This is a genomic window from Flavobacterium lipolyticum (genome assembly GCF_020905335.1).
Lineage (GTDB): Bacteria > Bacteroidota > Bacteroidia > Flavobacteriales > Flavobacteriaceae > Flavobacterium > Flavobacterium lipolyticum.
The window spans coordinates 115,344-298,646 of record NZ_JAJJMN010000003.1 but is presented as its reverse complement, the minus strand read 5'-3'; the positions used below and the strand labels follow the sequence as shown (position 1 = coordinate 298,646).

The 183,303-nt window shown below is 36.3% G+C and carries 112 protein-coding genes, 2 tRNA genes and 3 rRNA genes (1 of these 117 cut by a window edge); 21 read left to right on the top strand and 96 right to left on the bottom strand.

Going from position 1 to position 183,303, the window contains the following annotated elements; genetic code table 11:
• The 18 genes from LNQ34_RS23250 to LNQ34_RS23165 all read right to left on the bottom strand — a co-directional run.
• The coding region (locus LNQ34_RS23250; RefSeq protein ID WP_230001508.1) for a non-ribosomal peptide synthetase at positions 1–11,082 on the bottom strand (11,082 nt) is incomplete at its 3' end.
• Between the two features lie 601 nt (positions 11,083–11,683).
• Positions 11,684–12,346 carry a hypothetical protein gene (locus tag LNQ34_RS23245; RefSeq protein WP_230001506.1) on the bottom strand — a complete coding sequence of 221 codons (663 nt, stop codon included), beginning with the start codon at positions 12,344–12,346 and terminating at the stop codon, positions 11,684–11,686.
• Positions 12,347–12,499: 153 nt separating this feature from the next.
• Positions 12,500–13,843, bottom strand: coding sequence for a TolC family protein (locus LNQ34_RS23240; RefSeq protein ID WP_230001505.1), 1,344 nt, complete (start codon positions 13,841–13,843; stop codon positions 12,500–12,502).
• 12 nt (positions 13,844–13,855) lie between these two features.
• Positions 13,856–14,995, bottom strand: a complete 1,140-nt coding sequence (locus LNQ34_RS23235; RefSeq protein ID WP_230001504.1) for an ABC transporter permease — start codon at positions 14,993–14,995, stop codon at positions 13,856–13,858.
• 106 nt (positions 14,996–15,101) lie between these two features.
• On the bottom strand, positions 15,102–16,037 hold the full coding sequence (locus tag LNQ34_RS23230) for an HlyD family secretion protein (RefSeq protein WP_230001503.1): 936 nt from the start codon (positions 16,035–16,037) through the stop codon (positions 15,102–15,104).
• Between the two features lie 3 nt (positions 16,038–16,040).
• Positions 16,041–16,775, bottom strand: coding sequence for an ABC transporter ATP-binding protein (locus LNQ34_RS23225; RefSeq protein WP_202702304.1), 735 nt, complete (start codon positions 16,773–16,775; stop codon positions 16,041–16,043).
• 86 nt (positions 16,776–16,861) lie between these two features.
• Positions 16,862–17,275, bottom strand: a complete 414-nt coding sequence (locus LNQ34_RS23220) for a DUF2141 domain-containing protein (RefSeq protein WP_202702303.1) — start codon at positions 17,273–17,275, stop codon at positions 16,862–16,864.
• 45 nt (positions 17,276–17,320) lie between these two features.
• Complete coding sequence (locus LNQ34_RS23215) at positions 17,321–18,238, bottom strand: DUF6268 family outer membrane beta-barrel protein (protein WP_230001502.1); 918 nt, start codon at positions 18,236–18,238, stop codon at positions 17,321–17,323.
• 107 nt (positions 18,239–18,345) lie between these two features.
• A complete protein-coding gene (locus tag LNQ34_RS23210; RefSeq protein ID WP_202702301.1) occupies positions 18,346–19,239 on the bottom strand; it encodes a helix-turn-helix domain-containing protein in 894 nt (297 codons plus the stop codon).
• A gap of 187 nt (positions 19,240–19,426) precedes the next feature.
• Positions 19,427–23,869 (bottom strand): non-ribosomal peptide synthetase, encoded by a 4,443-nt coding sequence (locus LNQ34_RS23205; protein ID WP_230001501.1) that lies wholly within the window; start codon positions 23,867–23,869, stop codon positions 19,427–19,429.
• Between the two features lie 177 nt (positions 23,870–24,046).
• Positions 24,047–25,012, bottom strand: coding sequence for a 2,3-diaminopropionate biosynthesis protein SbnB (locus LNQ34_RS23200; RefSeq protein ID WP_202702299.1), 966 nt, complete (start codon positions 25,010–25,012; stop codon positions 24,047–24,049).
• Positions 24,999–25,946: a cysteine synthase family protein gene (locus LNQ34_RS23195; RefSeq protein ID WP_230001500.1), complete on the bottom strand. Its 948-nt coding sequence runs from the start codon at positions 25,944–25,946 to the stop codon at positions 24,999–25,001. The genes LNQ34_RS23200 and LNQ34_RS23195 overlap by 14 nt, the downstream gene beginning before the upstream one ends.
• A 3-nt stretch (positions 25,947–25,949) precedes the next feature.
• Positions 25,950–26,741, bottom strand: coding sequence for a class I SAM-dependent methyltransferase (locus LNQ34_RS23190; RefSeq protein WP_202702297.1), 792 nt, complete (start codon positions 26,739–26,741; stop codon positions 25,950–25,952).
• Positions 26,742–27,059: 318 nt separating this feature from the next.
• Positions 27,060–28,775 carry a carbamoyltransferase family protein gene (locus LNQ34_RS23185; protein ID WP_202702296.1) on the bottom strand — a complete coding sequence of 572 codons (1,716 nt, stop codon included), beginning with the start codon at positions 28,773–28,775 and terminating at the stop codon, positions 27,060–27,062.
• Between the two features lie 14 nt (positions 28,776–28,789).
• Positions 28,790–39,814: a non-ribosomal peptide synthetase gene (locus LNQ34_RS23180; protein WP_230001498.1), complete on the bottom strand. Its 11,025-nt coding sequence runs from the start codon at positions 39,812–39,814 to the stop codon at positions 28,790–28,792.
• Positions 39,814–41,091 (bottom strand): KamA family radical SAM protein, encoded by a 1,278-nt coding sequence (locus LNQ34_RS23175; protein ID WP_230001496.1) that lies wholly within the window; start codon positions 41,089–41,091, stop codon positions 39,814–39,816. Before LNQ34_RS23175 ends, LNQ34_RS23180 begins: the two co-directional genes overlap by 1 nt.
• Complete coding sequence (locus LNQ34_RS23170) at positions 41,091–42,164, bottom strand: amidinotransferase (RefSeq protein ID WP_089077047.1); 1,074 nt, start codon at positions 42,162–42,164, stop codon at positions 41,091–41,093. Before LNQ34_RS23170 ends, LNQ34_RS23175 begins: the two co-directional genes overlap by 1 nt.
• 10 nt (positions 42,165–42,174) lie before the next feature.
• A complete protein-coding gene (locus LNQ34_RS23165) occupies positions 42,175–52,233 on the bottom strand; it encodes a non-ribosomal peptide synthetase (protein WP_230001509.1) in 10,059 nt (3,352 codons plus the stop codon).
• 1,000 nt (positions 52,234–53,233) lie between these two features.
• On the opposite strand from LNQ34_RS23165, the gene LNQ34_RS23160 reads away from it, so the two are divergent.
• Both LNQ34_RS23160 and LNQ34_RS23155 read left to right on the top strand, forming a co-directional pair.
• Positions 53,234–53,755 carry a hypothetical protein gene (locus tag LNQ34_RS23160; RefSeq protein ID WP_230001494.1) on the top strand — a complete coding sequence of 174 codons (522 nt, stop codon included), beginning with the start codon at positions 53,234–53,236 and terminating at the stop codon, positions 53,753–53,755.
• 216 nt (positions 53,756–53,971) lie between these two features.
• Positions 53,972–54,649, top strand: a complete 678-nt coding sequence (locus LNQ34_RS23155; RefSeq protein ID WP_230001493.1) for a hypothetical protein — start codon at positions 53,972–53,974, stop codon at positions 54,647–54,649.
• Positions 54,650–54,817: 168 nt separating this feature from the next.
• Here the strand turns inward: LNQ34_RS23155 and LNQ34_RS23150 are convergent, their stop codons facing one another.
• The 12 genes from LNQ34_RS23150 to LNQ34_RS23095 all read right to left on the bottom strand — a co-directional run bounded on the left by LNQ34_RS23150 (position 54,818) and on the right by LNQ34_RS23095 (position 69,992).
• The gene (locus tag LNQ34_RS23150; protein WP_230001492.1) at positions 54,818–55,060 is read right to left on the bottom strand and encodes a hypothetical protein; all 243 of its coding nucleotides are present in this window, start codon (positions 55,058–55,060) and stop codon (positions 54,818–54,820) included.
• A gap of 56 nt (positions 55,061–55,116) precedes the next feature.
• The gene (locus LNQ34_RS23145; protein ID WP_230001491.1) at positions 55,117–56,472 is read right to left on the bottom strand and encodes a S41 family peptidase; all 1,356 of its coding nucleotides are present in this window, start codon (positions 56,470–56,472) and stop codon (positions 55,117–55,119) included.
• Between the two features lie 56 nt (positions 56,473–56,528).
• Positions 56,529–57,317: a hypothetical protein gene (locus tag LNQ34_RS23140; RefSeq protein WP_230001490.1), complete on the bottom strand. Its 789-nt coding sequence runs from the start codon at positions 57,315–57,317 to the stop codon at positions 56,529–56,531.
• 39 nt (positions 57,318–57,356) lie between these two features.
• The gene (locus LNQ34_RS23135; RefSeq protein ID WP_230001489.1) at positions 57,357–58,211 is read right to left on the bottom strand and encodes a T9SS type A sorting domain-containing protein; all 855 of its coding nucleotides are present in this window, start codon (positions 58,209–58,211) and stop codon (positions 57,357–57,359) included.
• Positions 58,212–58,283: 72 nt separating this feature from the next.
• Positions 58,284–59,582, bottom strand: coding sequence for a hypothetical protein (locus LNQ34_RS23130; RefSeq protein WP_230001488.1), 1,299 nt, complete (start codon positions 59,580–59,582; stop codon positions 58,284–58,286).
• Between the two features lie 531 nt (positions 59,583–60,113).
• Positions 60,114–63,353, bottom strand: coding sequence for a TonB-dependent receptor (locus tag LNQ34_RS23125; RefSeq protein WP_230001487.1), 3,240 nt, complete (start codon positions 63,351–63,353; stop codon positions 60,114–60,116).
• 155 nt (positions 63,354–63,508) lie between these two features.
• Entirely contained in the window at positions 63,509–64,357 is an 849-nt protein-coding gene (locus LNQ34_RS23120; protein ID WP_230001486.1) for a FecR family protein, read from the bottom strand.
• 398 nt (positions 64,358–64,755) lie between these two features.
• A complete protein-coding gene (locus LNQ34_RS23115) occupies positions 64,756–65,334 on the bottom strand; it encodes an RNA polymerase sigma factor (protein ID WP_230001485.1) in 579 nt (192 codons plus the stop codon).
• 568 nt (positions 65,335–65,902) lie between these two features.
• Positions 65,903–66,700: a TerC family protein gene (locus LNQ34_RS23110; protein ID WP_202702283.1), complete on the bottom strand. Its 798-nt coding sequence runs from the start codon at positions 66,698–66,700 to the stop codon at positions 65,903–65,905.
• 38 nt (positions 66,701–66,738) lie between these two features.
• Positions 66,739–67,983, bottom strand: a complete 1,245-nt coding sequence (locus tag LNQ34_RS23105; RefSeq protein ID WP_202702282.1) for a cation:dicarboxylate symporter family transporter — start codon at positions 67,981–67,983, stop codon at positions 66,739–66,741.
• Positions 67,984–68,025: 42 nt separating this feature from the next.
• On the bottom strand, positions 68,026–69,318 hold the full coding sequence (locus LNQ34_RS23100) for a CitMHS family transporter (protein WP_089077040.1): 1,293 nt from the start codon (positions 69,316–69,318) through the stop codon (positions 68,026–68,028).
• 17 nt (positions 69,319–69,335) lie between these two features.
• The gene (locus tag LNQ34_RS23095) at positions 69,336–69,992 is read right to left on the bottom strand and encodes a DUF2490 domain-containing protein (RefSeq protein WP_202702281.1); all 657 of its coding nucleotides are present in this window, start codon (positions 69,990–69,992) and stop codon (positions 69,336–69,338) included.
• A 220-nt stretch (positions 69,993–70,212) separates the two neighbouring features.
• Here LNQ34_RS23095 and LNQ34_RS23090 point away from each other — a divergent pair, with 220 nt between their 5' ends.
• The 10 genes from LNQ34_RS23090 (at position 70,213) to LNQ34_RS23045 (ending at position 90,403) form a co-directional block, all read left to right on the top strand.
• Entirely contained in the window at positions 70,213–71,313 is a 1,101-nt protein-coding gene (locus LNQ34_RS23090; RefSeq protein ID WP_230001484.1) for a sensor histidine kinase, read from the top strand.
• On the top strand, positions 71,310–71,996 hold the full coding sequence (locus LNQ34_RS23085; RefSeq protein ID WP_230001483.1) for a LytR/AlgR family response regulator transcription factor: 687 nt from the start codon (positions 71,310–71,312) through the stop codon (positions 71,994–71,996). Before LNQ34_RS23090 ends, LNQ34_RS23085 begins: the two co-directional genes overlap by 4 nt.
• Positions 71,997–72,673: 677 nt before the next feature.
• Positions 72,674–79,639, top strand: coding sequence for a type I polyketide synthase (locus LNQ34_RS23080; RefSeq protein WP_230001482.1), 6,966 nt, complete (start codon positions 72,674–72,676; stop codon positions 79,637–79,639).
• Positions 79,640–79,660: 21 nt separating this feature from the next.
• Positions 79,661–83,893: a type I polyketide synthase gene (locus LNQ34_RS23075; protein WP_230001481.1), complete on the top strand. Its 4,233-nt coding sequence runs from the start codon at positions 79,661–79,663 to the stop codon at positions 83,891–83,893.
• Positions 83,881–84,180 carry an acyl carrier protein gene (locus tag LNQ34_RS23070; protein ID WP_202703210.1) on the top strand — a complete coding sequence of 100 codons (300 nt, stop codon included), beginning with the start codon at positions 83,881–83,883 and terminating at the stop codon, positions 84,178–84,180. The genes LNQ34_RS23075 and LNQ34_RS23070 overlap by 13 nt, the downstream gene beginning before the upstream one ends.
• The gene (locus LNQ34_RS23065; RefSeq protein WP_230001480.1) at positions 84,171–84,953 is read left to right on the top strand and encodes an alpha/beta fold hydrolase; all 783 of its coding nucleotides are present in this window, start codon (positions 84,171–84,173) and stop codon (positions 84,951–84,953) included. The genes LNQ34_RS23070 and LNQ34_RS23065 overlap by 10 nt, the downstream gene beginning before the upstream one ends.
• A 46-nt stretch (positions 84,954–84,999) precedes the next feature.
• Positions 85,000–87,351: a glycosyltransferase gene (locus LNQ34_RS23060; protein ID WP_230001478.1), complete on the top strand. Its 2,352-nt coding sequence runs from the start codon at positions 85,000–85,002 to the stop codon at positions 87,349–87,351.
• 4 nt (positions 87,352–87,355) lie between these two features.
• The gene (locus LNQ34_RS23055; protein WP_230001476.1) at positions 87,356–88,627 is read left to right on the top strand and encodes a condensation domain-containing protein; all 1,272 of its coding nucleotides are present in this window, start codon (positions 87,356–87,358) and stop codon (positions 88,625–88,627) included.
• A complete protein-coding gene (locus tag LNQ34_RS23050) occupies positions 88,624–89,877 on the top strand; it encodes a condensation domain-containing protein (RefSeq protein WP_230001474.1) in 1,254 nt (417 codons plus the stop codon). The genes LNQ34_RS23055 and LNQ34_RS23050 overlap by 4 nt, the downstream gene beginning before the upstream one ends.
• 7 nt (positions 89,878–89,884) lie before the next feature.
• Positions 89,885–90,403: a hypothetical protein gene (locus LNQ34_RS23045; protein ID WP_230001471.1), complete on the top strand. Its 519-nt coding sequence runs from the start codon at positions 89,885–89,887 to the stop codon at positions 90,401–90,403.
• Positions 90,404–90,481: 78 nt separating this feature from the next.
• On the opposite strand, the gene LNQ34_RS23040 is transcribed toward LNQ34_RS23045, so the two are convergent.
• Entirely contained in the window at positions 90,482–91,888 is a 1,407-nt protein-coding gene (locus LNQ34_RS23040; RefSeq protein ID WP_230001469.1) for an alkaline phosphatase, read from the bottom strand.
• 412 nt (positions 91,889–92,300) lie between these two features.
• Between LNQ34_RS23040 and LNQ34_RS23515 the strand changes: the two genes are divergently transcribed.
• Positions 92,301–93,191, top strand: coding sequence for a DNA-binding protein (locus LNQ34_RS23515; RefSeq protein ID WP_305070288.1), 891 nt, complete (start codon positions 92,301–92,303; stop codon positions 93,189–93,191).
• A gap of 62 nt (positions 93,192–93,253) precedes the next feature.
• On the opposite strand, the gene LNQ34_RS23030 is transcribed toward LNQ34_RS23515, so the two are convergent.
• From LNQ34_RS23030 to LNQ34_RS22995, 9 genes are all read right to left on the bottom strand, one after another.
• On the bottom strand, positions 93,254–95,017 hold the full coding sequence (locus LNQ34_RS23030) for an alpha-keto acid decarboxylase family protein (protein WP_230001468.1): 1,764 nt from the start codon (positions 95,015–95,017) through the stop codon (positions 93,254–93,256).
• A gap of 1 nt (position 95,018) precedes the next feature.
• Positions 95,019–96,740: a flavin monoamine oxidase family protein gene (locus LNQ34_RS23025; RefSeq protein ID WP_230001467.1), complete on the bottom strand. Its 1,722-nt coding sequence runs from the start codon at positions 96,738–96,740 to the stop codon at positions 95,019–95,021.
• Positions 96,741–97,304: 564 nt separating this feature from the next.
• The gene (gene eptA / locus LNQ34_RS23020; RefSeq protein WP_202703200.1) at positions 97,305–98,831 is read right to left on the bottom strand and encodes a phosphoethanolamine--lipid A transferase EptA; all 1,527 of its coding nucleotides are present in this window, start codon (positions 98,829–98,831) and stop codon (positions 97,305–97,307) included.
• Positions 98,812–99,639, bottom strand: coding sequence for a phosphatase PAP2 family protein (locus LNQ34_RS23015; protein ID WP_202703199.1), 828 nt, complete (start codon positions 99,637–99,639; stop codon positions 98,812–98,814). The genes eptA and LNQ34_RS23015 overlap by 20 nt, the downstream gene beginning before the upstream one ends.
• Positions 99,640–100,514: 875 nt before the next feature.
• Positions 100,515–101,582 (bottom strand): proline racemase family protein, encoded by a 1,068-nt coding sequence (locus LNQ34_RS23010; RefSeq protein ID WP_230001466.1) that lies wholly within the window; start codon positions 101,580–101,582, stop codon positions 100,515–100,517.
• Positions 101,575–102,549: a bifunctional Delta(1)-pyrroline-2-carboxylate/Delta(1)-piperideine-2-carboxylate reductase gene (gene lhpI / locus LNQ34_RS23005; RefSeq protein WP_230001465.1), complete on the bottom strand. Its 975-nt coding sequence runs from the start codon at positions 102,547–102,549 to the stop codon at positions 101,575–101,577. Before lhpI ends, LNQ34_RS23010 begins: the two co-directional genes overlap by 8 nt.
• Before the next feature lie 161 nt (positions 102,550–102,710).
• On the bottom strand, positions 102,711–102,839 hold the full coding sequence (locus LNQ34_RS23505) for a hypothetical protein (RefSeq protein WP_255664690.1): 129 nt from the start codon (positions 102,837–102,839) through the stop codon (positions 102,711–102,713).
• Between the two features lie 140 nt (positions 102,840–102,979).
• Complete coding sequence (locus LNQ34_RS23000; protein WP_202703196.1) at positions 102,980–103,435, bottom strand: MgtC/SapB family protein; 456 nt, start codon at positions 103,433–103,435, stop codon at positions 102,980–102,982.
• A 37-nt stretch (positions 103,436–103,472) separates the two neighbouring features.
• Positions 103,473–104,354, bottom strand: a complete 882-nt coding sequence (locus LNQ34_RS22995) for a bestrophin family protein (RefSeq protein ID WP_230001464.1) — start codon at positions 104,352–104,354, stop codon at positions 103,473–103,475.
• Between the two features lie 323 nt (positions 104,355–104,677).
• Between LNQ34_RS22995 and LNQ34_RS22990 the strand changes: the two genes are divergently transcribed.
• Both LNQ34_RS22990 and LNQ34_RS22985 read left to right on the top strand, forming a co-directional pair.
• Positions 104,678–105,943: a hypothetical protein gene (locus LNQ34_RS22990; protein WP_230001463.1), complete on the top strand. Its 1,266-nt coding sequence runs from the start codon at positions 104,678–104,680 to the stop codon at positions 105,941–105,943.
• Between the two features lie 20 nt (positions 105,944–105,963).
• Positions 105,964–106,383 carry a hypothetical protein gene (locus LNQ34_RS22985; RefSeq protein ID WP_230001460.1) on the top strand — a complete coding sequence of 140 codons (420 nt, stop codon included), beginning with the start codon at positions 105,964–105,966 and terminating at the stop codon, positions 106,381–106,383.
• Positions 106,384–106,587: 204 nt separating this feature from the next.
• On the opposite strand, the gene LNQ34_RS22980 is transcribed toward LNQ34_RS22985, so the two are convergent.
• The 39 genes from LNQ34_RS22980 to LNQ34_RS22790 form a co-directional block, all read right to left on the bottom strand.
• A complete protein-coding gene (locus LNQ34_RS22980; protein ID WP_230001458.1) occupies positions 106,588–108,984 on the bottom strand; it encodes a TonB-dependent receptor in 2,397 nt (798 codons plus the stop codon).
• 166 nt (positions 108,985–109,150) lie between these two features.
• Entirely contained in the window at positions 109,151–110,695 is a 1,545-nt protein-coding gene (locus tag LNQ34_RS22975) for an alkaline phosphatase family protein (protein ID WP_230001456.1), read from the bottom strand.
• A gap of 106 nt (positions 110,696–110,801) precedes the next feature.
• Positions 110,802–111,083: a transposase gene (locus LNQ34_RS22970; protein ID WP_230001454.1), complete on the bottom strand. Its 282-nt coding sequence runs from the start codon at positions 111,081–111,083 to the stop codon at positions 110,802–110,804.
• A 139-nt stretch (positions 111,084–111,222) separates the two neighbouring features.
• Positions 111,223–111,573: an immunity 51 family protein gene (locus LNQ34_RS22965; protein WP_230001451.1), complete on the bottom strand. Its 351-nt coding sequence runs from the start codon at positions 111,571–111,573 to the stop codon at positions 111,223–111,225.
• Between the two features lie 7 nt (positions 111,574–111,580).
• Complete coding sequence (locus tag LNQ34_RS22960) at positions 111,581–111,922, bottom strand: hypothetical protein (RefSeq protein WP_230001449.1); 342 nt, start codon at positions 111,920–111,922, stop codon at positions 111,581–111,583.
• 670 nt (positions 111,923–112,592) lie between these two features.
• Positions 112,593–113,135, bottom strand: a complete 543-nt coding sequence (locus LNQ34_RS22955) for a hypothetical protein (RefSeq protein ID WP_230001447.1) — start codon at positions 113,133–113,135, stop codon at positions 112,593–112,595.
• Between the two features lie 12 nt (positions 113,136–113,147).
• On the bottom strand, positions 113,148–113,939 hold the full coding sequence (locus LNQ34_RS23510; protein WP_487313001.1) for an RHS repeat domain-containing protein: 792 nt from the start codon (positions 113,937–113,939) through the stop codon (positions 113,148–113,150).
• Between the two features lie 284 nt (positions 113,940–114,223).
• Entirely contained in the window at positions 114,224–114,829 is a 606-nt protein-coding gene (locus LNQ34_RS22945; protein ID WP_230001445.1) for a hypothetical protein, read from the bottom strand.
• A gap of 608 nt (positions 114,830–115,437) precedes the next feature.
• Complete coding sequence (locus tag LNQ34_RS22940) at positions 115,438–116,319, bottom strand: hypothetical protein (RefSeq protein WP_230001443.1); 882 nt, start codon at positions 116,317–116,319, stop codon at positions 115,438–115,440.
• 5 nt (positions 116,320–116,324) lie between these two features.
• Positions 116,325–116,921: an RHS repeat-associated core domain-containing protein gene (locus LNQ34_RS22935; protein WP_230001441.1), complete on the bottom strand. Its 597-nt coding sequence runs from the start codon at positions 116,919–116,921 to the stop codon at positions 116,325–116,327.
• 424 nt (positions 116,922–117,345) lie between these two features.
• Positions 117,346–118,095, bottom strand: coding sequence for a hypothetical protein (locus LNQ34_RS22930; RefSeq protein WP_230001439.1), 750 nt, complete (start codon positions 118,093–118,095; stop codon positions 117,346–117,348).
• A 5-nt stretch (positions 118,096–118,100) separates the two neighbouring features.
• Entirely contained in the window at positions 118,101–122,321 is a 4,221-nt protein-coding gene (locus tag LNQ34_RS22925) for a DUF6531 domain-containing protein (RefSeq protein WP_230001437.1), read from the bottom strand.
• A 2-nt stretch (positions 122,322–122,323) separates the two neighbouring features.
• Positions 122,324–123,673, bottom strand: coding sequence for a hypothetical protein (locus LNQ34_RS22920; protein ID WP_202704279.1), 1,350 nt, complete (start codon positions 123,671–123,673; stop codon positions 122,324–122,326).
• Positions 123,674–123,682: 9 nt separating this feature from the next.
• Positions 123,683–125,452 carry a type VI secretion system Vgr family protein gene (locus LNQ34_RS22915; protein ID WP_202704280.1) on the bottom strand — a complete coding sequence of 590 codons (1,770 nt, stop codon included), beginning with the start codon at positions 125,450–125,452 and terminating at the stop codon, positions 123,683–123,685.
• A gap of 94 nt (positions 125,453–125,546) precedes the next feature.
• Positions 125,547–126,203, bottom strand: a complete 657-nt coding sequence (locus LNQ34_RS22910; protein WP_230001435.1) for a hypothetical protein — start codon at positions 126,201–126,203, stop codon at positions 125,547–125,549.
• The gene (locus LNQ34_RS22905) at positions 126,190–127,053 is read right to left on the bottom strand and encodes a glucosaminidase domain-containing protein (protein WP_230001433.1); all 864 of its coding nucleotides are present in this window, start codon (positions 127,051–127,053) and stop codon (positions 126,190–126,192) included. The genes LNQ34_RS22910 and LNQ34_RS22905 overlap by 14 nt, the downstream gene beginning before the upstream one ends.
• Before the next feature lie 377 nt (positions 127,054–127,430).
• Positions 127,431–127,826, bottom strand: a complete 396-nt coding sequence (gene tssD / locus LNQ34_RS22900) for a type VI secretion system tube protein TssD (RefSeq protein ID WP_017496350.1) — start codon at positions 127,824–127,826, stop codon at positions 127,431–127,433.
• A 367-nt stretch (positions 127,827–128,193) separates the two neighbouring features.
• Positions 128,194–128,562: a T6SS amidase immunity protein Tai4 family protein gene (locus tag LNQ34_RS22895; RefSeq protein WP_230001431.1), complete on the bottom strand. Its 369-nt coding sequence runs from the start codon at positions 128,560–128,562 to the stop codon at positions 128,194–128,196.
• A 146-nt stretch (positions 128,563–128,708) separates the two neighbouring features.
• Positions 128,709–129,110 carry a hypothetical protein gene (locus tag LNQ34_RS22890; protein WP_230001429.1) on the bottom strand — a complete coding sequence of 134 codons (402 nt, stop codon included), beginning with the start codon at positions 129,108–129,110 and terminating at the stop codon, positions 128,709–128,711.
• Between the two features lie 182 nt (positions 129,111–129,292).
• On the bottom strand, positions 129,293–129,706 hold the full coding sequence (locus LNQ34_RS22885) for a hypothetical protein (RefSeq protein WP_089078311.1): 414 nt from the start codon (positions 129,704–129,706) through the stop codon (positions 129,293–129,295).
• Entirely contained in the window at positions 129,691–130,407 is a 717-nt protein-coding gene (locus tag LNQ34_RS22880) for a T6SS effector amidase Tae4 family protein (protein ID WP_198288044.1), read from the bottom strand. The genes LNQ34_RS22885 and LNQ34_RS22880 overlap by 16 nt, the downstream gene beginning before the upstream one ends.
• 39 nt (positions 130,408–130,446) lie before the next feature.
• Positions 130,447–131,160 carry a PAAR-like protein gene (locus tag LNQ34_RS22875; protein WP_230001427.1) on the bottom strand — a complete coding sequence of 238 codons (714 nt, stop codon included), beginning with the start codon at positions 131,158–131,160 and terminating at the stop codon, positions 130,447–130,449.
• A complete protein-coding gene (locus LNQ34_RS22870) occupies positions 131,160–131,906 on the bottom strand; it encodes a hypothetical protein (protein WP_230001425.1) in 747 nt (248 codons plus the stop codon). The genes LNQ34_RS22875 and LNQ34_RS22870 overlap by 1 nt, the downstream gene beginning before the upstream one ends.
• A gap of 3 nt (positions 131,907–131,909) precedes the next feature.
• Positions 131,910–133,961, bottom strand: coding sequence for a phospholipase effector Tle1 domain-containing protein (locus LNQ34_RS22865; protein ID WP_230001424.1), 2,052 nt, complete (start codon positions 133,959–133,961; stop codon positions 131,910–131,912).
• Between the two features lie 70 nt (positions 133,962–134,031).
• The gene (locus LNQ34_RS22860) at positions 134,032–135,432 is read right to left on the bottom strand and encodes a DUF2931 family protein (RefSeq protein ID WP_230001423.1); all 1,401 of its coding nucleotides are present in this window, start codon (positions 135,430–135,432) and stop codon (positions 134,032–134,034) included.
• Between the two features lie 556 nt (positions 135,433–135,988).
• Positions 135,989–136,765 carry a hypothetical protein gene (locus LNQ34_RS22855; protein WP_230001422.1) on the bottom strand — a complete coding sequence of 259 codons (777 nt, stop codon included), beginning with the start codon at positions 136,763–136,765 and terminating at the stop codon, positions 135,989–135,991.
• Between the two features lie 84 nt (positions 136,766–136,849).
• A complete protein-coding gene (locus LNQ34_RS22850) occupies positions 136,850–138,727 on the bottom strand; it encodes a type VI secretion system Vgr family protein (protein WP_230001421.1) in 1,878 nt (625 codons plus the stop codon).
• 177 nt (positions 138,728–138,904) lie between these two features.
• Positions 138,905–139,300, bottom strand: a complete 396-nt coding sequence (tssD, locus tag LNQ34_RS22845; RefSeq protein WP_230001420.1) for a type VI secretion system tube protein TssD — start codon at positions 139,298–139,300, stop codon at positions 138,905–138,907.
• A 454-nt stretch (positions 139,301–139,754) separates the two neighbouring features.
• Positions 139,755–140,531: a DUF5457 domain-containing protein gene (locus tag LNQ34_RS22840; RefSeq protein ID WP_017496363.1), complete on the bottom strand. Its 777-nt coding sequence runs from the start codon at positions 140,529–140,531 to the stop codon at positions 139,755–139,757.
• 10 nt (positions 140,532–140,541) lie between these two features.
• Complete coding sequence (gene tssR / locus LNQ34_RS22835) at positions 140,542–142,866, bottom strand: type VI secretion system protein TssR domain-containing protein (protein ID WP_202703509.1); 2,325 nt, start codon at positions 142,864–142,866, stop codon at positions 140,542–140,544.
• A 3-nt stretch (positions 142,867–142,869) separates the two neighbouring features.
• On the bottom strand, positions 142,870–143,808 hold the full coding sequence (locus LNQ34_RS22830; protein WP_017496364.1) for a PKD domain-containing protein: 939 nt from the start codon (positions 143,806–143,808) through the stop codon (positions 142,870–142,872).
• Positions 143,798–144,268 (bottom strand): type VI secretion system TssO, encoded by a 471-nt coding sequence (tssO, locus tag LNQ34_RS22825; RefSeq protein ID WP_017496365.1) that lies wholly within the window; start codon positions 144,266–144,268, stop codon positions 143,798–143,800. Before tssO ends, LNQ34_RS22830 begins: the two co-directional genes overlap by 11 nt.
• Entirely contained in the window at positions 144,265–144,768 is a 504-nt protein-coding gene (locus LNQ34_RS22820; protein WP_017496366.1) for a hypothetical protein, read from the bottom strand. Before LNQ34_RS22820 ends, tssO begins: the two co-directional genes overlap by 4 nt.
• Positions 144,769–144,778: 10 nt before the next feature.
• Positions 144,779–145,915, bottom strand: coding sequence for a hypothetical protein (locus LNQ34_RS22815; protein ID WP_070905592.1), 1,137 nt, complete (start codon positions 145,913–145,915; stop codon positions 144,779–144,781).
• A gap of 85 nt (positions 145,916–146,000) precedes the next feature.
• Complete coding sequence (locus tag LNQ34_RS22810) at positions 146,001–146,885, bottom strand: TssN family type VI secretion system protein (protein ID WP_202703508.1); 885 nt, start codon at positions 146,883–146,885, stop codon at positions 146,001–146,003.
• A gap of 34 nt (positions 146,886–146,919) precedes the next feature.
• Positions 146,920–147,825 carry a hypothetical protein gene (locus LNQ34_RS22805; RefSeq protein WP_230001418.1) on the bottom strand — a complete coding sequence of 302 codons (906 nt, stop codon included), beginning with the start codon at positions 147,823–147,825 and terminating at the stop codon, positions 146,920–146,922.
• A 3-nt stretch (positions 147,826–147,828) separates the two neighbouring features.
• Positions 147,829–150,261 (bottom strand): AAA family ATPase, encoded by a 2,433-nt coding sequence (locus LNQ34_RS22800; RefSeq protein ID WP_202703506.1) that lies wholly within the window; start codon positions 150,259–150,261, stop codon positions 147,829–147,831.
• Between the two features lie 4 nt (positions 150,262–150,265).
• Complete coding sequence (locus LNQ34_RS22795; protein ID WP_202703505.1) at positions 150,266–152,023, bottom strand: hypothetical protein; 1,758 nt, start codon at positions 152,021–152,023, stop codon at positions 150,266–150,268.
• Between the two features lie 8 nt (positions 152,024–152,031).
• Positions 152,032–152,451, bottom strand: a complete 420-nt coding sequence (locus LNQ34_RS22790; protein WP_017496372.1) for a GPW/gp25 family protein — start codon at positions 152,449–152,451, stop codon at positions 152,032–152,034.
• Between the two features lie 158 nt (positions 152,452–152,609).
• On the opposite strand from LNQ34_RS22790, the gene LNQ34_RS22785 reads away from it, so the two are divergent.
• The 5 genes from LNQ34_RS22785 to LNQ34_RS22765 all read left to right on the top strand — a co-directional run bounded on the left by LNQ34_RS22785 (position 152,610) and on the right by LNQ34_RS22765 (position 157,937).
• Positions 152,610–153,065, top strand: a complete 456-nt coding sequence (locus LNQ34_RS22785; RefSeq protein WP_026109973.1) for a hypothetical protein — start codon at positions 152,610–152,612, stop codon at positions 153,063–153,065.
• A 2-nt stretch (positions 153,066–153,067) separates the two neighbouring features.
• Positions 153,068–154,432, top strand: coding sequence for a DUF5458 family protein (locus tag LNQ34_RS22780; protein WP_202703504.1), 1,365 nt, complete (start codon positions 153,068–153,070; stop codon positions 154,430–154,432).
• A 219-nt stretch (positions 154,433–154,651) separates the two neighbouring features.
• On the top strand, positions 154,652–155,215 hold the full coding sequence (locus LNQ34_RS22775) for a Crp/Fnr family transcriptional regulator (RefSeq protein ID WP_202703503.1): 564 nt from the start codon (positions 154,652–154,654) through the stop codon (positions 155,213–155,215).
• Between the two features lie 64 nt (positions 155,216–155,279).
• Complete coding sequence (gene lpxA, locus LNQ34_RS22770) at positions 155,280–156,053, top strand: acyl-ACP--UDP-N-acetylglucosamine O-acyltransferase (RefSeq protein WP_230001416.1); 774 nt, start codon at positions 155,280–155,282, stop codon at positions 156,051–156,053.
• Between the two features lie 1,674 nt (positions 156,054–157,727).
• Positions 157,728–157,937 (top strand): hypothetical protein, encoded by a 210-nt coding sequence (locus LNQ34_RS22765; RefSeq protein WP_230001414.1) that lies wholly within the window; start codon positions 157,728–157,730, stop codon positions 157,935–157,937.
• 224 nt (positions 157,938–158,161) lie between these two features.
• Here LNQ34_RS22765 and rrf read toward each other — a convergent pair.
• From rrf to LNQ34_RS22720, 9 genes are all read right to left on the bottom strand, one after another.
• Positions 158,162–158,271 (bottom strand): 5S ribosomal RNA (gene rrf, locus LNQ34_RS22760).
• A 177-nt stretch (positions 158,272–158,448) separates the two neighbouring features.
• A 23S ribosomal RNA gene (locus LNQ34_RS22755) occupies positions 158,449–161,329 on the bottom strand.
• 188 nt (positions 161,330–161,517) lie between these two features.
• Positions 161,518–161,591, bottom strand: a tRNA-Ala gene (locus LNQ34_RS22750).
• A gap of 147 nt (positions 161,592–161,738) precedes the next feature.
• Positions 161,739–161,812, bottom strand: a tRNA-Ile gene (locus LNQ34_RS22745).
• A 126-nt stretch (positions 161,813–161,938) separates the two neighbouring features.
• Positions 161,939–163,452, bottom strand: a 16S ribosomal RNA gene (locus LNQ34_RS22740).
• Together the 16S, 23S and 5S rRNA genes with 2 tRNA genes alongside form the textbook arrangement of a ribosomal RNA operon.
• 1,176 nt (positions 163,453–164,628) lie before the next feature.
• A complete protein-coding gene (locus tag LNQ34_RS22735; protein WP_230001413.1) occupies positions 164,629–165,597 on the bottom strand; it encodes a YheT family hydrolase in 969 nt (322 codons plus the stop codon).
• A gap of 257 nt (positions 165,598–165,854) precedes the next feature.
• Entirely contained in the window at positions 165,855–166,817 is a 963-nt protein-coding gene (locus LNQ34_RS22730; RefSeq protein ID WP_230001412.1) for a sodium-dependent bicarbonate transport family permease, read from the bottom strand.
• A 110-nt stretch (positions 166,818–166,927) separates the two neighbouring features.
• Positions 166,928–167,881: an L-threonylcarbamoyladenylate synthase gene (locus tag LNQ34_RS22725; protein ID WP_230001411.1), complete on the bottom strand. Its 954-nt coding sequence runs from the start codon at positions 167,879–167,881 to the stop codon at positions 166,928–166,930.
• Between the two features lie 30 nt (positions 167,882–167,911).
• Positions 167,912–168,211 carry a hypothetical protein gene (locus tag LNQ34_RS22720; RefSeq protein WP_202704410.1) on the bottom strand — a complete coding sequence of 100 codons (300 nt, stop codon included), beginning with the start codon at positions 168,209–168,211 and terminating at the stop codon, positions 167,912–167,914.
• Between the two features lie 361 nt (positions 168,212–168,572).
• On the opposite strand from LNQ34_RS22720, the gene LNQ34_RS22715 reads away from it, so the two are divergent.
• On the top strand, positions 168,573–169,496 hold the full coding sequence (locus LNQ34_RS22715; protein WP_230001410.1) for a LysR family transcriptional regulator: 924 nt from the start codon (positions 168,573–168,575) through the stop codon (positions 169,494–169,496).
• Between the two features lie 204 nt (positions 169,497–169,700).
• Here LNQ34_RS22715 and LNQ34_RS22710 read toward each other — a convergent pair whose 3' ends face one another.
• From LNQ34_RS22710 to LNQ34_RS22675, 8 genes are all read right to left on the bottom strand, one after another.
• Complete coding sequence (locus LNQ34_RS22710) at positions 169,701–171,638, bottom strand: alpha/beta fold hydrolase (RefSeq protein WP_230001409.1); 1,938 nt, start codon at positions 171,636–171,638, stop codon at positions 169,701–169,703.
• Between the two features lie 24 nt (positions 171,639–171,662).
• Positions 171,663–172,301 (bottom strand): 4'-phosphopantetheinyl transferase family protein, encoded by a 639-nt coding sequence (locus LNQ34_RS22705; RefSeq protein WP_230001408.1) that lies wholly within the window; start codon positions 172,299–172,301, stop codon positions 171,663–171,665.
• 30 nt (positions 172,302–172,331) lie between these two features.
• On the bottom strand, positions 172,332–176,762 hold the full coding sequence (locus LNQ34_RS22700) for a non-ribosomal peptide synthetase (protein WP_230001406.1): 4,431 nt from the start codon (positions 176,760–176,762) through the stop codon (positions 172,332–172,334).
• A 586-nt stretch (positions 176,763–177,348) separates the two neighbouring features.
• The gene (locus tag LNQ34_RS22695) at positions 177,349–178,983 is read right to left on the bottom strand and encodes a cyclic peptide export ABC transporter (protein WP_230001404.1); all 1,635 of its coding nucleotides are present in this window, start codon (positions 178,981–178,983) and stop codon (positions 177,349–177,351) included.
• A gap of 146 nt (positions 178,984–179,129) precedes the next feature.
• Positions 179,130–181,616 carry a TonB-dependent receptor gene (locus LNQ34_RS22690; protein ID WP_230001402.1) on the bottom strand — a complete coding sequence of 829 codons (2,487 nt, stop codon included), beginning with the start codon at positions 181,614–181,616 and terminating at the stop codon, positions 179,130–179,132.
• A gap of 181 nt (positions 181,617–181,797) precedes the next feature.
• On the bottom strand, positions 181,798–182,163 hold the full coding sequence (locus LNQ34_RS22685) for a hypothetical protein (RefSeq protein ID WP_230001400.1): 366 nt from the start codon (positions 182,161–182,163) through the stop codon (positions 181,798–181,800).
• 23 nt (positions 182,164–182,186) lie between these two features.
• A complete protein-coding gene (locus tag LNQ34_RS22680; RefSeq protein ID WP_202704018.1) occupies positions 182,187–182,903 on the bottom strand; it encodes a thioesterase II family protein in 717 nt (238 codons plus the stop codon).
• 286 nt (positions 182,904–183,189) lie between these two features.
• A protein-coding gene (locus tag LNQ34_RS22675) for an MBL fold metallo-hydrolase (protein WP_230001398.1) crosses the window boundary here: on the bottom strand, positions 183,190–183,303 show its final stretch. Its footprint extends 1,515 nt past the window's final position; 114 of the gene's 1,629 nt are visible here — the last part of the coding sequence; its start codon lies off the right edge, out of view — the gene reads right to left on this strand; the stop codon is at positions 183,190–183,192.

Here is a 183,303-nt window from a genome sequence, read left to right as displayed (position 1 = left end):
GCGGTAAGAATCGGCTGCGATATAGGCTTCTGCTTTTTCTTGCTTGTCAGCTTCTTCTCTAAAGTCCTGATAATCGATCGTAAATCCTAAATCTTCCCTTTCAAGTATCCATTGCCTGATCTCTCCTGATTCCTCTTCCCTGAAAACGGTTCGTAAGATCTCATGGCGATCAATTGTAGCCTCAATAGCCTGCCTGATGTTTTCAATTTCAATGATTCCTTTCAGGTAAGTGCTTCCCGGTATGTTATACGCGGACGAACCTCCTTCAAACTGACTTAAGGCCCATAACCTTCTTTGTCCATCAGAGATCGGATAACCTGCCTGATCAATTGACTTTTCTATTGGAACAAACTCCTCTCTTTTTGAAGAAACTATCAGTTCTGCCTGCAAAGCTACACTGGTATGGGCGAACAACTCTTTTAAAGTCAGTTTTACCGCTAACTCCTTTTGATACTCATTGCTCAGACGAACTGCTTTTAAGCTATGGCCTCCCAATGCAAAAAAGTCATCATTGATCCCAATATTTTCTCTTTTCAGTACTTCTTCCCAAATCTTTACCAGTCTCGCTTCCAGCTCATTTCGTGGCGCTACATATTCAACACCACTCGATAGTCCCGCACCTTCAGGATTCGGTAATGCTTTTTTGTCTATTTTACCATTGGCCGTTAATGGGATGGCTTCGAGTTGAACAAAATGCGTCGGAAGCATATACTCCGGCAACGACTGTTTTAAATAAGCTTTTAAATCACTAGTATTTTGCTCAATATTAGAAACAATATACGCTACAAGTTCTTTCTCTGCTGACTCGTTCTCTCTGACTAAAACAACTGCCTGGCTTACAGCTTCATGTTTTACTAAAGCATGTTCTATCTCTCCAAGCTCTATCCTGTGTCCTCTTATTTTAACCTGATCGTCTTTTCGGCCTATGAACTCAATGTTACCATCGGGTAGCCAACGACCCAAATCGCCTGTTTTGTACAGACGTTCTCCTGCTTTAAAAGGATTTGTTATGAACTTCTCCTGGCTTAATCTTTCCTGATTTAAATAACCTCGCGCTAAACCATTACCGCCTATACAAATCTCTCCGACTACTCCTATAGCTTGTAATTCTTCTTTTTCGTTTAAAATATAAATCTGCGTGTTTGCAATAGGACATCCTATTAAAATAGATTCCTTTTCAAATCCTATTTCCTTTATCGTACATCCAACCGTCGATTCGGTCGGACCGTATTCGTTATAAATACTAATTGAAGGATTTAAGGATCTTAGTATCTGGACATGACTGTCTTCAAGTTTCTCACCTCCAACTATTGCTAATTGAACTTTGCTACTGTTTAACTCAAATTGCCCAAGCAAACTGATATGGGCAGGAGTTAATTTTATACAACTTATTTCGCTCTCAAAGTATTCTTTTATTATACTTGAAACATCTGACGTATTGCTGAAAATGGTTAGTACTCCTCCACTTATCAAAGGCAAGTAGATACTTGTCACTGTTAAATCAAAGGACATAGACGTAAAAAGCCCAAAATTTAAAGGCAATGAAGCATTTGAATATTCTGATTGACCCCACGTTAGATAATTTGCCAGCGATGCGTGTTCTACCATCACTCCTTTGGGATTACCCGTAGAACCTGAGGTGTAGATCACATAGGCAAGATGATCCAATGCATCTCGTTTCGATACTGTTTCTGAACTATAATTCTCTGAATCAAACTCTACATCAATGGCAAAAACTTCTCCTTCATAATAATCAATATCAAAGATGAAGCCTGCCTCGGTTATCAGCAATGCTATAGCACTGTCTTTTACAATATATTCCTTTCTGGAAGATGGGTACTCCGGATCGATAGGAACATAAGCTCCTCCAGATTTTAATACCCCCAGTATCGCCACAATCATCCACTCACTTCGCTCCAATTGTATCCCTATCAAATCATCCGGCTGAATGTTGTAATTATCCATTAGGTAATGCGCCAACTGATTGGATCGCTCATTAAGCTCCCTGTAGGTCAGTTTTGTATTCTCAAAGACTATGGCGATGTTATCCGGTGTCTTTGCAACCTGTTCTTCAAACAAGTCTACAATCGTCTTGTCCTTCGGATATGCTACTGCTGTATCATTAAAGGTGAACAACTGTTTATCTTTCTCTTCTTCCGATACATAATCCAATGCTGTTAAAGACTGATCCGCGTTTTGTACAAACGCCTTGATTACCGTATCAATATGGTTTACCAGCTGTCTCAGCGATGCTGTATCATAACGATTGCTATTGTATCTGATATTTAACTCTAACGAAAAAGCGGATGGAACAACTATAATATTAAAATCATAGTTACTTTGGTCCATGACTTCCATTGCTTCTATCGAAAGTGCTTCTTCTTTCTGGCTATTGAATACCCCTTCGTTTTCCAGTTCCTTTACTGCATAGTTCTCAAATATTATAATATGATTGATCAGATCCATGCCCGGTTCACTCTGTGACTGAACCTCCGACAGGTTCATATAATGATGTGATGTACCTTGTATCGATTGCTCTTGCAGCATTTTTAACAGGTCAGCAGCCGTAGTATCAACATCATACTGTACTCTGACCGGAATGGTATTACTAAACAGTCCGATCATATCTTCAACACCCGCTAAATCGGCCGGACGACCTGATACCACAGCCCCAAACACCACATCACTCGTGTTGTTGTAACGTGACAATAGATAGCCCCATACACCTTGTATAAAAGTGTTGTGAGTAATACCTAAAGCGGTGCAAAGCGTGTCTACTTGCTTAAACATAGCTCCCCCTATTTCAAGACGTTCATTGGATCTGATATAAGTAGTCCCAACAGCTCTTGTCTTAAAAGGAATCTCTACCGGTGCTGCATAACCTTTAAGATTACCCTCCCAGTAACCAAGTGAATGTTCTCTGTCTATGGTTTTCAACCAATTGATATAATTGGAATAAGGTATTACCGGTGACAAATCAGCTGTACTGCCTTTTATTGCGGCACTCAACAGTTCATTAAAGTCATTGATAAGCACACTTACACACCAACCGTCCATCAGGATATGATGATGGCTCCAGATAAACTCATACTCCCCTTGCGACAGATCAACAACCTGCAGACGCATCTGAGAACCACTGCCCAAATCAAAACCTCTTTCCCTGTCCTGTTGCTTGATCAGCTCTAGCTGTACCTCGTCATCAAGCTTCTGATAAGTAAAATTACTCGGGACCTCTTTCCTTACAATTTGCAAAGATCTCCCTGCATATTCACTACGGAAACTACTGCGTAAAACAGCATGTCTGGCTGTTAAATCATCATAAGCTCCTTTTAACTTTTCTATATCCAATACTTTGGCCCGTACCTTGCATGAAACTTGCTCAAAAAAAAGTGAGCTGGAATCTTCTGCCAGCCAGTGGTAGTAGATACCTTCCTGAAGAGGGGATAACTCATAGACATCCTCAAGTGTATTATCTGCGTTAAGCTCTAAGAGCTCTGCCCCGCTCAATCCTTGGAAAGTTAAATCCGATGGGGTCAGATACTGCTCTTTGCTTTTAGCCAATTCCTCTATTAAAAACTTCAGGTGTTTCTTGTAAGATCCCGCCAGGTTTTTAATCGTTGCCGCATCATACCTCAAACCTGAATAACGGATCGATATACCCAGTTCCCCCTTTACCAGCATCCCCGATACATCAAGGATTGTTTCCTTTTTATTCTCTTTAGAAGTATCTGATCCCATATGCTCTGAGGCATATTCAAACAAGGAATCTTCCTCATTGGATACATTTACACCAAAATCACCCAAATAATTAAAGGTAATCTCCGGTACAAGTGTACTCTCAAGTCTTTCCTGGCTTAAGTGGGTCAGAATACCATAACCAATTCCTTTATTAGGCAAACGGCGTAAAGCTTCTTTTACTGCCACTAAATGTGCTACTTCATTACCAGAACCCGATACATCCAGTACAAACGGATAAACCGTTGTAAACCAGCCAACCGTTCTGCTGATATCTACTCCATCGATGATCTCCTCTCTTCCATGACCCTCCATCTGTAAGACACTTCTAGCTGCTGACAAAACTTCTTTCAGCGCTAAACCAAGACCTGTCAGTAACACATCGTTTATCTCTGTGTTATAAACTCCGTGAACACGGGTTTGCAAAAGCCCAGTGGTATGCTGATCCAGAGCGAAAGATTCCGAAGAATCAATTACAGCTGCACGACCTTCTTCTACCACTTTATCCTGCGCCAAGCCTGCAATCTGATGATCACAAACCTGCTGCCAGTAAACACGCTCCTTTTCAAGTTTGCTGCCTGATGCATATTCCTTTTGAAGCAAAGCCCATCGCTGGAAAGAATCGGTCTTTGCCGGTAAGGCTGTTTTTGCACCTTTCTTATAACCGGAATACAGGCTCGATAAATCTTCTAAAAGTATACGCCAGGAAACGCCATCCACCACCAGGTGATGAACAATCAGACCCAAACGGTCTCCGTCTTTTAGCCTGAAATGTGCTACCCTCAACAATGGACCTTCAGACAAGTTGATACTTGATTGCAGGGCTTCGCCTAGTTGTGCCATCTCAGCCTGAGCATTTTCTGATTCTCTTAAGTCATAGAAGTGAATCATGCAGCGATTGGAGCTCACAGCTCCATTAAACTGCTCCCATACTCCCTGATTCTGTTTATAAACCATACGAAGGGCATCGTGATGCCTCGTCAAATCCTCTATGCTCTTCTCCAGTATACTACTATCCAACTCCTCCTTACTATACAGTAAAACAGATTGATTGAAGTACTCATGTGCTTTTATCTCCTCTGATTTGAAAAACCATTCCTGGATTGGAGTCAGCACAACAGCACCGCTCACTTCACTTTGATTGCTATCCTGAGTGGTCAACTCCATTAACCCTGCCAGCTCTCCCAGTACCGGTGTGCTTAACAGATGCTCTACTTTAAGTCTGTACCCCTGTTGTTTTAATCTGGCGGCTACCCGAATAGATTTAATAGAATCTCCACCAAGATTGTAAAAACTATCCTTGATACCGATCCCTTCTTTTTTCAATACAGCTGACCATACCGAAACTAAAACCTTTTCCTGTTCTGTTACCGGCGCTACATATTCAACACCACTCGATAGTCCCATAGCCTCGGGATTCGGTAATGCTTTTTTGTCTATTTTACCATTGGCCGTTAATGGGATGGCCTCAAGTTGAACAAAATGCGTTGGGAGCATATACTCCGGCAGCGACTGTTTTAAATAAGCTCGTAAATCACTTGCGTTCTGCTCGACATTAGAAACAATATACGCTACAAGTTCTTTCTCTGCTGACTCGTTCTCTCTGGCTAAAACTACTACCTGACTTACAGCTTCATGTTTTACTAAAGCATACTCTATCTCTCCAAGTTCTATCCTGTGTCCTCTTATTTTTACCTGATCGTCTTTTCGACCTATGAACTCGATGTTGCCATCGGGTAGCCAACGACCCAAATCGCCTGTTTTGTACAGACGCTCTCCTGCTCTAAAAGGATTTATGATAAACTTCTCTCTAGTTAACCCTTCCTGATTTAAATAACCTCGGGCTAAACCATTACCGCCTATACAAATCTCTCCGACTACTCCTATAGCTTGTAATTCTTCTTTTTCGTTTAAAATATAAATCTGCGTGTTTGCAATAGGACATCCTATTAAAATAGATTCCTTTTCAAATCCTATTTCCTTTATCGTACATCCAACCGTCGATTCGGTCGGACCGTATTCGTTATAGATACTAATTGAAGGATTTAAGGATCTTAGTATCTGGACATGACTGTCTTCAAGTTTCTCACCACCAACTATTGCTAATTGAACTTTGCTACTGTTTAACTCAAATTGCCCAAGCAAACTGATATGTGCAGGGGTTAATTTTATACAACTTATTTCGCTCTCAAAGTATTCTTTTATTATACTTGAAACATCTGACGTATTGCTGAAAATGGTTAGTACTCCTCCACTTATCAAAGGCAAGTAGATACTTGTCACTGTTAAATCAAAGGACATAGACGTAAAAAGCCCAAAATTTAAAGGCAATGAAGCATTTGAATATTCTGATTGACCCCACGTTAGATAATTTGCCAGCGATGCATGTTCTACCATCACTCCTTTGGGATTACCCGTAGAACCTGAGGTGTAGATCACATAAGCAAGATGATTTTCTTTAGTGGTAGTCATCATTAATGCCTTAGAATAACTCTTTCGGCTTTCTTTGAATTTGCTTAATTCTTGCTCATCCAGGCAAACCTTATAGTGGGTATCCTCTTTAATATAGTCTATTCTTTCCTGAGGGTATTCCGAATCGATAGGAACATAAGCTCCTCCTGCCTTTAATATACCCAATATCGAAACGATCATCCACTCACTTCTCTCCAATTGTATGACTATCAAATCATCCGACTGAATGTTGTAATGAATTCTTAGATAATGAGCCAGCTGATTAGATCGCTCACTAAGCTCTTTGTAGGTAAACTCTATATCCTCAAATACCACAGCTATATTGTCCGGGGTCTTTGCAACTTGTTCTTCAAACAAATCGACAATCGTTTTATCTTTTGGATAGGAAACCACTGTATCATTAAATGTAAACAGCAGCTTATGTTTCTCTTCTACTAATACATAATCTATTTTCGAAATTTTCTCCTCAGCACAAGATAATATCGAATTTAAAAGATGTTTGAAATGTTCCATTAAGCGCTCTATCATCTCACGCTCATAAACATCCACATTGTAAATTAAATTGAAATAAATATAATCTCCAACCTCTCCAAAATGCAGCTCTATATCATTCTTAACCTTCAAAAGTCCATTATCCGACACCTGGTTTATAAGCGTATCATCCAATATCCTCAAGTCTTCATTTTCCGTAATATTATGATAGGTAATCGAGATATCAAAGATTGGACTTCTGCCCGTATCTCGCTGAAGTCCTAACCCTTCTACCAATTGATCAAAGGGGTACATTTGATGGTTATAGCTCTTTAAAGTATGCTCTTTTACAGACTGGTAAAAATGATCAAAGCTTTCCTGAGGATTAATCTCATTTTTTAAAGCCAACGTGTTTACATAAAAACCGATCTGGTCTTCTAGATCAGCATGATCTCTACCTGCTACGAGAGTTCCTATGATGATATCCTGCTGAGCGGTATAACGGTACATTAACACATTCCATGAGGCCAGTAAGCCCATGAAAAGACTGCCGCCATTCTCCTGCACATATCCCTTTAGCTTAGCTGTTGTTGCTTTGTCCAGATAAGTGGCTAAACCATGACCGTTAAAGCTTTTAACTTGAGGTCGTTGTTTAACTCCCGGCAAATCCAGTAATGGCAATTCTCCTGAGAGATTGTCCAGCCAATATTCTCTATGTGCCTTAAATGACTCCTGTTCCAATTGAGCCAGCTGCCAGGCTGAATAATCCTTGTACTGGATTCTTAATTCCTTTAAATCAGGCTCTTTTCCTGCCCTGTAGGCTTCATAGTATTTGAATATATCTTTGGTTAATACTTCCATTGACCAGCCATCACTAATAATATGGTGTATGTTGAAGTAGAACCAATATTCCCCTTCCTCTACCTGAAGTAAGGCCGCTCTGAGTAAAGGCCCCTTCGCCAGATCAAATACGCGGTAAGAATCGGCTTCGATATAGGCTGCTGCTTTTTCTTGCTTATCAGCTTCTTTTCTAAAATCCTGATAGTCGATTGAAAAGTTTAAATCTCCCTTTTCCAGCACCCATTGCCTGATCTCTCCCGACTCGTCTTCCCTGAAAACGGTTCGTAAGATCTCATGACGATCAATTGTAGTCTCAATAGCCCGCTTGAAGTTTTCAATTTCAATGCCTTCTTTAAGATAAAGACTTCCAGGCATATTATAAGCTGTCGAGCCTCCTTCAAACTGACTCAAAACCCATACTCTTCTTTGAGCATTAGATATGGGATAACTTGCTTGAAGAATTGACTTTTCTATTGGAACAAACTCCTCTCTTTTTGAAGAGGCTATCAGTTCTGCCTGCGAAGCTATACTGGTATGAACAAATACCTCTCTTAAAGTAAGCTTTACCCCTAACTCCTTTTGATACTCATTGCTCAGACGAACTGCTTTTAAGCTATGGCCTCCCAATGCAAAAAAGTCATCATTGATCCCAATGTTTTCTCTTTTCAGTACTTCTTCCCAAATTTTTACCAGTTTCTCTTCCAGCTCATTTCGTGGCGCTACATAGGCAACACCACTCGATAGTCCCGCACCATCAGGATTCGGTAATGCTTTTCTGTCTATTTTACCATTGGCCGTTAATGGGATGGCTTCAAGTTGAACAAAGTACGCCGGAAGCATATATTCCGGCAACGACTGTTTTAAATAAACTCTTAAATCACTTGTGTTTTGCTCGACATTAGAAACGATATACGCTACAAGTTCTTTCTCTGCTGACTCGTTCTCTCTGGCTACAACAACCGCCTGAGTTACAGCTTCATGTTTTACTAAAGCATGCTCTATCTCTCCAAGTTCTATCCTGTGTCCTCTTATTTTTACCTGATCGTCTTTTCTCCCTATGAACTCAATGTTGCCATCGGGTAGCCAACGACCCAAATCGCCTGTTTTGTACAGACGCTCTCCTGCTCTAAAAGGATTTGTTATAAACTTCTCCTGGCTTAGCGCTTCCTTATTTAAATAACCTCGTGCTACCTGATCTCCTCCAATCAGAATCTCGCCTAAAACCCCAACCGGCTGAAGCGAATTCTTTTCATTTACAATGTAAATCTGTGTATTATCAACAGGCTTGCCTATCAAAACTTCATGACCCACAGTTGGGTGTTGGCTTAAGTTTATTGCAGTGACATCTATCGAAGCCTCCGTTGGTCCATAATAATTATGCAAGCTCGAAAAAGGAGCCTTTGCTTTAAAGGATGATTCTATTCTTTTTGATAAAGCTTCTCCACTGCATATTACATGCTGCAAACATTCCAGTTTATCCCACTTTATAGTGTCCAACGCCGCACTCAACATCGAAGGAACAAAGTGAATAATACTTATTTTTTGTGATTCTAATAGCTCCTCTAAGTAGACCGGGTCTTTATGCCCTTCCGGTTTTGCAAAAACAAGCTTACTGCCACAAACCAATGGGAGGAATAACTCCCAAACCGAAACGTCAAACGTTACAGGTGTTTTCTGTAAAAACACATCTGCCTCTTTCACTTCTAGGTCACGTTTCATCCAAAGCATTCTGTTTACCAGACCGCTATGTTCGAGCATTACTCCTTTTGGATTCCCTGTCGAACCTGAGGTGTAGATCACATAAATCAGGTTCTCCGGTTGCGACCTGCGAGTCTCTGCGTCTTTAGCATAACGCTCCTGGTTTTCTTTGAACCTGCTTAACTCTTGCTCATCCAGGCAAACCTTACACTGAGTATCTTCTTTAATATAGTCTATTCTTTCCTGTGGGTATTGCGGATCAATAGGAACATAAGCTCCTCCCGATTTTAAAACACCCAATATCGACACAATCATCCACTCGCTTCGCTCCAATTGTATCCCTATCAGATCATCGGGCTGAATGTTGTAATTTTCTATTAGGTAATGCGCCAACTGATTGGATCGCTCATTAAGCTCCTTGTAAGTCAGTTCTGTATCCTCAAAGACTATGGCGATGTTATCCGGTGTCTTTGCAACCTGTTCTTCAATTAAATCTACAATCGTCTTATCCTTCGGATAGGCTACTGTTGTATCATTAAAAGTGAAAAGCAGTTTGTGTTTTTCATTCTCACCTAAAACATGAATACTGTCTATATCATCACTACCAAAAATATAAAACTGATCAATAATTTTCAATAAGCTCTCGCCTAATACTCGTACTTCAGTATTGGTAAAATAATCTTCACGAAAGATAATTTCTAAAAACAAATCTTCCTCCCCTTTTTCCGCAAAGTCACAAATACTAAATTCTATTGGAGTTTTAGAATATGTAGCATCATTTTTAAAACCTTTTAAATCAAGTTCTGATTCATCGGTATTCAGTTTAAAATACCGATAATTTACACTGATATCAAACGGTTTAGATAAATTACTACTTTCAGAGAGAAGCATAGTATTAAAATGACTCACCGGAAATTGTTTATGACGATAGTCCTGACGTTGGTTTGTCTTAATATCAGCAAACAATTCTTTAAGACTGCAGTTTTCCAATTTTAAGCGACAAGGGATGAGTTTTGAAAATAGCCCCAAAGTTATTCGCTCCCCATGACTGGTTCTATTGTGAATGGGTATACTAAAATCAAAAAACTCTTGGCTGTACACTTTATTATAATACACCGCCAAAACAGCGATTAAAAAATCTTGCAAACCAATTTCCTGATTTGCACAAAATGTTCTTAATTTCTGCTGCTCTTCTGTACTGAAAAAGAATTGAACTGAATCAGTTTTAAATGAAGTAGTCTTTACTCTCTTTTGAAGAATAGATTCCTGAGACTGCGTAAATTTCCGTCTCCAATATTCTTTATCAGACTCATAACTCTTCGAATCCAAATAGTCCGTAGACTTTTCAACTTGTTCAAGATAGGATGGGTAACAGAACTCTTTTTTTTCTCCTGTTCTTAAAGCATGATACTTATCAAAGATATAGGACAAAAATACGTATGGTACTCCATATCCATCTGAAAATAAATGATGACAACCTATAGAGAACCAATACTTATCATGGCTGATTTTTATTAATACAAAATCGTATAAACTTCCGGCATAAATATCGAACGGTGTATTGATCCTTTCCTGAAGCCATTTTTTAACTAATTCTTCCGACCAAACTTCGCTTGAAAAATCTACTTCCGTAATTTGGATACTTAAATCCTCTTCCTGTAAATTAACAAATGGGGCATGATTCGAAAAATTCTTATATTTAAAAACATCAAATACATTTTTGGAACTTCTAACTGCTTCCTTAAACAATGCTATGTTTAAGTCGCCTTTGATTACAATATAGGTTCCTATATTATAATGAGGACTCTCAGAATCCAGCAATTGATCAAAATAAATTTCTTGTTGGTTTATTTTTAATTTATGCATTGTGGTATTGTTTTTTTTTAGATTTATGCATTAACCAAATAAACAAAAAAAAAACACAATTAACAAAAATTAACTTAAAAAAAGAACTGCGAAATTTGTCCGCCACCATTAGGAAATCATGTTGCGGATTCAGCCAAAAACTTAAGAAGTTTGCCTCTCAAATCAACGCACATAAGGATCAAGTAATCGGTGTTTAGCGAAGAGATGAGTTAGAACCGCCCTGAACTTTTCTTACCAACTGATATCCAAATTGTTCTGAATTTTTTAAAATAATAGATGCGCAAAAAACAGAACACCATACAGCCGGCCAACCGACTTTTCTACTCCTATTAAAACATAAAATTACGACTCTTACTTACTAGTTATATCGTACAAGTTTTTTCCATTTTTCCGGTGCGTAAGTACAAAACCGAATTCTAAAAAAGTGAAATTTATGGAACATCTAACACTTTTCTCTCCAATATATGATTAGTCGAAACTTCATTTCAAAAAAAAAACAACTATATATTGTCTCATAATTTTTAATTGTCTCGTCCTAAATTTATCGTACAGCAATTAAGATTAATTTTATTTCACTTACTTATTGCTTAAAGGCTTTTTATTACATAAAGGCATCATCAAAACTGGTGGGCACGCTTAAAATTACTTCAACTGTCAAATCTTTAAAGTAAAATCTATTACAAAAATCCGAACTGTTATCTTCCAGCCAACTATTGTCCGGATATCTCTTTGATAATGAAAGCTGCAGAAATCCTAAAAAATCATACCCAAATCCATCGATAAATTCTATTGGGTACAATACTTTTCGCCACTTAGATTCATCAAAAAGATATAAAGTTTGCAATAACGGCAGTGATACATAGGGTTTTTCATCGAAATATATGATATAATAATCTTTATTATATCTGCCTTCAAGTGAATATCCAAGGTCTGTACGGAATTCCTCCATATAATCGGCATTTTCGCAAAATTTCAAATATTTTACATTTTTTGTATGATCGCCCAATCTAATAAAATTTCCCTTCCCGAAATAAACAAAAGCCTCTCCTGTTACTAGATTTTTTAGTTTAGTTTTTTGAAGTCGGACTTGTACCTGTCTCACAGATTCTTCATATTCAGTATCGGACATCTGCTCAATTTGATCCATAATCTCTTCTACGTGGCTTTTCCTCTTTTTATTTTGATAATAATATAAAAAAACAAGTGCAATGACAACAAATACTAAAATCAAAACTGTCTCTATCTCTTTTATACTAAATCCCATTAGCATGCCCCTTGGTTATTAACGTACATTATTATGCAAAATTTCAAACTACTTTTCCTATAAAGGTATTAAATGCCGTTCAATAATAATCGAAATGAAAGAATTTGTAATGAACACTATCCTAAAAAAATAATGAATTAATGCTCTTCAAACTTACCAGACTAATTTTCCTGCCGCTTTTTTCCAATCAAGCCATGATACTATCAATTGTTTTTTAAGCTGATTCTGAAATAACTCCAGATTTTGCAATTTGATCTCTTTATCATTTAGTTCATTAAAGGATATTTGATCAAATTTATATCGGTCCTGGTAAATCATTACAATCTCAGAAGTTAGTTTACTGTTTTCACTCACTGTTTTTAGTTGTTCCAGGACATTAGCGTAAACAGTAACGGCATTTAAAGCATTGTATTTACTTTTATTAATATCCTCAGTAATTCTGTCCTTATTTTGGTTTTGCTGAAATTTTAACTGATCAATTCTTTTTGCCGTATTTTCTCCAAAAGAAAAAGGCAACTTTAGTGAGACACCAACATAACTATTTCCATACCAACTATTTTGCTGAAAAGGATTTAGGTTTTCTGTAAATTGATCGGCTCCTAAGTAACCATTAATAGTAATCAAGGGGCTATATTTAGTTCTTTCCAGCTTTTTCTTATTCTCTAATACTTCATTTTGCGTTTTCAAAATTTCAATTTGAGGCAATGCTTCAATTAGATTATCATCCAGATTACCAATACCTTCCTCTAGGCTGTATTTTTCTAATTTCACAGCAGAAGCAATCAAAGATTCACTTCCGATAACGTATAAGAAATACTGTTTCAAAACCAATACATTATTCACCGCATTGCGGTATTTTTGAACCGCATTATTGTGCGTCACTTTAGCATCGTTTACGTCTGTTTTTAAAACTCTTTTGTACTTGTATTTTTGATTAATAGTTTCCAGACTCAGTGCTGTACGTGCAGTATCGCCAACCGCTTCTTTTTCTTGCTCTTCTGCAACTACTATATTTAAATATACTTTTGAGACCTCATAAGTAAGTTCCAACTTTGCCTCTTTTTCATTTAAAGCAGCTAGTTTCTCCTGTAGTTTCGATTCGGCTATTAATTTTGAAATGGCCATATCCACCAAAGGTTGCTGTAATAAAACACCTGCGCTTTGAGAATAATTAGCTCCTAATTTTACCGGAACCATACCCTCTGAGGCTTGATGGGAATTAAATGCTTCAGCCGGCAAAACACTTGTAGCAATAATCGGATTGTACTGATAATTATAATTCAACGCTACTCTGGGCAAATATTTTGCATTTAATTCTTTTGTTCTTAATTGGTTGATTTTATACTCTTTTTCCAGTGAAGCTACTATTTTTCTATTCTTTTGTGCTGCTTCAATGGCTTTATCTAAGGTCCAGACCGTACTTTGTGCATTCATTTTAAAAAATCCTGACAACAGAAGACAGCTTATAAGACAGATATACCATACATTATTTTTCATTCTAACAACTTTTTAACCTCTAAATACAGAGGCAGGTTCTACATTTTTTATTCTTCTAATGGCAAACACAGCTCCGAAAAGCGAAATAGAGAAGGTAACGGTCAGAATTATGAAAAGTATTCCGGGACTAAAATCTATTACTATTCCCGATTGATACATTCCGTTCTTAAACCCCAATAAGAAAATAAAAGCAATCATAAATCCAACAATAGCAAACAAAGCAGCTTGCGTAAGTATTAATTTCCTAATATAGGAATCCGTTGCACCAATTGCTTTTAGAGTTCCATAATCCTTAATTCTGTCAAGTGCTGATGAATACATCGTTAATCCAATAATAAAAAAACCGGCAATAATGGCAAATCCTACTAAAGATCCTGTACTGGCACCTAAACCTGTAGAAGCCAAAACACTATTTATGGTTGCTGAACTCAAAGATGATGTCCGCCATGCTCTTACTCCATAAATAGAATTATTGATCTGATCGACAACCTGATCTACATCTTTCCCTTTTTTTACTTTTACCAATAAAGCACTCATAGCAGTAGAGGGAATATTACTGTAAAATCTTGCTCTGTCAATCGTAGTGTACATTAAATAACCACCCCAACCTCTTATCCCTTTTGTTTGTAAAGTAATTACTGCTCTTTTCCCATTGATTTCAAAACTGGTTCCAACATTTGATGAACCTCCAAAATTACTTCGGTCAAAATAATCTGCAGACACAGCTGCCTCCTGTACTAAATCTGAAAGTTCTCCTTGTACAACCTTTGCACTATCCGGACCTGCTTTAAAATAAGGAAATTCACTCCCAATAATATTTACAACAGCACTGGTTCCGTTAGGAAATTTTGCCTTTCCATTTGTTACAACCATTGGAAATGCCTCTTTCACTCCAGCCAAACTCTTGATTTCCTTTTCTTTTCTGGTATCTATCAAACTAAGCTGATTGGCATCTGTCGTTTTATTATCAACAACCCAAATATCAGCTGTTGTGTTTTTTACCAGCACACTCATTAGTCCTGTCAAAAAATTAAATGTCCCAATTTGTTGTCCAATGAGAAAAGTACTTATTACTATTCCAACCACTACTCCAATGCTTTTTGTTTTATCGAAACGAATAAACTTCCACGCTGTTTTAATACCAAATTTCATACTTAGTTATTATTTGTTTTCCTTTATAGATGGGATTCATTCCTCTATATTGGCATTTCCATTCTCTATGAACTTATTCCCTATCAGGCTTGTTTTTGATGCTTACTTATTTCGATACTTGAATAACACATTCAATCCGGGAATTAATTAAATATTTCGTTGGGTTGTTCAACAGGATTTTTATTTCCCGTACTCTTCTGTCTTCCTGATCTTCTGCTTTTTCAGAAAAAATAGATTTGCGTTTAAGTGCCAAAGACGCGAAAATAACCCTACCAGATCCAATAGTTGTATTGGAACCTATTTGACGAATAATGGCTTTCTGACCTTTTTTAACTTTGTCTGCAAACAGCTCATCAATTTCACAGGTAGCAACCAAATTACTTTTCGGAATAAAATCTGCAAAAGACTGATTGGGTGACAATGCCGCTCCTTTCGTTGCGTACATTGTCATAATTTGTCCATCGCCCGGTGCTTTTATCAAATATTGTTGCATCTCCCTGTTTGACACTTCCAGCTCTTGTTTAATTTCCTGAAGTCTGGAGTTTTCAACCAAAACCTTGCTTTTCAATTGTTCCAGATTTGTTTGAAAAATTTTAGTTTCTGTTTCAAGATTATCCACATTCTGTTTTGTTTCCGCGCCTTTTTCTTGTAAGTTTCTCAGTCGTTCTAATTCAATTTGTTTGTTTGCAACATTTATTTTCTGCTCTTTTAAATTCAATTGTGCTATGCTAACCTCAACTCTTTGTGTTTGAATTCGACTTTTTATCCGGGCGATTTTAGCATCCTGAACGGAATGATCCAATTCGATAATTAAATCATTTTTCCCAATTGTATCATTTTCCTTTTTATGGATAGCCAGAACAACACCACCCACTTCTGTTGCCAATAAAGACAATTTCTCCTCCGGTTCAACGCGTCCGATTCCTACAATATCCGATGAAAGAGCTTCTTTAGTAAAACCGGTCTGTCCCTGTTTTACTTCTTCTTTTTTATCACAGCTAAAAAAAAGAAGAGCCGTTATAGAAATTAAAATATATTTCATTCTTTATAATTTGATTAATTGATTCTTTATAAATGTGGTATTCTCATTTTCAGTCGCAATTCCACTATCTACATAAATAATTCTGTCTGCAAACTTCTTAAGCCGCATATCATGTGTAACCACAATTACACTTTTTCCATTTTGAGCAAGTTCTTTTAGTTCCTCCATTACTAAACCAACACTTTTTACATCTAATGCAGCCGTTGGTTCATCACAAAGCACAATTGGCGGATTGGTTACCAATGCCCGTGCAATCGAAACTCTTTGTTGCTGGCCCCCACTTAGCATTTTGGGTAAATTTTTCATTCTGTCTTTCATCCCCACTAATTCAAGAGCTTTTTCTGCTTTTTTCTTTGCCACGGGTTCACTTACCTTCATAAGCTGCAACGGCATCATTACATTTTCTAAAGAATTAAGTGGTGCTAAAAGATTAAAACTTTGAAATACGAAACCTATTTTATTCAATCTCAAAGCCGATAATTCCTTAGCCGAAAGCGCATTTACGTGTTGACCATCAATAAAAACATCTCCTTTTGTTGGATAAATAACACAGCCTAACAGCGATAATAGTGTAGTTTTCCCTGAACCCGAAGGACCAATTATTAAGGTGAGCTCCCGGGTTCTAAACTGAATAGTTGTTGCTTCCAGAGCCGTAATCAATGTATCACCGGTTTGATACTCCTTGCAAGCCCCCTTTAACTCTGCAATAACTTTTTTTTCAGAATTTATCTCTTCCATAATTTTATGTCATGATTTAAGTTTGCCTGGTAATGCCAGTCATTTGATAAAAGACAGACTCTTTTAAACTAAAATTTCAAAAATCCTTAGTAAAGATTTATTTTAATAGTAGCGTCATTATTTAAGATATAAACAGAACAATCCTGAAATGTTGGTGCCCCGCCATCCGGTATAAAATTCGTACTGTTCCCTACAGGCTCTTTAGGCATCCCCAGCCAGTTACTGTTTAGTTTTCCATTATTATCCAAATCCTGATAAACCGTAATTGCGTAAGTCCCTCTTGGCAAATCAATTTGAAACTTCATCGTTTCCTGATTCACTTTTTGAACTTTGGTAAAGCAGGCTCGCTTGAGAAAATTTTCTTTTTTATCATATACATTTAGTACAACAGCTCCTTTACCTTTTTGAACATTGTGTACATCAACATTCGTTTTTACCTGCTGTGCATTAGTAAAATAAGATACTCCCAATAGAAGAATGCTTAAAATAGATTTTTTCATTTTGTCTTTAATTTTATAATTTTTAATATGATTCTGTTTGTGTACCTACTTCCCAAAACGATAACTGAGCATCATTTTTACATAAGGCGTTTCTTTTGCTTTGTAATTGCTAATGGTGTCATTATTAGAATTAAAAAGTGTGTATTTGTTGGCAAATCCTAAACCTCCCTGGAGTTGTAACCAAAAGCCATCAAAAAGACGTTGATTAATTTGCAAACCGCCATGGATGGCCGAAAACTGAGCATAATCGATCTCTTCTCCCTGATCATTCTTGTAGTTTTGTAAATTGTGAAGTGTCCAGTCAATCGAGCCGGCCAGACCAACTTGGGTACTACTGCCGAGATTTCTAAAAACATTTACCCTTGGCCAGTATATTTGAGCAAGCCACTTACCATTATTGCTCTTATAATCCAGAGATACGGCAGGTGTTATTAAAAACTTGCCAAAAGCATACATAACATGAGGGCCAATTCCGATTTCCAGATTGGACTTTTCTCCAAACTTTCTCGAAACTCCAAAAATGCCATCGAAAACCATATCATTCATCGAAAACGAATTTTTAAAGTCAGAAGCAATTGTAGGTATCAAGACTCCAAAAGCGGCCCATCTTTTTCCTATAGGATGCCGCACAACAATGGTGGGTTTAATTTCGTTTATCTTCGTGATGTAATTCGGACTAATTTCAATATCCCGGTCAAATGTGAAGTCTAAAACACGGTAGTTGACCGTTCCAAGAATACGTGTTTTTCCAATTTTAAAAGGTGGTATTGGCAACCAAAAATCGTAAGTATTGTATTTGAATTTATTCCCATAGTACAGATCTACAGTTGACAAATTCTTAAAGTTAGTTCTCCCGTGTACAGTAATGCTCATCCCGGCACCATCTGTAATTAATTGAGCATAAAACTTATTTGGAAAACAAAAAAACAAGGTTACTAAAACGAATGACAGTACTTTTTTCAAAATAACATTTATTAAATTTAAACACACAAGCTGTATCAGCCCTCTAAGATTTTCTTAGGGCAAAGTTGCAGTTAAAACAATAATTGTTACTAGGATTTAGTTTGCCGTTACTCGGACAAATCTTGCTTTAATGAATTTCGGTACTGAGAAGGAGTCGTACCTGTTATTTTTTTGAAAAGGCGTCCAAAATAAGAAGGATCTTCGTAATTCAAGGCAAAAGCAATTTCTGAAATATCTTTAGTCAAATCTTGCAAAAGTATCTGGCTTTGTAGAATACTAACATTGTTTATCCACTCTTTCGGAGCTATTCCGGTGGTTTGCTTGATGCATCTATTGAGATAATTTACAGAAATTTTTAATTTATCGGCATAAAAGGTTACTGACTTATTCTCTGTATGGTGTTTATAGACCAGCTCTTTAAAAGAAAAAGTGATCTCATTGTTGCGATGTATTGTTTTATTCCGTTCTTTATTTGAAAAAAGAATTTTCTGGAAAGCCGCCTGCATGAGCGAATAACAAATTTCAATATTGGAATTTTCATTGCGAAATTCCTGGCTTAATAAACCAAACAAAGAATTAAGCCATATACTGGTCTCTTTAGGCAATTTAAGAACCGAATTGGCGGCAAAAATCTGTATTAGCTCCTGTTTCGATAAAATATGATTCAGGACACGCTCCTCAAACAAAATAAAATGTCCCGTTATCATCTGATCAATTTCTTTCATTGCGGTAATATGTCCCTGTTTTACAAACAAAACATCATTTTCATTTATGGATATCACTTCCTTGTCGACTTGCTGTTTGGCATAACCTCTGGTAACATGAACCATAAAATTATAATCAGGTCTAAAAAGCGGGGTCGGAATCTGGATATACTCGGTTGTAGTATTTAAATCATATATCTGTAAGGGAGATTTTAAGAAATCAAAGTCGAGAGAAGCATCAGACATAAATTGCTTTGGAAATTCTTCTGATGAAATAATTTTAATACTCTTACTCATACTTAAAACTTAGAGATTGAGCTACAAACATAAGAAATGGTTCGATTACATCTGTAGAATATAACCAATTAAAATTATCCTATTCACAAATACTAGATAAGACTGGAGTTGCCTTCAATTTTGTTACACTCTACAAAGTCTACCTCACAGGCGCTGCGCATTCTATGATAAAAAACAAATAAAATCATTAAAAATTAAAATCAAAATCTAATGTCGTATTGATTTCCTGCTCTAATTTGTTGTCTATTTCTACCATCTTAATTAAAGGATTAACAACAATATCATTTAGCATTTTACCAAATTCTGATACAATCATTTGTATGGTATCTTCCTCAAACAAATCAGAATTGTAATCGATAGTTCCTTTTAACTGATGTTTACTTTCAAACAAGTTAAACACGATAGGAATTCTACTGAATTTGCTTTCGATTGCATAAGATGTTAATTTCAACTCATCTAATTCAATGCTGTTTTCAAAATTAAATTCGGGGTTTTGATAGACTAACATCAGATCAAAAATATCCGACGCTATTTTGTCAAATGGCAGATCCTGATAATTGTTTATTTCCAATAGGTTATGATTAACCTTCTCCCATACATCTGTAAAAGTTTGTTCTGCTTTTATTTGAGTTCTTAACACCAGAGTTTTCACAAACATTCCGATTTGATTGTTTAACTCATAGCTATTTCTTCCTGAATTTACGGTACCAATACATATATCCGAATGCCTGGATAGTTTATAAATTAAAACATTGAGTGAAGCCACTAAAAGGGTATAGAAAGTCATTTGCTTTTCGGCAGCAAATTGTTTTAAAAGAAGCGTAACTTCTTCTGTAAGCTCAAATGATAATTTACGTCCATTTTGTTTATTATTCTGAATACTAAAATCCCTGTCAAATGAATTTTTAGGTGTATAGTTTTGAAGATAATTTTTCCAAAACAACTCATTTTTAGATTGATTTTCTTTTATTGTTTTATTAAACCACTCCGAATAATCTTTAAATTGAAGTTGTAGACTGTTCTCTTGTGTTCGATTTTGAGTACTTTGATTATAGTTTTGGATAAATTCTTTGATAAAAATTTCCAGTGACAAACCATCCATCATAATGTGATGTGTCGAAAAAAGGAGTAAATGTTGATTCGTTTCTAAGGGTAGCAATTGAGCTCTTATCAACATGTCTTTTTCTAAATCAAATTCAGTATTACATAATCGATCGATCACTTCTTCGATGGAATCATTTTTTAATTGATGTACAACAATTTCAAACCTGTTTTTTTCCGGAGCATTGATTTTTTGATACGGAATTCCATCAATTTCGATAAAGTTGGTTCTTAGAATTTCATACTTTTCAATGATTTGATTGATGGACCGGTTCACTTTAGCTGTATCTATAATTCCCTCAATAGTATAGCCGGCAGACATATTATAAGCAATCGAATTCTTTGTTTGTTGAGAAGCCAGCCAAATGGTATATTGAGCAGGAGTCAAATGATATAAATCTTTGATTTCAGCTAAAGGTATGGCATTCGATTGGGTTGGCTTTAATTCTTGTAAATAAACAGCCAGTGCTTTTATGGTAGGAAAATCAAAAATCGTTTTTAAAGTAATCTCTACATAAAGGTTTCGGGAAATTAATCCAATCAATTTTACCGCATTCAAAGAATGACCTCCAAGTGCAAAAAAGTTATCCGTTACACTTATGGCTTCTTTTGTATTTAATACTGTTGCCCAATAGTGTGATAGTTTTATTTCTAAATCGGAAACAGGTTCTTTAAAATGATCTTCGTTTGTATTATACTGAATCTCTCTTTGTGACAACGATTTTCTATCTACTTTTTGATTGGGCGTAAGCGGAAATTCTTCCAGTGGAATAATTGCATTCGGAATCATATAATACGGAAGTGTCTTTTTCAATTGATTCGTAATTTCAATTGTATCGATGAACTCTTGATTTTTCAAAACATAAGCTATTAAAAAAGCTTCTTGTTGTGCTCCTTTTTTAGCAATGACAACAGTATCTTTAATTGCAGCTATTTGATTTAATTGCGACTCGATATCGCCCAATTCTATTCGATAACCTCTAATTTTTACCTGATTGTCATTTCGCCCTAAAAATTCTATTTCTCCATTGTAATTCCATTTTCCAACATCTCCCGTTTCGTAGCACAAAGTATTCGTATCAAAAGGATTTTGGATGAATTTTTCTTTGGTTAATTCCTTGTTTTTATAATATCCCAGTGCCAATCCATCGCCAGCAATATAAAGGGCTCCCGGAATTCCTATCGGTTTTGGATCTAAAAATGCATCCAAAATATAGAATTGCGTATTGTTGATGGGTTTACCAATAGTGGAGGCTTGCGAGGGGCGCTCTATTTTTTTTACACTAGACCAAATAGTCGTTTCGGTTGGTCCGTACATATTCCATACTGCGGAACTATGGCTGATTAGTTTTTGGGCTAATGATTCGCTTAACAAATCGCCGCCACATAATACTTTTAATTGTTTATTGCCCTGCCAGTTAGCATTGAATAACATTTGATAAAAACTTGGTGTGGCCTGAAGGATAGTGGGTTTGAGTTCTTCTAATTTTTTAATGATTAAATTAGGATCGGATAACAAATTCTGGTCAGCAATAAATAAAGTCGCTCCTGAAATTAAGGGTGCGAAAAATTCTAATATAGAAATATCAAAAGAATACGTTGTTACCGAAAATAAAATGTCATTTTCATTTATTCCGGGTAGCTGCTGCATACTGGTTAAGAAATTAAGCAATGACCGATGCCCAATTTCAACTCCTTTTGGATTCCCTGTTGATCCTGATGTGTATATAATGTAGGCTGCATCTTGTGGGGATACGTTTTGAAAGGCTGTTGCTTGCAGTTCCCCAATTTCATCAAGAATATGTTCTAATGCTATGGTCTTTACCTGTTCTATCCCCTCAATTTCATCATTATTTTCGTTAATAATGATGCTGGTTTGACTATGGGCCACAATATAGTTTAAACGGTCTTTTGGAAAAGCAGGATCTAATGGAATATAAGATCTGCCCGTTTTTAAAATACCTAACAAAACAGCAATCATATTAGCAGAACGCCCTAACAAAACAGCAATTGGCGCTTTATCTTCCGGACAAAATTTTGAAATAATGTACGCTGCTATCTGGCTGGATAGTTTATCCAGTTCGCTATAAGAATATGATTTTGTCTCCCCTTTTACCGCAATTTTTTCAGGTACTCTTTTAACTTGTTCCTGAAATAAATCCAGTATCGTTTTATCTTTTGGATACCCAACTTTTGTACGGTTAAAATCAAATATTACTTGTTGCTTTTCTTCTTTGGTTAAATAGGTTAACTCTTTTAGCTTTTTATCTGAATTATTTAAAACAGCATGAACCAACTTTTCAAAATGATTGACCACTTGTGTGATGCTTACCTCATCAAAATAATTCAAATTATAGTCAAAATCAATTTTCACCTCTTCTGATTCGTCAAATTCTCTTATGTATAAAGCCAGAGCTACTCTTTCTGATTGATGACTTAATGGAATTACTTTGGTTTGTGTGTTTTTAAAATGAGCGGAGTAATTTTGTTTTTCGTAAGAAAGTGTGATGTTAAACAATCGCTCTTTTTGGTTGTACAACTGCAATTCCTGAATTAACTTTCCTAAGGGCAGCCGCTGGTGACGATAATCTTGTTTTAACTGATTTTTGATATCAATTATTAAATCCTGAAAAGTCGCTTCAAAATCCAATGACATTCTCAGAGGAGAAATTCCCATAAAAAGCCCGACCGTTTTTTTATAGGCAGCTTTACTTCTGTTTAAAACGGGTAAGCCAATAGCAAAATCGTTGTTTTCGTGTTTTCTGCCAAAATAGGTATATAAAATTCCTAAAATTAAAGCAAAAGTAGAACATTTAGAGCTTGTGGCTAGTTCATTTAATTGGTTGTAAACCTCTCTTGTAATAACCAGTTCTTTACGGCTGCTTTTGTTTATTTGTACACGGTCATCCAACTTATCGAATAAATTCTCTGGTAATGGTTTGAATTTTTGAGACCAGTATTCTAAATCTTGCTTCAATGATTCTGAATTTTGATATTCGAAATCATCTTCTTCAAAGTCTTTGTAACTAAACGGATAATCGGAAATAATTGCGCCAGATTCAGAAATCTCATTGTAGTTCTGAACCAATCTTTGAAACATTAATGAAGTTCCCCAGCCATCAGTTATAATATGATGATACACCGAGAATAAATAGTAAAAATCGTCCTGAACTTTCACTAAAGTAAAAATATGCAAAAGGCTTCCTTTTACTAAATCAAAAGGTTTCATAAATTCCTTTTGCATATAGAGATTTGCTTCCTCAGTTGGATTTTCAAAGTCTGAAAAATCAATAAGCCCCAACTCCGATTGATGGTCTGCTAGTATTTGAATACCAACATTTTCTTCCTTTTTTACAATAACACTTCTATAGGCATCGTGCTGATCAATCAATGCAACATAGGCTCTTTTGAATATTTCTATGTTTACTTGACCTTTAATTTCGATTTTAGCCCCAATATTGTAGACAGGCTCATTAGGAAATAATAATTGTTCGAAGTAAATATCTTGTTGGGGCAATGTCAGTTTCATGAATATTCTTTTTATAGTAGTTCCATAACATTATCAGTTACTTTTTCATCCATAATTGCTTGGCCGGAGTCCAGTTTTTAGGATTCTGTCGGCCTATTTAAAAAGGGTATCAGTATGAATAACTGCGATAATCGTTTTGCTTCTTCTTTCGGTTTTGGCAATACGTTTTCCTAAAAATTACAACGTTTGTCCGATACGCTTATCTTGCGATAATTCATAGAAATATTTGGCTATCCCGATATCAAAAATCGCCATCCCCATAGGACAGAACATTATGGTGTCGTTTGCTTTTATAGTTTTTCTTAATTTTCCGGATAAGACATCCGTGATTATAAGGACATCTTCTTCAAGCAGTCCTTTTGTCTGGTGCATCATTTCAATATCGGTGTTTTCGCGGCACACTTCGTCCCAATTATCAACAATCACGCAGTCAATAAAATCGTAAACATCGGCTTCATAATCTCTTAATGAAACATTGAGTTGCAATGAACCCTTTGGAGGTGGAAGATTGATGTATCGTTTTGACGAAGCCGTACAGGTAATAAAAATTTTTGAGTTTAAATAGGCTTGTTCCCAATCGTTTACGACTACGATTTTATGTTTCCATTTTTCAGGCAGCGACTCCGCGTCAATTGGATTGATATCGTAGACATAAACTTTGTCAATGATATCTTCATGCAAAGTAAAAATCATCTCGAGATGCATCCTCCCGATTGGTCCTAAACCAATAATACCAAAATTTATTTTCTCCTTAATTTCTACTGCTTCCCTGTAGCTTTTTATGATCGCACCAGTAACTGCCGATGTACGTATGGCCGAGACCATAGGCGTATTTATCACCGATATGGGCACACCGGTATCGGCATTATTCAGGATAATAACTGAATTGGCCCTCGGCAGATTATTTTTTATATTGTCAGGAAAGCTGGCGATCCATTTTATGCCCGAAATATTATAGTCGCCCCCTACATAAGCCGGCATAGCGATTATTCTGTTTTTTAAATCTTTATATCTAAGGTATGGTTTTATAGGCTGTGCGTAATCCTTTTTTTCTAACAGGAGAACAGTATCTTCAATAACCTGAATAATTTCATTCCAGTCATTCCCTATTTCCAATATGTTTTGTTCATTAATGTATTTCATAAGAAGTTTGTTGAAAGCATTTATAATCTATTAATTCCAGGTAATCATCGCCGGAATCGGGTATAATGACCAGGCAATTCTGTTTGTTTTCAGAATTTTCAATATTTTGTAAGGCAGCATAAAAAGCCGCTCCTCCGGAAGCACCAGCCAGGATGCCGTACTCATGGAAAAGCTTTTGGCAGCCGGTTATGATTTCCTCTTCACTTAAAATAACATGATCGTGTATGTCTGCCAGGGCAATAAAATCAGATGTTTTGCTGGCACCAATGCCCGGTAGTTTGCGTTCTTTGGTTATGGTAGAAAAAATCAGCGAGCCTTCAATATCTACCGCTATAATCTTTATTCCTGGAAAATACTTCTTGATATGCTGTGATAATCCGGTGACTGTAGCTCCTGAACTCACAGAGATAAAAATATAATCTATTTGATCAATCTGATCTTTTATCTCCTCCATCATGGCATTATAAGCCAGGTAACAATTCTTGTTTTTATATTGGTTGGGCTGGAAAGAATTTTTATTTTCTTCAAGATAGTTTTTGATAAATTTTATTCTGTTGAGTAAATAATTACCGGTCTCGTCTTTTTGTGTGATCTGAACAATGTGACTGCATAGTAGTTCCAGCTTTTTCTTTTTGTATAAAGAGATGCACGGATCTATAACCGGTATAAACTTCAGGTCCAGTTTTCTGCAGATCAAAGCGAGCGCTATCCCAAAATTTCCCGAAGTAGATTCGATTACAACTGTGTCTTCATTGATTGAACCATCAAGAATTGCTTCTTCTATTACTTTAAATGCGGATCGCATTTTTATACTACCACCAAGTTGATAGTATTCTACTTTTATAAAAATATTCTTCTCCGCGCATATATTATACAAAGGAGTATTTCCAATAAGTTTTTTTAGTTTGTACAGTTTGTCTAATAATGTATTCATCGATTAGGTTTTGTGTTTTTTTGCAATGCAGATATAAGACAACGGATAGGAAAGTTCTTTTTGTTCCAGGTCTTCTTTTAAATTTGATATATCATTAGCATATTCAAATAATTTGTAAAGTGACAGCCCATTATCAGCAATGGCATTGAATAGGTCGGAGAACGTATAATTAAAACTATAGTTTGCGCTTCCTGTATATTCTGTTTTTCCTAAATAATCCAGGCCACCTTCCTCTTTTAATGGTTCTTTTCTAAAATAATTTTCTTCTTCCGAAAGTTTCATATCCTCATCGATAAGCCAGCTAAAAGGATGTTGTTCCTGAATCACCAGAAATCCTTCAGGAGATAATACTTTTGAGATTTTTTTGATGATCTGATTCAAATCGGGCAGCCAGACCAGGGCACCTACTGTCATTAATACGATATCAAATTTTTCGCTTTCTATAATCTCGTCCATTTCATAAACATCATAGACATGGAATGTACAGTCAAGACCCAGTTGGTCGTTTAGAAAACGTGCCGAATCGATCGCTTCGTCAGAGATATCGATACCGACACATTTGCCGGCATTCATTTTTTTTAATGAGATCAGTTCTTCACCGTCGTTACAACACAGCTGAAGTATCGATTTGTTTTGGAATGTTATTTTATTTAATACTTCCAGAAGGTTCTCATCCAAAGTACTAAAGTCCTCTAAAGTGAATTTGCTTTTATATCTCTTTTTAAAATCCTGATGTATCGGGTTCACCTCATTCCATGCAATCCTGTTTGCTTCAGTATATTTTTTATAATCCATCTTGTGTATAATTTTTTGATTATTAGGAGTTCTTTTTTAAACATTCCTTTAAAAGCACTGGCGAAAAATAATGGTTTAACGCCAGTACTTCTTCCGTGAATTTTTTTTCTGAATACGGATTTCCACTATTGACTATTAATTCGTTATCAATAGTAGTATCGCTGTACCGCTTTCACTTATCTCATCGCTTCTTTTAAAGCAGTACCCGAGTTTCACCAACACGATTAACTACTTCTGCAATAGACGCATAGCCCTACAAAGATACATTCAATAGTTGTGGAATCTTTTTCAAAATTTTTATTCTCAGCATCAAAAAGATTACACTTTTTCCAGATTATCCTGTTTGTTTAAAATAAAATTCCCCATAACCAAATAATCAATATTGGATTTCAAAAAAGTTTTTATCGCATCCTCAGGAGTACAAACAATTGGTTCCCTATCGTTAAAAGAAGTGTTTAAAACCATTGGGATACCAGTTAGTTTATAGAATTCTGATATTAACCCATGATATTTTGGATTGGTTTTCTGATTAACCGCCTGTATTCTCGAAGTCCCGTCAACATGCACTACTGCCGGTATAAGTTCTTTTTTATTGGTTAAAGCCGGATAAGCCATAAGCATGTACTCGGATACAGGTGTGCTTTTTTTAATGTCAAACCAGTTTTCTGTTTCTTCCGACAAAACACTTGGGCAAAATGGTCTGTGATCTTCCCGGTGTTTTACTATTGAATTGAGTTTTTTAATCATATGGAAATTTCTCGGATCTGCCAAAAGGCTTCTGTTTCCAAGCGCCCGGGGTCCAAATTCCATTGCTCCCTGAAACCATCCAATAATATTACCTGCTTTAATAAGTTCTGCAGCTTTCACTTCTATGTCTTCCACATGTGAATACACCAGATTTCTCTTGGACATTTCATTGTGTATTTCTTCGGTTGTAAATGAAGGCCCTAAGAACGTATTGTCCAAAACCAATCCTTCTAAATTACCTTCTGATTCTATATTCAGTTTTAAAGCCGCTCCCAATGCCGTTCCCGCATCATTTGCTGCCGGCTGTATAAAAATGTTTTTGAATTTACTATTTTCAAAAGCTATGGTGTTGGCAACACAGTTTAAAGCTACACCACCCGCAACACAAAGATTTTCAGATTTTGTTTCTTCAAAAAGCCTGTCGGTAACTTTTACAATAATATCGGTTGTCCACTTTTGCAGAGCAGCAGCAATATCCTTGTGTACCTCTTCTAATTCATCTAATGTTTCTCTTTTTTTAATGTTGAATAACTTTTCTAACTTAGAATAATCTTCAACTCTGAAGCACAGTACCTCATTATCCAGTTCAAAAATAGTTTGATCATTGATGGAAATTATCTTACTGAATTCCTCTTCGAATGTTAAAGGATTTCCGAACGACGCTACGCTCATTACTTTACACGCATCGTATTCTGAAAAGCCTAAAAATTTAGAAATTTTCTCCCATAAAAAACCAATTGAATTAGGATAGGCAATTTGTTGTACTACATCAATATTTTTACCATGTCCGTAGGCAAGGGTGGTCGATTCAAACTCACCGATTCCATCAATAGAAAGTATGGCCGCATCACTAAACGGAGAGGGATAGTATGCTGATGCACAATGCGCTATCGCATGTTCGATAAAGCTAAACTGTCCCTTGAACCCCATTTCCTGAAGTTTTTGAGGAATTTGTGTTAATTTATCATAGAATAACTTTTCGCCATCCTCACAACCCCAGTTGTTTGGTACGAAACGATCTTCTGAAGGGATGTTTTCTAATCTTCTTTCAGGTTTAAATGAAAACCCTATTAGAGAAACATCCTCTAAACTTATCCCCCCCATCTCGAGACATTTGTTTATCGCAAGAATTGGCAGTTCATCCGGATTGTCAATTTTTGATTCTTTTGCATGTTTGACTCTTGAGAGTCTTTCTTCTTCAATAGCCGCCACTACTTTGTTATCAATTATCAAGCATGCCGCTGATTCATGGTATACACAATTTATTCCTAAAATAATATTTCTCATAATTTTGTATCTTTTTATTTCTCTATTTGATTTGTTATAATTTGGGTGTTTTTTTGTATTTTATCTTTTTGGAGTATTTCATAATGCCCCCCTTTAAGCCTGATCAGATTGATTTTACTTTTGATTAAGGCTTGCCAAATGCTGTGTTTGTCGATGCTGGAATTTTCACTCAGAAAGACATAGGTTGGAATATTGATCATTTTGTTTCCTGATATAAACGAAGTGACTTCCGCATATTTCCATATTCGGTCTACAATTACTTTCCTTTCATCGGGAGTAAATTTATTCAGCTGATCCAATTCTAAGAATGCGTCAACGTCAGCGTCTTCATAAGCAGTTGCTTTTTTGTTTATTCTGACGGTCTGAGGCGGTGGTACTATATCCAATACGATAAACTTATTGACCACTTTATAATCTTCCAGTTTCTTTAGCAGTTCATAAGCAAATAAGCCTCCTGCTGAATACCCCAGCAGGTCAAGTTCGCCTTCAATTCCGCTGTTCATTATCATTGCTATAGCGCTGTCTACGATGTCATTTAAACTGTTATGCATTTCTTTATAGGAATCTAAAAAAGAAAAATCAAGCGCATAAACGTTATAATGATCGAGGTGTTTTGACAACTCTAAGAAATCTAATGCCGTGGTACTAATAGAGGGTATGCAAACCATATTCTTTGTTTTTCCACTGCTGAGTTTGTGCAGGTAGATCCCGGCTTCTTTATTCTTTGCATTTTTGTCTACATAGGCCGCTATGCTGTAAATAGATTGGCGATTGAATACTTCTACTATTGGGAATTTTATACCGAACTCTTTTTCGATTTTAGAAATCAGTTGAATCATGTTTATAGAATGTCCTCCATATTCAAAAAAGCTGGAATGAATTTGGATTTCTTTTTCTAAAATTTCTGTAAAGAAGCTTTTTATGATTTGCTCTGTTACCGTCAATTTGGTTTCGGGCGACAGGAAATCGCTATTGAGCTTCAATTTGTTTAATTTATTCTTGTCAACTTTTCCATTATCATTTAGTGGTATTTCATCTAAAACAATAATTTTTCGCGGAATCATGTATTGCGGCAAATACACAGACAAATGCATTCTGATTGCATTATCATTCAAATAATTACCGGCCGATTGTTCGTTCAGCAAATAGGAATAATCCGTTTGTAAAAAAACATCTTTACTTTCAGCAGAAGCTTTGAGGCTGATCAGATTAGAATATCCAAAATGACGGCATACCTCTGCATAACACTTTAAAATCTCATCCTCTTCCAGAGTGTTGAATGTCGAAAGAGTCGAAATATTCAGAATGGCTATGGCGTTGTATTCTGTTTCCTCTACCCTACGCAGTAAAATGCTACTATCATTGGAAACAGCAGTCGCGTCTGACAGAACAACAGGAACCGCTGTTACACAACAGATTGTTTTACCGCTTTCGTCATTAATCCTTATTTGCAGATCCGGATAGTCGTAAAGTATCTGGTCAAAATCTTTAAAAGATTCTAAAAATAATGGCTCAAAAGGTACTGTTTTGGAAAGGCCCTGGAAGTCTTCCCTAATCATTTCGTTTTGGTGCAGGGTAATCCATGTGTACACTCTGCCATCCTTAGCCACAAAACTGTTGATTCCTTTTTCGGGTTCAATAAAAGCAATTAATTGTTCGTAAGCTGCTTGTTTGTTTACAAGTACGGCAACATTAAAAATAGCATTATGATTTAAAAGAACCGATTCTATTTCATCAATCTCAATCCTGTTGCCATTCAATTTTACCTGATTGTCGAGTCGTCCGTATACGATTAAATTACCGGCTTCGTCATAAATCCCCTTATCTCCTGTTTTGTAAAGCCTTCTGCTAAATCCATCCTGAAATGGATTATCAACAAACGCATTTTCAGTTTGTTCGGGATTGTTCAGGTAATCGGCAGCTGCACCTATTGATGATATATACAATTCCCCCGGAACACCAAGCGGACAAATTTTCATCTTTTTATCCAAAACATATATTTTGGTATTGGCTACGGGCTTGCCTACGGGAACAAACTGATCTGTACCAACAGTGCTTTCAGAACAGTCAAATCGGGTAGAATCTACAGTGGTTTCAGTTGGTCCATAACAGTTATACAATTTACACTCCAGCACATTAAAAAATCGGTTTCTTAATGAGGTCTGCAATAAAGCCCCCCCTACCGCTATTCTTTTTAGACTTTGAAGATTTAAAATTTCGTTTCTTTCAAGACCATCCACAATAGATTCTAATAACAAAGGTACCGACTGCACATGCGTAATCTTATGCTTCTCGATATAGGTTTCATAGGCTTTTATACTTTTTTCATCATCATCTTTCATCACGACTATTTTTGCGCCTGTGGCTAATGGCCATAAAAAGTCCATAATCGATGCATCGAAGACTACAGGTGTGTGAAATAAAACCGCTTCGTTTTCATCGAAATTAAAAGCCTCTGTAGTAGATTTAATAATATTGATTATCCCTACATGTTTGATATTAATACCCTTTGGCTTTCCTGTTGATCCTGAAGTAAATATAGTATAAGCCAGGTCCTGGTTTTCTACCTTTATTTTTGGAGCATCTTCAGAAAATCCGGAAAGATCTGTGGTGTTCAGATCGATGAACAGTTTCGAAAAAGAGGCCTCCATAAAGGTCTGAGACAAACATTCTGTAGTGGTAACTATTGCTTCAATTTCTGCCTGATTGATAATTTCTTCGATACGCTGTACAGGATAGTCTTTACCCAGCGGCACATAAATTGCACCTGCTTTAAGTATTCCTAATACTGTGGCTATAAACTCTGTAGATCGCTGCATCAGCACTCCAACCCTGTCTTTTTTCCTAATGCCTTTTTCGATCAGATAATGAGAAATTTTATTGGCAAAAGCATTGATTTGGGCATAAGTAAGCTGCTGTTCGTTGTCAACTACTGCAACATTCTCAGGATATTTTACCGCCGTTTCTTCAATCAGGTTATGAATACCGTAATCTTCAATAGCAAAAACATCTGTATTCTCAGTAAAATTGCTAATGATCGTTTTTTCTTCGTTCAGCAATATGTCATAATCTCCAATATTCTGCTCGGGATCTGCTATACACTGGCGGATCAACTGCTCGTATCGCGAAAGGAAATTTTGCGCTGTTGATGCTTTAAACAAATCTGTATTGTATCGTAATGAATACCACATATAATGTTGTGAGTGATCAATCTGAAGCGTGAAATCAAAAACAGAGGTATGGTTTATTTTTAAATCATACTGACCTGTGATGTCATTGATGGTGATGCCATCAAAATTTCTTTCGGTCAATTCGGTGTCATCATTTTGCACGCCAAAAAATACGGACATTACTTTTTGTCTTGAAAAATCTGTAGTCGGATTTAATTCTTCGATAATCTTGTTGAAGGGATACAAATGGTTTTCATAAGCATCCAGCGAACTTTTCTTTGAATGCTCCATTAATTTCCTGAAAGACCAGTTTTCCTCTACCGTACAGCGTATCGGTATTCCCGATGCAAATAGGCCGATAATATCTTCCAGATTTTCCTTGTCTCTGTTCCATATAGGTGTTCCCACTACAAAATCATCCTGGTTGGTTAATCTGTATAATAATAAGTTTAATACCGAAATTAGAAAGATTTGATAGGTGACCCCATTTTGATTACAGAAATCGGTTATTTCCTGTTTGAAATCTAAATCAACCGATTTGAAAATAAAGTCTCCATTAAAGGAATGTACCAGTGGCCTCGGAAAATCTGTAGGCAGTTCAAGTGGTTCCGGTATTGTTTTGTATTTTTCTAACCAGTATTGCCTTTGAGACTCTAATTGTCCCGAATCGATCAAAGCGTTAATCCATTCGGTGTAATCGACATAGTTTACCTTTAATTCCGGAAGACCAAAATCACCTGTGGCAATTAAATTGTTATAGCCCTGAGTCAATTCCTTATGGAAAATAAACGTTGATATCTGATCCCAGACAATATGGTGCGTCTCTAACGTAAAAATGTATTTCTCATCCGCCAGCCTGATCAATTTAACGGTACAGATTGGTGGTTTGGATAAATCGAAAACGGTGTTGCTGTATTTTTTTATGATTTCCTGCACCTTATTTTCCTGCTCTGACTCTTGTCTGATATCGATCAGAAAGTCAGCAAAATTAAGTTCCGTATGTTCCCTGAGAAGCTGATACGGTCTGCCATCGTCTTCAACTAATGCTATTCTGAAGATATCATGCCTGTCATAAAGATGTACTATTGTTTGGTACAATGCATCAATATTCAGATCACCATTGAATTCAAGTATAAATCCGATGTTGTAAAAGGTACTGTTCGGATTAAATTTTTGCAGGTACCATTCGGCAAACTGAACTGGTGATATTTTATACCTGCTCTTTCTGCTTTTTTTCGCTGGATTTGGCAATACCACATTTAGCCTTTCTTTTTTATGAAAGTCAATCCTTTTTGCAAAATCTTCGAGAATTGGATATTCAAAAAGATCCTTTAACGGGATATCAACCTGAAATTCTTTCTTGACTTTTGTAATGATCTGTATAGCGGAAATAGAATGTCCACCATTCTCAAAGAAATTATCATTGATTCCTAAGCTATCTCTTCCCAATGTATCCATCCAAAATTCCAGAATCTTTTCTTCATAGGGGGTTGAAGGAAGGACTATTGCTTTTTCAGAATTACTTTTGGAATCGCTCTTTGCTAAAAGCTGGTTGCGGTCAATTTTCCCGTTAGAAGTCACCGGAAAACTCTGCACAATAAACAACTTTGAAGGAACCATATACTCAGGCACGCTTTGTGCAAGGCGTCTCCTGATTTTTTCAGTTTCCACCTCTATATCTTCATTTGTTACAGTATTGTTTATGATTAGAAAGGCTACAAGATAGTTTTGGTCATTGTTTTTATTCAAAATGACTACCGCTTCTTTGACCTCTGCGATCTGCAATATTTTATTCTCTATTTCACCCAATTCTATTCTCCTGCCATTGATTTTGACCTGAAAATCTCTTCGTCCGAAAAATTCAATATTTCCGTCTGGCCTATATCTTCCGATATCTCCTGTTCGGTACATCGGAACTTTGGAAGACTGAAAAGGATCTTCCAAAAATACCTCATTCGTTTTTTGAGGATTGTTCAGATACCCATATCCGACTCCAATACCTGAAACTACAATTTCTCCCCTTACTCCTATCGGAACCTGTTGAAACGAATCGTCGATGATGTAGATCCTGAAATTCTGTAAAGTTTTTCCAATTAATATGTTTGGCCCCTGAGGACACTCTTTCATGATATAATGTGTAATATCATCAGAGGTTTCTGTTGGCCCGTATGCATTGACAATCGGGATATTCGGAAAGGCATCAAACCATTTGCTGATCAGGGCATGATGTACCGTCTCACCCGTAACTAACAGATATTTTAAATGCTCCAGTTCCTTAAAACCATTGTTTTCTGCCGAATTGTATAACAGTGAGAGATAAGAAGGCACGACTTCAAGTATGCTTACCTGATCTGAAGTTAAATGATACAACAGGTTTTCGGGATTTGTTATCGTATCATCATCATAAATGACAATTGACCCTCCCTGAACCAGAGCAGCAAAAAACTGCCATATCGAAATATCAAATCCCTGTGAAGCATTTTGTGCCACTACACTATCAGCCGTTATTTCGAGGTCGTCAATTTTGGCATAGATATGATTCATCATCCCCAAATGATGTAAAATTGCACCTTTGGGTTCGCCCGTTGAACCGGAAGTGTAAATGATATAAGCAGCCTCGTCTAAATTGGACAAATCAGAATAGGTATCGTTCTCTTTTTTAAGGGAACGCTTGTCGTACTGATACCTTTTTTGCAAACCTTCGGCGGTGTTTGTTTGAGATTTATCTAAAGAAATTAGGGTATCATAGCGAAAAGAGTACAATTCATTTTCAATACTTCCAATTTTATCGGTATGCAGTACCTCGCTGATGAAATTGTATTTAAACTTTAAATCATCAAAGAAATATCTTTCCACAAAAAATTCTTCGTCCCACTCCAGTTTAACTCTTTCATTGTTATTGGCCTCTTTATAATCTTGCAGGGAAGTTATCAGACTTTCTTTCTTATCGTTGTCCATGATATCTCCAATGAAAATTTTCCCATGATTGTCCAATAAGGCAAAACATTTTTCCAATACATCCAGGAGATAATTATAGCCATGAAAATTCTGTATAACACTATTGATAACAATCAGATCAAAATCACCCGTCTGAATTTGGTCAATTTCATGGGCAAAAAGGTTGTGTTGTTGAATATTATCAAGCTCTAATTCCTTAATCGTTGCTTCGTTGTTTTTTAAAACGTTTGCCGATAAATCTACCCCGTGATATTCCCTAACCAAAGGAGCGATGGCAAACATGGTAATTCCTGAGCTACAACCTATTTCCAGTACTTTCGATTTTGTGTTTATTTCCTGGCTTATCTTGAATCGGGCATTTTCACGATACTCGTTCATCTCTTCCCGGCTGAAAGGTTTACCGGTATAACTGTTGAGCCAGCCACCAGCCGTGATATCATCAGTAGAACGTTCGGCTACATACTCCCAAAGATCTCTGTTCATAGAAGCATTTTTTGATTCGGCTTCCAGAAAGATATTTTCACTGTTGACACAAAAGATACTTTTAAGACCCGGACAATCCCACTGCAATAACATTGCTTCTTTTACAAAGTTTGTATCGATCACAAGCATTTCCAGACCGGCGTCGTTGATTAACTTTTTGATACGCTGGTAAGGATACGTTGGGTCAAAAGGCAGGTAGGTCATACCCGCTTTCCATACTCCTGTAATGGTTTTTACGATTTCGGGCGAACGTTTCATTAAAACCCCTATAAGTTTATTATCGGTATTTAATGACAGGAAATCTGCAATCTGACTGCTTTCCTTATGAAGTTCACCATAGCTGGTTTGCACGCCATTGTACAAAATCGCGCATAAATCAGGGTTGGTTTGCGAATGCTCTTTTATATAGTTCGGAATTGTTTTTTGAGGAACCAATTTATCCGTCTTGTTGAATTGGCTGATGCGTTTTTTGTCTTCTTCAATCAGCAAATCATAATCGCTAAGGTTTTTGTCCGAATCAATTCCAACCTGATCTAACAAATAATTAAAATGAGTGAACAAACGCTCGATATGCTCAGACTCATAAACGTCAGTATTGTATCTGGCATTGAAAATAATTTCTCCGTTCGCTTGTTCCACCAGCATGATGTTCAAATCACAAATCGCTGTTTTATTATCTGCTTTTATCACATTCACTTCAACCGATTCTGCACTCAGATTATCATCCGAAGAAATGGTATTGGCATAATTTTGAGTTTCAATCAAAACATCAAAAACCGGAGAGCGGCCTAAATCCCTCTTAATATTTATATCATTGACCAGCTCATCAAAAGGATAATCTTTATGCTCAAAGGCTTCAATTATATTATTTTTTGTCAGACTGATAAGGTCCGAAAACTTACCATCCCGATCAAATTGTGTCCTTATCACTAAGGTATTAATATAGAATCCGATTTGATCTTGTAACGATAATTTTTCTCTGTTGGCAATAACAGTACCCAGTATAATGTCAGTGTTTCCGGTATACTTATAAAATATATAATTAAAAAGAGACATTGCGGTCATGAAAAGCGTCGCATTGTACTCTTTACCTAGTGCCTGCAGGTTTTTTGTACTGTTTGACGGAAGCGTGTAAACCACATAAGTTCCATTATAAGTCTGCGTTTTTGGACGCTCGCTGAACGAAGGCAGGTCAATCTTCAAAAGATCTCCCTCGAGTTTCTGACTCCAGTATGCTCTTTCTTTTAAATCGATATTACTATTCTCCCATTCTGCATAATCCTTGTTCTGAATTTCCAGGGGAGCAAGATTTACCGGAATCTGGGCAGAAAAAGCATTATAATACGATAAGATATCTTTCATTATTATTTTGAGAGACCAGGAATCGGATATAATATGGTGCATGCAGATGAGCAGTAAATAATCGTCATCCGCTTTTTTCAAGAGACTTAGCTGTATCAGCGGTCCCTTTTCTAAATCAAATTTATGCTGAATGAAATCTTCAATATAGCTATTGATTTTTGCCTCCCCATTGTTTGCTTTGCTGTAATCCAGATATTCCAACGCTGAAAATTCCGGGCTGAACGGCAACACGTTCTGCACGATTTCGTCATCCAAAAGAACGAAAGCTGTTCTCAGTATTTCATGTCTTTCTATTAAAGCGGCACAAGCTTTTTTTAAGTAATCAATATTTAGTTCCCCTTTAAGTTCCGCGGCTACCGGGACATTATAGGCTACAGAAGCCTCATCAAATTTACTTAAAGACCAAAGACGCTTTTGAGAACTGGTTGTTTTATAATATTTTTTTTCCGAAATCTTTGGAATTTCAGAATAGGCAGAATCCAGTTTATTTTCCTCAATAAACGAGGCAAGCGATCTGATGGTAGAGTATTTAAAAATATCTTTTATCTCAATTTTAATACTCAATTTTTTATGCAAAAGCGAGATCAGCGAAACCGCATTTAAAGAATGTCCGCCAATGTCAAAAAACAAATCATTCACCCCAACCTTTTCTAAATTGAGGAGTTCCTGCCAAATCAAGGTAATGCTTCGTTCTAAGTCAGTACCGGGAGCTTCATATTCCGAAGTCAGACTGTCTTTTGCATTGATAATCTTTGGAAGTTTTGCGGTATCGATTTTTTCATTTGCGGTTAAAGGAAAGCTGTCCAAAAAGAAAAAATAGTCCGGCATGTAATACTCCGGCAGTTTTGTCTTCAGCTCTTCTTTGATCGTTGCGGCCTTAATGGGTTCGCTATTGTTTTTGGGAACGATGTAACAAGCCAGATAATCATTTTCTGTTTTTGGATCCTGAATAACCGTTACAAAAGCCTGACTTACGGCATTCAATTTTAGAATTTGGTACTCAATATCGGCACTTTCTATTCGTATACCTCTAACTTTTAACTGATTGTCTTTTCTTCCTATAAAATCTAAATTTCCGTCCGGTTGCCATCTTGCGAAATCGCCCGTTTTGTAAAATCGGGTAGTACCAAAATTTTCAATGGTAACAAATTTTTCCGCATTCAGTTCTTCAGCATTATAATAGCCATTTGACACATAAATACCGGCTACATAAAGTTCACCAATCATTCCCATTGGTGTAAACTTTTTATACTTATTGAGTAAGTATAGCCGTGCATTTTCAATTGGTTTTCCTACTGAAACTTTTTTAAGCTCCGACGGAAATACAGAACAATCATAATAAGTCACATCAACCGTTACTTCTGTTGCGCCCCACGTATTTATTAATCTTGTGCCATTTGTAGCAAACAAAGTATCGTTAAAAGAATTGACAACTCTGGACGAAAGAGCTTCAGCACCCGTAAATATCCATCTTAAAGTGGCCAGTTTTTCAATGTGATTTTCAAACGTATTGATATAATCCAAAAAAACAGCAAGCATGGATGGAACAAAATCCATAGTGGTTACTTTATAGGTACTTACCGCTTCAAGAATAGCTTCTGGATTTTTCTCTTCGCCATTGGGTAAAAAATAAATTTTTGCTCCTGAAGCCACACCACGAAACATTTCACAAATGGAAGGATCAAAAGACAAAGGTGTTTTCTGAATGGTCACATCGTTAGCTGTGAGGTTGTACTGATTGGTTAACCAGCTCATTCTGGCAACGAAAGATTCATGCAAAATAAGTACTGCTTTCGGGTTACCTGTTGAACCGGAAGTGAACATAAGATATGCCGGATCTTTTGGACCGGCTGTAGCTTTACTATTTGTAACCGGATAATGCTCTAAGGACAAATGATCCAGATCTACTATTGTCCTGCTTTCATGAGCTACAGCATTACTGTAGGGAGCTTTTGAAATGATCATCGGAACTTTCACTTCTGCAAGCATCACCTCAATCCTGTCGGCAGGAAGTGTAGGATCTATCATGAAGAATGTACCCCCTGCCTTTAGTATGGCCAATATGGAGATAATAAGGTCATTCGATCTCTCTAAATAGATTCCAATTACCGCATTTTTAAGGTCGTTTTTTTCCAATAGATAATGTGCCAACCGATTGCTCCTTTCGTTTACCTGTCTATAAGTAAGCTGGCTTTGGGAATCGATTGCAAATAAATTATCGGGGTTACTATCCGCCTGACTTTCAAAAACAGCATGGATCGTATCAGCCGAAAGGGCAGCTAAACTCACAGGTGGATTCCATCCGTCTTCGTAATATTTTATTTCACTATCAGAAAATAGGCTGATATCCTGAATAAGAATTTCGGGGTTGCTTATTACCACCCTCGCTACATTCCGGAAATGAATCCCCATCTGCTTAAGATAGATGCCTGGTACAGCAGCCGGGTTGGCTTCTATTTTACCCTGAAGCACATTGCCGTTTTTTTCAAATGTAAAAACGACATCATCGCCGGTCGATTCAGCTCTTCCATGGATTGGCTCAAATACATGCCACACGTTGGACAGGTCGTTGCTGTTACCACTGATTTTTTCGGCTAAAACATTCCGGGGATAATCCTGATTCTCATAAGACAGCTCAACGGTCTCACTCAATTGCATTACAAACTCTTTAAAAGAATTTGAAGCATCAATTTCTCCGGATATATAAACCGAATCATTGAGTGTTTCTTCATCGGCATTTTCTAATAAAACTGACGAAATTGTAGTGATTGTATCCTGATCCAGATAGTTATAAAGCATGACTTTCAGAACAGCATCCAATATGACGTAAACAGACAGATCATTTCCTTTTGCCAGGGAAAAAATCTTTTCACTGATTGGCTCATCCATACTGAAAACGTATTCCTCTCTCTCAAAATCATCAGAAACTTTGGTATTATTAGTAAATACTAAGTGCGTTTTCTCTGCTATTTGAGCGATTCTTTCAGACCAGTATTTTTCTTGTTTAAGGAACTTTGCAGATGTAAGAGTTAAAACGGTGTCTAAAGTTGTATTGGTATTCTCCATTAATCTTCTCTTTTTGAGTTTCTAAAGTTTTGTGGCATTATAAATTTTTCATTGCCCTGAATCAAATCCATAATGGATATGTCTTTGCCTTTCCTGTTACCCGAAGTAACTTCAAGATCCGCTTCATGATCCGAATCTGTGTACACGGTAATAAAACCTTCATAATTCCTTAAAACAACTTTATTTGGGGACTGACTTAAAACATAGTTTGGAGCCAACGGAATTTTACCGCCTCCGTAAGGTGCATCGATTACAAAAGTTGGAATGGCATATCCGGAAATATGCCCCCTTAGTCCCTCCATAATCTCGATGCCTTTGGATATAGGAGTTCGAAAATGGCCTGCTCCTTTTACTAAATCACATTGATACAGATAATAAGGTCTTACCCGCATCTTCACTAATTCGGTACAAAGCTTACGTTGTATTTCGACAGTGTCATTTATCCCTTTTAATAATACGGTCTGGTTGCCTAAAGGAATGCCGGCTTTCAACAGCTTGTCACAGGCCTGTTGTAACTCCGGAGTAATTTCTTTCGGATGATTCACGTGGATGTTCAGCCAAAAAGGATGGTATTTTTCTACCATATCGCAAAACTCCTGAGTTATAATATTGGGGTTGAATACTGGTGTTCTGGTACCAAGTCTAATAATTTCGACATGAGGAATTTCTCTTAATCGCATTAAGATCGATTCCAGTCTTTTAATGGGCAGCAGTAAAGGATCACCCCCCGACAGCAGCACGTCCCGGATTTGTGGATTGTTGCTTATGTATTCAATCTGATTGTCAAAATCAGTGGAGTTGTAATTTTTTGAACTGTCTCCTACCAGCCTGCTTCTTGTACAATACCTGCAATAAGATGCACACTGGGTAGTGATCAGCATTAAAACGCGATCCGGATACCGGTGTACGATACCATTCACGGGGGAATACTCGTCTTCGCTTAAAGAATCTTCGTTCATCCCGCTAAAATCATACATTTCCTTCTCGGTCGGCAAAACCTGCCTCCTTATCGGGCAGTTGAAATCGTCTTTGTCTACCAGACTCAAAAAATAAGGGGTAATGTCAACTCTAAACAACGAGTTCTGATTTAAAGCGTTAGCTTCGGTAGGCGTAAGATTGATAATTTCCGATATTTCTTCAAAGCTATTTAGCCTGTTGCTTAACTGCCATTTCCAATCGTTCCACTTCTCATCAGGAACATCATTCCATTCCCGATGCCGATAGGATTGGACAAAAGATTTCTCCTTTTCGGTACTAATTATTTGCTCATTTTGCATTAAAAGTAGGATTTAAGTTCGCCCGTTCTTCGTATATCCAATGTTGCACAGTGAAAACCTCCGCCAAAAGTGTTGAAATTGTAAAAACTGCACGGTATTGGTTTCATCCCAAATTTTTTCAGTGCTTCGATGGTTGGTTTTTCGTTTTTCTCCACCAGAATTCTTTCACTGTCAATCATAAAGGTGTTCATGGTAAGCCATTTGCTGCTCATATACAAAACCTGACTGTCCGGCATCACCGGTGCAGGGGCTTTCATAATGTCCCAACTTTTGAACATCTCAGGAATTTTGTTCATCCTGTCTGGGTGGATTAGCAGTTTACCTGGTGCCAACGGTACAAAAGTGGTGTCAATGTGCATCGGGTGCCTGTCATTACAATCTATTTTATGAATGGTATAGTCATCCCCTATGTGCTGCTGGAGCCACTTAATACCTGCATCATTGGTTACATGGCTTTTAAGCACAAAGATGTCTTTACCGCATTTGGTAAAATCAGCGGCGTCAAATACCGGCTCAAAATCATTTATAACATAATTAATAGGGTCATTGCCGCTTCCTTCCTGATAATTATAATCATAAAGTTCATCCAGCAATTGCGGCTTCGGAGCTGCCGACCATTTTGCTCCCTTATTAAAATATTCTTTTATCAGTGGTCTGAAAGAATTCACTTCATGATGTCTTGATCGCCAAGGCATCGGAGCTTCAATGATGTTCTCACCTATTACCAATAAAACATCGCGTGGCATTGCGCTATATAACCCGCCTTCGCTTTTCCAATCGGGAGTGCTGTAAGGTCTGTTAAAATCTACCGGATCCGGTCTTCTAACGATTACTCCCTCCTGTTCCAATATATGAGCCAGGTTGTCCAGTTCCAGCTGCGCAGCTTTTATCTGTTCGGCAGGGAATAATTTTCCTCCATTTTTTTTATAAAAATCCCAGTGGTTTTCAGGCATTGTTGCTTTCAGGGTAACATGCCAGGGCGGTACTGATGCACCTTCCATTGTTCCAACAATTACTTCTTCTAACGGGTCCCATTCATTGTAAGAACTTACAATAGGTTTTGTTTGCGACATACTTTTTACTTTAAAAATTAAAACTTATTTTTTTACTAACTTTTTCAGGTTCTGACTTGATTGTATTGGATAAATTTATTTCTGAAATTTTTATATCGGGGCTACGCAGCACCTGTTCCATAATTTGTATAAATGAATTAGAAAATGCCTTAATGGTAGCGGGTTTGAATAAACCGGAATTAAATTCGAAGTTAATTAGCATGGTATGGTTGTCCTGTACCATCGCATCGAGAGTCAGATCGTATTTACTTATTCCTTCCGAGTACTTACCGTCATAAGAAATAATTTCTAATCCCTCTATATTTCTATTTTTTACAATGTCAAAATTCTGTACCGCTAACATTACATTAAATATTGAAGCTGTTTTTAAGGCGTCATTTTTGAAGGACAATTCGTCTATCAGTAAATCGAGAGAATAGTTCTGATGTTCAAAAACTTGAAGATTATTAAGGTGTACCTGTTCGTACAGTGCCGTAAAATCAATATCCTGATCGAATATATTCCGGATGGCTATAGTGTTGATGTAAAGCCCAATTTGTTCTTCCAATTCGAGCATGTCTCTTCCTGAAACAACAGTGCCTACAATGATGTCCTGATTCCTTGTATATCGAAAAATGGCTATGTTTAATACCGATAGTAAGAAAGAGAAAAGCGTTGAATTTTTCGTGATTACCAGTTTTTCTATACTTGCGGTCAGTTCCTGAGAGAGTTCTACATAAACATTTCCACCTGCATAATTTTTAACCGTACTCTTGCGCGGATAGTCTGCCGGAAGATTAGATACCGGTAGTTCTCCGTGCAACTGCTGCAGCCAAAATTCTTTGCTCTTCTGGTCTTTGACCAGTTGTTCCTCATCATTTTTTTTCCATGATACATAGTCTTTATAATGAATTCGCAATGGTGGTAAAGAAATATCTTCCCCTTTTACCAGACTATCATAATACCTGATGAGTTCCTCAAAAAGTATTTTTAAAGACCAGCCGTCTGCGGCCATATGATTTAATGTAATGTTTAGAATGTGTTCGTTATCGCTTAGTCTGATTATGTTTATTCTTAAAGGAAGGTCCTTTTTCAAATCAAAAGAGAGCGTTAATTCCTGACGGGTAAGGGTCTCTGCAATCTCTTCCTTATTGAATTCTTCCGACAGGTCAATAAAATGGATCAGATTCTCCTCTAAGTTTTCCGGCGCTATGATCTGCTGTTTAGGCTCTCCTTCAAAAAAAACAAACCTGGTCCTTAAGCTTTCATGCCTTTGGATTAATCTTTTTACAGCCTCCTTAAACCTCTCTACATTTAGAGATCCTGATAAGATGCAGGCGAAAGGAATGTTATAAATGGCCTCTTCTTCCAGGCTTGAGATAATCCAAAGTCTCTTTTGCATATCAGACATCTCATAAAAATCTTGTTTAGGAATCGAAACGATTGGTGAATACACCTTTTTGAAGGCTAAATCGAGACGCCCCCCCTGTGAGGAGATTGTAGGGTATTTAAAGATGTCCGAAATTTCTATTCCGGAGCCTATTTCTGTTTTTATCCTATTAATGACTTTTATGGCTTTCAGACTATGTCCACCCAATTCAAAGAAGTTGTCGGTTGTTCCGATGGTATCAATGCCCAGTACTTCCTGCCAGATAACGGCTAGTTTGTTTTCAATGTCATTTTTGGGGGCGACATATGTTTTTCGTATGAAGTCGTCTCCCTCAACAGCCGGCAGCGATTTACGGTCTATTTTGCCATTTGGGGTTAAGGGTAAAGCATCCAGCGCCACATAGAAACCCGGAATCATATAATCTGGCAGACGCTCTTGCAGAAAAGCTCGCAGTTCCGATTTATTAATCTCAGATTTTGCCACCAGATAAGCCACTAATACTTTCTCCTGATGCTGCTCTTTTACTTCTACAACGACTTGTTGAAGATTTTCTGAAGATTCTAAAATGGCATTCTCTATCTCATCCAGTTCGATCCTGTAGCCCCGAATTTTGACCTGATGGTCTTTTCTTCCTAAAAATTCAATAGTACCGTCAGGCAGCCAACAGCCAAAATCTCCCGTATCATACATTCGGGATCCTTCGATAAAAGGATTCGAGATAAATTTTTCTGCTGTAAGTTCAGGTTTGTTCAAATACCCTCTGGTAACACCCGCTCCTGATACATACAACTTTCCTGTAACTCCTATTGGCAGCAGCTGTAAGGCTTCGTCTAAGATGTATGCCTGAGTATTGGAGATCGGTTTGCCAATTGGAATTGATCTGTATTCCTGATTTTGTATGACATAATTGGTACTGTAAGTGGTGTCTTCTGACGGACCGTATAAGTTTCTAACTTCTGCTTTTTCTGCCTGAAGTTTGGAAACAATATCAACAGGCACTATTTCTCCTGCCATGTTGATAAAGGATACGTTGTTTAAATCTGTGTTCTCTTCTATTAATTTTCTAACGACGGAAGGAACTGTGTTTAAGAGTATTTTGTTTTCTTTAGTGATATAGTTTTTGATGTCTAAGGCATTTTTTAGAACTCTTATTTTTTTCCCGATCGATAAGGGATAGAAAATTTCATAAATCGATAAATCAAAACAATAAGAAGTTACGGCGTACATCACTTCAAATTTTGACGCATCAAACTCCAGGTCAGACCAGTTAATCAATTCAAAGGCATTGCGGTGTTCTACCATCACCCCTTTTGGATTACCTGTGGTTCCTGAGGTATAAATGACATAGGCTAAGTCTTGAGTTGTATGGATTTTTTCTAAGTTCTCTTTTGCATATTGCTCCTGAACTGCACTGAATCTTTCCAATACTGCTCCGTCGATAATGACTTTACTGTTACTGTCTTTTTCGATATACGCTATTCTGTCTTCAGGATAATGGATGTCTATGGGTACATAAGCCGCTCCGGATTTCAATATGCCTAACATAGCGACTATCATTTTCTCGTTTCTTTCCAATTTGAGTCCAACTAAATCGTTGGGTTCAATAGAATAATTTTCTCTTAAATAATTGGCTAATTGATTGGCGCTCTCATTAAGTTCCTGATAGGTCAATTCAGTTTCTTCAAAAACCACAGCAATGGTATTTGGGGTTCTTGCTGTTTGTTCTTCAAATAAATCCACTATGGTTTTATCTTTCGGATACGCTACTGCGGTGTTGTTAAAATCAGTTAGTAGTTGGTGCTTTTCTTTTTCGCTTAAATAATGTATTTCCCGAATATTTTTTTCTGGCTGCTCTATTGATGCGGTAAGCAGGTTTTCAAAATGAAGAAAGATTCTTTCAATGAGACTCTCTTCATAAATATCGGTATTGTAGTCAATTCTAAGGTTTAATCCTTCTGTTTCAACGAAGGTGAAGCTCATGTCAAGCTGAGCTGTTTTACTCTTAAAATCGTAATCGCTTATTTCGAAGTTTATCAGTTCTTCGTTATTGAGATTGTTTAACTGTCCCTGGTTTTGTAATACGACCAGGACATCAAATAAAGCAGAACGGCTGGTGTCTCTCTTTAGATTCAATTTCCCTACCAGTGCATCAAAAGGATAATTTTGATGATCGTAAGCGCCTAACAAGGTTTCTTTTTGCAGAGCTACCAAATCTATGAAGCTGCTTTTTTCTTTTAATTTAGTGCGTATCGCAAGGGTGTTCAGATACAATCCCAATTGGTTCTCTAAGTCTGGATGTTCTCTTCCTGCTATTGGGGTTCCAATGATGATGTCATCCTGAGCGGTGTATTTATGCAACAGGGCATTGATCCCTGCCATTAGGGTCATGAATAAGGTGACATCCTGTTGTTTTGAGAATGTTTTTAACTTCTCTAAAAATGCTTTTGAATAGTGCTGCGTGAGATTATGTCCGTTATAGGTCTTAACTAATGGACGTGTTTTAAAAGCCGGCAAGTCCAAAACGGGTAATTCTCCCTGAAACTGTTGCAGCCAATATTGCTCTGATGCCTGCTGTCTCTCCTGATGCAGTTCTTCATTAAGCCACAGGGTATAGTCTTTATAGTGCAGGCTGAGTTCCGGCAAGTCGATTGCTTTTCCTTGGGTGAGTGCGTTATAGGTTTTTATGACTTCTGATAATAGTATCTCTATTGACCATCCGTCTCCAATTATATGATGCAGGGATAGAAAAAATACATACTGATTCTCTTTTAATTTGATTAAGGAGGCTCTTACAAGTGGTGCCTGTTCTAAATCGAAAGGTTCGTTATTTTTGTTTTGCAAATAGTCCGCAATTACTGCTTCCTGATTTTCAACTAAACTATAATCTTTCTCTGTGATGGTAAAGTTTACTTGTTCGGCAGCTAGTATATGTTGACGGACTTCGCCCTGATCGTTTGTTTTAAAGTAGGTTCTTAAAATTTCATGGCGATGAATTAAGAATCGAAACGATTCTTCGAATGTATTGACATTAACCAGCCCTGTTAACCTGACTACACCGGGCATATTATAAGCTAAGGAGCCGCCTTCTAACTGGCTCAAGGTCCATAATCTGCTCTGGGAGGCGGTCAATGGATAGGATGCTGCTTCCGGTGCTTTGGTGATGGCTCGGTATTCATTTATTTGCAATTGTTTGCTTAGTCCTTCGATGGTTGGGTTAGCAAAAAATATTTTAAAGGATACGGTTTTACCTAATTGTTTATGGATTCTATTGATTACCTGAGAAATGATCAGACTATGTCCGCCCAGTTCAAAAAAGTTATCGGTTGTTCCGATGGTGTCAATGCCCAGTACCTCCTGCCATATAACGGCTAGTTTGTTTTCAATGTCATTTTTGGGGGCGACATATGTTTTTCGTATGAAGTCTTCTCCCTCCACAACCGGCAGTGATTTGCGGTCTATTTTGCCATTTGGAGTTAAGGGTAAAGCATCCAGCGCCACATAGAAACCCGGAATCATATAATCCGGAAGACGCTCTTGCAGAAAAGCTCGCAGTTCCGATTTATTAATCTCAGATTTTGCTACCAGATAAGCCACTAACACTTTCTCCTGATGGTGCTCTTTTACTTCTACAACGACTTGTTGAAGATTTTCTGAAGATTCTAAAATGGCATTCTCTATCTCCCCCAATTCGATTCTGTAGCCGCGAATTTTGACCTGATGGTCTTTTCTTCCTAAAAATTCAATAGTACCGTCAGGCAGCCAACAGCCAAAATCTCCCGTATCATACATTCGGGATCCTTCGATAAAAGGATTCGATATAAATTTTTCTGCTGTAAGTTCAGGTTTGTTCAAATACCCTCTGGTAACACCCGCTCCTGATACATACAACTTTCCTGTAACTCCTATTGGCAGCAGCTGTAAGGCTTCGTCTAAGATGTATGCCTGAGTATTGGAGATCGGTTTGCCAATTGGAATTGATCTGTATTCCTGATTTTGTATGACATAATTGGTACTGTAAGTGGTGTCTTCTGACGGACCGTATAAGTTTCTAACTTCTGCTTTTTCTGCCTGAAGTTTGGAAACAATATCAACAGGCACTATTTCTCCTGCCATGTTGATAAAGGATACGTTGTTTAAATCTGTGTTCTCTTCTATTAATTTTCTAACGACGGAAGGAACTGTGTTTAAGAGTATTTTGTTTTCTTTAGTGATATAGTTTTTGATGTCTAAGGCATTTTTTAGAACTCTTATTTTTTTCCCGATCGATAAGGGATAGAAAATTTCATAAATCGATAAATCAAAACAATAAGAAGTTACGGCGTACATCACTTCAAATTTTGACGCATCAAACTCCAGGTCAGACCAGTTAATCAATTCAAAGGCATTGCGGTGTTCTACCATCACCCCTTTTGGATTACCTGTGGTTCCTGAGGTATAAATGACATAGGCTAAGTCTTGAGTTGTATGGATTTTTTCTAAGTTCTCTTTTGCATATTGCTCCTGAACTGCACTGAATCTTTCCAATACTGCTCCGTCGATAATGACTTTACTGTTACTGTCTTTTTCGATATACGCTATTCTGTCTTCAGGATAATGGATGTCTATGGGTACATAAGCCGCTCCGGATTTCAATATGCCTAACATAGCGACTATCATTTTCTCGTTTCTTTCCAATTTGAGTCCAACTAAATCGTTGGGTTCAATAGAATAATTTTCTCTTAAATAATTGGCTAATTGATTGGCGCTCTCATTAAGTTCCTGATAGGTCAATTCAGTTTCTTCAAAAACCACAGCAATGGTATTTGGGGTTCTTGCTGTTTGTTCTTCAAATAAATCCACTATGGTTTTATCTTTCGGATACGCTACTGCGGTGTTGTTAAAATCAGTTAGTAGTTGGTGCTTTTCTTTTTCGCTTAAATAATGTATTTCCCGAATATTTTTTTCTGGCTGCTCTATTGATGCGGTAAGCAGGTTTTCAAAATGAAGAAAGATTCTTTCAATGAGACTCTCTTCATAAATATCGGTATTGTAGTCAATTCTAAGGTTTAATCCTTCTGTTTCAACGAAGGTGAAGCTCATGTCAAGCTGAGCTGTTTTACTCTTAAAATCGTAATCGCTTATTTCGAAGTTTATCAGTTCTTCGTTATTGAGATTGTTTAACTGTCCCTGGTTTTGTAATACGACCAGGACATCAAATAAAGCAGAACGGCTGGTGTCTCTCTTTAGATTCAATTTCCCTACCAGTGCATCAAAAGGATAATTTTGATGATCGTAAGCGCCTAACAAGGTTTCTTTTTGCAGAGCTACCAAATCTATGAAGCTGCTTTTTTCTTTTAATTTAGTGCGTATCGCAAGGGTGTTCAGATACAATCCCAATTGGTTCTCTAAGTCTGGATGTTCTCTTCCTGCTATTGGGGTTCCAATGATGATGTCATCCTGAGCGGTGTATTTATGCAACAGGGCATTGATCCCTGCCATTAGGGTCATGAATAAGGTGACATCCTGTTGTTTTGAGAATGTTTTTAACTTCTCTAAAAATGCTTTTGAATAGTGCTGCGTGAGATTATGTCCGTTATAGGTCTTAACTAATGGACGTGTTTTAAAAGCCGGCAAGTCCAAAACGGGTAATTCTCCCTGAAACTGTTGCAGCCAATATTGCTCTGATGCCTGCTGTCTCTCCTGATGCAGTTCTTCATTAAGCCACAGGGTATAGTCTTTATAGTGCAGGCTGAGTTCCGGCAAGTCGATTGCTTTTCCTTGGGTGAGTGCGTTATAGGTTTTTATGACTTCTGATAATAGTATCTCTATTGACCATCCGTCTCCAATTATATGATGCAGGGATAGAAAAAATACATACTGATTCTCTTTTAATTTGATTAAGGAGGCTCTTACAAGTGGTGCCTGTTCTAAATCGAAAGGTTCGTTATTTTTGTTTTGCAAATAGTCCGCAATTACTGCTTCCTGATTTTCAACTAAACTATAATCTTTCTCTGTGATGCTAAAGTTTACTTGTTCGGCAGCTAGTATATGTTGACGGACTTCGCCCTGATCGTTTGTTTTAAAGTAGGTTCTTAAAATTTCATGGCGATGAATTAAGAATCGAAACGATTCTTCGAATGTATTGACATTAACCAGCCCTGTTAACCTGACTACACCGGGCATATTATAAGCTAAGGAGCCGCCTTCTAACTGGCTCAAGGTCCATAATCTGCTTTGGGAGGCGGTCAATGGATAGGATGCTGCTTCCGGTGCTTTGGTGATGGCTCGGTATTCATTTATTTGCAATTGTTTGCTTAGTCCTTCGATGGTTGGGTTAGCAAAAAATATTTTAAAGGATACGGTTTTACCTAATTGTTTATGGATTCTATTGATTACCTGAGAAATGATCAGACTATGTCCGCCCAGTTCAAAAAAGTTATCGGTTGTTCCGATGGTGTCAATGCCCAGTACCTCCTGCCATATAACGGCTAGTTTGTTTTCAATGTCATTTTTGGGGGCGACATATGTTTTTCGTATGAAGTCTTCTCCCTCCACAACCGGCAGTGATTTGCGGTCTATTTTGCCATTTGGAGTTAAGGGTAAAGCATCCAGCGCCACATAGAAACCCGGAATCATATAATCCGGAAGACGCTCTTGCAGAAAAGCTCGCAGTTCCGATTTATTAATCTCAGATTTTGCTACCAGATAAGCCACTAACACTTTCTCCTGATGGTGCTCTTTTACTTCTACAACGACTTGTTGAAGATTTTCTGAAGATTCTAAAATGGCATTCTCTATCTCCCCCAGTTCGATTCTGTAGCCCCGAATTTTGACCTGATGGTCTTTTCTTCCTAAAAATTCAATAGTACCGTCAGGCAGCCAACAGCCAAAATCTCCCGTATCATACATTCGGGATCCTTCGATAAAAGGATTCGAGATAAATTTTTCTGCTGTAAGTTCAGGTTTGTTCAAATACCCTCTGGTAACCCCTGCTCCTGATACATACAGCTTTCCTGTAACTCCTATTGGCAGCAGTTGTAAGGCTTCGTCTAAGATGTACACCTGAGTATTGGAGATCGGTTTGCCAATTGGAATAATCGACTTATCAAAATCATTTTTTACTCCATATATCGATACGCAAACCGCACATTCTGTGGGCCCGTATGCGTTATAATAATCAATTCCTGATTTTACAATTGCTTTTGCTTTACCCGGATTAGCAGATTCACCGGCTGTAATGATACATCTTAGTCCTGAAATATCATTCTCTGTCAATAATCCTAAATAGCTTGGAGGAAAAGTTACAACTGATACTTTTGTTACTTTTAAAAAGCTTATAAACTGATCCTGATCTTTAATTATTTCTTCTGTCGGAATAGATAGCGTCGCACCGCTATACAAACTCATCAGAATCTCCGATACAGACGCATCAAAAGAAACCGAAGCAAACCATGCTATTGTATCGCTTTCGGAAATTTCAAAAGATCTGATTTGATCTAATGCCATATTTATGACACTCCGATGCTCTACCATTACCCCCTTTGGGTGCCCTGTAGAACCTGAAGTATAAATTACATAAGCTAAATCTTCGGATGAAATCGCTTTATTGATAGTGTCGCTGCTACTGGCATCAAAATCGATTGATTCGATAACTACTGTATCACAATTATCAATATTTAAAGTGGCATCATTAGCAATTAACAATTTTAAACCACTGTCTTTTATTAAATAATCTATTCTTTCCTGAGGATAATTGGTGTCTATTGGCAGATAAACTGCGCCTAACTTTACTATTGCCAATAACGAAATGATTCCTGTATCTGATTTAGGCAGAAACACTCCAATTATATCTCCGTTATTTACAATATGTTTTGAAGAAATATAATGGGCCAGCTGATTTGCCTTTTCGCTTAATGCGCTATAAGTTAATTCTGTTGCTCCAAATACAACAGCAACATTATTTGGTGTTTTTGCTACTTGCTCTTCAAATAAATCTACGATCGTTTTATCTTTTGGATAAGCTACATTAGTATCATTAAAATCTACTACTAATTGGTGCTTTTCTTTTGGGGATAGTAGTGGATATTCGGATAAATTAAACGCTACATTCTGCTCTAAATTAACAATAAAATAATTCAAATGCTGAACCAGATATTCCACTATGGTTTGCTTTACAAAACCTTCTAAATAAGAAGCGTGAATTTCTATAGTATCCTCTATTTTTACATGAAACAAAATACCGTTACACTCTAACTTAGCGTCTGAATTGAAATTTATACCATAATGAGATAAAAGACTTAAATCATTAACGATTGTTTTTTCAGCTATAGGAGCATCATTAGAATCCGAATGTTTTAATGTCTCTAAAATTTCAAGCTTTATTTTTTGAAGGTATTCTTTAAATGAAATTTTTAAATCTACAGGAAATGACAGAAGCAAAGAATGATGCTGATCATTATAGTTTGACACCAGATAACCATCAAATTCATGGATCAGTTTCTTTAACAAAAAAGTATAGATCGCGCTTATAACTGTATATTGAGCTATTACGTTTTTATTGGTAAGTCTATTAAAATAATTGAGTTCTTTGGCCTCAATAGTAATACAAGGAAGACTATTTTGTTGCTGTTGCAACCCAAGAACTTTTTCTCGGTTCACTATTTTTTTCTTCCAATATTTTGAAACTAAATAAATATTATTTGACTCCATGTTTCTATCCATAAATTTCACATTCGTGTGTTTTAATCAGAATCAGTATTCCTTTGTAATGCTTATTTAACAAGCACTAAGGACTTTACAAGACTAAATACTTCTATGTTATCCTTTTTAAATCCTTATTATTTACCATCCATGATGTTCAAATCAAAACATGACAGATTTTTCACCAAAATAGCAATAACATTTACCTAAAAATTACGGATTTTTCATATAAAAGTTACGGACTTTCCTTCATAAGAGACAAACCAACCATAATTCACTCTGCTTCATTTTAATGAAAGCACTCTAGTAAGTTTTTTTGATTTTAAGAAGTTCTGTATACATTACAACAGTGCATTGAAAGAGATATCATTTTTGCCGCAAAAGGAAAAGTCCCGATGAAAATCAGGACTTTTTTGTTTAAACCTATTTCTAGTATAAACTGTTGATTGGCCTTACAAACAAAAAAAATACTAATTTATTTAAAATCAAGTATTTATACGCTATCTCATGATTTTATAAAAAAGTAATTTTGAAGAGTAATATTACAAAACAAAAAACTATCAGTAAGCTAATTTTTACAATACCAAGCGTAATTAGAATACGATATTCTAAAAAATAAAATAAAAAACACGGATTTATGGTCTTTCTTAATTCGTTTACTAGTAGAAAAAAAACAATGCTGCATTACCCACTTAAACAAACCTTCCTGTAGAGGTTTTTATTACAGGGGCGGAAACTGAAAAGCCTTATGAGTAAGACAAATACCTTAGAAATGCCAGAAAGTCTGGTGGTCTGAGGTTAGTTGTTACAGGTAGTGATAAATTCTTGTAGCAATGATTACAACCCCAAAAACAAAAAAACAATGAGCACTATTATTGATAATAACCAATTCGAGCAACATGATTATGTTATACGTGAAACACGTGGTGTTACTAATGACGGTACATGGATACACACAGAAGGAACTGATTACATCTTTTATTATAAACTAGACATATGGACTGAGGAGCAAAACCGAATAATGGGAAATGCCTTCTTAAGAGCCTTGCAAGTTCCAAACAAAATAAAAGATGCTGTAAAAGCAACTTCAGGGCAAACAGTGGTGGATGGTCTTTATACACTAAATCAAGATGCCATGGTAAGAGCTTTGAATTCTATAAGAGGAATGTCACAAACTAATGTAGTACAAAGAGCATTAATTGGTAATGGTACTATACAGGAGGCAAATGAACAGCTCTTCAACGATATCCTATCAGGCGTGGGTGGTTCAGTAAACCCAATGCGCGACTATCTTAATAGATCGATGGCGGCAACTCAGGCTGCGGCTGCGGGTGACACAACAGCTGAGAACTTTGGTACCACTATCACTCTTCTATCCTTAGTACCTGGTCTGAATATACCTACAACATCTGTTGTATATGCAGTTTCAAAAGCTTCTTCTGCTGCTGTACTGATCAAGCATAAATGCTCTAGTGATTCAACCAAATTTTCTTATAATGTAGACTATACAAAAGTTGGTTATTCTTATGTAGACCCTACTTAGTCAACAACAAAACTTTTTCGAAATTCATACTTTTCGTAAAGGAAATTTAATTTGTGTCAGTTTATGCACTCCTTTGAAAGGAATACTAAATCTATTCAACAAAGAAGAGTGCATAAAATGGCCAAATTTGTTTTTTCTGCAATAGAAAAAACAGTTTTCGAACAAGTTCTTCAATTGCAATAAAGACCTTTTATACACAACAAAAAACACGGACCCATGAACAAATCTATACCATATTGCATTACGCCCACCCCTGATGGAGCGTGGCTGCACACCTGTAATGAAAATTTATTGCTGGCATCGCTGCCAAAGGATACCGATAACAAAACAGAAACAATCCTTTTGGAAGCATTTAAGAATTCGCTCGCATTATTCGTTGATATAAGAGCCGCCCTAAAAAAAACATGCCATACAACACCTTTTGTTGGAGGATTGTATCTGGTAGACGGCACCGAAATGCAGAACGCTATGATAACTATAAATGGAATGGGGGAAACATCGGCATACTCCAGCACAAAATCGTATAGCGGTACACCCTCTGCCGTGAATTTACAATTCTTTGAAGATGTACTAGGGATTTCGAATGATAAACTAAAATACCTGGAATCAAATCTATTGCGATATATTAAAATTATACAAGAAGATGCAAAACGGGCGACAGCAGAAACGATTGGCATTTTAACTTGTGTTGTAGGCTATGTTGAACTAACAGGAACAACCGTAACCACATTTACCTATGTTACCGTCACCACAACGACCAAAGATCAATTTGACAAAATAGACTGTGAGTGTAATGATTTAGACAAGTTTAACTATGAATTCAACATAATAAAATTTAATTATTCGCCGGTCAATTATGCCGCAAACAGAGTAACTGCCAACGAAAACAACTAATTGATTCTATTTCATCGCTGTTAGAAGCGTAGTAGCGTTTTTTACTATGCTAACCAGCAGAAATATCATTTTTTTATTGAGATAAAACCATGAGTCATGTACACAAACACTCCTGCTGTGTAAAGTCTCATGGCTTTTACTTTCTATTGGAATTACTACTTTTTTTCTTTATCTGTTTCGGCAAGCTTCTGAATTCAACTTTCTTAAGTTTTTATGAAGTATGCTCCGGGTCACTATTTTTTTCTGCTCATAATTTCTGGCACATCTTTGCAATTCCGTCAGCAGAATCATAAAACTACTATACAAGACATCCAATTCTTCCATATTTTGACAGATCTTGATATTATCCTCTTCCAGTTTCATTACAGAATTGCTATAACTGTTTTTATATTTATTAAAAACCTCTTCCATTCTCCGATGTTCTCTTTTATCGATACCCTGCATAATGAAGTAAAATCGTATTTGAATTAGTGAATTGTCATTAAGAAATCAGCGTCTGCTTCATTTGCAGATAAAGGAGATGTCTTCGCTGTTGCCAAAATATTTTTAGCCGTATTTCCGTTAATAGAATTTAAAGCTTTGGCTAGTAAAACCTCAGAACTGTTTCCTAAAGGAAAAACTTCCGGTTGCTGAATTTCATCTAAAGAAATAAGCGGATCAATTCCTTTTGAATAATTACCTTCATTCCTGGAATTAAACAATTTATATATGGCCGGATACAAAGTCCAGCCTTTTTTAGTTGATATTCTATCGTCTATAATTGGAAAACCGGCTACATCTTTACCAAAGGTCTTGTTTCCAATGGTTATGACTTCCATATAAGGTTTTAGATTATTTATAATAAGCTCTGCGGCGGATGCAGTGTGCCGACCACATAAAATATAAACTCTGTTTATGGACGGATGAACATTGCGAAGAGCATCAAAACTTAATTTTGATTCATTGCTTTCTAAAGCCTGTTTAAAGGATTGGTCTACATTTCCGCCATTCGTATTTCCTTCAAATTTTATAAAAAGAGTATTGGATTGAATATTAGGAGCCAGAATTATACTTAAAGCTGTTGCAGCTGCGATATCCCCTCCTCCATTATACCGCAGATCTACAACAAGTTCTGTAATTGATTTATTTTTAAGTTCCTGAAAAGTCTGAAGATACGACTGCGCCTGTCCTGCATCAAAATGAGAAATTTCGACGTAACCAATTTTTTTGCTTTTACCTTCAATAACAATAGAATTGATGGGCTGCGAAAAGCTATAGCCCTGCAGTATCGAAATTTCCTTTACATTAGAAAATCCTGCTTGTACTGTATAAGAAACGGTCTGCAGATTCAACTGTGTTGATGCGGTCATTTTAGCATATAATGCCCCATAATTGTTTTGGCTCAGCATTGTTCCTTCTATTTTTGTGATCAGCTGACCTCTTTTTAAACCATTTCTTTTGGCAGGAGAATCTTCTAATACATACAGAATTACGCCATAAAATTTCGATTCAAATTCAAAAAAAGAAACTTCGAATCCAAATTTGCGTCTGAGACTTTGCTGTGCCGTTTCCGGCTGTTCAGGATGCACAGCATACGAATATCGATCGTCTTTTTGCAGTAATCCTGCAAAGTACTCTTTGGGAGAAAGATCTAAACGGCCTTTTTCCGGCATTGTGGTGTTCCAGCGATAATATTTCTTCATCTGCTGGTACATCCACTCATTAACATACTCATTTGTACCTGCTTCGTAAACCGGAGCTGGAGCATCATTATCTGAACAAGAGAATAGAAAAACAGATAAAAAAAGAAATAACGATAAAACAGAAATAGTTGAATATTTCATCTATTGATTGTAATTGTTAATAATGATTTTATATTCCCGTAAATGAAGATTTATTATTATTTAAAAATGAAATAATCGGTTAGGCTTAAGGTCCCTTCTACACCTGAGAAATTACCATTTGAATCTAGTTTTTCTTCCAGTACAATTAGTTTTGATTTATTAACAGACATGGTCATAATAACTGTTACTTTTTGTCCCGGGATATACGATTCTGTTGTACCGTGTTTTACCAGTTCCATTAAAATGGTTGGAGGCGAACTGAATGGAAATTCAATAAAAGAACTAAACTTTTCTTTATTTATATTTTCAACCGTACCTAAAACCTGCCCGTTGATTTTGCGTATAATTCCGTCAAGATTACCTGTGTAACTATTTTTAGAATACAAGTTTTGATTGGGGAAAATAAATTTAGAACCACTGTTAGCCGTTTTACTTAAAACACCCGGTTTTATGCGCGAAACATTATCAATCCAAAAGTTATCTTTTGCAAAAAAGGAAATCGTATCCTTAACCTTTTGTGCATTAAACTGATAAGTGTGTAATACTGCCTTAGTGTTTTTGTTTAGTATAGAAATAGTCTTTTCCTGACTGCCGTAAAATACAAAGTCATACTCTTTTTCTATTTTTTTGACAAAGGCCGTTTTTTTGTCTTTACTAATTTCAATAATTTTATCGTTAACCCTTACCTGTAGTGAATCATTTAAAGCACTGTAACCGTTAATGGTTACTCTTCCCGGCTGATTGGTTTCATTGCTGTAAAAAGGCAGCTTTTCATCAGTAGAACAAGATGTTACAAGAGTAATTAAAATTAAAGAAACGAATAACTTTGGCAATAAATTCATCATGTTTGTTTTTTGTTTGCATAATTTGATTTGAAAATCAGATTACTTTTTAATAAATTTTATTTTTTTGGAAGCTCCATTATTGTTTGCAGAAAGGAAATAAATGCCCTGCATTAAATCACTAACAGATAAACCTTCAGGCTTATAAGAAGACTCTTTAATTAAAACGCCGCTCGTATTGTAAATTTTTAAAACTGTTTCTTCATTTTTATACTCTTCTGCTATTTCTAACTCCAAATAATCCTGAACAGGATTTTGTTTTAAGTAACATAAGGATGATTTTAATGTATTATCAGCTGTGCCTAATAAAGCTTCTGCCATTACTGAAATTTTATCTATTTCGTAACCAATAAACGGGCCTGAAAGATTATTTCCTAATGCCAGATATACTTCGGCTTTGCCGGCAAACTGCGAAATATCTACCGTATAATTTTTAAATTCTGCCTCTTCAACCGTATTTCTTTCCAGGGTAATGGTATGTAAAAGTTTAAAAGAGGCGGGATCTGCAGAGGTAGAACCATAGATCGCAATATTCTGATTACTGTCGTAAATACTTGGCTGCGCTTTTATGGTCAAACTAATTTTTCCGGAGTAAAAAGAAATATTCAAAACCGGACTGATGGCCAGATTGTTTTCTAATCCTTCAAGAGGTCCGCCTGTTTTAAAATCAATATTGTAGGTTCCCAAAACATCAATAGCTCCATCAATTACACTTCCGGTACTTGCATCCAACTGAATGTTTTTTCTGGCCATCCAGTTACTTCCATTTCCATCTCTGTCCAGTAAATCCCAGTCTGAAACATTAGAATCATCAAAATCATCTTCCCAGATTGTATATTGAGCAGATGATATCGTTGTAATCATTATAAAAGCAAAAAAAAGTAGTGTTTTTTTCATGTTTTTTATTTTAAATATGGGCAGATTTCTCTGCCCATACAGTATTTAATTAGTAAGCTGTTTTTTTTCTAATTAGAAATTAGAAAACTTTGTCCAGGTATTCGTCCAGTTAGATTCTGTTTTAAAGGCTCCTGTTGTTCCTGTGAAATTAAGAGCGCCATTATTAAAGAAAGGCTGGTTTAAGCTCCATTTTGTAGCCGGGTCAACAGTAGAAGTAGTTGTACCAAAACCTGTTAAAGTTGTTCCTGCCGGAAGAGCAACATTATCAAATCCGTGGATTGAAACTCTTAAATAAGAAGATCCTGATGGAAGTGAAGGTGAATCCCATCTAATTCCTGTGTTGTACCCTGTTACAGTTACATCTGTAAGGCTGATGTTACCAGCTCTGCGTACGTGAATGGCATTTTCGTACAAATCAGCAACTGTAGAAGAGCTTACACCAATAATAGATAATTGAGAAATAACCGGACGTGTGATAATGCTAGTAAGTGTTCCGGTAGCGTTGTTATCTAATTCAATACCGTTAGAATCAGGATTTCCTCCGCTTAAACTGTGAGTTGAATTACTGTCTGCAAGTGCGATAGCTTTTGTGATGCTTCCTGTGTAACCAAAATCGAAATCGAAGTTGTCATCATCCGCAGCAAAAGAAACTAAATGAGTAGCGTTTACTTTACCTCCAAAAAATTCAAATGAATCATCTTTACCATAAGATACCTGAATGTGGTTAACAGTAGTTCCGTTTCCAACACCAGCCAATGTTAAACCGTTAATTTCAACGTCTGTATCTAAAATACGTCCTGCAAATTCGATACGTACATAGCTTAAGATTCCCGCATTGTGATTGTTGTTTGAACCTCCATAATAAAATTCAGTAAAATTAGACTGATCGTCTAATCCTTCAACAATGTTCGTTACAGAACCTGTATTAACCTCTGCATCTCCTAAAATAACAACTCCTCCAAAATCTCCCGGAAGAGCTGAAGTATTAGTATTGTCATCTAATAAGTTATAACTTGTAAAAACAATTGGAGATTCTGCAGTTCCCTGTGCATCAATTTGTCCTGTTTTAGTAATTACCAAAACTCCTGTAGCAACTCCTGGTGCCAAAGGTTTTGCTTTAATAAAAGTTCCTGCCTGAATAGTTAATTTTGCGCCATTTTTTACTGTAATAACACCATCGATTTCCCAAACTCTGTCGTTTGTCCATGTTGTATTAGAGGTAATAGCACCGCTTACTGTTTGTACTGTAGGTGGATGAGCATAATCAGCACCTGAAGCTTTCATTGAAAAAGAAGAATCTGCAGTAGAATCATCATTTTGGCAAGAGCCCAAAAGTAGAGCTACCATTGCAAATAGAAAAAAATTTTTCATAATAATTTAATTATTGCTATATTTGCTGCTATTCAAACTAGGCCTTTGGAGAGAGCAGCAAAATATCTTTCCTTAGGTCTTTCTCGTTTTTGGCAAAGATCTTTTTGATAAACTTTTTCCGCTTTACCATCGGAGGTTTATACCTAAACTCCATCTTTCATTCTTAGGGTTTCCAACGCAATGAAAGGATTGCTTTCCATTCTTCCTGATCTTTTGATGCAATCACTGCAGGTCTTTTTATAACGCTGTAAGTTTTTAAAAGACCATACAGGAACTGCAAAAAAAAAAAACAATAGACCTTGATTAATACTAATGAAGAATTAAAAAAATTAATCTTATTACAACTATATTAGACTTCACAAGAACAAAATATCACCACTTTTTTTATTGTTAACGGTTTCTTAATGTCCAGGATCTTTCTGACTTAAACCGCTCTTTTTCTCAGACCAATAAAAGTCTCTCTCCCACTGTTTATTTCGTCTGAAGTAATCCTTTACTCCTTCCAATAAAGCTTCTTAGTGAATTTTGTATTTAGAAGGAATAACTTAAGGAAACACTTATCGTTCTGCCACTTTTAGCTTTAAATAATACTTTGTCAATATCTTCGTCGTATTTATTTGTGGCGTTTGCTCCTAAGCTGTATCGGTCTCGTGGATTTGACCCCACCGGCACATTTTCAATATGTGAATAACTGTTTGAATTATCGTAGGTTTTAATTGCTGCATCAAACAAGTTTTTCATACTGCATTTGAATTCGAGATTTTTTTCTTTAAAAAACTTATAACTAATCTGCGCATCCGTAATAGAATAAGGCATCCTGATTTCTTCAGACTGATAATCAAATCCTACCAATATGTACTGATCTCCTATAGCATTATGTCTCACACTAAATCCTAAACGATCTCCCACGTAGTCTAATCCTAAATTATAAGTATAGGGCGACTGTCCGTAAAGCGGTCTGTTTGCTTCATACAGTCCTCCAGTCCCGTCAATGGCGACATAAGAGGTTACTTTAGTTCTGTTAATAGAAGCATTCCCGGAGATAAAAATATCTTTAAGGGCTTCTCCTTCCCCTAAAAAAGAAAGACTTTTATACAACTCTACTTCTACTCCCCAAAGTTTAGCATTGGCTGAATTAAGGTTGTAAATGTTTCTGATTCTTGATGGATTCAAACTTCCCACTGCTTCCATAGGATCATCTATATTTTTATGATATACACCAAAAGATAAAATTTCACCTCCGGATGGAAACCATTCTAACTTCAAATCATAATTGTTGGAAACACTGGAAATCATTCCGCCTGAATAATTGTAAATTTTGGCAGACTGAATAGGATCGTAATAAGGAATACTCAAACGTTCTGCAAATTGAGGGCGTAAAACTGATTTATTATACCCCAATCTGATATTCATTTTATTGGTAGGACTTACGACCAAACTTGCTGATGGTAAAAACTGCCACAACTTATCGTCTTTTTGATCTTTTCCAAAATCTCCGGCTGCTTCAGACTGGCTTTCAATTTCGGTATACAAATAGCTTTCTGCCCTTACTCCCCACACTAATCTTACGTAACGTCCAATTTTATCATCGAGCATTAAAAAGGGGGAATGTACTTTTACATCACCTACGTATCTGTTACCGTATACTCCATAATCCTGCCATCCAAAACCTCCATAATAGTATCTGGAACCGTCTAAAAATTTTGAAAGAGGTTCGTAAATCTCCGCTTTATCTGCACCTGTACCCATTACGACTACCTTTGCCGATTCCTGCTGGTTGGTAGCTTTTTTATAGGTCCCAAAATAACCCGCTTTTATATCATTGGTGTAGGTATCGCTAAAATCAAAAGAGTACTTAAAATTTATGGCGAAATTGTAATCTGTTTCATCATTTGTAAAATTACTTCTGCTGAAAGGAAATCTTGTTTCTGAATTATATACATAGTGATAAAGCAAAGTGTCATCACCCACTTTTTTTCTGTAGGTATCCAAAAAAGTAGCGTCTTTAGTATCTTTTGAAACGGTGTTATAAGCTCCAAACCAATTGACATCCAGCTTGCCAAACTTATGACTTCCTTCTATTTTGCTTTGCAGTAAGGTCTGATAAACCGGATAATCTGTTTCTGAAGTCGAAGGAAGTATCGATCCATTCATAATTTCAGATAAGGCATCACTGTCACTCCATCCTGTTACCTGAGTAAGCTGATTGTTGTAAATGTGCATCACTGTATTACGTGCCGTTATTTTATGATTGCCAAACTGAATTCCCGCATTAAACATTCCTGCCAAAGTAGAATTAAATGTATAATTGGCTCCTGAATTTCTAAATCCGTATTTGGTAAATGTTGAATACAATGCTTTATCCGTCTCTGGAACAAAAAGTGAATTATCGGCATTACTTGCTCTTTGCGTATGCTCAATATCCAGTTTCTCCTGAGTATTTTTAAAAAATAGCGATCCTACAAAACCCCACTTGTTATTATCTTTTAATTTATACGCTCTTCCCATTGCATATTGAAGTGTTGTTCCCGGAGCAGCATAAGTTTTATAAGTCGTAAAATTGTCTGCTGTAAACCTCTTAGACTGCTCTATAAAAAGCCCGGAATCAGCTTCGTTTGTTGGTATTGGTAAGGATGTCAAATTCGTTGGATAATCCCTTCTCCCATCATCAAAACCTAAGTAATCGTAATCTCCTTCCTGCTTCGTAAGCCTTTCTTTAAAAGTACTTCTGCTGTTGTATGAAGTGCTTATCGAGAAACTATTAAAGTTTTCTTTAGGAATATCTTTTGTTTTAATTTCTACATAACCACCCGCAAAGTTGGCGTACATGTCCGGAGTTGCTGATTTGCTGACTACAATACTTTCCACCATTGAGGTTGGAATAATATCAAAAGAAAAGTTTTGCTGATAGGCATCGGTGCTGGGAAGTGTAATTCCGTCCATAACGGCCTGATTCCATCGTTCTCCCATAGAACGAACTACAACATATTTGTTATCAATGGTCGTTACTCCTGTAATCCGTTTTAGTGAACTTGCCACATCTCTGTCCGGTGTTCTTGCAATTTGTTCTGCTGAGATACCATCGGAGAACTGTGCTGCTTTTTTTTGCTGTAACAATAATCCCTGAATTGAAGCTGTCGCCTGTTTGTAATTTTGCACAATTACAACTTCTTTGAGTGATTGAGCGGCTTCTTTTAAGGAAACAACCAAAGGTGTTTCTCCTCCTTCCGTTACTTTTACACCTGTAATTTTCTGTGTTTGAAAGGAGATAGCGCTGATTTCAATCGTATATTCTCCAGGTTCTAATTCTAAAATATAATTACCATCAATATCAGACTGTACTCCGTAATTTAACTCCACTACTTTTATGTTAACTCCCGGAAGTGAAAGTCCATTGGTATCTACAACTTTACCTGTAATTTTTCCTTTCTTTTTTTTTTTGTCCGCATCCTTACTATTTACAGCTATATTATTTTCGTTTCTTCTAAAATTTAAATTGGTCATTTTTTGTAAATCACTTAAAATTTCATCAATAGAAACGTTGTCTTTTTTTAGTGTTATAAGAGGCAGACTAAGATCTAAATCCTTTTGATAGATAAATTGGTAAGGTGTGCGTGATTTTAAATTCTCGATAATTTTTTGAGGCGAAGAATTTTTAAAATCAACTGATACAGTTCCGGTTTGCGCATAAATAGTATTTGTTCCGAGAAAAACTCCAAAAAATAAAATCCATAAGACAAAAGAAAACTGCCTGGAAAAATCATTGTTCATAATTGATAATTATTAGTTTATTAGAATTTGTTTTTGAATATGATGTACGTGTTAAATCTTTTAAGTTTGGGCATAAAAATCCCCGGCTGCTTATAAACCTTATTTTTCAAAAGTTATAGGCTGCAAAAAATCGCATTAAAATGGTGTATATTTTTTTACCTGCTGATCAAGTAGGTATTATTACCGGTAGACCTGATTTTTATTTCTAAGGCAAATGCAACAGTCTGCAACATTTCGTAAATCCCCTGCCTGCTGTCGAGCGTACCCTGAATAGTGAGGTTTTTTAAATCCTCTTCTAAATAATTTACCTTAAAATCATTTTCTTCTTTTAATTTACTTAAAACCTGCTCCAGAGTCAATCCGTCAACATACAGTAATGCTTTTTTCCATTCAGGTTCCAGAATGTCGGTCTTTTCTTTTTTTACGGTAGAAGATACCGTAGTATAAACTGCTTTATCTCCTCTGAGCAACAATACGGTATTCGTTTCACCTTCAACTTTTACTTTCCCGGTTCTGACATTTACCTCAGGCTGTTTTTCATTATAGGCTTTAATGTTGAATGAAGTTCCTAAAACGGTTGTTTTTATAACTCCTGAAGTAATTACAAATGGTCTTGAAGGATCCCGTTTTACCTCAAAAAAAGCTTCTCCTTTTAAGCTCACATTTCTTTCGTTATCTGAAAAATGTTCCGGGTATTCCAGTTGAGAGTTTTCATTCAGCCATACTCTTGTTCCGTCAGGCAAACTTATCAGTCGAATATCGTTTTTAAATGTAATTGTTGAAGTAATTTCAATATCCGCTTTTTTAGGTAAGTTCAAAAATTGATAGCTTCCAATTGAAATTACAAATACAGCACAGGCCACAGCCATCCAGTTATAAAGTTTTTTATATTTATCAATCGTAACCCTGCGTATATTGTTCCACATTCTTGCCTCAATATTGTCAGGAAGTATACCACGGTTGGGGATCACATTCCATTCTTCTTTCATTCTTTTGGATTTCATTCGAGTTAACATTTAATATTTGAAATTTACGTACAGCTATCAATTCAACTACATTAGATTCTCACTTCGGCAAATATCACGGAGCAGTATTACTATTAACGTTTTCTTAATCTGAATAAAGATTTAACAACAAGAGTTTAGAACAAAATCAATCCGCAAATACCTTAAAAAGGTTTACATAACCCACTGGGTGCAAATTATTTTTAGACACATAGAAGCATCTATTTAACGCTTTCAGAAAAGGCATTTCAATTATTGTAAATACACAAAAGATTACTGTGTGTAAGAAATATGTTTTTTAATATTCTTTTATTGGCGTATCCCGATGCATCGGGACTATAGGGTAAGTATTTTTTTTATCAATTACACTCAACGGGTTTTAAACATTTTGAATGTATCTACAATACTAATTCTGTCTGATATACAAAGAATAAAGCAAACCAGTAGAGTTCATGATTATGGACCGAGTTTTTCTTAAGAAATTGTAAGGTTTTAGAAATTTGGTTGGCAACAGCCCCCGGAGACATATCCATTTCTTCAGCTATCTCCTTGTAACTGCGGTCTTCAAACTTGTGCAGGCTGAATATTTTTCTTCTTTTAGCAGGAATTTTATCCAATAGATATTCAATTCTTTCCATCTGTAAACTCACTTCTTCTTCAGACTGTGTTTTACTATCCAATTCCCGAATCAGCGCATCATCTTCAACAGAAAATATTCGGTTTTGTTTCTTATACCATCTGGAGATTTCCTGCTTAGAGCTCTTAAACAGAACAGCTTCAAGACTTACCTGGGGATCTAATTTGGTACGATATTTCCAAAGATGAATAAAAACATTTTGTGTTACATCTTCTGAATCTGCTAATTGTGAGGTGTATTTTTTAACAAAACAAAATACTTTAAAATGGTATAAATCATATATTTCTTTAAAGCATGAATCATCACCAGCACGTAACCTTATAATTAAATTAGAACTCATAATAAAAATTTCAACTGTTAAAGAAGACCCTTACAAATGTATGATAAACCTCAATTGTTAATTTTTGAATTTTGTCATTTAATAATTTGTTAATATTGTGACATTCGCAATATTGGGTTGTCTACCTAAGGTTATATACAAATCTGCATTTGATTATTTCGAAATGAAATACTTATGAAATTATAAAATCAAAATACTTTGCTTTTAGTTGAATACTTAGGTTTTGGGTGATAATTCAATAAAGATAGTTTTTGCCTAATTATGGACCTGAGGGTGTACTATTGGTCCAACTTTGTCTGCAATTGAAGAAGATTATGCAGTCTCTTTAATTTTAGCCATTATCAAAGCCGCAAAGTTATCCTTTGCGGCGTAATGATACACTTGATCGATCTCTTTTTAAATTTCAAGGCAAGGTTTGTGCTATTCCCGGCTAGCAGACCATTGAAAGGTCACTTTGTAGGAGTAGGGTTTAGCAGTCATGATCTCTATCTTGTCTAGTTGAGGCTAAGCATGATACAACACTACCTCATGGCACTTATTATCTTAATTCTTAGATTAATAATAATTTTTATCTCACAACAGATTTAGTTTTCTTTGGAAAATCAAAAAAAGTACTGGTAAGTATGGGCACAAAAAATATGGCAACGGTAAGCGCCGAGATCCCAATATCTGCAGCATGGCTGCCTAAGAATTTACTGAATGCTGTTTCAGGATAAAAATGTTCATATAAAGATAAGGCCAGCTTGATCCCTAAAACGGCAATTACTACAAAAGCTGCGGTTTCTAAAAACTTATATTTTTCTAAAAGATTCACAAATCTCTGTGCTATAAAACGCATCGCCAGTATCCCTATAAATACTCCAATACATACCAATATGATATTTGGTGTAAAGGCTACCGCTGCAAATACATTATCTATTGAAAAAGCCATATCCATAAGCTCCACAAGGCAAACTGTAGCCCAAAAATGACCTATCGTATTCACTGTAAGACGATACAACCAGTTCCCCTCCTTATTTACTTTTTCATCTTCACTGCCTTCTTTCTGCTTGTCTTTGTACCAAGAATATACGAGATAGAGCAAATAAAGTCCGCCAATAGGTTTAAGCCACCAAATAGCAATAAGTGCCGAAGCAAATACCATTGCAATACCCCTAAAAATATAAGCGCCCCAAATACCGTATTTAAGCGCACGCTCACGTTGGTTTTCCGGCAAATCCATTACCATCGTAGCCAGTACGGCTGCATTATCTACAGAGAGTAGACTCTCAATGAGAATAAGGTTTCCAATAATTGCCAGTGATGTACCTGGATGCGCAATAATATCTTGCCAAAGGCTATTAAAAGTAGTAATCAAATCAGTCATATGGTATTGTTTTAAAGTATGGTGCCTTAATGGCTTGTTTATTTTGTTATGGAAAGGTCTATTTCTGGATTGGGTTCAAAGTCATTTTCATATTTCGAAAGGAGTATAACAGCCGCTCCATTGCCTATAAAATTAGTTATCGTTCGGGCTTCGTTCATAAACTTATCAATACTGAAAAGCAGTGCCAAGCCTTCTAACGGAAATTTATTAAGTGTTGTAAACGTTATGGTTAGTGCTACAAAACCAGATCCCGGTATTCCCGATGCTACTTTTGAGGTCACCATGATAACCAACCCTATAGTGATGATATCGCGAAACGTAAGCGGAATGTTAAACAACTGCGCAACAAACAACGTACATATAGGCAAAAATATAGATGCGCCTGCAAGGTTAAAAGAATAACCAAGTGGTATTGAAAGACCTACGACAGCCTTACCACACCCCGCCTGTTCCAGCTTTGCAACAATCAAAGGAAACACTGTTCTGGATGATGATGTACTAAAAACAATAAGCAGTTCTTCTTTAATATAGTTCAGAAACTTCCAAAGGCTGATGTTGTAATAACGCAGCAAAAGCCCCAATACTATAAATACAAAAGATGCCATTGTGATGTAAGTCGTAGCCAGCAGTTTTCCCAAAGGCAAAAGACTATGTATACCAAATCGCGATACTGCATAAGCCATTCCGCCAAAAGCTGCAACCGGTATAAGTAAAAACAAATACAGGAGTACCCTATACAAAAAGGTCATAATTTTCTGCAAGATCCCTACATACTTTGCTCTGCCTGGGGAAAGACTAAGCAAAACACCTGTTACAACAGCCAACAGCAGCAATACCAAGGGGCGGTTAAGCACTATAAAATTAAACCAGCCGCTATCCAGTGATTCGGTAGCTGTAAAATGTTTGGGCAGAGTTACGTCTATAAGTCTTTTTTCGATCTTGCCGGGCTCTATAAACAACGCTGCCATTATCCCCATGATCATGGCAATAGTCGTTATTATTTCAAAATAAACGAACGCCTTAAGCCCTACGCGACCCACTTTTTTAAGATTGCCAATACTGCTTACCCCTATAATAATGGTTAAAAATATTATGGGTTGTATAAGCGGTTCAATAAGATATAAAAATCCACTGCCTAAAAAATCCAATTGAATACCCTTTTCAGGATAATAGTGTCCTACAGCAATTCCTAACAGCAATGCTATAGTAACATAAGCTGCTAAATTTTTCAAATACTTTTGTGGTATTCCGCTGCTCTCCGGATGTTGTGGTGTGGTATTCATCTTTTTAAACCTTACTCATTAAGTTGCTCTACAAAGGTAGTTTTAAAAAGTTATTAACCCGATAAGCAATGCTGCTATGAGCATGGCGAGTGATGAACCCAAAGCCCATTTTATAGTAAATTTTACGTGATCAGAAAACTCAACTCCAGCCAATCCTACTAAAAGATAAGTAGAAGGTACCAGCGGACTTAACAAATGAACTCCCTGACCTATGAGCGATGCCGCTCCTATTTCTAATTTTGTAGCGCCCAAATGTAAGCCCGTTTCGGTAATCAGAGGGAGTATACCAAAATAGTAAGCATCGTTACTCAAAAAGAAAGTCAACGGTGCACTGCTTACCGCTGTTAGCACAGGAAAAGCATTCCCCCAGGTATCCGGTACCACCGAAATCATCGAAGCTGCCATAGCATCCATCATTCCCGTACCGGAAAGTATGCCGGTAAAAATACCTGCTGCAAATATCATCGATGCTACTGAAAGGGCATTACCTGCATGTAATTTTAGTACTTTTTGCTGTTCATCAACTTTTGGATAATTGATGATCAGTGCAATACAAAATGCAATCATAAAGGAAACGGCCAGCGGCAATACATCAAACATCATTGAAGCCAACAGCAGTATGGTAAGCAGCAGATTAAACCATATCAGACCAGGTCTTTTGAGCTCGCGCTCTATTACAGTTTCTTCCTCGTTTATAAGATGCTTGTTCATATCTCCTTCACGGGCAATCCTTCTTTTTTCGCGGAGACCAAGCCAGAATGCTGCAAATATTACCCATAGTACACCACCTGCCATGACTGGTATCATAGGCATAAACAGTTCTGATGCATCCATTTTAAGGGTGGTCATCGCACGTGCCGTAGGCCCACCCCAAGGCAGTATGTTCATTACCCCGCCACCAAGCATGATAATACACGAGAGTACAAGCGGATTCATACCCAGTTTTTTATACAATGGCAACATTGCCGCTACAACGATCATGTAGGTAGTCGCACCATCGCCATCAAGCGACACCAATACCGTTAGGAAAGCTGTTCCTAAAGCTATTTTAACCGGGTCGCCTTTTACAAACTTTAATATCAGGTTTACCAGCGGATCAAATAATCCTGCATCAATCATGATACTGAAAAACAGTATACCAAAAATGAGCATGATGCCGGTGGGAGCAATATTTTTTACACCTTCCATGATTATAGAACCAAGATCGGCTGTAAAGCCACCAAAAATGGCAAAAAGTATAGGGATAAGTATAAGCGCTGTTAACGGAAACAAACGTTTGGTCATGATCAGGTACATAAATACAATGATCATTGAGAATCCTAAAATTGTAAGCATAACTGTATATTTTAAGTTTAATTATTTTCTGTTTTGGCCGACCAGTCAAATGAGTTTCTAAAACCCGCCAACACATAATTACTCGTATCATCGGGACTTACCTGATTGACAAATGAAAGTTCTATGGCTGATTGTTTGCCTAAGTTAATCCCCAATCCGGCAGTAATCCTGTTACTGTCAAATTGGTCCTTCTTTACTACATTCATCCTGATTTCATTTTTCAGAATACCATATAAGAGATTCTTCCCTTCTTCTTTACCCAATGGAATTTTTAACGATAGGAGATAACGCAATCTCACCACAAAATCATCCGGGTTGGTTAAGAAACGTTCTTCGACACGATAACGGTGTAATAATGTGGTGCGGCCAATTTTATTTTTGATCGTTAACTGTTGAAACGGTCTGTTTTCATAACGCAGCTTTTTATCCGTATCGCTGGTATAAGGCTGAAGTACCAAAAACATATACCCCACAGCCGGATAAAGATCATGATCTAACTTTCTTTCCAGATAGGTAGAAACTAAAAAAAGACGTGAATCCATTACTAAATCGTATGCCCGATATTGAGAAAGCGCCGTAAAGCTGTACTTTTCGCTTAATTTTGCGGACATTGTATATTGCAGCCACATGTTAAAATTATCTTGTTGCGCTACTGCTTTCGTAGAAAAAATCATTAAAAAAAACAGGATTGATATATATTTTCTATACATTTTGATAAATCGTTAATTTATTTGTCTGAGGTAAAAGTATACGATTGATTTTTTCAAAAAAGTAATTTTCAACGAACGACTCATTTAATAAACAAACAACGCAAAGTGCCTGTTTTAAAATAATGATATTTGTATTTTTAATGATATAATTTTAAAGGGTGAATAATTTTTAACACAAAAAAGTATGGTTTTACTAATAAACATCATTATCCTCCTTGTGGCTTTCCGATTACTGTTTGAACAAAAGATTATAGGCAGTCTCATGAAGAAACAATGGACAAACCTTATCCGGTTTCAACACGTCCTGTTCTTTGTGATATACACCACCTTTCTGGTAATTTCGACGCTCTATTTTATCGAAATGCCTTTTGCGTTGTATAGAATACTTTTTATTATGGCTGTTAATACGGTATTATATTTTGTTTGTTATGCCTATTTAGTTCCCGCCTATTACCAAACCAACAAGTATCCTGAATACCTGTTATATGCACTGATATTATTTATATCTACAACGTTGCTAAGACTGCTTGTTGAACCTGAATTTTCTCAGGAGGGCGATGCAGTACAAGACCAACCATTGTTTTTGATCAGTGTGTACAGTTCACAAAGCATCGTAATTTTAGTTGCCTCTTTTTTAGGAATATCAAGGCATAAGTTCTTAATCGAATATGACTATCTCGACCTTGAGGTAAAAAAAAATGAGACCGACCTCAACCTCATGAAGTCAAAAATAAACCCCCACTTTTTACTCAACACCCTTAACAACATTTACGCAGGCAGTTACAACCAGCATGGTAATACGACCGAAGCGATACTACAGTTAAGCCAGCTGTTGCAATATGTTATATACGAAACCGATAAAAAAACGATTGCGATACACAAAGAGTTCGAAATGATGAAGGCTCTCGCAGGTTTGTACCAGCTCAAGTACAATAATACCCTGAACATCGTATTTGAACTAAATGATAGTGAAGTACAGGAACAGGTAGAGGTTCCTCCTTCTATCTATTTTACACTTTTTGAAAATGCACTTAAACATTCCGGTATTGGAGCAGATAAGGAAGCCTATATTAAGGTGAACTTTGATAAGGTTGAGGATACCTTCGTATTCAGGATAGAAAATTCTGTGCCGGACAAGATTCAGTTTAATAACCATAATGGATATAACGGAATGGGGCTCGTTGCCCTGAAAAAAATCCTCACCATGAAATATGCAGAAAATTATCAATTGTTTGACGAATTATTAAATAAGACGTACTTTTCTACTCTCAAAATTAAATTATGAAACAATTGCAGGCTGTAGGCGTAGATGATGAATACCTTGCGCTGGAGCTAATAAGAAACTACTGTGCCAATACTGCTGGTGTTAACCTGCTCGCTACCTTTAGCAATCCACAGGAAGCCATCATTTTTTTACAGCAAAATGAAGTTGACTTGCTTATCCTTGACATTAATATGCCCGGCATCAACGGCATAGAGTTACTGCAAAATACACCCAACAAGCCACTCTGCATTTTTATAACCGCTGAAGAACAACATGCAGCCAAAGCATTTGAACTTGATGTGGTAGATTATCTTATAAAACCCATAAGCTTTGAACGTTTTGAAAAAGCCATTACCAAAGCCAAAGAATACCACCATTTTATAAAGTCTAAAGATATTGCTGAGGACTATATTATGTTTAAATCAGATTATATTGTAAACAAAGTCAAGCTGGATGATATTTTTTGGATAGAAGGATTTGGCGAATACCTTAGAATTGTATCCCGTTACAAAAACCATATGGTATTAGAACGCATGGCAAAGTTTGAGGAAATGCACCGTCACCTGGGGTTTATCAGAATACATAAGTCTTATTTGGTTTTAAAAAACCACGTAAAATCATTCAATTCACGCATGGTACAGCTCAAAGATGGCAGAGAGTTGCCAATTGGCCGTACTTATAAAGACAATCTTAAAGAAATTTAATCACTGTTTCAGAATATTATAATTTTCCTATATTAATTACAACATAAGGTTCGAATCCAGCTCTCACTACAATTTCATAAAACAGAAAAAACCTAAAAATCCCCCCCTAAAAGTTTAGCTTCAAAACTTTTTTACAGCGAGATTAATCTTTTTATTTTCAATCAAAAGAGAAAGCTTTCGCTGCTTTACTGTATTTCAAATCAATACCAACAACAACAATTTTCTTCGTTAGTTTTAGAGGTCACCTAACGCAAGTGATCAGATTTTTCATGCAAATAACCGTAATTTTTCCTGCAAAATACCGTAGATTTTTATAAATACTAAAAGGTACATTTAAGTTTTAATTCGCTCTAATTGAAACACTGAGCTCTATTTTAGAAGTAAAATTCTCATCGTACTTATCCAAAAATGAAACAAATACATTAAATAACAGTACGAACGAATTTAGAAAAAATATAAAAACCATAAAAAAAGAAGTATTTTTTTACAAACAAGCTAAAAATAATCCATCATTTAAAGTTTTTGTAAAAAAATCATTATAAAATAAATTTCAATACCTGTAATTTAGAAGAAATTTATTACTTTTATTCCACTATACCACGATAACTACTATAGTACCACAAAGGTCATTATTAAAGTTACACCATTTCCAAATCTCATTTCAATCTTATCAACCTATGAAAAATTCTACTATTATAGGATTAACGCCTTTTGAAAAGCCAGACGTCAACCTAATGTCTCAATTATTTCAGGCCGGAGCATTCCCCGTATTAAGTTTAGGACATGATATCGAAATCGCTCAGGAAGCATTACATCAACTTGACGGGAACAGTATACCTTCCTACGGTATATATCTTACCAGTGACAGGCTAACATCCCTTCAACTGCCCGAGCAGGTAAGCCTTGCGATCCTTCCATTTGGAATCTCAGTAGAAATCTATCCTAACGTATCACGAATTTATCAGGTAACTAGCCTTGAACAAGCCAGAGAAGCCGAACAACTGGGAGCTGTTGGAATTATTGTGAAAGGAAACGAAGCTGCGGGATTAGTTGGTTATGAATCTACATTTGTTCTCTTTCAGCGTGTCATACAAGAAATCAAGACCATACCGGTATGGGTACAAGGAGGAATAGGTCTTCATACCGCTGCTGCTGTAAAAGCACTTGGGGCAAAAGGTATTGTATTAGACAGTCAATTGGCATTATATCCCGAAAGTTCCGTTCCTCAGGAACTTAAAAATCTATGTTCAAAGTTAAATGGAACGGAAACCAAGATCATCGCCCAGCATCGCGTATTGGTTAGGCCCAATTCGCCTGTTTTATCTGAAAATGTTTCTATCGAAGAGTTAGGGCAATACTTTAATGACCTCGATCCTGAGAAAAGTTACATCCCGATGGGGCAAGACATTGCTTTAGCTACAGAGCTGTATGAAAATTTCAAAACGTTAAAAAAATTGATTTTTGGATTTCATGAAGCCCTATACGGTCATCTTAAACAAGCGAAAGCATCTGCAATTATTAACGAAAATAATCCATTAGCCCAACAACTTGGTCTACGCTACCCGATCGCCCAGGGACCGATGACCCGCGTAAGTGATGTTCCGGCATTTGCCAATGCAGTAGCCGAAACAGGAGCTTTACCTTTTATAGCTCTTTCTTTACTCAAAGGAGAACAAGCAAGAGCATTAGTCATCGAAACTCAAAAACTGGCCGGCGATAAAACCTGGGGTGTAGGGATATTAGGTTTTGCGCCACAAGAATTACGAGAAGAACAAACCGCCTATATCCTTGAAGCCAAACCTCCCGTAGTATTGATCGCAGGAGGTCGGCCTGCACAAGCTAAAGTATTTGAAAAAGCCGGTATAACCACGTTTTTACATGTACCTTCCCCAGCGCTATTGGATATTTTCCTAAAAGAAGGTGCCAAAAACTTCGTGTTTGAAGGTCGGGAATGTGGTGGACATGTTGGTCCGCTCTCCAGCACAGTACTTTGGGAAAAACAAATTGAACGTATTTTAAAAGAAGATCAGCCGGAAAATATAAGTGTATTTTTTGCCGGCGGAATCCATGATGCTTTTTCCACAGCCTTTGTATCTATTATGACCGCCACTCTCGCAGCCCGAGGGGTTAAGGTCGGTGTATTAATGGGAACAGCCTATTTGTATACACAAGAAGCAGTGAGTACAGGAGCTATTCAGCAAGAATTTCAGCAGCAAGCAATGAAAGCCAAAGATACCGTCTTGCTGGAAACGGCACCGGGTCATGAAACACGTTGTTTAAATACGACATTCGCTCTACATTTCGACAATGAAAAGAAAAAGTTACTAGCCCTTGGAACGGACAAAAAGCAAATTTGGGAACAGCTTGAAAAACTGAATGTAGGACGTCTCCGAATTGCCGCAAAAGGCATTGACCGCCAAGGTGATGCACTCGTAACGATACCTAAAAACCAACAACTTGATTTAGGCATGTATATGATTGGGCAGGTAGCCACCATGCACAATCAGGTGATTACACTGGAATCACTCCATCATAACGTTGCTATCGAAAATCAAAAATACATTGAACAGGCCGAACTGCCGGAAAAACCTTCATCAGCCGAAAAAGCACTGGACATCGCTATTATAGGGATGGAATGCGTGTTCCCGGGTGCCAAAAATTTAGCAGAATACTGGCGCAATATCATTCTTGGAAAAGACTGTGTTACGGAAGTACCCGAGGAACGATGGAATAAAGACCTCTATTATCAGCCTGATTCTAATGGTTCGGATGTGTCACATTCAAAATGGGGCGGTTTTATTCCAAAAATAGATTTTGACCCGTTAGAATTTGGTATTCCGCCACAATCTCTTGCAGCGATAGAGCCAACGCAGCTTTTAACTTTACTCGTTGCCAAACGTGCAATGGAAGATGCGGGTTATGGTGAAAAACAAATCAACAGAGAAAATATATCGGTTATAATTGGTGCTGAAGGTGGAAACGATCTTGCCAACAGCTACAGTTTCAGAGGTTATTACAAACAGGTTTTTGGAGAGCTTCACGAAGAAGTAGAAAAAGCATTTCCACAAACCACGGAGGATTCATTTCCGGGTATATTGGCCAATGTAATTGCCGGCAGAATCACCAACCGTCTGGATCTTGGAGGACGAAATTTTACCGTTGATGCTGCCTGTGCTTCATCAATAGCGGCTATTGATCTGGCATGTCAGGAATTGATCCTGGGCAAATCGGATATGGTACTTACCGGAGGAGCAGATTTGCATAACGGTATCAACGATTATCTGATGTTTTCCAGCACACATGCCCTCTCCCGCAAAGGGCGCTGCGCAACATTTGACAGTACTGCCGACGGTATTGCGCTAGGCGAAGGGGTCGCTATTTTAGTCTTAAAACGATATGAAGATGCCCTTCGTGATGGTGACCGTATTTATTCGGTTATTAAAGGTGTCGGAGGATCGAGCGACGGTAAAGCTCTTGGTCTTACCGCACCGCGAAAAATCGGTCAGGTACGCGCATTGGAACGTGCCTATGATCAGGCAGGTATCAGTGCCGCTACAGTTGGTTTAGTTGAAGCGCATGGTACCGGAACAGTAGTCGGAGACAAAACGGAGCTTACAGCACTAACCAATCTATTTCTAAAATCCGGGGCTTTACCATCTCAAACCCATCTTGGTTCTGTAAAAACTCAAATTGGGCATACCAAATGTGCTGCCGGTCTGGCCGGACTTATCAAAGCCACTATGTCTGTATACCACGGAGTAAAACCTCCTACCCTTCATCTTCAACAGCCCAATGCCTACTTCGATGCCCACACAAGTCCTTTTGCTTTTCATGCAAAAACAGGATTATGGTCCGAAAAAGAACGTTATGCAGGGATTAGTGCCTTCGGTTTTGGTGGTACCAATTTTCATATGGTAATCGAAAATCATCCACAAAAAGAAGAAGCCGCCATTCTACAATACTGGCCCTCCGAATTATTCGTCTTCCGAGGGGATAATTATGATGCCGCCAAAATTCAATTGGAACAGGTAAAAACTTTATTGGAAATCAATGATAGTTTATCTTTAAAAGATATTGCCTACAGCTTAGCCGTGGGTTCAGAGAAACCGATTCAGCTGAGCATTGTTGCAGATACAGCCGAAGATCTGGTGATGAAAATCGAACTCTTGTTAACAGGCATTGAAAGTAAAGATATTTTTATGGTCAACAAACGAGCCGGTAAAACTGCATTTTTGTTTCCCGGACAAGGCAGCCAAAACATTCATATGGCACGAGATCTGTTCGTACTGTTTCCAGCCCTGCGAAAAATCATATCACAATATCCTGATTTAGAAAAAGTGGTCTTCCCTGCAGCCACATTTGATACCGCATCCTTAAAAAAACAAAAAGAAACCATTAAGGATACACGTCTCGCACAACCTCTTTTAGGTATTGTAGATCTTGCCTTAGCTCAGTTGTTACAGTCATTCGGTATTGTACCTGATATGTTAGCAGGACATAGCTATGGAGAGTTACCGGCTTTATGTTTTGCCGGTGTATTTAACGAACAACAGTTGGTTGAACTCAGCAGCAAACGGGCACAATCTATTCTAGACGCCATTACTGATGGTGATCCCGGAACTATGGTCGCGGTAAACCTGGATGCAGATCGTTTGAAAACAATTCTGGATCAACATCAGGACTGCTATGCTGTCAATTACAATTCACCAACTCAATGCGTTGTTGCCGGAAGTACCGCAGCTATTGACAAATTCATGGAGGCACTTAAAAACGAGCGCATCTCAGCCAAAAAACTGGAAGTTGCCTGTGCTTTTCACAGTCCTTTGGTGAGCAAATCCAAAGATTTGTATGCCACTGTTCTGAAAGAAATTCCTTTTCAGGAAATGCAGATTCCGGTTTGGTCCAACACCACAGCAGCCTTATACCCAAGCGCGGTATCTGACATTAAAGCACAGTTAACCGATCACCTGGTGCAACCCGTGCATTTTGTTGACGAAATCCAGGCCATGTATGCCGATGGAGCAAGGATATTTATTGAAGTAGGTCCCGGAAAAATATTAACAGGACTAACAAAGGCCTGCCTCAATCAAGAGGAACTGATCCTACATGTTGAGGATAACAATCATAACAGTCTCACCCACCTCCTTTGTATGTTGGCACAATACCTTGGAACTGGCCGCACCTTTAACCTAAATAAACTTTTTGAAGACAGACATGCGAATTTAATCCAAATCGATCAACCAGATCTTTATCAAAAGAGCCCAACGATTTGGCGTGTAAATGGACAAGCCGCTCATCCAACCACAGGTACATTACCTGCTCATGGTGCATTACCAATCGTAACTCCCATTCAAATGACAAACTCCAAAATCATCCAGACACCAAATACACAACCTGCCCCAGAACACCTACTACAGGAATATTTAAACAGTATGAAAATGTTGATCCAGGCGCAGCGCGATGTCATGCTTTCCTTCTTAGGACAACAGCAACAGCTAAACCCTATCCCCGTTTATGCCGCGACAGTAGAAAATAAGACCGCTAATCCACTGGCCGCAACCGTAATTACAAACGATAAACCGATAGCTAAAGTAACATTACAGGTACCTTCAAGAGATATCAAATCTTTGTTGTTAACTGTGGTATGCGAAAAAACGGGCTATCCGCAGGAAATGTTAGGAATGGAAATGGATCTGGAAGCTGACCTCAGCATTGATTCTATCAAAAGAGTTGAAATTATCGGCGCGCTCCGCAATGAGCTTGGCATACTCAACAGTGATCATGAAAATGAAGATACAGTGATGGAACAACTGGCGGCAATAAAGACTTTAAACGGACTTGTAAGCTGGCTTACGGAATACACAGGTACTGTTGGTTCAGTTACAACAAAAAATGAATCATCACCTGTAGCACCTGTAGCAGCAGATAAAACCACCGTGACACTTGCAGAACTGCAAACGGCTATTTTAGATATTGTTAGTGAAAAGACCGGTTATCCGAAAGAAATGCTGGGACTGGATCTGGATCTGGAAGCCGATTTAAGTATAGATTCTATTAAACGAATGGAAATCATCAGCGATCTGAAAAATAAAATCGGATTTGGTGATGACAAGGAGCAGGCTGATGATCTTATGGAAAAATTAGCCGCCATAAAAACGTTAAATGGTTTAGCCGCCTGGATAAGTGAAATGAGCACAACTGAACCTGTGCAAAGTTTATTGACACGCCTTCGGTTTGATTTAGTACCCACCCTTATTTCCGAAGCACAAAACACCGAAATCCTTAAAGGAAAACGATTTGCAATAGTTCCGGACAATGGAACACAAACATTGGCCATTAAAACCATATTGGAACAATACGGTGCAATTACCGAGTTGGTTCATAACGAACAAAATCTAACGCTCTTTGATGGATTGATTATTACCGATATATACTCCGCTACTGTGAAGCATAGTATCATCGACCACGTTGGTCTTATTAAGAAGATGGATCTTGAAAAAGCACAATGGATTTATTTGATCACAGATATCCCGGCACATGTTGAAGAATTAAAAGACACCCGTGCACTACGTCATTATCAGGGTTATCCTGGATTATTCAAAAGTTTAGCCCGTGAGTTTGAACAAACTAACTTCAGGCTAATCAGTCTCCATACAGCACAGGAAACAAATCAAATAGCAGAAATTGCCTTACGCGAGATCCTGACAGCAGACCAATCCGTTGAAGTGATTTACAAAAACAATCAACGCCATAAAGTCGACATCATACCTTCACCTTTGTTAACGACTCTTGACGAGGCACATATCCAATTGGATCAAAAATCGGTTGTTTTAGTCCTCGGAGGCGGACAAGGTATTACTGCTGAGCTGGTCAAACACATGTCGGCAGCTTATCCATGTACCTATGTTCTTGTGGGCAGATCAGCAGACCCGAGAGAAGTTATTACCGATTCAAAAGCATTAGAATTAATGGAATCGAAAGAAGAAATCAGAAGCTACTTCATCAAGACCGGTAATTTCAGTGCTCCATCAGAAATTGAAAAAGAGACGCTGCGAATTTTCAAAAACAATCAAATTCTGCGTACCATTCGACACATGGAACAATTGGGAAATAAAGTAGTCTATCAATCCTTAGATGTTTGCGATGAAGAGGGGTTAACTCAGCTTATCCATGATATTTATAAACAATACGGACAATTGGACGGTGTCATTCACGGCGCAGGTCTTTTGGAAGACAAACTTTTCAGGCAGAAAACCACCAGTTCTTTTGAACGTGTCTTTGATACAAAAGTAAAACCCTTACGTGTGCTAGCCGAACAATTGCGTTCAGATTGCCAATTTGTAGTTTTATTTTCAAGCATCGCTTCCGTCTATGGCAACAAAGGACAAACGGATTATGCCGCAGCCAATAGTGTATTGGATGATTATGCCAGGGTCTTAAACAAAAGATTGAAAGGAAAAGTACTTTCGATCAACTGGGGGCCATGGAAAGGTGCAGGAATGGTTTCCTCATCCTTGGAAAATGAGTACGAACGCCGCGGAATTTCGCTGATCCCATTAGAGGAAGGAAAAGAACACTTTCTGAACGAAATCAAATACGGAACAGAAAGTCAGGTATTAATTATGTCCGGTAAAAATTGGTAATAACCGTCGTACTCCTCTACTATGAAAAAAACAGATATTGCTATTGTAGGTTTATCCTGCCTGTTTCCTGGTGCAAAAAACGCAGAGGAATTCTGGCAGAATATCATCAATAAAGTCGACTCCACGCAAGTTGTTCCGGCAGATCGAATCGATCCTGTTCACTTTAACGGCAGCAAGGACGCTACGGACCGCTTTTATTGTAATCGTGGCGGGTTTATTCCTGATTATGAATTCGACGCTACAGCATTTGGTATTTTACCTCTTGCCGTAGAAGGCACTGAACCCGACCACCTATTAACACTTGAACTCGTTCAAAAAGCATTAGAAGACGCAGGTGTATTCCGAAAAAAAGTTTCATTGGAACGAACCGGAATTGTCATCGGAAAAGGGAATTATACAGGTCCAGGAGCTACACGCGCCATTGAAATTGTACGTACTGGCGAACAGATATTCTCACTTTTGCAAGAACTATTGCCGGAGGTATCTTCTTCCGATATTGAAAAAATAAAACAGGCCTTTCAGGAACGTAAAGGGCGGTTTTCGGCAGATACCGCCATGGGGTTAATCCCCAACCTTGTTGCCTCATTAGTATCCAACCGATTCAATCTTGGAGGCGTTGCTTTCACCGTTGATGCGGCCTGTGCAAGTGCTCTTGTAGCCGTAGACCATGCCGTACAAGAGTTGCAGCGTGGCCGAAGCGATATGATGATTGCCGGCGGAGTTCATACCGGCCAAAATGCTACATTTTGGAGCATATTCAGCCAATTGGGAGCATTATCACAGCAACAGCAAATCAAGCCCTTTAGCGAAGATGCAGACGGATTGCTCATTGGAGAAGGCTGTGGTTTCGTTGTCCTAAAACGATTGGAAGACGCCGTACGCGATCAGGATAAAATTTATGCCGTTATTAAAGGAGTTGGTATCAGCAGTGATGGCAATGGAACAAGCGTGATGAGCCCTTCTGTAAAAGGCCAGTTAAAAGCATTGGAACAAGCGTGGACACAGGCCAATTTAGATAAAGAACAAATTGGTTATCTGGAAGCTCATGGCACCGGAACTCCTTTAGGAGATAAAACAGAACTGCAAACTCTGGCTCAATTTTTTGGTAAAGAAGAAACCGCTGCACGCGCCGGTATAGGATCAGTCAAATCCAATATAGGGCACGCCATGCCAGCTGCCGGAATAGCGGGTTTGATCAAGACCTGTCTGGCCCTGCATCACGACATATTACCACCTACCTTATATTGTGAAAACCCAACTGCCTCTATACAAGACACCCGATTTACACCGATTCAGGAAGCTCAGAACTGGTCACAAACCGGTTTGCCCAAAATCGCAGCAGTAAATGCATTTGGATTTGGAGGAATCAACGCCCATGTAGTTTTAGAAGGGTATGACATCCCTAAAAAAGACGAAGTACTGGTACTTGCCAGAGCAACCCGTGAAGCACTGCTTTCGGCGCTTCAGGATAATGATACCTCCGTAGGAAATGGAGATTATCGTATTGCACTCTTTGATCCAACACCCGAGCGTATCCAAAAAGCAATCAAAATTGTTTCCAAAAATAATGCCTGGCGCAATAAACAAGATATTTGGTACACCTCTGCTCCCCTTTTACAAAATGGCGGTAAGCTAGCTTTTGTATTCCCGGGATTAGACGGTTTAGAAAAAGGCGAAGTTGAAACTGTCAGTCGATATTTTGGATTGACAGCACCCATAGAAACAGCCGGTGAAGGACTGCTGAACGACGCATTAGGTATTTTTAACAATTGTGGCATACTGGACAGCTCCTTAAAAAAACTGGGAATCTATCCGGATATGAATGCCGGACATAGTTTAGGAGAATGGTTAGCGGGATATGCTTCAGATTTGGCCGAAGCCAGTTCTGTCAAGGATCTGATCGATGTTCTCGATCCGAAAACATTTGAACTAAAAGATTCAAAATTCATTGCTATTGGAGCAGGTCTTGAAGAGGTAAAACCATTGATTGAACAAATTCCTAACCTTTATGTTTCCAATGATAATTGTCCACATCAGGTTATCCTGTGTGGTACAAATGCGGCACTTCAGGAATTAACTCCTTTATTAAAATCAAAACAGATATTCCATCAGGTTTTACCGTTTCAATCCGGTTTTCATTCTCCATTTGTGGCAGATAAACTGGATGTGATCTTAGCCGGTATGGAAAAAGTTCAATTCCAAAAAACAAAAATTCCGTTGTGGTCAGCCACTACCCTCCTGCCTTATCCGGCAGATCAGCAATCTATCCGTAAATTAAGCGCCGAACATTTGGTGCAGCCAGTAAGATTTCGGGAACTAACCGAAAAACTTTATGACGAAGGAGTCCGTTTTTTTATTCAGGTAGGTACAGGAGGATTAATCGGTTTTATTGATGATACGCTAAAAGGCAATCCCTTTAGTACCCTTGCCTCAAGTGTAGCCAATCGAACAGCACTTGCTCAGCTGCAACGGGTAGTAGCGGCATTATTTGTAGAAGGAAAAGTACTGGCGCTCGATTTTTTAAACATCCAAAATCACAGAAAAATAGTCCCTAAAAAAGGTATAAAATTACAATTAGGATCACCTATTATTCGCAATTTTGAACCCCTGCAAAACTTACGAAAATCGATCCATACCGTACAGCCCAAAAAAGTTCTAACGGAAGCAAAAGTAAGTCACCCATTGGTCCGTGCTTTTCAGGAAAATATCGCCGATATGATCCGAATGCAGGAAGAAGTACTGGACGTCTTTCAAAATCAGGGAGAAGCCGCTGTTTTAACACCTGTTTTAACAAAAAAACAACTGATCGACAGTCCTTTTACCAAAACACTACACGTCAATTTAGATACGCATCCTTATCTGATTGATCACAGCCTTTTACGACAACCCAAAGGCTGGTTAGATGTGGCAGATATGGAACCCGTGATTCCAATGACCATGATTTTTGAATTACTAGCAGAAGCAGCGCAAGCAGAACAGCCGGAAACCAGCATTCACAAGATCATGAATGTTAGTGTATTTCAATGGATGAACGTTGCCAGGCCTTTTGAAAAAACAATAAAAGGCGTCTGGCGCTCCAACCATCACGCTTATCTGGACATAGAGAATTTTGCCAATGCAGAAGTATCTTTAGCAGCATCACATCCGCCACAACCTACTTTTGATCTGTCTATAGGCGAACGATTGCCTATTGAACGAACTCCTTTGGAAATCTATGAAAAACACATGTTCCATGGAGAAAAATATCAGGGTATCACAGTGGTATCAGCTGTTGGAAAGAAAGGCATTACAGGACAAATAAAAGGTAATGGCGGTAAAGGTTCCTTATTGGATAATGCCGGACAATTATTTGGATTATGGCTGCAACTTACCTTAACCAAAGACCGCATTGCTTTTCCGGTCAAAATCAAACAAATTGAATTCTTCGAAGATATGCACGATCAGGACGGTGTATTTGAGTGTACCTGTATACTGACTGAATTAAACGATGAATTTGCTATCGCCGACATTATACTACAAAGAGACGGAAAAGTTTGGTGCGCGATAAAAGGATGGCAAAACCGGAGATTAGAAATTGACGAAGCTTTATGGAATGTTTCCATGTCTCCGCTCCATAACCGTTTGTCGGAAGAAATTGCCCCACAAGTCTTTTTCTTTCATCAGGCCTACTCACGCGTAAGTTCCTGGGATTTTATACTGAAACGTTATTTCAATCAAAGAGAAAAACAATACTATCAGGAGCTCCTGCCCAACCGCAGAAAAAATTGGATGGTGAGCCGTGTAGCCGTAAAAGATGCTGTACGACAGGTGCTGAGCGAAAAGAAAAAGCAACCCAGTTATCCTATCACCTTTGAGATTTATTCTGATAAAGCAGGTAAACCTCATCTCAAAGGTAATGCTACAGAACAGATTCAGATCTCACTGGCACATAAAGGAAAAGATGCCGTAGCCATTGCGCGGCACGATAAACCGGTGGGTATTGACATGGAAATCATTGCCGAACGCAGTCCTGAATTTTATCAATTGGTATTCACCGACACAGAATTAGCCTTATTAGAAGAACGAGATCAGGCCGAATGGACCACCCGATTTTGGGTAGCCAAAGAAGCTTATGGAAAATTATTGGGAACGGGGCTGAAAGGTAACCCAAAAAGACACGAAGTAACCTGCATACAAGGCGATCATCTGTGGATCGATCAAATTGAAATTAAAACAATCAAACACCTAAATTATATTATCGGATGGACACTTTAGACACGACATTAAAAAGAAATCATGAGGAGTTATTCAACCTTTTAAAAGGTTTTATTACAGAAATTATTGGTGAAGAATTTGTAGAAGAAATGGATATCACTCCGCAAAGTTCATTTACCAAAGACCTGGAAATGGACAGTATAGAAATTGTATCCTTTTCAGAAAAAATCAAAGCACATTTTGGCGATCAGATCGATTTCACGGGCTGGCTGTCTGCTATGGACTTGGATGAACTGATCAATCTTGATCTGAATAAGATCATTAATTATATCTACGAATGCCAATAATCACTATTAATAATAAAAAAGTTCACGTACAGGAACTCAATAAAGGTGCTGAAGATACCGTGGTACTGATCCACGGTATGTTTAGTAATCTTTCTATTTATTATTTTAACATTGCTCCCATTTTGGCACAGCACTTTCACGTGGTCATGTACGATTTAAAAAGTCATGGCAGAAGTGAGCGTACCTTAGAAGGATATGATTTAGAAAATATGTCCTCTGATTTAATCGCAATGATGGATAACCTCCAAATCAAAAAAGCACAACTTGTTGGTTATAGCTTTGGCGGACTTATTGCACTCCAAACTGCTTTGATAGCCCCTGAACGTGTAGAGCAATTGGTTGTCATCGAAGCACCGGATCCGCAAGATGAAAAGGCACGAGGTATTATCGAAGCCTACAGTAAGGAATTTCTCGAACATTACATCGCCAATTTTACGGATACCACAAAAGTGAAAATGGGAAAAAGACAATTCGAAAAAAACCATCGGTTATACGAGTTTTTATTCCATCAGACCAGTATCAAAGCAGATATGGTTAAGGAAAAAGATTTTCTGTATCAGGTCCTTATTTCCGAATTATGCATACCCACTCTGTTACTCTATGGATCAGCTTCTGACTGTAAACCGACAGGAGAATGGTTAGAATCTCAAATCGGTACAGCCGAGCTGAAACTCATCGATGGAGATCACAATATTCCCATTCAGGCTCCCATTCAGATAGCAGAAACTATTGTTCAATTTTTAACTAACCCTTTATTACAGAACTATGGCTAAATTTGTATTTGTTGTTCCCCCATTAACAGGTCATGTCAATCCTACATTGAGTATTGGTGCCGAGCTGTTAGAAAGAGGACATAAAGTTGCATGGATCAGTCTTGACCAAAACTTAGAGTCCAAACTTCCTGCAGGCGGACAATTATTACTCATCCAATACGATCAGACTGACGAAGAAAAAAGAGAGAGCGAACACTATCTGGATATCATTTCAAAAAAGGTCGTTTACGGCATTGACAGTATCAAGTTTTTATACGAAGAAGTGTTGATCCCTTTAAACAGACATTGTTATAACGGAATTGTTAAGCTGTTGGAAGCCTATGAACCAGATTTAGTCATTGGTGATCATCAATTGTTTGCGGCGGCAATTGCGGCAAAAAAAGTGAATCGTCCTTATGCGACCTCCGTAACCGCTCCGGCAGCAATCAAAATTATTAGTGAGTTACCAAAAGTACACGAATGGGAAGTCAATCAGATCCTGGCGCTACAAGAAGAGCTTGGTGTCAAAGAAAACCAATCACTGGCTTCCTCTGATCTTCTTACTTTAGTGTTAACCTCCCAATATTTCTTTGGAGAAATGGACCTCAACTCAAACTATCAATTCACAGGTCCGGTAGTAACAGAACGCCGTATTTCCAGCACTTTCGACTGGGAGCGTTTGAAAAGTAATCCAAGGAAAAAAATCTTAGTCAGCATCGGTACGACATTCGACCACGAGCATAAAAAAGCATTTTTTCAAAAGGTAATCGATGCCTTTCAGGAGGAAGATCTAACGGTTGTAGTGGTTTCAGATCCGGATTTATTTGATCAGTGGCCTGAGAATTTTATGGTCTATGCACAGATCCCACAATTGGATTTGTTACCTCATTTAGATGCTGTCGTGTGCCATGGCGGACACAACACGGTCTCAGAGGCCCTTTCACATGGTCTGCCACTCGTTGTTATTCCAATTGCATACGATCAGTCACATGTTGCAGGACGTGTCGTACGTACCGGAGCAGGTGAACGTCTCAATTTTAACCGATTTAAAGCAAATCATCTAAAAAATAGTGTTCATGATATCCTGAATAATCCTCAATATCGCGAAGCTGCTCTCAAAGTTCGCCAATCTTTTATAGACGCAGGCGGAACGAAGACTGCAGCAGATCTGCTGGAACATGCCATAATTTCTGCACAGCAATCTACTGCATCTCCGGCCAAATTTCTCGTTGTTGTTCCGCCATTTTTCGGACATATCAGTCCAACATTAAGTTTGGGTGCCAGTTTATTGGCTCGTGGTCATGAAGTCAAATGGTTTGGTATTACACCATTGGCAAAGGAACATATCCCAACTGGAGGAACTTATATCTATCCCGAGGAAGATCTCTTACCTTATCAGGAGGAACTTCAGCGAATATTAAAACGACAAGATGACGGCCCATCTTGTTCGGGGCCTGAAGTCATGAAACTGGCACTGGAAGAAACCTATGTTCCATTTGCCAAAATGATGATGCCGGGCTTAGAAACACTGCTCGGTCACTGGCAACCTGATGTGATCATTAATGACTGTATCACTTTTGGCGGCGCTTTATTTGCACACAAACATCGTATCCCTTCTGTAACAACAACCCCAGTACCACCGGATGTTATGGGTGACACCGAGAAAAGTGCTCCCAAAATATTTGAATGGCAGCAAAATCTCATCAAAGAGCTGCAAAAAGAAGTCGGTATCGCTGATGAGGGTATCTTCATACATTCACATCAATTAAATCTGGTGTTCACCTCGCAATCATTTGCCGGTTTTGAAACGGTACCCTCACACATGAAATTTGTAGGTCCGGTAAAAGGCCGTCCAAATAATAGTCCTTTTGACTGGGAACGATTAGCAGCCAGCACAACACCAAAAATATTTGTGTCATTGGGTACTTTATTAGTGGATATCCGAAAAGATTTTTTTGGCAAACTCATCGAAGCATTTGCCGACCAGCCCGTTACTATAATTGCCGCGACACCGCCCGATATATTTGACAAATGGCCTTCCAATTTTATCGTAAATGGTTTTGTCCCACAATCTACATTGATGCCCCATATGGATATGGTCATCTGTCACGGTGGTTTCAATACCGTAAACGACACCTTTACCAATGGTCTGCCGATGTTGATTACACCAATCGCTTACGATCACTTTCATACCGCAAAGTTGATTGAACAGGCGGGTTGTGGAATCAGCATTCGATACAAACGACTTCGGATAGAAGACCTTAGAAAAACTGTCTTTGAGCTTTTAGAGAACCCTAAATACAGAAATGCAGCCAAAGAAGTTCAAACCGCTTTTTTAACAGCAGGTGGCAATGACAAAGCAGTTGCATTATTAGAAGATTTTATAAAACAAGAACGTTTGGTATTGGCTTCAGTATAAAATTATGAAAAGAAGATTGCTATTTGGAGAGCGTATGCTTTTGGGAGAAGGAAAGGACCCCTTCCATGTTGTTATTCCTTTTCGCCTGCGCGGTGTATTGGAGGAAAAAGAGATTCAGTATGCTTTGGGCAGACTTCAGAAAAAACATCCCTGGCTACAGGCACTCATCCAGCTCGATGAGAACAATATCCCGTGGTTTGAAGTATCTAAGCTACCGAATCCAATTCCTATCCGTATTGTAGATCAAAAAAGAGAAGAGGACTGGCAACAAGAAACCTTGCGAGAATTACAGACACTTTTTGATTACAAAAACAAACCTTTGATCCGCCTGGTGTGGATCAAAGGAAATGATACTTCAGATATGCTGCTGACTTTTCATCACTGTCTATGTGATGGTGGTGCTGCGATGAATTTAATTGATGAATTTTTAAAAGTATTGGATAATCCTACAGCAGATATAGGCATTGAAAACCCTATTCTAGGTATCCAGGACGTTGTTCCTTCCCTTATTTTAAATAGTAACAGGCAAAAAATCAAGGCAAAAATGATTGGTCAACTGGCAACATTCGCCATCAAATGCATTCCCGTCAGCAAAAAAGCGATTGATCGACAAACTGACTATTTGATTCATTGGAAATTAGATCCGGCCACAAGTCAACAGCTTATATCTCATTGTCAATCACTAGCCATCACCGTCAACACTTTTTTAAGTGCTATCGTATTGGACACCTTTAAGAAAGTGCGCGGAAACAAAGCCTTTAATAAAGTTTCTTGCCCGGTAGATATCAGGCGCTTTGCTCCTCAGGTAAAAAAAGATCATATTTTCGCCTTCGGTCTGATGATCGTCCTGTCATCTGATCCTAAACTCGATTTCTTAGACAATTTACGTGTCATGCAGCAGCATGTAGATCGCAAAACCGCCAAACTTAATCCTTATATCACCATGATGGTTATGGAATCTGCTCATAAGGCGTTGAATAACTTTACAAAACTTCTAAAACGAGGCAAGTCCTCCAACGATTGTATGTTTTCTAATCTGGGTCGTATTCAGATCCCCCATCAATACCAATCCTTTGTGTTGGAAACTATTCGCAGTCCATCAGTCATTGGGCCATTGGGCAATACAACAACTATCCTTACCTCTACTTATCAAGGTGTTATCGACTTCTCCTTTATGGGAAGTGAAGGTTATTTGCCTTATCACGAAGCCTTAGCCATTCGTGATGAAATAATTGATTCTATTAAACACCAATTAAATTATCAAGCAGCCTCATGAACAAGCGAAAACTCTTATTAGTGGAACGAATCATGTATGTGGATCCCTCCACACCTCTAAACTGTGTCTTTACGGCAAAAATCAAAGGTGAAATTCTACAAGAACAGATCGAAATTGCTTTAGCAAAAATCCAACACAAACATCCATTGCTTCGTGCAGAGGTTGATTTACAGGATAAACAGCATCCGGTTTATGCCATCAGGGAAAATATGAAACCTATTCCGCTTCGCATCGTAAAACGTCAAACCGATACTCATTGGTTAGTGGAATCGGAACAGGAATGGTATCGGCAGTTTAAAGGCGAAGGCTCCCCTTTGGCTCAATTGGTATGGATCAAAGGACAGCAATTCTCTGAATTGTTATGGGTAGTGCCACATTGTATCTGCGATGGAACCAGCATGGTGACTTTGATGCAGGAATTACTTGCCTTAATCGATAATCCAACACTTGATCTGAAACCCTATCCACTATTTCAATCGGTCAACAATTTCCTGGCGCCGCAGTTTGATCTTCAAAAAAAGGCTCGCAAAGCAAAGCTTTTTTTATTTTTGGGGAAATTTTTCTTTTTACTGCAACAGAAAAATAAAAAAAGAAATCTCGGAAAAAATTATGCCATTCATTGGAAATTAGATCCTACAAACTCTGCCATTATCAAGCAGAAATGCAAAGACAATGGTATTTCAGTACACGCCATTCTTTGTACCGCTTTTATGCAGGCTTTTCAGGACCTGCAAGGAAAAGCTGCGAAAAAAAAGGTAATCAGTCCCATTGATATCCGCCACTTTATTCCTGAAATCAGAAAAGACCAAATATTTGCCTTTGCCCCAACAGTGGAACTGTCTCTAAAAAAAGAAAAAAATCAGATACTGGATCAGGCGAAACACATCAAAAAAGATCTTGCTCAAAAAATAGAAAAAATGGACGCCCGGGAACTGCTATGGATGGGGGAACAGATGCACCCTCTGGTATATCGCATGATTGCGCTGCTAAAATCCAGCCGAGGTGCACACGATCTGACGCTGTCGAATATGGGTAACCTTCAAATCCGGAACGATTACAAAAATTTCATTCTGGAAGATATCTTCAGTCCAACAGTAGCATTTCCCTGGCTAAATTCTAACACTTTAGTGACGACTACCTTTAACGATCAAATGGACTTTACCTTAATGTCCAACGAAGACTTCTTATCGAAACAAGAAGCTTCAAAAATTAAAGATAAGGCCTTGGAAATACTGGCTTTACCCTTATAAATTACGTATGAAAACAGCAGCTCAGTCCAAAAAAACATCCCTCAAACGCTTTTTAAGAAAGCGAGCCATTTACTATATCCTTCCCAACGTATGTTTCAATTTTATTATTGCTTATGCCAGTTTCCAGGAATTAGGATATACTCATTTTTTTGCCGGTCCTCAAAGCTTAGCACGTTTAACATTGCCAATGGCTATCTTTTTGCCTGTAATCCTGACAATGGATATCATCAATCGGGTTATTGTTGCTTCCAAACAAGAATTAATCGAAGTGGCAATAGACCATAAGTTGAATAAAAACAAGTTTATAACAAAATTATGCCTGCTGCACGGCATCACAACCGGTTTACTGGTATTAACTATATTGCTTCTTGCACAGCAAAGCCTAAGCGCGAACCATAAATTAGATCCAACCCTTATGGCTCTTCTGGATGCTGTTCTTGCAGGCCTGCTTTCGATATTGTTTACTTATCTTCCCATCTACAGGCTAAAAAAACATTTACACCTCCATACGAAAGATGCAAATTGAAGATGATAATCTGGAGCTGCTTCCAGTTATACTACAGAAAATGAGTGCGATTCTAACGCAAAAACTGTAAAAACGGTTTTAAATTTTACTTTTTGATGCGGCTTCCAGCATTAAATAATGCAAATCTATATTCTGAACAAAAGGCTTTAACAATTCACTTCCAGGTCCAAATGCTGCCAGTTCTACATAATCCCCGGAATGGTCCATGCTAATCCATCCTATATTGTTATGCTTTTTTTGAATTTCGGAATAAGCTTTAAAAGGCAACTTTTTATAATTGTATAAACCGCTCTCCTGTTTCTCAATCCCCGAATAAAAATTCAGCAAATGAGCAGCTTCTTCATCCGTTAGATTTATTTTATTGGTTTCGTATATCCAGTCTTTGATTTGCTTTTGATTAAAGTCACTATGAATGGAATTTAAAATATATTCATTGGTATATTTATACTCCGCAATACTGTTGAATTTTTCTGTAGCATCTGCTCCATATATTAGTCCCGGATTTGCATTACCATGGTCTGTTGTTATAATAACCAATGTTTCTTTATCTTTTTTAGCAAAATCAATAGCAATTTTTACAGCTTCATCAAAAGCCAACTGATCGTGAATCAGGGCGGCAATATCATTGGCATGAGCAGCCCAGTCTACTTTTCCTGCTTCAATTAATAATACAAACCCTTCTTCATGATCCTTTAACTGTTCAATCGCTGCTGTGCTCATATCTGCAAGAGTAGGCGTTTGTTGTAAATCCTCAATATTAGCTCTGTCTATCGAATAAGGAAGTGCTCCCGAAGCAAAAACACCCAATGTCTTTTTTCCTTTCTTTATTTTTTTTAAATCTGATTTTTGCTTTAAGATCTGATATCCTTTCTCTTCATAAGTTTTGTAAATATCTTTTCGATCTGCTCTTTTTGAAGCATTAAAAAAATCATCTCCTCCCCCTAGCATAACGTCCAAACCAATATCTGCGTACATTTCTGCTATCTCATTTTCAGCACTTCTCCGGTCTGAATTAACACAGAAACCAGCTGGAGTAGCATGCGTAATGGAAACGGTTGTAACACAGCCTGCTTTTTTTCCCTCATTTTTAAACTTCTGCCAAATGGGAAGATATCTTTCTCCATTTGGGCCAACATTCAATACGCCATTTTTAACCCGATGACCACCTCCAAAAGAAGAACTTGCAGCTGCAGAATCAGTAACAGATGAACTCGCAGATGCCGTATCCATTAAAGCTCGGGAAACTTTATTTTCAGTATAAAGCCCTATCCAATTTCCATTTTTTCCCAGAATATTCCGAGCGTAGAGATTCGCCATCTGAAGCGTTCCGGAGCTCATCCCGTCACTTATTAAAAAAATTATGTTTTTGGTCTTTTTATCCTTTTTTGACATTGTTTCTAAATTATTAGAAACAATAACTGAAGGATTAAGAGCGAAAAAACCGGTTATTACTGTTGATCCTTTTAAAAATTTACGTCTGTTCATTATTATTCTAATTTAATGATATAGGGTATTAACTTCTTTAAACAAGTATGCTTTCTTTGGAAATAAATAATAGGATTCAAAAACAGAATTACTAACCATTTTAAATCAACTCAAAACCCCCAATCTGTCCTGAATACTGTAAAAATACAAACAAATACAATTAATGCAACTATATTGCATTAAAAAACACTTATTCTACTATAAAAGAATAATAGAGCTGGAAAGATATTTTCTTATCTTTCTTAAAATAATAATACCTTCACCAACCTCTGTCAAAGGTGCAGATAGAAACTGCTAACCATTAGGGCAGTGAAGTATTTTCATTTCACATTTCCTCTATCGGCAAAGATTAAATAATTTTTACATAAAATTTTAACGTATATTTGCCGATAACGGAATTTTATCTAAAAACATGAAATATCTTTCAGTAGTAGAATTCGCAAAAAAAATGACGCTGTCCGAAAGAACGGTTCGCAACTATTGTGCTTCAGGTAAATTAAAAGGAGTTTTCTTAACCGGTAAAACCTGGAATATCCCAGAAGATGCTGTAATTCCTAAAAAGGAAAATAAAAAAATAAGCAAGAATATTTTATTGAACCACCTGAAGGAACAAAAGAGTATGAAACTAAAAGGTGGTATCTACCACCGTACTCAGATTGATTTAACCTATAATTCCAATAAAATTGAAGGAAGCAGACTTACTCACGACCAAACAAGATATATTTTTGAAACCAATACAATTGGTGCATCTAAAGAAATTTTAAATGTCGATGATATAATTGAAACCTCTAATCACTTTCGTTGTATCGATTTTATCATAGAAAAAGCAAATGCAAAACTTACCGAATCCGTAATTAAAGAACTCCATTTTTTATTAAAATCTGGTACTTCTGATAGCGGAAAAGATTGGTTTAATATCGGGGAATACAAAAAAATGCCGAATGAAGTTGGTGGTAATGAAACTTGCCCGCCTAAACAGGTTGCTGAAAAAATGAAAGAACTTCTCGCAAATTATCATACTGTTAAAAATAAAACTCTGGAAGATATTATTGATTTTCATTATAAATTTGAAATCATACATCCTTTTCAAGATGGAAATGGCCGTGTAGGACGGTTAATTATTTTCAAAGAATGTCTTGCAAACAATGTAGTACCCTTCATCATAGATGAGCAGCTTAAGCTTTTTTATTACAGAGGACTTCAGGAGTGGAAAAATGTAAAAGAATATCTGCTGGATACCTGTCTTACTGCGCAGGATAATTATAAATCAATTCTCGATTATTTCGAGATCGAATACAAGTAAAAGCAAAATTGGAGTTGCCCCCAATTTTGCCAAAAATGCTAAGATATTTTTAAACTTTTAACCTAACATAAATTCCAGTCCTTATCTAAAAATTCATCCTCACCCGGCTCCTCCGTTTTATAGGCAATCGCTTCCGGAATAGATGTTTTTGGAATGTTCACGTGTATGATTGTATTTTCCTTAATAGTATCAAGCTGCTGTAAAACGTCTTCGAGTTCATCGAGAGTGTTCACTTCAAAACCTTTCCCTCCAAACACATCAACGAGTTTAGCATATTTCCAACGATGCATTTCATTGTAGTCATAGACAGTATTTAAATCAGGGATATCATAATCTACCTGATCAGCACCACGGAAAGGATTTGGATTCACAAGCATTTGTTCGATACCATAAATACCATTATCCAATACAAAAACAATAGTATCATGCTTCAGTTTATTCTGCGTTGATATGGCCTGGCAGGTTTCCTGAAAAGCACCATCGCCAACAAATACCACAGGTCTTTTATCAGGTCTGGCACATTTTATTCCGGTTGCAGCAGGTACCGAATAACCGATAGAAAGCCATGATGCCTGTGCCACAAATCCGTTAGGTTCTGCGATACGGATGCCTTGAGCTCCCAATAAAGGAAAGCCGGCATCGGCGACTACTATATGGCTGCCATTAATAAAGCTATTAATCCGTTTAAAAAAAGTATCATAGGTCAAAAGTGGTTTTTCATTTTTTGCTATGCTGTCATCAGCCACAAAAAATGATTTCGGCAGCTTTTTTTCCGTGTCGTACATTTCATAGGCGCTAAAGGTAACTTTAGTGAGTTCTTCTTTCAGGAAAATAATAAAATCCTTTAACGATACATTGGCCACATAAGAAGCACCTATTCTTACACCACTGTGATTCGCCAGTACCGTGTCCTCTTTCCAGACATCAAAACCACCCAAATTTTTACCCGTGGTCCATACTCCGAGACCAATTTTCACCTGGGCCTTTTCAAATTGTTCCTTAACATCTTTTGGTGATGCTTTGCCATTAAAGACTCCCCTAAATTTGCGATGATTTTCAGAAACGATCGATTTTCCGAGTATGGAAGTTACAAATTCCGTATCGGTAGTTTCAATGAGATCTAAAAATTCCTTTTGAATGCCGTAGCGCTGAATTTCAATTCCGCCCCAGAAAATAATCTCTTTTCCACGGGCCATTGCGGCAACCCTTTGAGCTGCCTTGCGGGCACTTGTCCTACATTTTGATGCTCCTTTTTCTACTAATGGAGTAACAGGCGCATTGCATTCCATTCGCCATGCATCTTCAAAAACCTCAAGGTAAACCGGTCTTCCATACAAAAGACAGGCATTCAGTACTGCATCAATCTTATAAGGAGCGTCGGATGAACCCGTAATCTGTTCGGCTGCAACAGTAACATTACGAAACACATTGATATTGCTGTACATATCACCCGTCATGTGTGAAGCCAGCATTCCCTGAACAAGACTTCGCTGTTGATCTTTATTGGTTGGAGCTCCATTGATAACCAAAACAGGACAATGTTCTACATAAGAACCTGCAACCGAATTCAACAACGTAAAGGCTCCCACACCGTAGGTCACCGCTACCGCTGCAAAACCATTTTGTCGTGCATAAGCATCAGTACAGTGTCCGGCATTTATTTCGTTTGTATCATTAACGATTTTAATTTTTGCCTTTTTGTCTTCAAGGATTGTATTCAAAAACGGAGCAGTATAATTGCCTGCAATACCAAATAAGTGGGTAAGTCCTAATTCTTCCAAACGTATCTGCAGATATTTTGCTACTGATATTTTTTGCTCTGCCATCTTAAATCGGGTTATTAAGATTACCTATATTTTCGTTGACTTCCAGTGCGGTACGAATTCCCGATTCGATAGCACCTTCTATCCAGGCATGTTTTAGGGAAGTGTGTTCCCCCGCAAAATGTGCTTTTCCATTCCATTCTGTCGAAATGATATGGCGTTGTAATAACTGCAACTGACCCGGGTTGAAGATTGCCGCTTCGCCAAAAGCATAAGGATCGCGCATCCAGCTTTGTGTTGCAGCGCCTATTAATTTTCCGGTTTTTCCTTTGCGGTCTTTGATGCTAGAGCTGATTACAGCAAGGTCGATAATACGCTGCTGCTCTTTCACATCATCGCTGTGTATGATGGCCAGATTTTTCAGTGCATAGAAATATCGGTCATCATCATCCATAGAGTCCCAGCGGCTCGCTTCGTCTGACCAGCAATAGGACGCCAATACTACACCATGCCCGTTACTTCCCAAATCATTACTCGGATAATACGTAAAACGGTTAGAGAAATCCGTAATGGTACCACCGCCAACGATATTATACGGAGCTTCCTGCCACCATTTTTCACGAAATTCAAGCAATATTTTAGTAGCAGAATCATAATGCAGTTCCCGGATTGCTTTTCGTTTCTGTTGCTCGAATTGTGGTGTTACATAAACGTGCCTTAATGCCGAAAATGGTATGCTGACAATTACTTCATCAAATTCCATATCACTAACAGGGGTATCTAATACTTTGAATCCTGCATCTTCATAAAACTGGGAGTTACGCTGCACTTCTATATCTACTTCTATTTTAACCTTGTCACCGACAAGCATCATTTTTGTCATCCTGCAATCGAAATAGGTATTTTCTTCTAGCCTATGAGCTTTAAAAAAGGCATTAGGCAGCTTGTCACATCCACCTACAATTTCCATAAATCGCGTAGAATCCTTAATAATATTCTGTTCTATAAAACTCTGGATAAAATCATAAGCCATTCTGGATTCCAGGTTTTGGATAACGCCAATCATTTCGATCGCATTTTCTGAATACTTTGAATTTTCTTTCAGGAAACGACGCATCGAATATTCTCCGTAACGATCGATAAGCAAAGGCCAGTTTTTCTTCGGATCTTCTGCAATAAAATCTTTAAGCGGATTGATCAAACTGGCCATTAACTGGTCTGCGCGCATGTTTTCACTACTGTCCAAATGAAAGTCAAGCAATTGGTTTACATCGACAATTTCACTCGCATCCTTTGGAAAATATACGTTTTGAACCACACGTTTTCGGTTGATATAGAAAAGAGAATTTCTTGTAACCTCTGGTTTTGATTCGTCAGGATCCGCCTGATATGCAATTGCCTGGGCTTTATCGACAGACAAATAATAGAAAGGCTCTGTTTTAAGTCCTAGTTTATCGATGTATTTGAGTACCATCTGATGTATGGTCGGGATACGCATTGCTCCGGCTTCGCCATAAACGGTATCGTCTGCAAAATATTTTTTGTCCTTAGAATTGCGGAAAGTCTTAATTCGTCCGCCAACACGGGTATTAGATTCCACTATTGTAACCTTATGGCCAGCCTCCTTTAACATAGCCGCTGCGACCATTCCGGCCATTCCGGCACCAATGATCAATACGTCTTTTGGTTTATCCGTACGGGGAATTCCTTCGTCTATGTATTTTAAATATTGTTGAATAATTGGGTCATTCTCTTCGTCGAGTAGGCCGTGTAAGTAGTTTTCCATAATTAGGGAGTTTATTTGTTTGATATGTTATTGGTAACAACAAATAAACTCACTAAAACTGTGATTTTTAAGCGTAGTTCTACCTGTTTTAATTGGTAGAAAGCAGATTTTTTATCCCTCTGATCAAAAAAAATTAAAATAAGCCTGTTGGCAAAAATCATTTAACACATAAAGACATAGATTCTCCGAAAAAAATAAGAAGTGAAATGTAAAACGCCCTAATTTTAAATAAGAGAGTCTATGTTTAGGTGTTTAAAGAATAGCCACAGATTAACGGATTAAAAAATTTAGAAAATCTGCAGACTCGAGCGATAGCAAACAGGCGAAGCAATCTGCAAGATCTGCGTGCAAAAAAAATATTTAACGAATAGAGACATCAATTTTTTTACAGAAAGAAAGTCTCTTTTTCTCCTATTTTTAAAAATAATTACACCCAACGGGTTAAACTAAGTATTCAAAAATTCTTTTTATGGTCAATATCTGCTTCTGTCGCAGCTGTCCAACTCAATTAGAAATGGCTGAGATAACAAGTTACCACAGCTGCGACAAAGCCACAAATACTTCTTATTTAAAAATGTTCATTTTCTCATCATAAACCGGACTTTCGACATTAAGAAATTTTAGAACACTATGAAAAACATGGTTTTGAGTCAATGTTTCATTAGGCTTAAGCTGTTTTGAATTGTCAGATACCCAAACAATAAACGGAATCTCATATTGCTCTTTAGGGGCAATGCTAATAGGCACACCGTGCATGTAAAGATTTTTCTCTCCTAAAGATTCTCCGTGATCTGAAACAAAAATCATGGTGCTTTTGTATTCTTTTAATTCTTTTAAATCCTCAATTACGCTATGAAGTATATAATCGGTATACACAATCGTATTATCATAAGCATTAAGAAGTTCATTTTGAGAACATTTACCCAATTCAACACTATTACAGACTGGTTTAAACGTCTCAAATTGTGGTGGATATTTTTTACTGTATGTAGGTCCGTGACTTGTACTGGTATGGAGCACAATTAGTATTTTATTCTTTTTACTCGCCTGAATCTGCTCTTTTAATCCTCTTAATAAAACCTCATCATAATCGCATTCCACACCTTTACAGTCGGCTTTTAATGCTTCCTTGTTTTGATAATTCTTTATATGAACTGGCGGTTCGCCCCAATTGGTCGTTCTCCAAATCACTTCAACATTATTTCGGTATAAATAATTGGGCAAGATTTCATAGAGATCATCGCTGTTTTTATGCTCTAAAATACATTTTACACCTGCAGTAGTATATGTTGCACACGAATTGGCATTAAAATGAAATACATTTTCTGTTTTAGAAAGTAACGGATTGGTGTTTTTCTTATAGCCATAAAGAGAAAAATTTTGCCTTCTGGCCGATTCTCCGATAACCAAAACTACAACCGATTTCTCGTTATCTTTTATAACAGCATTGGGCAGCAAAATTTCCTTTTCATTTTTCTTGAACTTATGAATGTAAAATAGCGGTGTATTAACCGAATAAGACCATGGCATTGCAAGACCTCCAAGTCGTTTCGAATTTTTGTCAATCCAAAGCCAATTGCTGGCATTAACAAATATCAAAACGGCAATAAATACTAAAGTTAGTGAAGAAGTGATTGAAAACTCCTTCCATGGTACCTTGGTTATTTTAACCTTTGCAATGTAAATACTCGGAATAATTCCAAGAAAAATTACATACAAAATTACTTTAAAGGAAAAAAAACTGCTGGATTCTTCGTAATTGGTATTCAAAATATTGCCAATCATACTTTCGTCAATGATGACACTATACGTATTCACAAAGTAGACTGCAATTGAACTAACAATAAAAAACAAGATCAGCAAAACTTTCCCGACATGACGAGAGAGCGAAAACAAGAGGTATAAAACAAATGCATTAAGAACCAGCATTAGAATTACCAAACTCACAATCAAAACAATACCGTTTAGACTTTTATAATCGACATTGTTAAAAACAAAGGTGTAAAACGGCAGGTGGAAGAACAAAAAAATCAAAAAACTCATCAATAGGACAAAATGAGTTATTCTTAAATTATTTTTTAACGTAAACATAAGTGATCTTATAAAGTGAGACTGCTAAGCTAATAAACGAAAGATAATATATAATCAAATTTTCTTTAATAATTTTGCCGACCAAGCAAATACAACAAATGATAAACAATGCAATAAAAATTGGATAGTACTTATCATTGTTAATCCAGGCTCCTATTTTATATTTTCTGCTGATAAAAATACCTGAGATTCCGGAAATATAACCCAGAATACTTCCTGTAATTACATCAAGGGGATAATGTGCCCCTACACCTACTCGTGTAAATGCTAAAATAAATCCTATCGTAATGATCGATACAGACCACAGAATTTTAAATTTCAATCGCTGCGGCATAAAGGCAAATAAGATAATGGTCAATACAGTAAAAACTACAATCGAATGTCCTGAAGGCAAACTATTGAAGCCACATAATTTTCTTCCCATAATACAGGTAATTTCATTATTAAAAATTACGGCAGGTCTTGGAACACCAAATATTGCTTTTAACGGACAGGAAAATAATAGCGAAAATAATAAACCCGACAGCAAAGCTTCCCATAATTTGGGTGCATAGAGTATAAAAAGGGCTAAGAAGGATAAAAAAATCGAAGCATCTCCTAATTGAGTAAGATTGTATTGTAAATTAGGATAAAGCCCTAAATGGGAATTAATATAAAGAAAGGTGCTTTTTTGAATTTGTGCGTAATTATAAACACTTAAAGCATTCTCATAATAAAGAAACAGTACTAGAGCAGCTAAACAGAATAAGGGCAAAAAATATAAGGAGAACTTAAGTTTAGAATAATTTTTAATAATACTAGTATTCATTGTGTTGTTTGTTATGGTAAATTTAAAGGCTGCTTATTTTTTTAAGAGGAAAGCGATTTAACAATTATCGCTCATTCCCTCCGCAAAGTTTTGTAATTAAAATGAAGAGGAGATTAAAAAATCCATAACCGTTTAAGTACCTATCCATCTTTTGGAGAAAAGTAAAAGATATACTAAGTAAAATAACACAAATGATCCCCCTTTACGTAAGGGAAATAAAATCTTAAAAAAGTAAACTGAAATGAAACTGGCAATTTTTGAGTACCAATAATAAAAAGCCGTTTGAAAGAAAAACGAAAAAAAAACGGAAACATTCGAAAAAACGGATAATTTACATAATCCGTCTTCCGAAACCTTGTTAATTTTTTTTTCGATTCTCATATAATAACCTTTAATGACAAGTAAAGCAATGGTTCAATTTAGAAGAAATTTAGAATTTTGGGCAAAATAAATACTTTATTTAAAATAATCATATTTCCTAACATTTTATTAACGTAATACTTTTCTTTCATTTGATTTAAAATCAAAATTAACTCAAATAACAAGAGAAAAATCTTATAAAAAAATCTTACCTATTGATTATACTTATACAAATAAAGTCATTTTTATATCTTAATTCAAACGCTACACTGAAACTCTTTAACATTTTTTGTTCCCTTTTAAAATCACTACTTTTAGATGGAATATCAAAGGACGGAAAAGGTCGTTAAAAATAGAATTAATTTGGTTACATCAAAAAATAAAAATAAAAGATTCAATTTTTCTAAATCGTGTTTGAATAAAAAAAAACTCTCCATAGGCTTTCTGATTTGAAAGCTTATGGAGAGTTTTTTTTCCTTAGAAATTCCCAATCTTATACTAATTGTGATTCTGGATTATCTTAGTATAAAACCATTCTTCATAGGGTCTTTTGGATCTATTAAAAACGTGTTTACTCCTGTTACAAAAGCCGTCCCTTCCACTTGCGGAATTACAGCTTTGAAAGGACCAAATTTTTCTTCTCTGACAAGTGATCCTTTAAAAGTACTTCCTGTTATACTTTCTATCGTAATAACTTCACCCGAGTTGATAGCATTTCTGGCTTTTTCAATCGCAATTCTTCCGGAAACACCGGAACCTGTTGGCGAGCGATCGACTTCTCCATCGGCAAAAACACAAACATTTCGGCTGTGGTTAGTACCATTCAGCGGTTCATCGATAAAAATAGTTCCGTATAAAAAACTCAAATCTTCTTCAAACGGATGCAGAATTTCGGCATCCTGCTTCATTACGGCATGTTTGATATCGACCCCGGTTTGAATAATGGTTCGGTAATTTTCTTCCGTTAATCCAAAATTCAAATGTGTATTTTTTCTCAAATCAACATAAGCATAAAAAGCACCTCCATAAGCCAAATCATAAACGACATCACCAATGGCCTCAACATTTACAACACGATCTAAACCTACGGCAAAACTTGGAACACAATGAAACCGTACTCCCGTTACTTCTCCATTTGCTACCGTCACAAACGAAAAAATCCGACCGCACGGGGCATCAATTTTCAATTCATTCTCACCTTCTTTTACGGTGATCCATTTCATTTTTGCTGCCAAAGTACTTATAGCAATAATGGCATGACCACACATACTGCTGTATCCTTCGTTATGCATAAAAAGAATACCAAAATCTGCATCCTCATCATTTGGCGGAAGTAAAATACAACCGTACATATCGGCATGACCGCGAGGCTCAAACATCAATGCCGTTCTTAAATAATCGTAATTTTCTTTTATATCTCTTCTGTATTCTAAAACAGTATTTCCTTTCAATTTCGGAAAACCGGAAACAATTACGCGCAAGGGCTCTCCCCCTGTATGCATATCAATTGTTTTGATCTGCAGGACGGAAGCATCTGCTTTATAATCGATATTATTACAAATATTTTGGTAGGTACTAGACATTCTTTGGTGCTTTTAAATTATACGCTTCATAAAAATATCCGGCTGCGACAAGGTCTTCTAAAGCATGTCCAACCGACTTAAAATAAGTAATTTCAGTCTCAGAGGTTCTGCCCGGTTTTACAGTACTGCACAATTCAAACAAATCGGCTTTAATAGTTTCTTCTGTGATAATGCCTGTTGTTAGCGGAATCAAAATATCGCCGCTTTCCTTTAGTCCGCCCTGATAGGTATCCAAAAACAGGCTCGATTTTAGAACCGCCTCGTCATCGGCCTCACGCATGTCTTTTTTGTAGGCTCCAACAAGATCTAAATGCTGTCCTGCTTTCAGCCATTTTCCAAAAACAAGCGGAACTGGCGATAAAGTCGCTGACGAAATGATAGCAACCTGAGAAATAACTTCTTCTATAGTTGAAACGGCTTTGCAAGTAAATGGAAAATTTTTGAGTGCATGGCAAACCAATTGTGCCTTTTCTATAGTTCTTCCCCAAACATAAACCTCTTTTATAGGTCTCACACTGGCATGCGCCTGAATTAAATTGATGGCCAATGCTCCAGTACCAATCATCAACATAGACGAGGAGTCTTTTCTCGAAAGATAGCTGCTTGCCAAAGCAGAGGTTGCTGCAGTCCGTTTCCCTGTTAGTGATTTTGCATCGAGAATTGCCTTTATATTTCCTTTGTGTCCGTCGAGATAAATATAAGTTCCCTGAATGGAAGGCAGGTCATATTTACCATTATTGGGACTTACCGTCACTATTTTTACTCCTAAATCCTTACCCGATTGGAATGCGGGCATTAGCAACAGTGTAGAATCTTTACCTTCTTCCGGATTAGGATAATCATGATGATGGCGCATAGGCACGCTGATACCCGAACCCGAAAATCCGGCCCGAAGTTTTTCTATAAGTTCTTTAAAATTACATTTTTCTTCAATAAAATGATCTGAAATAAGCGATATTGGTTGCATGTTTTTTGTTGAAATTTCATTAAAAATAGGAGATTATTCTATCTTAATACTATTTCATGCACAATCAGATAACATATGCCAATTTAGGGTTAACATAGTACAAATTAACGAGTCACACAATCCTAATTTATAAAAAAAGTTTCAGCGTGAAATTTCAAAACTTACTGATTCTTTTTGAAAAGCCCCGCTTTTAGGTTTGAACCTGCTGAACCTTCGGCCAATTGCAAATAGTTTCTTTTGCTTTGATCTTTTTCAATTTTTACAGTTCCCGTAGTTTGTACGTTTTCCATTTTTGTGACCAATGCTATTTCTTTTTTAATTTCTTACTGTCTTATAGATGAATTAAAAATACAAATTTACATTGTTGAAAGAAATCTCTTTTTGTGATTCTCAGTAATTTCACACTCAATACCTAAGTTATTTTTTTAGATTACTTTTTCAGGTTTTTATCTTTAAATAATTTCCCCACAAACTTTCTGTACCAGGAGAATTGATTAATTGTAAAAATGAAAAGGATAATGGCTGTCGAGCAGATGGCGATAACAAACATATTGAGCGCGATGGCCATACCTACAGCCGAAGTTGTCCATAAACCCGATGCAGTGGTTAATCCCTTAGGTAGATTTTTTTCATCTCTAAAAATTAGCCCTGCCCCTATAAAACCTAGTCCCGTTGCAATAGCCGCAAGCATTCTGGCAATAGCCGATTTATCCTCGGTGAGATGGGCAGCAATAGAAACAAACAGACAAGAAGCCACACAGATACACGCAAAAGTTCGCACACCCGCATTCTGCTGTTCTCTTTCTCTCTCAATACCAATAATTCCTCCCAATAAAAGCGCCAACAGTAGTTTGGCAGATAGTAACAGTTCAAACTCTATATCCATGATGAAATACTTTTTTTAAGGCTCCATTTTAAGTTTATTACATCTCGTAATAAAGCTCATTTTTTTCCTTTACAGGTATATTTTCTGCCCCAGTCATTTCAAGCAGATTGATCTCGATTGTTTTTGCCAACGAAGTCATTGGTGTATCAACAGGCGTATTCTCAAAAGGATCCTGCATTATAATCGCTGTTTTTTCTATGGAAATAAACAGAACAGGAATCAATATCGTTATAAGAATCTCTACCACCAGCTGTGAATCTTCGAGTCCAAAAGGAAGTATCGCTGCAAATACATAGATCAGGGTATGAACTAATACACTATATGATTTTGGAAAAACGGTATTTTTTAAACGTTCACATTTCCCCATACTGTCGCAAAGTCTGGCTAATGTTTCATTTAACTGCACCTGTTTAAACTCTGAAATTAGTCCTTGTGACGCCAATTCTGCAATGTTCAGAGAGTGCTTATCCAACAAAGCATTTGGGATATTAGATGCTTTGATCTGAAAAGTATCAAGATAAGTCTGTACCCTTGATGAAAACGGCTGTTTGCGCAATGACTCTCCCAATGCATAAAGCCAGATGATCTGTCTTTCTGTAAAAGCATCAGCAATCTCTTTATTTTCTTTTGATGTAAACTGGATTATTTGCCGAATTAAAGTCCTGGAATCATTTACTATCGCTCCCCAAACGGTTCGGGCTTCCCACCATCTTTCGTACGATTGCGCTGTCCGAAAAGCAAGAAGAAGAGAAACCGCAGTACCTACTAATGCCGGAATACTTAACGGCAGAGATACTTGTTGAAATAAGGGATGCATGTCGAGCAGTCCAATTGATATCGCAAATAATACGATCAGTACAATCTGTGATCTAATCTCATTAACAAAGTACAAAAGCGATATTCTTCTATTTAATAACATAAGTAATGATTAAAAATTCAACAATTAGCTCTATATCAGATAATTCAAATATAAAAATTTACCAAAAGAGTACTTAACAAAATCCTCATTTCAAATACACTATTCTTACCTAATCTACCTAAAAAAGAATATTAAAACTTAAGTTGTAAGAAAAAAAACTTTATTTATATTAAATATATAATACTATACGTATCTTTTTTTTTGAAAAATCCATTAAACTGAATAAATACTCTTACATAACAAGTTTAAATTCATTGCAAAATATGATACAAAAAACAAAAAATATATTGAATCTACTAGTACTAACATAAGTAAGTACGTTTATGACCGGCTGTCAAAGCGATGAAATAAAAACTACGGTCATAAATCCTGATGTAACTTCAGCAAAAGAATGGTTTGACAGTAACGGTTCAAATCTAGAATCACTAAAGTACACAAAAAAAATAGATTGGGAAAATGCAGCCATATCTATTGAAGGTGAGGCTAAAACAATAGAAATTCCTCTTATGCTGTTTGACAATACATCTACAAATGTTATTGGCGATACTGATTATATGACTTATATGTCATTATTATTCATTTCAAATAAAAATGAAGAATATCAGATCTTTGATATTATTTACACTACAAAAAATAAAAATATAAATAATGGTAAAGAATTTAATCTCTATAAAACTGATTCCATATATTCGGGATATATCACGATCCAAAACAGTAAAAACAAAATTATTTATTCTGGAGAATTTCAAAACGGTCAACATATTAGATATCATAACAGAGCTCCAATACAGAATGTCACTTCAAAATACATATGCACATACTACGTTACAGTTGGTCCTATTACGACTTGTAGTAATTGGAGTTGGGTACCTGACAATATACCAGTGCCAGGAGTTCCCTATTTTCCAGGAGGTCCGTCCTTTCCTGGCGGTCAACCACCTCCAGTTATAAAACTAGATCCCTGTGCACAAGCCGCAAAAATGTCTATTGACGGAAAAGACCCCGTTTTTCTATCCGCAAAAAAAAACATCCTTAATGCTGATCCAAAAATAGAGCATAGTATTACTTTAACTAGACGGAATAATCAATTAGGACAGATAGCTATGAATAGTGGTGGCACTTCTAGTGTAAAAGTAAACACTAACTGGCATGGATCTTTTGCTGCCATGCACAACCACCCAAATAATACTCCACTATCTGCAGGTGACATTTATACTGGTATAACTTTAAATGTAAACAATCGTAATTTTACAACTTCGTACATTCTAACGGGAGGAGAGGTATATGCAATTGTTATAACCAATTTGCAAGCAGCAAAAGATTTTGCTGCTGCTTATCCTGCTGATCAGATACCAGGCTACAATCCCGAATTTCCGGACGTTCTTTTTGACCAACTGCAAATTTTAGTCACTACCTTTGGTTCTTCTATTGATGGCAGGACTGAAGCAATGTCAGTAATTTTAAATAAATATAATGCAGGAGTCACTTTGATGAAACAAGATTCTGCAGGACAATTCAAACCGTTTAATACTAAAGAATCTATACTACCCAATGGCAACAAGTCTTACACCTCAATACCTTGTAATTAACAAATAATTCAAAAAAAAAAATGAAAAAGCTATTAAAAACATTTATACTTCTGCTATTACTAATTAACTATAGCTGTAAAGCACAGCAATTGGTACAAACTCCTAATGATATATTTAAATTAAAAACAAATGAACAGCAGTTTCTCAATAAGCCTCTGAAAAACCTTCTAAAAGAAATAAAACCTGAAATAAAAACGGCTTTTGCTATCACTGACAGTCCTTCATTTTTCACTTTTAGTTTTTTGAGTCCTTCGGAAATTAATCGAAAAGTTGTTGGACGAAAAAACATAAGCTTTTATGTCTATGTAAAGGAACCTGTTGATTGGAGTGATGATAAAAGGCCTAAGGGAAAGGAATATATATGGACAGCACAAGATATTGAAAAGTATGGTAACCTAACAGTAATTAGGATTAAAGTAATTGAAAGAATAGAGAACTAAATATATAACTAAGAACAAATCCTATTTTAAATTGTACTAACCCTCGATGTTTCCCATTTTTCAATAATAGATTAGACAAAATAAAATCGCACACGATTAACCTTAAGCTTTACACAAGCATTCTAATTGCATTACAAGTCATCAAACAAAAAAAGGCTCGAACATTACGTTCGAGCCTTTTTGTATTCAGTATTCTAAAAAAAACTAGAATTTATAAGTTAAACTTCCCATAACAGTACGTGGAGCCTGAACATTTATTGTCGTATAACCATTAAAATACAATTGGTCTGTTAAGTTATTTACTTTTAAAGACACTCTGTATTTCGGCTGATCGTAGTACAAAGCAGTATTAACCACAGCATATGACGGAAGCTCAAAAGTTTGACCAGGTCCGTTATTGTAAATGTAGGTAGCGTCTCCATAATTCCCTCCAAATCCTAGACCTAATCCTTTCAGTTTTGTTTTTTGAAGGTTATAGCTGAACCAGTAATTGATTAGATTTTCAGGTCCTGCAGTTACAGGTCTTAAATCATTTAATTTAGAGTTATTATTAGAGTACCCCACAAGAAGGTTCAATCCCGGAATTGGGTTAGCTGTAAGCTCTACTTCAAAACCTTTGCTATATTGTGTTCCGTTTTGTATGCTCGCATTTGGAAGATTCGGATCTGCGATTACAATATTGTCAACTTTGATATCATAATAACTAAAAGTTGCGCTTACTTTATTCTGGAAAGCATTCACTTTTACACCAACTTCAAGCTGATTTGCTTTTTCAGGATCAAACTGTTTCATTTCAAGCTTCCCGCCAACATTAGCATTTAAGAATCCTTTATTGGTAAAACTATTTTGGTAATTTCCAAAAACAGATACCTGATCTTTTACGATTTGATACACGGCACCAAATTTTGGTGAGAAAGCATTTTGAGAAAAATTGTCCGCTTTTGTATTCGAAGCAGGATCAAATGATCCTTTATTTTGAAAATGATCAAAACGTACTGCTGCCGAAAGAATTAATCTTTCTGTAATGTTGATTGCATCTGCTACGTAAACACTATATGTTGCTATAGAACTGTTAGTAGTATAAGGAGGATTCCCTTTTCCGGTAAGTGCATCCTTTACATTTGTTGGGTTAAAGTCATAATAATTAGTCACCGCTCCTGTATACTTTATGGTATCAAACGCCGCATAACCCGGTAAACTTTGGTACACTAATTTATTTGAACCGTAATAGATATCACCACCTACTAAAAAGCGGTTTCTCATGGATCCAATTTTGAAATCTCCATTAAAGTTTTGTTGGAATTCGATCGCGTTATCTTTTCCATTTGCATCCCAGGCGTTTCTTGAGAATTCCTGATCTTTCAAAAGGTAAAACCATGTTTGTAAACCACTTGCTTTATTAGAACTGCTGCTGAATACAGTTTGAGAAGTCCATTCTTCTGAAATTTGATAAAGAGCCTGCGCAAAAACGTTTAATGTTTTGGTGTTGGTCATAAATTCATCTCCTAAAAATGATCTTTTGAAATTTACATCCAAATTCTTAGCATTATTAACGCCTAAGTCAGCAATAGAAACTCCAAAAGGAAGATAAATTAAAGGCATACCGGAGTTGTCCTGATTTCCAATTTCGGCATCGATAGAGATGGTTAGTTTATCGTTTACTTTATAAGCAAAAGACGGCGCTACGAAGAAACTCTTTGAGTAACCGAAATCCTGAAAAGTATTTGCATTTCCAAAAGCAGCATTCAATCTGAACAATGCTGTGTGGTCGTCATTAATTGGAGTATTGATATCGGCCGTTAAACGGTTAAAGCCATAACTTCCGTTTTGATATGAAATTTCTCCACCAAAATTATCATAAGGTTTTTTAGTTACACGATTGATTAATCCACCGTAAGAAGAAACCACATTTCCAAAAAGTGTAGCTGATGGCCCTTTTATTACTTCGATTCTTTCTAAATTTACCGCATCAGTATTACTGTTTACTTTTCCGGCAAGACCATTTCTTACCAAACTCTGAGTGGTAAATCCGCGTAAGGAATACCATGAAGCTCCGTCACCGGCACGATTAGTGGCTGCCCATAATTGATATAAACCCGGTACATTTTTTAATGCCTCATCCTGATTGGTTACCAACTGATCTTTGATCAACTCTTTAGTAACCACATTATAAACCTGTGCATTTTCAAGGTTTTTAATTGTCATCCTCGACACATACTGGCTTTCAGATTTGGTATATTTATTAGCATTCCCTTTTACAAATACTTCTGTAAGTGCTTCAGATGTAGTTAGCAGTGTGAAATTTTCGACAAGATCACTTCCTGCTGAAACTGCAACATTTTTTTCTTTAGAGGAAAACCCAATTACCGAAACCTTCAGAATATAATTTCCGGGTCTGATGTTCCTGATCTCATAATTTCCCTGAGCGTCAGTGGTAGTTCCAATCTTTGTTCCTTTCAGTGTTACAGAGATATTATCCGCTGCCTCATCATTAGACAATGAAACCGTTCCTTTTATTGTACCCGTCTGTGCAAATGATGCAGAAGCCGTAAGCAGCATCATCAAACAGCCCAAAAGTGGCAATAGTACTTTTACTTTCATGTTATTTAGAATTATTTTTAATAACGCAAATGTATTATTTGTATCAAATCAAACCAAATTATTTTGATTTATTCTAGATAACAACCCTGTTTTGATACTTTTAAGTACTATTTTTCATTCTTTTACTTAAAAAAAAGCAATAATCATTTTTTCTAATAAAATTAAATTAGAATCTTTTGATGAACTCCATCATGTCTCCGATGGTTTTTATATCTTCTTTTTGAGTATTACCAAGCCCTCTCTCTTTTTCAATATGCAATAAACTGATTAACATCGCTTTTTGCAATCCGTTTAATGGATCACTACTCGTATCAGGTTCAGGAAGCAGGTCCTCCAATTTCATTTCCCAGGGGATATCAGGCCACTCCATTCTCTTCTGACTCGAAAAAACTTCTGTAAAGGGCAGGATTTTAGTATCTTTATCCCTCTCGGTTAACGGATCCAGTCCCCATTTCTGGCAGACCGTTTTTATAAATGAAGTATGTTCAAACTGCCCGTTGATTATGGTACCGGGCTGAATATAAGAAGAAACCATTATCATAGGAACACGTACCCCCAAACGATCAAAAGTAAAATCGCACTCCCCTTTCATACCGGCAACAGGCGGCACTGTCTCCGGCGGACTTACATGGTCATAACAACCACCATGTTCGTCATGCGTAATGATAAAAAGTATTTTATCTCTTTTTGGACTATTCTTGATAGCAGTATATACCTCTCGTATCAATTCATCCCCTAATTTTACGGTACCAACAGTTAAAGCATGATTCACTGCCGATGGATGCTGGTCGTTGTGTTTGTGAAGAAACTGCGGTTCTACAAAGGAATATTGTGGCAGGGTTCCAAATTCTAAATCTACAAAAAAGTCAAGATGTCCGTGTGTATTGTATTTTCCTTCTCCAAAGCCATTCACAATATTGGTCAGGCTTAAAGGTGCAATAGGTGAATAGACTTTCCAGGAGACGTTCTTTTCATTCATGCGTTCAAAAATAGTCGGAAGCGACCAAACCTCTTTGATCCACGAATCCATACCATGCAAGTCAGCATCAATTCCGGAGAGTCCACTCCCATCCTCACCAAGAGGATTAATAACTTTGCCTCCTGAACTGGCAGCATGCCAAAATGCCCGATTACAATAAGTTTGACTCGGTACTGAACAATACCAATGATCAAAAACCGCAAATTCCTTTGCCAAAGTAGCCATTGCCGGAATCTGATCGGGCTGAAAACACTGCATGATTACTTCATACTGCTCGTATGTGGGATCGACACCGTAAGTCGCTCTTAGATTACTTTCGTAATCGTTGACAAAACCATTCATACCTGCCTTGGGAGGCACAGAATCAGGTAAATTATACGGTTTTGTCATTAAATAATCAGATAACCCAACATTAGACAAAGGCTCAATGTTGTTGAAAAGCTGCGTATTGACATGTGGATATTCTTCACCCGGATCGGGATAAGGTGTCTGGTAATTTGCAGCACGTGAAGGAGAAATACTGGTATTCCCTAAATTATTAGTTACTCTTGGAGGTATTGGATTGGCATACTCAATTTCAGGATTATAAAGTCCGTCAAAAGACTTATTTGACGGCACTTCTTCCTTTTCATAGAGATATCCTAAAAGATTGTCGAACGAACGGTTTTCCAGCATTAAAACTACGATATGCTCAAAAGTTCCTAACCCGTCAAATTGATTCTGATTTTCCATTTTTTCCGTTTTTTTTAGTTCTAAATGTAAGAAAATAAAAACAAATAATACTTGAGTAGTTTTACGCATTTTGTGAATTTCGATTGAAATCTATAAGCAAACGTTCTTACCAAATGCCAAATTTTATACTGGTATCAAAATACGATAAGTTATTTGCTATCATACCTTTGACTACTTTATGTTTAAAATCTAAACTAAAAGTAGTTTTGGTTTTGTTAATTTCTAATCCTAAAATCCCTTTGGATTGATACAAACTAACCCATCTTCGTAATACAGAATGATCAATACCAGCTTCATTTGAAATAGCAGTATAGGATAGGTGATTCTCAAGATACTTTAAAACTTGTTCAAGTTTAAATTCTGCTGTAAAATTTCTTTTTTTATTCATAAAAAATGCCCCCAAATAGTGTCTAACTTTTTGGAGGCAGTTCAAAATGAGCGGGGTTTAGTTTTTATAATCTTGTTGTTACAGATCGAAAGAATAACAAATTGAAAGTTTCATTTTATTTATTTAATTCCCTAAAGCACTAATCTAATTCTGCTCTTGAAAACAAATCAAGAATTAACTCTTTATTTTCACAAGCTTCTTTAAATGAAATAATAAAAGATTTTAATGCTTCGGAATCTGAAGAATAAGCACAAAACATACTTCCTTCAGGATCAAACTTTACGACATCAACAAGCTCAGATTTTTGTTCTTGCAAAAACACCTGCGCTAAAGAAGCCCAATCATATCCATTCCCTTCAAAACCTTCTTCTTCTCTGGTTTCAAAAATTTCGGTTTTATACTCCCCAACATTAAGACATACCGAAACACTATTTTCATGTTCAACCCAAAAAAAAGGATCTATTGACTCCATAAAATCATCCAAATTCATATAATATTTAAATTTTATCTAGTTCAGAAAATAATAAATCAGCTGATTCTTTAACACCATCCCTAAAACTAGCGGGTATTTTTTTTCCACATCTTTCGAACCAGGCATAAAAAGTTTCTTTAATTTGATTTCTGTTTAGTTTTGCTACCCTTCTATTCGCCATTTCAGGATATTTCTTACTCAAATATACAAAAACATCAATATGAACCAATAGAGCTTGGCTAGCCTCGTCAGCTGTTCTTAACCATTCTTCTACCTCTAAGTTTTGTTTTATTGCCAAATTAAAATAACGAGCCGGCTCTAAATCAGCCATTTGATTTCCTTCCGGTGCTGCACTGTAAACTTTCATTTATTCTATACTATTACAAATAAGAAACTGCCTCTGTATTGAGGCAGCTTTTGTTTTTTTCTCTACTTTGTTAAGTTTCCACTATGCTAAAGAAAGATATCTGCTAGCTGGTGAATCTTAAATATTACAGGTTAACAGTCAAAATTAATTACGCAGCTTTCCGAAGTGTTCAACTGAAAAGCTGTGCAAATGTCTCTGACTTTGCGCTTTTTTTTTCGCTCATTGAATTATTAAAGTTCGTAAAAGTCTCCCGACTTTTTATATTATTTCTTAATATTATTTTGATTCTTTCTTTTTCAGAAATTGTATCTAATAAATTTATTTTTAAAGCCTTAGACTTCACGGTTTATATGTTTTAAACTAGACGTTTGCAAGTTGGCGCAAAGTCAGAGACGTTTGCGCAGCGCTTGTGAGGTATACTTTGCGGAGCGGGCTATCTGTTAAATCAATTTTTGTTAATGATGTTCACAAGCGAGACGCTCGCGCCAGTGGGGATTAACTACCGACAAAAATTTGACCATTACCGTAATGAAAAACATGCTGATTATCAGGCCAGCAAAAGAAATTAAAAATTGATTCTAATATTCACAACAAACCCCGCTAAAATGAGCGGGGTTTAGTTTTAGATAATCTTGTAGTTACATGTTGAAAGACTTCGCGTAACATTTAGCTAAGAATATTGCCAAAAACCTGCTATTATTTCGCCTGTTATATTGTGTTTATACAAATATAATGCTCCATACATAAATACATAATCCATACCATCATAGTATCCTTCTTCTTCTATTTGTAAAAAAAATGAATAACCATCTTTCTCTAATTTTTCATAAAAGTAACTTTTAGGTTGAATCAAACGTGGCTCTCCTCCAACTTTTATAAATAAAAATTCACTTAAATTCTCTGTCGAATAATTACTTATAGAACAAATTCCAAGGTCTTCAATCACCTTATCTTTCCTATCTCCGATTTCAGAATATTCATGTTCTATCACTTTTACAGATATGTCAGGATAAATATTATTCTCTAAAAGGACATCAAAATTATTATGTATTATTATTGAGAGCATTTTATCTTGCTTCTCTGGATGGTTAATAACTGCATAAAAATTATAATCTTCCGGAATATCATTTTCAATAACTTTAGGAGGATTACCCCCTATTCTGGCGTCTAAAGTCTTGTCATATATCAAACAAGTAGCATACAATTCATTCATTCTTTTTTATTTTTAGTGACATATATAACCTTGTTTCTTTGCAAAATCAATTGCATCATCTCTAAGTTTATTTGTTAATTCCGTAGCATATCTTTTTGCATTTGAAGACTCCCAACCTCTAGTAAGTAACCCCTCATATATACCACGTCTTGTCAATGCAGCATTTCTATTTATATTTTGCAAAGCTGATTGTCCTTTTAACTTAGTTCCTCCCATTTTGTACTTATTCTGTAACGCGGTAATGTTCTTATGCATATTAGGTTCAGTTAATGCAATAGAGGGATTTAACTGACCAATTGCACTACTCCTAGTTATATTATGATTTTGTCTTAACCATGCACTTTGAAGTAATTCATGCCCAGTCAGATTATCTCCTACGTGTGCCGGGCCTGTCAAACTACCGTAACTTCCGATAGCGAATTCATTGGCCAATCCAAATACATCTACCCAGCTATTACAATCATGAACATAGGCATACAAAGTAGGATTACTCCCCAGAAGCCCTATTGGGTCTTGTGATAAGTACAGTCCACTGTCAGGATTATAATACCTAAACCTATTATAATAAAGGCCTGTTTCTATATCCTCGTACTGCCCTAACTGTCTAAAAGGAATAAAACTTCTATCTCCTTTTAGATTACGGAGATCTCCATAAATGTGATAATCCGTTTCCCAAACTACATCACCTTTCTCATTATAAGCTTGTACAGGCCTACCAATATAATCATTGATGATCGAAAATTTTTCCTCTCCAACAATCTTAACACATGGAACAAAAGAATCCTCTTCATAAACCCAGGTAATTAAATTCTCAATCGGTTCCGGTTTATCATAGACTAAATCATCCTCAGTAGCGATTAATTTAGGCCGATCTTTTAAATCGTATTTCCATTCGTGAATAAGAACATTTCCATCCCAAACATAACGATTTATTCTTCACTCGTAATATAAACTATAAGCCATTAAATATTACATTACCAAATACTTTGTTGATAGAATAAATATAATAAATGGAAACTGCCTCCATATTGAAGCAGTTTTTCTTTTTTTTTCTATTTTACGTCAAATTTTACTTCGAACCGATAATATTATCTCAAATCTGATATAATCTTTAAATATTTATTGATCGTCACTTCGTGTAAATTAGAACTATTTAAAGTTTTTTCGAATATTTTTACAACATCCGATTTATAGTTGGCAGGTATCTCGTCTATATTATTACTAATTATTCGATAAAACGTATTTATTGATTTTTCCTTAGGTGCAATATTAGGAATAGACATAATATACTCCCATTTACTACCATACTTTGTAAATTGAGATAATTCTGCTATAAAAATTGAAATATAAAAGTTTACTTTCTTATTTTTTGTTTTATCAATAAGAAAGTGAAAAGTTTCATCTGTAATCTCTAAATCGTATCTTTTATTCATATTATTTATAGAAGATACTATTTCAATTAATATTTTAGAGTTATTACTATACCTTTCTCCAATTTCTACCAAAGCTTTAACAAGCGTAATATCTGAAAGGATATTTTTCCTTAGCAATGAAGTTTCATCTCTACATATGCTTCCAAGTTTTTTTAAGAGAATTTCCAATTCTTTTTCAGTAAATTGATCCCAATTATTACGGATAGGGTTAACTACCTCATTAATTTCCTTATCTACTTTTTCTTGATATTTATTTTCCATTTTTAGTTTTAATGACAATGAATATTCACTTTACCATCTTTTATATCACCTGTTTTAGCATTTATCATTTTAGCCTCAATCTCCGCTGATGTATAGTATGTTCGTCCACTTGCAAGATTATCAGGGGTAATTATTGTAAACAAATAGTAGTACTAAAATAGGAATGTAAATCTATTTTAGGATTAAGTATAAATATGCAAACTTTTTTCAGAACAAGACAACTTTGCGTTCATAAACGTGACGCTCACGCTAACGGAGGTATTCACTATCGACAGAAATTTGACCATTACCGTAATGAAAAACATGCTGATTATCAGACCCGCGAAAGAAATCGAAAATTGATTCCAATATTCACAACAAACCCCGCTGAGATGAGCGGGGTTTAGTTTTTTTATAACCTTATCGTTAGAGATCAAAAGACTTTCTTATAACAAAATGTTTCATGTAGTTTTTTAATTCTTTCTTATGTATTAACGATCTATTATTATTTTTAGATTTATCCTTTTATCCATGTTAATTGTATTAAAAATTCATATCATTATCTACTAAAAAAAGCAACCTTAGTCCTTTATAATCTTAGCTAGAAAATAATTCCTCACTCCGTCTCATTAAGCATAATCAATAGCTAAAGAGCTATATCCTTTCTCAAAAAAACTATTCTTCCCTATTTTTTTAAATGGATTACCACATGCTTTTATTGATATTCTATTTATTTTATTATGTTCCAATATTTTTTCAACATTGATAACATTTTTGATATTTAACAAATATAACTCTTCCAGTTCTTCCAACTCCAGTAAGATATTACAATCAAAAACAACCGAAATATTATTAATATACAAACTTTTTAAAGTTTTAAAATGAACTATCTTTTCAATTGGAAAATTCTTGCCGATACAAGCAAATAATTCCAAAGTCTCAATTTTGTGATTAATAAAGTAAGGAAAAACATCCAAATTTTTTGCATGTCCGAATATCAGATGTCTTAGATTACTTAGTTTTGATAATTCAAATATTCTATTAGTATTTTTCTCTGGTGCTAAATCATAATCTATCCATTCTATATTTGGAAAACTTACAACATTGAATAAACATGGTTTTGCAAGTTCAGAAATTGATAAATATTTTAAATTATTCAAAATTAAATTATTTGGTAATTCATGTTGGCTATCAAAATTAGATACTGGAGAATTTAACTTTAAAACTTCAATATTTGCCGGTATCTCTATTTTATCTAGCCAATCTATCGGAATAATTAATGATTTTAAATTTAATAGTTTCCCAATAAATTCAGGATACTTTGTTATTCTTTCTTCATCATTAGAAGTAATTGAAAATGTAATTGATTTGATATCTAAGTACTCATCTTCATTTGGAAAATCCAAATATTGTCTATATTCAACATTCCCTCCAAAATCTTGTTTTTCAATTGAAAAATACCAATTTTTACTATTTGAATTTATAATAGCTTTTTTAACTTCTGTATACATAATAATTAATTACAACTTATTTTTACTTTTTTTGAAGCTTTTTTATCTTTTACAATACCTGCATTTCTGGTTTTTTTACTTGATGCTTCCGGATTATTTGAATTTAACATTTCATACTGCCCAGTGTTTTTGACACTTTCATACTCTTGTTGTTCAAAATGTCTTAAAATTCTGTTTTGAGATCTCCAATCATCTGCATCTCCCAAATCTACAGGAGTAAAAGCAACTTTTGTATCTGGATGAGATAACATTGATTGCGCTTTTGTATGACTAGTATCTGACATCCTACTATTAGCATTTAAACCAGAACCAACATATGCCTCCCCTGTTGTAGAATTTGTCAAAGTGTAAACTCCTGAAGAAGTTGGAACAGTACTTGGTGCTTTTACTAAACCAAAAGGGTCAACCCAACTATTACTATCATAGACATATGAATAAAACGCATCTCCACCATCTAGCCCAATTGGATCCTGACTAATATACACTCCAGTGTCAAAAGAATAATAACGATACCTGTTATAGTAAAGTCCAATCTCTATATCCTCATACTGTCCTAACTGTCTGAAAGGAATAAAACCTCGATCTCCTCTTAGGTTCCGCAAATTCCCGTAAATATCGTAATCAGTCTCCCAAACTACATCACCTTTTTCGTTATATACCTGTACAGGACGACCTATATAATCATTGATGATAGAGAACTTTTCCTCTCCAACAATCTTAGCACTTGGTACAAAAGAACCTCCTTCATAAACCCAAGTGATTAAATTCTCAATCGGTTCCGGTTTATCATAGACTAAGTCATCCTCAGTGGCAATTAATTTTGGACGATCTTTTAAATCGTATTTCCATTCGTGTGTGAGAACATTTTTTCTTCTATATAAAAAAACTCGCTATGAAGCGAGGTTCTCTTTTCTTATGTTTTACATGCTCTTTTACTTAATGAGTAAGATGCTCTCAATCGCGTGAATTTCGGAAATTCCAATTATTTTAAATAGACAATCTACTACATTTACCTAATTAAACTTTTTATTTCCAGTATTTTTCCAATTGTTTATAATCCCCAAACCAAAATTTAAAAGCTTCTTTATTGATTCCATCTTTGCCAACCCAAAAATCTACTGGATAATTCCAGTCTGAGCTATGTGTTTTTCTTGGGGCAACAGCTAAGTTGGTATATTCTTTTAATAAGCCTTTGTATTTTTCAGTCTCCAAAATACTGCAATACCCTAAAGTTTCCAACAAAACTTGTCTTTGTTCGGGCTTTGTTTTGAATCCTTTAATTTTTCCAATACTTTTAATTACTTCTTTTTTTAAAGTAGCATCCTCTTCAATATTTAAAAGAATATCAAGTATTTCAGAAAAAATGCGAAGATCTTCCTCATTAACTTTTGCATTTTTTACATCTGCATTATTATTAAAAACAAGCAAATAATTGTAGTAATTTGATAATCTATGACCTAATAATCCTCCTTCACTTATGCACATATGCAATATTTGTAAATTTTTCTCACTTAACTCCTTTGGATAACCGTAAGCTGTAGAACATATTTCACAAGGAGATTCCCGGGACAAATCCTCATTTTCTCTTAAAACAAATTCATGATTAGGAAATGTCTGCATAATAGCAAAAACAGGTAGTCCAGAACGTAGTTCTCTTTTATTTGAACTAAAACTTGCTAAGAAAGAAGCAATAATAATTTCTTTATTGCATTTTTTATATTCTTCAAATAATTTAAAATTCCACATATCGTGGACATTTTTTAGTTCTTCTTGCATAATATTTATTTACAACCTTTAAATTTTTTGTCAAACTCTAATTCTTGAAGCGATGGTAATTCACTTACTTTTCTACCATCCAGTAAATCATCAGCAAGACTTAGTCTTTCGATCCCTTTAGGTTTAGCTTGTTTGGCTTCAGAAATACCATTTATTTTATTTCCTCTTGCTTTATCACTATTATAACCTAACAGATCATTTTCTTCAACACCTCTTTGTTCAATACCTCGAACTAAATCTTTTTCTGAGCCTACTCTAGTAACACGAGTCATTTTATCACCTTCACCAAATCTCACTCCATCCGTACCATCTGTTTTTGCATGTCTTTTTGCAACATCTTCCATAGTAGCATTATCGTTTGCTCTACCATGATAATAAGTATTCCCACTAGAATCCGTTAAAAAATAATTCCAATCTAATCCAAAAATATCTACAATACTATTACTATCATTTACATGTCGATAGAAATTATATTCTCTACTATTCAACCCTACGGGATCTTTTGAAATGTAAACCCCCATATTAGGATCATAATATCTGAAACGATTATAATAAAAACCCGTTTCAACATCCTCATACTGTCCTAGTTGCCTAAACGGAATAAAACTTCGATCACCTTCCAGATTACGTAAATCTCCATAAATATCATAATCGGTTTCCCAAACAAGACTTCCAGTTTTATTATAAGCTTGTACAGGTCTACCAATATAATCGTTGATGATAGAGAACTTTTCTTCTCCAATTATTTTGGCACTTGGCACAAAACTTCCTTCTTGATATATCCAAGTTATAAGGTTTTCAACAGGCTCGAGTTTATCATAGACTAAGTCATCCTCAGTGGCGATTAATTTAGGCCGATCTTTTAAATCGTATTTCCATTCGTGAATAAGAACATTTCCATCCCAAACATAGCGATTTATTTTTTGGTTTGCAATTTTTGCGGTGCGTCGACCCAGGGCATCGTACTCAAAATGTACTTTCTTCCCATCAGGGTTGGTAATGCTCTCGAGCATACCATTCGCCAGCCAGCTGTAGGTGGTGTCGCCGTCCTGCCACTGCTCATGTTCTTGCTGTAATCTGGTTTCTTCGGTTTTGTTTCCCGCCAGTTTGTCGATCCAGTTGGTGGGTTCTTCGAATTTTAGTTCTTCGTTGATGTTTCTGGAACTTTTATGTATCAGGTTGCCCAGTTCATCGTATTTGTAATGGTACTTTTCATCCTGTAACAGTTTACCACCTTTACCATACTTACGATCGCTGCGATCGGGAGTTTTGTAAAGATTCCCTACCGCATCCGGGGTTTTGTAAAGCTGTCCTTTTCCATCGTAATCAGCCTTGGCAAGATTACCAAAATCATCGTAATCAAAATAGGTGATACTTGAGGTCATTTGGTTTACGGCACTGCGCAATTGCTGGTTGGTATCCCAGTTGTAAAAGCGTGATCCCGTGCGTTTGCCATTGGCAAATACTTCCTGTTCCTTTTGTTTTCCGTTGTTGTTGTAACTGGTTTTAATATGGAGTCCTCCAGTAGTGAAGCGTTCTATTTCTCTTCCCAATTCGTCGCGTTTCAGGGTAGTTTCCCACTTCTGGTGCTGTTCTTTGAGTTCGTTGCTTTGTGCTTCGATGCGTTCCAACTGTCCTTTTGAGTCGTAATGGGTGCTAATCTCTGCTCCCAATGAACTATTTATACCAATACGCTGTCCCAGTTTGTTGTAAGTGGAAGTAATGGTAATAGCATTATCATCTTTGTCGAGCTGTTGTTGTTGAGTTTCTTTTACGACACGCCCCATTTCATCACGCTCCAGAAGGATGCTTAAATTTTGATTTACGGCCTCTGTTAAAAGTCCGTTTTTGTTGTAACTATACGTTTCCCAGGTGCCGTCGTGATAATCGGCTCTGGTGATGCGTCCTAGTGCATCTTGTTCGTATTCGGTAAATTTTCCGTTGCCATGATCGATTCGGGTGACTTCACCTGCAAGATTCCGCTGGTACTTTTTCACCATACCATCAAAAGCGGTTTCTTTTACAATTTGTCCGGCTTTATTTCGGGCGAAATAATATACTTCGTTGTCTTCGTTTTTGATGCCTTGCAATTGCTCCATCTTGTCGTAATCAAAACGCACTTTCACGCCATTTTGTTCACGCGTAGCGAGACTTCCCATTGGGGTATAACTAAACTTAATACTGTTTTTATTGTCTTTTAGCGCTATGACTTCATCATAATTATTGTAGGTAAACTGTATGACATTACTGTCTTTTTCTACAATTTGTCTTACCCTGTCCAACGCGTCGTAACTAAAATAATCGGCCATCTGCATCGGGGTGTAGATCGCTTGTACGCGTCCGCGATGATCGTACTCCCATGATTTTAACTTTTCGCTATTCTCACGCCACTCTATAAGATTGAATTGATCATCATAAATCAGTTCGAGTTTATTGTTGTTTTTGGCAACGCTGGCCAGTAGTCCGTTATCGTTATAAGTGAAATGACTAGTACTTTTATCGGGAGCAATAATCGTTTTGAGCTGATCCTCTCTGTCTTCTTTGTACAGATAAACCGTTTTGTTCCCTTCGGGATCTATAGCAATAGACGGGCGATTTTCCTCATCGTAAATCATGATTTCTTCGGTGCCATCCGGGTAAACGGTACCGGTTTTGTTTCCTCTGTCATCGTAGTTAAAGCCTAGTATACGTCCTTCGGGATCAATCTCACGATAGAGTTCCATAAACTCGGTATAGTCGTAAAAGGTACTGTTGCCCATTGGATCTTTTACCTGTGTGACCAATTGACTAGGCTCGTAATAATAAGTAGTTACGGCCCTATTGGCGTCTGTTACTAAATTGTATCCTTCTTCCGGATGATATTCCATCCAGCCTTCCTGCCAGCCTCCGTCACCCCAGGTGTGTGTACAACGGTTTTCATTATCGTATTCCCAATAAAATGTTTGTCCGTTACGATCGGTTTTTTTGACCATCAAATGGTTTTCATATTCAATGGTAGTTGGTTTTTGAAGCGCGTCGATAATCGCATTTATGTTACCGTCCTCATCGTACTCGTAAGCTACCAATAGCTCATCCTGCTCCGGTCCAACAAGTTCCATTTTTTGAATAAAACCGTCTTTCGTACTTACTTTGATGGCTCTGCCGGCAGCATCGATAATTTTATTTAAACGGTTTGCTGTAAATTCAAAAACAATACAAAGTCCGTCGGGGTTGCTAATTTTGGTAAGTTGGTATTTTTTTCCATTAAAAAGAGTAAACTCATACAAGAGTTTACTACTATGTTCGTAGGCGCTATACCCTTCCTGCGTTCTTTTAATAGTAGTTTTTTCTTCACGTAAATAAAATTCTTCTTCGGGCAGCAGTGTTGGAAAAGCTACAAGTCGCCCGTCATCCATACGAAGTCCAAGAGCATCGTCTTCAGGATACAATTCTACCGCCCGATCGTAGACACTATGCACACCATGACCCAGCCATCCCACATATGGGGAGTCTGAATACCAACTGCGCTCCCAGTTTAAAGGAATCGGACTGGTAATACTGAAATCACTGCCTTCATAAATTACGGCACCATTTATAAGATTAATAGGCTCAAAACCAAATCTACACAAGATTCTTTTAAGCCCTTTTGGACTTTTTCCACTCGTATTAAATTTTTTAATAAGTCCTCTGGCTTTTTTCATCAAGGTACTAAAACCAATACTAGCTAATAATCCTGTAAGGACTCCTCCCCAATCGGGAGGATAGGGTCCACCAACCATTACGGGTTTCCCCGTTGGGATAGGCAATGAAAATGAGGTTGGGGCAAAAAGGGTTGGGGCAAACGGTAGCATTTTCTTGCCTATTTTGGTTTTCCCTAAAGACATCGATAGGGGGATGCCGATATCATTACAGGTCATTAGCATATGTCCTTTGGGACTCATCCTCGTACCGTCTGAAAAAACGGTTTGTGAGGCGAAAAAATTCATACTTTCATGCCCGATAATGGGCATCATTAGCCAAGGTGGCGTAAAAAGAGGGATATGTTGTAATGGAATTATGATTCCGCTAGTATCGGAATTACCTCTTTTAAAACCATTTACATGCACAGTGGCACCTAAAAACGGAACGTAATCAAAAGGGTCCATCACTATACCTATATAAGGATGAAACGGGTTAAATGGAGGCAGGGTAGTAAAATGAATGTCTATACCCACCACAATGGTCAAATGATTATCGGTTAATAACATAATTAATAGGTGTTGCTTAATTGATATTCCTCTTGTATCTGTTTGGCTATTTGTTTTGGATTGTCGTTCCAGTTTTCTCCAAAAATGAGTACCATTCGTTTAAAAACAGCTTCTTTTTCTGAATACCCAATTTTAGGGTCACTCTCTAAATAACTGTCAGCAATAAAAGTAAAGTTGACGATTTTAAGGGTTTCGTCGGTTAGTGCGTATCCGTACTCAAAAGCATCATTTAAAATTTCGGTATATCTACTTCCTTTTTTCTTGGCAGCCAGCAGCAATGCATAATTGTACCCGTTGATCACCTGCATTTCCTGATTTATTTCCTTAGCAATTGCCACTTGTTTTAAAAAATAATCAATCGCCGTATCTGTATTTCCGATAATGCTGTGATGTGAACCTTTGTAAACTAATAGCTGCATTAAAATTCCAGCAACATCTTCTTTCTCTTTATAAAACGGAGTTGTTATTTTAATTCCCTTATCCAATAGTTGATGAATAAGCTCCTTCTCGTCTTTAAATTGAAATAAAAAACTGGCATAAATTAAATAAGACGAAGCCCAAAAACTGGTTTCTCCGGTACTCTTACTAATGTCGATAAGCTCATTACCCAGTTTTTTTACTTTCTCCTGTTTTTTATTTTTTGCTGCCTCACCAATTTCAAACAAACATTTTCGGTATCGCACCTGTGGATCATTTGGATTTCCTTGTGCAGCTATTTCTTTGTAAGCTTTGTTTATTTCCTGATTTGGAATTTCTATAATGGTTCCGTTTTCCTTTGCTGCAAAAACTACATCGCGATACTGCTGTCTTTCCTGATAATCCAAAAACAGAAAACCTATATTTTCCGGCAATAAAACGGCCAGTTCATTCAGACTTTCGGTCAACAAATCGGCATTGCTTACTTTTTTTACTAATAAACTTACGATCAAAAGATTTCCTGTTTTTGCTTCAAATTCTTTAAAACTAATGAGCATTTTGATGTAGAATTCCTTCAGACTTTCAATACTAAGCTGATTAATTTCGGGAAGTATTTCTTTAAAAGTGGCAAAGTCTTTCCAATTCCAATTGGGATTTTTTTTCAGGTCTTCTTCAAAAGTTACAATCCATTGCTCTATGATCGTGCTGTAAAAATCTTTTTTATCATCAAAATCAACAACAAAAGCAACAAACGAATCTTCAGATTTACCATAGGCAGAAGATTCTAAGTGAATGAAAGCATCCAATAAAGGAAAATCATCCTTAAAACAAACCATACTGAATACTTTAGCTTTTGGCTTTTCTTTTCGGGTTTTGTTCCAGATTTTCTGAATGTTCTCGACTCTTACAGCGATAGGATTGTGCGTATTATGCATTTTTAAATTCTAATTTAAGTTCACCACTCCACCTTTAACATTGGTCATTGTTTTACCGTCTATGTCAACAACCTTTCCTTCTGCCAAAATGGTATTTTTTCCTTTTATATTGATACTTGGCGCTTCATTACCGATTTGAGTGTCACTTTTCACACTCACCTCATCCGTACCAACAGCTACTATTTTTTTACTGTCGACATTGACCTCATTTATACCATTTATATTTACCTTTTCATCAGCAAGAATGTTAATTTCTTTCGACAAAACGTCAATTTTGTTTGGTGCATAAATGGTCATGGTCCCGTCACCATTAAGTTTTATCATATTACCACTTGGATCTGTTGCGGTAAAACTATTATCTCCTTCATCTAAAACTAAAGAAGTGCCTCCTCTGGTTGCAAAGCTTCTTTTGTTGTTATCCTGACCACCGCCTCCGCCACTTTTTCCATGAAATACGCTTCCCAAAATGAAAGGTCTGTTTGGATCTCCATAACGGAAATGAACCATAACATGATCCCCTACATCGGGTATAAATACCATTCCTCTGTTACTTGCTACTTTTCCGCTGCTTCCTGCATCCGGAGTTAGAACACGAAGCCAGGCTGTTTTCATAGAAGTACCTTGCTGCCAAAGCATTTGCACTCTAATTCTTCCTTTATTTTTAGGATCCGTATTACTTTCTACCAGAGCTTGCTGTGTTTGTGCTATTGGATAAGCGACATCGGGTTCCGGAAGACTCAATACTTTTGAAGGTATCGCTCTGAAGTTATTTTCGTATTCTCCCAAATGGGTCGCATAGTGGCTAATTTCGGTAATAATATAAGAGCCTACTTCTTGTGTTATCATACTTTCGTTTTCTAAAACACTAGATTTTATGTTGACTATACTTCCAATTTTTAATTTGGTATTTTTAGTAGTTGCCGAAACATAATTGGTATCGGCAGCGGCACTTTCCTGTTTCTTTTTTAAGAAAGATTCTAAAACCAAATCGTCGCCTGTACTCACTATTCCGTGTGTAAATGCCGGTGTTGCAAATACCTCTTTTGAAGCAGCAAAAGCTTCATTGCCTAATTTTGGCAAACCGCCTACCGTGTCTTTTGATTTTGCGCTATAGCGTTTGTCAGCGCTTTCGTTATAAGTAAAAGCACTAAATTTATTTGGTACCGCCTGTACGGATATTTTTAGTTTTGAGATATCACTATTGTAGGTCAGAGAGATCGGCTTGTCAAAACTTTTAGGTTTACCGAAGATTAACTTCTCTCCATCATAATACAACCATTCGTTGTACTGTTTTGCCAATCGCTGAATGAACTGAAAATCGGTTTCAAGGTATTGATTCTGATAGTCCATTTTACTGGCATATTCAGGGTTTACCTCGTTTTGCAGCTGCTCTCCTGCTCCATTTTTTATGGCTTCTTTGACGATATCTTTTAAATTCATTTCTTCCCAGGAATGCAGCTTTTCACCGGACTCCAACAAGATGGTCTTTGAATAACCTGATACTACAATATGGTTGCCTGAATGCCCCATTTCCTGATCAAAATCGATATTGGTCACTACTCCTAAAAAGTTGTTTTTGTCTTCAAGGATGATGTGTACCACTTTACCTAACCAGGCCTGAGCATTTTCAAGAGTATAGGCCAAAGGACTTTCGACAACGGCATGGGGAACACGAATTTCGAATCGATGATGATCGTTTATCACCTGTACCAATTCTATACTGGTAAAATGACTTATTCTCTTGGAATCTATTCCAAAAATTATGGTTTGTAGTATCATTATTTTAATCTTTTTAGTTAGTACTAACTATTTATATCTATCGGATCAGTGTGGTGTTAATTAATTTTTATAAATCTCGTATCGATTAATGTATTTAAGGAATGTTATTATTATCTGTATTTAAAAACCTCAACAATGCCTCGTTGTTCTCTAACATTTCGGGGGTTAAATTCAACTCTTTAGTACCTTGATGCGTAATTAAATTTTTACCAATTTTGTAATAATGAATGGTTGTTTTTCCTTCATAATTTAAGCTGTTTGCACTTATAATTATGTTGTTTTTTTCATTAAAATAAAAAGAATTAATCCCGGTTGTAATGATATCAGATCTTTGTTTGAACTGATAATTAATTTCTTTTTTATTAATTAAATCAATTGCAATCAGATTTATTCTATTATTTACTTCACTCAGGGGCAATAATAGAATATGATTATTTGTGATGTAAACGTTTGTCGATTTATCATTGGCAATAAGACCATTTATGGGAAATACATTATCGAATCGATTTGGATATGCTATTCTAATAATGTTATTTCTGCCCTGGTTCACATAAATACTATCTTTATAATATTTAATGGTATATAAAAGTCCTTTTCGGTCTTTAACTTCTAAGCTGTCAATTTCAAATTTTACCTGTTCCTTTTTAACTTCATTTATCGAAATAACATTTTCTTTATTCTTCGAATTACATCCAAGAAAAACAAAAAAAGTTAAGATTATAAGTAACTTAAGTTCACTAGTTAATTTCATTTGAAATGGTGTTAAATTTTTCGTTCTGAATCACCAACTGCCTCTTTTCTTCTTCCAGTGTGCTTTTTACGGGATCAGTAAATAAAAGTGAATTGCCTGTCAGGATTGTATTTATTTCCTTTAACCTTTCTTTATTAGCTTCTATCTGAAACTCTAAACTATTTTTGAAACGCTTCTTTACTCCACCGATTTGTTTGAGCAGATGTTCACCATAATGATTGGCACCACTGCTGTCCATATCAGCATTATAGGCGTACTTTCCTCCATGTCTTTCTTTAGCTGTAGGATAATATGTTCCGGTATTAAAAGCCTTATCAATATCATCTGCAGTTATGGTGTCATTTTTTATTATACTGGAAAAATGACTCCAGTTTTTATCTATTTTGTTAAAATAATCCGTCAAAGCGGCTTGATAACCACCCAAATTGGAGTAATCTTTAACTGTACCATGACTGGTACTTCTTTTGAAGGGTTTTCCCATAACTCCAAATAGGTTATAGTCCCCATGTTTTATTGCGGATGCTCCATATCCACTTTCTAAACTTGCCTGTGCCAATACTAATAATGCACCTTGGGACGATGCTCCTTTTGCTTTTGCAAAATCGTATATTTCGACTGCAATTGTGGTCAAAAACTGATGATGTACAGGTTTTTCTTTTTTAGGTGGTGAGCTTATAGCTTTAGCTTTAACATCTTCGGCTACACGATTACCTTGCGGGCTTCTTCTTTGCATCATTGCGCCCACTTTATCCGTATTTTCCCATTGACCTGTTTGTCTATTATACTGAGGTCCTTTGACTCCTAATGAACTGGCGTTCTTATGTTTTCCTGAAGATGAAGTTTTAGCCATGAGATTATTTATTAGATTGAGATACCTCAATAGTCATAAAACAATATCTCTTTTGGGGATTTATTTCGTAGGTATTTTTTTTTGGTATCATTGGGGTTTGGGGGTTATTTTATTAAGAAGACTGCCCTATTAAAATTGCTTTACTATAAAATCCCATAGAAAAGTAAATTTTAGAAATACACTTATCTACTGCCTAAAAAGAAAAAATTATTTCAACTTTCTGATAACGGAACTAAAAACAGGCCGAACAAAAATCTTTTACTAAGATTTTCCTTCAACTGAACCGCTAAAACTAAGGCCTAAAATTCGGATCTTTTTATTTTTAAGAAAACAAGAAGCGATATGGTATCGCTTCTTGTTTTCACAACCAGCTAAAATTAGATTTTAGCCCAGTTGTTATCTAATGTAGCATTACCTAATGTAATTTTCTCTGCAGAGAATGTAATCTCAGTAGTCATTGGAGTTTCGGCCAAAGCGTCTAACTGCTCGCTAAAGAATACAATAAAAGCATTTTCAAAAGAAAGTTCTTTCATTACTTGCTCAGAGTCAGCTTTGAAAAATTTTACTTTTCCGCTTACTGGTTTGTGTTGACTGTTTACCGCTTGTTCGATAACTGTAGTGTTGTCTGTAGATTTTACTCTTAAGTTTAATCTTCCTCCTTTAATTTCAGAAGAAACAGCTCCTTTACCGTCAGTATGTCTTAACATATCAACTTTTGAGAATAATACTTGGTACTCGTTTCCTTCGAATTCTAAAACTGCTTTAAATGCCATAATAAAAAATTTAAGTTGTTAAAAATTGTTTTTTTAGAATCCTCTTTCCTTTTGTATGACTAGTATGAACAAAAAAAAGAGGTATTCTACATGATTTTAGAATACCTCTTTTTGTACTAACGTACTTTTTATAATTGCTTCTTGTAGGAAGATGAGGGTGATTCGCAATCAATATTTGTACGAATATACAAATACAATTTTGAAAAACAAGTTGATTCGTAATCTTTTTCATAGAAATAAAGAAAAAATATTGCTTTAAGCTAATCCAAAATGTAAGAATCCAGCATTTACGGGGGCTGACAGAAAATTCATCTTTTTCTTTTACAACCAAAATAGTCGTATAAAAAAAATCCTACCTCTCTCTTTCTTATTTTTTCAATACTTTTTTTATGAATTTATCCAATTCTTTCGATTCGTAAAAATCCATACAATGACAGAAAATATAGTTTGCTTTACTATCTTCAAGATTTTCAGATACTCCCATCTCATAAAACTGTGAGGTATTTTTTGCAGTAAAGTCATCCAGTTTATTTAACATATTATAATCTGCATTTTTTACTTGAAGCATATATGACGCGGAATAGTCGTGGCTAATAAATGTTGAGTCAACCGAATGATAGTTGATTTTTAAACATTTTTGCAATGAATACTGCTTAAGCAAATGTACTTCATCTTTTGATTGAGTATAGGCAATGCTTCCAATCAATAAAAAACTTAAAATTATTTTAGTTCCCATATTTTTAACCTGTTTGCTTACACTAACTCTAATTGAAAATTCTTTTCATAAGAATAAAAAAATATTTCAAGTTTAGTTAGACATACTAAGCTTAATATATCCGTTTTTTCTAGGACTAAAATAGTTGCCAAAAAAGTACCACTTTCTTATTTCTTGTACAATTTCTTTATAAATTTATCCAGTTCTTTAGATTCATAAAATTCCAAACACGTACTTGTAATTGTATTACTATCGCCGCTTTCAGAATAGTACGGACTTTCAATCAAATAAAAACCGCCCGTTATTTTTTCTGTGAAGCTTCTAATTTTCTCACTGTCACGCTCTTTAATTTTTCCCAATTCGATGAACTCTTTACTCGATTTATCACTTATTTGGAACTTATTACTTAAGTATTTTTCATCTAATTTGACATTATTAGTGTAAATACAATTACAATAAGCATACTTCTTCGCGAATTTTAGTTTTATATCAACGGTTTGAGCAGAGCTAATGATAGTGCATAAAAAGATGCTCACAAAAGAAAATAGCTTTATTATTTTAATTACCATACTCTTAATCTATTTGTTTGTACTAAATCCTATTGAATTTTCTACTTCAGGTAATAAAAAAATATTATACAAACGAATCCTCTCTATTTATTATTTTTCAAGAAAATTTTTATCATTTTTATATTTAGACTAAACTGAACTGATAAACAGTGGCAGAATGATAACTTATTAATATTGCAATTTTACTTTTTTCGAATTTTATCTTTAACATTAACTATTTTCTTCACAAATAAATCCAAACCTTTGGATTCATAAAAAGCAAAACAATTACAAAGAACAATATTTCTGTCTCCTGTCTCAAAGTGCAAATTATTTTTCTGAGAATAATACAAACCAGTTATTGCAATAGCATAATCTATTACTTTATTTTTAAGCTCATCATCTTCTAAAAAATTACCGTTTATTGAAATTTGAACTCCCGAAGCATCTTTATAAGTGTTATAAAAGGTTGAATCAATTTTTTGATAATTGTAGCTTAAACATTTATTAAAAGCATATTTTTTTATTTCTGCTACTTTATTCTGCCCTATTGCTTTTGTAAAAATTAAAAGCACAAATAACAATAAATAGTTATTCTTTTTTATTTTAATTCCCATAACTTTATTTCATCTGTTTGTATAACAATATTTTTCTTCTTGATAGGATGATAGGCTTCATATTTCATATTAAAATAATAAAGCTCACTAGAAGGATCATCATGACGTGGATCTCCGGGATATATTAAGTTTTTACCATCCCACAAAGTAAAATGCCCTGAAGCATTTCCCCATCCTGAAACTTTAAACATAACAATTCCTTTCAGTTTACTGAGCTTACTCCAATCTGTTGTTGACAAACCAACTTTTATTTCGCCTAAATTAGCTCTCTTAAGTGTTACATCAAACTCAGGAGCCCCTAAATGGTCTTCTAAATATTTTCCCAATTCTTTTACTCTATACCAATAATAGTTTTTTGTCACTCCCGTACTTGTTCCTACATGTACCCCACCGCTAGAACCTTTTTCTCTATATTTTGAATTATCTTTTGGAAGTTTGAAACCACTTAAATTTAACCCTCTACTCATCCTAAAAGAACAAGTGTTTTCCCAATCTTCGGGTGCTTTTTTGTATAAATCTATTAAACCATTACCTATATCATTATAAAGTTTAACTGTATCTACCGATGTGTTTGGATAATTCTTTATCATATCATCCCATTTTGGTCTTGTGGCTGCTACTACCCTTGCCTGAACACCCCCAACACTAGCTACAATATTACGTTGCATTAATTCTATTGGAATTATCTTTTCAAAATCCATAATTTTTCTTACTTGCTTTATTTTCGTTTTTTTTCCTCCTTAATTATCTGTTTCTAATAAATTTAGAGTGTAGTCTTTTAGGACCTTTTCAAAAATTACAGTATCACTTTTACCAACAGTTCCTGTAAGATTTAATTCAGTTAAATTATCCGTCAACGGTTTCCCATCTTCACTTTTTATAGATACTGTGACACTCTCCCCTTCTTTATAATTCAAGGTCTTTACAACCAAATTCATGTCTACATAAAATCTCGACTTTTTAGCTAATTTGGTGTCATTATACGTCCAGTAAAGTTCTACAATTCTTTTTTCTAAATCTGGCACAGGCGCAGCTGTAGTATCAATCTTTTCTGGTGCATTGCGTTGCGCAGAGTCTGTGATTTTAATATCTACTCCTCCATAATTGCATTTAATCGTACTTTTAAGAAGTAATGGAAATTTTTCCTGAAAATACACTGTTCCCACATCTTTCCAGTCGGCAAGCTGCATTACTGAAGCGCATGGACTTGAACTCTGAGGGCTTTTTTTGCAGTTGCCTTTAAAGATTACACTCTTTTTGTCTTTCTCGACGATCGTTGCTACTTTTTTGTCTTGTATGGTTGGAGTGTCAAAATTTACTTTTAAATCGCCTTCCGGAACGGTACATAAGTCACATTTTAGTTTGGCTCTGTCGATAACAAATTTTAAGCCATCCTCGGCTTCCTCTTTTTCCTCGCGTTCTTTTCGTTTTTGAGTATTATCTGGTTTTGCCATTAAAGTGATGTTTTATTAATGTTATACAAAATGCTCAATCTTTCTTTTTCTATTTCTAATGTTGCCAATTCTATCTGATGTTCTCTGTACTCTACAGTACCATCATATTTTATGCTATCTGTCTCTGCATTCTCTCCAAAAGGTTTTCCTGATATGAAGTAGGTGTCCAATTTTTCATCTTTTGGATAAATGCGTTCCAACATTACAGTGCTCCCACAATCTATTATTTTTTTTTGCCGCTCAATAGGAGACGGGTTTCTATATAAACTAAAAAAATACAAACCAAACATTTTATAATCGGAGAAGAAGGTTATCATTTTTTGCTCGTCTTCTACCGAACTGCTAATATCCTGCAGGTATGATTCTGTAACAAAACCAACATTATCTATAGCCAATTTGGCACGAACAATTTCCCATCGTTTTCCCAGTTCCCCAAAGTTTACTATTTTGATTATTTTACCATAGTTATTTACTTCTACTTCAACTTCGTCAAAAGCAGCTCCTATTCTTTTAAGAAAAATCATATTCTCTGTAGATAAATTACTTGTGATTTCGATCTCGGAAAGAAACAACTGAAACAACTTATCATTTCCGTTGTCTTTGTACCTCGTGATAGCAATCTTTCGGGTGTAATTTATTTTTTTTATCTTTTTTGGATTCGAGAAATCTGTTGTTACCGTTTCAAATACAAACTCATTTATTTTATCAAGCTCAGGAAATACAACATCGTAATCTAAATAGGTCATACTTTAATGTATTTTTCTTTTTCTGCCTTCATTGGGCTGCATCCCGAACCAATCTCTTGTTGAGGACCAATGCAGGTATTCATTCCTTAACTTTCTCAACATGGTTTGTGAGCTGTAACCAACAACAGTAACTCCCTCTATAGTATATGTTTTCATTTCAGGCTCTTTTTGTGGTATTTTAAGCGTCTCAAAGTCTAATTTAGGTTTATATTGTTCTACCCGTAAATTGTCGATTGGTATTTTAAGCTCTTCGTATTCATAAGTATGATTTTTGAGTTTTTGCTCTATACTTTGTATTTCCGCTTCGCATCTCTGCTTTTCTATCCTTTCCAGTCTTCTTTGTTCGATTACTTCGTCACTGATGAAATCCCATTCTTTCACCTCGTTGGTTTCATCCAGTGCATAAGGTGTTAAATAGCTTTCTACACCTGTTAGAAAATCATCTAATGGAAATTTCACAGTTGTTTCTTCTACAAAATACTGCTTCATTTCAGTACTTTTGGCATACGTTTCCATAAAGTGCAGCGGAATATAACTGTACTCTTTTTTAACGCCTTCATACTGATCTTCGGTGCCTTCTATTTTTTTTCCACGGGTTCCTGTAAGTTTATGATAAGGTGGAAAACTCCATTGAATTTTTTTTTCGATTTGATCTTCTTTATACCAATACTGTCTGATCAGGTCTCTTCTTAGTGCCTCTAACCCCATTTTATCATCAAAAAAACCATTTGGAAAAACAGAAACATAATGTCTGTCTTTCATTTGAGTTCCGATTTCATCAACAACTTCTTTCTCGGTCATGTAAGCTCCACCTATATCGCAATGTACTCCCGGAAAATTCTTTTCGATGTATCTGCCAGGAATTTGATTGATTCGGGTAAGGGCAAAATTTTGACGATGTTCGTCTTTTGCTGTAAAGTGTACTACTTTTTGGCAGTATAAATTATTCAGGTGCAGCTCGGCAATATCATCATTAAAATGTGTTGACCAGGCTTCTTTCAGGAGCTTGCCTCCTTCGTCTTTCACATTTCCATAATCGTCGTAATGATCCCGAACACCATTCTCCTCAAAATAAGAGGAAACAGTATCATAAATCCCTACGAAACGGACGATGATCTCTACATTTTTTAAATCATGAAAATCAAGGCCGGTTTTTTTTAGTAAACTGTATCCTAAATGCCCCATCTTAGGCAGCTGATCTCCTACTAAATACTTATTGTTTATCTCATAATTATCAACATCAACAAAGGCTGTTCGCATTTTTTGTATACGTACACTACCGGATTCCGAATAGGGCCTTTCAATATATTCTACTCCACAAGGGATTTGTTTTTTTACTGCATTTGCGTAACCGCTATCATGGTTTACCTCGTAAACCAGATTTCTTGCCGTAGCAGCACCTCGGCTGAATCCAAATACATCGAGTGTGATTTGGGCAAGTTTAGTTTCTTCGGAACTTCCGTCCAACTTCTGTGCTACTTTATCTGCAATTTGCTCACAAGCGTTACGCACTCTTGCCCGTATACCCGTTTGTCCTGAACCAAAAGCAAAACCGTCTGTGCTGTCGCGCATTAGGTGATCCGTTCCCATACCGGGTACATAAATGGCGTATTTTTTTTGTTCACAGCATTGCCACATGCGTGCCACATTGGTGTAATCGTTACTATAACTGTTATCTGTTCCCATACGATCCAGACCAAACTCGTTTAAAGGAACTCTATAGGAGGCAACGAGATATTTGTCTCTTTCATCAATAGCTTTAAACTCCGCTTCCTCAGCAGGAGTTTTATTTTTCTTGGAGAGAAGTTCTTCTATGCGTCCTTTATTCTTTATTTTTTTATATTTTTTTTCGTCTTCACTTTCCAGCGTAGCATTGTCTTTTGAATAATCAATATTTCCGTCTGCATCCTTACCCCGACTATGTTTGTTACGCATATCGGTATTCGTTTTATTATTGAGTGTGCCGTCTATAAAAATCCCAAAAGTCAGGCGTAGTTCTTCTTTTTTTATATCATCGGCCGCTGCTCCTGTATTGTATACAAATGTTTTTCCCATAACAATGATTCTGTTTTTGTATATTCTTTTAGTAAATACGATTCGAAAACTAATCTTTTTTTGTACAAAACTAATTCTGATAAGTAGTGAATTTCACTGGTAATTCTTTTCCATTACCTTTAAGTGTAATAGTACAGGAACTATAGGATTTACCTATTTTCACTTGCATTTCTATGGGAGCTCCCGGCTTTAGTTTTTCAATATCTCTAAACGTTTCGCGAACTTCATCGTCTTTAAATATTAACTCTAAATATCCTGTTTCTCCATTCTCTTTGCCATAATCAAAGCTTATTTTGAAAGGTGCGGCATTTTCCTGAAGAGGTAGATTCATTTCTTTTTTTTCAACAAGAGACTGTCCCAAAGTGTGACTCAAAAAATAAATTTCATCCGGCATCTTTTCTCCTTCAGGAAACAAAAAAACAGGATGCCAATTGTATTTGTATTCTCTTGTCACAATGCTTGACTCAAAAACGTTTGTTTTACTTTTCTTCAGTGGTATTACATCTGTACCGTTTTTTAGTGTGGCTCCCAAATAATCACTACCCGGGTTTATTTTAACTTCTAAATCAATATTTGCCTCAGGATTCTTTTTACGCAACTCTTTGAAGGCATCAAAAATTTCTTTCTCGTTAAAAATAAAGGAACCACTATACCCCTGTCCGTTCTTATCCCACCAACGAATCCCTAAATTTCGCGGAATTGCTCTTTCGTGATACTCATTTTTTACAAATTCTTCTTCTAACAATGTTTCTCGTTCTCCATTAAACAGGCTAAATGACAATTCATCCTGCACTTTTCCCTCTCTCACGAATACGGCAGTAGGGCGCCAATTGTATTTTATGCGGTAGCTGTCCCAAAGTCCGTAAGGGATAGGTTTGTTTTTATGTGCTTCCTGATCTTCCGGAGCTATAATTTTTGGATTTTTTAAAGTTCGCGCTCGGTCAGCAGGATCAAACAAAAGTCGTTCATGACTGTCCAAAGAGGCAATTTCCTTAGCGCTTATCTCTGTTTTTTTCCCTTGATAACGCCCTATTTCTACATCTTTCTGTCCGCCTTTCAGCCACACTACTACTACACCTCCCGGAGCAAAACCCACTGTAATGTGCTTATAAGTCGTCATTACTTTTCCTTCTTTTTGAACGCTGCTCTGAAAGCCTTCGTTGAATAGTTTTACCATTTTGGGATAGTCCAACTCTGTATCGATATGATACATCACATCTTCAACATAAGAGTACCAGGTACAGTTAAGTCTTTGTGGAATTGGTTTTTCACCCTGACTCATCCCCGAGGAATTTTCTCCCCAGTCTCCTATACCTGTGGTTGTACCAAAACCGTATATACCCGTTGTACTGTTAGGCACTTCGTTTACACCATTTGACACTAACGGGCCTTCAAGCCAGCCTCTATATACTTGTATTGGGTATCCTGAAGGACAGCTTAAACCTTCCTGCCATTTAAAATTTGTTTCCATATTACTAAGGGGGGCTTTTATTGCGGAGCTATTAACTTTTTTATTGGTTTGCTTTTTCTCCTGGCAAGAAATTGTTAACGTATTTGTTATAAGAAATAATAGTAAATAAAGGGCTATTTTCTTCATGCTTTTTTTAGGTTTTAGGCATACTTATAATGTCTTAATGAACTACTTGTAAATATATCAAAAGTAAGATACATCCCATATTTTTTCTTTATCCTGACTTGTTTCTGTACACTATATTTTTTACCTTTTTTATTTTATAACTTTAGTAATATGGAAGCTTTTTTCATAAAATCTATTATTTATACATACCCATCTCACTATTCTTTAACCTTTTCTATTAATCCTTTTTAACAGCCCTCAAAATAAGTCTCACGATTACAAAAAACACGATAAAACACACACTAAAAATAATTCCTGCCAGAACCGCTGCTCCAAAACTTATAAAGCCTTTTGAAAAAATGGAACTTGTAATAATCAGGGAAATAATTAAAGCAATTAGTAGTGATTTTATAATAATACTATTATTCTTGTTCATTATGCTTGTTATTTTTTAATCTAAATTTTCAATTTTAGAAAAATATTCCCTAAAAGTTTTTTTAAAATTGGATAGGTTTTGAATTCCTGATTGTATTATTTTCTCCTTACTATAAATTTCATACTTCCCATTTCCGGTCTCTTTCCCTGTCCAGACAATTCCGGATTCAATCTTTCCGGATTCATTGGTTTTTAAATAGGTAATTATTGGAGGGGCAAATTTTTCAGCATAGCTTGCTAAATAGATTCTATAAAGAGCATCTTCTTTGGAAAAAAAATGGGCTATTGAATTAAAAGCGGAATCTAAATTTGCAGTATTTGCAACATGATTTAAACCATTAAAAAGTTTTAAAAGATTCTGGTCAAAATCTTCATCAAGATCGTTGAGATCAAAGCTGCTTATTGAACTCTTTATTTTATTATTTACAAGAAAACTATAGACGCTTTTGCTTTTGGGTAACTGATCTCTATTCAAATTTATAGCTTCAAAATAGGCTACTATTTTCTTCTTATAAAATAGTTCACTTATTTGCATTTGATCTTTAAAATATATCTTAATAACAGCAGCTGATTTTTCTCCTTCACTAACGGTAATAGTATCTTTGTCTTTATTAAAACTGAAGATGTTCCCATAATTGACCGCGTACATTTCTACAATAAAACTTTCCAGTTTTCCGTCAATATACTTTTTTGATAATGTACCGCCTTCTATTTCTGCTTTTTGTACCTCTTCTGCTTGTCCAAAAGAGGATACACCTGCCAATAGAAAAATAAAAAATAATAGCTGCTTCATTCTGATTTGATATTACGATTACGTTTTCTTTGCCTGTGCCGGTTTGTTTCAATTGGGATAGATCTTTAAAATAGCTTATCTAAGTTATCCTTTATTTACTTTGGCATCAATGGCACCCAGTACTTTTGAGATTCCCGAGCTTTTTATCAAAATATCTCCTCCTATGGCTTTGTGAGTTGTTGTCGCTGTGGTTTTATTTAAATTACCATTGATTTTCACGGTTTTATCACCTGATACTTTTTGCTCGTACATGTTTGTAATAAGTTTGTAGAGTTCTGTAATATCGACTGTACTGCTTTTTCCAACTTTTAAGCTGTTGTTGCCGTCGATGGTGGTTTTCTTGTTACCGCCTACCCCTACAGTCATATTTTTACCAACGGTAATATCCAGATTATCACCAACATTGATGGTCATATTTTTAGGTGCATTTACAGTAATATTACCTTCCCCATCCAAATAAACACTGTTGTCTGACGGGTCTTTTATGAGAATACTTTTCTGTTTATCATCAAAAGTGATGGTACTTCCGCAGCGGGTAAAAAAACTTTTAATATGATTGTCCAGCTTACCGCCTTCGCCTGTTTTTCCGTTAAAAATACTGCCGATTACATACGGTCTGTTAGGATCATTGTATCGAAAACTAACCATTACATGATCACCTACCTCCGGTATCGTAACCCATCCGCGATTTTTATTTACAACATCGCTGGTTCCGGCATTAGGAGTTAATACATACAACCAGGGCGTACGGGACTGCTGTTTCTTTTGCCATAATAATTCTACGCGAACTCTTCCATTACCACTAGGATCATCATTGGCTACTACCACAGCTCTCTGTTCCTGCGCTATTGGCATGCCTACCTGAGGCTCGGGAAGTTTTTTTATTTTAGCCGGAAGTGCTCTGAAACTATTTTCGTACTCTCCTATTTCAGTAGCTTTGTGAGTAATTTCGGTAATAATATAAGTACCAATTTCATTCGATTCAAATTGTGTCTTATTTGTATTCAATCCTTTTTGAAGAACCTCTGATTTATCTAATATTTGCTGAGATTCGATATTAATAATAGAGCCTATTCTTAGTTTTGGATTTGAGCTTGTTGCCGAAATGTAGTTTCCTTCTGCAGCTATACTTTCCTGTTTTTTTTTCAGGATACTCTCAAAATATACATCATCTCCGGTACTAAATTGTCCGAACTCGTAAGAAGCTGTACTGTATAACTTTTTGGAAGCTTCGAAGGCGTCTTTTCCTAATTTCGGTAATCCCTCTACGATGCTGTCATCTGTTTGTGCCTGATAAAGCTGATCGATATTTTCATTATAAGTATAACCGCTGTACTGATGGGGTTTTGCTTCTACCGATATGCTTAAATTAAACAGGTCTTTGTTGTAGATTAATTTTATAGGAGAGCTTTCTTGTTGTGGTTTTCCAAAAAAAAGTTTTTCTCCGTCATAAAATAACCATTCGTTATATTGTTTCGCCAATCTCTGGATATACTTAAAATCCGATTCCAGATATTGCGTTTGATATTCTATTTTAGAAGTAAATTCGGGCTCGATTTCATATTGCAGTTGTTCTCCTGCAGCAGTTTGTATGAGATCGTGCACCATATCTTTCAAATTGAGATTTTCCCAGGAATGCAACTTTTGACCGTAGTCTAACAAAATAGTTTTAGAATATCCTGAAATAACGATTTGACTGCCTACATGTCCCAATTCTTGTTGATAGCGAACATTTGTTATAATTCCCAGAAAATTATTATTACCGCTTAGCCTGATGTGCAGCACTTTTCCAAGACATTCCTGGGCGCTTTCCATCGTATAGGCCCTAGGTCGTTCTATAACAGAATGTGGAATACTTATTGAAAACTCATGGTGAGTATTAATGGTTTGCTTTAAATCGATTTTAGTAAAATGAGAAATTTCTTTGCCGTCTATACCAAAGATTATTTTAGGAATGACCATAAATCTGTCTAGTTTTAAGTTTAATTCTTTAAAATTTTTAACTTAAACAGAGGATAGTCAAAGCCCTTTACTTTAAAGTTCTTCGTGCCGAATTCAATTTTAAGCTAAAAGATGTCATATTCTGAAAATAAAAAAACAAGAAGCAGTACGCAACTGCTTCTTGTTTTATGAGAAAAATTAAATTTTAGCCCAGTTGTTATCTAGTGTAGCATTACCTAAAGTAATTCTCTCTGCAGAGAATGTAATCTCAGTAGTCATTGGAGTTTCAGCCAAAGCGTCTAACTGCTCACTAAAGAACACAATAAAAGCGTTTTCAAAAGTAAGTTCTTTCATTACCTGCTCAGAGTCAGCTTTGAAAAATTTTACTTTTCCGCTTACCGGTTTGTGCTGGCTGTTTACCGCTTGTTCGATAACTGTAGTGTTGTCTGTAGATTTTACTCTCAAGTTTAATCTTCCTCCTTTAATTTCAGAAGAAACAGCTCCTTTACCGTCAGTATGTCTCAACATATCAACTTTTGAAAATAATACTTGGTACTCGTTTCCTTCGAATTCTAAAATTGATTTAAATGCCATAATAAAAAATTTAAGTTGTTAAATAAAGTTTTTCAGAATCCTCTTTCTTTTTGTGTGACTAGTATGAACAAAAAAAAAGAGGTATTCTACATGATTTTAGAATACCTCTTTTTGTACTAACGTACTTTTTTTAATTGCTTCTTGTAGGAAGATGAGGGTGATTCGCAATCAATATTTGTACGAATATACAAATACATTTTAAAAAAACAAGTCAATTCGTAATCTTTTTCAGAAGAATTAAGAAAAAAAAGAGATGTTTTTAATTCTCAAATGTAAGAATCCAGCATTCATAAGGGCTGACAGAAAATTCATCCGTTTTGAAAAAACAGTCTACTAGTCAAAAAATATTTTTTCAACATTTATTTTACTTCTTCATCTAACTCCCGTAAACACAAAAAGAGATATTCCGCATAATTTTAGAATACCTCTTTTATCTGTTTTTTACTAATTTCCTTTAATCCGTAACATTTTTCATGAAAAACAACAGAATAAATCCCAGCAGCACAACGGTTATGTGCAGGACTATTGAATTGACTTGTGGTTGTAAAGAATTGACCTGGTTTTTTAAGTCTAAAGTTGCTGTGGTATGAATTTCATTAATTTTGTTCACCTGTTTTTGTAATGAATCTATAGTCTTGTTCAAATACAAAATATTCTGATGCTGATTAGAAAACAGTCTTTTTACTTCTTTGTCAGACAGTGCTCTTTTTTTTCTAATCACTCCCGTTTTAGGTTCTTTTAGTGTCAGCTCGCTAACGTCTTCAATTTTATTATTGTTTACGGCAAAACTGTCATTTAACTTGTTTACTAAGAAAAAAATAAACACAATATAAGAAAGCAAAAACGTAGGCAGTATGTACTGAATAAATATTTCAAGCGCTTTAGGTTTTGCGGCATTGTGTATATTGTTTATTGTACTGTAATTCGTAAAAAAAATAGGCTCTTGTTTTTTTTCTTTGTGCAATCTTTCGGTTTTAAATTTTTCTTCTAAATCAATTAGTTCAAAACGATCGAGGCTGTACAAACCTAAATTCTCGTTTAGTTTTTTATGATGCACCATCCAATTGAGTACTTCTTCTATCTGATATTCTGTAATACTGGGATTTTTAAGCCTCCACAAAATTTCTTTTTTTGTAAACTCACACGGTTTCCCTTTGCTTTCAAAATAAAATAACTCTAAAATTATTTCATGCAAAGGTTTCGTCATTTCTATTGTATTGATAAGTTCCATAATCGTTATTTTATAGTAGCATATTTTTCGATATATAATAGTGTTTGAGCTGAGACTCCTCATCAAAAACCTCAAAAGCACTATTTCTAACCATTTTCTCTAAGGCTTCAACTTTAGCATTTAAGCCTATAAACAGCGCCCTGAATTCGGCCGGTTTTCTCTTAAACTTTCTGATATCTTTAATTCTTATAGTATGCAGATCAGAACTGTTTACAAATACTCTTGTTTTAAAATAAAACAGATCTGCTAAAGAATTTCTATTTCTTAATGGTTCGGTCCTTCTGATAATTGAGGCAAATGTATAGCACCTGTCCTTAAAATTCAGAATCTCTACCTTATCAATATTTTCATTAGTGTATTCTTTGCTTACTAACTCCCGATAATTTTCAATAAGCTGTTTAATTTCGTTTTCGGTCAGTAAAATGTGTACTTTACTTTCTAAATCATTATCCAACGAATCTTTTGCATTTATCGCAAAGGTTTCGTTTTTATATTTTTTAGGTACATCAGTACTTACACTGTCTTTTAAAGGAGAATTTTCGATAATATTTTTTACGGTTACACTCGGCTGACTTCTTAAAAAACTAAATTCATTTTTATACTGAGTCAGTGATTTTAGCAATGCATTGTTCGTCTTGATCGTTTTACTGATAACGGTATCAATGGCTTTGTTTATTGTTTCAGGAGTTAACTCCCCGTTTAACTTAGGAAATACAATTCCACCATTAAAGTTACTTTTTAAAGGAGCGTTGTAGATGTACTCATTATCGGTTTCGCCATTGTAAACAAATTCATCATTTTTAGGAACCAGTTTTGGATCTACATAATAGTTCTGAATGTATTTTTTATTGGCATTACTGGCATCACTTAAATACGCCTTACTTTGCGAAATAAAATCCTGATTATCAGAGCTGTTTTCATTTCTAAAAAGGATGTACAATAACTTGGCATTATTCTTAGCCAATGTGCTCATATTATCCTGTAAAACGGTATTTATTGATCCGTCTAATCCTGCCAGTATAAAAAAATTATTTTCGTAGTTGGGTCCCGCACTCAGGAACTGCGTAATATTTATGTTGTTATTGGGTAAAATATTTTCATTTGTAATTTCTTCCGGTGTTTTGATACTTTTTTCAATTAAATCAAACCACTTCGAAAAAGAAGATGTTCTGAGCAAAAAATAACTTTTGGACTTCCCTTTTGCAATAAACGAATACGTAAAATTATAATTGGCATACAAATCACTGCTCGTTGTTAATTTTAGATTTTGTAATGCCGAAAGTGTTTTTTTTAGGTATTGTTTGGTACTGCCGTTGTTCTCAAAAACGTAAAAAAAGTTAATGGTCTTACTTTGCAGATCAATCTGTTCGATTGTCTTTATGGTAATATCATCCCCCTTTAAATTTGTGATTTTATTTTTGTCGTGGTTCCATACATTTACAGGCAATAAAATTTTAGTGGTATTATCGAATCTGGCAGCAATACTGGATTGATTTTCATTTACGAAAAAGGTATTCCTGTACAATTCATTTGCATGAAAGTTGATTTTACCCGACGAAAACTTCAACGTATCAGCAGGATTCAGTTTCACTACCACATTGTCTGTTATAGGATTCAGATATTGCAAAGGAACCCAGCCATATTTAAAATTAGCGGTGTCTTTTGGCATCAAATCATCAGAATTGGACACAAAGGCTGAATTTGCCGTTTTGTTTATGTTGTAGACGTAGACGAAGTCATTTAGTTTAATCCCTTTTTTTGTTGCGGTTTCTAAGTTAGGATCTCCCTTTAACAAAAGAGTACTTTTTTTGACGTTATTGTTACTGTTCACTAAATTATCCAACGTATTACAAGCCACAAAATACTTTACATATTTTAAGTTAACCTGATTTTGGATGGCTCTGCCATATTCCAATACATTGTCTTTTTTAATCCATCCCAGATACTGTACTTCTTTAGCTTTAGAAAAATGGTTGTCTTTACTTCTTAAAGCAGAGAATGTTCCTTTGGGTTTCCCAATCAGTTTCTTATCAGCAACGACAACTTCGTAATAATTCTTATCTTCATCAATAACATACATGGGGGTCAAAATAGCGGCCTTATTTTTTACTTTGGCGCTATAAGGTTCTTCGTAAATTTTATTCTCATTTCGATCTGAAAAAACCATTTTTAGTTCTGGTTTTTTATTTTCTTTTTGCTCCTGGTTATCGTAAGTATTAACTGTTTCTCCTGTTTTTTTAAGAACGTTTGTACTGTTCTTAACCTGTGAAAAAAGGGTACTGGTGATCAATAAACAAATTAAAGACGTATATCGAAGTAAAATGCTGCTTTTCATCTATTACTTTGTTTTATTTTTAGTTTTTTGGGTAATATTGATCTGCTTAAAGCACTTAATATTATCTAATTTCACGTCCTCAATTATAGTTTCATTTCCTTCCAGATAATGAAGTCCCTGACAGTAACTTAAAAAATCGTTGTATTTTTCTTCGTTGACTACTACCACGACATCAGACAAATCATTGCAGATGTATTTATTTTTCAGATAATTAACCTGCTCTCTGTACGTTTTGGTATCTCTTGCTCCCAAATTAGCAATGGTCTGCAGTCTTTTTTTAATATCGTTCAATACAATACCCGACGAATCTACAGCCTCCGGTTCTTTGAAAGGTTCGTACAATTGTAACACTTCAATTACTTTTGTTATCGGATACTTCGTTTTATCTGTTTCGAGCTTTACCGTATAAATTCCCGGCTGAGTAAAAATATAAATGGCTTGTTTTTCATAAGAATCTATGGTTCCCGTTTCGCCAAATTCCCAATACCAATTATTAGAACTCGGAGAATATCCGGTAAACACAATTTCCTCACCTACATAACCAAACTCCGGACAAAATATCTTGGTGATAGAATCTCTTGCCGTCAATCTTCTGCCGTTTACGATATTAATTTGCTTTGAAAAATCGAACTTGTCGTCAATTTTTAAGGTCACTAAATACTTCCCGGCTTTATCATAAGTGTAGTTTACACTTCCTTTACTAACAATCGAATCACCGTTTCCAAAATACCAAACGGCTTTTTTATCTGATATTAGAGTACTGTCATTTATTTTAAAAGATAATTCCTCGTTTAATTCATACTGGTGATTACTATTGTCATCAACAATCGAAAAATCTAGATTACTTAATCGTTTATTATAAGGGAATAGCAGTGCTACTATCACTAAAATTACCGCAATGCAAGACAAAAGGATAACTACTGTTCTGTTTTTAATGTTCATTTTTAAAATCTGCTTTACATTCGTTAAGACTTGTCTGTACAAGGGTATCGTTCTTTTTCACCGTACTTTCTTCCAGGTTTATCTCTAAAAAAACATTTAACAAGTTTCCGCCGATCAAGCAAAAATTATAGGACGAATGAAATTCGTTGTCTTTATAAAGCTGTTTGTACTCTGAAATGTTTCTTTTTACTTCATCGATACGCTGTACTTGATTGATGTCATATTTTATCGTATCAATGGTTTTGAAAATTAGCTTCGATTTATTGGCATAGTCCACCTTAATCTTCTGCATTTTTTCATAATCATTAATTCTGTTCAGCATATCCGTATTATTAAAATCCGGTGTCTTCAGCAAAAACTTGGTAAGACCAATAAATATGACACAGGCGCTAATGATAAATAATAAATTGAACTTTGCTTTCTTCCAATAGGTTTCGTCAAAAATTATTGCCTTCTTCATGATTTGGTACTATTTTTTTTATTTTCCAGTTTATGTTTTTCAATACAATTTTTAAGCTGATTACTTTTGATTTCGTAGCTTGTTGCTGCTTCTTTTAAGACATCAATTTTAGTTTGTATGCGCTGTAATTCAACCAAAAGTTCCTCATACAAACCAAAAGAATTCGTCAAATTTGTTTTTGATTTTTGAATCTCGTTATTGATTGCAAATCTTTTTTCGTTGATCAGGGACTGAAGATTTTTACGTTCATTTAAAGTTCGGTCCTTAAATCTTAAGTCATTGATTTCGATCAGGATTTCACCCAGAAGCAAGTTCATTTCGCCCTGTTTTACTGCAATATCATTGTAGTATTTGTGTTTTTGCTCTAACTCGGCAGCGCCTTTATTTGCCGTTATCAGCGTAATAAAAAGACAGCCGAAAATAAAAGCAGACGTTGTAAAAAAAAGGATTAAAAACCTGCGTTTTTGAGTCGCTATTTTAGGAGAATTAAGTGGTTTCATAGCGCTATGTTTAATCTAATATTGACCATGTATTGCTTTTCGGTGCTGCCACTTTCGTTTCCTCACTAATTACAATGTTCTCTTTTCTGATTCCGATATACTCCAATTCACTTAATTTTTGCCATAAGCGCTTCAAAATTCCTAAAAACTGATTCAGTTTTTCAAGCGTTTGTGCAATATCGTTGTGGTCGTATACGGCACTTTTTGCTTCAAACAATACGCTCAATAACTCTGAAGGTTTTACATCAATCCATTCATAATAGTATTGCAGCAGCACCTCTTTTTCTTTGTCATCCATTAAAGTCAATGTCGAAATAAGATGATTCGCTAAAACAATTATTCGGTCAAACATATAAACCGGAGATTCCTCCGGAGCGACATTTTTAAGATAAAAACAGTTTTCTGAATAATACCCGATTATTTTGGTGCATAAACTAAAGGTGTTCGACACCAGTCTGTTATTAGAAGAGTTTTGCACATTTTTTTTATGAATTTTAATCGAGAAATCATTCAACTGATACAATTCCGTGTTTACTTTTGCTATAAACTGATTCAGTATTTCATTATTTTTAGTCTTAACAACAGGAGCGATGTACTTGTTGTCTTCGATAAAAGTTCCGTTTTGGAATATTATTTTTTTGACAATTAAAAAATAACCCGATAAAAAATTATCATTTACCTCTTTTTTATTGATGATGTGCAACTTGATCTCCGGAAGGGCATGCGGATGATGCAATGGAATGATTTCGGGATCAGGAATACCTACAGGAATTAAATCATAAGGATTAACGGAAACAATAACATAATAATGCTCAAAAGAATTTCGGTCTAAGTCGTTTGCATTAATACTTACTTCCGGAAGTTTGGTGCCATAAATATCCTGATTAAAAGAAATTATGTGACCGTTTTTAGCAATTACTTCGCATTTTTTCAGGTAGGCAACCAGCTGTCCTCCCTCAATTTTTATCTCAATGTCTATCGATTTGTTTCCCGCCGGCTGGATACAGCCATAATTAAAATTGTTTAGCTGAACTTTATTATAATCGCTGACAATTGTTACGTAATTGAAATAATTATTGATAAAATGGTCTTTCGTAAGTTTTACACCGTCTGTCCAGTTGATTGGTAAATGAATGTTTGATTTCATAATCCTGAATTTTGTTTTATGGTATTTGTTAATCTCTTTTCCTTTTTACTCCAAATGGTTTTAAAGAAAAAGATATGGTATGTAATTATTCTTCCAGACCGTTTTCATGCCTGTTTAAAGCAACTCTTTTAGCAAAAATGGTCTGTTTGTTTTTCAATTTACTTTCAGAAATGGTTCTGTAAGGACTCAAGTTCTTTATAAACAAAGGAAAACTGAAGTATTTTGCCGTATAAAAAGTCCAGCCCGTATCTTCATTTTCCGCACTGGATTCGATAGCATCATTAGGGAATCTGTAATTCTGGTCTTCTATAAACTTATCAAACCAGCTCCCCAGATTGACGTCCTGAGCAATTTTTACATCAAATTTGGAAAAGAATTCAGAATTGGCTTTTTTTCTGATGTGTATGGACACCTGCATGAGGCGGAACTTATCGATATTATCCCAATATTCGAAATCTTTGCGCTCTTTACCCACTCTCCAGTATTCGTAGAAAGGCTCAGGAATTTGCAAGTATTTGTTCTTTGATTCCTGAAAAAAGATAGGTACAAACAGCCATAAAATATTAAGCATACTGATGTGAGCGTAACTCGATATGGCAATATAATTGAAAACGAGATAATAAATCCAGGAAGAGAGAATTGCTATTATTAAAAACAGAAACACTTTTGCCAGAACATTATTCTGTATCCCTACTTTTTGAAATAAAGCTGTATTCATGAAATACACCAATGCGATTCCAAGTATGATGTAGTAGATCACCGAAAATAATAAGCCAAACCAGATAAATTCATTGTTAAAGAAAGCAAACAAACAGGGTAAAGCTGCTATAATCGAAAAACATAAAGTAAATATTATGGCCGCTTTTGTTTTGATTTTCACATTCGAAAACTGGCTCATAATCAGCGTTATGATCAAAATCAAAAACGGAGCTAATAGGTATTTTAAGAAAAAGGGTAGTATTGTATTCATATCTGAATGTTATCTCATTATTATGGTTTAAAAATTATAAAATGGTATTTATGCCCAAATAGTTCTCGTTTAGTTTGATGCCTAACTGATAATTATTAAAAAAGACGATATCAATTTTTCTGTTACTAATGATAAAATACTCTAATACTTTACGCGTTAGGTTCATCTTACGTTCCAATATCTTATAATCTATATTTCCTTCAAAATATAGCGCTACCTCTACATCGTCTATCTCGCTTTCTACCGCTCCGCAAAGTCCCAGATTGAATCCTAATGTTCCTTCACTTAATTCCAAAAAGGGAGAATCGGTGAAAACATGTTTCTTGTATTTTAATTTGACTACATTACCCAATAAAGTTTCCAGTACTTTCTCCAGTTCCGGAAGGTTCTCTTTGAGTTTATCGGCTTCACACAGATAAATAAAGAGATTCTTTTTTTGTGTATTAGACAAGTCAAAATCAATGGAGACTAATTCATCTACTATTTTCAGAAACAAATCAATCTTATCATTAAACAAGTGAAGACTTCTGATGGCATAATTTGAATTTGCTGCAAAAAGCTCATTGTCAAAAGGCATAAAAAAGTCTAAAGCATTATTTTCTGCTTTTTTGTTTTCTCTTACTGCTTCTACAATTTCTTTATTCGACATCGTAGAATTACTAACCGATAAGGGATGAAAAAGTAATTCGGGCAAATTATGGTAGATGCTGTTTTTGGCCAAATGCAGGACCAGCGCTTCTTTGGTAAATCTCGAATCTTCCTGATACAGCATCGACGAGAGATCTATAGCGTCTCTTGAATTGTGTCTTTTGGAAAGGCCTTTATGTCTGACAAAGACTTCAGTTTCCTTTTTAAGAATATTTTGCAATTCATAAAAAAGAATTTCTCCTCTCAAATTAAAATTAAGCTGTTGTTTTAAAACTGCGATATCCTGTTCCATATCTTATTTCTTTTCCCAGATAAATTCATCCCCTTTTATATCCAGAACAATACTTTCGTTCTCCAAAATAGCTTCGGATATAATTAGTTTTGAAATGGTTTTCTTTAGATAAGTTCGTACGGTTCCCGCAATAGGTCTGGCACCATATTTTTTAGAAAATCCTTTATTGGTCAGATACTCTAAAGCCGAATCAGATAAATCAAAAGAAATATTTTTGATCGTTCTTAACTGTTCCTGCAGACGGCTAAGATGCAGTTTAAAAATAGCTTTGGCGATTTCTATATTGATCGGAGCAAATGGAACTACTTCAGTCAAACGTCCTAAAAACTCAGGTCTGAAATGCTGACTCATAATATCAATCAACTGATTAGAAGTGGGTAAATGACCGCTTTCTATCTGCTCCTGAATCCATTGGCTTCCAATATTTGAGGTAAAAATGATAATTGCATTCGAAAAATCACCTTCACGACCCAATTTATCATGCACTTTTCCTTCGTCCATAATCTGTAAAAACACGTCGTAAACCGAACTGTGCGCTTTTTCGATCTCATCAAAAAGTACCACCGAATAAGGTTTCTGTCTGATTTTATTCACCAGCATCCCTCCTTCTTCATACCCCACATAACCTGGAGGCGCACCATACAATAACGCCGCCGAATGTTCTTCCTTAAACTCGGACATGTCAAAACGAATCATCGCATTTTCGTCATCAAACAGCAGTTCTGCAAGTGTTTTCGTTAATTCTGTCTTTCCTGTACCGGTTGGTCCCAAAAAGAAGAACGAACCAATAGGCTGTTTCGGATTGCTCAAACCACTTCGGGATTCGATTATGGCTTCTGAAAGTGTTTTAATAGCATGTGCCTGCCCTTTTACTCTCTCTTGTAATTTGTCTTCAATCGTGAGAAGTTTTTCCTTTTCTCCTGCACTTATCTTTCCTAATGGAATTCCGGTTGCATTGGAAACGACTGCCAAAATCTCAGACTTTTTAACCACAGTGATTTTCTCCTTTGCTATCGCTTCGATATCAGCTGATAATTTTTCGATGGCATCAAAAGTGATTACTTCGTCTTTTTGTTTTTTTGAATTTTCGGCAGCACTAATTTTACTGGTTACCACACAGCTAATTCTGTTGAATATTTCTTTTTTCAGCAAACTCATCCTTGATTCGTCGGCAGGGTCAGCTTCTTTTATCTGTTCTTTTATTTTTACAATTTCAACTAAGGAATTGGCATTCGAAACAATTACCGAGGAAGCTGTCCGGTCTAATAAATCAATGGCTCCGTAAGGCAGTTTCTTTTCTTTATAAAATCTTTTAGACAAATGAATGGCTTCTTCTATAACTTCATCGTCAATCCCTATCTTATAATGCTTTTCTAATTTATTTTTATAAATCCCCAGACATTCCAGTAATAAAGCATGATCGAGTTCTTCGATAAAAATGTTTTCAAACTTTCCGTCAATAGTCGTTCCTTCGATCGATTTTCGATACGAATCTGAATCAATAGAAGCAATAATGTTAATCGTTCCCTGAGTTAACTGTGTATTGATGATATTGATTACCGCATTTGATTTTGAGCTTGATGAATTTAACAACACCTGTATGTCATCAATAAAAAGTATGCTCTTTCCGTTCTTGGATAATTTTTCGAAAATTTCAATCAATTTCTTCGAAATCTCATTTTCACCGCTGCAATTGGCAACAAGTTTAGACACGTTTAAAGAAAGTACCAGTGTTTCTTCAAAAAAATTAGAATCTGTTTCGTGTAAACTGTAAATCAGATTTTTTATGATACTTGTTTTTCCAATACCCGATTCTCCAATCAACAAAATTCCGTGATTTTCGTATCGTTCAATGTTTTCAAGTATCAGTCTTACCTCCTTATTTCGGCCAATAATAGCACTACCTTCTTCGATTATATTTTTTCTGTAGAGTGTATCACAATAATTAATATCAACAGTTTCTTCTTTATCGTCATTATCTACCAGATTAAAACTTTTTTGAGTATTGCGAAGCCCAAAATGTTTTAAAAGTTCTTTATCGCTTAAATTTAAACCGTCGATCTGTTTATCACTGTATATTAATCCGGGTTTAATAATGGCAATAAAAACACAAAAAGCATCAATAGAATCTGCTCCCAATCTGATTTTATTGAAATTTGATTCGGTAAAAACATTTTCGATCTCTGCATCGGCAATAATAATGTTATCATTGCTCTGAGAGGATGTATACACTTCCTTTCTTACATCAAACCACTCTCTTATATAATCTATGTCTTTTGATAACGTTTTTAAAACCTCTGTCAATCCTGTTGGCTCATATAACAGTGCATAGGCTAAATGCGGAACACCGTAAGTGCTGTGTCCATCCTGAATAGCCAACGATTTAGCAGATTTAATGGCAGATAGTAAGCTGGGGCTGTAATCTAATTCATTCATAACTTTAGTTTATGGTAATTTGAAATGGGATGTTCATCACGGATTGTTTCTCTAAGGTTTCCTTCAAAAACAATCCTATTTTTTGCTTGTTTTCTATCTGTAAAGCATACTTATCCTGCAAAATAACTTTTACATCAATGGTTCTGAATACTCCTTTTTTTCTTTCATTGCTAATGCCAACCCCATCGGTAATCAATACCTCTTTTGTAATGTTTCTTAAATGATAATGAACCGCAGATTTTATGTCTTGTTTTGTTACCAGTCGCTCTTTGGATAAAAAGCCATATCGAAGATTGATTAATTTCTCGACTTTGTTATTTCTGTAAATTCCGCCAAGCGAAGTCGTCTCAAAAACGGTAGAATCCTGAACTAATTCTGATAAGACCGTTTGTTTTAAAACGGTACCTTTTTTTAAATTATTAGCCACCTGACCGTTTGAAGTCCAATACGAACAGTACAAAATTTTAGATTTATCGGTTTCATGAATCAGAGCATAAACTTCCTCTTCATTGACCTGACTGTAACTGCTGGTAATCTTAGTTTCAATTGAATTAATTTCTTCATTGATTTTAGTCATTGTCGCATCAATATAATCGGCATTGATATTCGAAAAAGAACTGATGTCTTCACGTAAAGCTCTGGCTAATTTTTTAAGGAAAAACTTTGCCGTTCTGGAATCGTAATTCTCTAATCCGCCATAAAAAACGGTATAGGTATTTGAAGTGATAGCATTAGGCTGCTTGATTCCATTGATGAATTCGATGTTTTTTTCGTTAAAAACTTTCATCACATCCAAAAAGTGCGTGTTTCTCTCTGCCTTCATTGGAAACAGACGTCCTTCCACCTGAGCATTATGAACTCTGTTGTTCAGTTTTCGGTTGACGATCGGGAATGTGTTGATCTTTATCTGAATTTTATCAAGCTCCTGTTTGGTAAAGATTTCAGGAAATACAAACTCTAACCAAATAAGTTCTGTATTCTTTTTAGCAGATTTTAATGCTTCTTTTTCAATGTTGAATTTGTCTAGTAAAGACTCGTAAACCAACTTCTCCGGATTCAGTTTTAACTTGTAAATAAAATTTTTATAGTAGGATTTTATCGCTTCAACGTAATGCTTGTTGTCCTGAACTTCCGCAAAACTTTCATTTTCAAAATCAATAGCATTTCCGTGAGTATCTCTCACCGTAACAAACTGTAAGAAAGCATCTAACGAAGAATTATCTGTAACAAATGTAAATTTCAAAGATTTTAACTTCTCCAGATTTTCTTTGGAAACATCCAGTCCGATCCACATCCTGTGATCCGAAATTTTACAATGCACCGGCAAGCGATTGACATTTTTAAAAGAATCGATCAATAAGGAATCATAGAGCTGAAAACCAACCTCACCCTCTATAATGCTTTCGTTGGTAAAAGGAGTAAAATGAATATCATAATCAACATTGGTTGCAAAAGTCGATTTTATAATAAATTCAGCATCACTGTTGAGTACCACAATACCATTTGTTGCAGCTGTACTTGCTAAAGCGTGAGCCGGCATAGGCAAATTCCATTGACTTGGCACAATTTCCTGAGCAATGCGTTCAATAATTTTATTATCAGATTCGATTCCTTCGTGATACAAATAATAAAGTTCATGAACAAAAACGTCTAATAACATCATGACCAAGGGGTCGGCCATGTTAATATTTTCAATTCCCCAGATCTCTAAACACTTCTTTTGTATTCTATTTTTTATTTCAATAAACTTAACGTCTTTCATATTTTGTACTATTGAGAAATTGGGCTTATATTCAATTTTGTGTGAAAGCTAAATGGCATCAGACTTTCGATAATGTCTCCTTTTACGACTATGTTTGCTTTTCTTCTTATGCTTGATCCCAGCTCCGTATTATCAATTTCATCTAACGAAATAGTGACTTCACTTAAGGTTAATCTCCTCTCAAATTCAGTAATCGACTTTAACAGGGATTTTCTAACCAAATCCTCCCAATCTCTTTTCTTTATATGTTGATTAAACTCCAGGTCCCAGATGACAGATCCGTAATTTGGGATCTCGGGAATCTCTCCAAATGAAGTGGTAATAATCATCATGATGTTATAAGCAATCGATTCTTCTATCTTACAAAAATTATCCTGTGAACCTCTCACCAAAGATTTAAAATTAACAGGGTATTTCAGGTATTTCATCTTTTGTCGAAATTTAGTTGTTTTTTATAAAACTAAAGGTTCAAATTTTAATTTTAACACATTGCTACAAAACTCCAAATAAAATACTTACAAATCAATATTATTTTAAAGTATTTTTTTACTAGTTTTACAAAATCAACTAAAAATCTTATAAAATTATGAGCATGTTCAATTATGGTATTGGTGGCAATGAAGTAAAAGTTGACGCCAGTGAATCAATTTTGGAAATTCCTTCGAACAGAACATTACTAATTCAAAAACTTACAAATGAGCAGCCGGTTGGCCCCGAAGCTGTCTATGATTTGCAGACTGTAGAAGCGGTTTTTGAGAAGTACAAACCTAGCGTAGACTTTGAATTTACAACGGAACAAGGTTCCGATTTAAACGAATCGATGGTCTTCCAAAACTTAGGAGATTTTGGAGCAAAATCTATAAAAGAAAACAGTCCTTTTCTTAATAAATTAAACACTGAAAAGGAACAAGCGTACAAAATTGTTCGCCAGCTTTCGAGCAACAGAGCTTTAATAAAAGCAATCCAGGACCCGGCTGTTAAAGAAGCGGTAATCGAATTACTTCAAAACGCTAAGAACGAAATTAACAACAACAAACAGTAAATATGGCAACTCAAACTAAAGAACAAAAAGTTCAAGGTTCTTCAAGCGAACAATTAGTACAAGAATCCCCAAGCAAAATAAACCTGTTAAACGAATATGGAGGTTTTGCTTTCTTAGAAAACGTAATCGACGGATTATCAAACTTAAACCCGACCAGAAAAGCTAGAAAAAATATCTTTCTTAACGATGCTCAATGGGAAAGCGAGAGAACTACTCTTAATAACAGACTTGATTTGTGGCTGGATTTACTAAAAGGAAATAATTCTGTTGAATCCATGATCGAAGTGGCCAATGCAAAAGCAACATCAGCAGATGCAACATTAAATAAAAACCTGAAATACGCCTTAAACACTACAAGAGAACTAGAAACTTCTTATCGTAGTGTCGCTTTGTTCTACAAAAATGCTGAAAGCGATAAAATCAAGAACGTAACGATCGTAAACGCCGATATAACGCAATTAAAAGATTTAGACAATACTTTGTTTATTGATTATGTTTCGAATGAATTAAAGCAAAATTTTGACCGTCTTGATTTGAGAAAAAACTACTCTATACTTTCAGTTCCAGGATATTTAGGTTCTAACGCTGTTTTAGAAAAATGGTCCAAAATAGCTCACGAGAATAAAACAGTATTACTAACTGACTTCCAGGATCTTGAAACTCCGGATGATGTTATCGATATCTTCTTCAATGCCAATCATACTGGTGGTGATGTGTACAAATCAAACACTATTATGACTTGTAACTATTTGTTAGGAAGAAGTAAAAATAACGAAGTTGGAGAAGAAGACAATCTTTATGTACCACCATCGACTTCTTTAGCAGGTAAAATATACAAAACATTGATGTCTCAGGTAGTTGCCGGTAAAAAATTCGGAGGCTTAAACGAGGTAGAAAGCGTTCGTTTTGACCTGAAGAAAAGTGAAATCTCAGAAATTGAAAAAATGGGATTGGTACCAATGGTTAATGAGTACAGCAAAATTATGGCTTTCTCTGCTAAAACATTGTTCAACGGAGACAACTTAGGTTTACAAACCTACTCTGTAGTACGTGTATTCGACCATATTACCAAAGTACTTTTCGATTTCTTAAACAGAAGAGCTTTCGAGAACTGGACTACCAGAACTGAAGCTGATTTAAGAAGCCAAATCATTAAGTTCCTTGACGGAATTAAAGGACCTACTAATCTTATTGAGAAGTTTACCGTAATGAAAATTGAGCAGGATAAAACTCAAAAAGACAGAATCTTACTAGATATCCACATCACACCATACTTCCCGGCTAAAAGTTTCGTAATTCAGTTAGACGGACACAAAGGAGATGGTCCTGAAGAAGCTGTTTGGCATAGTGATTACAAACAGGTTTAATTCATTTCTACCCTAAAATCTACCCCAAAAAATACTCTTTTGGGGTTCTTTTTTTTACTGGTCATCCAAATAAACAATGCATCTAAACAAAACAGAATTCGCATAATACACTCAGCAATGTTTATAATGATAGTTCTTCTAAGAAATAGACTATATTCGTTATTAATTAAACCTAAATTTGGTCTAATTTTCAATAAATAAACCAACTAAATAAGGGCAATGGAAGAGCTTCTTGCATTTATAAACAATTTTCAGGCACTGGATCAAGAGACCGAAAAGGCAATAAAAAACCACTTCAAAGAAGAATCCTACAAGAAAAATAAAATTATTATAAATGAAGGGCAAATTTGCCCCAAAATTTACTTTATAAAATCCGGTTCAGTACGAAGATTTTTTTATAATGACGGAGAAGAGGTAACTAAATGGATTTATACCGATCATCAATTCATCACTTCATTGAGTAGTTTCTTTGAACAGAAACCCTCATTTGAGCTTTTTCAGGCATGTGAGGACACCATACTTTATTCATTATCGTACACAGATGAGCAAATTCTATTAGAATATCCTTTATTTTCTAAATTCTATATTAAGCTGCTTAGAATTTATCTGTCAAAATTGAACGAATTTCATCATTTTTATAAATCCATGAATGCTCAGGATAAATACTTCTACTTATTAACTTCATTTCCTCCTATTATTGCAAAATCAAAACTAAAACATATTGCCTCGCTTATCGGTGTAAGTCAGGAAACATTGAGCAGAATAAGATCTTCAATTAATTGATTTTACATCAAGAAAAAATCATTATATTTTTCCAACATTTGCTTTTCATATAAAGACAATCAAATTGAAAAATATAACTATAGGCAAAAATGCAATTATTGGAACAAACGTTCATATTGGTAATTACACAACTATTGAAAATAATGTAATTATTGGTGATAACACTTGGATTGGCAATAATGTAAACCTACTTGACGGTGCTAGAATTGGCCGGAATTGCCAAATACATCCCAATGCAGTATTATCAGGAACCCCACAAGATTTAAAATACAAAAACGAATATAGCACTCTGGAAATTGGAGACAACAATATTATCAGAGAATTTGTTACTATAAACAAAGGAACTCAATCAAAACAAAAAACAGTAATTGGGAATCATAATTTAATCATGTCCAACACTCATATCGGACATGATTGTTTCATTGGTAATAACTGCATTATAGGTTTTAATGTGGGAATGGCAGGAGAAGTAATGGTGGGCGATTACGCAAATATCAGCGGATTAACAGCAATTCATCAATTTTCGATTATTGGGGAACATACTATGATTAGCGGCATGAGTCGTATTGTCAAAGATGTACCACCATACATACTCGTTGCACGTGAACCTTTAAGTTTTGCAGGATTAAATACCATTGGTTTACGAAGAAGAGGTTTTAAGATTGAAAAAATGCAAGAACTACAAGAAATATATCGTATTATCTTTCAGCAAAAAAGAAATACCTCTCTTGCATTAGACTTTATCGAAAAACACATGAAGCAAACTTATGAGCGTGATAAAATATTAGATTTTATAAAAAATTCATCCCGCGGAATTGTAAAAGGAAACAGCATTTAATCATACTAATATCTCATTTAAACATCAATCTATTAAAGACAACAATTTTTATGGCGTTCCCCTACGGGTCGGGCTGTCCGCTAAATCTTTTGCGATAGAAGTTTCAGTTTTTTTTATGTACAGTAAGCGCAAAAGGATATCACTCCCATCCCTAACGCAGTCAACGATAAAAAGAATATTTAAACCATAAATCATCTATGAGCTAATTTCTAACCGCAAATAGCGCAAAGGTTTACGCAAAGCACGCAAGGAAAAAGGACTGAAAACCCGAAAAGCAAAGAGCATGATGCGAGGCACTACGTATGAACCAAAATGAGCCTCAACTATCGCCCTGAAAGGGCAAAAGAAAACCAATTCTTACTAGTTTTTAATACCGAAAAATCGATCTTTTCCAGAAAATGATGTTCAAAATCATAGAAATTCCTCTCTTTATGTCGAGGCTTCTGCCCTTTCAGGGCGAAAATGAAATTATTTCTATTTATTTCATAGCGCTATGCACCATGCTCTCTGCTTTTCGGGCTTTCAGCCCTTACTAATATTTAAGAGTATTTACTCTAAAAAAAGCAAAAGCCTAACCTCAAACGAACAACCTGCCCCTTAACAACTACTACATAAAAATCCGTTGTATCATCTATGTGCTATTTTTTAACCGCAAAGAACGCGAAGGTTTACGCAAAGCACGCAAGGAAAAAGGACTGAAAGCCCGAAAAGCACAGAGCATGGCGCGAGGCACCACGTATGAACCAAAATGAGCCTCAACTATCGCCCTGACAGGGCAAAAGAAAACCAATTCTTACTAGTTTTTAATACAGAAAAATCAATCTTTTCCAGAAAATGATGTTCAAAATCATAGAAATTCCTCTCTTTATGCCAAGGCTTCTGCCCTTTCAGGGCGAAAATAATATTATTTATATTTATTTCATAGCGCTTCGCACCATGCTCTCTGCTTTTCGGGCTTTCAGCCCTTATTAATCTTTAAAAGTATTATGCCAAATATTGCTCTAAAAGAGCAAAAGCCTAATCTCAAAAGGAACAACCTAGCCCTTAACAACTACTACATAAAAATCCGCTGTATCATCCGTGTGTTATTTTTTTTAACCGCAAATAGCGCAAAGGTTTACGCAAAGCACGCAAGGAAAAAGGACTGAAAGCCCGAAAAGCAGAGAGCATGGTGCGAGGCACTATGTACAAACCAAAATGAACAGCAAATATCGCCCTGAAAGGGCAAAAGAAAACCAATTCTTACTAGTTTTTAATACCGAAAAATCGATCTTTTCCAGAAAATGCTGTTCAAAATCATAGAAATTCCTCTCTTTATGTCGAGGCTTCTGCCCTTTCAGGGCGAAAATGATGTTATTTCTATTTATTTCATGGCGCTTTGCACCATGCTCTCTGCTTTTCGGGCTTTCAGCCCTTATTAATCTTTAAAAGTATTATGCCAAATATTGCTCTAAAAGAGCAAAAGCCTAATCTCAAAAGGAACAACCTGGCCCTTAACAATTAATACATAAAAAATCCGTTCTGATCCGCGTTTTCGCCTGGCCAATCCGTATCGTTCGCATACTATTTTTTTAACCGCAAAGAGCGCGAAGGTTTACGCAAAGCACGCAAGGAAAAAGGACTAAAAACTCCAAAAGCAAAGAGCATGATGCGAGGCACTATATCTGAACCAAAATGAACAGCAACTATCGCCTTGAAAGGGCAAAAGCAATTTCCATCTCTACAAATCAAAAAAAATCCGTTTTGATCCGCGTTTTCACCTGGCGAATCCGTATCATCCGTGTGTTATTTTTTTTAACCGCAAACAGCGCGAAGGTTTACGCAAAGAAAAAAGGGCTGAAGGCCCGAAAAGCAAAGAGCATGGTGCAAAGCACTATGAAATAAATAAAAATAATGTCATTTTCGCCTTGAAAGGGCAAAAGCAATTTCCATCTCTACAAATCAAAAAAAAATCCGTTCCAATCCGCGTTTTCGCCTGGCGAATCTGTATCATCCGTGTAAAATTTTTTTTAACCACAAAGAGCGCGACGATTTACGCAAAGCACGCAAAGATTTAAAAAACGTTATAAAACAAAAAACCCTATCCGATTTGGATAGGGTTCTTAAAAGAAAGGCGACGACATACTCTCCCACATAACTGCAGTACCATCTGCGCAGGCGGGCTTAACTTCTCTGTTCGGGATGGGAAGAGGTGAGCCCCGCCGCAATAACCACCTTAAGGTTATTAGTAATTAGTTGTTAGCCCTTAGTAATTAGTCCTTAGACTCTTTACTACTCACTCTTCACTAGTCACTTTCCGCGTGCGGACAATATTTTAACATACTGAGATAAAGAAACAAATAAGTTTTTTTGTTAAGAAAGTTTCCTCCCTCCGATTGCTCGGAGGGAAAAGGGTGTACATAAGCTTACGGATTATTAGTACTACTCGACTATGACATTACTGCCTTTACATCTATAGCCTATCAACGTGGTCATCTTCCACGATCCTTAAAAGAAATCTCATCTTGTGGTGGGTTTCGCGCTTATATGCTTTCAGCGCTTATCCCTTCCAAACGTAGCTACTCTGCGGTGCCCCTGGCGGGACAACAGATACACTAGAGGTTTGTCCAATTCGGTCCTCTCGTACTAGAATCAGATCCACTCAAATTTCTAACGCCCACAGTAGATAGAGACCGAACTGTCTCACGACGTTCTGAACCCAGCTCGCGTGCCACTTTAATGGGCGAACAGCCCAACCCTTGGGACCTTCTCCAGCCCCAGGATGTGACGAGCCGACATCGAGGTGCCAAACCCCCCCGTCGATATGAGCTCTTGGGGGAGATCAGCCTGTTATCCCCGGCGTACCTTTTATCCTTTGAGCGATGGCCCTTCCATGCGGAACCACCGGATCACTATGCTCTACTTTCGTACCTGATCGACCTGTATGTCTCTCAGTCAAGCTCCCTTATGCCATTGCACTCTACGCACGGTTACCAAGCGTACTGAGGGAACCTTTAGAAGCCTCCGTTACTCTTTTGGAGGCGACCACCCCAGTCAAACTACCCACCAAGCACTGTCCTCTTCATCGAAGAGTTAGGCCTCAGATAAACAAAGGGTTGTATTTCAACAATGACTCCACAACGCCTGGCGACGCCACTTCACAGTCTCCAACCTATCCTACACATCATTTATCCAAGGTCAATACTAAGCTATAGTAAAGGTGCACAGGGTCTTTTCGTCCCACTGCGGGTAAACGGCATCTTCACCGTTACTACAATTTCACCGAGCTCATGGCTGAGACAGTGTCCAGATCGTTACACCATTCGTGCAGGTCGGAACTTACCCGACAAGGAATTTCGCTACCTTAGGACCGTTATAGTTACGGCCGCCGTTTACTGGGGCTTCAATTCAATGCTTCTCCGAAGATAACATCTCCTCTTAACCTTCCAGCACCGGGCAGGTGTCAGGCCCTATACTTCATCTTACGATTTTGCAGAGCCCTGTGTTTTTGATAAACAGTCGCCTGGACCTCTTCACTGCGGCCCCGATTACTCGGGGCGACCCTTCTCCCGAAGTTACGGGTCTATTTTGCCTAATTCCTTAGCCATGAATCTCTCGAGCACCTTAGGATTCTCTCCTCAACTACCTGTGTCGGTTTACGGTACTGGTACTAATTACCTGAAGTTTAGAGGTTTTTCTTGGAAGCCCTTAGGCGCACTATCTCTTTGTCCGAAGACTCCGAGTACTATCGTATTTCACCATTCTCTACGGATTTGCCTATAGAGAATATAGCTAGGTACTTCAACGAACTATTCCGTCAGTTCGCGGCGCTTTCATCACTCCGTCACCCCATCACAGTAATTAGTAGTACGGGAATATTAACCCGTTGGCCATCGACTGTCCCTTTCGGGTTCGCCTTAGGACCAGACTAACCCACAGCTGATTAGCATAGCTGTGGAAACCTTAGTTTTTCGGTGTGCGGGTTTCTCGCCCGCATTATCGTTACTTATGCCTACATTTTCTTTTCTAACCAGTCCAGCATACCTTACGATACACCTTCAACCCTGTTAGAATGCTCCCCTACCACTTTGTATTACTACAAAATCCATAGCTTCGGTAATATGCTTATGCCCGATTATTATCCATGCTCGTCCGCTCGACTAGTGAGCTGTTACGCACTCTTTAAATGAATGGCTGCTTCCAAGCCAACATCCTAGCTGTCTGGGCAGACAAACCTCGTTCTTTCAACTTAGCATATATTTGGGGACCTTAGCTGATGGTCTGGGTTCTTTCCCTCTCGGACTTGGACCTTAGCACCCAAGCCCTCACTGTTATCAATCATTATATAGCATTCGGAGTTTGTCAGGAATTGGTAGGCGGTGAAGCCCCCGCATCCAATCAGTAGCTCTACCTCTATATAACTAAAATAACGCTGCACCTAAATGCATTTCGGGGAGTACGAGCTATTTCCGAGTTTGATTGGCCTTTCACCCCTACCCACAGGTCATCCGAAGACTTTTCAACGTCAACCGGTTCGGACCTCCACACTGTGTTACCAGCGCTTCATCCTGCCCATGGGTAGATCACACGGTTTCGCGTCTAACACTACTGACTAAAGCGCCCTATTCAGACTCGCTTTCGCTACGGATCCGTGACTTAATCACTTAACCTTGCCAGCAACGTTAACTCGTAGGCTCATTATGCAAAAGGCACGCCGTCACCCCACTAAAGGGCTCCGACCGCTTGTAAGCGTATGGTTTCAGGATCTATTTCACTCCGTTATTCACGGTTCTTTTCACCTTTCCCTCACGGTACTGGTTCACTATCGGTCTCTCAGGAGTATTTAGCCTTAGCGGATGGTCCCGCCAAATTCAGACAGGGTTTCACGTGCCCCGCCCTACTCAGGATACCACTATCTATTATACTTGTTACCCATACGAGGCTATCACTCTCTATGGCTCGACTTTCCAGTCGATTCTGGTTCCTTGTACATAAAATGTCGTGGTCCTACAACCCCAACAATGCCGTAACATCATTGGTTTGGGCTAATCCGCGTTCGCTCGCCACTACTTACGGAATCACTTTTGTTTTCTTCTCCTCCGCCTACTTAGATGTTTCAGTTCAGCGGGTTTGCCCACCTATCGGTGTACTATGTCTTCAACATAGTGGGTTGCCCCATTCGGATATCTACGGATCAATCGATGTGTGCTCGTCCCCGTAGCTTTTCGCAGCTTATCACGTCCTTCTTCGCCTCTGAGAGCCTAGGCATCCCCCATACGCCCTTATTTTGCTTATTGTACCAATCTTGCTATAAAACAAGACCGTTTTTCTTTGTCTTTTGTTACGAATAACAAAAAACGCTTTCTACTTTCTTATTATTTTCTTATCTCAATATGTCAATGAACTTTGTTTCGCTTTAGGCTTTAAGCAATACGCTTTAAGCTTTTTAGCTTACGGCCTACAGCTTATAGCTTATAGCCCTTAGTGGAGAATAACGGAGTCGAACCGTTGACCTCCTGCGTGCAAGGCAGGCGCTCTAGCCAGCTGAGCTAATCCCCCATTTTTTAGTTGTCAGTTAACAGTTCTCAGTTAACAGTACTTAAAACGGTCACTCAACCTCTAAAATTTCCTTTTAAATTAAACTTACAGTCTTTTTAGTTATTAATTATCAATTGTTAATTATCAATTGTCAATTGTTTTAAAAAGTAGTCCCGGGCAGACTCGAACTGCCGACCCCTACATTATCAGTGTAGTACTCTAACCAGCTGAGCTACGAGACTCTGTTTTTACTTAATTCTTTTCATTTTTTTAAATTAACAGCAAGAGTAATACAATCTCCAATTCAGAGACCCATAAATAATCATCTTTTTTCCTTAACGTGCACTAGGCTAACATTAAGGCTCTAGAAAGGAGGTGTTCCAGCCGCACCTTCCGGTACGGCTACCTTGTTACGACTTAGCCCTAGTTACCAGTTTTACCCTAGGCAGCTCCTTGCGGTCACCGACTTCAGGCACCCCCAGCTTCCATGGCTTGACGGGCGGTGTGTACAAGGCCCGGGAACGTATTCACCGGATCATGGCTGATATCCGATTACTAGCGATTCCAGCTTCACGGAGTCGAGTTGCAGACTCCGATCCGAACTGTGACCGGTTTTATAGATTCGCTCCTGGTCACCCAGTGGCTGCTCTCTGTACCGGCCATTGTAGCACGTGTGTAGCCCAAGGCGTAAGGGCCGTGATGATTTGACGTCATCCCCACCTTCCTCACAGTTTGCACTGGCAGTCTTGTTAGAGTTCCCGACTTCACTCGCTGGCAACTAACAACAGGGGTTGCGCTCGTTATAGGACTTAACCTGACACCTCACGGCACGAGCTGACGACAACCATGCAGCACCTTGTAATTTGTCTTGCGAAAGATCTGTTTCCAAACCGGTCAAACTACATTTAAGCCTTGGTAAGGTTCCTCGCGTATCATCGAATTAAACCACATGCTCCACCGCTTGTGCGGGCCCCCGTCAATTCCTTTGAGTTTCATTCTTGCGAACGTACTCCCCAGGTGGGATACTTATCACTTTCGCTTAGCCACTGAAATTGCTTCCAACAGCTAGTATCCATCGTTTACGGCGTGGACTACCAGGGTATCTAATCCTGTTCGCTACCCACGCTTTCGTCCATCAGCGTCAATCCATTAGTAGTAACCTGCCTTCGCAATTGGTATTCCATGTAATCTCTAAGCATTTCACCGCTACACTACATATTCTAGTTACTTCCTAATAATTCAAGTTTAGCAGTATCAATGGCCGTTCCACCGTTGAGCGATGGGCTTTCACCACTGACTTACTAAACCGCCTACGGACCCTTTAAACCCAATGATTCCGGATAACGCTTGGATCCTCCGTATTACCGCGGCTGCTGGCACGGAGTTAGCCGATCCTTATTCTTACGATACCGTCAAGTCCCGACACGTCGGGGTGTTTCTTCTCGTACAAAAGCAGTTTACAATCCATAGGACCGTCATCCTGCACGCGGCATGGCTGGATCAGGCTTGCGCCCATTGTCCAATATTCCTCACTGCTGCCTCCCGTAGGAGTCTGGTCCGTGTCTCAGTACCAGTGTGGGGGATCTCCCTCTCAGGACCCCTACCCATCGTAGCCTTGGTAAGCCGTTACCTTACCAACTAGCTAATGGGACGCATGCTCATCTTTTACCGTTGTGACTTTAATAGTGATCTCATGCGAGACTGCTATGCTATGAGGTATTAATCCAAATTTCTCTGGGCTATCCCTCTGTAAAAGGTAGATTGCATACGCGTTACGCACCCGTGCGCCGGTCTCTATATCCGAAGACATATACCCCTCGACTTGCATGTGTTAAGCCTGCCGCTAGCGTTCATCCTGAGCCAGGATCAAACTCTTCATCGTATATTTTTATATTATATTGCGATGAATATCTATCGGTTCTTTTCGAATCTTACGATTCTATTACTCTTATTCTTTTGTTCCGATTTTCATCGAAACGGCTGTCAATTCAATATGTCTACGAACGTGTTCTTTTTATTGTTTCGCTTGTTTCTCAAAGCGGGTGCAAAAGTAGAAAACTTATTTCTAATCGGCAAGAGTTTTTTGAAGTTTTTTTTTAGAAAATCTCTTTTCGTTTTTAACTTCCCTCCTAACCAATCTTTCAATGAACTTCCCATGTTTTGCGGGGTGCAAATGTAATACCCGTTTTCGAATCTCGCAAGCTTTTCGGAATCTTTTTTTGAAAATTTCTTCTCGTCTTAATTCGTTTGCTTGTCAGTATTTCGGTGAACGTTTATCGCTGTTGCGGGTGCAAAAGTAGTCACTTTATCCGCTTTCACAAGCTTTTTCTAAACTTATTTTTAATCTTTTTCAAAACTTTCTCTTAACAGTCTGATAACACCTCTTTTACAAATTAAACTATTTTCAGGTTTGAAAGATTTTTCTTCCTTCAAATGAAACTCTTAGATACAAAGCCCCATTTTTACTGGGTTTTTACTAATCTCGCAATGACGCAAAGGCGCGAAGTTTTTGTTTTATGACCGGTCTTTCCTTTGAAAACCCATGCCCTAGCCCCGATAGTAGCGGATAAAGGCTTCGACTTCGCTCAGCCGGACAGAAACTACTTTTCTTGCATTTTCGCTCAGCTGGACAGAATCACTCTTTATATATAGTATAGAATCTCGAATACCAAGCTTCGACTTCGCTCAGCCGGACAGAAACTACTTTTCTTGCATTTTCGCTCAGCTGGACAGAATCACTCTTTATATATAGTATAGAATCTCGAATACCAAGCTTCGACTTCGCTCAGCTGGACAAAATCACTCCTTATATTATAGTATAGAATTCCAAACACCAAGCTTCGACTTCGCTCAGCTGGACAAAAACCACTCTTATATTCAGCTAGGCAAAATCACTCCTTATATATAGGTAGTAAAAAAACAAACCCGACAGGTTTTAAAAACCTGTCGGGTTGTATACTATATAAGTACAATAAACAAATCTACTACTATATACTTGATCTTTCTTAAGTGATACACTAAATGAGCTATCGAAATTCAATTAAGATTTATATAAATACTATGTAAGCGCTCTGCACGACTCAAAAAACTCGTAAGCTCTTTTCTCGGCGTAGGAATACTCTGAGTCACGCAATGGAAAAGCACAGTGCCCGCCATATCTTGGTGTTTCCAGATACACGTAGGCGCTGTCCTGTGCTATAGCTCTGGGATAACATCTTTCTCCCAGAAAAGGATCGTCTAATGAGTTAATAATTAAAACGGGGGTGGTAATGTTTTGAAGGGAGAATTCAGGAGAAACACGCTGATAATAATCATCACGACTTGCAAAGCCATGCAGCGGTGCTGTGAAGTACTGATCGACTTCATCAAACGACGAAATTTTATCTATCTGATCCCGGTTTATAAAATCGGGAAACTGTGCTGCCTTGTATTTCAGCTTTCTTTTGATATCAATTGTAAAGTTCTTTAAATAAACCCTGTTAAAACCTTGTTTGAGTACAGCGGCACTTGTAGCAATATGTGTAGGTACCGAAATTGTAACTGCTGCTTTTATGCGTTCATCAATTTTAGTCCAGCCTAAATAATTCAGAAGCTGCACTCCTCCCATTGAATATCCAATCAAATAGACATCTTCGAATTCTTTTTGAAAAACAAACCGGACTACTTCGTCAAGATCATCTACGGCACCATGATGATAAAGTCGTGGAAGACGATTCATCTCGCCTCCGCAGGTGCGATTGTTCCATGCAAAAACGGAAAAGCCTTTCTCTCGAAAATAAGCAGCACAACTATTATTATAGGTTCTGCGCGAATCACCTTCTAAACCATGACATAAAATGACTGCTTTTTTAGAGTCGTTTATAATAAAATCGATGTTTATAAAATCTCCGTCGCTTAATTCATGCTTTTTTCTTGTATATTCGGGAACTTCATACTTTTTAAACAAAGCAGCATAAATGGTAGAAATATGCCTGTTGCGATGCATAATAGAAGGCAGATTATATTCTGATTGTTCAATTAATGGCATGATTAAATAGTTTTATGGTGCTATACAAATCTAAGAAATCAATCTATATCAAACTTAATCCTCTCTTTTTTATTTTACTTTTAAAATAACAAAACAACCCAACTACATAAATTAACAGGAAACTAAAGGGAGGAGTACCTCTAATGATAATCCTTACTTATAGACACAATGCGCACCGTTTACAAGTAAAATTACTTATTTAAACCTGGCTGACTCTTTCTCCCTTTAATTCCTATCAAACTAAATAGGAAACACTTTTAAAAATTTTGCACAATAAGAAAATAAAGAGGCAATCCAATGGTGATATTTATCGGGAAAGTAACTGCCAGAGCCATTGGCAGAAACAGTCCCGGGTTTGCCTGAGGAACTGTAATCTTCATTGCTGCCGGAACTGCAATATAAGAAGCACTTGCCGCCAGTATCGCAAAGATGAAACGATTGGTTATATCTGTCGTTACAAACGAACTTAATACTGCAAAAACACATCCGTTTAGCAAAGGAATGAAAATTGCGAAAAGGAAAGGAAACCATCCAAAAGAGAAGAAGGATTTCATTTTTTGCCCACTTGTTATTCCCATATCCAGTAAAAATATGGATAAGAATCCTTTAAATAAATCATTTGTAAAGGGCTCTATTCCCTGCGCCTGTTTTTCACTTGCGAGATAACCTATAACTAAACTTCCCAAAATAAGAAGTACACTCCCATTGGTTAAAGAATGTTTTAGTGCGGAACGTTTTTGAATAGGGCTTGTTTTGTCTTTATTGAAGAAGGAGATCAAAACCAATCCTACTATAATCGCCGGAGATTCCATTAAAGCCATAATAGCAACCATGTGTCCGTGCAATGCCAATTGTTGACTTTCCAGAAACGAAACGGCCGTAACAAAAGTAACAGCACTGACTGAACCGTAAGCCGCAGCGATTGCACCCGCATCATGAACCTTTAATTTTCTCTTGAGGATGAAAAAGGTATAAACCGGAATTATTCCCGAGATCAAAATTCCGAATAACATTGACCAGACAATCTCACTTGTAAAAGCTTCATGGGACAGCTCTTGCCCTCCTTTAAAACCAATAGCAAATAATAAATAAAGCGAAATAAACTTCGAAGAGTTTTTAGGAATTTCGAGATCACTCTTTAAATAGACCGCTATAATCCCTAAGACAAAAAAAAGCAATGCAGGATTGGTTAAATTTTCAAGCAATAAATTAAGATTCATATGTTTGGACTTTTATATTTTTTACTGTAATTACTCCCTCTCTCACAGAAAAAGCGGTACTGTTATCTGAGTTACCTGCAAGAGGTATCTTTCATTAAAAATTGTTTTATTTATTGTTTTGAGGCTCTTTCAAGACGATCGTTAATCGTTCGTCCGAGATCATGATCCGGAAAACGCTCTGCAATTATAATATCTACTGTCATAGCATCTAATTCATGAAGTGCGGCATACAGCTTTGAAGCTGCTTCTTTCAGATTACCACTAGGAGAAAGAACGACCTGATGTTTAATGTTCTGCTCTTCCCTGTGCTGCATGAACCTTAACAATCCTATTTTTTTATCTGAAAATCTTCCAATACACTCCGAAAGATTATCGGTTACATATAAAGTGGACTGAGGAGCATAATGTTTTGACAGCATACCAGGAGCTTCAGGAGCATTCTCTTCTTTATTAAACAGGATTGCCGGTCCTGTAACTTTCTCTATTTCTTCTTTGGAAAGTGCTCCTAGACGATAGATCACTACGCTTTCTCCTTTAAATCCAACAATAGTTGATTCTATTCCGGCTTTACAGGCCTCTCCATCTAATACCATTGGAAGTTTTTCCTTAAAGTAAGCCTCAACATGCCCGGGCGTAGTTGGACTAATGGCCCCAAATGGATTAGCACTGGGAGCAGCTAAGGGAAAATCTAATTGTTGCAGCAACGCTAATGCTACAGGATGATTCGGAATTCTAACAGCAACTGTCTGATGCCCCGCTGTGATGAGTTCTGAAACATTGGGATGCTTTTTTAACAATAGTGTAAGGGGTCCAGGCCAGAATTTCTGTGCCAGAATCTTCGCAATCGCCGGAATTTCAATGGCGATCCGATCTAAATCTCCGATGGCTTTGATATGTACAATTAGCGGATTGTGCAATGGTCTCTGTTTGATATGATATATTTTGTTAATTGCCTTCGTACTGTAAATGTTTCCGGCTAAACCATAAACGGTTTCGGTTGGAAAACCAATTATACCTTCATTTTTTACTATTTCGGCTGCGAGTTCAATATCGTTGCTTATCATATTTTTTCTGTTCTCTTCCGGTTGTTGTGCTTAATTTTCAGTTATCGTGTACGGAACTTCAACCGTTAAAAAGATGTCGCTTTCTATTTTTATTTTTAGATTCTCCTTTGTTGCGTGATTTATTATTTGGGAAATTACCTCTTGACTTTCTGTAAGTTCGGTTATTCTCTTTAAACTAATTTCGTCTTGTTTTCCGGAACGTTCATCATCACTAAAGTTTTTAAGGTTGTGAAAGTTAATTTTAGCATTGATCAGGTTGAGTAAAATTTCTTTGGCTTCGTCGTTTGTGAAGTCTCCTTTAATTAATTGAATTTTTTGTGTGTTTTTCATGGGTAAGGATTAAATTTATAATGTTGTTACTGGTTAATAATCGAATAAGATTTAATAATGTTACAATGATTATGGCATCTGAAAGCCTTCTTAATAGTAGATTTTCAAAAAGTACAGCTCCCATAATTGCAGCAATGAGACTGACTGAACAAAACAGGATCTTAAAAACAGCTAATTTTTTCTTCATTTTTCTATATTAGTTAATGTTACTCTTTTCTTTTTTAGACTTTTTTAATGTTATACCATTCTCGATGCTTCTCTTTCATTCATAAAAACCCGGGTTCTTAAACGCTGGCAAAGTTGATTATTTATACTTATAAATTTTTATTTATATTTGTAATGGTTTACATTAAATATTTTTATGAACTATACTTTACATCAGCTTCAGATTTTTCTAAAAGTGGTGCAGACACAAAGTGTCACCAAAGCGGCAGAAGAACTTCATTTGACACAGCCTGCAGTTTCTATTCAGCTCAAAAATCTTCAGGATCAGTTTGATATTCCTTTGACAGAGGTGGTGAGCCGAAGATTGTGTATTACCGATTTTGGAAGGGAGATTGCAGAAATTGCGGAGAAAATAGTAAGTCAGGTAGAGGCTATCAACTTCAAAACGATGGCTTACAAAGGACAGTTGACGGGAAAGTTAAAAATTTCTGTTGTGTCAACGGGTAAATATGTAATGCCTTATTTTTTAGCGGATTTCATTAAGGAACATCCAGGAATTGAATTGCAGATGGATGTGACAAATAAAAGTAAAGTGATTAGCAGTTTAGAAAAAAACGAAGTGGATTTTGCTTTGGTGTCTATCCTTCCTTCAAACTTAAATATCGAAAAATTAGATTTGCTGCAAAACAAGCTGTATTTGGTGAGTAATACTAAAATGAAGTTCAAAAGCAGTAAAAACTCGCAGGAAGTATTCAAAAACATGCCTCTTATTTTTAGGGAAAAAGGATCAGGTACGCGTCAAACGATGGAGCGTTTTATTGACCGAAATGCTATTGTTGTGGAGAAGAAAATGGAGCTCACCTCTAATGAAGCGGTTAAGCAGGCCGTAATTGCGGGCTTGGGCTGTTCGATTATGCCTTTAATTGGAATCAAAAATGAATTGCATAATCAGGAACTGCAGATTATTCCGTTTAAAGGACTGCCTATTAAAACAACATGGAGCTTAATATGGTTGAAAGGAAAAAGACATTCTCCTGTTTCTGCTTCGCTTCTGGAATACATGAAACAGGAAAAAGATACTATTGTGAAAGATAAATTTGGCTGGTACGAAGAGTCGTAAACAGGAACTGAAGTACTACAGACTAAGTATCGTTATTCTACTAAAAAATTACTTTGAGTGTATAATCTAAAAAAAGAGAGGCTGTCAAATAAAATTTGACAGCCTCTCTTTTACTTTCCCTCAGATTTTGCAGATTCAGCAGATAATAGAGCGGAAAAAAACTGCCGAATCTGCAAAATCTGAGGGAAACTTTAGGCTCTTTTATTAAAATAGAAATCCCCAATACTGGAAGTAGATACCTACTAGTAGCAACGAGAATAAAATTGTCGCCATAACTTCTGTATTCGAAATAAACTTAAGTTTAAGAATAAAATAAAGTATCGAAATCAGGGTAAATACAAGAAAGATCCATTGTATTATAAATAGGTAATTAAACTGATTTGGTATTCCGAACGCAAGTATATAGAAATTATTTTCGGCTGTGTGGTTTATCGCTAAAACAAATCCAATGATAGTAAACAAACCTAATATAGAGGTGATTATAATAAGGGATTTCAAAATTTTATCGGCCGTTTTCTCTTCTCTTTTTCTAATTAGTACATAACCAAAAATAAAAATGGAAAGTAAGGCTATAATCAAAGCGGTGAAAAAAGGCGCAAAAAAGAGCCAATTAAACTCGTTTAGACTATTGGCAAAATTCGAAATTCCTCCACTGATTTTTATATTGGTCACAAAATGAACTTTATTATCGGTATCAAATTCCCTGGTATTAGGTCTTTGAAACGGATTTTTTATAAATTCTTCGGCGATTTGAACTCCTACTAATGAGAACCCTGGTGTATGACCTGAAATTGGAGCGTTTACCAAAAATGCTTTTTTAAACCTGTCAACTGTAATTTTACCATTTAAGGCAGGTGTTATCGGATCAAATGCTCCGGCAAATACTAATACGGGGATGGTTAATTTGGACAGATTGGATAAATTAACCAAGGCAGGCTGTTTATTTACTCCTAAATTCCATTTATCACATACTACGAAATCTGATTTGTAAAAGGAAAGTCCTCCTTTTAATTCTTTATAATTACGTGCATTTTTATTAAATTCTGAAATCGAATTGTTTGGCACAGCTTCATTACAGCTCACACAATAATATTGCCCATAATCTAAGCCTAAAGCTCCTGAAAAAGCTGCTACTAATGAGCTTAAAGTACTTTTGTTTCCTTTATTAAATTCGGTAATTAATAATGGAAGTACTTCTATGAGTCTTTTTTGATAAAGTGACTGTTGAATTGCAATTTTAAAATCTTCTGCATTATAAGTAAACTTCCCACTCGAAATTATTCTTTGATCGACGTTAACGGTGATAGGTTTTTTTTCCAGTTTTTTGATGGTTTCATAGTAAGCAGCCTGAAGATTAGGATATTGCTGATTACAATTTGGGTCTTCCTCACAGGCACTAAAAACCTTTTTAAGACTGCTCATATAATTCTCTGTATTGCGATTGTAATATTGAGAAATATCTGAAATGGAAGAATCCAGTGTTAATGTTTTAATGTCTTCAGGGAAATCATTTGCATAAACTTGTGCAGTATAAGTACCGTACGAAACCCCGTAAACATTCCATTTATCATATTTCAGAGCGTTCTTTAAGACCTTTAAATCTTTTACGATAGAGCTGCTGTTATAAGCGCTTATATCGATATTTCTGTTGAGTAAATCTTGTTTACATTCTAATGATGCAATCGTTTTTTGCTGTTCGTCCTGTGTACTGTTTTGATTTTTTGCTAATATTTCTAAGAATTTTTTCCCCAGGTCCGGACAGAATTTTGGCAGGGAGCGTCCAGTTCCTCTCACATCAAACAAGACAATGTCGCTGTTTTTCCTTAACGGATGGTCTAACCAAGCCCATATTCCTTCAATACCACCTGATCCTGGTCCTCCATCGATGTATACGACCGGGTTTGCGTCTTTACTTTTTGAGATGCTTTTTAAGACAGCCACAGCAATTTTTACTGTTTTTCCTGTTGGTTTATCCCAGTTTTCAGGAACCGTTAAAAATGCCCATTCTATATTTTCTTTGGAGAGATTTTGATCTTCGGGAAAAAAGGTCTTTACTTTCTCTAACGTAAAAGCTTTTGTTTGAGCAAATACAAGGTTTGGTACAATCAATAGTAACAAAAACAGACTTATTATTTTTTTCATTTTGGTTGAATTAAATTGTTAGGTTTATAATATGATTCTTTTCAGGTAAATTTTTGTGGCATCTGTTTTTAAAGAGATGTGGCATTTGTAGTTTTTATCTATTTTTACTTCGCTTAAGTAATATTTTTCTCCGTTGATTTCGGTTCTATTATCTAAGACTTCAAATGATTTCAATGGAACGATCAGACCATGTCCCTGAGCTTTTAGAACAGCTTCTTTCTGTGTCCAATACTCAAAAAAAGCCTCTTTTTTATTGTGAGACAGGACGATCTTGCTCCATTCTATTTCTGTCATTTGCGATTTAAAATCAGCTGTTTCAATATCGGTCATGATCTCCACATCGATACCAACTTCATGCTGATCGCTTAAGGCGCAAACTACAATATCTCCCGAATGTGAAATATTAAAAAGAACCAGATTATCTTCAAAATAGGGCTTGTTATAAAGAGTTTGCATGATCTCTTTCGCATCAGGCTTTTGCTTATAAGTTTCCTCGATTCCTTTAAACAAGAGTATCCGTCCTAAAAGTGATAATTGTGCATCTTGCCATCTTCGATAACGCTTAATTTTATCCTGATAATCGGCCGGAAATTTCGGTAAATCATTCTGCAGCAAACTCTGATGTTTTTCTTCAGACAGATAGGAGTAATAAATATGTATCAAAAGTATTTGGTTTTTAATCGTTAAAAACGCTTAAAAATTAAAGTCAAAATTGGTTTCCTGAAGTTTCGCTGTATTCACTAAAGGATACTCAATTTCTGCTACTTTAACTGAAGGGTTTTCTATTATTTGAGACCACAAATTTTTAAAAGTGGCCAAAAGAAATTGTATGCTGATTTCTTCATATTTATTCTTATCGTATGCAACGGAGACTTTTAGAGTATTGGCGCTTTCAAAAAAATTAAACAATAAAGGAAATCTGCTGTAATTGGTATCAGAAGTCACATATTTTAATTCGGCATGATCCATTTTAATCGTTTCCTGAAAAGAAAAATCGGGATTCTGATAGCTTACTAAAACATCAAACAGCGTTTCTTTTTTAAGTTGTGATGGAAAATCCTGATGCGTATTTAGTAAGAGAACGTCTTCCTGAACTTGTTTTAAGAGGTCTAAAAAAACGATGTCTTCATTTAACCGAACACGAAGCGGCAGCGTTTTTACAAACATTCCTATCATTGTCGCAATATCAGCATTATTTCTTCCCGCATTAACGGTTCCAATTACAATGTCATTGTGGTCGTTAATTTTATGAATGAGCACATTTAAAAGCGAAATAATCGTATTATAAAGTGTACTTTTTTGTTCCTGAGCGAACTTTTTTAATGCTTTAGTATCCTCAATGGTAAACTCATCATCATAATACGCTCCATTTTGCAATGGCCCGTTTTGATTAAAATCTCTATGGATCGTTTCTTTGATAATGTACCCCTCCAAATATCTTTGCCAAAAATCGAAAGTGGTTTTGTCGTCATTTTCAGAAGCTAACCATGCTGTATAGTCTTTAAACTGAATACCTGAGTTTTTAATTAAGGAATCAGCATGATTGTATTTTTGAATAAATTCTTGGGTAAAAAACTCTAATGAAACTCCATCCATAATAATATGATGGGTGCAAAAAACCAATGATGATGTTGTCTCGCCCGTTTGTACGAGCAGCATTCTTACCAATACATCATGTTCTAAATCAAACGGTGTTTCTATGTATCGCTGAATAGTCTCCTCTTTTTGTTCGTTATCAATCTGCAGCTGAGTGATCTTAAAATCGATATCCTCTTGTTTCCCAATTTTTTGAAAAACAGCGCCTTTGCTTTCCACAAAATTGGTACGGAGAATTTCATTTTCAAAAATTAACTGAGACATCGCATTGTTGATTTTATCCGGAAATACGGTCCCATTAATTTCAAAAACGGCTACCATATTATAAGCAATCGATTTTTGCCGATCCTGACATGCTACCCATAATTCTTGCTGTGAAGGTGTTATTGCAAAATCAGTTTTTAGAGTTGTAAATGGTATACCCTGTTTGTCATTGGGTTTTAAAGTCACTAAATAATCAGCCATTAATCTGATCGTGGGATAATCGAAAACCGTTTTAAGACTAACGTCGTACCAAAGATTTTTTGCTATTGATCCCGCAAGTTTAACTGCGTTTAGAGAATGTCCGCCAAGTGCAAAGAAATTGTCATTGGTACTGATTTCTTTTTTACTGTTTAAAATTTCTTTCCAATAGGTTGCCAATTTTTTCTCTACCTCAGAATCTGGTGCTTTAAAATCATCGTTTGCTGTATGATGTTCAATGGCCCTTTGCGCTAAGTTCTTACGGTCAATTTTTTGATTTGGTGTTAGCGGAAACTCCTCTAAAAGAACAATTGTACTTGGAATCATATAGTATGGAAGGTTCCTTTTTAATGTCGCAACAATTTCTCTTGTATCTGTTATTTCTTCCGTTTTTACCACATAAGCTACTAAAAAAGCTTCCTGCTGGTTCCCTTTTTTTGCAATTACAACCGATTCTTTTATTCCGGAAATCTTATTCAAATGCGATTCGATGTCTCCCAGTTCAATTCGATATCCTCTAATTTTAACCTGATTATCATTTCGCCCTAAAAATTCGATTTCTCCTTTGTCATTCCATCGGCCCACATCTCCGGTTTCGTATAATAAACCATTCGTCTGAAACGGATTTTTTATAAATTTTTCCTGAGTCAATGTGGTATTTTTATAATATCCTTTTGCCAGTCCATCCCCGGCTATATAAATTGCTCCGGGAGTTCCAATTGGTTTTGGACTCAAAAACGAATCCAGTAGGTAAATTTGTGTGTTGTGTATTGGTTTTCCAATATTTGATGCCTCTTTCGCATGTTCCAGTTTTTTCAAACTCGACCAAATGGTGGTTTCCGTCGGACCGTACATGTTCCAGACTTCTAAACTATGACTGATTAACTTTTCGGCCAATGCTTCACTTAATAAATCTCCTCCACAAAGTACTTTCAAACGTTTGTCTCCGTTCCAATCGGCATTGAAGAGCATTTGGTAAAAACTTGGTGTTGCCTGAATTATTGTGGGTTGAATCTCCTGAATTTTTTGGATAATAACCGTCGGATCGGCTAAAATTTCCTGATTTGCCATATATAAAGCAGCTCCCGACAATAGAGGCACAAAGAATTCTAAAATTGAAATATCAAAAGAGTAAGTTGTAACCGAAAATAATACATCGTTCGGCTTCACCCCCGGCTCCTGCTGCATACTGCTGAGGAAATTCAACAGGGATTGATGCCCTATTTCAACACCTTTCGGATTGCCTGTTGAACCTGAGGTGTAAAGGATGTACGCGGTATCATGAGGAGAAACTGTCAGAGATGGCTTTCCTTCTAATCCTGCGGCCTTTTCTAAGATTGTCTCTAAAGATAGTACCTGTACCTCATCGTCTGTATGCAACATATAACCTTTTTCATTGATAAGCAGTTTAATCTGGCTGTTTTCTATAATGTAATTCAATCGGTCCTCAGGGAATGAAGGATCTAGAGGAATATAAGCTCTGCCTGCTTTGAGTATCCCCAGTAACACAATGACAATATTGGCCGAACGTCCTAATAAAACGGCTATTGGTGATTTGTCCTCTTTTCCGTAATTGATCCTTAAGTATTCGGCTATCTGACCTGATAATTGATCCAGTTCGGCATAGGTGTAACTTCTATAATCGTCTTTTAGGGCTTCTTTTGTGCTAAACTTTATCACCTGATCCTGAAATACATCCAAAATTGTGTTCTCTTTCTGATAGTCAACTTTTGTGGTATTGAATGTTTCGACAACCTGGCGCTTTTCGTCTTCTCCCAGATAGTTTAATTCTTTTAGAACCTGATCAGGAGCGTCTAAAATAGCGTGAACTAAATTTTCGAAGTGATGAACGACCTGTGTGATTTGTGTCTCTGTAAAATAATTCAAGTTGTAGTCAAAGTCAATTTTTACATCCTCGTCTTCATCAAACTCTCTGATGTAAATGGCCAAAGCTACACGCTCGGATTTATGTGTGAGCGGAATTACCTGTGTGTGGGTATGAAGAAAATCATTAGAATAATTTTGTTTTTCATAAGAAAGTGTAATATTGAACAGTCTCTCTTTTTCACTAAAAACCTGAAGCTCCTGAATTAACTTTCCTAACGGGAATCGCTGATGGCGATAATCATGTCTTAGGGTAGTTTTTATTTCTGCAATTAAACTCTCGAAAGTGGCGTTAAAATCAATCGAAATTCTTAAAGGAGACACTCCCATAAAAAGACCAACTGTTTTTTTGTAACTGGCCTTACTCCTGTTTAAAACCGGTAGTCCGATGGCAAAATCATTGTTCTGGTGTTTTCTTCCAAAATAAGCGTACAAGATAGCCAGAATGACATTAAAAGTAGAACATTTATAACGTATCGCTAACGAATTTAACTGATTGTATACCTCTCTTTTGACAATTAGCTCCTTGCGATCACTTTCATTGATCTGAATGTTATCTTCTAATTTATCAAACAGGTTCTGAGGTAAGGATTCAAACTTTTTGGTCCAGTAGATTTTGTCCTGATGGTACGATTCTGATCGCTGATAAACGGCATCATCAACTGCAAAGTCTTTGTAGCTAAAAGGATATACGGTTTGAATTTTCCCATGTTCGAGAATCTCATTGTAATTTTGCACCAATCTCTGGAACATTAACGACGTACCCCACCCATCGGTTATGATATGATGGTAAACGGAAAATAAATAATGGAAATTTTCCTGAACTTTAACGAGGGTAAAAACATGCAAAAGATGCTCTCCAAATAAATCAAAAGGCTTTGCAAACTCTTCCTGCATGTACACATTTGCTGCCTCGAAAGGTTCTCCTGAGTGAGAAAAATCAACAAATCCCAAAGCTGAATTATGATCTTCTACAATTTTAATCCGAACATTTTCGTGCTTGCTGGTAAGTATACTTCTATACGAATCGTGCTGATCAATTAAAGCAATGTATGCTTTTTGAAATGCATCATGGTTTATTTGGCCTTTAATTTTAATCTTAGCCCCAATGTTATAGATGGGCTCATTGGGATATAATAACTGCTCGAAATAAACATCTTGCTGAGGAAGGGTGAGTTTCATTTTAAAATATTTTTACGCAATTAGAACTAAATGATATCTTGTTTCGCTTAATTTTTAGGAATTAAACAAATTGAATTTTCCAATCTGGATGCTATAGATATTTCGCTCCTCCGGAGCTTGTATTTGGTGTTGGATAATTTTGCTATAAATATTATGCTCCGCTGGAGCTATACCTGCCTTGCCCCTCTGGATGCAATAGATATTTCGCTCCTCTGGAGCTACACCTACCTTGCTCATCTGGATGCTATAGATATTTCGCTCCTGCGGAGCTATACCGATCTTGCTCACCTGGATGCTACAGATATTTCGCTCCTGCGGAGCTATACCGATCTTGCTCACCTGGATGCTATAGATATTTCGCTCCTCCGGAGCTATACCAATCTTGCTCCTCTGGACGCTACAGATATTTCGCTCCTCCGGAGCTTGTTTATGGTAATGGATATTTTTGCTATAAATATTATGCTCCGCCGGAGCATAATTTAAAATTCTATTTTCAGAATAAGACATAAACAAAAAAAATCTGCGTCAATCCGCGTTTTCGCTTTAGCGAATCTGTTTAATCCGTGCGCTATCTTTGCACACCTTATTATGCCCAGAAAAGCTCTTTACTGTATTCTTTTGATTTATCTACTTTTACCTCAGCATCAATTTTACCGTAATTAAATTTTATAATTCGGTCTGCCAGATGGAAATAAGCGTCATCATGTGTTACAGCAATGATTGTTTTACCTTCTGCTTTTAACTTTGGGATAAGTTCTTCGTAAAAAAACTTCCTGAAATAAGGATCCTGATCGGCGGCCCATTCGTCTAAAACCAGGATTGGTTTTTTCTCCATTAAGGCAAAAATCAAGGACATTCTTTTACTTTGTCCTTTAGAAAATTTTCTTCTGGCAGAACTTTCTTTATCATCTAAAATGACTTTGTCCAGCTTCATCATTTCTAATAACTGTTTGTATTCCGGATTGTTTTCAACGGTATATTCTTCATAATTATGAGAAAATATATGATCGTCTGTGAACACGGCTGCAATTAAATTTTGATTTTCCTGACCCGATTCTATTTCTTTTCCATTTAAAAGAATCTCTCCTTTAGAAGGTGTGTATAATCCAGTGAAGGTATTGATAAAGGTACTTTTTCCGGAACCGTTTCCACCAACAATAAAGATGGTCTCGCCTTCCTTAACTGCTAAGTTTATTGGTCCTAATGCAAAAGCACTGTCGTTGGAATCGCTATTGTATGAAAAATGTATGTCTTTGAATTCGATACTTTCAAAAGAAGTGTTGTCTATTGGCACTAGTTTTTTTACATCTTCATCTACTTCAAAGTCTTTCAAGAAATCCTTGATTCTTTTATTGGCCACGATAAAACGTGTATAGGTTTGCTGCAGATTGATCAGGTTATTTATGGGGCCTGAAATGAATAAAACAATTACTACATACGCTATCACATCAGACTGACTCAATAATCCCCATGACGGTAATACAAACAAAATAGTTGCGATAATGGCATATAAACCATATTGACTAATAAGATTAATAGACAAAAAGATATAACTAATTTTAAAGTCTAATTCACCCGCCTGATCCCGATTCGGAATTAAAAATCTATTCATTAAGTTTTCAGCTTTGAAAAAACTCAGTTTTAGTTTTTTAAATCCTTTCATAACATCGTCCACATACTTGTAATAATCGTCATTGTATTCTCTGAGACTGGTTACTTTTTTAGACATAGAGTTGATTACTACAAAATAGGAAGCGGCAACGGCTATAATCAATACTACCACAATAAGAGCAGAACTTACCGAGATGGTAAACATATAGATCAAACAAAGCACTAACATTAAAACAGAATTTACGGTATGGGTTACGGTATAAGGTAAAAGCCCAAATACCCGTAAATCTTCAACAACGGTAAAAAAACGCTGAGAACCTAAGTTTTCTAATTTTATCAGTGAGGTTTGAAGTATTTTTGAGAATATTGTTTTTTCGTTGTCGTATAACATTTTAAAGGAAAACTCATTGAGCCCTTTCTGAAAAATGATGTTTATCAGATAAGTATATACAACAATTGCAAAAAAAACCATTCCGGTATAATCCGTCATAAATGACTTGTTGCCTGACAAAGTGTTGTTTATAATGTACACTATTCCGAAACTAAGAATTGTATTTGGCAAAGCATAGGCTGCCAGAAGAATTGAATTTTTTAGTGATATTTTAAACATCTTAAAAGTTTTTGTTGTGGTTGATAAAGTCTTAAAGAGATGGTGTCCCTTTTTAAATTCGGATTCTGAAATTAACTTGAAAATTAAATTCTGTTTTTTAGATGCTAAGTCAAAATTAGCAACTAGAAAAGACAGATGATTATGATTTACTTGATTCTGTTCTTTTCGGTATCGATACTGTTATTTTCTCTCTCCTGAGTAGTCATCTTATCCCCAAAATTATAGGTAAACGATAGTCTGACCTGTCTCGTATTCCATAATGTTCTGAAGTCGGCATTTGCATTGACCAGATTATTAATTTGTCCTTTGGTGATATAGGTTCTGAAAATATCCATCCCTATTAATTTAAGAGAACTTCTGTTTGAAAGTTTTTTGCTGATTGTCACATCAAGAAACCAATAAGGGTCCAGTGTAAATTGTGCTACATAAGCTTTCCCAACATAGCGTCCAAAAAGTTCTATATTGTAATCTCTTTTCAGTTTTACCTGCAATACGGGATCGATTCTAAAATTATAACCGTATGTATGCAGTTTACCTCCAAAGAAATCACTTTTGGTATCGGTATACGATACTTGTGCATTTCCGGTAAAAGTTAGCCATGGCGCAATATTAAATGTGGAACTAAGACTCAGATTGGTTACCTGAGTATTTCCAATGTTTCCGGGCATACTGTAATAGACATTGTTTATAATTTCTATAGTCTCCATGATCTGATCGTCAATTTTACTATAGGCAAGAGTAAAATTCAACAAGCTTTTGTGTGCGTAAGAAGCTTCAACGGAATTTGTAATTGAAGGTTGCAGATAGGGATTTCCTTTGTAAAATGTCAATTTATCAACCTGAATAACCATAGGGTTAAGATCCTGATAAAATGGTCTGTCGATTCTTTTTCCGTAATTGATTCCTACTGTGTTATTGGCTAAAGAGTCGAGCTTATAAGACAGGTATAAGGTTGGAAATAAATTGTCGTACTTAGTTGTATTTTTTGTTCTCGGTTTTATTTCGTTTCCTAACTGATCTCCGACAATTTTTACACTTTCATAGCGGAGTCCTAACTGTACAGAAAGTCTGTCTAAAGTTGTGTTGGAGCTCACGTATAAAGCTGTTATTTTCTCGTTGTATAGAAATTTATTATTCTGATTTAAATTTGGCGTCGAAATATCATTTACGATATCGAAATACTCGCTCTTATTGTTGGTCTTGATATTACTGTATTTGAATCCGGTCTGCAGGTTTGTTTTTTTGGTCAGCTGATTGGAATAATCTGCTTTTCCTGAATAAATATTAACCTTAGAAGCTGCTCCTCCTACCAGCATATCGGAATAATTTTTGTTTGCATCCGGAAAAATGATCGAATTTTTAAATTCCTGATAGGGAAAAGAATCGTATAGTAAGTAATCTAAATTGGCACTCACATCGCTTTTTTCGTTAAGCTTGTGATTAATGTTCAGATTTATTCCGCTGTTTACCGATTTAGCATCTGAGCTGCCTAATGTTTTTACAATGGAATCTGTAGTTTGGTTTCTGTTATAAAGGTAATTCAAACTGTTATCAAGATCATTTCCATTCCAGATTGACGCATCTGCAGAGACTCCAATCACCGTATTTTTTGACAGATTATAGTCTGCTCCAAATCTTAGATTCGTTACTATAGCATCTCCTACATTATTGTTTTCCTGTTTGCTGTAGCTGCCTGTATCGGTATAGTTTCTGTTGATATAAAGATCCTGAAAGCGTTTTTTGTAACCTGCATTTCCATTCAGAAAGATATTGTAATTCTCCTTTTTTTTGTTCAAAGCAAACGTGGCATTGTATTCTGTAAATTTATGCTGTCTTAAGCCCAGAATAACACTTCCGTTTTCTCCTTCTTTTTTGCTCTTTTTTAATTTGATGTTTATCACTCCTCCATTTCCTGCTGCTTCATATTTCGCAGGCGGATTGGTCATGATTTCAATTTTGTCTATATTATCTGAAGCTAATCCGCTTAAATAGCTTTCAAGTTGGGCGCCTGACAGATAGGTTGGACGGTCATCGATAAAAATGGTCGCATTTGCTTTTCCATTCAGACTTACAACTCCCTGATCGCTTATACTGATTCCGGGAGCTTTCTTTAACAATTCTAAAGCGGTAATTCCTGAGTTAGATTCTAAAGCGTCAACATTTAAAATGGTACGATCGATTTTAGTCTCCACAAATTTTTTCTTTTTAAGTATTACGACTTCTTTTAAGCTTTCCTTTTTTGTGATTTTGAACAATTCTATCGGCAGTACTTCTTTTTGATTGTCTGTTTTAATGGTTATAATTCCTGTGCTAAACGTTTTGTAGTCGTCATGGGTAATTTTAATTTTATAGTTCCCGCTTTTCAGGTTTCCAAAATTAAATTCTCCTTTTGTTTCAGACAATTCGCTTTTTACTAATGTTTCCTGCTCCTCGTTCAACAAAAGAATGGTTGCAAAAATAACAGGCTCTTTATTTTCAGCATCAATAATGGTTCCTGAAATGGATGCTGCTGACACTTGTTTGTATATTTCGTTACCTGTTGCTTTTGAACTTTGTCCGTATACTGAATTGCCCAGAAAAACAAACACGCATAGTAAAGCGATATATTTTAAATGCATATAATTATACTTCATTATTTTTTTAATGTATTTAATAAGATTGCCTGTAAGGGATACAAGATGTAAACTCAAGCTCTTTTGAATTGATAAAATTTAAGAAATTTAAGGGATCGCAATATTTCAAGAATAGGATAATCACTCTGAATGGTAAAAGCAGAATGTATACTAAAGAAGAAAACTCAGCTCATGATGAATTTTATTTTGCCTTGAAGTTTTTACAAATATTCCATTTCGTATGGTTTCCGATATATTTATTTTTATATCTCAATTGTACTTCCGGCTTCTGCTTCACTCCGTTTATTATAAACTCTTTGCTGTTGAGCATATAAGACAAACTGGTCGTATTGGCCGGTGCCAGCTTTTCTTTTCCGATTTGATTGCTGATTGCTGCAATTAGCTTTTCGACATTATTTACATCAGCAGATTCCTTGATAGATTGTCCGGTAATTCCTGTAATCGTCAATTGATTTTCGGCCTGCTCTTTTTTGTTGTTTTGTGCCCTACTGCCAATTGAAATTAATAGTATCATAACAGCGGTAATCAGGGTTTTGGTTGTTTTCATAATTGGTTTGTTTTTTAGCAATGCTATTGTACATTATTATAATTAAGACTTGTACATTCCTTAAAACTAATATCAAAAATTTCTTTCAATTTATCACCATGGTCGAGTATAAAAAAATGGTTTCCTTTTAGTATGTAGGAGTTAAAACCGGAAAACGTGTGCTTTCTCCAATTGTTTATCCGATCTACATATTTCTCTGAGTTCCCCATTATGGCCACAATCGGAGCTTTTACAATGGCATTTTCAATAAAAAAATCTTCTTCTACTATTTTAAAATCAGCCTTAAGTATTGGTAATACAAAATCGAGCAGTTCTTTACTATTTAATAACTCATCCGGTATCCCACCCAATTCGGTAAGCATGCTGATGAAATCGTCACGCTCCAGCTCAGATCTGTTGTTTTCTGTTGCAATTCCGGGTCCGGCATTACCGCTTACGATCAAACATTGGGGCGGAGTGTTGTTTTTCTCTAATAAATCGGTCACTCCCAAACCCAGAGACGAACCTAAACTGTGCCCGTAAACGATAAATGGGCTCCCGTTAAGCTTATCGGTTATCTGTGAGAACAGGTCCTTAATAGCATCCGGATAGGAAGTCAATAGTTTTTCTTTGATTCTTTTTCCTCTTCCGGGAAGTTCCAGCGGTATCATTTCAAAATCGGTGCATAATGCTCTCAGAAACTCGAAGGAGTAGATACTGCCACCGGCGAAGTGTAATAAGAATAATTGCTTTTTATTCATCTGCTTTTTATAATTTGGTTAGTGAGAGCCTTCTTTAAAAAAATCAAAAGAAGGTCTCACATGGGTTATGCCTCAATTTAAAATTAACCCGTTGATTGAAAGTGTTTTAACACATAGAATCATAGCCTTTGTTGACTTAAAAAAGGCATTTCACTAGTTAAAAAGCACATACTATACTATGTGAAAGAAAGGTGTTTCTACTTTGCCTTCTTTTTTAAGGTATTACTATCTATGTTTCTATGTGTTAAAATTAAATTTTGTTCAATTTCACGCAACAGACTTGAAATTAATTTATTACTAATTCATTTTTTAATTCATAATCGTATAACAATTCTTTCTCTCCAAATAACCTTTCAGCGATGATTCCTTTATCTGCACAGTGGTTTATCAATCGGTTTGA

Excerpts from the sequence above, each read along its gene's own strand:
- LNQ34_RS23055 (WP_230001476.1), top strand. The coding sequence starts at position 87,356 with ATGAAAAGAAGATTGCTATTTGGAGAGCGTATGCTTTTGGGAGAAGGA.
- LNQ34_RS22785 (WP_026109973.1), top strand. The coding sequence starts at position 152,610 with ATGAGCATGTTCAATTATGGTATTGGTGGCAATGAAGTAAAAGTTGAC.
- LNQ34_RS22930 (WP_230001439.1), bottom strand. The coding sequence starts at position 118,095 with ATGCAAGAAGAACTAAAAAATGTCCACGATATGTGGAATTTTAAATTA.
- LNQ34_RS23245 (WP_230001506.1), bottom strand. The coding sequence starts at position 12,346 with ATGGGATTTAGTATAAAAGAGATAGAGACAGTTTTGATTTTAGTATTT.
- LNQ34_RS23015 (WP_202703199.1), bottom strand. The coding sequence starts at position 99,639 with ATGAATACTAGTATTATTAAAAATTATTCTAAACTTAAGTTCTCCTTA.
- LNQ34_RS22875 (WP_230001427.1), bottom strand. The coding sequence starts at position 131,160 with ATGGCAAAACCAGATAATACTCAAAAACGAAAAGAACGCGAGGAAAAA.
- LNQ34_RS22940 (WP_230001443.1), bottom strand. The coding sequence starts at position 116,319 with ATGTATACAGAAGTTAAAAAAGCTATTATAAATTCAAATAGTAAAAAT.
- LNQ34_RS22720 (WP_202704410.1), bottom strand. The coding sequence starts at position 168,211 with ATGAAAAACACACAAAAAATTCAATTAATTAAAGGAGACTTCACAAAC.
- eptA (WP_202703200.1), bottom strand. The coding sequence starts at position 98,831 with ATGTTTACGTTAAAAAATAATTTAAGAATAACTCATTTTGTCCTATTG.
- LNQ34_RS23040 (WP_230001469.1), bottom strand. The coding sequence starts at position 91,888 with ATGAACAGACGTAAATTTTTAAAAGGATCAACAGTAATAACCGGTTTT.
- LNQ34_RS22905 (WP_230001433.1), bottom strand. The coding sequence starts at position 127,053 with ATGGCTAAAACTTCATCTTCAGGAAAACATAAGAACGCCAGTTCATTA.
- LNQ34_RS23220 (WP_202702303.1), bottom strand. The coding sequence starts at position 17,275 with ATGAAAAAATCTATTTTAAGCATTCTTCTATTGGGAGTATCTTATTTT.
- LNQ34_RS23025 (WP_230001467.1), bottom strand. The coding sequence starts at position 96,740 with ATGGAAAACTACTTACACGGCCTACTCGACGAAGAGAATGACCCAATT.
- LNQ34_RS22885 (WP_089078311.1), bottom strand. The coding sequence starts at position 129,706 with ATGGGAATTAAAATAAAAAAGAATAACTATTTATTGTTATTTGTGCTT.
- LNQ34_RS23135 (WP_230001489.1), bottom strand. The coding sequence starts at position 58,211 with ATGAAAAAAACACTACTTTTTTTTGCTTTTATAATGATTACAACGATA.
- LNQ34_RS23080 (WP_230001482.1), top strand. The coding sequence starts at position 72,674 with ATGAAAAATTCTACTATTATAGGATTAACGCCTTTTGAAAAGCCAGAC.
- LNQ34_RS23105 (WP_202702282.1), bottom strand. The coding sequence starts at position 67,983 with ATGAATACCACACCACAACATCCGGAGAGCAGCGGAATACCACAAAAG.
- LNQ34_RS22860 (WP_230001423.1), bottom strand. The coding sequence starts at position 135,432 with ATGGAAACAAATTTTAAATGGCAGGAAGGTTTAAGCTGTCCTTCAGGA.
- LNQ34_RS22775 (WP_202703503.1), top strand. The coding sequence starts at position 154,652 with ATGGAAGAGCTTCTTGCATTTATAAACAATTTTCAGGCACTGGATCAA.
- LNQ34_RS23120 (WP_230001486.1), bottom strand. The coding sequence starts at position 64,357 with ATGAAATCCAAAAGAATGAAAGAAGAATGGAATGTGATCCCCAACCGT.
- LNQ34_RS23050 (WP_230001474.1), top strand. The coding sequence starts at position 88,624 with ATGAACAAGCGAAAACTCTTATTAGTGGAACGAATCATGTATGTGGAT.
- tssR (WP_202703509.1), bottom strand. The coding sequence starts at position 142,866 with ATGAAAAGCAGCATTTTACTTCGATATACGTCTTTAATTTGTTTATTG.
- LNQ34_RS23235 (WP_230001504.1), bottom strand. The coding sequence starts at position 14,995 with ATGAAATTTGGTATTAAAACAGCGTGGAAGTTTATTCGTTTCGATAAA.
- LNQ34_RS22685 (WP_230001400.1), bottom strand. The coding sequence starts at position 182,163 with ATGAAAACAACCAAAACCCTGATTACCGCTGTTATGATACTATTAATT.
- LNQ34_RS22915 (WP_202704280.1), bottom strand. The coding sequence starts at position 125,452 with ATGATACTACAAACCATAATTTTTGGAATAGATTCCAAGAGAATAAGT.
- LNQ34_RS22980 (WP_230001458.1), bottom strand. The coding sequence starts at position 108,984 with ATGAAAGTAAAAGTACTATTGCCACTTTTGGGCTGTTTGATGATGCTG.
- LNQ34_RS23140 (WP_230001490.1), bottom strand. The coding sequence starts at position 57,317 with ATGATGAATTTATTGCCAAAGTTATTCGTTTCTTTAATTTTAATTACT.
- LNQ34_RS22710 (WP_230001409.1), bottom strand. The coding sequence starts at position 171,638 with ATGAAAAAAATAATAAGTCTGTTTTTGTTACTATTGATTGTACCAAAC.
- LNQ34_RS23155 (WP_230001493.1), top strand. The coding sequence starts at position 53,972 with ATGAACAAATCTATACCATATTGCATTACGCCCACCCCTGATGGAGCG.
- LNQ34_RS23125 (WP_230001487.1), bottom strand. The coding sequence starts at position 63,353 with ATGAACAATGATTTTTCCAGGCAGTTTTCTTTTGTCTTATGGATTTTA.
- lhpI (WP_230001465.1), bottom strand. The coding sequence starts at position 102,549 with ATGCAACCAATATCGCTTATTTCAGATCATTTTATTGAAGAAAAATGT.
- LNQ34_RS22925 (WP_230001437.1), bottom strand. The coding sequence starts at position 122,321 with ATGTTATTAACCGATAATCATTTGACCATTGTGGTGGGTATAGACATT.
- LNQ34_RS22855 (WP_230001422.1), bottom strand. The coding sequence starts at position 136,765 with ATGAAGCAGCTATTATTTTTTATTTTTCTATTGGCAGGTGTATCCTCT.
- LNQ34_RS22810 (WP_202703508.1), bottom strand. The coding sequence starts at position 146,885 with ATGAATACAATACTACCCTTTTTCTTAAAATACCTATTAGCTCCGTTT.
- LNQ34_RS23210 (WP_202702301.1), bottom strand. The coding sequence starts at position 19,239 with ATGAGTAAGAGTATTAAAATTATTTCATCAGAAGAATTTCCAAAGCAA.
- LNQ34_RS22725 (WP_230001411.1), bottom strand. The coding sequence starts at position 167,881 with ATGATAAGCAACGATATTGAACTCGCAGCCGAAATAGTAAAAAATGAA.
- LNQ34_RS22730 (WP_230001412.1), bottom strand. The coding sequence starts at position 166,817 with ATGAATCTTAATTTATTGCTTGAAAATTTAACCAATCCTGCATTGCTT.
- LNQ34_RS22820 (WP_017496366.1), bottom strand. The coding sequence starts at position 144,768 with ATGAAACCACTTAATTCTCCTAAAATAGCGACTCAAAAACGCAGGTTT.
- tssD (WP_230001420.1), bottom strand. The coding sequence starts at position 139,300 with ATGGCATTTAAATCAATTTTAGAATTCGAAGGAAACGAGTACCAAGTA.
- LNQ34_RS23180 (WP_230001498.1), bottom strand. The coding sequence starts at position 39,814 with ATGGAGAATACCAATACAACTTTAGACACCGTTTTAACTCTTACATCT.
- LNQ34_RS23090 (WP_230001484.1), top strand. The coding sequence starts at position 70,213 with ATGGTTTTACTAATAAACATCATTATCCTCCTTGTGGCTTTCCGATTA.
- LNQ34_RS23230 (WP_230001503.1), bottom strand. The coding sequence starts at position 16,037 with ATGAAATATATTTTAATTTCTATAACGGCTCTTCTTTTTTTTAGCTGT.
- LNQ34_RS22975 (WP_230001456.1), bottom strand. The coding sequence starts at position 110,695 with ATGGAAAATCAGAATCAATTTGACGGGTTAGGAACTTTTGAGCATATC.
- tssO (WP_017496365.1), bottom strand. The coding sequence starts at position 144,268 with ATGAAGAAGGCAATAATTTTTGACGAAACCTATTGGAAGAAAGCAAAG.
- LNQ34_RS22815 (WP_070905592.1), bottom strand. The coding sequence starts at position 145,915 with ATGAAATCAAACATTCATTTACCAATCAACTGGACAGACGGTGTAAAA.
- LNQ34_RS23075 (WP_230001481.1), top strand. The coding sequence starts at position 79,661 with ATGAAAAAAACAGATATTGCTATTGTAGGTTTATCCTGCCTGTTTCCT.
- LNQ34_RS22780 (WP_202703504.1), top strand. The coding sequence starts at position 153,068 with ATGGCAACTCAAACTAAAGAACAAAAAGTTCAAGGTTCTTCAAGCGAA.
- LNQ34_RS23010 (WP_230001466.1), bottom strand. The coding sequence starts at position 101,582 with ATGTCTAGTACCTACCAAAATATTTGTAATAATATCGATTATAAAGCA.
- LNQ34_RS22805 (WP_230001418.1), bottom strand. The coding sequence starts at position 147,825 with ATGGAACAGGATATCGCAGTTTTAAAACAACAGCTTAATTTTAATTTG.
- LNQ34_RS22955 (WP_230001447.1), bottom strand. The coding sequence starts at position 113,135 with ATGAATGAATTGTATGCTACTTGTTTGATATATGACAAGACTTTAGAC.
- LNQ34_RS22920 (WP_202704279.1), bottom strand. The coding sequence starts at position 123,673 with ATGCATAATACGCACAATCCTATCGCTGTAAGAGTCGAGAACATTCAG.
- LNQ34_RS22910 (WP_230001435.1), bottom strand. The coding sequence starts at position 126,203 with ATGAAATTAACTAGTGAACTTAAGTTACTTATAATCTTAACTTTTTTT.
- LNQ34_RS22830 (WP_017496364.1), bottom strand. The coding sequence starts at position 143,808 with ATGAACATTAAAAACAGAACAGTAGTTATCCTTTTGTCTTGCATTGCG.
- LNQ34_RS23205 (WP_230001501.1), bottom strand. The coding sequence starts at position 23,869 with ATGAAACTGACATTGCCCCAACAAGATATTTACTTCGAACAATTATTA.
- LNQ34_RS22795 (WP_202703505.1), bottom strand. The coding sequence starts at position 152,023 with ATGAAAGACGTTAAGTTTATTGAAATAAAAAATAGAATACAAAAGAAG.
- LNQ34_RS22870 (WP_230001425.1), bottom strand. The coding sequence starts at position 131,906 with ATGACCTATTTAGATTACGATGTTGTATTTCCTGAGCTTGATAAAATA.
- tssD (WP_017496350.1), bottom strand. The coding sequence starts at position 127,826 with ATGGCATTTAAAGCAGTTTTAGAATTCGAAGGAAACGAGTACCAAGTA.
- LNQ34_RS22800 (WP_202703506.1), bottom strand. The coding sequence starts at position 150,261 with ATGAATGAATTAGATTACAGCCCCAGCTTACTATCTGCCATTAAATCT.
- LNQ34_RS22985 (WP_230001460.1), top strand. The coding sequence starts at position 105,964 with ATGAAAAAGCTATTAAAAACATTTATACTTCTGCTATTACTAATTAAC.
- LNQ34_RS23160 (WP_230001494.1), top strand. The coding sequence starts at position 53,234 with ATGGGAAATGCCTTCTTAAGAGCCTTGCAAGTTCCAAACAAAATAAAA.
- LNQ34_RS22735 (WP_230001413.1), bottom strand. The coding sequence starts at position 165,597 with ATGCCATTAATTGAACAATCAGAATATAATCTGCCTTCTATTATGCAT.
- LNQ34_RS22695 (WP_230001404.1), bottom strand. The coding sequence starts at position 178,983 with ATGTTTAAAATATCACTAAAAAATTCAATTCTTCTGGCAGCCTATGCT.
- LNQ34_RS23190 (WP_202702297.1), bottom strand. The coding sequence starts at position 26,741 with ATGGATTATAAAAAATATACTGAAGCAAACAGGATTGCATGGAATGAG.
- LNQ34_RS23110 (WP_202702283.1), bottom strand. The coding sequence starts at position 66,700 with ATGACTGATTTGATTACTACTTTTAATAGCCTTTGGCAAGATATTATT.
- LNQ34_RS23240 (WP_230001505.1), bottom strand. The coding sequence starts at position 13,843 with ATGAAAAATAATGTATGGTATATCTGTCTTATAAGCTGTCTTCTGTTG.
- LNQ34_RS22790 (WP_017496372.1), bottom strand. The coding sequence starts at position 152,451 with ATGAAATACCTGAAATACCCTGTTAATTTTAAATCTTTGGTGAGAGGT.
- LNQ34_RS22960 (WP_230001449.1), bottom strand. The coding sequence starts at position 111,922 with ATGAAAGTTTACAGTGCAGCACCGGAAGGAAATCAAATGGCTGATTTA.
- LNQ34_RS22865 (WP_230001424.1), bottom strand. The coding sequence starts at position 133,961 with ATGGGAAAAACATTTGTATACAATACAGGAGCAGCGGCCGATGATATA.
- LNQ34_RS23170 (WP_089077047.1), bottom strand. The coding sequence starts at position 42,164 with ATGTCGCAAACAAAACCTATTGTAAGTTCTTACAATGAATGGGACCCG.
- LNQ34_RS23150 (WP_230001492.1), bottom strand. The coding sequence starts at position 55,060 with ATGGAAGAGGTTTTTAATAAATATAAAAACAGTTATAGCAATTCTGTA.
- LNQ34_RS22840 (WP_017496363.1), bottom strand. The coding sequence starts at position 140,531 with ATGGAACTTATCAATACAATAGAAATGACGAAACCTTTGCATGAAATA.
- LNQ34_RS23195 (WP_230001500.1), bottom strand. The coding sequence starts at position 25,946 with ATGAATACATTATTAGACAAACTGTACAAACTAAAAAAACTTATTGGA.
- LNQ34_RS23095 (WP_202702281.1), bottom strand. The coding sequence starts at position 69,992 with ATGATTTTTTCTACGAAAGCAGTAGCGCAACAAGATAATTTTAACATG.
- LNQ34_RS23065 (WP_230001480.1), top strand. The coding sequence starts at position 84,171 with ATGCCAATAATCACTATTAATAATAAAAAAGTTCACGTACAGGAACTC.
- LNQ34_RS22715 (WP_230001410.1), top strand. The coding sequence starts at position 168,573 with ATGAACTATACTTTACATCAGCTTCAGATTTTTCTAAAAGTGGTGCAG.
- LNQ34_RS23165 (WP_230001509.1), bottom strand. The coding sequence starts at position 52,233 with ATGGATAGAAACATGGAGTCAAATAATATTTATTTAGTTTCAAAATAT.
- LNQ34_RS22700 (WP_230001406.1), bottom strand. The coding sequence starts at position 176,762 with ATGAAACTCACCCTTCCTCAGCAAGATGTTTATTTCGAGCAGTTATTA.
- LNQ34_RS23130 (WP_230001488.1), bottom strand. The coding sequence starts at position 59,582 with ATGAAAAATTTTTTTCTATTTGCAATGGTAGCTCTACTTTTGGGCTCT.
- LNQ34_RS23030 (WP_230001468.1), bottom strand. The coding sequence starts at position 95,017 with ATGGCAGAGCAAAAAATATCAGTAGCAAAATATCTGCAGATACGTTTG.
- LNQ34_RS22990 (WP_230001463.1), top strand. The coding sequence starts at position 104,678 with ATGACCGGCTGTCAAAGCGATGAAATAAAAACTACGGTCATAAATCCT.
- LNQ34_RS23085 (WP_230001483.1), top strand. The coding sequence starts at position 71,310 with ATGAAACAATTGCAGGCTGTAGGCGTAGATGATGAATACCTTGCGCTG.
- LNQ34_RS23000 (WP_202703196.1), bottom strand. The coding sequence starts at position 103,435 with ATGGATATAGAGTTTGAACTGTTACTATCTGCCAAACTACTGTTGGCG.
- LNQ34_RS23145 (WP_230001491.1), bottom strand. The coding sequence starts at position 56,472 with ATGAAATATTCAACTATTTCTGTTTTATCGTTATTTCTTTTTTTATCT.
- LNQ34_RS22895 (WP_230001431.1), bottom strand. The coding sequence starts at position 128,562 with ATGGGAACTAAAATAATTTTAAGTTTTTTATTGATTGGAAGCATTGCC.
- LNQ34_RS23515 (WP_305070288.1), top strand. The coding sequence starts at position 92,301 with ATGAAATATCTTTCAGTAGTAGAATTCGCAAAAAAAATGACGCTGTCC.
- LNQ34_RS23100 (WP_089077040.1), bottom strand. The coding sequence starts at position 69,318 with ATGCTTACAATTTTAGGATTCTCAATGATCATTGTATTTATGTACCTG.
- LNQ34_RS23175 (WP_230001496.1), bottom strand. The coding sequence starts at position 41,091 with ATGCAAAATGAGCAAATAATTAGTACCGAAAAGGAGAAATCTTTTGTC.
- LNQ34_RS22995 (WP_230001464.1), bottom strand. The coding sequence starts at position 104,354 with ATGTTATTAAATAGAAGAATATCGCTTTTGTACTTTGTTAATGAGATT.
- LNQ34_RS23045 (WP_230001471.1), top strand. The coding sequence starts at position 89,885 with ATGAAAACAGCAGCTCAGTCCAAAAAAACATCCCTCAAACGCTTTTTA.
- LNQ34_RS23200 (WP_202702299.1), bottom strand. The coding sequence starts at position 25,012 with ATGAAATACATTAATGAACAAAACATATTGGAAATAGGGAATGACTGG.
- LNQ34_RS22890 (WP_230001429.1), bottom strand. The coding sequence starts at position 129,110 with ATGGTAATTAAAATAATAAAGCTATTTTCTTTTGTGAGCATCTTTTTA.
- LNQ34_RS22765 (WP_230001414.1), top strand. The coding sequence starts at position 157,728 with ATGAACAGCAACTATCGCCTTGAAAGGGCAAAAGCAATTTCCATCTCT.
- LNQ34_RS22690 (WP_230001402.1), bottom strand. The coding sequence starts at position 181,616 with ATGAAGTATAATTATATGCATTTAAAATATATCGCTTTACTATGCGTG.
- LNQ34_RS22850 (WP_230001421.1), bottom strand. The coding sequence starts at position 138,727 with ATGGTCATTCCTAAAATAATCTTTGGTATAGACGGCAAAGAAATTTCT.
- LNQ34_RS22880 (WP_198288044.1), bottom strand. The coding sequence starts at position 130,407 with ATGGATTTTGAAAAGATAATTCCAATAGAATTAATGCAACGTAATATT.
- LNQ34_RS23505 (WP_255664690.1), bottom strand. The coding sequence starts at position 102,839 with ATGGAAAACGTACAAACTACGGGAACTGTAAAAATTGAAAAAGATCAA.
- LNQ34_RS22965 (WP_230001451.1), bottom strand. The coding sequence starts at position 111,573 with ATGAATTTGGATGATTTTATGGAGTCAATAGATCCTTTTTTTTGGGTT.
- LNQ34_RS22945 (WP_230001445.1), bottom strand. The coding sequence starts at position 114,829 with ATGGAAAATAAATATCAAGAAAAAGTAGATAAGGAAATTAATGAGGTA.
- LNQ34_RS23070 (WP_202703210.1), top strand. The coding sequence starts at position 83,881 with ATGGACACTTTAGACACGACATTAAAAAGAAATCATGAGGAGTTATTC.
- LNQ34_RS23185 (WP_202702296.1), bottom strand. The coding sequence starts at position 28,775 with ATGAGAAATATTATTTTAGGAATAAATTGTGTATACCATGAATCAGCG.
- LNQ34_RS22970 (WP_230001454.1), bottom strand. The coding sequence starts at position 111,083 with ATGAATAAAAAAAGAAATTTTACAGCAGAATTTAAACTTGAACAAGTT.
- LNQ34_RS22680 (WP_202704018.1), bottom strand. The coding sequence starts at position 182,903 with ATGAATAAAAAGCAATTATTCTTATTACACTTCGCCGGTGGCAGTATC.
- LNQ34_RS23225 (WP_202702304.1), bottom strand. The coding sequence starts at position 16,775 with ATGGAAGAGATAAATTCTGAAAAAAAAGTTATTGCAGAGTTAAAGGGG.
- LNQ34_RS23115 (WP_230001485.1), bottom strand. The coding sequence starts at position 65,334 with ATGAGTTCTAATTTAATTATAAGGTTACGTGCTGGTGATGATTCATGC.